Origin of the sequence: Kribbella sp. NPDC050241 (assembly GCF_044459685.1) — a bacterium.
Taxonomy (GTDB): Bacteria; Actinomycetota; Actinomycetes; order Propionibacteriales; family Kribbellaceae; genus Kribbella.
Genome location: NZ_JBITJE010000001.1, coordinates 227830 through 458515, shown reverse-complemented (window position 1 = coordinate 458515; position 230686 = coordinate 227830). Strand labels below are relative to the sequence as shown.

Annotated in this window: 205 protein-coding genes, 1 pseudogene and 1 riboswitch (2 of these 207 running past the window's edge); of the genes and pseudogenes, 89 read left to right on the top strand and 117 right to left on the bottom strand. The window is 68.6% G+C overall.

Annotated features, from left to right (window positions below; translation table 11 throughout):
* Together ACIBG5_RS02050 and ACIBG5_RS02045 are read left to right on the top strand one after the other, a co-directional pair.
* Nucleotides 1-352, top strand: partial view of an MFS transporter gene (locus ACIBG5_RS02050; protein WP_396389572.1) — the end only. 908 nt of this gene lie to the left of the window's left edge; the window shows 352 of its 1260 coding nt (coding positions 909-1260); its start codon lies beyond the left edge, outside the window; its stop codon occupies nucleotides 350-352.
* Nucleotides 353-361: 9 nt separating this feature from the next.
* A complete protein-coding gene (locus tag ACIBG5_RS02045) occupies nucleotides 362-1600 on the top strand; it encodes an ATP-grasp domain-containing protein (RefSeq protein ID WP_396389571.1) in 1239 nt (412 codons plus the stop codon).
* A 47-nt stretch (nucleotides 1601-1647) separates the two neighbouring features.
* Here the strand turns inward: ACIBG5_RS02045 and ACIBG5_RS02040 are convergent, their stop codons facing one another.
* The 7 genes from ACIBG5_RS02040 to ACIBG5_RS02010 all read right to left on the bottom strand — a co-directional run bounded on the left by ACIBG5_RS02040 (nucleotide 1648) and on the right by ACIBG5_RS02010 (nucleotide 10046).
* Nucleotides 1648-3048: an alkaline phosphatase PhoX gene (locus ACIBG5_RS02040; RefSeq protein WP_396389570.1), complete on the bottom strand. Its 1401-nt coding sequence runs from the start codon at nucleotides 3046-3048 to the stop codon at nucleotides 1648-1650.
* Between the two features lie 138 nt (nucleotides 3049-3186).
* On the bottom strand, nucleotides 3187-4488 hold the full coding sequence (locus ACIBG5_RS02035) for an ABC transporter substrate-binding protein (RefSeq protein ID WP_396389569.1): 1302 nt from the start codon (nucleotides 4486-4488) through the stop codon (nucleotides 3187-3189).
* A gap of 45 nt (nucleotides 4489-4533) precedes the next feature.
* On the bottom strand, nucleotides 4534-5649 hold the full coding sequence (locus ACIBG5_RS02030) for a branched-chain amino acid ABC transporter permease (protein WP_396389568.1): 1116 nt from the start codon (nucleotides 5647-5649) through the stop codon (nucleotides 4534-4536).
* Nucleotides 5646-6533, bottom strand: coding sequence for a branched-chain amino acid ABC transporter permease (locus tag ACIBG5_RS02025; RefSeq protein ID WP_360449351.1), 888 nt, complete (start codon nucleotides 6531-6533; stop codon nucleotides 5646-5648). Before ACIBG5_RS02025 ends, ACIBG5_RS02030 begins: the two co-directional genes overlap by 4 nt.
* Nucleotides 6530-8386, bottom strand: coding sequence for an AMP-dependent synthetase/ligase (locus ACIBG5_RS02020; protein WP_396389567.1), 1857 nt, complete (start codon nucleotides 8384-8386; stop codon nucleotides 6530-6532). The genes ACIBG5_RS02025 and ACIBG5_RS02020 overlap by 4 nt, the downstream gene beginning before the upstream one ends.
* Nucleotides 8383-9210 carry an ABC transporter ATP-binding protein gene (locus ACIBG5_RS02015; protein ID WP_396389566.1) on the bottom strand — a complete coding sequence of 276 codons (828 nt, stop codon included), beginning with the start codon at nucleotides 9208-9210 and terminating at the stop codon, nucleotides 8383-8385. The genes ACIBG5_RS02020 and ACIBG5_RS02015 overlap by 4 nt, the downstream gene beginning before the upstream one ends.
* A complete protein-coding gene (locus ACIBG5_RS02010; protein WP_396389564.1) occupies nucleotides 9207-10046 on the bottom strand; it encodes an ABC transporter ATP-binding protein in 840 nt (279 codons plus the stop codon). The genes ACIBG5_RS02015 and ACIBG5_RS02010 overlap by 4 nt, the downstream gene beginning before the upstream one ends.
* 187 nt (nucleotides 10047-10233) lie before the next feature.
* Between ACIBG5_RS02010 and ACIBG5_RS02005 the strand changes: the two genes are divergently transcribed.
* The gene (locus tag ACIBG5_RS02005) at nucleotides 10234-11427 is read left to right on the top strand and encodes a cation:proton antiporter (protein ID WP_396389563.1); all 1194 of its coding nucleotides are present in this window, start codon (nucleotides 10234-10236) and stop codon (nucleotides 11425-11427) included.
* Between the two features lie 41 nt (nucleotides 11428-11468).
* Here the strand turns inward: ACIBG5_RS02005 and ACIBG5_RS02000 are convergent, their stop codons facing one another.
* The 14 genes from ACIBG5_RS02000 to hisD form a co-directional block, all read right to left on the bottom strand.
* A complete protein-coding gene (locus tag ACIBG5_RS02000) occupies nucleotides 11469-13364 on the bottom strand; it encodes a glycoside hydrolase family 15 protein (protein WP_396389562.1) in 1896 nt (631 codons plus the stop codon).
* Nucleotides 13328-14725: an NAD(P)/FAD-dependent oxidoreductase gene (locus ACIBG5_RS01995; RefSeq protein ID WP_396389561.1), complete on the bottom strand. Its 1398-nt coding sequence runs from the start codon at nucleotides 14723-14725 to the stop codon at nucleotides 13328-13330. The genes ACIBG5_RS02000 and ACIBG5_RS01995 overlap by 37 nt, the downstream gene beginning before the upstream one ends.
* Before the next feature lie 17 nt (nucleotides 14726-14742).
* On the bottom strand, nucleotides 14743-16119 hold the full coding sequence (locus ACIBG5_RS01990; protein WP_396389560.1) for a glucose-6-phosphate dehydrogenase (NADP(+)): 1377 nt from the start codon (nucleotides 16117-16119) through the stop codon (nucleotides 14743-14745).
* 30 nt (nucleotides 16120-16149) lie between these two features.
* Nucleotides 16150-17727 (bottom strand): GMC oxidoreductase, encoded by a 1578-nt coding sequence (locus tag ACIBG5_RS01985; protein ID WP_396389559.1) that lies wholly within the window; start codon nucleotides 17725-17727, stop codon nucleotides 16150-16152.
* A gap of 58 nt (nucleotides 17728-17785) precedes the next feature.
* Nucleotides 17786-18769, bottom strand: a complete 984-nt coding sequence (gene cydB / locus ACIBG5_RS01980; protein WP_396389558.1) for a cytochrome d ubiquinol oxidase subunit II — start codon at nucleotides 18767-18769, stop codon at nucleotides 17786-17788.
* Nucleotides 18770-18786: 17 nt separating this feature from the next.
* Entirely contained in the window at nucleotides 18787-20184 is a 1398-nt protein-coding gene (locus ACIBG5_RS01975; RefSeq protein ID WP_396389557.1) for a cytochrome ubiquinol oxidase subunit I, read from the bottom strand.
* A gap of 82 nt (nucleotides 20185-20266) precedes the next feature.
* Nucleotides 20267-21976: a thiol reductant ABC exporter subunit CydC gene (cydC, locus tag ACIBG5_RS01970; protein WP_396389556.1), complete on the bottom strand. Its 1710-nt coding sequence runs from the start codon at nucleotides 21974-21976 to the stop codon at nucleotides 20267-20269.
* Entirely contained in the window at nucleotides 21976-23637 is a 1662-nt protein-coding gene (gene cydD, locus ACIBG5_RS01965; protein WP_396389555.1) for a thiol reductant ABC exporter subunit CydD, read from the bottom strand. The genes cydC and cydD overlap by 1 nt, the downstream gene beginning before the upstream one ends.
* Nucleotides 23624-24928, bottom strand: coding sequence for a DUF2254 family protein (locus tag ACIBG5_RS01960; protein WP_396389554.1), 1305 nt, complete (start codon nucleotides 24926-24928; stop codon nucleotides 23624-23626). Before ACIBG5_RS01960 ends, cydD begins: the two co-directional genes overlap by 14 nt.
* A gap of 5 nt (nucleotides 24929-24933) precedes the next feature.
* Complete coding sequence (locus ACIBG5_RS01955; protein WP_396389553.1) at nucleotides 24934-26325, bottom strand: glutamate decarboxylase; 1392 nt, start codon at nucleotides 26323-26325, stop codon at nucleotides 24934-24936.
* Nucleotides 26326-26444: 119 nt separating this feature from the next.
* The gene (gene hisH, locus ACIBG5_RS01950) at nucleotides 26445-27086 is read right to left on the bottom strand and encodes an imidazole glycerol phosphate synthase subunit HisH (protein WP_396389552.1); all 642 of its coding nucleotides are present in this window, start codon (nucleotides 27084-27086) and stop codon (nucleotides 26445-26447) included.
* The gene (gene hisB, locus ACIBG5_RS01945; RefSeq protein ID WP_393383904.1) at nucleotides 27083-27682 is read right to left on the bottom strand and encodes an imidazoleglycerol-phosphate dehydratase HisB; all 600 of its coding nucleotides are present in this window, start codon (nucleotides 27680-27682) and stop codon (nucleotides 27083-27085) included. The genes hisH and hisB overlap by 4 nt, the downstream gene beginning before the upstream one ends.
* Entirely contained in the window at nucleotides 27679-28797 is a 1119-nt protein-coding gene (locus ACIBG5_RS01940; protein WP_396389551.1) for a histidinol-phosphate transaminase, read from the bottom strand. The genes hisB and ACIBG5_RS01940 overlap by 4 nt, the downstream gene beginning before the upstream one ends.
* Nucleotides 28797-30122, bottom strand: coding sequence for a histidinol dehydrogenase (hisD, locus tag ACIBG5_RS01935; protein WP_396389550.1), 1326 nt, complete (start codon nucleotides 30120-30122; stop codon nucleotides 28797-28799). Before hisD ends, ACIBG5_RS01940 begins: the two co-directional genes overlap by 1 nt.
* A gap of 101 nt (nucleotides 30123-30223) precedes the next feature.
* On the opposite strand from hisD, the gene ACIBG5_RS01930 reads away from it, so the two are divergent.
* The 4 genes from ACIBG5_RS01930 to ACIBG5_RS01915 are packed head-to-tail and all read left to right on the top strand — an operon-like array spanning nucleotide 30224 to nucleotide 32334.
* Nucleotides 30224-30892, top strand: a complete 669-nt coding sequence (locus ACIBG5_RS01930) for an LON peptidase substrate-binding domain-containing protein (RefSeq protein WP_360449399.1) — start codon at nucleotides 30224-30226, stop codon at nucleotides 30890-30892.
* Between the two features lie 51 nt (nucleotides 30893-30943).
* Nucleotides 30944-31771: an SDR family NAD(P)-dependent oxidoreductase gene (locus ACIBG5_RS01925; RefSeq protein WP_396389549.1), complete on the top strand. Its 828-nt coding sequence runs from the start codon at nucleotides 30944-30946 to the stop codon at nucleotides 31769-31771.
* 24 nt (nucleotides 31772-31795) lie between these two features.
* The gene (locus ACIBG5_RS01920; protein WP_329475872.1) at nucleotides 31796-32032 is read left to right on the top strand and encodes a YlcI/YnfO family protein; all 237 of its coding nucleotides are present in this window, start codon (nucleotides 31796-31798) and stop codon (nucleotides 32030-32032) included.
* A complete protein-coding gene (locus tag ACIBG5_RS01915; protein ID WP_396389548.1) occupies nucleotides 32032-32334 on the top strand; it encodes a type II toxin-antitoxin system PemK/MazF family toxin in 303 nt (100 codons plus the stop codon). The genes ACIBG5_RS01920 and ACIBG5_RS01915 overlap by 1 nt, the downstream gene beginning before the upstream one ends.
* Here the strand turns inward: ACIBG5_RS01915 and ilvD are convergent.
* Nucleotides 32331-34181 carry a dihydroxy-acid dehydratase gene (gene ilvD, locus ACIBG5_RS01910; RefSeq protein ID WP_396389547.1) on the bottom strand — a complete coding sequence of 617 codons (1851 nt, stop codon included), beginning with the start codon at nucleotides 34179-34181 and terminating at the stop codon, nucleotides 32331-32333. The two genes, ACIBG5_RS01915 and ilvD, sit on opposite strands and share 4 nt — an antisense overlap.
* 122 nt (nucleotides 34182-34303) lie before the next feature.
* Here ilvD and ACIBG5_RS01905 point away from each other — a divergent pair, with 122 nt between their 5' ends.
* The 4 genes from ACIBG5_RS01905 to ACIBG5_RS01890 all read left to right on the top strand — a co-directional run bounded on the left by ACIBG5_RS01905 (nucleotide 34304) and on the right by ACIBG5_RS01890 (nucleotide 38127).
* Nucleotides 34304-35146 carry a helix-turn-helix domain-containing protein gene (locus ACIBG5_RS01905; protein ID WP_396389546.1) on the top strand — a complete coding sequence of 281 codons (843 nt, stop codon included), beginning with the start codon at nucleotides 34304-34306 and terminating at the stop codon, nucleotides 35144-35146.
* Nucleotides 35143-35574, top strand: a complete 432-nt coding sequence (locus tag ACIBG5_RS01900; protein WP_396389545.1) for a VOC family protein — start codon at nucleotides 35143-35145, stop codon at nucleotides 35572-35574. Before ACIBG5_RS01905 ends, ACIBG5_RS01900 begins: the two co-directional genes overlap by 4 nt.
* A 58-nt stretch (nucleotides 35575-35632) precedes the next feature.
* The gene (recQ, locus tag ACIBG5_RS01895; protein ID WP_396389544.1) at nucleotides 35633-37468 is read left to right on the top strand and encodes a DNA helicase RecQ; all 1836 of its coding nucleotides are present in this window, start codon (nucleotides 35633-35635) and stop codon (nucleotides 37466-37468) included.
* Between the two features lie 80 nt (nucleotides 37469-37548).
* Nucleotides 37549-38127, top strand: a complete 579-nt coding sequence (locus ACIBG5_RS01890; protein ID WP_396389543.1) for a dihydrofolate reductase family protein — start codon at nucleotides 37549-37551, stop codon at nucleotides 38125-38127.
* Between the two features lie 37 nt (nucleotides 38128-38164).
* Here ACIBG5_RS01890 and ACIBG5_RS01885 read toward each other — a convergent pair whose 3' ends face one another.
* From ACIBG5_RS01885 to ACIBG5_RS01875, 3 genes are all read right to left on the bottom strand, one after another.
* Nucleotides 38165-39313 carry a serine hydrolase domain-containing protein gene (locus ACIBG5_RS01885; RefSeq protein WP_396389542.1) on the bottom strand — a complete coding sequence of 383 codons (1149 nt, stop codon included), beginning with the start codon at nucleotides 39311-39313 and terminating at the stop codon, nucleotides 38165-38167.
* Between the two features lie 97 nt (nucleotides 39314-39410).
* A complete protein-coding gene (locus tag ACIBG5_RS01880; protein ID WP_396389541.1) occupies nucleotides 39411-40553 on the bottom strand; it encodes a serine hydrolase domain-containing protein in 1143 nt (380 codons plus the stop codon).
* Nucleotides 40554-40578: 25 nt separating this feature from the next.
* A complete protein-coding gene (locus ACIBG5_RS01875) occupies nucleotides 40579-41454 on the bottom strand; it encodes a LysR family transcriptional regulator (RefSeq protein ID WP_396389540.1) in 876 nt (291 codons plus the stop codon).
* A 103-nt stretch (nucleotides 41455-41557) separates the two neighbouring features.
* Between ACIBG5_RS01875 and ACIBG5_RS01870 the strand changes: the two genes are divergently transcribed.
* Both ACIBG5_RS01870 and ACIBG5_RS01865 read left to right on the top strand, forming a co-directional pair.
* Entirely contained in the window at nucleotides 41558-42277 is a 720-nt protein-coding gene (locus tag ACIBG5_RS01870; protein WP_396389539.1) for an SDR family oxidoreductase, read from the top strand.
* An 18-nt stretch (nucleotides 42278-42295) separates the two neighbouring features.
* The gene (locus ACIBG5_RS01865) at nucleotides 42296-43063 is read left to right on the top strand and encodes an SDR family NAD(P)-dependent oxidoreductase (protein WP_396389538.1); all 768 of its coding nucleotides are present in this window, start codon (nucleotides 42296-42298) and stop codon (nucleotides 43061-43063) included.
* Here the strand turns inward: ACIBG5_RS01865 and ACIBG5_RS01860 are convergent.
* From ACIBG5_RS01860 to ACIBG5_RS01825, 8 genes are all read right to left on the bottom strand, one after another.
* Nucleotides 43054-43425, bottom strand: coding sequence for a VOC family protein (locus ACIBG5_RS01860; protein WP_396389537.1), 372 nt, complete (start codon nucleotides 43423-43425; stop codon nucleotides 43054-43056). The genes ACIBG5_RS01865 and ACIBG5_RS01860 overlap by 10 nt on opposite strands.
* Before the next feature lie 129 nt (nucleotides 43426-43554).
* Nucleotides 43555-45372: a DUF3352 domain-containing protein gene (locus ACIBG5_RS01855; RefSeq protein ID WP_396389536.1), complete on the bottom strand. Its 1818-nt coding sequence runs from the start codon at nucleotides 45370-45372 to the stop codon at nucleotides 43555-43557.
* Nucleotides 45373-45450: 78 nt separating this feature from the next.
* Entirely contained in the window at nucleotides 45451-46071 is a 621-nt protein-coding gene (locus tag ACIBG5_RS01850) for a hypothetical protein (protein WP_396389535.1), read from the bottom strand.
* 79 nt (nucleotides 46072-46150) lie between these two features.
* Complete coding sequence (dnaE, locus tag ACIBG5_RS01845) at nucleotides 46151-49699, bottom strand: DNA polymerase III subunit alpha (RefSeq protein ID WP_396389534.1); 3549 nt, start codon at nucleotides 49697-49699, stop codon at nucleotides 46151-46153.
* A 141-nt stretch (nucleotides 49700-49840) separates the two neighbouring features.
* Complete coding sequence (locus ACIBG5_RS01840) at nucleotides 49841-50446, bottom strand: Type 1 glutamine amidotransferase-like domain-containing protein (RefSeq protein ID WP_396389533.1); 606 nt, start codon at nucleotides 50444-50446, stop codon at nucleotides 49841-49843.
* Entirely contained in the window at nucleotides 50443-51351 is a 909-nt protein-coding gene (locus ACIBG5_RS01835) for an RluA family pseudouridine synthase (protein WP_360449597.1), read from the bottom strand. The genes ACIBG5_RS01840 and ACIBG5_RS01835 overlap by 4 nt, the downstream gene beginning before the upstream one ends.
* 17 nt (nucleotides 51352-51368) lie before the next feature.
* Nucleotides 51369-52001 carry a signal peptidase II gene (gene lspA, locus ACIBG5_RS01830; protein ID WP_396389532.1) on the bottom strand — a complete coding sequence of 211 codons (633 nt, stop codon included), beginning with the start codon at nucleotides 51999-52001 and terminating at the stop codon, nucleotides 51369-51371.
* Complete coding sequence (locus ACIBG5_RS01825; protein WP_396389531.1) at nucleotides 51974-52660, bottom strand: TraR/DksA family transcriptional regulator; 687 nt, start codon at nucleotides 52658-52660, stop codon at nucleotides 51974-51976. The genes lspA and ACIBG5_RS01825 overlap by 28 nt, the downstream gene beginning before the upstream one ends.
* A gap of 648 nt (nucleotides 52661-53308) precedes the next feature.
* Here ACIBG5_RS01825 and ileS point away from each other — a divergent pair.
* Nucleotides 53309-56452 carry an isoleucine--tRNA ligase gene (ileS, locus tag ACIBG5_RS01820; protein ID WP_396389530.1) on the top strand — a complete coding sequence of 1048 codons (3144 nt, stop codon included), beginning with the start codon at nucleotides 53309-53311 and terminating at the stop codon, nucleotides 56450-56452.
* Nucleotides 56453-57074: 622 nt separating this feature from the next.
* Here ileS and ACIBG5_RS01815 read toward each other — a convergent pair.
* Nucleotides 57075-57551 carry a MarR family winged helix-turn-helix transcriptional regulator gene (locus ACIBG5_RS01815; protein WP_396389528.1) on the bottom strand — a complete coding sequence of 159 codons (477 nt, stop codon included), beginning with the start codon at nucleotides 57549-57551 and terminating at the stop codon, nucleotides 57075-57077.
* A gap of 46 nt (nucleotides 57552-57597) precedes the next feature.
* Between ACIBG5_RS01815 and ACIBG5_RS01810 the strand changes: the two genes are divergently transcribed.
* Complete coding sequence (locus ACIBG5_RS01810; RefSeq protein ID WP_396389527.1) at nucleotides 57598-58053, top strand: pyridoxamine 5'-phosphate oxidase family protein; 456 nt, start codon at nucleotides 57598-57600, stop codon at nucleotides 58051-58053.
* A 93-nt stretch (nucleotides 58054-58146) separates the two neighbouring features.
* On the opposite strand, the gene ACIBG5_RS01805 is transcribed toward ACIBG5_RS01810, so the two are convergent.
* From ACIBG5_RS01805 to mraZ, 18 genes and pseudogenes are all read right to left on the bottom strand, one after another.
* Nucleotides 58147-58908 carry a DivIVA domain-containing protein gene (locus ACIBG5_RS01805; RefSeq protein WP_131351431.1) on the bottom strand — a complete coding sequence of 254 codons (762 nt, stop codon included), beginning with the start codon at nucleotides 58906-58908 and terminating at the stop codon, nucleotides 58147-58149.
* Between the two features lie 246 nt (nucleotides 58909-59154).
* A complete protein-coding gene (locus ACIBG5_RS01800) occupies nucleotides 59155-59460 on the bottom strand; it encodes a YggT family protein (protein ID WP_360449460.1) in 306 nt (101 codons plus the stop codon).
* 38 nt (nucleotides 59461-59498) lie between these two features.
* The gene (locus ACIBG5_RS01795; RefSeq protein WP_396389525.1) at nucleotides 59499-60065 is read right to left on the bottom strand and encodes a cell division protein SepF; all 567 of its coding nucleotides are present in this window, start codon (nucleotides 60063-60065) and stop codon (nucleotides 59499-59501) included.
* A 70-nt stretch (nucleotides 60066-60135) separates the two neighbouring features.
* Entirely contained in the window at nucleotides 60136-60849 is a 714-nt protein-coding gene (locus ACIBG5_RS01790) for a YggS family pyridoxal phosphate-dependent enzyme (RefSeq protein WP_396389524.1), read from the bottom strand.
* Nucleotides 60846-61577, bottom strand: coding sequence for a peptidoglycan editing factor PgeF (pgeF, locus tag ACIBG5_RS01785; protein WP_396389523.1), 732 nt, complete (start codon nucleotides 61575-61577; stop codon nucleotides 60846-60848). Before pgeF ends, ACIBG5_RS01790 begins: the two co-directional genes overlap by 4 nt.
* A 555-nt stretch (nucleotides 61578-62132) precedes the next feature.
* Nucleotides 62133-63141, bottom strand: a pseudogene (gene ftsZ / locus ACIBG5_RS01780) (cell division protein FtsZ); the annotation flags it as partial.
* A gap of 160 nt (nucleotides 63142-63301) precedes the next feature.
* On the bottom strand, nucleotides 63302-64042 hold the full coding sequence (locus ACIBG5_RS01775; protein ID WP_396389522.1) for a cell division protein FtsQ/DivIB: 741 nt from the start codon (nucleotides 64040-64042) through the stop codon (nucleotides 63302-63304).
* An 18-nt stretch (nucleotides 64043-64060) separates the two neighbouring features.
* Nucleotides 64061-65521, bottom strand: a complete 1461-nt coding sequence (murC, locus tag ACIBG5_RS01770; RefSeq protein WP_396389521.1) for a UDP-N-acetylmuramate--L-alanine ligase — start codon at nucleotides 65519-65521, stop codon at nucleotides 64061-64063.
* Nucleotides 65518-66606 carry an undecaprenyldiphospho-muramoylpentapeptide beta-N-acetylglucosaminyltransferase gene (gene murG, locus ACIBG5_RS01765; protein WP_396389520.1) on the bottom strand — a complete coding sequence of 363 codons (1089 nt, stop codon included), beginning with the start codon at nucleotides 66604-66606 and terminating at the stop codon, nucleotides 65518-65520. Before murG ends, murC begins: the two co-directional genes overlap by 4 nt.
* A 27-nt stretch (nucleotides 66607-66633) precedes the next feature.
* Nucleotides 66634-67872 carry a putative lipid II flippase FtsW gene (gene ftsW / locus ACIBG5_RS01760; protein ID WP_360449478.1) on the bottom strand — a complete coding sequence of 413 codons (1239 nt, stop codon included), beginning with the start codon at nucleotides 67870-67872 and terminating at the stop codon, nucleotides 66634-66636.
* Between the two features lie 15 nt (nucleotides 67873-67887).
* Complete coding sequence (murD, locus tag ACIBG5_RS01755) at nucleotides 67888-69327, bottom strand: UDP-N-acetylmuramoyl-L-alanine--D-glutamate ligase (protein ID WP_396389518.1); 1440 nt, start codon at nucleotides 69325-69327, stop codon at nucleotides 67888-67890.
* Nucleotides 69324-70400, bottom strand: a complete 1077-nt coding sequence (gene mraY, locus ACIBG5_RS01750) for a phospho-N-acetylmuramoyl-pentapeptide-transferase (protein ID WP_360449483.1) — start codon at nucleotides 70398-70400, stop codon at nucleotides 69324-69326. Before mraY ends, murD begins: the two co-directional genes overlap by 4 nt.
* On the bottom strand, nucleotides 70397-71818 hold the full coding sequence (murF, locus tag ACIBG5_RS01745) for a UDP-N-acetylmuramoyl-tripeptide--D-alanyl-D-alanine ligase (RefSeq protein ID WP_396389516.1): 1422 nt from the start codon (nucleotides 71816-71818) through the stop codon (nucleotides 70397-70399). Before murF ends, mraY begins: the two co-directional genes overlap by 4 nt.
* The gene (locus ACIBG5_RS01740; RefSeq protein ID WP_396389515.1) at nucleotides 71815-73338 is read right to left on the bottom strand and encodes a UDP-N-acetylmuramoyl-L-alanyl-D-glutamate--2,6-diaminopimelate ligase; all 1524 of its coding nucleotides are present in this window, start codon (nucleotides 73336-73338) and stop codon (nucleotides 71815-71817) included. Before ACIBG5_RS01740 ends, murF begins: the two co-directional genes overlap by 4 nt.
* A 50-nt stretch (nucleotides 73339-73388) precedes the next feature.
* Entirely contained in the window at nucleotides 73389-75632 is a 2244-nt protein-coding gene (locus ACIBG5_RS01735; RefSeq protein ID WP_396389514.1) for a penicillin-binding transpeptidase domain-containing protein, read from the bottom strand.
* A 4-nt stretch (nucleotides 75633-75636) separates the two neighbouring features.
* Entirely contained in the window at nucleotides 75637-76332 is a 696-nt protein-coding gene (locus ACIBG5_RS01730) for a hypothetical protein (protein WP_396389513.1), read from the bottom strand.
* Nucleotides 76332-77297 carry a 16S rRNA (cytosine(1402)-N(4))-methyltransferase RsmH gene (gene rsmH / locus ACIBG5_RS01725; protein ID WP_396389512.1) on the bottom strand — a complete coding sequence of 322 codons (966 nt, stop codon included), beginning with the start codon at nucleotides 77295-77297 and terminating at the stop codon, nucleotides 76332-76334. Before rsmH ends, ACIBG5_RS01730 begins: the two co-directional genes overlap by 1 nt.
* A 359-nt stretch (nucleotides 77298-77656) precedes the next feature.
* Entirely contained in the window at nucleotides 77657-78088 is a 432-nt protein-coding gene (gene mraZ / locus ACIBG5_RS01720) for a division/cell wall cluster transcriptional repressor MraZ (RefSeq protein ID WP_131514606.1), read from the bottom strand.
* Between the two features lie 542 nt (nucleotides 78089-78630).
* Here mraZ and ACIBG5_RS01715 point away from each other — a divergent pair.
* The 3 genes from ACIBG5_RS01715 to ACIBG5_RS01705 are packed head-to-tail and all read left to right on the top strand — an operon-like array spanning nucleotide 78631 to nucleotide 83213.
* Nucleotides 78631-79569, top strand: coding sequence for an AAA family ATPase (locus ACIBG5_RS01715; protein ID WP_396390752.1), 939 nt, complete (start codon nucleotides 78631-78633; stop codon nucleotides 79567-79569).
* Nucleotides 79570-79572: 3 nt separating this feature from the next.
* Nucleotides 79573-80859, top strand: a complete 1287-nt coding sequence (locus tag ACIBG5_RS01710) for a DUF58 domain-containing protein (protein WP_396389511.1) — start codon at nucleotides 79573-79575, stop codon at nucleotides 80857-80859.
* A gap of 41 nt (nucleotides 80860-80900) precedes the next feature.
* Nucleotides 80901-83213, top strand: a complete 2313-nt coding sequence (locus ACIBG5_RS01705; protein ID WP_396389510.1) for a transglutaminaseTgpA domain-containing protein — start codon at nucleotides 80901-80903, stop codon at nucleotides 83211-83213.
* 235 nt (nucleotides 83214-83448) lie between these two features.
* Here the strand turns inward: ACIBG5_RS01705 and ACIBG5_RS01700 are convergent, their stop codons facing one another.
* From ACIBG5_RS01700 to ACIBG5_RS01680, 5 genes are all read right to left on the bottom strand, one after another.
* The gene (locus ACIBG5_RS01700) at nucleotides 83449-83868 is read right to left on the bottom strand and encodes a DUF3040 domain-containing protein (RefSeq protein WP_360449500.1); all 420 of its coding nucleotides are present in this window, start codon (nucleotides 83866-83868) and stop codon (nucleotides 83449-83451) included.
* A gap of 282 nt (nucleotides 83869-84150) precedes the next feature.
* Nucleotides 84151-84903, bottom strand: coding sequence for a methyltransferase domain-containing protein (locus ACIBG5_RS01695; protein WP_360449503.1), 753 nt, complete (start codon nucleotides 84901-84903; stop codon nucleotides 84151-84153).
* 205 nt (nucleotides 84904-85108) lie between these two features.
* A complete protein-coding gene (locus ACIBG5_RS01690) occupies nucleotides 85109-85363 on the bottom strand; it encodes a hypothetical protein (protein ID WP_396389509.1) in 255 nt (84 codons plus the stop codon).
* Between the two features lie 39 nt (nucleotides 85364-85402).
* Nucleotides 85403-85876: an SAV_6107 family HEPN domain-containing protein gene (locus ACIBG5_RS01685; RefSeq protein ID WP_131351369.1), complete on the bottom strand. Its 474-nt coding sequence runs from the start codon at nucleotides 85874-85876 to the stop codon at nucleotides 85403-85405.
* On the bottom strand, nucleotides 85873-86295 hold the full coding sequence (locus ACIBG5_RS01680; RefSeq protein WP_396389508.1) for a DUF6504 family protein: 423 nt from the start codon (nucleotides 86293-86295) through the stop codon (nucleotides 85873-85875). The genes ACIBG5_RS01685 and ACIBG5_RS01680 overlap by 4 nt, the downstream gene beginning before the upstream one ends.
* Before the next feature lie 352 nt (nucleotides 86296-86647).
* Between ACIBG5_RS01680 and ACIBG5_RS01675 the strand changes: the two genes are divergently transcribed.
* Nucleotides 86648-87205, top strand: a complete 558-nt coding sequence (locus tag ACIBG5_RS01675) for a DM13 domain-containing protein (RefSeq protein WP_396389507.1) — start codon at nucleotides 86648-86650, stop codon at nucleotides 87203-87205.
* Between the two features lie 33 nt (nucleotides 87206-87238).
* A complete protein-coding gene (locus ACIBG5_RS01670; protein ID WP_360449514.1) occupies nucleotides 87239-87709 on the top strand; it encodes a YbaK/EbsC family protein in 471 nt (156 codons plus the stop codon).
* On the opposite strand, the gene ACIBG5_RS01665 is transcribed toward ACIBG5_RS01670, so the two are convergent.
* On the bottom strand, nucleotides 87702-88433 hold the full coding sequence (locus ACIBG5_RS01665) for a hypothetical protein (RefSeq protein WP_396389506.1): 732 nt from the start codon (nucleotides 88431-88433) through the stop codon (nucleotides 87702-87704). The two genes, ACIBG5_RS01670 and ACIBG5_RS01665, sit on opposite strands and share 8 nt — an antisense overlap.
* A gap of 10 nt (nucleotides 88434-88443) precedes the next feature.
* Nucleotides 88444-90381, bottom strand: a complete 1938-nt coding sequence (locus ACIBG5_RS01660; protein ID WP_396389505.1) for an N-acetylmuramoyl-L-alanine amidase — start codon at nucleotides 90379-90381, stop codon at nucleotides 88444-88446.
* A 175-nt stretch (nucleotides 90382-90556) separates the two neighbouring features.
* On the opposite strand from ACIBG5_RS01660, the gene ACIBG5_RS01655 reads away from it, so the two are divergent.
* From ACIBG5_RS01655 to ACIBG5_RS01645, 3 genes are all read left to right on the top strand, one after another.
* Complete coding sequence (locus tag ACIBG5_RS01655; protein WP_396389504.1) at nucleotides 90557-91168, top strand: DUF4126 domain-containing protein; 612 nt, start codon at nucleotides 90557-90559, stop codon at nucleotides 91166-91168.
* On the top strand, nucleotides 91168-92475 hold the full coding sequence (locus tag ACIBG5_RS01650) for a phytoene desaturase family protein (protein ID WP_396389503.1): 1308 nt from the start codon (nucleotides 91168-91170) through the stop codon (nucleotides 92473-92475). Before ACIBG5_RS01655 ends, ACIBG5_RS01650 begins: the two co-directional genes overlap by 1 nt.
* 92 nt (nucleotides 92476-92567) lie before the next feature.
* A complete protein-coding gene (locus ACIBG5_RS01645) occupies nucleotides 92568-94781 on the top strand; it encodes a HelD family protein (RefSeq protein WP_396389502.1) in 2214 nt (737 codons plus the stop codon).
* A gap of 21 nt (nucleotides 94782-94802) precedes the next feature.
* Here ACIBG5_RS01645 and ACIBG5_RS01640 read toward each other — a convergent pair whose 3' ends face one another.
* Both ACIBG5_RS01640 and metF read right to left on the bottom strand, forming a co-directional pair.
* Nucleotides 94803-95333, bottom strand: coding sequence for a SixA phosphatase family protein (locus ACIBG5_RS01640; protein WP_396389501.1), 531 nt, complete (start codon nucleotides 95331-95333; stop codon nucleotides 94803-94805).
* A 28-nt stretch (nucleotides 95334-95361) separates the two neighbouring features.
* On the bottom strand, nucleotides 95362-96279 hold the full coding sequence (gene metF, locus ACIBG5_RS01635; protein ID WP_131351343.1) for a methylenetetrahydrofolate reductase [NAD(P)H]: 918 nt from the start codon (nucleotides 96277-96279) through the stop codon (nucleotides 95362-95364).
* A gap of 56 nt (nucleotides 96280-96335) precedes the next feature.
* On the opposite strand from metF, the gene ACIBG5_RS01630 reads away from it, so the two are divergent.
* Entirely contained in the window at nucleotides 96336-97406 is a 1071-nt protein-coding gene (locus tag ACIBG5_RS01630) for a polyprenyl synthetase family protein (RefSeq protein WP_396389500.1), read from the top strand.
* Between the two features lie 159 nt (nucleotides 97407-97565).
* On the opposite strand, the gene ACIBG5_RS01625 is transcribed toward ACIBG5_RS01630, so the two are convergent.
* Entirely contained in the window at nucleotides 97566-97979 is a 414-nt protein-coding gene (locus ACIBG5_RS01625) for a helix-turn-helix domain-containing protein (RefSeq protein ID WP_393383798.1), read from the bottom strand.
* 96 nt (nucleotides 97980-98075) lie between these two features.
* Between ACIBG5_RS01625 and ACIBG5_RS01620 the strand changes: the two genes are divergently transcribed.
* On the top strand, nucleotides 98076-98888 hold the full coding sequence (locus ACIBG5_RS01620; RefSeq protein WP_396389499.1) for an alpha/beta fold hydrolase: 813 nt from the start codon (nucleotides 98076-98078) through the stop codon (nucleotides 98886-98888).
* Nucleotides 98873-99226, top strand: a complete 354-nt coding sequence (locus ACIBG5_RS01615) for a DUF4180 domain-containing protein (protein WP_396389498.1) — start codon at nucleotides 98873-98875, stop codon at nucleotides 99224-99226. Before ACIBG5_RS01620 ends, ACIBG5_RS01615 begins: the two co-directional genes overlap by 16 nt.
* Here the strand turns inward: ACIBG5_RS01615 and ACIBG5_RS01610 are convergent.
* Genes ACIBG5_RS01610 through thiE form a run of 3 tightly spaced genes read right to left on the bottom strand, consistent with a single transcriptional unit; the run spans nucleotide 99212 to nucleotide 100724 of the window.
* Nucleotides 99212-99646 (bottom strand): barstar family protein, encoded by a 435-nt coding sequence (locus ACIBG5_RS01610; protein ID WP_396389497.1) that lies wholly within the window; start codon nucleotides 99644-99646, stop codon nucleotides 99212-99214. The two genes, ACIBG5_RS01615 and ACIBG5_RS01610, sit on opposite strands and share 15 nt — an antisense overlap.
* A complete protein-coding gene (locus tag ACIBG5_RS01605) occupies nucleotides 99643-100080 on the bottom strand; it encodes a ribonuclease domain-containing protein (RefSeq protein WP_396389496.1) in 438 nt (145 codons plus the stop codon). The genes ACIBG5_RS01610 and ACIBG5_RS01605 overlap by 4 nt, the downstream gene beginning before the upstream one ends.
* A complete protein-coding gene (thiE, locus tag ACIBG5_RS01600) occupies nucleotides 100077-100724 on the bottom strand; it encodes a thiamine phosphate synthase (RefSeq protein ID WP_396389495.1) in 648 nt (215 codons plus the stop codon). The genes ACIBG5_RS01605 and thiE overlap by 4 nt, the downstream gene beginning before the upstream one ends.
* 43 nt (nucleotides 100725-100767) lie before the next feature.
* Here thiE and thiO point away from each other — a divergent pair, with 43 nt between their 5' ends.
* From thiO to ACIBG5_RS01570, 6 genes are all read left to right on the top strand, one after another.
* Nucleotides 100768-101925, top strand: coding sequence for a glycine oxidase ThiO (thiO, locus tag ACIBG5_RS01595; RefSeq protein ID WP_396389494.1), 1158 nt, complete (start codon nucleotides 100768-100770; stop codon nucleotides 101923-101925).
* A 4-nt stretch (nucleotides 101926-101929) separates the two neighbouring features.
* Nucleotides 101930-102703, top strand: a complete 774-nt coding sequence (locus ACIBG5_RS01590; protein ID WP_396389493.1) for a thiazole synthase — start codon at nucleotides 101930-101932, stop codon at nucleotides 102701-102703.
* A 177-nt stretch (nucleotides 102704-102880) separates the two neighbouring features.
* Nucleotides 102881-103849, top strand: coding sequence for a LysM peptidoglycan-binding domain-containing protein (locus ACIBG5_RS01585; RefSeq protein ID WP_396389492.1), 969 nt, complete (start codon nucleotides 102881-102883; stop codon nucleotides 103847-103849).
* Between the two features lie 73 nt (nucleotides 103850-103922).
* A complete protein-coding gene (pknB, locus tag ACIBG5_RS01580; protein ID WP_396389491.1) occupies nucleotides 103923-105884 on the top strand; it encodes a Stk1 family PASTA domain-containing Ser/Thr kinase in 1962 nt (653 codons plus the stop codon).
* 43 nt (nucleotides 105885-105927) lie between these two features.
* Nucleotides 105928-106809, top strand: coding sequence for a DMT family transporter (locus tag ACIBG5_RS01575; RefSeq protein WP_396389490.1), 882 nt, complete (start codon nucleotides 105928-105930; stop codon nucleotides 106807-106809).
* A gap of 8 nt (nucleotides 106810-106817) precedes the next feature.
* Nucleotides 106818-108014, top strand: coding sequence for a glucoamylase (locus ACIBG5_RS01570; protein WP_396389489.1), 1197 nt, complete (start codon nucleotides 106818-106820; stop codon nucleotides 108012-108014).
* Here ACIBG5_RS01570 and ACIBG5_RS01565 read toward each other — a convergent pair.
* Both ACIBG5_RS01565 and ACIBG5_RS01560 read right to left on the bottom strand, forming a co-directional pair.
* Nucleotides 108011-109081, bottom strand: coding sequence for a glycoside hydrolase family 172 protein (locus ACIBG5_RS01565; RefSeq protein ID WP_396389488.1), 1071 nt, complete (start codon nucleotides 109079-109081; stop codon nucleotides 108011-108013). The genes ACIBG5_RS01570 and ACIBG5_RS01565 overlap by 4 nt on opposite strands.
* A gap of 69 nt (nucleotides 109082-109150) precedes the next feature.
* Nucleotides 109151-109678, bottom strand: coding sequence for a hypothetical protein (locus ACIBG5_RS01560; RefSeq protein WP_396389487.1), 528 nt, complete (start codon nucleotides 109676-109678; stop codon nucleotides 109151-109153).
* A gap of 140 nt (nucleotides 109679-109818) precedes the next feature.
* Here ACIBG5_RS01560 and ACIBG5_RS01555 point away from each other — a divergent pair, with 140 nt between their 5' ends.
* Nucleotides 109819-112947 carry an amidohydrolase family protein gene (locus ACIBG5_RS01555; RefSeq protein WP_396389486.1) on the top strand — a complete coding sequence of 1043 codons (3129 nt, stop codon included), beginning with the start codon at nucleotides 109819-109821 and terminating at the stop codon, nucleotides 112945-112947.
* Between the two features lie 23 nt (nucleotides 112948-112970).
* Here the strand turns inward: ACIBG5_RS01555 and ACIBG5_RS01550 are convergent, their stop codons facing one another.
* Nucleotides 112971-114092 carry a Gfo/Idh/MocA family protein gene (locus ACIBG5_RS01550; RefSeq protein WP_396389485.1) on the bottom strand — a complete coding sequence of 374 codons (1122 nt, stop codon included), beginning with the start codon at nucleotides 114090-114092 and terminating at the stop codon, nucleotides 112971-112973.
* A 65-nt stretch (nucleotides 114093-114157) separates the two neighbouring features.
* On the opposite strand from ACIBG5_RS01550, the gene ACIBG5_RS01545 reads away from it, so the two are divergent.
* Entirely contained in the window at nucleotides 114158-114964 is an 807-nt protein-coding gene (locus ACIBG5_RS01545) for an alpha/beta hydrolase (protein ID WP_396389483.1), read from the top strand.
* Here the strand turns inward: ACIBG5_RS01545 and ACIBG5_RS01540 are convergent.
* Together ACIBG5_RS01540 and ACIBG5_RS01535 are read right to left on the bottom strand one after the other, a co-directional pair.
* The gene (locus ACIBG5_RS01540; RefSeq protein ID WP_396389482.1) at nucleotides 114949-115464 is read right to left on the bottom strand and encodes a rhomboid family intramembrane serine protease; all 516 of its coding nucleotides are present in this window, start codon (nucleotides 115462-115464) and stop codon (nucleotides 114949-114951) included. The genes ACIBG5_RS01545 and ACIBG5_RS01540 overlap by 16 nt on opposite strands.
* Before the next feature lie 239 nt (nucleotides 115465-115703).
* On the bottom strand, nucleotides 115704-116681 hold the full coding sequence (locus ACIBG5_RS01535; protein WP_360449587.1) for a ribose-phosphate pyrophosphokinase: 978 nt from the start codon (nucleotides 116679-116681) through the stop codon (nucleotides 115704-115706).
* A gap of 351 nt (nucleotides 116682-117032) precedes the next feature.
* On the opposite strand from ACIBG5_RS01535, the gene ACIBG5_RS01530 reads away from it, so the two are divergent.
* Complete coding sequence (locus tag ACIBG5_RS01530; protein WP_396389480.1) at nucleotides 117033-117392, top strand: hypothetical protein; 360 nt, start codon at nucleotides 117033-117035, stop codon at nucleotides 117390-117392.
* Nucleotides 117393-117414: 22 nt separating this feature from the next.
* On the opposite strand, the gene ACIBG5_RS01525 is transcribed toward ACIBG5_RS01530, so the two are convergent.
* Nucleotides 117415-118437 (bottom strand): threonine aldolase family protein, encoded by a 1023-nt coding sequence (locus ACIBG5_RS01525; RefSeq protein ID WP_396389479.1) that lies wholly within the window; start codon nucleotides 118435-118437, stop codon nucleotides 117415-117417.
* Nucleotides 118434-119807: a class II 3-deoxy-7-phosphoheptulonate synthase gene (locus ACIBG5_RS01520; RefSeq protein WP_396389478.1), complete on the bottom strand. Its 1374-nt coding sequence runs from the start codon at nucleotides 119805-119807 to the stop codon at nucleotides 118434-118436. The genes ACIBG5_RS01525 and ACIBG5_RS01520 overlap by 4 nt, the downstream gene beginning before the upstream one ends.
* A 196-nt stretch (nucleotides 119808-120003) precedes the next feature.
* Here ACIBG5_RS01520 and ACIBG5_RS01515 point away from each other — a divergent pair, with 196 nt between their 5' ends.
* Nucleotides 120004-120984: a type IV toxin-antitoxin system AbiEi family antitoxin domain-containing protein gene (locus ACIBG5_RS01515; RefSeq protein ID WP_396389477.1), complete on the top strand. Its 981-nt coding sequence runs from the start codon at nucleotides 120004-120006 to the stop codon at nucleotides 120982-120984.
* Nucleotides 120985-121052: 68 nt separating this feature from the next.
* Here the strand turns inward: ACIBG5_RS01515 and ACIBG5_RS01510 are convergent, their stop codons facing one another.
* Complete coding sequence (locus ACIBG5_RS01510) at nucleotides 121053-121445, bottom strand: DUF2237 domain-containing protein (RefSeq protein ID WP_360454869.1); 393 nt, start codon at nucleotides 121443-121445, stop codon at nucleotides 121053-121055.
* Between the two features lie 36 nt (nucleotides 121446-121481).
* Nucleotides 121482-122246 (bottom strand): lysophospholipid acyltransferase family protein, encoded by a 765-nt coding sequence (locus ACIBG5_RS01505; RefSeq protein ID WP_396389476.1) that lies wholly within the window; start codon nucleotides 122244-122246, stop codon nucleotides 121482-121484.
* 296 nt (nucleotides 122247-122542) lie between these two features.
* Here ACIBG5_RS01505 and ACIBG5_RS01500 point away from each other — a divergent pair, with 296 nt between their 5' ends.
* The 5 genes from ACIBG5_RS01500 to ACIBG5_RS01480 all read left to right on the top strand — a co-directional run bounded on the left by ACIBG5_RS01500 (nucleotide 122543) and on the right by ACIBG5_RS01480 (nucleotide 126544).
* A complete protein-coding gene (locus ACIBG5_RS01500; RefSeq protein ID WP_396389475.1) occupies nucleotides 122543-123307 on the top strand; it encodes an alpha/beta hydrolase in 765 nt (254 codons plus the stop codon).
* Nucleotides 123300-124004, top strand: coding sequence for a hypothetical protein (locus ACIBG5_RS01495; RefSeq protein ID WP_396389474.1), 705 nt, complete (start codon nucleotides 123300-123302; stop codon nucleotides 124002-124004). The genes ACIBG5_RS01500 and ACIBG5_RS01495 overlap by 8 nt, the downstream gene beginning before the upstream one ends.
* Nucleotides 124005-124054: 50 nt before the next feature.
* Nucleotides 124055-125296: a TIGR00300 family protein gene (locus ACIBG5_RS01490; RefSeq protein WP_396389473.1), complete on the top strand. Its 1242-nt coding sequence runs from the start codon at nucleotides 124055-124057 to the stop codon at nucleotides 125294-125296.
* Between the two features lie 26 nt (nucleotides 125297-125322).
* Nucleotides 125323-125733, top strand: coding sequence for a YybH family protein (locus ACIBG5_RS01485; RefSeq protein WP_396389472.1), 411 nt, complete (start codon nucleotides 125323-125325; stop codon nucleotides 125731-125733).
* Between the two features lie 61 nt (nucleotides 125734-125794).
* The gene (locus tag ACIBG5_RS01480) at nucleotides 125795-126544 is read left to right on the top strand and encodes an enoyl-CoA hydratase family protein (RefSeq protein ID WP_396389471.1); all 750 of its coding nucleotides are present in this window, start codon (nucleotides 125795-125797) and stop codon (nucleotides 126542-126544) included.
* A gap of 55 nt (nucleotides 126545-126599) precedes the next feature.
* Here the strand turns inward: ACIBG5_RS01480 and ACIBG5_RS01475 are convergent, their stop codons facing one another.
* The 9 genes from ACIBG5_RS01475 to ACIBG5_RS01435 all read right to left on the bottom strand — a co-directional run bounded on the left by ACIBG5_RS01475 (nucleotide 126600) and on the right by ACIBG5_RS01435 (nucleotide 134720).
* Nucleotides 126600-128918, bottom strand: a complete 2319-nt coding sequence (locus ACIBG5_RS01475; RefSeq protein ID WP_396389470.1) for a glycosyl hydrolase family 95 catalytic domain-containing protein — start codon at nucleotides 128916-128918, stop codon at nucleotides 126600-126602.
* 36 nt (nucleotides 128919-128954) lie between these two features.
* Nucleotides 128955-129116 (bottom strand): hypothetical protein, encoded by a 162-nt coding sequence (locus tag ACIBG5_RS01470; protein ID WP_396389469.1) that lies wholly within the window; start codon nucleotides 129114-129116, stop codon nucleotides 128955-128957.
* Nucleotides 129113-129835, bottom strand: a complete 723-nt coding sequence (locus tag ACIBG5_RS01465) for an endonuclease/exonuclease/phosphatase family protein (protein ID WP_396389468.1) — start codon at nucleotides 129833-129835, stop codon at nucleotides 129113-129115. Before ACIBG5_RS01465 ends, ACIBG5_RS01470 begins: the two co-directional genes overlap by 4 nt.
* Complete coding sequence (locus ACIBG5_RS01460; protein ID WP_396389467.1) at nucleotides 129832-130965, bottom strand: ROK family glucokinase; 1134 nt, start codon at nucleotides 130963-130965, stop codon at nucleotides 129832-129834. Before ACIBG5_RS01460 ends, ACIBG5_RS01465 begins: the two co-directional genes overlap by 4 nt.
* Before the next feature lie 67 nt (nucleotides 130966-131032).
* On the bottom strand, nucleotides 131033-132004 hold the full coding sequence (locus ACIBG5_RS01455) for an ROK family glucokinase (protein ID WP_396389466.1): 972 nt from the start codon (nucleotides 132002-132004) through the stop codon (nucleotides 131033-131035).
* The gene (locus tag ACIBG5_RS01450) at nucleotides 131995-132402 is read right to left on the bottom strand and encodes a hypothetical protein (RefSeq protein ID WP_396389465.1); all 408 of its coding nucleotides are present in this window, start codon (nucleotides 132400-132402) and stop codon (nucleotides 131995-131997) included. The genes ACIBG5_RS01455 and ACIBG5_RS01450 overlap by 10 nt, the downstream gene beginning before the upstream one ends.
* The gene (locus ACIBG5_RS01445) at nucleotides 132395-133726 is read right to left on the bottom strand and encodes an ArsA family ATPase (protein ID WP_396389464.1); all 1332 of its coding nucleotides are present in this window, start codon (nucleotides 133724-133726) and stop codon (nucleotides 132395-132397) included. The genes ACIBG5_RS01450 and ACIBG5_RS01445 overlap by 8 nt, the downstream gene beginning before the upstream one ends.
* 4 nt (nucleotides 133727-133730) lie before the next feature.
* Nucleotides 133731-134171, bottom strand: a complete 441-nt coding sequence (locus ACIBG5_RS01440; protein WP_396389463.1) for an SRPBCC family protein — start codon at nucleotides 134169-134171, stop codon at nucleotides 133731-133733.
* Nucleotides 134172-134249: 78 nt separating this feature from the next.
* Nucleotides 134250-134720 carry a hypothetical protein gene (locus ACIBG5_RS01435; protein WP_396389462.1) on the bottom strand — a complete coding sequence of 157 codons (471 nt, stop codon included), beginning with the start codon at nucleotides 134718-134720 and terminating at the stop codon, nucleotides 134250-134252.
* Nucleotides 134721-134826: 106 nt separating this feature from the next.
* Here ACIBG5_RS01435 and ACIBG5_RS01430 point away from each other — a divergent pair, with 106 nt between their 5' ends.
* The 5 genes from ACIBG5_RS01430 (at nucleotide 134827) to ACIBG5_RS01410 (ending at nucleotide 140303) form a co-directional block, all read left to right on the top strand.
* The gene (locus tag ACIBG5_RS01430; RefSeq protein ID WP_396389461.1) at nucleotides 134827-136626 is read left to right on the top strand and encodes an AMP-dependent synthetase/ligase; all 1800 of its coding nucleotides are present in this window, start codon (nucleotides 134827-134829) and stop codon (nucleotides 136624-136626) included.
* A gap of 92 nt (nucleotides 136627-136718) precedes the next feature.
* Nucleotides 136719-137654 (top strand): ABC transporter ATP-binding protein, encoded by a 936-nt coding sequence (locus ACIBG5_RS01425; protein WP_396389460.1) that lies wholly within the window; start codon nucleotides 136719-136721, stop codon nucleotides 137652-137654.
* Complete coding sequence (locus ACIBG5_RS01420) at nucleotides 137651-138436, top strand: ABC transporter permease (protein WP_396389459.1); 786 nt, start codon at nucleotides 137651-137653, stop codon at nucleotides 138434-138436. Before ACIBG5_RS01425 ends, ACIBG5_RS01420 begins: the two co-directional genes overlap by 4 nt.
* 12 nt (nucleotides 138437-138448) lie before the next feature.
* Nucleotides 138449-139678, top strand: a complete 1230-nt coding sequence (locus ACIBG5_RS01415) for a sensor histidine kinase (protein WP_396389458.1) — start codon at nucleotides 138449-138451, stop codon at nucleotides 139676-139678.
* Entirely contained in the window at nucleotides 139671-140303 is a 633-nt protein-coding gene (locus ACIBG5_RS01410; protein ID WP_396389457.1) for a response regulator, read from the top strand. The genes ACIBG5_RS01415 and ACIBG5_RS01410 overlap by 8 nt, the downstream gene beginning before the upstream one ends.
* 121 nt (nucleotides 140304-140424) lie before the next feature.
* Here ACIBG5_RS01410 and ACIBG5_RS01405 read toward each other — a convergent pair whose 3' ends face one another.
* Genes ACIBG5_RS01405 through ACIBG5_RS01390 form a run of 4 tightly spaced genes read right to left on the bottom strand, consistent with a single transcriptional unit; the run spans nucleotide 140425 to nucleotide 144852 of the window.
* On the bottom strand, nucleotides 140425-141306 hold the full coding sequence (locus tag ACIBG5_RS01405) for a carbohydrate ABC transporter permease (protein ID WP_360454816.1): 882 nt from the start codon (nucleotides 141304-141306) through the stop codon (nucleotides 140425-140427).
* Nucleotides 141303-142349: a carbohydrate ABC transporter permease gene (locus ACIBG5_RS01400; protein ID WP_396389455.1), complete on the bottom strand. Its 1047-nt coding sequence runs from the start codon at nucleotides 142347-142349 to the stop codon at nucleotides 141303-141305. Before ACIBG5_RS01400 ends, ACIBG5_RS01405 begins: the two co-directional genes overlap by 4 nt.
* Before the next feature lie 8 nt (nucleotides 142350-142357).
* Entirely contained in the window at nucleotides 142358-143617 is a 1260-nt protein-coding gene (locus tag ACIBG5_RS01395; protein ID WP_396389454.1) for a hypothetical protein, read from the bottom strand.
* Entirely contained in the window at nucleotides 143614-144852 is a 1239-nt protein-coding gene (locus ACIBG5_RS01390) for a hypothetical protein (protein ID WP_396389453.1), read from the bottom strand. The genes ACIBG5_RS01395 and ACIBG5_RS01390 overlap by 4 nt, the downstream gene beginning before the upstream one ends.
* 102 nt (nucleotides 144853-144954) lie before the next feature.
* Here ACIBG5_RS01390 and ACIBG5_RS01385 point away from each other — a divergent pair, with 102 nt between their 5' ends.
* Entirely contained in the window at nucleotides 144955-146673 is a 1719-nt protein-coding gene (locus ACIBG5_RS01385; RefSeq protein ID WP_396389451.1) for a glycoside hydrolase family 36 protein, read from the top strand.
* A 14-nt stretch (nucleotides 146674-146687) separates the two neighbouring features.
* Nucleotides 146688-147692, top strand: coding sequence for a LacI family DNA-binding transcriptional regulator (locus ACIBG5_RS01380; RefSeq protein ID WP_396389450.1), 1005 nt, complete (start codon nucleotides 146688-146690; stop codon nucleotides 147690-147692).
* Here ACIBG5_RS01380 and ACIBG5_RS01375 read toward each other — a convergent pair.
* Nucleotides 147641-148867 (bottom strand): MFS transporter, encoded by a 1227-nt coding sequence (locus tag ACIBG5_RS01375; RefSeq protein WP_396389449.1) that lies wholly within the window; start codon nucleotides 148865-148867, stop codon nucleotides 147641-147643. The two genes, ACIBG5_RS01380 and ACIBG5_RS01375, sit on opposite strands and share 52 nt — an antisense overlap.
* Nucleotides 148868-148934: 67 nt before the next feature.
* On the opposite strand from ACIBG5_RS01375, the gene ACIBG5_RS01370 reads away from it, so the two are divergent.
* The 3 genes from ACIBG5_RS01370 to ACIBG5_RS01360 all read left to right on the top strand — a co-directional run bounded on the left by ACIBG5_RS01370 (nucleotide 148935) and on the right by ACIBG5_RS01360 (nucleotide 151663).
* Nucleotides 148935-149912, top strand: coding sequence for a DUF5937 family protein (locus ACIBG5_RS01370; protein WP_396389448.1), 978 nt, complete (start codon nucleotides 148935-148937; stop codon nucleotides 149910-149912).
* 26 nt (nucleotides 149913-149938) lie between these two features.
* Nucleotides 149939-150610: a hypothetical protein gene (locus ACIBG5_RS01365; protein WP_396389447.1), complete on the top strand. Its 672-nt coding sequence runs from the start codon at nucleotides 149939-149941 to the stop codon at nucleotides 150608-150610.
* A gap of 72 nt (nucleotides 150611-150682) precedes the next feature.
* A complete protein-coding gene (locus ACIBG5_RS01360; protein WP_396389446.1) occupies nucleotides 150683-151663 on the top strand; it encodes an EamA family transporter in 981 nt (326 codons plus the stop codon).
* A 108-nt stretch (nucleotides 151664-151771) separates the two neighbouring features.
* On the opposite strand, the gene ACIBG5_RS01355 is transcribed toward ACIBG5_RS01360, so the two are convergent.
* The 8 genes from ACIBG5_RS01355 to ACIBG5_RS01320 all read right to left on the bottom strand — a co-directional run bounded on the left by ACIBG5_RS01355 (nucleotide 151772) and on the right by ACIBG5_RS01320 (nucleotide 160096).
* Nucleotides 151772-152923: an alanine--tRNA ligase-related protein gene (locus tag ACIBG5_RS01355; RefSeq protein ID WP_396389445.1), complete on the bottom strand. Its 1152-nt coding sequence runs from the start codon at nucleotides 152921-152923 to the stop codon at nucleotides 151772-151774.
* Between the two features lie 233 nt (nucleotides 152924-153156).
* Nucleotides 153157-154275, bottom strand: a complete 1119-nt coding sequence (locus tag ACIBG5_RS01350; RefSeq protein ID WP_396389444.1) for a glycosyltransferase family 4 protein — start codon at nucleotides 154273-154275, stop codon at nucleotides 153157-153159.
* The gene (locus tag ACIBG5_RS01345; protein ID WP_396389443.1) at nucleotides 154272-155516 is read right to left on the bottom strand and encodes a M48 family metallopeptidase; all 1245 of its coding nucleotides are present in this window, start codon (nucleotides 155514-155516) and stop codon (nucleotides 154272-154274) included. Before ACIBG5_RS01345 ends, ACIBG5_RS01350 begins: the two co-directional genes overlap by 4 nt.
* Nucleotides 155509-156966 (bottom strand): hypothetical protein, encoded by a 1458-nt coding sequence (locus tag ACIBG5_RS01340; RefSeq protein ID WP_396389442.1) that lies wholly within the window; start codon nucleotides 156964-156966, stop codon nucleotides 155509-155511. Before ACIBG5_RS01340 ends, ACIBG5_RS01345 begins: the two co-directional genes overlap by 8 nt.
* 98 nt (nucleotides 156967-157064) lie before the next feature.
* Entirely contained in the window at nucleotides 157065-158117 is a 1053-nt protein-coding gene (locus ACIBG5_RS01335; protein WP_396389441.1) for an NlpC/P60 family protein, read from the bottom strand.
* Nucleotides 158118-158333: 216 nt separating this feature from the next.
* Complete coding sequence (locus ACIBG5_RS01330; RefSeq protein ID WP_396389440.1) at nucleotides 158334-158591, bottom strand: hypothetical protein; 258 nt, start codon at nucleotides 158589-158591, stop codon at nucleotides 158334-158336.
* Nucleotides 158592-158673: 82 nt separating this feature from the next.
* The gene (locus tag ACIBG5_RS01325) at nucleotides 158674-159981 is read right to left on the bottom strand and encodes an NYN domain-containing protein (RefSeq protein ID WP_396389439.1); all 1308 of its coding nucleotides are present in this window, start codon (nucleotides 159979-159981) and stop codon (nucleotides 158674-158676) included.
* Nucleotides 159974-160096: a hypothetical protein gene (locus ACIBG5_RS01320; protein WP_360454767.1), complete on the bottom strand. Its 123-nt coding sequence runs from the start codon at nucleotides 160094-160096 to the stop codon at nucleotides 159974-159976. The genes ACIBG5_RS01325 and ACIBG5_RS01320 overlap by 8 nt, the downstream gene beginning before the upstream one ends.
* Nucleotides 160097-160167: 71 nt before the next feature.
* On the opposite strand from ACIBG5_RS01320, the gene ACIBG5_RS01315 reads away from it, so the two are divergent.
* Nucleotides 160168-161964 carry a DEDD exonuclease domain-containing protein gene (locus tag ACIBG5_RS01315; protein WP_396389438.1) on the top strand — a complete coding sequence of 599 codons (1797 nt, stop codon included), beginning with the start codon at nucleotides 160168-160170 and terminating at the stop codon, nucleotides 161962-161964.
* On the opposite strand, the gene ACIBG5_RS01310 is transcribed toward ACIBG5_RS01315, so the two are convergent.
* On the bottom strand, nucleotides 161951-162376 hold the full coding sequence (locus ACIBG5_RS01310) for a hypothetical protein (protein WP_396389437.1): 426 nt from the start codon (nucleotides 162374-162376) through the stop codon (nucleotides 161951-161953). The genes ACIBG5_RS01315 and ACIBG5_RS01310 overlap by 14 nt on opposite strands.
* A 129-nt stretch (nucleotides 162377-162505) precedes the next feature.
* Between ACIBG5_RS01310 and ACIBG5_RS01305 the strand changes: the two genes are divergently transcribed.
* The 4 genes from ACIBG5_RS01305 (at nucleotide 162506) to ACIBG5_RS01290 (ending at nucleotide 169127) form a co-directional block, all read left to right on the top strand.
* On the top strand, nucleotides 162506-163297 hold the full coding sequence (locus ACIBG5_RS01305) for a helix-turn-helix domain-containing protein (protein ID WP_396389436.1): 792 nt from the start codon (nucleotides 162506-162508) through the stop codon (nucleotides 163295-163297).
* Between the two features lie 91 nt (nucleotides 163298-163388).
* Nucleotides 163389-163676 (top strand): Lrp/AsnC ligand binding domain-containing protein, encoded by a 288-nt coding sequence (locus tag ACIBG5_RS01300; RefSeq protein ID WP_360454758.1) that lies wholly within the window; start codon nucleotides 163389-163391, stop codon nucleotides 163674-163676.
* Between the two features lie 2654 nt (nucleotides 163677-166330).
* Nucleotides 166331-167035 carry a PT domain-containing protein gene (locus ACIBG5_RS01295; RefSeq protein WP_396389435.1) on the top strand — a complete coding sequence of 235 codons (705 nt, stop codon included), beginning with the start codon at nucleotides 166331-166333 and terminating at the stop codon, nucleotides 167033-167035.
* On the top strand, nucleotides 167028-169127 hold the full coding sequence (locus ACIBG5_RS01290) for a hypothetical protein (RefSeq protein ID WP_396389434.1): 2100 nt from the start codon (nucleotides 167028-167030) through the stop codon (nucleotides 169125-169127). The genes ACIBG5_RS01295 and ACIBG5_RS01290 overlap by 8 nt, the downstream gene beginning before the upstream one ends.
* 69 nt (nucleotides 169128-169196) lie before the next feature.
* Here the strand turns inward: ACIBG5_RS01290 and trpD are convergent, their stop codons facing one another.
* Genes trpD through ACIBG5_RS01275 form a run of 3 tightly spaced genes read right to left on the bottom strand, consistent with a single transcriptional unit; the run spans nucleotide 169197 to nucleotide 171627 of the window.
* The gene (trpD, locus tag ACIBG5_RS01285; RefSeq protein WP_396389433.1) at nucleotides 169197-170237 is read right to left on the bottom strand and encodes an anthranilate phosphoribosyltransferase; all 1041 of its coding nucleotides are present in this window, start codon (nucleotides 170235-170237) and stop codon (nucleotides 169197-169199) included.
* Nucleotides 170238-170243: 6 nt separating this feature from the next.
* Entirely contained in the window at nucleotides 170244-170663 is a 420-nt protein-coding gene (locus ACIBG5_RS01280) for a hypothetical protein (RefSeq protein WP_396389432.1), read from the bottom strand.
* 46 nt (nucleotides 170664-170709) lie between these two features.
* Nucleotides 170710-171627, bottom strand: a complete 918-nt coding sequence (locus ACIBG5_RS01275) for a cytochrome c oxidase assembly protein (RefSeq protein ID WP_396389431.1) — start codon at nucleotides 171625-171627, stop codon at nucleotides 170710-170712.
* An 82-nt stretch (nucleotides 171628-171709) separates the two neighbouring features.
* On the opposite strand from ACIBG5_RS01275, the gene ACIBG5_RS01270 reads away from it, so the two are divergent.
* Genes ACIBG5_RS01270 through ACIBG5_RS01255 form a run of 4 tightly spaced genes read left to right on the top strand, consistent with a single transcriptional unit; the run spans nucleotide 171710 to nucleotide 175948 of the window.
* Entirely contained in the window at nucleotides 171710-172372 is a 663-nt protein-coding gene (locus ACIBG5_RS01270) for a heme-copper oxidase subunit III (protein WP_396389430.1), read from the top strand.
* The gene (locus ACIBG5_RS01265; protein ID WP_396389429.1) at nucleotides 172369-173235 is read left to right on the top strand and encodes a c-type cytochrome; all 867 of its coding nucleotides are present in this window, start codon (nucleotides 172369-172371) and stop codon (nucleotides 173233-173235) included. Before ACIBG5_RS01270 ends, ACIBG5_RS01265 begins: the two co-directional genes overlap by 4 nt.
* Nucleotides 173232-174284 (top strand): Rieske 2Fe-2S domain-containing protein, encoded by a 1053-nt coding sequence (locus ACIBG5_RS01260; RefSeq protein WP_396389428.1) that lies wholly within the window; start codon nucleotides 173232-173234, stop codon nucleotides 174282-174284. The genes ACIBG5_RS01265 and ACIBG5_RS01260 overlap by 4 nt, the downstream gene beginning before the upstream one ends.
* Before the next feature lie 5 nt (nucleotides 174285-174289).
* Nucleotides 174290-175948 (top strand): cytochrome bc complex cytochrome b subunit, encoded by a 1659-nt coding sequence (locus ACIBG5_RS01255; protein ID WP_396389427.1) that lies wholly within the window; start codon nucleotides 174290-174292, stop codon nucleotides 175946-175948.
* 48 nt (nucleotides 175949-175996) lie between these two features.
* Here ACIBG5_RS01255 and ACIBG5_RS01250 read toward each other — a convergent pair whose 3' ends face one another.
* Nucleotides 175997-176461, bottom strand: a complete 465-nt coding sequence (locus ACIBG5_RS01250; protein WP_396389426.1) for a MarR family winged helix-turn-helix transcriptional regulator — start codon at nucleotides 176459-176461, stop codon at nucleotides 175997-175999.
* A gap of 40 nt (nucleotides 176462-176501) precedes the next feature.
* On the opposite strand from ACIBG5_RS01250, the gene ACIBG5_RS01245 reads away from it, so the two are divergent.
* Nucleotides 176502-177302 (top strand): alpha/beta fold hydrolase, encoded by an 801-nt coding sequence (locus ACIBG5_RS01245; RefSeq protein WP_396389425.1) that lies wholly within the window; start codon nucleotides 176502-176504, stop codon nucleotides 177300-177302.
* On the opposite strand, the gene ACIBG5_RS01240 is transcribed toward ACIBG5_RS01245, so the two are convergent.
* The 4 genes from ACIBG5_RS01240 to coxB all read right to left on the bottom strand — a co-directional run bounded on the left by ACIBG5_RS01240 (nucleotide 177288) and on the right by coxB (nucleotide 181779).
* Nucleotides 177288-178517 (bottom strand): Ig-like domain-containing protein, encoded by a 1230-nt coding sequence (locus ACIBG5_RS01240; RefSeq protein WP_396389424.1) that lies wholly within the window; start codon nucleotides 178515-178517, stop codon nucleotides 177288-177290. The two genes, ACIBG5_RS01245 and ACIBG5_RS01240, sit on opposite strands and share 15 nt — an antisense overlap.
* 198 nt (nucleotides 178518-178715) lie before the next feature.
* A complete protein-coding gene (locus tag ACIBG5_RS01235; RefSeq protein WP_396389423.1) occupies nucleotides 178716-179111 on the bottom strand; it encodes a cytochrome c oxidase subunit 4 in 396 nt (131 codons plus the stop codon).
* Complete coding sequence (gene ctaD, locus ACIBG5_RS01230; RefSeq protein ID WP_396389422.1) at nucleotides 179108-180889, bottom strand: cytochrome c oxidase subunit I; 1782 nt, start codon at nucleotides 180887-180889, stop codon at nucleotides 179108-179110. The genes ACIBG5_RS01235 and ctaD overlap by 4 nt, the downstream gene beginning before the upstream one ends.
* Nucleotides 180886-181779: a cytochrome c oxidase subunit II gene (gene coxB, locus ACIBG5_RS01225; protein ID WP_396389421.1), complete on the bottom strand. Its 894-nt coding sequence runs from the start codon at nucleotides 181777-181779 to the stop codon at nucleotides 180886-180888. The genes ctaD and coxB overlap by 4 nt, the downstream gene beginning before the upstream one ends.
* 94 nt (nucleotides 181780-181873) lie before the next feature.
* Between coxB and ACIBG5_RS01220 the strand changes: the two genes are divergently transcribed.
* The 6 genes from ACIBG5_RS01220 (at nucleotide 181874) to pulA (ending at nucleotide 190822) form a co-directional block, all read left to right on the top strand.
* Entirely contained in the window at nucleotides 181874-182989 is a 1116-nt protein-coding gene (locus ACIBG5_RS01220) for a cysteine desulfurase family protein (protein ID WP_396389420.1), read from the top strand.
* Nucleotides 182986-183198 carry a sulfurtransferase TusA family protein gene (locus tag ACIBG5_RS01215; RefSeq protein WP_396389419.1) on the top strand — a complete coding sequence of 71 codons (213 nt, stop codon included), beginning with the start codon at nucleotides 182986-182988 and terminating at the stop codon, nucleotides 183196-183198. The genes ACIBG5_RS01220 and ACIBG5_RS01215 overlap by 4 nt, the downstream gene beginning before the upstream one ends.
* 13 nt (nucleotides 183199-183211) lie before the next feature.
* Nucleotides 183212-183781 carry a GNAT family N-acetyltransferase gene (locus ACIBG5_RS01210; RefSeq protein WP_396389418.1) on the top strand — a complete coding sequence of 190 codons (570 nt, stop codon included), beginning with the start codon at nucleotides 183212-183214 and terminating at the stop codon, nucleotides 183779-183781.
* Entirely contained in the window at nucleotides 183778-184338 is a 561-nt protein-coding gene (locus ACIBG5_RS01205; protein ID WP_396389417.1) for a GNAT family N-acetyltransferase, read from the top strand. Before ACIBG5_RS01210 ends, ACIBG5_RS01205 begins: the two co-directional genes overlap by 4 nt.
* Nucleotides 184335-185057: an SIR2 family NAD-dependent protein deacylase gene (locus ACIBG5_RS01200; RefSeq protein WP_396389416.1), complete on the top strand. Its 723-nt coding sequence runs from the start codon at nucleotides 184335-184337 to the stop codon at nucleotides 185055-185057. The genes ACIBG5_RS01205 and ACIBG5_RS01200 overlap by 4 nt, the downstream gene beginning before the upstream one ends.
* Before the next feature lie 74 nt (nucleotides 185058-185131).
* Nucleotides 185132-190822: a pullulanase-type alpha-1,6-glucosidase gene (gene pulA, locus ACIBG5_RS01195; RefSeq protein WP_396389415.1), complete on the top strand. Its 5691-nt coding sequence runs from the start codon at nucleotides 185132-185134 to the stop codon at nucleotides 190820-190822.
* On the opposite strand, the gene ACIBG5_RS01190 is transcribed toward pulA, so the two are convergent.
* Complete coding sequence (locus tag ACIBG5_RS01190) at nucleotides 190823-191800, bottom strand: serine hydrolase domain-containing protein (RefSeq protein WP_396389414.1); 978 nt, start codon at nucleotides 191798-191800, stop codon at nucleotides 190823-190825.
* Nucleotides 191801-191812: 12 nt separating this feature from the next.
* The gene (locus tag ACIBG5_RS01185; RefSeq protein ID WP_396389413.1) at nucleotides 191813-192184 is read right to left on the bottom strand and encodes a DoxX family protein; all 372 of its coding nucleotides are present in this window, start codon (nucleotides 192182-192184) and stop codon (nucleotides 191813-191815) included.
* Between the two features lie 77 nt (nucleotides 192185-192261).
* On the opposite strand from ACIBG5_RS01185, the gene ACIBG5_RS01180 reads away from it, so the two are divergent.
* Nucleotides 192262-193116, top strand: a complete 855-nt coding sequence (locus ACIBG5_RS01180; RefSeq protein ID WP_396389412.1) for an RNA polymerase sigma-70 factor — start codon at nucleotides 192262-192264, stop codon at nucleotides 193114-193116.
* Between the two features lie 94 nt (nucleotides 193117-193210).
* Nucleotides 193211-194611 (top strand): serine hydrolase domain-containing protein, encoded by a 1401-nt coding sequence (locus ACIBG5_RS01175; protein WP_396389411.1) that lies wholly within the window; start codon nucleotides 193211-193213, stop codon nucleotides 194609-194611.
* Between the two features lie 6 nt (nucleotides 194612-194617).
* Here the strand turns inward: ACIBG5_RS01175 and ACIBG5_RS01170 are convergent, their stop codons facing one another.
* Nucleotides 194618-195619 (bottom strand): LacI family DNA-binding transcriptional regulator, encoded by a 1002-nt coding sequence (locus tag ACIBG5_RS01170; protein WP_396389410.1) that lies wholly within the window; start codon nucleotides 195617-195619, stop codon nucleotides 194618-194620.
* A gap of 177 nt (nucleotides 195620-195796) precedes the next feature.
* On the opposite strand from ACIBG5_RS01170, the gene ACIBG5_RS01165 reads away from it, so the two are divergent.
* From ACIBG5_RS01165 to ACIBG5_RS01155, 3 genes are all read left to right on the top strand, one after another.
* Nucleotides 195797-197317, top strand: a complete 1521-nt coding sequence (locus ACIBG5_RS01165) for a hypothetical protein (protein WP_396389409.1) — start codon at nucleotides 195797-195799, stop codon at nucleotides 197315-197317.
* 13 nt (nucleotides 197318-197330) lie between these two features.
* The gene (locus tag ACIBG5_RS01160; RefSeq protein WP_396389408.1) at nucleotides 197331-198905 is read left to right on the top strand and encodes a hypothetical protein; all 1575 of its coding nucleotides are present in this window, start codon (nucleotides 197331-197333) and stop codon (nucleotides 198903-198905) included.
* Between the two features lie 129 nt (nucleotides 198906-199034).
* On the top strand, nucleotides 199035-199973 hold the full coding sequence (locus ACIBG5_RS01155) for an NAD-dependent epimerase/dehydratase family protein (protein ID WP_396389407.1): 939 nt from the start codon (nucleotides 199035-199037) through the stop codon (nucleotides 199971-199973).
* 292 nt (nucleotides 199974-200265) lie between these two features.
* Here ACIBG5_RS01155 and ACIBG5_RS01150 read toward each other — a convergent pair whose 3' ends face one another.
* The 3 genes from ACIBG5_RS01150 to ACIBG5_RS01140 are packed head-to-tail and all read right to left on the bottom strand — an operon-like array spanning nucleotide 200266 to nucleotide 203142.
* Nucleotides 200266-200766: a DUF3830 family protein gene (locus tag ACIBG5_RS01150; protein WP_396389406.1), complete on the bottom strand. Its 501-nt coding sequence runs from the start codon at nucleotides 200764-200766 to the stop codon at nucleotides 200266-200268.
* Nucleotides 200763-202145 carry an amidase gene (locus tag ACIBG5_RS01145; RefSeq protein ID WP_396389405.1) on the bottom strand — a complete coding sequence of 461 codons (1383 nt, stop codon included), beginning with the start codon at nucleotides 202143-202145 and terminating at the stop codon, nucleotides 200763-200765. Before ACIBG5_RS01145 ends, ACIBG5_RS01150 begins: the two co-directional genes overlap by 4 nt.
* A gap of 25 nt (nucleotides 202146-202170) precedes the next feature.
* Nucleotides 202171-203142: a D-2-hydroxyacid dehydrogenase gene (locus ACIBG5_RS01140; RefSeq protein WP_396389404.1), complete on the bottom strand. Its 972-nt coding sequence runs from the start codon at nucleotides 203140-203142 to the stop codon at nucleotides 202171-202173.
* Nucleotides 203143-203207: 65 nt separating this feature from the next.
* Between ACIBG5_RS01140 and ACIBG5_RS01135 the strand changes: the two genes are divergently transcribed.
* The 9 genes from ACIBG5_RS01135 to ACIBG5_RS01095 all read left to right on the top strand — a co-directional run bounded on the left by ACIBG5_RS01135 (nucleotide 203208) and on the right by ACIBG5_RS01095 (nucleotide 214376).
* Complete coding sequence (locus ACIBG5_RS01135) at nucleotides 203208-203960, top strand: Asp/Glu racemase (RefSeq protein WP_396389403.1); 753 nt, start codon at nucleotides 203208-203210, stop codon at nucleotides 203958-203960.
* A gap of 174 nt (nucleotides 203961-204134) precedes the next feature.
* Nucleotides 204135-205325: a M24 family metallopeptidase gene (locus ACIBG5_RS01130; RefSeq protein ID WP_396389402.1), complete on the top strand. Its 1191-nt coding sequence runs from the start codon at nucleotides 204135-204137 to the stop codon at nucleotides 205323-205325.
* A gap of 21 nt (nucleotides 205326-205346) precedes the next feature.
* Complete coding sequence (locus ACIBG5_RS01125; RefSeq protein WP_396389401.1) at nucleotides 205347-206552, top strand: PLP-dependent aminotransferase family protein; 1206 nt, start codon at nucleotides 205347-205349, stop codon at nucleotides 206550-206552.
* A gap of 159 nt (nucleotides 206553-206711) precedes the next feature.
* Nucleotides 206712-206821, top strand: a riboswitch (guanidine-I (ykkC/yxkD leader).
* A gap of 54 nt (nucleotides 206822-206875) precedes the next feature.
* Entirely contained in the window at nucleotides 206876-208423 is a 1548-nt protein-coding gene (locus ACIBG5_RS01120; RefSeq protein WP_396389400.1) for an amino acid permease, read from the top strand.
* Nucleotides 208420-209040 carry a DUF1989 domain-containing protein gene (locus ACIBG5_RS01115; RefSeq protein WP_396389399.1) on the top strand — a complete coding sequence of 207 codons (621 nt, stop codon included), beginning with the start codon at nucleotides 208420-208422 and terminating at the stop codon, nucleotides 209038-209040. The genes ACIBG5_RS01120 and ACIBG5_RS01115 overlap by 4 nt, the downstream gene beginning before the upstream one ends.
* Nucleotides 209037-209633, top strand: a complete 597-nt coding sequence (locus ACIBG5_RS01110) for an urea amidolyase associated protein UAAP2 (RefSeq protein ID WP_396389398.1) — start codon at nucleotides 209037-209039, stop codon at nucleotides 209631-209633. Before ACIBG5_RS01115 ends, ACIBG5_RS01110 begins: the two co-directional genes overlap by 4 nt.
* Before the next feature lie 2 nt (nucleotides 209634-209635).
* Nucleotides 209636-211579: a 5-oxoprolinase/urea amidolyase family protein gene (locus ACIBG5_RS01105; protein WP_396389397.1), complete on the top strand. Its 1944-nt coding sequence runs from the start codon at nucleotides 209636-209638 to the stop codon at nucleotides 211577-211579.
* Nucleotides 211576-213177, top strand: coding sequence for an allophanate hydrolase (gene atzF, locus ACIBG5_RS01100; protein ID WP_396389396.1), 1602 nt, complete (start codon nucleotides 211576-211578; stop codon nucleotides 213175-213177). The genes ACIBG5_RS01105 and atzF overlap by 4 nt, the downstream gene beginning before the upstream one ends.
* 11 nt (nucleotides 213178-213188) lie before the next feature.
* Nucleotides 213189-214376 (top strand): M20 family metallopeptidase, encoded by a 1188-nt coding sequence (locus tag ACIBG5_RS01095; RefSeq protein WP_396389395.1) that lies wholly within the window; start codon nucleotides 213189-213191, stop codon nucleotides 214374-214376.
* Nucleotides 214377-214428: 52 nt separating this feature from the next.
* Here the strand turns inward: ACIBG5_RS01095 and ACIBG5_RS01090 are convergent, their stop codons facing one another.
* Nucleotides 214429-215679, bottom strand: coding sequence for an FAD-dependent monooxygenase (locus ACIBG5_RS01090; RefSeq protein WP_396389394.1), 1251 nt, complete (start codon nucleotides 215677-215679; stop codon nucleotides 214429-214431).
* Nucleotides 215680-215757: 78 nt separating this feature from the next.
* Between ACIBG5_RS01090 and ACIBG5_RS01085 the strand changes: the two genes are divergently transcribed.
* Nucleotides 215758-216321 carry a TetR/AcrR family transcriptional regulator gene (locus tag ACIBG5_RS01085; protein WP_396389393.1) on the top strand — a complete coding sequence of 188 codons (564 nt, stop codon included), beginning with the start codon at nucleotides 215758-215760 and terminating at the stop codon, nucleotides 216319-216321.
* 65 nt (nucleotides 216322-216386) lie between these two features.
* Here ACIBG5_RS01085 and ACIBG5_RS01080 read toward each other — a convergent pair whose 3' ends face one another.
* Nucleotides 216387-216959: a CGNR zinc finger domain-containing protein gene (locus ACIBG5_RS01080; RefSeq protein ID WP_396389392.1), complete on the bottom strand. Its 573-nt coding sequence runs from the start codon at nucleotides 216957-216959 to the stop codon at nucleotides 216387-216389.
* 103 nt (nucleotides 216960-217062) lie between these two features.
* Here ACIBG5_RS01080 and ACIBG5_RS01075 point away from each other — a divergent pair, with 103 nt between their 5' ends.
* A complete protein-coding gene (locus ACIBG5_RS01075) occupies nucleotides 217063-218235 on the top strand; it encodes an epoxide hydrolase family protein (protein ID WP_396389391.1) in 1173 nt (390 codons plus the stop codon).
* A 166-nt stretch (nucleotides 218236-218401) separates the two neighbouring features.
* Here the strand turns inward: ACIBG5_RS01075 and ACIBG5_RS01070 are convergent, their stop codons facing one another.
* Complete coding sequence (locus ACIBG5_RS01070; RefSeq protein WP_396389390.1) at nucleotides 218402-221329, bottom strand: FAD-binding and (Fe-S)-binding domain-containing protein; 2928 nt, start codon at nucleotides 221327-221329, stop codon at nucleotides 218402-218404.
* Nucleotides 221330-221375: 46 nt separating this feature from the next.
* On the opposite strand from ACIBG5_RS01070, the gene ACIBG5_RS01065 reads away from it, so the two are divergent.
* Together ACIBG5_RS01065 and ACIBG5_RS01060 are read left to right on the top strand one after the other, a co-directional pair.
* Nucleotides 221376-222104 carry a maleate cis-trans isomerase gene (locus ACIBG5_RS01065; RefSeq protein ID WP_396389389.1) on the top strand — a complete coding sequence of 243 codons (729 nt, stop codon included), beginning with the start codon at nucleotides 221376-221378 and terminating at the stop codon, nucleotides 222102-222104.
* Entirely contained in the window at nucleotides 222101-222748 is a 648-nt protein-coding gene (locus tag ACIBG5_RS01060; RefSeq protein ID WP_396389388.1) for a GntR family transcriptional regulator, read from the top strand. Before ACIBG5_RS01065 ends, ACIBG5_RS01060 begins: the two co-directional genes overlap by 4 nt.
* Nucleotides 222749-222767: 19 nt before the next feature.
* Here the strand turns inward: ACIBG5_RS01060 and ACIBG5_RS01055 are convergent, their stop codons facing one another.
* Both ACIBG5_RS01055 and ACIBG5_RS01050 read right to left on the bottom strand, forming a co-directional pair.
* Nucleotides 222768-224249: an NAD-dependent succinate-semialdehyde dehydrogenase gene (locus ACIBG5_RS01055; protein WP_396389387.1), complete on the bottom strand. Its 1482-nt coding sequence runs from the start codon at nucleotides 224247-224249 to the stop codon at nucleotides 222768-222770.
* Nucleotides 224249-224530, bottom strand: coding sequence for a hypothetical protein (locus tag ACIBG5_RS01050; protein WP_396389386.1), 282 nt, complete (start codon nucleotides 224528-224530; stop codon nucleotides 224249-224251). The genes ACIBG5_RS01055 and ACIBG5_RS01050 overlap by 1 nt, the downstream gene beginning before the upstream one ends.
* Before the next feature lie 80 nt (nucleotides 224531-224610).
* On the opposite strand from ACIBG5_RS01050, the gene ACIBG5_RS01045 reads away from it, so the two are divergent.
* Nucleotides 224611-225864: an aspartate aminotransferase family protein gene (locus ACIBG5_RS01045; RefSeq protein ID WP_396389385.1), complete on the top strand. Its 1254-nt coding sequence runs from the start codon at nucleotides 224611-224613 to the stop codon at nucleotides 225862-225864.
* Between the two features lie 10 nt (nucleotides 225865-225874).
* Here ACIBG5_RS01045 and ACIBG5_RS01040 read toward each other — a convergent pair whose 3' ends face one another.
* Entirely contained in the window at nucleotides 225875-227164 is a 1290-nt protein-coding gene (locus ACIBG5_RS01040) for an MFS transporter (protein ID WP_396389384.1), read from the bottom strand.
* Between the two features lie 188 nt (nucleotides 227165-227352).
* Between ACIBG5_RS01040 and ACIBG5_RS01035 the strand changes: the two genes are divergently transcribed.
* The 3 genes in view from ACIBG5_RS01035 to ACIBG5_RS01025 are tightly spaced (at most 33 nt apart) and all read left to right on the top strand, a layout consistent with a single transcriptional unit that may run on beyond the window.
* The gene (locus ACIBG5_RS01035) at nucleotides 227353-228525 is read left to right on the top strand and encodes an amidohydrolase family protein (protein ID WP_396389383.1); all 1173 of its coding nucleotides are present in this window, start codon (nucleotides 227353-227355) and stop codon (nucleotides 228523-228525) included.
* 33 nt (nucleotides 228526-228558) lie between these two features.
* Nucleotides 228559-229884, top strand: a complete 1326-nt coding sequence (locus ACIBG5_RS01030) for an amidase family protein (RefSeq protein ID WP_396389382.1) — start codon at nucleotides 228559-228561, stop codon at nucleotides 229882-229884.
* Between the two features lie 24 nt (nucleotides 229885-229908).
* A protein-coding gene (locus tag ACIBG5_RS01025) for a MerR family transcriptional regulator (RefSeq protein WP_396389381.1) crosses the window boundary here: on the top strand, nucleotides 229909-230686 show its 5' portion. The gene runs 35 nt beyond the window's last position; 778 of the gene's 813 nt are visible here — the first part of the coding sequence; its start codon is at nucleotides 229909-229911; the stop codon falls past the right edge of the window.

Sequence of the window (230686 nt, the reverse complement as noted above, 5' to 3'; positions counted from 1 at the left end):
CGCACTGCCCGGCGGGCTGGCGATCTTCGTGATCGGGACCCTGCTCTGGACGCTGGCCGAGATCATCGGCGGCCCGACCATGTTCGCGTATCCAGGCATGGCCGCACCGAAGCCGCTGCTCGGCCGGTACGTCGGATCGGCGCACGCGATGTTCGGCCTCGGGTCCGCCCTTGGTCCGTTCCTCGGGGTGTGGGTATGGAACACGTCCGGCACCCGGGTCTGGGTGTGGTGCGGGCTGGCCGGCGCGATCGGCGTCGTCCTCGCGTACTTCGGCATGACGTCCACGACCGCCGAGGAGACCACCACCGACATCACCCCGGCCGCGGAGCCGTTGCCGAGCGAGAGCTCGTAGGAGGACAGGATGAGCAACTACACGATCATCGTGGACCCGTTGTCCACGGGACAGGAATATCCGGCCGCGTTCCGCGAGGCGGGTCGGCTGCCGGTCGCCGTACTCAGTGGTTCCGAGCCACCACCGGCGTACACGACGAGCTGGCATCCGGAGGACTTCGAGCACGTGCACTACTTCACCGGCGACGTACAGGCGCTGGCCGAGGAGCTGAGGCAGTACGAGCCGGAGTACCTGGTGCCTGGTGCGGAGAGCGGGGTCGAGCTGTGCGACCGGCTGACCGGGCTCCTGGCGCCCGGCACTGGCAACCTCCCGGAGCTGGCGCCGGCGCGGCGGGACAAGTGGGAGATGGCACAGGCGCTCGCGGCCGCGGGCGTGCCGCGGTTGCGCCAGTTCCTGACCGCGGATCCGGTCGAGGCGGAGCGGTGGCTGAAGGAGAACGACCTGCTCGGCAAGCGGCTGGTGATCAAGCCGCCGAAGAGCGCCGCCGGCGACGAGGTGTACGTCGTCTTCGAGGACGGCGACTGGCGGGAGCGGTTCGACCGGGTCCTTGGCCGGACCAACAAGCTGGGCCTCATCAACGACGCCGTCCTGCTCCAGGAGTACGCCGAAGGAACGGAGTACCTGGTCGACACCTACAGCGTGGACGGGAAGCACGCGCTGGTCGACGTCTGCCGCTACACGAAGGTCGGCCGGGGCGACAAGATCGGCATCTACCGGCGGATCGACTTCCTGGCCGAGGACGACGCGGAGGTGCAGGCGCTCTGGCCGTACACCCGTGACGTGCTCGACGCGGTCGGCATCCGGGTCGGCTGCGGTCACGTCGAGGTGATGATGACGCCGGACGGACCACGGCTGATCGAGGTCGCGGCGCGGCCGGCCGGCGGCGGTCACCAGATGGTCAGTGACCTGGCCACCGGCGACAACCACATCAAGCGGACGGTGGCCCACCGGGTGCGCGGCGAGGTGCGGGACGGGTTCGACCTGGTCCAGCACCTGCGCGGGATCTTCGTCATCGCGCCGCGCGAGGGGTACTTCCGCAACCGCGAGGTCTTCGGCGACATCGAGTCGCTGAAGTCGTTCCACTGGATGAAGATCCTGTACGACGAGGACGCCGTCGTACCCGAGACCGTGGATCTGTTCACCTGTCTGGCCTGGGTCATCCTGATCCACAGCGACCCGGCCACCCTCGACGCCGACTACCACCGAGTCCTGGACATGGAGGCCGGCATCGTCATCACCACCCCCTGAAGCGTGCGGGGATATCCCTTGAAAACAAGGGATATCCCCGCAGGTGTTCAGCGGCGGCGGCGCCAGGGGCCGGTGATGGCGTAGGTGATGCCGGGGTTGTAGACGTTGAAGAACATCGTCCGGCCGTCGGCGGAGAAGCCGGCGCCGGCCAGTTCGCCGTACTCCGGGTCCTCCGGCGTGCCGAGGTTCACCCGGTTGCGGGCGAACTTGAACACCTGGCCGTCCTCGGTCGTACCGAGGATGTGCTGCTCACCGAGCCCGTCCTCACACATCATCAGACCGCCGTACGGCGACATCGTGATGTTGTCGGGGGCATCGAACTCCGGGTCGTCCGAGCCGGGCTTCGGCCGGGTGAAGATCACCTCGAGGCGCAGCGTCTCCTTCCGCGGGTCGTACCGCCACACCTGTCCGTCGTGGTCCACCTTCGGCCCCAGCTCGGTCCGGGCGAACGACGAGACGAAGTACACGCAGCGGTCCCGGTCGCCCCACCAGCAGCCCTCGAGCTTGTAGCCGCCCGTGATCGGCTTCGCGTAGTCCTGCGCCCGGACCGACTCGGTCGTCGCCAGCGGGTCGGGCACCTTCACCCACTGCACGCCGTGGAACAGCGCGCCGGCCTCCTGGACGACGGACAGGTCCGGCAGATCCGGAATGTGCATGGCCTGCAGTTCGCCGCCGGCCCGCAGCGTTCCCCAGCCGCCGCGCGGACGGTTCGGCAGGAACCGGTAGAAGCCGCCGAGCGGCGCGACGAACGCGTCCTCGGTCTCGTACACGATCCCGGTGGACGGATCGATGGCCACCGCCTCGTGCTGGAACCGGCCCATCTCCTTCAGCGGGGTCGGGTCGACATTGCGGCGGTCGTCGTACGGGTCGACCTCGAAGATGAAGCCGTGGTCCTTGGTGTAACCGCTCTCGCCGGCCTTGAGTTCGGTCTCCTCGCAGGTCAGCCAGGTGCGCCACGGCGTAGGACCGCCGGAGCAGTTGATCGCCGTACCGCCGAGGCTGACGAACTCCTTGCCGGCGGCGTTGTGCCGGTCCACCACCAGCGTGCTGGTGCCGCCGGCGCCGGCCGGGTCGTACGTCCGCTCGGCCGGGGCGACCACCTTGATCACGGACGTGGGGCTGCACTCGTGGTTGCGGACCAGCCGGTTCCCGCCATCACGATCCGGGAACACGCCCATGCCGTCGAACCGGCTCGGGATCTTCAGCCCGTCCGGCCGGACCGTGCCCTCGCGGGACAGGATCTTGTAGCCGAAACCGCGCGGCAGGTCGAGCATGCCGTCCGGGTCCTCGATCAGCGGGCCGTAGCCGATCTTCGGGCCGGAGGTGCCGAGCGCGGGTTGCGCGGTGTACAGCGCCTCGACCGAGCCGGCCAGGCTGACCGCCACGCCCGCCGCTGCGGCACGGCTGACGAACTGGCGTCGGGACAGGGGATGCGGATCAACGGACACGGTACGGCCTCCTCGTGGGCGGAAAAGATCTGCCGGTCATCGATGAACGTATGGTGAACGGCAGTCAACGACAAGGCGAACCGCGCGCCGAAGTACCCGCGGGCTGTCAGACCCGCGGGTACGACGACATTCAACGACCTACTGGTAGCAGGGCTTGGTGAACTGGTACTTCTCGGCCGTCTTGCCGGTGAAGAAGTCCTTCTCCACCTTCACACCGGTCGGCGCCGTCGGGTCCACCTTGGAGATGATGCTGCTCCGGAACACCCGCTCGTCCGGCGTACCGCCGAACTTGCCGGCCGCCGCAGGCAGCATCCCCTCGTAGTCCACCGTCTCCAGCGACTTCACCGCGGCCAGCAACCCGGCGCGGGTGAGGTCCTTGGAGTCGACGGCCTTCTGCAGGGCCGCCTTCATCGGGTACGACCAGACCCAGCCGGCCGTGTAACCGTCGTTCGGCGCGGCCTTGAACATCGTCTGGTCCAGCGCGCCGGCCAGCGCCTTGTGCCCCGCTGTGTCGGTGCCGTACGGCGCCCAGGGGCCGGACTGCCGATAGAGCGCGGTCAGCGCGGGAGCGGCCGGGCTCTTCAGCAGCGCCGCGTTCCAGGTCGGGCTGGTGCCGATGAACTGGCCCTTGAACCCGTTCTGGGCAGCTCCGCCGACGATCGTCGCCGCCTCGGTCGGACCGGTGGACACGATGACCAGATCGGGCTTGGCCGCGAGCAGCTTCTGGACGGCCGCCCCCTGGTTCTCCTGCCCCGGCGCGGTCGGGATGTCGGTGAACGTCATCCCGTTGGCGTCGGCCGCGAGCTTGGTCCCGGCCGCGGCGTCGTCACCGTAGTCGCCCGGGAAGTGCACCGCGGCGACGCTCTTGGCCTTCAGCGTCTCCGCCCCGAAGTCGACCGAGTTCATCGACTCGAAGCAGTAGTTCGTGCCCGACTCGAGGATGACGTCCTCGAACGCCCAGGCCGAGGTCCAGGACGCCGGTACGCCGATCACGTTGCTGGACTTCAGGTCGCCGAGGATGGCGGCCGTGGTCGGTGAGCCGAGCGTCTGGGCCAGTCCCAGTACGTCGGGCTTGATCTCGGCGTACACCTCGTTGTGGGTCTGCGGGTTGTACTTGTTGTCCTTGACGAACTTGGTCACGTCGACCTCGAAGTCGCCGATCCCGCCGGCTGTGTTGACCCGCTTCCAGAACGCCTTCTGGGCCTCGGTGATCGGTACGCCGAGTGCCTTGAACGGGCCCTCGGTCAGGTCCGAGATCGACCCGAGGTAGATGCAGCCCTTTTCCGCGTCGACCGCGCCCGGGCACGGCTCACTGGTGACCCCGACGTCGAACTTGACGCCCGAACCAGCCTCCTGCGTCTCCGGGGCGTCGTTCCGGCACCCCACCAGCACAGCCATCGCCGCTACCAGCGCGATGGCGATTCCCCTGCGAACGCTCATCGATACTCCTTCTCCGGCCGGTCGGTGGCCCCCAGACCTGCGGGGTCAGTGCGAGAACGGCCATGACTTCCAGTAAATGCGGAGCCGGTTCCAGATCCCGAAGAGCCCTCGAGGTTCGAAGATCAGGAAGCCGATGATCAACAGGCCGTAGAGAATCGTCTCGACCTGGAAGACCGTGATGCCCCCGGAACCTGAACTGCCGCTGATGAACGGCAGTACGGCCGGAAGCTCGCGGGTGACCCGCGGTAGCAGCGTGATGAACAGGGCGCCGAGCACCGATCCGGAGATGGTGGCGACGCCACCGATCAGGATCATCGCGATGTACTGCACCGACAGCGCGAGGTTGAACGACCCGGGCTCGACGAACCCGATCATCACGTACAGCAGCGCGCCCGCGACGCCGGCGTAGAACGACGACACCGCGAACGCGATCATCTTGTACCGGGTCACGTCGACGCCGATCACCTCGGCGGCCAGATCCCGGTCCCGGACGGCGGCCAGCGCCCGGCCGACCCTGGACCGGACGAGATTGCGGGCCAGTACGCCGAAGATCACCAGCAGCACCAGCATGAGCAGATAGAGCTTCTGTGCCTTCGTGAACACCTCCCCGTCGACCGCGAACTGGATCCCGAACAACTCCGGTACGGCGGCCGGCCGACCGACCCCGACTCCCCCGGTGAGATGCTTCCAGTGCTTGAAGATGTGCTCCCCGATGAACACCAGTCCGAGCGTCACCACCGCCAGGTACAACCCGCGCAACCGGGCCGCCAACGGCGAGACGATCAGCCCGGCCAGACCGGCGACCAGACCCGCCCCGAGCAGCCAGATCGGCACCGAGGTGATCCCGAAGCCGATCAGCCGGGTGCTGTCCGGATCACCCGAGATCGCCGCCGCGGTGTACGCCCCGATCCCCAGGAAGAACGCGTGCCCGAGCGACACCTGCCCGCCGTACCCGGTGACGATGTTCAGGCCGATCGCACCGATCGACGCGACACATGCGGTGGCCAGTACGAGGAGCAGGTCGTCGGTGAGCAGGAAAGGCAAGGACACGGCACCGATCGCCAGCACCAAGGTCCAGCCGCGCTTCGCCGAGGTGTTGAGCAACGCCATGTCCTGCCCGTAGGTCAGGTACAACATGGGTCGTCCGGAGCGGGTGCTCATATGCGCTCGACCTCCCTGGTGCCGAAGAGGCCGTACGGTCTGATCAGAAGGACGAGCAGCATCAGCAGGTACGGCACGACCAGGAAGAAGTCGCCGCCGAAGACCGGGTGCAGGTCTGCGCCGTAGCTGCCGACCAGCGCCTCGACCACGCCGATCGAGAGTCCGGCGACCACCGCTCCACCGAGGGAGTCGAGGCCACCGAGAATGATCACCGGCAGAGCCTTGAGAGCAGTCAGCCAGAGATTCTGCTCGAGTCCGATGCCGGTCGACAGGAACACACCGGCCAATCCGGCGAGGGCCGCCGCGAGTGCCCATGACAGCGAGAAGACCCGGCCGACCGAGACGCCCTGCGCGAGCGCGACCTCCTGGTCCGACGACGCCGCGCGCATCGCCAGTCCGGTCCGCGACCAGCGGTAGAAGGCGAACAGCGCGGCGACCACGATCAGCGTCGTGACCAGCGTGGCCAGGTGCCGCTGATCGACCTTCACCCCCAGTACGTCGACCTGCCGCAGACCCCACGGGTCGCCCATCTGACGGATGTCCAGGCCGATGAACGCGTTCACCACCGTGCGGATCACGATGTCGACGCCGAGGGTGATGATCGCGATCACGAACACCGGTTTGCCGATCATCGGCCGCAGCGCCAGCCGCTCCACGCCGGCCCCGAGCAGCGCGGTCAGCACCAGCGCGACCACGACGGCGAGGAAGAAGTTCATCGACAGCACGAAGTAGCTGACCAGCAGGGCGCCGGCCATCATGAAGGCCGGCTGGGCGAAGCTGATCACCCGCATCGACTTGTAGACGATCACGAATCCCAGCGCCAGCAAGGCATAGATCGACCCGTTGCCGAGCCCGCGGACCACCGTGGCGATGAACTCGTTCACCGGGCACCCTCCGCGTACATGGACTCGACCAGTTCGGCGAACGAGGTCGTCACGGCGCTGCGCTTCAGCTTCTGGGTCGCGGTCAGCTCGCCGTCCTCGTGATCCAGCAACTTCGGCAGCAGCCGGAACGACCGGACCTGCTCGACGGTGGCGAACCGTACGTTCACCTCGTCCACGACGGTCTGCACCAGCGCGATCACCTCAGGCTTCGCGGACAGATCGCCGTACGTCGAGTAGGGCAGCCGGTGCACCTGGGCCCAATGGCCGACCGTGTCCGGTTCGATGCCGATCAGGGCGGCGAGGAACTTGCGGCGGTCGCCGACCACGAGCGCCTCCTTGATGTACGGCGACGCCTTGAGCGCGTTCTCGATCTCCGACGGCGCGACGTTCTTGCCGCCCGCGGTGATGATGATGTCCTTCATCCGGTCGGTGATGCGCAGATGCGTGCCGTCGACCCACTCCCCCACGTCGCCGGTGTGCAGCCAGCCGTCCGGCTCGATCACCGCCGCGGTCGCGTCCGGGTCGTGCCAGTAGCCGGCGAACGTGCCCGGGTGCCGGGTCAGGATCTCGCTGGTGCTCTCGTCGATCCGTACCTCGACGCCGGCGTGCGGCTCGCCGACCGTGCCGACCTTGACCCGGCCCGGGCGGTTCGCGGTCGCCACCGCGGTGTTCTCGGTCATGCCGTACACCTCGTGCATCGGCAGGCCCAGGCCCATGAAGAACCGCAGTACCTCGGGCGCGATCGGCGCGGCACCGGAGGCGGCGTACCGGACCTTGCGCAGGCCGAGCCGGTCCTTCAGTGCCCGGTAGCAGAACAGCCATCCGACGGCGTAGACCGCTCGGGATGCAGCAGTATGACGACCTTCGTTGGCCGCCAGTACGTCGCCGATCCAGTCGGCCCGGCGTAACCAGAAGCCACCGACCGCGCGTTTCACCGGGTCGGCGGACTCGACCCGGATCTGCACCCCGGCCGCGATCTTCTCCCAGATCCGGGGTACGCCGAACAGGACGGTCGGCTGAACCTCATGCAGGTTGGTGGCAACGGTCTCGATCGATTCGGCGAAGTGCACGCAGACTCCGGCCCCGGCACCGAACCAGCCGCTGAAGATCCGCTCCGCGACGTGGCACAACGGCAGGTAGGACAGCACGCTGTCGCGGGGCGACGGTGGTGGCGCGGTGAAGCCGCCGCGCTCGATCAGTTCCTGGATGGCGAAGTCGACGTTCGCCGCCGTGAGCATCACGCCCTTCGGCGGGCCTGTGGTGCCGGAGGTGTAGATCAGCGTGACCACGTCGTCCGGGCGCGACTCGTCCATCCGCTGGTTCACGGCCTGCGGATGCGCCTGTCGATGCTCCTCGCCGAGCGCGAGGAAATCGGGCCAGGCGAGCAGCCGCGAGTCGTCGTACCGGTTCCGGATGCCGCGGGGTTCGACGTACACGATGTGCATCAGTTCGGGCAGCTCGTCGATGGCCAGGGCCTTGTCGACCTGCTCCTGGTCCTCGGCGATCAGCACCCTCGCACCGGAGTGGCGGAGCAGATAGCCGACCTCGGCGACCGGGTTGGTCGGGTACAGGCCGACAGTGGCGGCGCGGACGGCGACCGTGCCGACGTCGGTGTAGAGCCACTCGCGCCGGTTCTCCGAGTGGATCGCGACGCGGTCGCCCGGTTCGATGCCGAGGGCAAGCAAGGCGTGCGCGACCAGCTCCGCGGTGTCCCAGTACCCCTGCCAGCTGACCTGCTGCCAGATGCCCAGATCCTTCTCCCGCAAGGCGATCAGGTCCGGCGACGCGGCGGCGCGATCCCGCACCCGGGTGGCGATCGTCGCCATCCTGACCGGAGCCGCGACCGTCGTCATGACCGCTCCACCACCCGGTGTTCCTCGCCCAGGTAGGCCCGGACCACGTCGGGGTCGGTGGCCACCTCCTTCGGCGTACCGGTGCGGATCGGCCGGCCGAAGTCGATCACCATGATCCGGTCGGCCAGATCCATCACCAGACCCATGTCGTGTTCGACCATCACCATCGGCAGCCCGAGTTCGTCACGGATGTCGAGGATGAACCGGGCCATGTCCTCGGTCTCCTCGAGGTTCATCCCGGCGACCGGCTCGTCCAGCAGCAACAGCTTCGGTTCCGAGGCCAGGGCCCGGCCGAGCTCGACCCGCTTCTGTACGCCGTACGGCAGCAGGCCGACCGGGAGTCGCCGCCACTGCGCCAGCTCGAGGAAGTCGACGATCTCCTCGACCGCACGGCGGTTGGCCAGTTCGTTGCGGCGGGCTTTGCCGATCCAGCCGAATGCGGCGAGGACGCCGTACGGGTGATGGAGGTGCCGGCCGAGCATCAGGTTGTCCAGCACGGTCAGGTTCGAGAACAGTTCGATGTTCTGGAAGGTCCGGGCGATGCCGAGCCGCGCGATCGCGTGCGGCCGCCGCCCGATCAGGTCGTCGTCACCGAACCGCACGGTGCCACGCTGCGGCCGGTAGACGCCGGACAGCACGTTGAAGATCGAGGTCTTGCCGGCGCCGTTGGGTCCGATCACCGCGAACAGTTCGCCTGGATCCACCTGGAAGGTCACACCGTTGAGAGCAGTCACCCCGTCGAACCCGAGCACGACGTCCTCGAACGTCAGCACCGAGGTGGATTCCGGCGTGCTCTCGCTCTGACGAGCCTGCGTCGCGGTCATGAGAGCCACCGCTTCCGGCGGCGGTAGTGCTTCACGTCGCGGAAGGACTTCGTCGAGCCTTCGGCGCCGAGGCCCAGGTAGAACTCCCGGACGTCGCCGTCCGCGAGCAGATCGGCCGCGGGCTTGTCCATCACCATCGCGCCGTTCTCCAGCACGTAGCCGTGCTCGGCGATCGACAGCGCCATCGCCGCGTTCTGCTCGACCAGGAGCACGGTGGTGCCCTCCTGGTTGATCTGCACGATCACGTCCCGGATCTGGTGCACGATCATCGGCGCCAGGCCCAGGCTCGGCTCGTCCAGCAGCAGGTACTTCGGATCGGACATCAGCGCCCGGCCGATCGCCAGCATCTGCTGCTCGCCACCGGACAGGTAGCCGGCCAGCGAACGCCGCCGATCGGCCAGCACCGGGAACATCTGGTAGGTGCGGTCCAGGTTGCTCCGGATCGAGCGCGGGCGGACGTGTCCGCCGATCCGCAGGTTGTCCTCGACGGTCAGGTCGGCGAGGATCCGCCGTCCCTCCATCACCTGTTTGATGCCCAGGGCAGCGATCCGGCTGGCGCCGTACGAGTGGATCGGCTCGCCGTCCAGGGTGATCGACCCGCGCCGGACCTCGCCGTCGTGGACGTCGAGCAGGCCGGACAGCGCGCGCAGCAGCGTGGACTTGCCGGCGCCGTTGGCCCCCAGCAGGGCGACGATCCGTCCCTGCGGGACCTCGAGGCCGACGCCCCGCAGCACCAGCATCACGTCGTCGTAGACGACCTCGAGGTTCTTCGCCGCCAGCACCCGGCCTCCCGGATCCCCGATGGTTGCCACCGCTCTGGCGAGTGAGTGTGACATCACCACTGACATCCGTGAAGGCCTGGCAGCCCGGAAATCGGACACTGTCACCCAAACCGTGATCCCGGGACAGGAGCATAACCAGTTACGCCACTGGTATTACAGCGCGGGGCCCCCGGATCACCGCCGGCCCGGATCGTCCGGGGCAGGGGACGACCCGGGGCGCACGAGCAGCCACGCTGAACGGATGGGCAGTGATCTCGGTCAGGGACTGACCAGTCTTTTCGTGGTCGTGCTGGTGGCAGCCGTGACGCCGGTCATCGTGGGATTGTGGAGCAAGGCGCGGATCCCGCAGGTCGTGGTGCTCATTCTCGGCGGTGTGGTCGTCGGGCCACAGGTGCTCGGCTGGGCCGACCCGGACAGCATCGAACTGCTCGCGAACGTAGGTCTGGGGTTCTTGTTCCTGCTGGCGGGATACGAGCTGGAACTGGCGGTCTTCAAGCAGCGGGCCGGCAAACTCGCCATCGTCGGATGGCTGGTCACGGTGGCGCTGGCCGGTGCGGTCGTCGGGGGCTTCGCCGCACTTGGCGTCGTGAAGGCGTTCGTACCGGTCGCGCTCGGTCTGACCACGACGGCGCTGGGAACGCTGTTGCCGATCCTGCGGGACAACAACATGCTGCGCGGTTCGTTCGGCCCCTACGTCCTCGCGGCCGGGGCGGTCGGGGAGTTCCTGCCGGTCGTGGCGATCGCGATCTTCCTCGGGTCGAACGGCCGGTTCATCGGGCTGATCTCCCTCGTCGGGATGGGCGTCCTCGCGCTGCTGCTGAGTCTGATCCCCCGGCTGGGTCGCGGTGGACGGATCGCCCGGATCCTGTCGGAAGGAGAGCACGCGACCTCGCAGACCACGCTGCGGTGGACCGTCGCGATGCTGCTGCTCCTGCTCGTCGTCGCCAACGACTTCGGCCTCGACGTCGTCCTCGGAGCCTTCGTGGCCGGCGTCGTACTGCGCCGGTGGGCGCCCGGGAACGTCGAGGCGCTCGATCACAAGCTCGACGCCGTCGGCTACGGCTTCTTCATCCCCATCTTCTTCGTCTCGTCAGGGATGGGCCTGGACGTGCGGTCCATCGTCGAAGCTCCGGCGCGGCTGTTCCTGTTCTTCCTGCTGCTCCTGGTCGTCCGCGGCCTTCCAACGCTGCTGATCTACCGGACCGCACTCCCCCGGACGAGACGGTTCGAACTCGTCTTCGTCGTGTCGACGGCCCTGCCGCTGCTCGTCGCCCTCAGCGAGATCGGGCTCGAGACCGGTCACATGCTCCCGGAGAACGCCGCCGCCCTGGTGGGCGCCGGCGTCTTGTCGGTGCTGGTGTACCCCGCGATCGCGGTCGCCATCGATCGCCGGCTGATCCGCACCCCCGACGTCCTCGACGAACCCCGGCCCTAGCCGGAAAGGCCAGGGTCAGGATCGCCGGGGTCCGTGACCGGTCAGGTCACCGCCGCATCCGCCTTACGGCGCGCGGCCGGGACGTCCGTCACGGTGGTCCGCCCCTCGGCCCTCGCCTCGTCCAGCGCTGCGTTGAGAGTGATGGCCGCGTCGATCAGCGCGAGGTGCGTGAACGCCTGCGGGAAGTTGCCGAGCTGTTCGCCGGTCGAACCGATCTCTTCGGAGTACAGGCCGACGTGGTTGGCGTAGGTGAGCATCTTCTCGAAGATGAGCCGGGCTTCCTCGAGCCGGCCGGCCCGGGCCAGCGCGTCGACGTAGTTGAAGGTACAGAGCGAGAACGTCCCCTCGTCGCCTGCCAGCCCGTCCGGCGAGGCGGCCGGGTCGTAGCGATAGACGAGACTGTCGACCACGAGCCCGGCGTCCATCGCGTCCAGCGTCGACAGCCACATCGGGTCGGTGGGTGCGATGAAGCCGACCGTTGCCATCCGCAACAATGACGAGTCGAGTACGGTGTCGTCGTAGTGCTGGACGAAGGCTCCGATCTTCTCGTTCCAGCCGCGTGCCATCACCTGGTTGTAGATCAGGTCCCGGCTCTCGGTCCAGCGCTCCACCGCCGCCGGCCGGCCGTGCTTCGCGGCCATCCTGATCGCCCGGTCGAGGGCAACCCAGCTCATCACCCGGCCATAGGTGAAGTCCTTCGGCCCGCCGCGCGTCTCCCAGATCCCCGCACCCGGCAGGTCCCAGTGGTCGGTCAGCCAGTCGGCGATGCCGCGCAACGCCATCCAGCCGTGGTGGTCGAGCTCGATGCCGTGCTGGTCGGCGAAGTAGATGCTGTCCAGCGCCTCGCCGAAGATGTCCATCTGCCGCTGGTCCGAGGCGCCGTTGCCGATCCGTACCGGCCGGGAGCCTCGGTAGCCCTCCAGATGCTCGAGGGACTCCTCGATCAGGTCGGACGAACCGTCCACGCGGTACATGATGTTGAGTGGACCGCCGTCCCCCGTGGTCTCCTCCCGCACGCGGTCCCGCAACCAGGCGCAGAATTCGGCCGCCTCCTCGGTGAACCCCAGGCCGAGCAGTGCGTACACGGAGAACGACGCGTCCCGAACCCACGTGTAGCGGTAGTCCCAGTTGCGTTCACCGCCGACCTGTTCGGGCAACCCGGCCGTGGGTGCGGCCACGACGGCTCCGGTGGGCGCATAGGTCATCAGTTTGAGAGTGATCGCCGAGCGCTGCAGCATCTCCCGCCACCGGCCGGTGTACGTCGACTTGGACAGCCACTTGCGCCAGTACGTCGTGACGTCGTCGAACATCGCCGTGAACTCCGCGACCCCGATCTCTCGCGGTGGCCCGTCGGCCGCGGACTCCAGCACCAGTCCCCGGGCCTGACCCGCGGTCATCGTGTAGTCGATGTGAAGGTCGCCGCCGTCCACCCGGACCTGCGCGAGCCGCTCGTCACCCGGCTCACGGACCGCGTGCAGGGTCAGACTCAGGTCGTCGGTCGAGAAAACGGCCCCCTGCCCGACCAGGTTTGTCTCGTGCTCCGTGCGGCCGTAGTCGAACCGGGGCACGATGTCCACCTCGAAGTCGATCCGCCCCCGTACGCATCGCATCACCCGCAGGATCCGGTGGTTCGCGGTGGGCTGCTTGCCGGCCGGCGGCATGAAGTCGACGACCTCGCCGACGCCGTCCGGGGTCATGAACCGGGTGATCAGGATGGCGGTGTCCGGGAAGTACAGCTGCCGGCTGGTGACGTCACGACCGGTCGCCCGCGCCCGGAAGTAGCCGCCGCGTTCATGGTCGAGCAGAGCGGCGAAGACACTCGGCGAGTCGAACCGTGGGCAGCAGAACCAGTCGATGGAGCCGTCGGTGGTCACCAGCGCGGCGGTCTGCAGATCGCCGATCAGTCCGTGTTCGGCGATGGGTGGGTAGTCGGCCATGAGGAGTCGTCTCCTGTTCGGTTGCGATAGAGATCGGCGCCGCCGGGCGCGACCTGCTGCATCGTGAAGGCTCGTTCGCGCCGGGTCTCCCGGCTGAAGGCGACCGCCCAGCTGAGCACCGCGCCGACGCGGTTGCGGTACCCGGTCAGGAAGGCGATGTGGATGCCGAGCCACGACAGCCAGCCGAGCTTGCCGCTGAGACGCACCCGGCCGACCTCGACGACCGCCTGACCGCGCGCGATGTACGCCGCCGAGCCGAAGTCGCGGTACTTGAACGGCTTCGGTGGGTCCGTCTTGCCGTCCACCTCGTTCCGGATCCGTTTCGCCGCGTAGTAGCCGGTCTGCATGGCCACCTCGCCGACGCCGGGAAGGCGGTCGAGGCTCATCACGTCACCGACCACGGAGATCTCCGGATGGCCGGGCAGGGTCAGATCCGGCTGGACCTTGATCCGCCCGGCCCGGTCCTGATCGACGCCGGTAGCCTTCGCAAGCACGTCGGCGACCGGCGGAGCCGCCACCCCGGCGGCCCACAGCACGGTTCCGGCCTGGTACGACGTACTCGCGCCGTCGGGTCCACGGACCACCAGCCCGTTCGCGTTCACGTCGGTGACGATCGATCCCAGGTGCAGCTCGACACCGAGGCGTGTCAGCGCGGCGGCGGCCTTGCCGGACAGCTTCGGCCCGAACGGCGCGAGCGGCGCGTCGCCGCCGTCGAAGAGCAGCACCTTGGCCTCGGTGGGATCGACGTCGTGGAACTGCTTGCTCAGCGTCGAGGTGGCCACCTCGCGGATCTGCCCGGCCAGTTCGACACCGGTGGGACCGGCGCCGACCAGCGCGAACGTGAGCCATCGCCGGCGTTCCTCGGGATCGGTGGCCGACTGTGCCATCTCGAAGGCACCGAAGACGCGGCGGCGGATCAGTAGTGCGTCCGCGAGCGTCTTCATCCCGGGTGCGAACGTGGCGAACTCGTCATGCCCGAAGTACGACTGCCGTACGCCGGCGGCCAGGATCAGGTCGTCGTACGGGAACTCGATGTCGCCTCCGGTCGGCCGCATCGCGTGCACGATGCGGGCCTCGATGTCGAAGCCGGTCACCTCGGCGAGCACGCAGTCGACGTTGCGGTGCTTGCGCAGGATCGCCCGCAGCGGCATGGCGATCTGGCCCTCGGACAGCACCCCGGTGGCGCATTGGTACAGCAGCGGCTGGAACAGGTGGTGGGTGGCGCGGTCCACGAGGGTGACCTGCACCGGTCGGCGTCGGAATGCACGGGCCGCGAACAGACCGGCGAAGCCGCCGCCCACGATCACCACCCGGCGAGGCTCCGCTGGATCCCGAGCGCCGCTGCTGGTCCGCTCTGTCATCGGCCCGGCCCCTTCGATCATCCTGCCGGGTCGTGCCAGATCACGCCGTGCGGCAGCAAGGCGTCGGCCTCCTTCGGGCCCCAACTTCCCCTGGCGTACGGGACGACGGGCAGGTCACCACCGATCACCGGCTCGACCACCCGCCACGCAGCCTCGACCGTCTCCTGCGCGGCGAACAGCGCCTGCCGGCCCAGCAGTGCCGCCCCGATCAGCCGGTCGTACGGTCGCTGATCGGTTCCCGGTGCTTCGGCGAAGGTGAGGTCCTCGGCCTGCGGGGTCCAGCCGGCGCCGGGCTTCTTCCCGGTCAGCGTGATCCCGACCTGGCTCTCCGGCCAGATCCGGAACCGCAACTGGTTCGCGCCCCCGGACGGCCCGAGGTCGAAGATGTCCTGCGGTGGCCGGCGGAACCGGATCGCCACCTCGGTCGCCGTCACCGGCATGCATTTCCCGGCGCGGATCGCGATCGGCACGCCGGCCCAGCGCCAGGTGTCGAGGGTCAGCCGGACCGCGACGTAGCTTTCGGTCCGGGAGTGTGGATCGACGCCGGCGACGTCGAGGTAGCCGTCGTACTGCCCGAGCACCGTGTCTTCGGCGGTCAGCGGGCGTAGCGAGCCGATGACCGCGCCCTTCTGAGCCCGCCAGGCGGCGTCGGCGAGATGGCCCGGCGGATCGGCCAGCACGCTCGCGAGCACCTGCAACATGTGGTTCTGCAAGACGTCGCGGATCGCGCCGGTGCGGTCGTAGAAGCTGCCGCGGTCGGAGACGTCGAAACTCTCCGCCATGGTGATCTGGATGCTCTCCACATGGTCGCGGTTGAGCAGCGGTTCGATCACCGAGTTGGCGAAGCGTGCGAACAGCACGTTCTCCAGCGGGTCCAGGCCGAGCCAGTGGTCCACCCGGTAGATGGCGCTCTGGGGGAAGACCTCGCTCATCGTCGCGTTGAGCTGCTGTGCGCTCTTCAGGTCGGTGCCGAAGGGCTTCTCGACCATCACCCGGGCCCCGTCGGCCTTGCCCGCCTTCGCGATGCCCTGGGCGATCCGGCCGAACAGCGGCGGCGGTACCTCGAGATAGAACAGCGCGTGACCGCCGGTGCCGACCTCGTCGGCCATCGCCGTGTACGTCGCGTCGTCGTCGAGGTCGCCGTCGACGTACCGCAGCAGGCCGAGCATGCCGGCCGCCGCGGGGGCGGCTGGGTCGATCCCGTTGGCTCGTAACGAGGCCGCGGCGTACTCGCGGAACTGATCGAGTCCCCAGCCGCTCTTGGCCACCCCGACGATCGGGACGTCGAGCACCCCCCGGTCGACCAGCCCGACCAGGGCAGGGAAGGTCTCCAGCTTGGCAAGATCACCGGTCGCACCGAAGATCACCAGTGCGTCCATGTCGGCGGTTGGCATACGTACTCCAATCAGTCCGGAGCGCGGGGCTCAGCGCAGCCGGTCGAGGATGTGGTCGCCGACCCGGAGCGCGTTCGCGATCGCGGTCAGCGAGGGATTCACCGCACCGATGCTCGGGAAGAAGCTGGTGTCGACGACGTACAGGTTGTCGAGGTCGTGGGCCTTGCAGTTCACGTCGAGCGCGGAACTCGCCGGGTCGTCGCCGAACCGCACGGTGCCGGCCTGGTGCGCGGTGGCGCCGATCGGCATCCCCTTGTGCAGGTAGATGCTGTGGTCGAGCAGCCGGTGCTCGTGCATCCCCAGGTCGCCGAGCATGTCCTGCAGCTTGTGCCTCAGCCGATTGACGCCCTCGACGTTGTTGTTCTCGTCCAGGGCGAGCTGGATCGAGCCGTCCTTGCGCACGGTGACCCGGTTGTCCGGCAGCGGAAGGTCCTCACCGCACAGCCAGAAGTCGACCGCGTGGTGGGCGATCACCTCGAACGGCATGCCCGGCGAGACCTTGCCGGCCCAGCGCGGCGCACCGCTGCGCACCTGCTCGGTGTCGGACTTGCCCAGCATCTGCATCCCGCCGAGCGGGTAGTCCCAGTCGTCGGCACCCAGATACCAGTCGTTCATCGCCAGGGTCTTCTGGAACCGGGTCGGGTTCGGCTCCTTCGACACCGCCATCAGCGCGAGGTTGTTGTGCCGTAGGTAGTGGCGGCCGACGACGTCCGAGCTGTTCGCGAGACCGTTCGGATGACGGTCGTTGGCCGAGTTCAGCAGCAGTACGGCGGAATTGACCGCGCCGCAGGCGACGACCACGACGTCGGCACTGAACCGCTCGGTCGACCCGTCGACCTCCGTCACGACCTGCGAGACCGTTCGTCCCGTCGGGTCGGTCTCGAGGCGCACCACCTTGGCGTTCGTCAGCATCGAGACGTTCTCGTGCTGCAACGCCGGGTCGACGCAGATCACCTGCGCGTCCGACTTCGCCTGGGCCAGGCAGGGAAAACCGTCCACCCGGTCGCACCGGATGCAAACGCTGTCCCGGGTCGCCCGGCCGTGCTCGTCCTGGATGAGGTCGACGCCGATCGGCAGGTGGAACGGATGCAGCCCCTGCTTCTCCAGGTCGTCGTTCAACTGCTGGATCCGGGGCTCGTGCTCGACCGGCGCGAAGCGGTACTCCGCACTGGCCGGTCCCTCGCCGGGATCCTCGCCATGGCGGCCGTGGACACGGTACAGATGCTCGGCCTCGGTGTAGTACGGCTCGAAGTCGTCGTACGTCACCGGCCAGGCAGGTGAGACGCCATCGTGGTGCTGCAACTCAGTGAAGTCCTGCGGTCGCAGCCGGAACAGGGCGGCGCCGTAGAACTTGGTGTTTCCACCCACGTAGTAGTTGGTCTCCGGCGGGAACTCGTGGCCGTGCTGGTCGTACCAGGACTCCGGCGCGCGGTACCGGCCCTGGACGAACACCGCCGCGGAGGACCAGTTCTCGCGTTCTCGCGGCAGATAGTCCCCCCGTTCGAGCAGGAGGACCCGCTTTCCGGACGGCGCCAGCCGATGGGCCAGCGTGCCGCCTCCCGCGCCGGTGCCGATGATGATCACGTCGAAGTGCTGATCGCCCGCCATACCGCTTGATCCTTCGACGGATGCGGACGAGATACCTCACCCCGGTGGGGTGAAGCCGCTATGCACTCAGCCGGTGACGGAACACGAAGTACGACCAGGCCTGGTAGAGCAGCACCAAGGGCAGGAACACCAGCGCGATCACGCTCATCACCGTGAGCGCGTAGTGGGCCGACGCGGAGTTGTCGACCGTGAGGCTGTACGCGGGGTCTGTGCTCGACACCAGGACCTGCGGGTAGAGGGCGGCGAACAGCCCCGCCACGGCAAGTGCCATCGCTGTCGCGGACAGCATGAACGCGGTGCCGTCACGTTCGCCGTGCACCGCCCAGACGGAGCCGACCAGTGCTGCCGGGGCGATCGCCAGGGGCAGGATCGGCCCCCAGCCGTGGCCGGCGATGACGAGGGTCCAGACCGCGAAGACCGTGACCACCACGAAGCCCGCCCAGCCGACCCGGCCGGCGGTGCGGTGCGCTCGCAGGCGCAGCTCACCGGTGGTCCTGATGCCGACGAACGTCGCCCCGTTCACAAGGCACAACGTCACCAGCGTCAGCCCGGTCCACAGGCCGAACGGCGTGAAGAGATCCCAGAACGAGCCGGTGAACTCGCCGTCGACGTTGATCGGGAGGCCCGCGATCAGGTCACCGAGTGCGATCCCGAGGACGAGCGGCGCCAGCAGGCTGCCGGTCGTCAGCGTGCCGCTCCACAACCGGCGCCAGCCGTGCGTGTCGACCTTGCCACGGAACTCGAAGGACACGCCGCGCATGATCAGCGCCACCAGCAGCAGCAGGACCGCGAGGTAGCTCGCCGAGAACCAGCTGGCGTACCAGTCGGGGAAGGCGGCGAAGATCCCCGCACCGCCGACGACCAGCCAGACCTCGTTGCCGTCCCAGAACGGGCCGATCGTGTTGATCACCACCCGGCGCTCCCGATCGGTCCGGCCGAGCACCCGGTGCAGTACGCCGACGCCGAAGTCGAAACCCTCCAGCACGAAGAAACCGGTCCACAGGACCGCGATGATCACGAACCACAGCTCGGGTAGTCCCATGGCTGCCTCCCGGCTCGCTAGTAGGTGATCGCCGGCGTGCGGGGATCGCGGCCGGGCTCTTCCTCGGCATGGTCGAGTTCGAGGCCGCGCCGCGCGTAGCGCAGCATCAGGAACACGTAGGCGATGCCGAGCAGCAGGTAGACGACGACCAGCGCCGCCAGACTGATCGCCAGCTCGGTCGTGCTGACCGAGGTGGACACGCCGTCCGCGGTCTTCATCAGTCCCTGGACGAGCCACGGCTGCCGACCGTTCTCTGTCAGCATCCAGCCGGCCGTGTTCATCAGGACCGGTGCAAGCACCGCCCAGGTCGCCACCGCGAGGAACAATCGCGACTGCGTGAGTTTGCGGCGGTACAGCAGCCAGGCTCCCCACACGCCGATCAACACCAGCAGGCTGCCGAGGTAGGCCATCACCCGCATCGACCAGTACTGAACGAACACGTTGGGTACGTAGTTGCCTTCGCCGTACTGCTGGACGTCGGCCGCCTGCAGCTCGTTGAGGCCCTCCACCTGGCCGTTCCACGTGCCGGTGGCGAGCACGGACAGCAGATGGGGTACTTCGAGCAGTTGCGTCGGGGTCTCGTCGTTCCTGCCGCCGCGGATCTGGAACAGCGAGAACGAGCACGGCTGACAGGTCTCCCACTGCGCCTCGGCGGCCGAGATCTTCATAGGCTGGTACTCCGCCTCCACCACACCGAGGTGGCTGCCCACCCCCAGCGCCAGGACCGAGACGGGGAGCAGCACGATGATCGCGAGTTTGGCCGAACCGCGGAAGAGCCCGCTGTTCTCGCGGCGGCGCAGTTGCCACGCGGACACTGCCAGCATCAGCACGGCTCCGGTCAGCAGCGAAGCCAGAAGCACGTGGATGTAGCCCCAGACGAACACGGGGTTCGTGAACAGGTCTCCGATCGAACTGAGCTCCGGCCGCCCGGTCTGGGCGTTGGTGGTGTAACCCACCGGGTGCTGCATCCACGAGTTCGCGGCCATGATGAACGCGGCCGAGAGCGAGGCCCCGACGGCGACCAGCCAGATCGTGGCGAGGTGGACCCGCCGGGGCAGCACGTTCCAGCCGAAGACCCACAAGCCCACGAACGTCGATTCCAGGAAGAACGCCGCCAGTCCCTCCATCGCGAGTGGTGCACCGAACACGTCGCCGACGAATCGCGAGTACGCCGACCAGTTCGTGCCGAACTGGAACTCCTGCACCAGCCCGGTGACCACCCCGACGGCGATGTTGATCAGCAGCAGGTGACCGAAGAACCGGGTCAAGCGCTTGTGATCCTCCTTGCCCGATCGGTACCACTTGGTGTGCAGTACGGCGACCAGAAACGCCAGCCCGATCGTGATCGGAACGAAGACGAAGTGGTAGATGCTGGTCGTGGCGAACTGGATACGGGCCAGGTCGGTCGGGTCCATCGCAGACCTTTCCTCGGGCTGATCACCCTCGTCGGGAACGTCGTCGTTCCCCCAGGCTCATGCCTGAGTCGCCGGCGGCGCATCATTCCGACCGGGTGAGATCTGCCTGTTCCCTGGCCCAGATCCGCGCGTACGTCCGGCCCGCCGCGACCAACTCAGAGTGGGTGCCCGACTCCACTACGCGACCTGCGTCCAGCAGCAGGACTCGATCGACGCTCTGCAGGCCACCCAACCGATGAGTGATGAGCAGCGTGGTGCGCCCGGGGGGCGCGGCCAGCAGGGTCGCGGTCAGCGCGTCCGCGGCCCGGGGGTCGAGATGCTCGGTCGGCTCGTCGAGGATCAGCACCGGAAAGTCCGCCAGCAAGGCACGCGCGACGACGAGCCGCTGCCGCTGGCCGCCCGAGAGGCGGGCGCCGTGCTCGCCGACTTCGGTGTCCAGGCCGTGCGGCAGGCCGTCGACCCAGGTCAGCAGGCCGACCTGTGCGAGCGCGGCCCGGAACTCGGCATCGGTGGCGTCGGGCCGTGCCAGCCGGAGGTTGTCGCCGATCGTGCGGTCGAAGACATGTGCGTCCTGCTCGGCCGAACCGACCACCCGGCGGAGAGCGTCGGGGTCCAGGTCACCGAGACCGACCCCGTTCAGGGACGCCGTGCCGGACTCGAGGTCGAGGAAGCGCAGCAGGACGGCGGCCAGCGTGGACTTGCCTGCTCCGCTGGGTCCGACCACCGCGATCGTCTCGCCGGGAGCAAGGTCCAGGTCGATCCCGTCCAGCGCAACCTGTCCGGAGGGGTAGCGGGCGCGCACACCACGGAGCCGGATCGTGTACGGCGCGGCCGGCAGCGGCACCGGATGTATGGGCTCGCGGACAGGGACCTCGACATCCAGCAGGGCATCGACCCGTTCCTGGCTACGCCGTACCCGTTCGAAGATCGCGAAGGCCTGCGGGAGTCCGGAGGCCACCTCGAAGGCGGCCAGACAGACGAGGACGACGACAGTCAGCAGGACACCGGGGAGTCGACCGTTGTCGACGGCAACTATCCCGACCGCGAGCACACCCCACACGCACAGGCCCGCGAGCAGGGCGGTGAGCCCCGAGCCGGTCCCAGCGGTACGGGCAGCCGCCCGAGCGACCCTGGTCAGCCCGGCGTCGGCTCGATCGGCCTTGCGCAACTGGGCCTTCGCCGCACCGTAGGCGATCAGGTCGGGCGCACCCTGGACCAGGTCGACGACAGCGGTCGACAGCTCGCCGCGCGTCTCTGACTGCCGCGCCTCGGAGCGTCTCACCAACTGCCGGGCGAGGACTGGGACGGCGGTCGCGCAGAGCAGCGCGGCAACCACGACAACCAGACCGGCGGCCGGTACCAGCGTCCCGACCAGGCCGACCGTCAGCCCGATGGATGCGACGAAGACCACATACGGCGAGACGACGCGCAGCAGCAGATCCTGCAATGAGTCCACGTCGTCGACGAACCGGGCCAGCAGATCACCGCTGCGGAAACCCGGCAGGCCGGCCGGGGCGAGACGCTCGAGCCTGGCGTAGACCTTCATCCGTACGTCGGCCAGCACGCGGAACGCCGCATCGTGGCCGACCAGGCGCTCGGCGTACCTGAGCAACCCGCGACTGATCCCGAAGAATCTCACCCCGACGACAGCGAGTCCGAGCGCCGCCATGTTCGGCTGCTCGGAGGCGCGGGCGATCAGCCAGCCGGCGGTCGCCGCGAGACCGAGGCCGGCGGCGGCGCCACCCGCCCCGAGCAGACTGGCCGCGGCCAGCCGGGCCGTCACGCCGGACATCATCGGTAGTCCAACGCGGTCGCGCGTTCCAGCTGGATCTCCGTGTCCGCCACCGCGACCAGGCCCGGTCGATGCGCGGCGATCAACGCCGTCCGGCCGACAGTCAGCCGGGCGACCGCGGCGAGGACCGACGCCTCGGTCTTCCCGTCCAGGTTTGCCGTCGGCTCGTCGAGCAGGAGCAGCGGTGCATCCATCAGGAACGCCCGCGCGAGCGCGACGCGCTGCTTCTCCCCCGCGGACAGACCGGCACCGCGCTCGCCCAGCGGCGTCGCGAGGCCGAGCGGCAGCCTGTCGATCGTTTGCGTGAGCCCGGCGTCGTCGACCGCTCGCAGTACGTCCTCGTCGGCAGCGTCCGGTCTGCCGAGCCTGATGTTGTCGGCCAGACTCGCGGCCAACAGGTACGGCCGCTGCGGGACCCATGCCACGTTCTGCCGCCAGCGGTCGGGATCGAGCTGCGCCAGGTTCACCCCGCAGACGGTCACCTGCCCGGCGTCCACCACGACGAAGCCCAGCAGTACGGCGATCAGCGTCGACTTGCCGCAACCGCTCGGGCCGGTCAAGGCCACCACTTCCCCGGACCGGACGGACAGGCTGATCCGGTCGAGTGCGGGGCCGTCCCGGTCCGGATAGCTCACGCACAGGTCGTGCACCCGCAGATCCACGGCCGGGTGGAACGGGAGAACGGCTCCGATATCCCCTGCCGGACGCGGGCTGGCCAGCACCGTGAACACCTGGTCCGCCGCCGCGGCACCATCCGTGCCCGCGTGGAAGCTCGCGCCGAGCGTGCGGAGCGGGAGGTAGGCCTCAGGAGCAAGGATGAGCACGAACAGGCCGGTCGAAAGATCGAGACTGCCACTGACGAGCCTGATCCCCACAGCCACCGCGACGACCGCCACCGACAACGAAGCGAGCAACTCCAGCACGAGGGACGACAAGAACGCCACTCGCAGCGAACCCATCGTCTCCTGCCGGAAGTCGTCGGTCGCACGACGGACAAGGGCTGCCTGGGACCGCGACCGGCCGAACACCTTCAGCGTCGTCAGGCCGGCGATGCTGTCGAGGAAGTGGCCGCCCAGACGCTGCAGGACGACCAGACGCTTGACCGCCTGGACCCTGGCGCCGGCACCGACGACGGCCATCAGCAGCGGGATCAGGGGAACGGTGACGGCGACGATCGCCGCAGCCACGATGTCCTGTGTCACGGCCGCCGTGATGACCGCGGTGGGGACGATCACGGCCAGGACCAGCTGCGGCAGGTAGCGGGTGAAGTAGCCGTCGAGAGCATCGAGGCCCCGGGTGCCGAGCGTCTCGAGATCCGCGGTGCGGTGCCGGGTGAGCCAGGCAGGCCCCAGGTCGACAACGTGCCGCAGCAAGGTCATCCGCAGCTCCGCCTTGGCCTGCGTGGCGGCTTGGTGTGCCATCAGCTCGGCCCACCAGGCGAGCCCAGCACGGGCGATCACCACGCCGAGCAAGGCCAGCAGCGGACCGCGCAACTCGGCAAGCCCCGCGCCGTCCTGGAAGGACCTGGACAGAAGGCCCGCCAGTAGGAAGGCCTGTGCGACGACCAAGGCCGCGGTCGCGACCCCGAGAAAGGCGGACCGCAGCAGCAACGTCCTGACTGCCCGCGTCCGACTGATCAGTCTCCGGTCAACGGCGGGCATCGGAGTCCTCGCCGAGTCGCGCGGCGCCAAGGCCCTGCCGGTCGCTCATCCGTGCCAGCGCCCGCTGGAACGGGTCGGCGAACGCCGCGTCGGTCGCGCGATCCAGGGCCTCGAGCTGCGATTGCACGGCTTCGCGACGTGCCGGGAGGACTCCGGCCCGCAGTTCCTCGAGCATGGCACGCAACCGGCGGCAGATCTGCGGCGAGAACGCGCCGTACTGGCGGATCTCGGTCACTCCGAGCTCCAGGTACTCCGCCCAGTCGCGGGTCCGCAGGACCAGGCGGACCCGGCCGTCGGTGTCGAGCGCGGTCCCCCGGAACGCGCGGTCGGAGGCGCCGATCCCGAGCAGCAGGGCGCCGATGTAGTTCAGCACCTGCGTCGCCGTGGTGGGGTCGTTGACCGCCGGAGACAACGCCCGGATGGCGATGTCGACCAGGATGCGCAACGCGAACGCCGGGTCCTGGTCGATCGTGCGCTCGCGCCCCAGCGAGACCATCCTGGCCAGCCTCTGCAGGTCGGCCTCGCCGGCCGCCGCGCCGTGAACCTCCATCATGACGCTGCCCGCGATGACGAAGTCACCGATCGTGTGCGGTATGACGACGATCTGGTCCCGGGCCGCCGCGAACCGAACGATGCCGTCGATGTCGATGTCCTGGATGGCGCCCGACCGGGGAGCCGGCACCCTGGAGCTCACCGCCCCACGCCGGTCCGCGTGATCGCCGGCACCGGCGTCCGCGACGAGGCCGTCTTCCTCGGCCTCGATCGCAAGCCCGGCCTGTGCCATCGCCGCCGCGACGGCGACCGGCCGCAGCGCGTGCACGAACCGGTCGAAGTAGAGCAGCAGGAGGATCAGATCGATCCCGACGGCCAGCCCGACCAGGCTGATGCCCAGATCGGGCACGGAGTCGGACTCCACCTGGCGCAGCAGTGCGAAGGCGAAGGTGAAGGTGGCCGTGAACGCCGCGAGCACGAACTTCTGCAGCCGGTCCCGGTACCAGAGCCGCATGAACCGTGGCGACAGCGTGCCGGTCGCCATCTGGACGACCAGCACGCCGATCGTGACCACGAAGCCGATCAGCCCGACCATCGCGGCCGCAGCGGACGACAACACGCTGCTCGCGGTGCTCTCGGAGTACGACCACTCCGGCGGCAAGGAGATCCGGCCTTCGAGCCAGAGGTCGACCCCGGCCAGCACCACGCCCAACAGGCCGCCGAGGAGTGGCACGACCCACAGGCTCTGCCGGACGTACTGGTGTGCCCGGAAGCCGGCTGCCCAGAACCTCACGGTCATGCCGGTCAGTGATGGAACCCGGCCGGCTCCTTCTCCTGCGGCATCGGCGCCGCCAGCCCGTCGAGCCACTCGACCGCGACCCGCACATCGCGCAGGAACAGGTCGGCCATGTCGTGGCTGAATCCGTTCCGCACGACGACCCGCAGGACGACCAGATCCTCCCGATTCGGCGGCATCGTGTACGCCGGCACCAGCCAGCCCCGCTCGCGCAGCTTCCGCGAAACGTCGTACGCCGTGTACTTCGTGATGCCGTCGGCCATCCGGAACGCGAACACCGGCAGGTCCCGTCCATCCGAGACCAGCTCGAACTCGGGCATCTCCTTGAGCGCCTCGCTGAGGTGTACGGCGACGTCCTGGCAGGTCTGCTGGATCCGCTGGTAGCCGTCGCGGCCGAGTCGCAGGAACTGGAAGTACTGCAGCAGAACCTGCGCGCCGGGCCGGGAGAAGTTCAGCGCGAAGGTCGGCATATCCCCGCCGAGGTAGTTCACCTTGAAGACGAGTTCCTCGGGCAGGTTCTCGGTGTGCCGCCACAGCACCCAGCCGACGCCCGGATAGACGAGCCCGTACTTGTGACCGGATGCCTGGATCGACGCCACTCGCGGCAGCCGGAAGTCCCACACCAGGTCAGGCTGCAGGAAGGGAGCGACGAACCCACCTGACGCCGCGTCGACGTGTACCGGCACCGACAGTCCGGTTCGCTCCTCGAGGTCGTCCAGCGCGGCGCAGATCTCGGCGACCGGCTCGTAGCTGCCTTCCATCGTCGATCCGAGGATGGCGACCACACCGATGGTGTTCTCGTCCACGAACTTCAGGGCCCGGTCGGCGGTCAGGTAAAGGTTGTCGCCCTCCAGCGGGACGTACCTCGGCTCGACATCCCAGTATTCGGCGAACTTCTCCCACACGACCTGCACGTTCTGGCCCATCACGAGGTTGGGCCGGTCAAACGGCTTACCCGCGGCGCGACGGGCGTGCTGCCAGCGCCGCTTGAGTGCGAGGCCGCCGAGCATGCAGCCCTCGGAACTGCCGGTCGTCGATGTCCCGATCGCGTCGGCTGTGTCCGGCGCGTTCCACAGGTCGGCGAGCATCCGCACGCACCGGCTCTCGATCTCCGCCGTCTGCGGGTACTCGTCCTTGTCGACCATGTTCTTGTCGACGGTCTCGGCGTACAGCCGGTTCGCCTCGTCGTCCATCCACGTGGTCACGAACGTGGCGAGGTTGAACCGGGCGTTGCCGTCCAGCATGACCTCGTCCCGGACGATCCCGTACGCCGACTGAGGCAGCATCTCCTGATCCGGCATCCGGTCCTTCGGGACCGACACCACGGTGTCCCTGGTGAATCGTGGTAGGACGGTCAGATCGCTGGCCGCCCGTTTCGTGGTGCTGCTGATGCCGGTCATCGCCGATCACCCCTCGGTCGCGGCGACACGACTTGCCGCCACCATCCATCCCACACCCGGGTGTCCGGGACGTCCTCACCCGCTCCGCATGAGGCACACGCCGTACGCCGGGGCTGCGCTCAGAGCGAGCGGACCCAGTTGGCCAGCAATGCGGCGCCGGCATCGCCGGACTTCTCGGGGTGGAACTGGGTGGCGGTGAGCGGGCCGTTCTCGACCGCGGCGACGAACCGGTCGCCGCCGTACGACGTCCAGGTCACCAACGGGGCCACCGACTCGCGGGCGTCGGTCAACTGCCACTCGCGGACGCCGTACGAGTGGACGAAGTAGAAGCGTTCCTTCTCGATGCCGTCGAAGAGCGTAGTGCCGGCAGGTACGTCGACTGTGTTCCACCCCATGTGCGGGACCGGCTCGTCGTGCTGGGGCTTCAACCGCTCGACCGTGCCTGGCCACTGCTCGCAGCCCTCGGTCTCGACGCCGTGTTCGATGCCGCGGGCGAAGAGGATCTGCATGCCGACACAGATCCCGAGCACCGGGCGCCCGCCTGTCAGGCGCCGGTCGACCACGACGTCACCGCGAACGGACTTGAGTCCGGTCATGCAGGCCTCGAACGCCCCGACGCCCGGGACGAGCAGGCCGTCCGCGTTCAGCGCCTCGTCGAAGTCGGAGGTGACAGTCACGTCCGCGCCGACGCGCTGCAGGGCCCGCTCCCCCGACCGGATGTTGCCCGATCCGTAGTCGAGAAGCACGACCTTCTTGCTCACAGAGCGCCCTTGGTCGACGGAATGCCCGGCTGCCGCGGGTCGAGCTCGGCGGCCGCGCGCAGCGCCCGGGCGAAGGCCTTGAACTGGGCCTCGACGATGTGGTGCGGGTCGCGGCCGGACAGCACCCGGATGTGGATGCAGATCGCGGCGTTGAAGGCGAGCGTCTCGAACACGTGCTGGGTCAGCGAACCGGCGTAGTCGCCGCCGATGATCGCGTACACCTGACCGTCGGGCTCACCGGTGTGGACGCAGTACGGCCGGCCGGAGAGGTCGACCGTGCAGTGCACCAGCGCCTCGTCCAGGGGCACGGTCGCGTCGCCGAAGCGGCGGATGCCGCGCTTGTCCCCGAGAGCTTCACGAAGCGCCTGGCCGATGCCGATCGCGGTGTCCTCGACCGTGTGGTGCGCATCGATCTCGAGGTCGCCGACCGTGTTCACGTGCAGGTCGAGCAGCGCGTGCTTGGCCAGCGCGTTGAGCATGTGGTCGTAGAACCCAACACCTGTTGAGATCTCGGCCCGTCCCTCGCCGTCGATGTTCAGCTCGACCAGGACTTTCGACTCGCTGGTCTCCCGGTCGATCCGGGCGGTGCGACTCATGTCAGCCTTCCCACGTCGGTCTTCAGAACGCGCTCGAGTGAAGCGCGGAATGCGGCCATCTCGGCGCCGGTGCCGATCGACACCCGCAGCCAGCCGTCCGGTCCGGTCTCGCGGATCAGTACGCCGTCGTCCAGCAGCGACTGCCAGACCGCGTGCCGGTCGGCGAACGTGCCGAACAGGACGAAGTTCGCGTCCGAGTCGACCGCGCGCAGGCCCTGCGCCCGCAGCCAGTCGACCGTCTCGTCGCGCTCCACCCGCAACTGCTCGACCCGGCCGAGCAGCTCGTCGGAGTGCCGCAGTGCTGCCCGCGCGACCGCCTGCGTCACCGCGGACAGGTGGTACGGCAGCCGCACGATCCGCAGCGCGTCCACCAACTGCTTGCTCGCGGCAAGGTATCCGACCCGGCCACCGGCCAGCGCGAACGCCTTCGACATTGTCCGCGCCACCGCGAGATTCGGGTACGACGGCAGCAGCGTCACCGCACTCGGCGTCCCGGTACGGCGGAACTCGGCGTACGCCTCGTCGACCACCAGGACCGAGCCGACCGCGGCGGTCCGGGCGGCGATCGCCTCCACGACGTCGATCGGCAGCGCCGTCCCGGTCGGGTTGTTCGGCGAGGCGAGCAGTACCACGGACGGGTGATGCCGGGAGATCGCGGCCAGCGCCTTGCTCTGGTCGAGGGTGAAGTCCTCGGCCCGGCGGCCGGTCACCCAGGCCGTGTTCGTGTCCCGCGCGTACTCCGGATACATCGAGTACGTCGGCGCGAACGAGAGCGCCGTACGTCCTGGTCCACCGAAGGCCTGCAGGATGTGCAGCATGACCTCGTTGGAGCCGTTGGCCGCCCAGACCTGCTCGGCGGTCAGCTGCGCGCCGGACTCCCGACCCAGGTACGCCGCGAGCTCCGCGCGCAACTCCAGGAACTCACGGTCCGGGTAGCGGTTCAGCCCACGCGCCGCCACGGTGACCGAAGCGGCGATGTCGGCGACGGTCTCCTCGCTCGGCGGGTACGGGTTCTCGTTGACGTTGAGCAGCACCGGGACGTCGAGTTGCGGGGCGCCGTACGGCTCGAAGCTCTTCAGCTCGTCGCGGAGCGGCAGCCCGTCGAAGCGGCCCATCAGTCCTCCCCGGGGAATCGCACCGACACCGCGGCGCCGTGGGCCGGCAGGTCCTCGGCGTGCGCCAGCGCGACCACGTGGCCGGCCACCTCCTGCAGGGCGTCGCGCGAGTAGTTCACGACGTGCATCGCCTTCAGGAAGCTGCGCACGGACAGTCCCGACGAGTGGCAGGCACAGCCGGCGGTCGGGAGGACGTGGTTGGACCCAGCGCAGTAGTCGCCCAGCGAGACCGGCGACCAGCCGCCGACGAAGATCGCGCCGGCGTTGGTGATCAGCCCGGCCCGCTCCTCCGCGTCCGCGGTCTGGATCTCCAGGTGCTCGGCGGCATACGCATCCACCACCGCGGTCCCCTGGTCCAGATCGTCCACGAGTACGACGGCCGACTGCTGACCGTTGAGCGCTTCGGTGACCCGGTCCTGGTGCTTCGTCTTCGCGACCTGCACCGACAGCTCAGCCTCCACCTTGGTTGCCAGCGTTTCCGACGGCGTCACCAGCACGCTGGCGGCCATCGGGTCGTGCTCGGCCTGGCTGATCAGATCGGCGGCGACGTGCTGCGGGTCCGCGGTGTCGTCGGCGAGGATCGCGATCTCGGTCGGGCCGGCCTCGGAGTCGATGCCGACCTCACCCAGCAGGAACCGCTTGGCCGCGACCACATAGATGTTGCCTGGTCCCGTGATGAGGTTGACCTTCCGGCATCCGTCAAAGCCGTAGGCGAAGCCGGCGATCGCCTGCGCGCCGCCCATCGCGTAGACCTCGTCGACGCCGAGCAGCGCACACACCGCGAGCACAGTCGGGTGCGGCAAGCCGCCGAACTCCTTCTGCGGCGGCGATGCAATCGCCAGCGACGGGACACCGGCGACCTGCGCCGGTACGACGTTCATCACGACGGACGACGCCAGCGGCGCACGACCACCCGGCACGTACAGCCCGACGCGCTGAACTGGGACGAACCGCTGTGTCACCCGCCCACCGGGGGCGGGCTCGGAGGCGATGTCGGCAGTGAGCTCGTCCTGGCTGACCTCGCGGACCCGCCGGATCGACTCCTCGAACGCCGCACGGACCTCGGGGTCGAGCTCCTCCAGCGCGGTCTTCAGCGCCTCGGCCGGGACGCGGACCTCGTCGACACGCACATGGTCGAACCTCTCGCCGTACTCCCTGATCGCCTCGAGTCCACGATGGCGGACGTCCAGACAGATCGGTCGGACGACGTCGAGAGCCTTCTCGACGTCGAACACGGCTCGGGGGACGAGGGCATTCACTTCGGCTTGGAGGTCGGACACCTCTCCGGCCGCCACTCGGCCCCGCAGGTCGACGCGGCGAATCATGGGCTCAGTCTAGTGGTGACGACCCGCGGTCCCTGCGCCCTATCCACCACGCGGCCGATCACGGGCCGTGATCGGTGTGATCGTCCACTACGCTCGACAGCATGGACTCCCGCCTGCCGCTGCTCACTGTCGAGACGGTGATCTTCCCCGGGCTGGTGCTCCCCATTCCGGTCACCGATGTCCAGGGCCGCGCGGTCGTCCGCGACCTGGTCGAGAACGGCGGTGAACTCGTCTGCGGCGCGCTGGCCGTCCGGGACGGGTACGAGCTGGGTGAGCGGGTGTTCCGGTCGCTCTACGGGACCGGTTGTGCGGCGACGATCTCGGAGATCACCCTCGACGCCGACGACGACGGGCCGGTCGAGCTCACGCTGACCGGCAACCGCCGGTTCAAGGTGGCCGAGCTGGACGGCGGCGGCGACTACCTGGTCGCGGACGTCGAGTGGCTGGACGAGGAACTGGGCGACGACCCACTCGGTACGGCGACCATCGCGATCGAACGGTTCCGCCGGTACGCCGCGGCCGTCACCGAGATCAGCCGCCCGGGCCTGCACATCGGCGAACTGCCGGACGACCCGAGCACGCTGTCGTACCTGATGTCGGCCGCGATGACGCTGCTCACCCCGGACCGGCAGAAGTTGCTCGAAGCCACCGACACCACGGCCCGGCTGGCCCAGCTCGTCGGCCTGCTGGACACCGAGCTGGCCGCGATCGCCGCGCTCCCGTCGCTGCCCGATACCGACCTCAGCTGGTCGACGATGTCGCCGAACTGACCCCTGCCGGGGTTGTAGTAGACCCAGGGGACCTTCTCGAAGGGGCTGGGGATGGACGGGACATACGTACTGATCACCGGGGGAACCAACGGCATCGGGCTGGCGGCCGCACGCGAGCTGAGTCAGCAGGGCGCACGCATCGGGCTCGTGGCGCGGAATCGGGCGAAGGCCGAGAAGGTCGCCGCCGACCTCGCCGGGGCGGACGTCTTCGAGGCCGACCTGACCTCGCAGGCCTCGATCCGGACGATGGTCGCCGACGTCGCGGACCGGGCGCCGGCCATCGACGTCCTGGTGAACAACGCCGGCGCGATCTACGGCACCCATCAGCTCTCGCCGGACGGGATCGAGCTGACCTGGGCGTTGAACGTGCTCGCGCCGTACCTGATCACCAATCTGCTGACCGACCACCTCTCCCCCGGCGGCCGGGTGATCATGACCGTCTCGGACGAGCACGCGAAGGCGAAGCGCATCGACTTCGACGACCTGACCGGGACGCGGTTCTACTCCACCACCGCCCGGATGACCGGCGGCCCACTGCGCCGGTACGGCGAGACGAAGCTCGCGACGATCCTGCTCACCGCGGAGCTGGCCCGGCGAGGAGTCCGGGCGTACTCGTTCGAGCCCGGGCTGGTCTCCACCGGGTTCAACACCAACAACGGCCGGCTGATGAAGGCCATGATGGCGATGACCAAGCCGTTCGCCAAGACACCGGAGCAGGGCGCCGAGACGCTGGTGTGGCTCGCGACGGGAGCTGAGGCCGAGGCCGGAGGCTACTACTCGGACAAGAAACTCACCCAGCCGTCCGCGGCGGCGCAGGACCAGGCGACCGCCGAGCGGCTGTGGCAGACCTGCGCGGAGCAGACCGCCCTACCGAAGTGAATCCCAGCGCGGTATGGTTCTGGTATGAGCAAGCAGATCACCGTGCGGTTGCCGGACGAACTGGTCGACTTCATGGACCAGTTGGTGGCGACCGACAAGGCAACGAGCCGGGCGTCCGTGGTCGCCCGGGCGATGGAGCGTGAGCGCCGCCGCGAGCTGGCCGCCCGCGACCTCGCCATCCTGACCGAGCACGGCGACTACCCCGACCTGGAGGGCCTGGCCCCCGCGGCCGCCGGCACCGTGCTCACCGACCTCGACTGATGCGGCCGCTCCACATCGCCCGGCTCGACAAACCGCGGCCGGTCGTGGTGCTGACGCGTGAACTCATCCGCCCACGCCTGACCAACGTGACGGTGGCGCCGATCACCAGCACGATCCGCGGCCTGTCCACCGAGGTACTGGTCGGCCCGGAGAACGGGCTCGACCATCAGAGCGCGATCTCCTGCGACAACATTCAGACCATCCCGAAGGCCCAGCTCGGCCGCCTGATCGGCTACCTCCACCCCGACCAGGAACCCGCCCTGGCCGAGGCGATTATTCTCGCCTTCGACCTCGAGCTCTAGCCGAGCTTGCTCACGTCGCGCACCGCGCCCTTGTCCGCGCTGGTGGCCATGGCGGCGTACGCACGGAGTGCCTGCGAGACCTTGCGCTCACGTGCGCGTGGGGCGTAGACGCCGCCGAGGGCATCCCGGCGTACGGTCAGCTCGGCCTCGTCGACCAGCAGCTCGATCGAGCGATTCGGGATGTCGATGCGGATCTGGTCGCCGTCCTGGACCAGCGCGATGGTCCCGCCGGACGCGGCCTCCGGGGAGGCGTGTCCGATGGACAGCCCTGACGTGCCGCCCGAGAAGCGGCCGTCGGTGACGAGCGCGCAGACCTTGCCCAGGCCGCGGCCCTTCAGGAACGACGTCGGATACAGCATCTCCTGCATCCCGGGGCCGCCCTTCGGGCCTTCGTACCGGATCACGACGACGTCACCCGGCTGGACCTGCTTGGCGAGGATCTTCTCGACCGCTTCCTCCTGCGACTCGCACACCACCGCAGGACCCTTGAACGTCCAGATCGACTCGTCCACCCCGGCCGTCTTCACGACGCAGCCGTCGACGGCCAGGTTGCCCTTCAGTACGGCGAGGCCGCCGTCCGTGGAGTAGGCGTGCTCGAGGTCGCGGATGCATCCGCCGGCCGCGTCGGTGTCGAGGGTCTCCCACCGCTCCGACTGCGAGAACGCGGTCGCCGACCGCTTGCACCCGGGCGCCGCGTGCCACAGCTCGACGGCCTCCGGCGACGGCGAACCGCCACGCAGGTCCCACGTCTTCAGCCACTCGTCGATCGAGTCGCTGTGCACGGTGTGGATGTTCTCGTTCAGCAGTCCGGCCCGGTGCAGCTCACCCAGGATCGCCGGGATGCCGCCGGCCCGGTGCACGTCCTCCATGTAGTACGTCCCGCCCGGCGCGACGTTCGGCGCGACCTTGGCCAGGCACGGCACCCGGCGCGACACCGCGTTGATGTCGTCCAGGTCGAAGCCGACCTCGGCCTCCTGCGCGGCCGCGAGCAGGTGCAGGATCGTGTTGGTCGACCCGCCCATCGCAATGTCCAGCGCCATCGCGTTCCCGAACGCCTCGCGGGAGGCGATGTTGCGCGGCAGCACGGTCGCGTCGTCGTTGTCGTAGTACCGCTTGGTGATCTGTACGACGGTCTCGCCGGCCTTCGCGTACAGGGCCTTCCGCGCGGTGTGGGTGGCGAGCACCGAACCGTTGCCGGGCAGCGACAGGCCGATCGCCTCGGTCAGGCAGTTCATCGAGTTCGCGGTGAACATGCCGGAGCAAGAGCCGCAGGTCGGGCAGGCGTTCTCCTCGATCCGCAGGATGTCGGCGTCGGAGACGTTCTCGTTCACCGCCTCGGACATCGCGTCGATCAGGTCCAGCTTGCGCACGGTGCCGTCGACCAGGGTGGCCCGTCCGGCCTCCATCGGGCCGCCGGAGACGAACACGGTCGGGATGTTCAGCCGGAGCGCGGCGTTCAGCATGCCCGGGGTGATCTTGTCGCAGTTCGAGATGCAGACCAGCGCGTCGGCGCAGTGTGCCTCGACCATGTACTCCACCGAGTCGGCGATCAGGTCCCGCGACGGCAGGCTGTAGAGCATGCCGCCGTGGCCCATCGCGATGCCGTCGTCGACGGCGATCGTGTTGAACTCGCGCGCGATGCCACCGGCCGCGTGGATCGCCTCGGACACGATCCGGCCGACCGGCGCCAGGTGGGTGTGGCCGGGGACGAACTCGGTGAAGCTGTTCGCCACCGCGACGATCGGTTTGCCGAAGTCCTCCCGGGCGACCCCGGAGGCCTGCATGAGGGCGCGGGCGCCGGCCATGTTGCGGCCGTGGGTGACGGTACGGGACCTCAGGGCAGGCACGACGGCATCTCCTCGCAGTAGAACGACCCCTCTGATGTTGCCACGTGCGTCCGGATGGCGGTACGCGGGTCCCGGATCGTGGAGCGGATGATTCTGTCGGACGCCGGATCTAGCCTGAGCACATGGCTGGGATGGAACACCACACGCGAGCGGTGCATCCTGCCTTGCGCCCGTACGTCGGTGACGTGAGCGGGTACGCGTACCACGGCGATCCCCCGGAGCTGCACCGCGGCCTGCCCTCGCGGTACCTGACGCTCGTCATCACCCTCGACGATCCGCTGGGCGTCGCCTGGCCCGACTGTCCGGTGGAGAAGTACGACGCACTGGTCGGCGGACTGCACTCGACCGCGGTCCATATCGGCGCGACACCCAGCCGGGCGGGCGTCCAGCTGTCACTGACGCCGGCCGCGGCGCGCGTCCTGCTCGGCCTGCCACCCGGTGAGCTCGCGTCCACCGTCGTTGGCCTCGATGAGGTGCTCGGCCGGCCCGCCCGCGTGCTGACGGAGCAACTGCGGGAGGCCCCGAGCTGGGACGAGCGCATGGACCTATTCGAGACGCTCTTCCTCCGGCGGATGGCGGACACGCCTGCACATGAGGTGCGTCCGGAGGTCAGCTGGGCCTGGCGACGACTGCGTGACGCCGGCGGGGCGATCGGCGTACAAGAGCTGGCCGCGGAGGTCGGTTGGAGCCGGCGGCATCTGACCGATCGGTTCACCGCCGAATTCGGGCTGCCGCCGAAGGTGGCGGCGCGCGTGCTGCGGTTCGAGCGTGCGGTCGGGCGGTTGCGACGGCAGCCGGCGACCCGGCTCGCCGACCTGTCCGCCGAGTTCGGGTATGCCGATCAGGCGCATCTGACCAGGGAGTGGCAGGCGATCGCGGGCTGCTCGCCGCGGCAGTGGCTGGTCGAGGAGCTCCCAAATCTTCAAGACTTCGTCCCGGCCTGGGCCGAAGAGTTGGAGGCATGAACACGACGACTGAACAGAAGAAGAACGTGATCGGCGTCTGGCCGGGTCTGCACTACAAGGACGGACAGGCCGCACTGAAGTTCCTCACCGAGGGACTCGGGTTCGTCCTGGTCGCGTCGTACCCCGGAGTGGCTGAGGGTTCGGTTGCTCATGCCGAGCTGTCCTGGCCGACCCGTGGCGGCATCATGGTCGGCTCGAGCGACGCCAAGGCCGAAGCGGACGAGTTCAGTGCGCTGGCCGAGGTGCCCCAGTCGGTCTATCTCGTCCACGACGACCCGGACAGCCTGATCGGCCGCGCGATCGCCGCCGGTGCCGTCGTGGTCCGCGGTCTGTCCGACTCGGACTATGGATCCCGCGGCTTCACCGTCCGCGATCCCGAGGGCAACATCTGGAGCGTCGGCACCTATGCCGGCGAGATCCCCGAGTAATCCACAGGATCGTGCCGCACGCCCAGCATCGACGTGGCGATCTCATTAGACTCGCGGGGTGACCGAGACACCCGGGCTGCCCGTTTCCGAAGCCGTCGAAGTGCTGAGCCGAGTCTTCGGGTACGACGCCTTCCGCGGTCAGCAGGCCGAGATCATCGACACGGTCATTGCCGGTGGGGACGCCTTGGTGCTGATGCCGACCGGTGGTGGCAAGTCGCTGTGCTACCAGATCCCGGCGCTGGTCAGATCCGGCGTGGGCGTGGTGATCTCGCCACTGATCGCGCTGATGCAGGACCAGGTCGACGCGCTGACCGCGCTCGGGGTCCGGGCCGGCTTCCTCAACTCGACCCAGGACTTCGAGCAGCGGCGCGAGGTCGAGCAGGCGTTCCTGGCCGGCGAGCTGGACCTGCTCTACCTGGCCCCCGAGCGGCTCCGGGTGGAGTCGACCGTGCGGCTGCTCGACCAGGGCAAGATCGCACTGTTCGCGATCGACGAAGCGCACTGTGTGTCCCAGTGGGGCCACGACTTCCGGCCCGACTACCTGATGCTGTCGGAGTTGCACGAGCGCTGGCCCGACGTACCGCGGGTCGCGTTGACCGCGACCGCGACGGAGGCGACGCACCAGGAGATCGCGACCCGGTTGAAGCTGACCGACGCGAAGCACTTCGTCGCAAGCTTCGACCGGCCGAACATCCAGTACCGGATCGTGCCGAAGGACAGCCCGCAGCGGCAATTGCTCGACCTGCTCCGGACCGAGCACGCCGGCGACGCGGGCATCGTCTACTGCCTGTCCCGCAACAGCGTCGAGAAGACGGCGGCCTTCCTGACCCAGAACGGAATCGAGGCCGTGCCGTACCACGCCGGCCTGGACAGCCGGACCCGAGCCACCAACCAAGCCAGGTTCCTGCGCGAGGACGGGCTGGTCGTGGTCGCGACGATCGCGTTCGGGATGGGGATCGACAAGCCGGACGTCCGCTTCGTCGCCCATCTCGATCTGCCGAAGTCGGTCGAGGGCTACTACCAGGAGACCGGCCGCGCGGGGCGCGACGGGCTGCCGTCCACCGCGTGGCTCGCGTACGGGCTGCAGGACGTCGTTCAGCAGCGGAAGATGATCGACACCTCCGAGGGCGATCTCGCGCATCGGCGCCGGCTCAGTTCGCATCTCGACGCGATGCTCGCGTTGTGCGAGACCGTGCAGTGCCGCCGGTCGCAACTGCTCGCGTACTTCGGTCAGCACGGCGACACGTGCGGGAACTGCGACACCTGCCTGAGTCCGCCGGAGTCGTGGGACGGGACGATCGCGGCGCAGAAGCTGCTGTCGACCGTGTACCGGCTGCAGCACGAGCGAGGCCAGAAGTTCGGTGCGGGCCAGCTGATCGACATCCTGCTCGGCAAGGAGACCGAGAAGGTCAAGCAGTTCCGGCACGACCAGCTGAGCGTGTTCGGGATCGGCACCGAACTGAAGGACACCGAGTGGCGCGGCGTGATCCGGCAGTTGCTGGCGCTGCGGCTGCTCGCGGTCGAGGGCGACTACGGGACGCTCGTGCTCACCGACGAGAGCGGCGAGGTGCTCGGTCGACGGCGCGAGGTGATGATGCGCCGGGAGCCGGAGCGGATGCGGTCGAAGTCCTCGTCGGGGTCGAAGAAGAAGGCGGCGGCGGACCTCTCCCCCGAGGCGGCTCCGGTCTTCGAGCGGCTACGGACCTGGCGTGCCGCCGTCGCGAAGGAGCAGGGCGTCCCGGCGTACGTCATCTTCCACGACGCGACGCTCCGCCAGATCGCCACCGACCTCCCCGGCAGCCTGGCCGCGCTGGGCACCATCAGCGGTATCGGCGAGAACAAACTGGCCAAGTACGGCGAGGGCGTCCTGGAGGCGCTGTCCGCGCCGGACTGATGTCGAGTCCGGCCGGGTTCCTTCGACGCGAGGGTATGAGCGCGGGTCGGCCGCGCTCTGCGGAGTGAAGGAGCAGGATCATGTCTTCATCGGTGTTGTTGATGGCGATGTCCCTCGACGGGTACATCGCGGGCCCGAACGACCGTCCGGGCAACCCGGGCGGCGACGGCTTCATGCGGTTGCACAAGTGGTACGAGCGCGCGGACGGCGAGTTCGGCCGGCCGGAGGGGCCGGCCGGCGACGTCTGGGACGAACTGAACGCGACCGGCGCGGTGCTGGTCGGCCGGCGTACGGCGGAACAGGTCGACTTCTACGGCGGCGACCACCACGGCGTGCCGATCTTCGTGCTCAGCCGCCAACCGGTGCCGGAGGCAGCCGCGAAGTACGAGACGGTGAAGTTCGTCTCCGACATCGAGACCGCGATGGCGCAGGCGAAGGCTGCGGCCGGGGACAAGGACGTCCTGGTCCACGGTGCGGTCACCGCCCAGAAGGCGCTCGAGGCGGGCGTACTCGACGAGCTGCAGATCGACCAGGTCCCGGTGCTGTTCGGCGGCGGGATGCGCCTGTTCGACGTCCTGCCGGAACGGATCGAACTGGAGGTCGCACGGGTGATCGACACCCCAGCAGCCACCCACATCCGCTACCGCGTCCGCCGCTGAGCCGAGCACGGCCTGGCGATGGGCCTCCGGTCCCGGCTCAGCCGAGCAAGGGCCGGAGGGCCGTGGTCAGCTCGACGATCGCGCCGTCCAGGTGCCTCTCGCCGTCGGCAACGAGCAGCGCGACCGAGACCTTCTTCGCCGGGATCACGACCATCATGCTCGAGTGATCAGGCATGTCCCCGCCATGGCCGTACGCCGTGTCGAGGCCGAACTGCAGCGTGAACAGCATCGTCCCCAGCCCGTACTCGCCGTCGCCCTTGATCATCTCGCCGGCCAGGCCGGCCGGCAGCACGCGTCCGCCGTACAGCTGGTATCCCCAGCGCGCGACAGTGGGCGCGTCGGCGGCCAGCCCACCGGCGGCTGCGATCGAGCTCGCGAAGGCGCGGCACGGGAGGTAACCGTCAGGCTCGCCGCAGGACTCGTTGTCGTCCTGCACGGCCGGCGCCTGCGGCTTCTCCCCGTCCTGGAAGGCTGCGTGCTTCAGCCCGGCCGGTGTGGCCAGGTCGCGACGCAGGACGGTGGCGAGCGGCTGGGCAGTCACTTTCTCGATCAGCATGCCGAGCAGCTCGTAGCTGGGATTGCTGTAACTGAAGGGGCTGTTCGGCGGACCAACCTTCGAGCTGTGGAACGACAGCACCTCCCCGAGCCTCCAATGCCGACCAGGAGCAGCCGCGATCGCCGTGTCCAGGTGGGCGAAGTCGATCCCCTCAAAGTCGAGAACACCGGACGTCATCGACAGGTGCTGCCGGACGGTCGCGCCGTTCGCCGTCAGCTTGTGCTGCACGTACGTCGAGATCGGTTTGTCCAGGTCGACCTTCCCGGCCTTGGCGAGCAGCATCACCTCCGCGGCGATGAACGTCTTCGTGATGCTGGCGACCGGCATACTCGTGTCCGGGAGCAACGCTGTTCCCCGGATGTCCTTGCCGGCCGCTCCGGACCAGGTCCAACGATCGGTGACGACCGCCGCGGTCGCCCCCCGTGAACCTGCCGGGCTGTCCGGGAACGCGACGATCTTCGCGAGCACGTTCTGCAGAGCCTGGGCTTTCCCCGATTCGAGCGCTGTTGTTCCCGGATCCGCGAACGCCGGCATCGTGACAGGGATGATCGGCGCCGCTGCCGGTTCCTCTCCCCCACCAGAGCACCCCACCAGCGCGATCACCAAGAGGGCGGCCGCGCTCCACCTCATCCTTCGATCATGCCACCGAAACCGTCCGGGTGGCAGGTGCTCTACCGCTGCGGGATCCGGCAGCCATCCACATCCGCTACCGGGTCCGTCGCTGAGGTCAGTTCAGCATGGGCTGGAGGGCGCTGAGGAGTTCGGCCATCGCGGTGTCGACCTGTTTGTTGCCATCGGCAAGGAGCAGGGCGACGGAGAGTCTCTTCTCCGGGATCACGAGCAGCAGGCTGGTGTGGTCGGCCATCTCGCCGCGGTGGCCGAACGCCGTACCGATGCCGAACCGGCCCGTGAACCGCATCGTCCCCAGCCCGTACTCGCCCTCGCCCTTGGTCATCTCGCTCACGAGGTCGGCCGGAAGCACGCGCCCGCCGTACAGCTCATATCCCCAGCGTGCGATCGTCGGCGCGTCGGCGGCGAGCCCTCCGTTGGCCGCGGACAAGCTGGCGATCGACCGGCACGGGAGGTAGCCGTCGTTCGCCCGGCCGCACCCGGGATTGGCGTCCACCACGACAGGCGGCTGCGGCTTCTCGCCGTCCTGGAAGGCAGCGTGCTGCAGCCGCGCCGGCGTCGCCAGGTCCCGGCGGAGCACGGTCGCGAGCGGCTGCCCGGTCACCTTCTCGATCAGCAGACCGAGCAGTACGTAGCTGGGATTGCTGTAGTTGTAGGTGCTGCCCGGTGCTCCGACCGGCGCAGTGTCGTAGGACAAGGCCTGCTCATGCGTCCAGTGCTCACTCGGCGCGGTCGCGATCGCCTTGTCCATCCGCGCGTAGTCGTCGGGCAGGTAGTTCGGTATGCCGGATGTCATCGAGAGATGCTGCCGGACAGTCGCCTTGTTCGCGGTCAGCCTGTGCTTCACGTACGTCGAGATCGGCGCGTCCAGGTCGACCTTCTTCGCTTTCACCAGCAGCATCACCTCCGCCGCGACGAACGTCTTCGTGATGCTCGCGACCGCCATGCTCGTGTCCGCGGTCAACGCCGTACCCCGGGCGTCCTTCCCCGCCGCCCCGGACCAGGTCCACCGATCGGTGACGACCGTGGCCGTGACGCCCCGCGAGCCCGACTCGAGGTTCGGTGTCGCGACGATCTTCGCGAGCACGTCCTGCAAGGCCTTCGCCTTCGCCTGATCGAGCGGCGTCGTCGCCGGATCAAGGAAGATTGCGGCCGTGGCCGGCGTACTCGTGGCCGGGCTCCCACCCGAACAACCCACCAACGTCAGCACCAGGAGCGCCGCCATCCCCGATTTCACCATCCTTCGATAGTGGCACCGAAGGAGTTCAGCGCTGCGGAGTCCAGTCGACGGTGGCCGCCAGATCGGCGAAGTCGTAGATCAACCGGGAGCGGCGAGAGGCGATCCAGGCCAGGCATACCTTGTTGGTCGCGAGGTCGTTCACCGGTACGGCGGCGACGTCGGAGCGGTGGTAGAAGGTCGCGACCGACAGCGGGAGGATCGAGATGCCGGTGCCGGTCGCGACGTGTTCGAGCTTCTCCTCGACGCTGCGGAGTGCGGGGAGCGGCTTCGGTGCGCCGGTGCGCAGTTCCAGCGCGATGTCACGCCATTCGGGAACGGCGTCGGGCTCCTGGAGCAGGTGTTCGTCGGCGAGGTCGGTGATCTCGATGACCGGTTTGCCGGCCAGGCGGTGGTCGGACGGGAGCATCGCGACCCGTGGCTCCTCGAAGAGCGGGCGGATGCTCAACCCCTGCTGGTCGATCGGCAGGCGCACGATGCTGACGTCGACGCGGCCGTCGTGCAGGACGTCCACCTGGTCGTCCCAGGTCGTGCGGATCACTTCGACCTCGACCTCGGGATGTGCGGCGGCGAAGGCGCGGACAGCTGGGGTGACGGTGATGCCGGGCATGAAGCCGACGGTGAAGGTCTTCGGTCCCCGCGCAGCTTGAGTGACGCGGCGGCGCACGGCCTCGGCTGAGGCGAGGAGTGGCCGGGCGTCGTCGAGCAACTGGCGACCCGCCGGCGTGAGTTCGGTGGCTCGCTTGGTCCGGACGAAGAGCTGGACCCGGAGCTCGTCCTCGAACGCGCGGATCTGCCGGGAGAGCACCGGCTGGGCGATGTGCAGCCGCTCCGCCGCCCGGCCGAAGTGCAGCTCCTCGGCGACGGCGACGAAGTACCTGAGCTTGCGGAGGTCGACGTCCATAATACCTTCAGGGTATTACAGACGCCGGAACAGGTCTTGGACACCGGCGGCCGGACACCCGCATCGTGGAAGGGAATCCCCCACCACGAAAGGAAGTCTTCTGATGAGTTTGCAGGATCAGCGCGTCGTCGTCCTCGGCGGTACGTCGGGGATCGGGCTCGCGACCGCCCACCTCGCCGCCGCCCAGGGCGCCACCGTAATCGTTGCCTCCAGCAACCCCGAGTCCGTCAAGCGCGCGCTGGAGGCGCTTCCCGGCACCGCGTCCGGCGAGGCGGTCGATCTGACCGACGCCGCTGCGGTCAGGGCGTTCTTCGATCGTCTCGACCCGTTCGACCACCTGATCTTCACGGCCGGTGAACCGCTCACCCTGCTCGAGGTCGAGTCGATGGACCTCGCGCGGGCCCGGCAGGCGTTCCAGCTCCGGTACTTCGGCGCTCTCGGTGCGGTCAGCGCCGCCGCATCGAAGATCCGCCGGGGCGGCTCCGTCGTACTGACGACCGGCGCCGCAGGTGATCGCCCCAGTCCAGGCTGGTCGGTGGCGGCCAGCATCTGCGGTGCCATGGACTCCTTGGTCCGGGCACTCGCCGTCGAACTCGCACCACTCCGCGTCAACGCGGTCAAGCCCGGCGTCGTCCGCTCGCCACTGTGGTCGGACCTGTCCGTCGAGGACCAGCAGACCTTGTACGACGAGACGGCGCGGCTGCTCCCGGTCGGACGGGTCGGTGAGGTCACCGACATCGCCGAGGCGTACGTCTACCTGATGAACCAGGGCTACGCGACCGGCACCATCGTCACCATCGACGGCGGCCATGTCCTCGTCTGAGCTGGCAGAGTAGACACCGTGGCACGCATCCTGATCACCGGTTCCGCCGACGGCCTCGGCCGGCTGGCCGCCTCCGAGCTCATCGACCAAGGGCACAACGTCGTACTCCATGCCCGCAACGAAGCCCGTGCGGCTGATGCCATGGCCGCCTTGCCCGGAGCCGAAGCCGCGCTGACCGGCGATCTCGCGAGTATCGCGGAGACGCGCGACCTGGCCCGGCAGGCGAACGAGTCGGGCCGGTTCGACGTGGTGATCCACAACGCGGCGGTCGGTTATCAGGAACCACGGATCGAGACCGTCGACGGCCTGGAACACGTGTTCGCCGTCAACGCGTTGGCGCCGTACCTGCTGACCGCTCTGATCGATCGGCCGGACCGGCTGATCTATCTGAGCTCGGGCATGCACGAGAGCGGGGACGTCGTACTCGACGATCTGCAGTGGGTACGGCGGCGGTGGCGGGGAGCGCAGGCGTACTCGGACTCGAAGCTGCACGACGTGATCCTCGCCTTCGCGGTCGCCCGGTTGTGGCCCGACGTACTGTCGAACGCCGTGGATCCGGGCTGGGTTCCGACCAAGATGGGCGGCCGCGGGGCACCCGGCGACCTGGGCCAGGCGCACCTGACCCAGGTCTGGCTCGCGACCGCGGCGAGCACGCCGACCGGTGAGTACTACTACCACCTCCGGCCGCACCGGACGCATCCGGCCGCGTCCGATCCGGAGGTGCAGGCGACCTTCCTGGACGCCTGCGCCTCGTGCACCGGCGTGACGTTGCCGGGTCATTCCTGAGAGACGTACAGCCGGTTCCCGTCCTGGTCGCGGAGGCTGAACATCGGCGGGACGTCCGGCCACTTCAGAAGTTCGTCGGTCTCGACGCCTGCGGCGAGGAAGTGCTCGTGCGCCGCCTCGGCGTCCGGGCTGGACAGGCGGATGCCGGTGTCGATGCCGGCCGGGCTGTCGTCCCTGGCCGGGGTGAGCGCGATGCTGGCCGCGGCGCCGGGTGGCGCGACCACGATCCAGCGACCGCCGAACTGCGGCAGCGGAGCATCCATCAACAGCTCGAATCCCAGCGTCTCGGTGTAGAACGCGACCGCACGATCCTGGTCGCTGACCGGTACGCCGACGGTCCGAATGCCGGTGAGGTGGTTCATCTCGATCTCCTTCTCGGTGAAAGGTGCCTTCACTCAGGAGGTAGAAGCCGCACCGGCGTTTTCGACATCACTTCACAAGAAACCCCGGACGGATACCGCTGCCGTCCGGGGTTTCTCGATCTGGAACGACTACTTCGCGACCACCCGGAGGGTGAACTCGGCCTGGCCGTCGCCTGTGGAGCGGGCGACGAAGCCGCCGGACTTGAGCGCGGCCAGGTCCTTGTCGGAGCTGAACCGTTCGCTCAGCGAACCCGCGGCCTCGAAGTCGATGTAGCCGATCGAGACCGCGCCCTTCGTGTCAGGCAGGGCTTGCTTGAAGTTGTCGGTCTGGCCCAGCGTGCCGCCCTTCAGCACCTGGTCGGCGTAGTCCTTGTCGGTCGCCAGCACGAGCGTGTCGTCGTCCTTGGCCGACTCGACCGGGATGTTCGCCCGGGACTTGTCCCGCAGCAGCGTGGTCAGCTTCTCCACCACCGGCTCGGCCTTGGCCGGATCGGTCTCGAGCCGGGCCGCGATCTTCGGGCCGTTCGAGGTGTCCTTGTCGATCGCTAGTGCCAGGTTCTTGCCCAGCACAACCTTCAGGTCGTCCGGCAGCTTCAGGCCGGTCTCCTCGGCGAAGCCCTGGGTGAGCTGCTCGAGGTTGCCGTTGGCCGCCTTCTCCATCTGCTTCCACATCGTGTCGATCAGGCTCTCGCCACCCGACACCGCGAGCGCACCGGCGGTGCTGTCCGGCAACTGGCTGATCACGTCACCGGCGTCGGCCGAGTTGACCTTGATGCTCTGGTCACCCAAGGCGATGCCCTTCAGCTCGACGTACTGCGAGTCGAACCGCAGCGCCGCCGCCATGCTCGCGTCGCCCAGGCCGGCCAACTGCTCGGACTCGACCCGGCCGGACAGCGAGGCAATGGCCTTGATGTCCGCCCACGCCGACATGAAGCCGCGCTCGCCGAGCCTGTCCATGTCCGCGCTGAACTTGGCGTTCTTCTCCAGCGGGTTGTCCTTGGCGGTGGCGACCGCCGTGTCGACGATCGCCTGGCTGTCGGCGAGCAGGACGTAGCCGTTGCTGAACGCACGGCCCGGCTTCTCGTCCTCGTTGGCCAGCAGCTTGTCCAGGCCCTTGTTCGCGTCGCTCTCGCTCTTCACCTGGACGGCGAGCACCACGTTCGGGTCCTTCTTGCCGTCGGTGGCGGGCAGCGCGGCCAGCCCGGCGCGCTCGCCGAGCCACGGCTTGATGTCCTTGTCGTAGTTCACATCGGCGAGGTCGTCACCGGCGTACTTCTTGATCTGCTCGAACAGCTTCTGCCGCAGGTCGTCCTTCTCACCGGTCAGGCCGAGCTTCTCCTTGACCGACGGGAACTTCATCAGGAACCGGATCGCGGCGACCTTCTGGCCGGCCGACGGGTTCAGGTCGACGCGGGCATAGGCGACCGCGGTGCCGGGCAGCACGGCCTCCGGCTGCTCGCCGCCGTTCAGCTTGCCGTAGGCAAAGATTCCGCCGCCGGCGACGACCAGCACCATGGCCAGCGCGGCGATCAGCGGGATCACCTTGCCGCGACGCTTCTTCGGCTCCTGCTGCCACTGCCCCGGACCGAACCCCGGCCCCTGCGGCGGCTGTCCGCCGATGTTCATCTGCTCGTACGCGCCTGGTCCGCCAGGCTGCTGCCCGTACGGCGCCTGACCTGGGTGCCCCTGCGACGGCGCCTGGCCGTACTGCGGTGCACCCTGCGGAACGCCCTGCGTCCAGGGACCCTGCTGGTTGCCGGGAGCACCCATCGGGCGCTGTCCCTGCGGAGCTCCGTGCTGGGTGGGGCCGCCGTACTGGCCTTGCCCCTGCGGCGGACCGGCGTACGGACGCTGTCCCTGCGGGGGGCCGCCGTACGGGTTCTGGGGGTGCTGCGGACCGCCGGCGCCTGGGTACGGCGGGTTGGGCGGGATGTTCTGGTCGGACATATGCTCCCTCGCGTGGTCCGGTGGCCTCACCCACCGGCTAGGTCGTCCGGCGCTCTCGCGCGGCACGACCTGGACACACTAGTGCACCGGTGGCGGGGTGTTTGACGCGCCAGGTTGCGAAGTGGTTGCAACCGGCTCGCTGCGCCAGGTGGTGGCGGCGATGACGGCTGCGGCCAGCGCGGCACCGACCAACCAGGCCGCGGCTGGAGTCCAGGTATGCAGCTCCAGCGGGGCTGACACCAGGTCTCCCGGCTTGGCAGCCTCCAGTCGCTGCTGCAGCGGATCATGGCCGAGCAGCATGCCGACACCCCACGCGATTCCCGAACCCATGCAGGCGCCGAGTACGACGATCGCGACCGACCACGGCCCGTAGTTGCGCAGCCACCAGAAGAGTGCGGCACCCAGCACCAGCGCGGTCACGAACCCGATCGAGGTGAACGTGCCGTCCGGCCCGAAGATCCGGGTCATCTGCTCCTCGCCCAGAGCACCGCCCCGCTCGTCGACCGTGTACTGCGCCAGCGGCGAGAACTGCTGCCAGGCCCACCCGGCCACCACACCGGCGACCAGGAACACGACGACGGTCACCAGGATCGCCTTCGCCCACGGCATTTCCGGCTCCGGGGCCGGCGGCGTACCGAGCGGCAGTCCCGAGGGCGGTGCGACGTACGGCGAGGGCTGTGCGGACTCCTGTTGACTCACCTCGACAGTGTGGCTCATTCTCTGCTGCCCCACCCCACCGCCCCGGTCGGCAACCGAAGACGACTCGTTCACAGGTCCCCTAGCTGGCCAGGCAGGACGGTCCGAGGAGCGCCTTGAGATCCGCCATCAGCGACGACGTCGGCGTCACCCGGAACCGGTCGCCGATCCGCATCACCGTGGTCTTCTGCCGAGCCTGCAGGCGCAACTGCACCTCGGTCATCCCGGGATGCGACTGCAGCACGTCCCGCAGTTGCTCGACCAGCGGCGGCGTACACCGGTTCACCGGCATCGTGATCACCACCGGCCCGCTCGGGCCCTCGGTCAGGTCCGGAACGATCACCTCGGAGCCGCTCAGCTCGAGCCGGTCCTCACGGCGCCGGACCCGGCCCTTCATCAAGATGATCGCGTCGTTGGTGAGCAGGTGTGCGTGCAACTGGTACGCCGAGGAGAACATCATCACCTCGATCGAACCTTCCAGGTCCTCGATGGTGACGATCGCGTAGATGTCGCCGCGCTTGTTCACCTTCCGCTGCACCGCGGTGACCAGGCCGCCGATGGTGACCTGGGAGCCGTCCGGCCGGTCCTCGTCGGCGAGCAGTTGACCGATGGTGCAGTCGCTGCCGTTGGTCAGCACGTGCTCCACGCCGAACAGCGGATGGTCGGAGACATAGAGCCCCAGCATCTCGCGCTCGTGCGCGAGCTTGGTCGCCTTGTCCCACTCCTCGATCTCCGGAACGGTGACGGTGAGCCGGCTGTTCCCCTCGCCCTCGTCCGCCTCGTCGTCGCCCATCGAGAACAGGTCGAACTGACCGTGCGCCTCGTTCCGCTTCAGGTCGATCGCCTCGTCGACGGCCTGCTCGTGCACCGCGACGACCGCGCGCCGGGCGTGGTTCATCGAGTCGAACGAACCGGCCTTGGCCAGCGACTCGATCACCCGCTTGTTGCAGACCGGCAGCGGCACCTTGTCGATGAAGTCGACGAAGTCGGTGAACCGGCCCTTCTCCTCGCGAGCCGCGACGACCTCGGCCACCACGTTCACGCCGACGTTGCGGATCGCGGACAGGCCGAAGCGGATGTCGGTGCCGACCGGGGTGAAGTTCGAGTCCGACTCGTTCACGTCCGGCGGTAGCACCTTGATGCCCATCCGGCGGCACTCGTTCAGGTAGATGGCCATCTTGTCCTTGTCGTCCTTGACGGACGTGAGGACCGCGGCCATGTACTCCGCCGGGTAGTTCGCCTTCAGGTACGCCGTCCAGTACGAGACCAGCCCGTACGCCGCGGAGTGCGCCTTGTTGAACGCGTAGTCGGAGAACGGGACCAGGACGTCCCAGAGCGCCTTGATCGACTGGGCGGAGAAGCCGTTCGACTTCATGCCCTCCTCGAAGCCGACGTACTCGGCGTCGAGGACCTCTTTCTTCTTCTTGCCCATCGCCTTGCGGAGCAGGTCCGCTTTACCCAAGCTGTAGCCGGCCAGCTCCTGGGCGATCTTCAGCACCTGCTCCTGGTAGACGATCAGCCCGTACGTCGGTCCGAGGATCGGCTCCAGCGCCTTCTCCAGCTCGGGGTGCAGGTAGGAGACCTCCTGCTGCCCGTTCTTCCGGAGGGCGTAGTTGGTGTGCGAGTTCGCGCCCATCGGGCCGGGCCGGTACAGCGCGCCGACGGCCGAGATGTCCTCGAAGCCGTCCGGCTTCATCAGCCGCAGCAGCGCCCGCATCGGGCCGCCGTCGAACTGGAACACGCCGAGCGTGTCACCGCGGCCGAGCAGCTCGAAGGTCGGGCCGTCGTTCAGGCTCTTGGCCAGCTCGTCCAGGTCCAGCGTGATGCCGCGGCTGGCCTCGACGTTCTTCACCGCGTCGTCCATGATCGTCAGGTTGCGCAGGCCGAGGAAGTCCATCTTGACCAGGCCGAGCGTCTCGCAGCTCGGGTAGTCGAACTGGGTGATGACCTGGCCGTCCTGCTCGCGGCGCATGATCGGGATCAGGTCGATCAGCGGCTCGCTGGACATGATCACGCCGGCCGCGTGCACACCCCACTGGCGCTTCAGGTTCTCCAGCCCGCGCGCGGTGTCGACGATCTTGCGCACGTCCTGGTCGGACTCGTACAGCTGCCGGAACTCGCCGGCCTCGGAGTACCGCTTGTGCTGCGGGTCGAAGATGCCGGACAGCGGGATGTCCTTGCCCATCACGGTCGGCGGCATCGCCTTGGTGATCCGGTCGCCCATCGCGAACGGGTAGTCCAGCACCCGGCCCGCGTCCTTGATCGCCTGCTTGGCCTTGATCGTGCCGTAGGTGACGATCATCGCGACCCGGTCGTCGCCGTACTTCTCGGTGACGTAGCGGATCACCTCGGGGCGGCGGCGGTCGTCGAAGTCGATGTCGAAGTCGGGCATCGACATGCGTTCCGGGTTGAGGAAGCGCTCGAAGATCAGACCGTGCTGCAGCGGGTCCAGGTCGGTGATCCGCATCGCGTACGCGCACATCGAGCCGGCGCCGGAACCACGGCCCGGACCGACCCGGATGCCGTGCTCCTTGGCCCAGTTGATGAAGTCGGCGACGACCAGGAAGTAGCCCGCGTATCCCTTCGAGGTGATCACCTCGATCTCGTACTCGGCCTGCTTGCGGACCTGGTCCGGGATGCCGCCGGGGTACCGCTTGTGCAGGCCGGTCTCGACCTCGGCGACGAACCAGGACTCCTCGTTGTGGCCGTCGGGGCAGGGGAAGCGCGGCATGAACCGGCCCTCGCCCTCGGTGAAGCTGACGTCGCACTGCTCGGCGACCAGCAGCGTGTTGTCACACGCCTCCGGCAGTTCCTTCCACACCTCGCGCATCTCGGCCGCGGTCTTGACGTAGAACTCGTTCGTGTCGAACTTGAACCGGTTCGGGTCGGACAGGGTCGAGGCGGACTGCACACACAGCAGCGCAGCGTGGGCGACCGCGTCCTCGGGCTTGGTGTAGTGCAGGTCGTTGGTCGCGAGCAGCGGCAGCTTCAGCTCACGGGCCAGCTTGAGCAGGTCGCGCTGGGTGTTCCGCTCGATGTCGAGATTGTGGTCCATCAGCTCGCAGTAGAAGTTCTCCGGGCCGAAGATGTCACGGAACTCGGCCGCCGCCTCGACGGCCTCCTTGTACTGGCCCAGCCGGAGCCTGGTCTGCACCTCACCGCCCACGCACCCCGTGGTCCCGATCAGCCCCTGACCGTAGGTCTGCAGCAGCTCGCGGTCCATCCGGGGCTTGAAGTAGTAGCCCTCGAGGCTGGCCAGCGAGCTCATCTTGAACAGGTTGTGCATGCCGGAGGTGTTCTTCGCCAGCAACGTCATGTGGGTGTACGCACCGCTGCCGGAGACGTCGTCGCGGCCCGAGTTGGCGTCGCCCCACTTGACCCGCTTCCGCTCGCTGCGGTGGGTGTGCGGCGTCAGGTACGCCTCGACGCCGATGATCGGCTTGACGTCGTACTTCTTCGCGGTCTTCCAGAACTCGTAGGCCCCGAACACGTAGCCGTGGTCGGTGGTGGCGATGGCCGGCATGCCCATCTCCTGGGCGGTTTTGAGTAACTCGTCGATCCGCGCGGCGCCGTCCAGCATGGAGTACTCGGTGTGCACGTGTAGATGCACGAAACTGTCGCTGGACGCCATGTCTACGCAGACCTCCCAGGGCGTGAGTGAGCGGGACTGACACAGCCTATGCGGGCCCCACCGACAGTTTTCGCAGACCCTCCGACCGTCCCGGCCGGCGCTCCGAAGTCGCCCGATATCCGGTCGTGGACCAGACCAGGTTCACACCAGTTCGCTGTGGTCGCCGGTCACGACCAGGGCTTGGCCGTCGTGCATGGGGAGGTAGGGGACTTTGGTGCGGTCGTAGAGGGCGGCGACTTGCTCCAGGAACTCCATTTCCGGGTGGCCGGGGGAGTTCAGGTGCGGGACGATTGCGTGGTCGAGGACGCCGAGACCGTCGCAGATCACCTCGCCCTCGACCGCGTCGACGTCGTCGCACAGTTCGAGCCCGCGCAGGCTGGGTGCGAGGACGCACGGCCCCGCGCTGTACCCGGCGTACACCAGGTGGTCGGAGCGGATCAGATCGGGGAGGATCCGGTCGGCGCCGGAGCGCGCCATCGCCTCGCGGAGTACGAAGACGTTCCCCCCGCGGACCCAGACTCCGTCGTACGTCGAGAAGTCGGCGGTCTCCCGGAGATCGAGCTCCTCGGGACGCAGACCCAGTTCGGTCAGCCAGGTGATCTCGGCCGCCACCTTCTCCTTGCGTTCGCCAGGCTCCTCGAAGTCGATCGAGTTGCAGATGACGGCGACCCGGCCGCTCGGTGGCAGGAGTGCCACCAGGCGCTCGGGATGGTCGCCCAGGCGGAAGGAGGACAGGTACAGCCTCACTGCGAGTCCACGAGCAGATCCAGCGCGTGGTCGAGGTCGTCCGGGTACTCCGAGGTGAACTCGACGTACTCGCCGGTGCCGGGGTGGTTGAAGCCGAGGCGCATGGCATGCAGCCACTGCCGGGTCAGCTGGAGCCGCTCGGCGAGCACCGGGTCGGCGCCGTACGTCAGGTCGCCGCAGCACGGATGGCCGATGGCGGACATGTGGACGCGGATCTGGTGGGTGCGGCCTGTCTCGAGGGTGATCTCGAGCAGGGTCGCGTACCGGAACGCCTCGAGCGTCTCGTAGTGGGTGACGCTCGGCTTGCCGCCCGCGACGACGCCGAACTTGTAGTCGTGGTGCGGGTGCCGGTCGATCGGCGCGTCCACTGTCCCGGTGAACGGGTCCGGGTGGCCCTGGACCAGCGCGTGGTAGATCTTCTTGACCGTGCGCTCCTTGAAGGCGCGCTTGAGCACGGTGTACGCGTACTCGGTCTTGGCGACGACCATCAACCCGGAAGTACCGACATCGAGCCGGTGCACGATGCCCTTGCGCTCGGCGGCGCCGCTGGTGGAGATCGTGAAGCCGGCTCCGGCCAGGTGGCCGATCACGGTCGGGCCGGTCCAGCCGGGCGACGGGTGCGCGGCGACTCCGACCGGTTTGTCGACCACGATGATCTCGTCGTCGTCGTACACGATCCGGAGGTTGTCCACGGTCTCGGGTACGACGGTCACCGCGGCGGGCGGAGCCGGTAGCTCGACGTCCAGCAGTACGCCGGCCGCCACCCGGGACGACTTGGGAGCCGGGGCACCGTCGACCTGGACCAGGCCGGACTCGATCAGCTCGGCGGCCTTGGTCCGGGACACGCCGAACAGGCGGGACAGAGCCGCGTCCAGGCGCTCGCCGGCCAGCCCGTCCGGCACCATCACGGTCCGGGAGTCACTCACTTCCGGTGGTCTTTCGTACCGTCCAGGCGGACGCCGCGCAGGGTCTGGAGGACCAGCAGGCAGGCGGCCGTGGTGACCGCCATGTCGGCGACGTTGAAGATCGCCCAGTGCGGGGTCTGCAGGAAGTCGATGACGTGGCCGTGGAACGGCGACGGCTCACGGAAGACCCGATCCATGATGTTGCCGACCGCACCGCCGAACAGCAGCCCGAACGCGATCGCCCAGCCCACCGACCCCAGTCGCCGGGACAGATAAATGACCCCGGCCGCGACGGTGATCTGGACGACGCTGATGTACGGCGTATACCCGGCGCCGAGACTGAATGCGGCCCCCGAGTTCCGGATCAGGTTGAACTTCAGCAGGCTCCCGATCACGTTCACCGGCTCACCCGGCGTCAGATGCTGGAGCGCCAGAGCCTTCGTCAACTGATCCAGCCCGAGGATGACCAGCCCGACGACGGCGAAGATGACGGTCCACTTCCAGGACTTCTTCGGCGGCGGCGTGGCCGGGTCCGGAGACGACGGAGAACCGGCCGACTCGTGGTCGGCCGGTTCCGGCGTCGGTTCAGCGTCGTCCCCCGCCTGACGGGACGAGGTGTGGTTCAGCGGCGTTCTTCGCGTTCTTTGCATGACACGCACAGTGTCGCACGCGGAAACGCCTGCAACCGACCCTTGCCGATCGGGTTGCCACAGCTCTCACAGACGCCGTAGGTGCCGTTCTCGATCCGGGCCAGCGCCCGCTCGATCTGGTCCAGCATGTCCCGGGCGTTGTTGGCCAGCGACATCTCGTGGTCGCGCTCCAGCGTGGTGGAGCCGACGTCGGCCTGGTCGTTACCGGCTCCGTCACCGCCGTCGCGGAGCAGGCCCACGATCTCCTGCTCGGCGTCGCGGATCTCCTCCCGCAGGTGCACCACGTCGGCCTCCAGCTCGCCGCGCAGTTCGGCCAGCTCGGCCGACGTCCACGGGGTCTCCCCGGATTTCACCGCGAGGGTCTCAGCCTTGCGTGCTGCGGACTTCGCCGGCGCCGTTGCCGGGGCCCTGTTCTCGTTCGTCTTCATGGCCACCCTCTTCGTCGGAGCTTTCTTGGCAGGGGTCTTCGCAGCTGTCTTCTTCGCCGCGGCCGAACTTGTGGATTTCTTCGCCGCGGAAGTCTTCTTGGCCGGTGAGGTCTTCGCCGGCGCCTTCTTGCGGGCCGTGGTCTTGGCCTGCTCGGTCGTCTTCTTCGCGGCGCTCTTCTTGGCCGCGGCGGTGCGTTGGGGGGCGGTCTTCTTGGGAGCCGATGTAGCCATGGTCAGCTACCCCCTGCCTTCGTCGGAGACTGAAGCGGACTGGTCGCAAGACATTAGGCCACGTGTTCACCACGTGCCAGTCCGACGCGCAGACCGTGGACATACGGTAGTCGGTTCTTCAAGGCCACTCGATGTTCCGCGCGTCACAGTCGCATCTGCGACTGTCTCACCACCCGAGTCTGTTTCGTTCCGAACGAGCATCAGTTCGGACCCAACTGGAATTCAGCCGAGCATCTGTTCGATGCCCCGGCCGGATGTCGCTCTCCTCCCCCTTTGACGTCCTACCGCAGACCGAGGTCCGGAAGCACCCGAGCCCGCGGGAGAATTCTCATCCCTGAATCCTCCCCTGACCACTACTTTTTACTGCCCCACCCCGCCGGCCCCGGTCACTTAACGATTCGTAGTTGCCTGGTACTACGCCGTACACTGACAACCGCGATCCGCAAAGGCAGTGATGGGGCCATCACCCCGGAGCCGCCGGAAGAACGGTCCGCAAGGACCTATTAGAACCGGCCGCGGCGCGGGAAGGAAGTGGGTAGCTCCACCGGGAGTTACCAAGGAGGGTGGTACCGCGCGGTATCCGGCGACCAAAAGCCTGGTACTTCGTCCCTCGTCAGCAGGTCACTGGCGACGAAGGACGACGAAACGATGGCGGCAGACACCCCGTGGCGGCAGGTCCCGGCACAAGTTGACTTTCCCGCGCTCGAGCGCGAGGTGCTCACCCGGTGGGACGAGCACGATCCCTTCGCCAAGAGCCTCGAGCAGTCCGCGGGCGGACAGCCGTGGACGTTCTTCGAAGGCCCGCCGACGGCGAACGGCATGCCCGGCACCCACCACATCGAGGCCCGCGTCTTCAAGGACGTGTTCCCGCGCTACCGGACCATGAAGGGCTTCTGGGTCGAGCGCAAGGCCGGCTGGGACTGCCACGGCCTGCCGGTCGAGGTCGCGGTGGAGAAGGAACTCGGTTTCACCGGCAAGAACGACATCGAGGCGTACGGCATCGCCGAGTTCAACGCCAAGTGCCGTGAGTCGGTCCTGCGGCACGTGGACGCCTTCGAGGTGATGACCCGGCGGATGGGTTACTGGGTCGACCTCGAGAACCCGTACCGGACCATGGACGCGCCGTACGTGCAGTCGGTCTGGTGGTCGCTGAAGCAGATCCACGACAAGGGCCTGCTGGTCGAGGACTACCGCATCACGCCGTACTGCCCGCGCTGCGGCACCGGTCTGTCCGACCACGAGCTCGCCCAGGGCTACGAGACTGTCGTCGACCCGTCGGTCTACGTCCGCTTCCCGCTCACCTCCGGACCCCTGGCCGGCCAAGCGTCGCTGCTGGTCTGGACGACGACACCTTGGACGCTCGTTTCAAACACTGCTGTCGCAGTTCATCCCGATGTCGAGTACGTCGTCGCGACCGACGGCACCGAGTCGCTCGTCGTGGCGGAGCCGCTGCTGGACCGGCTTGGTGAGGGCTGGACGGTGACCGGCGGGTACGGCGGTCGTGAGATGGAGCGTTGGACCTACCAGCGACCGTTCGAGCTGGTCGAGTTCCCCGAGCCGGCGCACTACGTCGTACTCGCCCAGTACGTCACCACTGAGGACGGCACCGGTCTGGTGCACCAGTCCCCCGCGTTCGGCGCGGACGACCTCGCGGTCAGCCGCGCGTACGACCTGCCGGTCGTGAACCCCGTCGACAGCAACGGCCACTTCGCCGCCGACGTGCCGCTGGTCGGCGGGCAGTTCTTCAAGAAGGCCGACGAGACCCTGGTCAAGGACCTCCAGGACCGCGGCCTGCTCTACAAGCACGTGCCGTACGAGCACCCGTACCCGCACTGCTGGCGCTGCCACACCCCGGTCATGTACTACGCCCTCCCCTCCTGGTACATCCGCACCACCCAGGTGAAGGACGCGCTGCTCCGGGAGAACGAGAAGACCAACTGGTACCCGGACTCGGTCAAGTGGGGCCGGTACGGCGACTGGCTGCGCAACAACATCGACTGGGCCGTGTCCCGGACCCGCTACTGGGGTACGCCGCTGCCGATCTGGCGGTGCGCGGACGACCACCAGGTCTGCGTCGGGTCGCTGGCCGAGCTCAGTGAGCTGGCCGGCCGCGACGTGAGCGAGACCGACCCGCACCGGCCGTACGTCGACGACATCACCTTCGCCTGCCCGACCTGCGGCGCGGAGTCCCGCCGGGTGCCCGAGGTGATCGACGCCTGGTACGACTCGGGCTCGATGCCGTTCGCGCAGTGGGGCTACCCCTGGGTCGAGGGCTCGAAGGAGAAGTTCGAGCAGACCTACCCGGCCAACTTCATCTCCGAGGGGATCGACCAGACTCGCGGCTGGTTCTACACGCTGATGGCGATCGGCACGCTGGTCTTCGACGAGTCGCCGTACCGCGATGTCGTCTGCCTCGGCCTGATCATGGCCGAGGACGGCCGGAAGATGTCCAAGCACCTGGGCAACATCCTGGAGCCGATGAGGCTGATGGACGACCACGGCGCCGACGCCGTGCGGTGGTTCATGACCGCGTCCGGCTCACCGTGGAAGGCCCGCGGCCTCGGGCCGAACGTGCTGAACGAGATCGTCCGGAAGGTGCTGCTCACCTACTGGAACACGGTCGCCTTCCACGCTCTGTACGCGCGGCTGGCCGACTGGTCGCCCACGGACGCGCCACCGGTCGCCGAGCGATCGGTGCTGGACCGCTGGCTGGTCGGCGAGACGCACCGGCTGGTCCGCGACGCCGACGAGGCGTACGCCGTCTACGACACGCAGAAGCTGGGCACGGCGATCGGCGGCTTCGTCGACGTGCTTTCGAACTGGTACGTCAGGCGTTCGCGCCGCCGGTTCTGGGCCGGTGACCGGGGCGCGCTGGCGACGCTGCACGAGACGCTCGAGACGCTGACCCGGGTGATGGCGCCGCTGACGCCGTTCGTCACCGAGTGGGTCTGGCAGGACGTGTTCCGCCCGGTCACGCCCGGTCTCCCGGAGTCGGTGCACCTGACGACGTTCCCGGCGTACGACGAGAACCTCATCGACGATGCACTCGCACAGCATGTGTCGATGGCACGTCGCGTGGTCGAGCTCGGCCGCTCGGCGCGGGCCGAAGCGAAGGTGCGCACGCGCCAGCCGTTGTCCCGGGCATTGGTCGGATCGGCGGCGATCGCTGACCTGTCGCCGCAGTTGCTGCGCGAGATCGCCGACGAGCTCAATGTCGGTTCGGTCGAACCGCTCTCCTCAGCCGGCGCGGACCTGGTCGAGTTCTCCGCGAAGGGCAACTTCCGCGAGCTCGGCAAGCGGTTCGCCAAGCAGACCCCGGTGGTCGCCGCCGCGATCGCCGCGGCCGACGCCGCCGCCCTCGCCGCCGCACTGAAGGAGTCGGGTACGGCGACTGTCGTCGTGGACGGCGAGAACGTCGAGGTCGGCGAGTCCGAGGTGCTGCTGTCGGAGCGGCCGCGCGAAGGCTGGTCCGTGGTGAACGAGCAGGGCGAAACCGTTGCCCTCGACCTCGAGGTCACGCCGGAGCTCAAGCAGGCCGGCCTGGCCCGCGAGGTCATCCGGACCCTGCAGGAAGCCCGGAAGAACGCCGGCCTCGAGGTCTCGGACCGGATCAAGGTCTGGCTCACCTCGACCGACACCGACCTGACCGATGCCCTCGGCAAGCACAGCGACGAGATCGCCCGCGAGGTCCTGGCAGTCGAGCTCGCGCACTCGGCCCCGACCGAGACGCCGGACGTTGCCACCGGCACCGAAGACGACCTGCACCTCACCTACTGGCTAGCCAAAGCCTGACCCCCTCCCACCTCACTCCACCCATCCCACCTCACCCCACCTCACTCCACGCATCCCACCCCGCCCGCGTGCCCGCCCGCCCGCCCGTCCGTCCATGCCCTTTGGTGGGCTGACCCACCGGATGGGGGGTTGGCCATCGGCAGGCGGCTGGCCAACCCTCCATCTCGTGGGTCAGCCCATCAGACGGGGGCGGGCGCGCGGGTCCGCGGGTCTGCATGCGGGCGGGAGGGCGGGTGCACGGGTGGGCACGCCGGCGAGTGGGTCGACCCACCGGATTGAGGGTTGGCCATCGGCAGGCGGCTGGTAAACCCACCGCCTCGTGGGTCAACCCACCAGACGGGGGCGGACGGGCGGGCGCGCTGTCTGCATGCGGGCGGGCGGGAGGGCGGGTGCACGGGCGGGCACGCCGGCGAGTGGGTCGACCCACCGGATTGAGGGTTGGCCATCGGCAGGCGGCTGGCAAACCCACCGTCTCGTGGGTCAGCCCACCAGACGGGGCGGACGCGCGGGTCTGCATGCGGCCGGGCGGGTGGGTCTGCATGCGGCCGGGCGGGTGGGTCTGCACGCGGGCGGGCGGGCGAGTGGGTCTGCACGCGGGTGGGAGGGCACGCGGGCCGGTGGGTTAGCGGGGTGGGCGGACGGTGCGGGCTCGGAGGGATGGGGTGGCGCCGAGGTGGTTGATGGTGTCGACGAGCACCAACCGGGCTGCTTCGATGCGCTCGGTGCCGAGGGCTCGGCGGAGTTCTGCATCCAGGGCCGCCCGATGACGCCGGGCCGCGGCGATCACGGACTGTCCCCGCTGGGTGAGTACGACGTTCCGCGCGCGAGCGTCGGCGGGATCCGGCTCGCGGGTCAGGTAGCCCCGCCGCTCCAGGTCCACCACTGACTTGGACGCGGCCTGCTGGGTGACGCCGAGACGCTCGGCCAGTGTGCTGATCGTCACCGGGCCGCCGATCAGATGCTGGAAGATCACCCCGTCGGCGAATCGGGTGTCCTCGAAACCGTCCGCCACCAGCCGGCGCTGGAGCTCGTCGGCCAGCGCCCAGCCGGCGAACAGCGAGGCGAGTGAGAGGTCCGCACCGGCCGGATCGAAGTCCATGCCGCGAACTATACAACCGTGGTTGTGCATCGGCTAACCTACAACCATGGTTGTGCAAAAGGAGTTTCTGGATCGGGCGCACCGGATCGTGTGGTGCACCGTCGCGACCGTCGGTCCGGATCACCGGCCGCGGACCCGCATCCTCCATCCGCTGTGGGAACTGGCGGATGAGCTGACCGGGTGGATCGTCACGCGGGCGACGCCGGTGAAGGTGCGACACCTTGCCTACAGCCCGTACTTGAGTTGCAGCTACTGGGAGCCCGGTCATCAAGTGGCTGTCGCGGACTGCCGCGCGGAGTGGATCGCCGATGTCGCGACCCGGCAACGAGTCTGGGAGCTGTACCGGGGCGAGCCGGCACCGCTCGGCTACGACTTCTGGAGTGTGTTCCCCGACGGCCCGGCCGGGGAATCGCCCTCCCTGCTACGGCTGACGCCGTACCGGCTGCGGCTCACCGACGTCGAGACGCTCAGTGGCCGGAAGGATCCGCTCGCCTGGCCCTGACACCCTGTCACCGCAACGGGACGGTGTGTCAGAAGTGGCCAGACATGCCGAAGAGGCGGTGCCGCCGGAAAGCACCGCCTCTTCTCGAGGTTTTTAGACGCCGTGACCGTGAGCCTGGGCGCGAGCCTCCGGGCGGAAGCCGTTGCGCGGGCTGAGCGTGTCGTCGCCGTTCCCGAGCGCCTTGAGCTGCTCGGTGAAGTACGTCTTCAGCCGGCTGCGGTACTCGCGCTCGTAGGCGTGCAGGTCGTCGATCGTGCGCTCGAGCTGACCCTTCTGCTTCTCCAGCGTGCCGAGCATCTGGGCCCGGCGCTCGGCGATCTCGCCGTCCAGCTTCTCGGCGCGGGCACGGGCCTCGCCGGTCATCCGGTCGGCCTTGCCACGCGCCTCGTTCTCCAGCCGCTCGGCCTTGGCGCGGGCCTCGCCGATGATCTTGTCGGCGGTGTCCTTCGCCTCCTGGACCAGGTCGTCGGAGTGCTTGGTCGCCATTTCCAGCAGCCGCACGGCGGAGCTGGACGCGTCCCCGACAGTGCCTGCTGCCGCAGCAGCCCCCGCGGCCGCTACAGCGGGCACCACGGGTGGCTTCTCCTCCGGCTTCTCGACGACGACCGGGGGCTTGGGCTGCTGCACGACAGGCGGCAGCGCAGCGGTCTGGTCGACGACCGGCCGCTCCTGTCCCGCGCCCGCGCGCTGAGCCGCCGCGAGCTTGGCCCGCAGCTCCTCGTTCTCGGCGAGAAGTCGCTCGAGCTCGGCCTCCACCTCGTCGAGGAAGGAGTCGACCTCTGTGACGTCGTAGCCCTCCCGTAGTCGGACGGGCGTGAACTGCTTCGAGCGGACGTCATCCGGCGTCAGCGGCATCTTTCACCTCGTTTGTCTGTGTCTTGGCGGAGTCCCCGTGGCCTTCACCTCGGCGACTCAGTAGATCACGTTATCGCTTCGTTGTGTTCTGACGGAATCCGGGCGGGCGATAACGCTCCACTGCCCCCGCGGAGAGTCTCGACAACTCAGCCGTTCGTCGAGACTCTACCTACCCAGTCCCCGATGTCCTCACCCTCCGACCCGGCAGAACCTCCGCCGGTTCTCTGTCCGCCCCGATCCGCTGGGTCACAGCGATCCGAGCGCGGTCGAGTTGATCGACATCGCCACGGAGACGATCACGAACAGCATCAGCATGGACAGGTCGATCCGGATCCCGCCGGCCCCGATCGGGGGCAGGATCCGCCGAAGCGGGCGCAGGAACGGATCGGTGACCGAGTAGATCAGTTCGAAGAACAGCAGCAGTGGGCCTTTCGGGTGCCACTGCGGCGCGAACATGACGATCAGACTGAGTACGAACCGCGCCACCAGCACCAGGAAGAAGGCGAGCAGCACCCAGTACAGAACACTGAGGACGAGCGTTAGAGCAACCATGTCGTCAATGAGTGTAGAAGACCGGCGAAGGGTTCGGGTCAGCTCTGGTTGTAGAACCCGTCCGCGGCGATCTTCTCCTTCTCCTCGGCGGCCACCGTCACGTTCGGCGGGCAGACCAGGAACACCTTGGTGGTGATCCGCTCGATCGAACCACGGCAGCAGAAGATCAGCCCGGCGGCGAAATCGACCAGCCGCTTGGCATCCGCGTGGTCCATCTCGGTCAAGTTCATGATGACGGGCGTGCCGTCGCGGAAGTGCTCACCGATGACTCGCGCCTCGTTGTAACTGCGCGGGTGCACGGTGGTGATGCGGGCCAACTCGGTAACCTCCGGGGACGGTGCGACACCACGTCGATCTGGAAACTTGCTCACCGTTGCGCCCTGCTCCTCGCGACCCGAGTGAGATTGCGACTCGGTGCGGGATTCACGGGCCTCGCGGCTCTCCCGGCCGGCGGGCACCGGCTCGGGCTCGTGGGACTCCCCGTCGACGGCTGCGTCGTCGTACTCTTCGTAGTCGTCGTACTCGTCGTCGTAGCGAGCGTTGTAGCGCTCCCCGTCCTCGACCAAGCCGAGGTACACACCCATCTTGCGCAGTGCGCCGCTCATGGCCCTCCAGCCCCTCGATCCCGGTTCGACGACAACGGTGAGCAGGAAACAAACCTGCTCGATGTCGACACTAACCGAGTGGAGGACGCGTACCGAGTAAGGCGCGCCCGAGCCGGACGTGTGTCGCGCCGCGCCTGATCGCGGCCTCCAGATCACCGGTCATCCCGGCCGAGATCCAGTCTGCGCCGGGGTGTTCGGAGCGTAGCCGGGACGCTACTTCTTGCAGCCCGGCGAAGGCAACGTCGGGGTCCGACCCCAATGGAGCTACCGCCATCACGCCACCGAGCTCCAGCCGGTCCGCGGCCGCGACCTCCGCGGCCAGTTCCAGTACGGCGTCCGGCTCGACTCCACCCCGTTCGGCGCCGGTCGCTGCCTCACTCGATCCGTACGACGCCAAGCTCACCTGGAGCAGGCAGCGAAGGGTCTTCTCCTCGGCGACAGCGGCCTTCGACAGCGCGGCCACGAGTGACGAGCGGTCCACGGAGTGCACGATCGACGCGTTCCGGGCCACCGAGCGGGCCTTCTTCGACTGCAGTTGCCCGACGAAGTGCCAGGTCAGATCCGGGCAGTCCGGCGCCTTCGCCTTGAGCTCCTGCTCGCGGTTCTCCCCCACGTCCCGGACCCCGAGGGCCGCCAGCGCCCGTACGTCGCTGATTGGGAAGGTTTTGGTGATCGCGACGAGGGTGACCTCGTCCGGAGATCTCCCGGCCGCCTGACAGGCCTTCTCGATCCGTTCCCGGACCTGCTGCAGATTGCTCCGCAGTTCGTCAGCACGTGTGCTCATTCCGCGGCCAGCTTGACCAGACCGGCCAGGCGTCCGCTGACCTTGCCTTCACGCCGGTACGAGTACAGGTTCTCCGACTCGATCGTGCATGCGGTCGCGTCGATGACCTCGACCCCGAGTTCGGCCAGCTGCGACTTCACTCCAGCGGCCACGTCGATGGCCGGCGTACCCCACGTGGTCTCGGAGTACGACGCCGGCACCCGCTCCGCGATCTCGGCCCGCATCTCCGCGGGCACCTCGTAACACTTCCCACATGCATGCGGCCCGAGTACGGCGGTGATGTTCCGGGCACCGAGATCACGCATCGCCTCGACGGTGGCCGGTACGACGCCGACGTACATCCCCGGGCGTCCGGAGTGGGCGGCGCCGATCACGCGTCGCTCGGAATCGGCCAGCAGGACCGGGAGACAGTCAGCGGCGCGGACAGCCAGCACCACATCGGATCTGGTCGTGACTATCGCATCCGCGGTGGGTGTCGGGTCGGCCGGCAACTCGTCCCCCGGCCGGACAACATGAACGTCACGCCCGTGGACCTGGCTGACCCGGACCACAGCCTCCGGCTCGACGCCGAAGGTCGCCGCGATGCGGCGGAAGTTCTCCGCGATCAGGTCTGGATCCTCCCCCGACCCGCCGAGGTTCAGTTCGCCGTACGGCGCTGTGCTCACACCGCCGAAGCGGTCGGTGACGGCGAAGCGGGCAGCGGAGTGAACCTCGTCGTAGCTGAACACGAACAAAGGCTACCGGCCCGGACGCTCCTTACTTGAGGAAGTCCGGGATGTCGAGGTCCTCTTCCGGCTCCGGCTTGCGGACCGGGCGTGCCGGCGCGGGCTGCGAGGAGGTGGAACCGGACGTCGAACCGCCGGCCGGCGAGTTGCTCGGACCGTTGGTCGGCCACGAGTGCGGCGAGGTCGGAGTGGCCGGCGTGTGCGGCGCGGACTGCGACGGCACGGTACGGACCGGGTCACCGCCCTGCGGGCGCGCCGAGTTGGTCGTGCCTGCTCCCGGACGGCCCTCGGTCGGGGCCGGCACAGGGACGGTGTCGTCGGTCGGAGCCGGCGGAGTCGTGGCCTGGCCCGCCGGGGTGCCCGGGGCCGGCTGAGCCGGACCGCCGTTCTGCCCCGCGGTGCCCTGACCCGAGGCCGGCTGACCGGATGCGGACTGGCCTGCGCCAGGCTGACCTTCCGGCGGCTGACCCGGCTGCCCGGTCGCAGGCTGACCGGACTGCTGACCGCTTTGTGCCGGCGGGTTCGTCGTCCCGGACATCGGGGCCGAGTACGACGCATCGGTCGCCGGGCGCGTGGTCTGTGGGCGGGCCGAGTTCATCGCCTGCTCACGGCGCTTCGGCATCCCGCCGTCGAACCCGGCCGCGATCACGGTGACCCGGACCTCGTCGCCGAGCGCGTCGTCGATGACCGCGCCGAAGATGATGTTCGCGTCCGAATGCGCGGACTCCGAGACCAGTTGGGCCGCCTCGTTGATCTCGAACAGGCCCAGGTCGGAGCCGCCGGCGATCGACAGCAGTACGCCGTGGGCACCCTCGATACTTGCCTCGAGCAACGGCGAGGAGATGGCCGCCTCGGCCGCCGCGACCGCGCGGTCCTCGCCGCGGGACGAGCCGATGCCCATCAGTGCGGACCCGGCGTTCGACATGACCGCCTTGACGTCGGCGAAGTCCACGTTGATCAGGCCGGGTGTGGTGATCAGGTCGGTGATGCCGGAAACACCCTGCAGTAGCACCTGGTCGGCCTGCTTGAACGCGTCCAGCACGGACACGGCGCGGTCGGAGATCGTCAGCAGCCGGTCGTTCGGGATGACGATCAGCGTGTCGACCTCTTCGCGCAAGGCGGCGATACCGTCCTCCGCCTGGGTCGCACGGCGCTTTCCCTCGAACGAGAACGGCCGGGTCACCACACCGATCGTCAGCGCACCGAGCGAGCGCGCGATGCGGGACACCACCGGCGCGCCACCGGTGCCGGTGCCGCCGCCCTCGCCCGCGGTGACGAAGACCATGTCGGCGCCCTTCAGCGCCTCCTCGATCTCCTCCGCGTGGTCCTCGGCGGCCTTCTGCCCGATCGCCGGGTTCGCGCCGGCGCCGAGGCCCCGGGTCTCCTCCCGGCCGATGTCGAGTTTGACGTCCGCGTCGCTCATCAGCAACGCCTGCGCGTCGGTGTTGATGGCGATGAACTCAACGCCCTTCAGACCGTGCTCGATCATCCGGTTGACGGCGTTCACGCCGCCTCCGCCGATGCCGACGACCTTGATGAGTGCCAGGTAGTTCTGCGGTGCCGCCACGTCCGCGCCTCTCGCCTCGTTCGTTTCCCGTTGTCCAGCGAAAAGACTGAACCTCAACTGAATGCTTAGACTTATGTCAACTTTAGATTACGACGCACGGTACGGGACGCTTCCAGCCAAAGTCCACGCGCCTCGCCGCACACTCCCGTGATGTGATCCCTCACCGCTTTTCCCCTTTGGTGACAGGGAGATCGGGTGCCGAGACGTCGTACACCTTCGCCTTGCGCTTCATCAGTACGCTGAGTACTTCCGCCTTGCGCTCGCTGTCATCGGAGCTGCCCCAGACGACCTTCACCCCGGAGCCGAGGTTGAGGGTGATCGAGTCCGGCGACTCCGCCGAGATCGACCCGACCTGGGCCCGCAACGTGTCCGGCAGCGCCGCCGAAACCGTCACCAGCGAACGGATCGTGACGTCGCGCCGGGAGCCGGTCACCTTGGCCTCCGGCAGCCCGGCCGGCCGGTCCGGAACGGTCTTGAACGTCGTACCGGTCGCGTCGACCAACTCGAACCGCGACCCGTCGGTGACGACCACCACCGGGACCCGTTCCGTGACGACGATCACGACCTTGTTCGGCCACGCGCGGGTCACCTGCGCGTCCGCCACCGCCGGAATGGTCCGGACCCGGTCGGCGATCGAGCGCAGATCGACCTTCGCCAGCGGCGTCCCGACCGGTGCCTCGGCGACGTTCTGAATCGTTGCCACCGGCACCGTGTCCGCACCGCTCACCCGGACGCCGTCGACTGCGAAGGCGGACGAGTAGTAGAACAACCAGACGATCACACCGGCCACGACGACCAGTGCGCCGCCGATGGCCCACGGCAGCCAACTCCGCCACCGCACGAGCCGTTGCCGGCGCGCGAACCGCTGCTGTGCCCGAGCCAGATCAGCGCTCTGGCTCATTCAACAAACCCCACGCAATTACTCCACCACAGGGGCAAGGGCTTCCGCGGCAGACTCGCGGGCGGCGGCGCGTTCGGCCAGCAGACCAACGACCTCCGGCCCGATCAGGGTCACGTCACCGGCGCCCAGGGTCACCACCAGGTCGCCGGGCTCGGCCAGGTCGGCGACCAGCTGAGGTACGGCGGACCAGGACGGCTCGAAGCGGACCTGGTCCGGCTTCAACGGAACGTGGTTCGCGATCAGGGCGCCGGTGACACCGGGCTCCGGGTCCTCGCGGGCGGCGAACACGTCCATCACGACGACCTCGTCGGCCAGCGCGAGCGCCTCCGAGAACTCGGTGGCGAAGATCCTGGTCCGGCTGAACAGGTGCGGTTGGAAGCACGCGACCACGCGGCCCTCCCCCGCGACCTGCCGGGCCGCGGTCAGGTCGACGGCCAGCTCGGTCGGGTGGTGAGCGTACGAGTCGAACACCCGTACGCCGTCCTCGAGACCCTTGAACTCGAACCGCCGCCCGGTGCCGGTGAACGACGCCAGCCCCTCGGCGAGGTCGGCCGCGGAGAACCCCAGGCCCAGGCCGACCGTCAGCGCGGCCGACGCGTTCAGCGCGTTGTGCTTGCCCGCCTGCTGCAACTGCACCATCGGAAGCTTGCGGCCGCGGTACACCGGCACGAACGACTGCGTCGCCCCGGTCGCCGTGATCTCGGTGACGCGCAGGTCCGCGTCCTCCGACTCGCCGTACGTGCGGACGTCGATCCCCTGGTCCTGCGCGTACGCCGCCAGCCGGCGCGCACCCGCGTCGTCGTGGCAGATCACCATGAAGCCGCCGGCCAGCACGCGACCGCAGAACTCCTCGAAGGCCTTCCGGTAGCTGGCCTCGTCACCGTAGTTGTCCAGGTGGTCCGGCTCGACCGACGTGACGATCGACACCTCGGGCGTGTACGTCAGGAACGACTTGTCCGACTCGTCCGCCTCGGCGACGAACAGGTCACCGCTGCCGTCGTGGGCGTTCGAGCCCGACTCGTTCAGGTTGCCGCCGATCGCGTACGACGGATCCGCCCCGCAGTGCTGCAACGCGACGGTCAGCATCGAGGTCGTGGTCGTCTTTCCGTGCGTGCCGGCGATCGCCAGCGTCCGGCGGCCGACCATCACCGAGGCGAGCGCGGCGGCCCGCGGCAGGATCGGGATTCCGGCGGCCCGTGCCGCGACCACCTCGGGGTTGGTCTCGCGGATCGCGGTCGACACCACCACGGTGTCCACGGCCGCGACGTGTTCGGCGGCGTGGCCGACCCAGCAGGTGGCGCCGAGCGCGCGCAGCGCGGCCAGCACCTTGCTGTCCTTGGCGTCGGAGCCGGACACCTCGATGCCGCGGGACGCCATGATCCGGGCGATCCCGGACATGCCGGCGCCGCCGATACCGACGAAGTGCACCCTGCCCAGCTTCTCCGCGGGCAGCGTTGTGTGAGGAGCGGTGACGATCACGAAGCAGACCCCACCACATCCAGGATGATCCGCGCCAATCGCTCGTCGGCATCCGTACGGATCACGCCGGTCGCTGCTGTGGACATGGCTGTCAGACGCTCGCGGTCGTGCAGAAGTTGCGGCACGTTGGCCCGGACCCAGTCCGTCGTCATCTCCGCGTTGTCGATCAGCACACCTCCACCCACGTCCACCACCGGCTTCGCGTTCAATCGCTGCTCACCGTTACCGATCGGCAGCGGAACGTAGATCGCGGGCAGGCCGACACCGGACACCTCGGTGACCGTGTTCGCACCCGAGCGGCCGACGACCAGGTCAGCCGCGGCGTACGCGAGGTCCATCCGGTCGACGTAGTTCAGCACGACGTACGGGTAGCGACCGGTCTGCGGGACCTCGAGGGCGTTCTTCGGGCCGATCGCGTGCAGCACCTGGATCCCGGCGGCCTGCAGGTCCGCGGCGGCGCCGGAGACGGCCTGGTTGATCTGCTGCGCGCCCTGCGAGCCACCGGTCACGAACAGCGTCGGCGCGTCCGGGTCCAGTCCGAAGAACTGACGAGCCTCGGCGCGCAGCGCGGCCCGGTCCAGCGTGGAGATCGCTCGCCGGATCGGCAGGCCGACGTACTCCGCGTGCGGAAGATCCGTACCCGGGAAGGATGTCTTCACGTGCTGCGTGCAGTAGCGGGCGGCGAACTTGTTCGCGATCCCGGGCATCGCGTTGCCCTCGTGGACGACGATCGGCGTCTTCCGCCGCCACGCCGCGACGTACGCGGGTGTGGAGACGTAGCCGCCGAAACCGACCAGGACGTCGGCCTTCGCCTCGTCCAGCACCCTGCGGGCCGCGCCGACCGAGGCGAACATCTTCCCGGGGACGGCGAGCAGGGCGGGCGTGGGCTTGCGCGGCAGCGGCACCGGCGGGATCAACTCGAGCCGGTAACCGGCCTCGGGAATCACGCGGGTCTCCAGGCCACGCTCGGTACCGAGGGCGAGGATCTCGACCGTCGGGTCGATGCGGCGCAGTGCGTCGGCGGTGGCGATCAGGGGTGAGGTGTGGCCGGCGGATCCTCCACCGGCCAGGACGATGCTGGGCACAGCTTTCAACGCTCCCGCGTGTTCTCGTTAGGGCGTACGCCGCGAAGGCAGCCATCCGAACCGCGACCGCCTGGTCTCCTTCAAGGCGGCCTGCGCGCCGGGTTCGGCCTTCGCGAAGGACAGCAGCATGCCGATCGCGATCAGCGTCGGCAGCAGTGCGGAACCACCGTACGACAAAAGCGGGAGCGGAATCCCCACGATGGGTAGCAGTCCGATCACGGCACCCAGGTTGACCAGGGTCTGCGCCATGATCCAGACCGTGATCCCGGCCGCCGCATAGCGGACGAACGGCTGGGTGTTCCGGGTCGCGATCCGCACCCCGGCATAGGCCAGGGTGAGGAACAGGGCGAGCACGGTGAGCGACCCGAACAGGCCGAGTTCCTCTCCGATCACGGAGAAGATGAAGTCGGTGTGCGCCTCCGGCAGGTTGCCCCACTTCTGCCGGCTGTTGCCGATCCCGACACCCCACCAGCCGCCGGTCGAGAGCGCGTAGAACGAGTGGTACGCCTGCCAGCCGACGCCGGACGGGTCGGTGAACGGATCCAGGAACGACGAGACGCGGTCCATCCGGTGCTTCGCTGTGATGACGAAGTACGACGCGATCGTGCCGACCACGGTGATGGTGGCGATGAACAACCGCGTCGGCGCGCCGACCACCCAGATCATGCCGATCATCACGGCCATCAGCACCAGCGCCGTACCGAGGTCGTGCTGTCCGACGACCAGGGCGATCACCAGACCGCAGACCGGCACCATCGGGACCAGCAGATGCTTCCACTGGGTGAGCAACTTCTCCTTGCGCGCGTACAGGTCCGCGCACCACATCACCAGCGCCAGCTTGGCGAACTCACTCGGCTGGATCTGCAGGGGTCCACCGAGGTTCAGCCAGTTCGTGTTGCCCTTCACCCCGACACCGAGGCCGGGCACGTAGGTCAGCACCAGGAGGAACACCGAACCGAGCAGAGCGACGTACGCGAGCATGCGGAAGTGCCGAGGTGTCATCCGGGACGCGACGTACGCCATCGGCAGGCCGACGCCGACCCAGATCAACTGGCGGACGAAGATCGTGTAGCTGTTCCCGTTCGCACGCAGCGACAGGACGCTGGACGCCGACAGGACCATCAGCAGCCCGAGCACCAGCAGCAGGCCGGTCGCACCGAGCAGGATGTGGTACGACGTCAGGGGCCGGTCGAGCACCTCGCGGATGGCGGCAATCCACGGCCGCTCGTCCTGCGCTTTCTTGGGCTGATCCGCGATCGACGTCACGCGATCACTCCCGGATCAGTTGTCGCCGAGCCGGTGCACGGCTTCGGCGAAGGCGTCGCCACGGGCTCCGTAGTTGGCGAACATGTCCCATGATGCGCAGCCGGGCGCGAGCAGCACGGTGTCACCCACCTGTGCCAGCTTCGCCGCCTCCCCCACCACGATCTGCATGGCTCCAGTGTCCGTTGCCTCGACAGTGATTACCGGGACATCCGGTGCGTGTCGGGCAAGTGCTTCGGCGATCACCTGCTTGTCCTGTCCGAGCAGCACGACACCCCGCAGCCGTTCCCTTGCCGCGAGCACCAGTTCGTCGAACGTCGCGCCCTTGGCCTGACCGCCGGCGATCCAGACGACGTGCTCGTACGCCAGCAGCGAGGCCTGCGCCGCGTGCGGGTTGGTCGCCTTCGAATCATCGACATAGTTGACCCCGGCAACTTCCGCGACGTGCGCGATCCGATGCTTGTCCGGGGTGAACCCGCGCAGCCCGTCCCGCACCGCCGTCGCGGGTACGCCGAACGCCCGGGCGAGCGCCGCCGCGGCCAGCGCGTTCGCCACGTTGTGCGGTGCCGCCGGCGTGATGTCCTCGAGCTTCGCCAGCTCCAGCGCGGACGTCTCGCGCTGCTCGACGAACGCGCGGTCGACCAGCAGATCCTCGACCAGGCCGACCATCGACAGTCCCGGCGTACCGAGGGTGAAGCCGATCGCGCGGCAGCCCTCGATCACCTCGGCGTCGATCACCAGTTGCTCGGTGACCGGGTCGGCGACGTTGTAGACGCACGCGATCTGGCAGTTCTCGTAGATCCGGCCCTTGTCCTTCGCGTAGGCCTCCATCGACCCGTGCCAGTCGACGTGATCGGGCGCGAGGTTCAGTACGGCGGCCGAGTGCGCGGACATCGAGTGGGTGAAGTGCAACTGGTAGCTGGACAGCTCCACCGCGATCACGTCGTACGGCTCGGGGTCCATCACGACTTCCAGCAGCGGCAGCCCGACGTTGCCCGCGGCAACGGCACGGTGGCCGGCCGCGGTCAGCATGGCGGTGAGCATCTGCACGGTCGTGGTCTTGCCGTTGGTCCCGGTGATGCACAGCCACGGCGCGGCGTTCGCCGGGTCCCGCAGCCGCCAGGCCAGTTCGATCTCGCTCCAGATCGGCACCTCGCGCTCGTCGGCCTGCGCGACCAGCGGCGCGTACGGCGGGACGCCGGGCGACGTCACCACGATGTCGACGTCCTTCGGGAGTTCCGCCGTACTGCCCGGGCCGAGCGTGATGGTGGCGCCGAGGGTCTCGAGGATCTGCGCCTTCTCGCGCAGTGCCTCGTTGTCCCGATCGTCCAGAACCGTGACGTGCTCGGCGCCGGCCTGCAGCAGTGAGTCGGCGCACGCGTAGCCCGCCGTACCGAAGCCGAGCACGACGAACCGGGTCGTCGCCCAGCCGTCGGAGGTGCGTGTTTCGAGACTCATCCGGCGACCCATTCCGCGTAGAACAGCCCGAGACCGATCACGACACACAGGCCCTGGATGATCCAGAACCGGATCACCACATTGACCTGTTCCCACCCGAGCATCTCGAAGTGGTGGTGCAGCGGCGCCATCCGGAACAATCGCTTGCCCCCGGTCAGCTTGAAGTAGCCGACCTGGAGGATCACCGAGGCGGTGACGATGACGAACAGCCCGCCGAGCAGCAGCACCAGCAGTTCGGTCCGGGTCATCACCGCGAACCCGGCCAGCGCACCACCCAGCGACAGCGAGCCCGTGTCGCCCATGAAGATCTTCGCCGGCGACGCGTTCCACCACAGGAAGCCGAAGAGCGCGCCGGTCAGAGCGGCGGCCACCACGGCCAGGTCGTGTGGATCGCGGACCTCGTAGCACTTGGCGGTCGGGAACGACGCGCAGCTCTGGTTGAACTGCCAGATGCAGATCAGGGTGTACGCACCGAACACCATCATCGACGCGCCGGTGGCCAGACCGTCCAGGCCGTCGACCAGGTTGACGCCGTTCGACATGCCGGCGATCAGCAGCAGGATCCAGATCACCACCAGGATCCCGGCCAGGTGCAGCCAGTTGATGTCGCGGATGAACGAGATGAACGGCGAGGCCGGACGCTGGCCGCGCTCGTCGGGGAACTGCAGCGCGAGGACGGCGAAGGAGACCGCGACCACCGTCTGGCCGGCCAGTTTCGCCTTGCTGCGCAGGCCCAGGCTGCGCTGGCGGACGATCTTGATGAAGTCGTCCAGGAAGCCGACCGCGCCCATGCCGGCGAACAGGAACAGCACCAGGAGCGCCGAGGCGGTCGGCGCGCTCCCGTGGCCGCTGATCATCGTGAACAGCTTCGCCGCGAAGTACCCGACGATGGTGGCGACGATGAAGACGGTGCCGCCCATGGTCGGCGTACCGCGCTTGGTGTGGTGCGAGGTCGGGCCGTCGTCGCGGATCTCCTGGCCGTAGCCACGCCGCGACAGCAGCGTGATCGCCCAGCGGGTGCCGAGCAGCGTCAGCACCATCGACACGGCGCCGGCGAACAGGATCGAGATCACTGCACGTCCTCCGCATACTTGGACAGCTCATCGCGTCCGGTCAGCAGGGCGTCGGCCAGGCTGCGCAGCTTCGCCAGTTTCGAGGATTTGACGAGTACGACGTCGCCCGCGCGCAGCTCGGCCCGCAGCAGCGCGAGCGCTTCCGGAATCGAGTCGACGTACGCCGACTCATTGCCCCAGGAGCCTTCCAGCGACGCACCGAGGTGGATCGGCTTGGCACCCTCTCCGACCACGACGAGACGGTTGACGTCGAGCCGGACCACGAGCCGTCCGATCGCGTCGTGCTCGTCGGTGGAGGTGTCGCCGAGTTCGCGCATCTCGCCCAGCACCGCCCAGGTCCGCGCACCGCGCGAGCGGCCGATCGCGACCAGCGCCTTCAGTGCCGCGCGCATCGAGTCCGGGTTCGCGTTGAAGGCGTCGTTGATGATCGTGACACCGTCCGCCCGCTCGACCAGCTCCATCCGCGCCGCCGACACGCGGCTTGCCGAGTTGAGCCCGGCCACGATCTGTTCGGGGGTGAGGCCGACTGCCGATGCGACGGCCGCCGCGGCCAGCGCGTTCGACACATGGTGCTCGCCGATGAGCTGCAACTGCACTTCGCCGGCGAAGTCGCCGAGGTGCACGGTGAACGCGGGGCGTCCCTCGGCGTCGAGCTTGACGCCCTCCGCGCGGATGTCCGCTTCCGGCGCCTCGCCGAAGGTCAGCACTCGTGCCTGCGTCCGGCTCCGCATCGCCGCGACCCGATGGTCGTCGGCGTTGAGGATCGCCGTACCGCCGGGGACGACGGCCTCGATCACTTCGCCCTTGCCGAGCGCGATGTTGTCCTGGGAGCCGAACTCGCCGATGTGCGAAGTCCCGACGTTCAGCACCAGTCCGATCCGCGGCGGCGTGATCCCGCACAGGTAGGTGAGATCGCCGATGTGCCGCGCGCCCATCTCGGCGACCAGGTACTTCGTGCTCTCGGTCGCCTGCAGCGCGGTGAGCGGGTGACCGATCTCGTTGTTGAACGAGTTCTCCGGAGACACCGTCTCGCCGTACGGGCGGATCAGCTGCGCGATCAGGTCCTTGGTGCTGGTCTTGCCCGACGAGCCGGTCAGGGCGATCACGACGAGGTCGGGCAGCCGGCTGACCACGAGCCGGGCCAGATCGCCGAGCGCCTTCTGGGTGTCGGCGACAACGATGCAGGGCGCACCGTCGATCGGCCTCGTCGTGAGTGACGCCGTGACGCCGGCCTCGGACGCCGTACCGACGAAGTCGTGCCCGTCGACCCGCTCACCGGGCAGGGCGACGAACAGCCCGCCGGGAGCGGCTGCTCGCGAATCGATCACCACCGCACCGTCGACGACGGCCGACGGGTCCACACCCACCAGCTCGCCGTGGACCGCCTCGGCGATCTCACCGCACCTGACTCCGATCACCGCTCAGCCTCCAGCAACTCACGCACGGTTTGGCGGTCGTCGAACGGGTGGATCACACCGCCGACGTCCTGGCCTGTCTCATGGCCCTTACCCAGTACGACGACGGTGTCGCCCGGTCCGGCCAGCTCGATCGCGGTCGCGATGGCCCGCCTCCGGTCACCGATCTCGTGCAGGTCGACGCCCGGGACCGCCTGCCGGGCACCCTCGAGCGCGGCGGCCCGGATCGCCGCCGGGTCCTCGCTGCGCGGATTGTCGTCGGTGACTATGACGACGTCCGATCCCCGCGCGGCCGCGGCGCCCATCTGCGGGCGCTTGCCCGCGTCGCGGTCACCGCCGCAGCCCACGATGGCGAACAGCCGGCCCTTCGTCGCGCCGCGCGCCGCCTTCAGCGCGAGCTCCACCGCGTCCGGCGTGTGCGCGTAGTCGACGATCACCGCGAGGCCGTCCTCACGGGTGAACGCCTCCATCCGCCCCGGCACGGTCGCGGTCCTCAGTCCGGCCGCGATCGCCTCCGCCGGTACGTCGAGCTGCCGCAGCATCGCGGTCGCCAGCAGCGCGTTGGCCACGTTGAAGTCACCGGGTAGCGCGATCTCGACGGTCAGCGTCTCCCCCGGCCCCTGGATGTCGAGAACGGTCGTGCCGTGCTCGGACTGGTGCCGGCTCGCGACGGTCCAGTCGGCCTCGCCGGTCGTGGACACAGTCACCAGCGGTACGACGGTCTGTGCGGCCAACCGGCGTCCGTACTCGTCGTCGATGGTCACCACCGCCACATCACACCGCTCCGGGGTGAACAAGGAGGCCTTCGCGGCGAAGTACTCCTCGAACGTGTTGTGGAAGTCCAGGTGGTCCTGGGTGAGATTGGTGAACCCGGCCACCGCGAACCGCGCGCCATCCACGCGGCCCATCGCCAACGCGTGGCTCGACACCTCCATAGAGCACCACGCCACCGCGTGCTCCCGCATCACCGCGAACAACGCCTGCAGATCGGTCGCCTCCGGAGTGGTCCGGACGCTCTTCACCACCTCGTTGCCGATCCGCGTCTCGATCGTCCCGATCAACGCCGCCTGACCGAGCCGACGCAGTACGGCGTCCAGCAGGAAGCAGGTCGTGGTCTTGCCGTTCGTGCCGGTGATACCGATCAGCCGCAGCTCACTGGTCGGCTCACCGTAGATCCGGGCAGCGACCGCGCCGAGCACGTCCCGCGGCTTGTCGACCACCAGGACCGGCAGACCGGTCGCGTTCGCCCGCTCCTCGCCGGTGGGATCGGTCAGTACGGCGACCGCCCCGGACTGTTGCGCCTTCGCCACGAAAGCTGCACCGTGCGTGATCGCACCCGGCAGAGCGGCATACAGGTCACCAGGAAGGACGGAGCGCGAGTCGAGCGAGACACCGGTGATGCCGGCTGACGCTGCCGGGGTCCGCGCGTGGGCGACCCTGGCGACCTCGGCGAGGTCGACCGGCACGATGTGCCGTGGCCTGATCGCTGCGACGGCGCCGCCTGCGGCGGAAGGGTTGGACACGGGCCCAGAGGCTACCGCTCCGAGCACCCTGAGTCCTACCTGACCCTGCGTCACCAGGTGATGGGAACGTCGGGCTGCTTCGCCCCCGTCGGTGGGACGACGTACTTCTGCAGCGCGTAGCTCATCACGTCTCGGAACACCGGTCCTCCCTGGAAGCCACCACCCCGCGCACCCAAGGGATCGTGCAGTACGACGTACGTCACGAACCGTGGGTTGTCGGCTGGGGCGAATCCGGCGAAAGAAGTCGCCCATTTGCGGTAGCACCCGCAGGCCGAGTCGACTTCCTGGGCGGTACCGGTCTTGCCGGCCACCAGGTAGCCGTCGATCGCCGCCTGCGGTGCGGTGCCCTTCTTCGCGGTCACCGCCTCCATCATCGTGGCGACCTCCTTGGCGGCCTTCTCGCTCACCACCCGGCGCGGCGGGGCGGTCTGGTTCGGCGTGGTGGTGCCGTTCGCGTCGACGTAGTTGCGGACCAGCTTCGGCGGCACATAGACGCCGCCGTTCGCGACCGCGTTCACCGCGGCGGTCATCTGCACCGCGTTCGCCGACAGGCCCTGGCCGAACGCGACGTTCGACCGGGTCAGCTCGCTCCACTCGTCACCCGGCGGCATCAGACCCTTGCTCTCGCCCGGGTAGTTCAGCCCGGTCGGCGCGCCGAAGCCGAAGTCGTGCAGGTACTTCACGAACTGCGGGATCCGCATCTGCTGTGAGGCCATGATCGTGCCGACGTTCGACGACTTCGCGACCACCCCGGCGATCGTGAGGTTCAGCGTGCCGTGGTCCCAGTGGTCCTTGATCGTGCGCCGCTGCACCTCGATGCTGCCCGGGACCCGGAGCTTGGTGTTCAGGTCGATCAGGCCGGCGTCGGCGAGAGCGGCCATGGTGACCACCTTCTGCACACTGCCCGGCTCGTAGGTCCGCTCCAGCGCGGGGTTCTTCAACTGGTTCGGCGAAGTGACGCTCTTGTTCGGGTCGAAGCTCGGGTAGTTGGCCATCGCGAGGAGCTCGCCGGACTTCACGTCCATCGTGACCACGGTGCCGGCGCTGGCCTTGTACTGCTTCACCGTCTGCTCGATCCGCTTCTCGGCGAACCACTGCAGGTCCGCGTCCAAGGTGAGCTGCACGCCGACGCCGGGCTTCGGCTCCTCGACCGTGTGGTTCGCGTTCGGGATCTTGTTGCCCTTGGTGTCGACCTCGTACATCGCCTTGCCGTCCTGGCCGGACAGCTTGTCGTTCAGCCCGTACTCGAGTCCGGACAGCCCCTTGCCGTCCGCGCCGACCACGCCGACCACGTTCGCGGCGATGGTGCCGTTCGGGTGGCTGCGGACCGGGTCGTCCTCGGTGTAGAGGCCGGCCAGCAGCGGAGCCCCCTGGTCCTGCGGCTTGGCCTTGTTCTGCTCATTGATGTCGGCGTTGCGCTGCTTCATCGCGGCCTGGATCTCGTTCCAGGTCTGCGGGGCGACCTGGCGGGCGAGACGGACGTACCGGCCCTTCCCGGTCATCGCGGTGACGAGCTTGTCGTATGTCGTACCGGACAGCTTGGGAGCCATGATCGCGGCGAGCTGCGTCGCGACCGGGCCGGTCTGGGTCGGGTCCGCGGTGATCGCGACCGCCTCCTCGGAGACCGAGAACGGAACGCCGTTGCGGTCGACGATCGCGCCGCGAGAGGCGTACAGGGGGAACGGCTTGGTGTTCTCCCGACTGGCCGCCTGGGCATAGCTGTCCGGGTCCACGCCCTGCAGCAGCACCAGCCGCCCGGCGAACAGCGACAGCACGAACGCCATCACCCCGAACGTCACCCGCAGCCGCAACGTCGGCCGCCCCAACTTCAAGGTCCGCGGCGGCCGCTTGACCTTCCGCTTCTTCGGCCGCGGAGCCGGCCGATTCTGCGGAGACCTCTTCTTCCCCGCCGACTTCTTGACAGGAGCCTTCTTGGCCGTCGCCTTCTTGGCTGTCGCCTTCTTGGCCGTCGCCTTCTTGGCCGGCCTCTTCCGCGGGTCGGTGTCGCCAGTCGTCCGGCGGGGTGCCGGGCCCGCGCCGTTCGAGCTCACCCGCTTCTTCGGCTGCGCCTTCTTCACGGGACGGCGCGGAGCGGGACTCGGTTGAGCGGCACGCTCCTGCTCTTCGCGGGCTTGGCGGAGGAGGCGGTCTCGGGTGGATTCCGGACGCTGTGGGGTGGAGCGATTGCTGTCGGTGACGGACGGACGGCGAGGCTGGGCCTTGCGGGGCGTGCCGCCCCGGCCCGGCTCGGTGCCACGCCTGCGTGGCGGCTCGCTGCCCCGTCGGTCCGTCATCCGATCATCCCCCGGTGGTCGTGGTGCCCTGCGCCCCTGTCGTCGTACCGGTGCGCGGGGAGTTCGTGGTGGCGGGCGGCTTGTTACCCGTGGCCGTTCCTGTCTGTGCGGTCGCCGTACCCGGCTTCACCGTCCCCGGCTTGACCGTCCCGGCCGGAGGCTTGACCGTCCCGGCCGGAGGCTTCACCGTGCCGGCCGGCGGCTTCACGGTCCCGGCCGGAGGCTTGGGCGTGACGACCGGCGGCCTCGGCGTGACGGCTGGCTTCGGCGCCGCGCTGGGACCGAACATCGCCGCACCCGTCCCGGCCTTGCCTTCCTGCGGCACCCCGAGCACCCGCCCGTCGGACAGCCGGAGGAAGACCGGATTCGGGTTCGGCACCATGCCCATCTTCAGCGCCCGGTCGGCCAGGTTCTGCGGCGACTCCAGCGTGCGGACCTGCTTCTCCAGCTGCTCCTGCTGGTCCCTCAGCTGATCGGCCTGCTTGTTCAGCTCCGTGACGTGGAAGGTCCCGCTCTGCAGCTCGGTGTTGAGCAGCAGCAGGCCGATCAGGCCGGCCGCCAGCAGCGACACCACGAAGATGACGAACGGCATCCGCGGCGGCCGGAACGGCGCACCATAGACGACCCGCAGCTTCGGCTCCGACCGCTTGGCCGGCGCCGGCGTGACCCGTGCCTTGGACGGGCTGAAGACAGTACTCATCAGGCCACCAGCCCTTTCTCCCGGATTCGTTCGGCAGCTCGCACGCGAGCGGAGGCGGCCCGCGGGTTCGCCGCGACCTCCTCCTCGGTCGGCCGCTCGGCGCCGCGGGTCAGCAACTTCAGGTACGGCTCGTGCCCGGCCGGAATGACCGGCAGGTCGTCAGGTACGTCGCTCTTCGTGGCGGCAGCGAACGTCTGCTTGGTGATCCGGTCCTCCAGGGACTGGTAGCTCATCACCACGATCCGCCCGTGCAGCGCCAGCGCCGCGAGCGCCGCCGGCAGCGCCCGCCGGAGCACCTCGAGCTCGCCGTTCACCTCGATCCGCAGCGCCTGGAACGTCCGCTTCGCCGGGTGCCCGCCGGTACGCCGGGCAGCCTGCGGGATCGCGTTCCGGACCAGCTCGGACAGTCGCGCGCTGGTGGTGAACGGCTCGGTCTCGCGCTCCCGCACGATCCGGTCCGCGATCCGCCGGGCGAACTTCTCCTCGCCGTACTGGAACAGGATCCGGGCCAGGTCGGCCGCGCTGTAGGTGTTCACGATGTCGGCGGCGGTGGTCGGGCCGGTGCTGTCCATCCGCATGTCCAGCGGCGCGTCCTGCGCGTAGGCGAACCCGCGGTCGGCCTCGTCCAGCTGCATCGACGAGACGCCCAGGTCGAACAGGATCCCGTCGATCGCCGGTATGCCGAGGTCCGCGAGCGCCCGCGGGAGTTGGTCGTACACCGCGTGCACGAGGGTGATCCGCTCCTCGTACGGCGCCAGCCGGTCACCGGCGAGGCGCAGCGCCGCGGGGTCGCGGTCGAAGCCGATCAGCCGGGCGTCGGGGAAGCTGCGCAGGAACGCCTCGGAATGACCACCGAGGCCGAGGGTCGCGTCGACGAGGACCGCGCCGGGGTGCGCGAGCGCCGGCGCCAGCAGCGCGACCACGCGCTCCAGCATCACCGGCACATGCCGCTCCGCAGCGTTCATCCTCGACCCTTCCCGTCGCCGCGGGAGCGACCCTGCCCCCGCAGGTTCTGTACTGCTGTGCTGCCCGTCAGACCTGCCGTCCGGGCCGGCCTTCCGGTTGGTCGCCGCTCCGGATGTCGCGGATCCGGTCCGGCGGTTCGCCGTGGTACGTGTCCTGCGGTGGGGCGGGGTGGAGGGTGTCGCTGTGGCGCGGTGCTTCGAGTGACACCGTCCGGTCAGATCGCGGGTACGCCTTCCGGGGAAGTACCTCGTCGGTCTTGGCGCCGGGGAAGTGGCGCCAAGGGCTTGAGGTCGGAAGTCGGACCCGTGATCTCACCGGACGGTCGGTGTGCTCTCGGTCCTGCTCGCCCACTGTTCAGCTAGAAGATCCCTGGCAATACCTCTTCGGAGAGGTCCGCGAAGGCCTGCTCCTGCTCTTGCGAGTACCTGTTCCAGTTCTCGGTGTTCCAGATCTCCACCCTGTTCATCGCCCCGATGACGACGCAGTCGCGATCCAGTCCGGCGTAATCGCGCAGCATCGGCGGGATGGTGACCCGGCCCTGCTTGTCCGGCACCTCGTTCGAGGCTCCGGCAAACAGCATCCGCAGATAGTCCCGCGCACCCTTGTTGGTGATCGGCGCCTGCTTCAGCTGCTCTGTCAGTTGGATGAACTCGCGCTCGGGCCACACGGACAGCGACCGCTCCTGTCCACGCGTGATCACCAGGCCGTCGGCCAGTTCGTCACGGAACTTCGCCGGCAGGAACAACCGTCCCTTGTCGTCGAGCTTGGGGAAGTGCGTTCCGAGGAACACGCTCCACCTCCCCGTTGCGGACTCTCCGTCTCAGGCGAGCTGTTTCCACCACTTCGGTTCCACTGCGCTCCACCTTACTCCACTTTCCACCACCGTCAACCAACTTCCGCCCGTTTCCCCCCACCCGCGCCGCGAATCCCACCCGGCGTTCCCGCGTGTCGCTGCCTGGTCAGGCGCCTGGCTCTCCTCCACTTCGCTCCACCGGGCCCTCCACTCGCCTCCACCGGCCTTCTCCACTTCGCTCCACTCGGTGCTCTTTGCACTCCGCTCCGCATCGGGATGAACCATTCGGCGCCCAGAGCCGTCGTAACCCCCGGCAGTTTGTTTTCGCCGCCCGTACGCTTGGAGGGACGACTTTCCGACCCAGCCGGTGAGGGCCTGTGCCGATGAACACCGAAACGCCAGGTAACGAAACTTCCGATGCTCTAGGCCCGGCCCCTACAGCGGGTGAGAATGTGTCGGCCGTCAACGAATGGGGAGGACTCAGGGTGAGCAGTACCGCGACCAGCTCGGCGCTGGCAGGAGCCGGGGACTTCGACGAACTGGCCGAGGTGGCGGGACGAGTCCGCCGGGCCATCGAGCAGGTGATCGAGGGCAAACCCGACGTGGTCGAGGTCGCCGTCACGGTCCTGCTGGCCGAAGGCCACCTACTGATCGAGGACGTACCGGGCGTCGGCAAGACGATGCTGGCCAAGGCGCTGGCCCGGTCGATCGACTGCACCGTGCGCCGGATCCAGTTCACCCCGGACCTGCTGCCGTCGGACATCACCGGCGTCTCGGTCTTCAACCAGGAGATCCGCGACTTCGAGTTCAAGCCCGGCGCGGTGTTCGCGAACATCGTGGTCGGCGACGAGATCAACCGTGCCTCGCCGAAGACCCAGGCCGCACTGCTGGAGTCGATGGAGGAGCGCCAGGTCACCGTCGACACCACGACGTACCAGCTCGAGGCGCCGTTCATGGTCATCGCGACCCAGAACCCGATCGAGATGGAAGGCACCTACCCGCTCCCCGAGGCGCAGCGCGACCGTTTCATGGCCCGCGTCTCGATGGGGTACCCGGAGCCGGCCGCCGAGCTGCGGATGCTCGACGGTCACGCCGCCGACGACCCGCTGAAGAGCCTGCAACCGGTCACGGACGGCCAGCAGATCCTGCGGCTGGTGAAGACGGTGCAGTCGGTGCACGTGTCCGAGGGCGTCAAGGAGTACGCCGTCGCCCTGGTCGGCGCGACCCGTCGGTCGCAGGAGCTCCGGCTGGGTGCGAGCCCCCGGTCCACCCTGCACCTGATCCGGGCGGCCCGCGCGGCGGCGGCGCTCGACTCCCGGGAGTTCGTGCTCCCGGACGATGTTCAAGAGCTCGCGGTGCCCGTGCTGGCGCACCGTGTTCTTCCTGCGGCTGAGGCGCATCTCGGTGGGCGCGATGCAGCCGACATCATCTCCGGGCTGGTGTCCACAGTGGCACTCCCCCGCACTCGTCGGGACTGAGACATGCGGCAGGCACTGCGCGGGCTGACCACCAGGGGGCGGGCGTTCGTCGCGGCCGGCATCACCGCGTCTCTGTGTGCACTCCTGCTCGGGCAGAAGGACTTGCTGCGCGTCGGCATCCTGCTGGTCGCACTGCCGTTGGTCGCAGCGCTCGTCGTCGGACGGACCAGGCTGCGACTGCGGGTACGGCGCAGCCTCGCGCCGGACCAGGTGCCGGTGGGTACGCAGGCGACGGTGGAGCTTGCCTTGAGCAACCAAGGCCGGATGCCTGCGGGTCTGCTCCTGCTCGAGGACCGGATCCCTTACGTGCTGGGTCACCGGCCGCGCTTCGTGGTCGACCGGGTCAGTCCGAACTGGCGTCGTACGGTCACCTACTCGGTCAAGTCCGACGTCCGTGGCCTGTTCCAGGTCGGGCCGTTGATGCTGACCGTGGCCGACCCGTTCGGTCTGGTCGAGACCAGCCGCACGTTCACCCGCAGCCAGCACCTGCTGGTGACGCCGCGGGTCTACCGGCTGCCGGAGATCCGGCTGGGTGCGGACCGGGCCGGTTCCGGAGAGAACCGGCCGCGGGCGATCGCGTCGGCCGGCGAGGAGGACGCGACTGTTCGCGAGTACCGCGACGGTGACGACCTCCGCCGGGTGCACTGGCGGTCGACCGCGCGCCGCGGCGAGCTGATGGTGCGGCGGGAGGAGCAGCCCTGGCAGAGCCGGTGCGCGATGTTCCTGGACGCACGGGTCATCTCGCACCACGGCCACGGCCCGTCGTCCAGCCTCGAGTGGGCCGTCAGCGCGGCCGCCTCGGTCGGCATCGACCGGATCCGCCGTGGCTACGCGACCACGATGCTCGGCGGCCCGACCACACTGTCGGCGATCACCCACCGCACCTCGGCCTCCGTCCACCAGCCGCTCACCACGCAGCAGTTGCTGACCGAGTGCGCGACCGTCGAGGAACACAAGTACGCCGAGATCGGTCCACTGCTGACCGTCGACCGGCATACCCACGACCCGAGCCTGGTGATCGCGATCCTCGGTGCGTGCAGCTCCGAGGACGTCACCTCGCTGAACCGCTGGCGGACCAGCCAGGCCATCGGCGTCGCGCTGCTGCTCGACGCGGCCAGCTGGGCGGTCGGCGCCGAGGCGACCGAGAAGGCGGCCCGGCTGACCGCCGCCGCGGACGCCACTGAGAACGAACTGCGCCGGAGCGGCTGGCGGGTCGCCAGAGTCCGGCGCGGCGACCACCTACCCACCGTGTGGTCCGGCCTCGGGCTGCGGAGCGGAAGGATCGCATGACCGGTCACGTGAGGATCTCTCTCGCCGCTTGGGGAGCGACCGTGTTGGGGTCGCTCGTGCTGACGCCCGTGTTCTCGGGGCCGTTCTTGTTCATCAGTGCGTTCCTGTGCGGGGCTGTGACCGGCGTCGGAGTGCTGTTGCAGAACCTGCGCGCCCCGCGGATCGTCGTACCGCTGGTTCAACTGGTGGTGCTGATCGAACTGCTGTCGCTGTTCTTCCTGAACAGCACGCTGAAGTTCGGGCTGTTCCCGTGGAAGGCGACAGCGATCGAGTTCAACCAGCAGATGGTCAACGCGATGGACTCGATCAACCGGTTCAGCGCGCCGCTGCCGCCCGACTCGCACCTGACCCTGTTCGCCGTGTCGGTCATCTCCGCGACCGGACTGCTGATCCACGTCGTCGCCGTGCAGCTTCGGCAGGCGGCCTGGGCCGGATTGCTGCTCCTGATCATGTACACCGTGCCGGCCGCGACCGTGCACGGCGGACTGCCCGCGTTGCTGTTCATCCCGCCGGCGATCGGCTACATCGTGCTGCTGTCGGCCGAGGGCCGCAGCAGGCTGAGCCGCTGGGGCCGCCGGATCTCCGGCGTGTCGCACCTGGACGCTGCCGAGCCGGTCGAGGCGTCCGCGCTCGGCCAGGCGGGCCGGCGGATCGGTCTGAGCGTGGTCGCGCTCGCCGCACTCCTGCCGGCGTTGCTGCCGGCCCTGCCGGAAGGTGTCGTCGGCAACGGTCTGGCGGGTAGCGGTCCCGGCAACGGCGTCGGCGCGTCGATCTCGTCCACCGACCCGATGCTGGACATGGGCAAGAACCTCAAGCGCGGCGACAACGTGGTCGCGCTCACCTACAAGGGCGGTCCGGACGGCGGCAGCTACCTGCGGCTGACCGCGCTCGACAGCTTCGACGGCAACACCTGGCGGATCGCGCCCCGGCCGGAGAACCGCAAGATCGACGGCGAACTCTCGCCGCCGCCCGGGTACAACGGCGACCTGAGCAAGGCCCCACAGGCCAAGATGGAGATCAGCGTCAGCCGGAGCTTCCGGTCCCAGTTCGCGCCGGTCCCCTATCCGCTGCGGACGATCTCGCTCAAGCGGGACTGGCGGTACGACGCCGGCGCGCTCGACGTGGTGTCGTCGAACGGGCAGGTCGTCGGCGGCAAGAAGTACAACCTGAGCGTGTACGACCTCAAGCCCAACCCGGACCAGTTGCACAACGCCCTCCAGGGCGGTGCGCCGGACGAGTACACCAGCCGGGTGCCGAGGCGTACCCCGCAGGAGATCAAGGACCTCACCAACGAGGTCACTGCCGATGCCAAGGGCAACCAGTTCGACGAGGCGGTGCTGCTGCAGAGCTGGTTCCGCAGCGGCGGCGGCTTCACCTACAGCACCGACAACGCGCGCGGCAGCGGGATGCCGGCGCTGCGCGACTTCCTGCTGGAGAACAAGACCGGGTACTGCGAGCAGTTCGCCACCGGGATGGCGCTGATGGCGCGCATCCTCGGCATCCCGTCCCGGGTCGGCATCGGGTTCCTGCCCGGGACGTCCGACAAGGACGGCCAGTACACGGTGCGGATGCACGACATGCACGCCTGGCCCGAGCTGTACTTCCAGGGCTACGGCTGGGTCCGGTTCGAGCCGACCCCGCCGGCCCGAGTGGCGAGCGCCCCGAGCTGGACGGTCGGCACCGGCTCTGACTCGATCAACCCGTCGACGGCGCCGAGCACCGCGCCGATCACTCCGGGCGGCACCGAGGACCCGCTGATCGACAAGCCGAACAGCGACCGCAACCTGCCCAACGACAGCGGCGTCGCGGTCCTCGACCAGGGCAACTGGTTCACCAACGGTGGCGGCCAGGCGATCGGCATCAGCGCGGGCGTGATCCTGTTGCTGTGCATCCCGTGGCTGATCCGCAGTCTGACCAGACGCCGCCGGTTCTCCCGGCCGCCAGGCCGCGCCGGAGCCGAAGGGCTCTGGGCGGAGATCCGCGACACGTCCCGGGACCTCGGTCTCGACTGGTCGGAGATCTCCACGCCACGCCAGTCCGGCGAATGGCTGCTGACGAAACTGCCCACGGAGACGCATCCGGAGGCTCTCCGGCTGGCCCGTGGCATCGAGGCTCTGCGGTACTCCGGTGACGTGAACCCAAGCACGGACCTCCGGGCCGAGGCGGCCGGCGTACGCAAGGCGCTGTGGTCCCAGGCGCGGCAGGTCCGCCGCTGGCGGGCGCGGCTGCTGCCACCGTCCTGGCGCTGGTACCTGAACCGGGGCAGCACAGAGGCCTCCGACCTCCTGGACGAGTTCGACCTTCTGCTCGCCCGGCTCAGGTCCCTGGTTCTCCGCGGGCGCCACGCCAACTGACAGCCAGGCCCCGGCCGCAGCTGACGACCAGGCCTCCGCTGCACAGTGGACCTCGGCCGCGCATCCCATCTCGGGGTGCGCGGCCGACCCATCCCGGGATGCGCGGCCGAGGGCGGTGGTTCCCACCTGGGACAGATCTCGAACCAGACCGCGCACACAAAGAACCACACCCGCCCCACCAGGGCACGGGTGTGGTTCTTCGACTGGTCTCGCGCTCAGCCGGCGCGGCGGCCGGTCAGAGGTCTTCGTCGCGGCGGCGCCGCCAGCGGTCCTCCATGCGCTCCATGAAACTTCCGGACGAGTCGTGTTTGGTCCGATGCCGCTTCGACGGCGGAGGCGGCGGCGGGATGTCGTCCGAGTCCCCCGCGTTGCTGATCCGTTTCATGCTGAGCGCCGCGATGTAGAGGCAGGCGACCATCATCACGAAGCCGATGACTCCGATGATGGTGTTGGGGATGATCGCGCCGGCCATCAAGACCGCGATGCCCAGCACGAATCCAACGCCGGCAAGCACTGCCCGGCGCTTGTAATACAAGCGCACATTGGTCCCTCGCATGGCGGAGACGAACTTCGGGTCTTCCGCAGCGAGGGCGCGTTCGAGCTGCTCGAACTGGCGCTGCTCTTCTTCCGAGAGGGGCACCGTCGATCCCTCCATGGTGAGCGCGATCTCGATAGGCCACCTTCAGTCTAGGACGCGCGTGCCTCACACGAAACCCTGGCCGCCTGTCCAGCGCGTCACGGTCCGGAAACTCCCCGCCTCGACGGACGCTTACGAGCCACGGCGCCACCAGCCGAAACCTTGTTCCAGCCTACGGTTGCCAGCCCGTCACGCTCCGTCGCATTCGGGCGCTCCGGGCCGTCTGCGTGAGCCGCGACACGCCCGGGAGTCTGACGCGGTACGTCGTACCTCGTGGACGCCCCCGCGCTGTCCGGGTGGTCAGCGGGTGGCGAGGATGTGCAGCTGAGTGGCGAGCGCCCGGAAGTCGGGGTGCTGGCTGGCGGCGCGTTCCAGCTCGGCCAAGGAGTCGGCGGCGCCCGGTTCGGCGTCGACGAAAGCGGACGGGACCAGGTCGGCGAACGTACGGACGCCGTGCACGGTGTGGACCATGAAGCCGGCGTCGGCCAACTGCGCGATGATGCCGGCCTCGTCGAACCGCCGCGGCATCGGATCGTTCGCACCCCAGCGACCATCCGGGTCCTGCAGCGCGACCCGCGCCTCGGCCAGGTGACCGGCCAGGGCCCGCGCCAAGACGACAGCGTTGCGTTGGGCAACGAGCAAGCTCAGTACGCCGCCTTCGCGCAGTACCGAGGCCATTGCCTGTAGGGCCTGCACCGGATCGTCGACGACCTCGAGTACGCCGTGGCACAAGACGGCATCCGCACTTGACTCACCGGCCAGGCCGGGCAGCTCGGCCGCATCGCCTTGGACGCCGCGGACCAGGTCGCTCACGCCTTCGTCCCGCGCCCGCCGCTCGAGCGACGCCAACGCGTCGGGACTCGGGTCGACCACGGTCACCCGGTGACCTTCGACGGCCAGCGGTACGGCGAATCCGCCGGTGCCGCCACCGAGGTCGACGATGTCCAGGCCGGCGCCCGGATCGGTCCGGGCCCGCCCTGCCAGGGCAACCCGAAGAGCCTCGCCCACCAGCGCCGTCCGCAGCGAACGCCGCCGCCGATCGACCATCGTCATGACCCTCCTAGCAGTCCCCCAACCAACCACCCCGCGTCCGCCACACCCTACTTCCCACCCCGGTAGCTCGCCGCCGTCCGGGTAGGTGGGCGGGGCGGAGGGCGGTCACCACTCCGCCCACCTGCCGCGGCGTGGCGCCGCCGCGGGGCGGAGGAGGCGGTGACCACCCCGCCGACCTGCCGCCGCGCCGCCGAAGGTGCGGGGGTTAGCCGGGTTGGTAGGTTTCGGGGTCTATGAGCTCGACGGGCTCGAAGCCGGCGCCGTTGCAGCGGTCGCAGGTGTAGCCGGCCAGGAGGCCGCCGCCCGCGCATTTGCTGCACAGGCCGTCGTCCCAGGACTCGCCTTCCAGCGACTGATGCGGGCTCGGGTAATGGGTGTCGGCCAGATAGCACTCGACTCCGAGCACCGCATGCACGCGACCGCACAGGTCATGGCCGACACCTCTGCGTACCTGACTCAATGTCGTTTCTCTCCGAGTGGCTGCCGTCGTGGGCTGTTGCTAGCTGGCCTGCATCCAGGACTGGGTGAGGACCGACTGAGGGTCTGTGGTGGCGGTGAAGGTGGCGGTGCTGGACAGCCGCAGCGAGGACTCGACCAGACCGTAGAAGGTCTCCACTGCGCGGATCAGGTCATCGGCCTCGCGGGTCGTGACGGCTCGCTCCAAGCCGGCTTCGGCGGCAGCCCGCTGAGACGCACCGGCCGAGAAGAACGTAGCCCACTCGGCGAACTCTGGGGCGACCTCCGCCAGCAGCACCCAGGCATTCCGCTGGATGCGGCGGCGAGCGCCGGAGCGCACCGGCCGGGCACGCACGGCCAAGACCGCCGCCGCGACCCGGAGAGCCGCGATGTGCGCACTCGAGTAGCGGATCAGATGGTCGCTCGTGTCCAACGCCTCAGCCAGGGCGGCTCGGGCACGGGACAGCTCCCGGCTCGCCGCGCCGGCAGCCGCCGGAGACACCGGTGAAACAGTCATCGGTCTGTCACCCTTTCCAGTTGCCAGCGGCCGGAGTCCGGGTCGTGCGCGAGATCGAACAGCTCACGCCGACCGTGCCGGCCACACCCCGCCTCCACCCGGTACACCGCGCGCCGCGGTCCCCAGTCCGCATCCAGTACGCCGACCGCCGCGCCGTTCGCTGCGCCGCTCGTCGGGGCAGCACCGGCAAGGACAGGCGCTTCGGCGACGGCCGGAGCGGCCTCGGCGTGATGCCAGTCGGTCACGCGATGGATCGGGGTGCCGATGATGCCGCGTTCCCACCAGGCGGCGGTCTCGGTCCAGTGAGCCTGGACGGAGCAGACACGCCACAGACGGCCACGCCAGAGGAACTGCTCCGGGGTCTCGACGCCGTCCACGACACCCGAACGCACCTCGACGGCTTCGTCGAACTCCCACATGGTCCATCGCCTCCTGTGTACGAACTGCTGCTTCCCCTGGTCGACGGCCCGGTCGGAGGCCCGGCGGGTGGGCACGAGGTGGGGGTCGAGGTCCACCTCGGTGCCCGGCCCGCCGGAACCACCGGATCCCGATGCGGCCGCAACTCCGCACCGGAGCCGTCCAGCTGTCCGGGTCACCTCCGGCCGGCCTCCCGACGAAGCCGGGTCGGAGGTAATCGAACATCTGTTCGAACACTGGAAGAGTATCGCCGCCCGCCGACAATCGTCAACGGCCCGTAAGCCCGGCGCGCCGCCGCGCGACCGATCCGGCCGCCAGACTGGGTGCACCGAGGCGTTGACGAAGGGACGGACCGTGAAGAAGCGGGCAGCACTGGTCACCGCGGCGGCCGTTGCCGTCGTGGTCGCGGCAGTCGCGCTGCCGCTCTTCCAGCCGTGGCGGCTCTTCACCGACACGGTCGTCGACGAGGCGCTACCCGGCGCTGTTCCGATCTCCACACAGACATCGTCGACGACGCCACCGACAGTTTCCGTCGCACCGAAGCAGGTCCCGCGCACCACCGAGGTTCTGCTGACCGGGAAGCTGATCACGCACGAACACGAGACGTCCGGCACAGTCGCCGTACTCCGGCTGTCCGACGGCAGCCGGGTGCTGAGGATCGAGAACCTCGACACCTCGGACGGTCCCGACCTGAAAGTGTGGTTGAGCGATGCGAACGTCGTTCCGGGCCGGGCCGGATGGCACTTGTTCGACGACGGGCGCTACCGCAGTCTGGGCAGCCTGAAGGGCAACCACGGCAACCAGAACTACCCGGTCCCGGCCGGCGTGACACTCGGCGACTTCCGCAGCGTGGCCATCTGGTGCGACCGCTTCAACGTGTCCTTCGGAGCAGCCGAACTGAAACCGGCGTGACCCGCGTCAAGCCGGCCGCATAAGGTGCCGAAGGTGAGCAGTCATCCCAATGTGCAGAAGGTGGCCGATGCCTTGAAGGCGGCCGGTGCCACCGGTGAGATCGTGATCCTGGACGAGGCGGTGCCGACGGCGGCGGCCGCTGCCGCCGAGCTCGGATGCGAGGTCGGCGCGATCGCGAACAGCCTGATCTTCGACGGCGACGGCGTACCGGTGCTGATCCTGACCTCGGGCGCGCACCGGGTCGACACCGCCAAGGTCGCCGCCGAGCTCGGCATCGGCAAGCTCCGCCGCGCCACACCGGAGTTCGTCAAGGAGCACACCGGCCAGTCGATCGGCGGTGTCGCCCCTGTCGGCCACCCGCATCAGGTCCCCACCTACGTCGACGCCGCCCTCGAGCAGTACGACGTCATCTGGGCCGCTGCCGGCATCCCCCACTCGGTCTTCCCGACCACGTACGCCGAACTCGTCTCCATCGCCAACGGAACCCCGATCACCGTCAACTGAGGACGGCGGGGATCGCGGTCTGGACGAAGCGGCGCGTCAGGACTGCGCGGCGGTGTCGCCACCACGGCGTCGCGCGGCGGCGGGAGCCGTAGCGGCCGCGGGTGATGTCCGCGACGACGGCCGCGGGCGCGCCCAACGATGGCAGGACGTCGAGGGCGGCCCGCTTGGTGATCAGGTCCCCCGTCGTCAGCGTGGCGTGCGCGCGGGCGATGGTGAGCAGGCTGAGATCGACCCAGACGTCCATGTACCAGTTCGTCCACCGGCCCACGGCGGGCAGCCAGAACTCCCGCAGGTCACGGCGGATGAAGGCGAACAACTCCTCGTCACTGGTGGCCGGTAGCAACGAGGACGGCGGCGGGCCGAAGAGCGAGACGTTGCTCAGGGCAAGCTCCCGCCGCGTCACCGGGGTCACCGGCCGGGTGAAGTAGCGCCCCTGGGCGAACGTCGCATGGCGGATCGAGACGTCGGTCAGTTGGTCGCGGACCATGTACGAGCAATGGAGCTTGGCGGCCAGCGGGGACGTGTCGATCAGCCGGCGATGCACGTTCTCGATCGCAGCAGGCGGTGGCGTGGAGACGACCGCGACGACGTCGAGATCGCTGCGGCCGAGTTGGTAGTCGCCCAGGGCCAGCGAACCGTGCAGCCAGATCGCCTCGACCGCGGCGACCTGACGCACCGACGCGACGAAGCCGTCCAGCAGTTGCTGGACGGCTTCGTCATGCACAACAGGCAAGCTAGACGGCCGGACTGATGTCCACGTCGGCGGCCCGGACGTAAGCCATCCGGTGGCCGAACCAGATCTGGTAGTAGCGGTCCGTGCCGAGCACCTGCACGTGGTCGGTCGGAGGCTGACCGGCGAAGGTGACGGCGCGGTAGTAGTCGGTCTCGATGTTGAGGTCACTGACCGGATAGGCCTGGCCGGCACCGATCGAGTACTGCAGCGGCGTGACGGTCTGGTACGGAATACCCGCCGGGTACGCCGCCTGTTCGGGGTACGCACGCCCGTAGACCGGCACCGAGGCCTTGCCCGCCTTCGGCTTCACCACGAGACCCGGCTTGGCGAACGCGTCCGGAGCCGACGCCGGGCTCTTGAACCAGCCCAGTGCGCCCAGGTACCAGACGGCCACCCAGTCGCCCTGCCGCTGCGCCACGACGTACTGCGAACCGGCGGTGGCACGGGCGCCGATGTCGGACACCTGTGTGGTACTGGCGGTCGCGCCCGGACGCAGTCCCACGTCCTTGACCAGCGGAGCGGAGTCGTCCGGCGACTGACGCAGGTAGACAAAGTTGGTGCCCTGCGGGTCGCAGGTGGTCCCGGCTCCCGTGCAGTCGGTCACGACCTGGACGTTGTTCTCGAAGCCCGGCTTGATGGTGACGATCGAGCCGGCCTTCACCGGGAAGACCTTGTTCCCGTAGATCGGGGCGCCGAGCAGGTCGAAGTAGTGCTCCCAGTCGAAGTACGGTCCCGGATCCCAGTGCATGCCGGCCACCGTGCTCGGAATCGTGCCTGGCACCTGGTCGTGGCCGATGATGTGGGCGCGGTCGACCGGGATGTTGTTCTTGGCGGTGAGGTAGCTGACCAGCTTGGCCGAGTTGCGGTACATCGCCTCGGTGAACCAGGTGGCACCCTGCGGGGCGAAGCCCTCGTGCTCGATGCCGATGCTGTGCATGTTCACGTACCAGTTGCCGGCGTGCCAGGCGACGTCGTTCGCCTTGACGTGCTGCCAGGTGTGGCCATCGGACGAGCGCATCGTGTACTGCCAGCTCACGTACGTCGGGTCCTGCACCAGGTTCAGCGTGGTCTGCCAGCTGCCCTCGGTGTCGTGGATGACGATGTAGTCGATCTTGCCGGTCTTCGGCCGGTTCGCCAGGTCGTGGTTGCCGTAGTCACCGGCCCCGGTGCCGTACTGGGAGTACGGCGCGGGCAGCCATTCACACCCGAGGGTCGGAGGGCACTCGACGCCGCTGTTCGCGGGCTTCGTCCCCGCGGGCAGCGCCAGCTTGGCGGCCTGGGCCTTGTCCGGGGTCACTGCGACCGGAGCCATCGTGATCTGCTGTCCGGTGTTCGTCGTCCGGGCCGCACCGCGGGCCATGATCGAGTAGACGTCGTCGGCGAAGCCGGAGGCGGCCACGCGGTCGCCGGCCTCCGCATACGACGCCACTGCGCCGTACCACTGGGCCGGAGAGGTGCTCGCACCGACCGGGAGGCCCAGAGAGCGCTGGTACGACGCCAGCAGCGCGGCGCCACCGTTGATGTTGGCAGTGGTGTCGTTCCTGAGGGCGGCCGGGTCCAGCCCGGTCAGCTCGGACGCCTTGTCGAGGGTCCGCAGCGACGAAGCGCTGGCGATCTTGCGCTTGCCGGACAGGTCGGCCACTTCGCTGGGGTCGACGGCGGTCAGGTGCATCGGGCCGTAACCGCCCGACGTGCTGGGGGCACCCAGATGGTCGTCCCACCGCGACTCGGCGTACGACACGGCGAGTAGGACCGACTCGGGTACGCCGTACTTCGCGGCGGCAGCGCTGAACGCGGAGGCCGCAGTGGCGGAGGCGGTCGCGGCGGATGGCCCTGGGGGCGCAGCGGCAGCGGGTGGGCCTCCGGTCGACACGCCGAGCGCGGTGATGGGCAGCGCGACCGCTGCCAGTGCGGCGAGAATCTTCGGACGACGAAGCATGTTGATCTCCTGAACCCGATGGCGGGGGATGCCGGTCACGCAGACTGGCAGCCTAGTCACTGTGGGTCGGGGCGGACCGGATGTCAACGGTTAACCAAAACTCACATCCGCAGGTTCGATACTGACGAAGCATGCCGTCTCACGGGGTGGCGACCGAGCGTTACGGAGATCGACGATGGAAGCGTTGCCGTTGGCGTTCACGACGGGATGGGCCAGTGGCATCAACGCCTATGCCTGCGTGCTGATTCTCGGTCTGCTCGGCCGCTTCGCCGGCGCCGAGGGCGTACCGACGGCCCTGACCACCACCCCGGTTCTGATCGCAGCGGGTGTTCTTTTCGCCTTCGAGTTCGTCGCCGACAAGATTCCGTACGTCGACTCGGCCTGGGACGCGATCTCGACCGTGATCCGGCCGACCATCGGCGTGATCATCGCCGCGTTGCTGTCCGGTGAGGCGAGCACCCTCCAGCAGGCCGTGATCGCGACGACCGGTGGACTCGTGGCACTACTCTCACACGCTGTGAAGTCGAGTCTGCGGCTGGCGATCAACACCTCCCCCGAGCCCGTCACCAACATCGCCGCGTCGTCCGGTGAGGACGTCGCCGTCGCCAGTGTGGTGGCGCTGGCCGCGTTCCACCCGGAGGTCGCGCTGATCATCGCCGGCGTGCTGTTGCTGCTCGGCCTGATCGGGGTGTACTTCACGTTCCGGTTCATCCGTCGTGGCTTCGCGCGCTTCAAGGCGTGGCGGGATAAACGGGTCACCCCGGTGACAGGGAGCAGTGCCGCCTGATGGCCCGCGTTGTAGTCGTCGGGGCTGGTCTGGCCGGCCTCGCCAGTGCAGTCCGGTTGGCCAAGCTCGGCCATGAGGTCACCGTGTGCGAACGCGACCAGCACCTGGGCGGCGTACTGGGTCGCGTCGAGGCGGACGGGTTCAGCTGGGACGCAGGAGCAGCCAGTACGACGCTCCCAGCGGCGCTGCGCGACCTCTTCCGCAAGAGCGGCCGCCCGATCGAGAGTCTGGTCCAACTCGAGCCGATCAAGGAGCCGCGGCGGCACATGTTCGGCGACGGATCGGTGCTGGACCTGCCGATCGGTGACCGCGGTGCGCAGGCGGAGGCATGGACCGGTCTGGCCGACCAGAAGACCGCCAAGCAATGGACCGCTCTGGTCGACGGCTACGGCGAGACCTGGCAGATCCTGCGCAAGACCTCACTCGAACCACCACTGCACGACAAGCTGTCGCTGCGTGCAGTCCGGTCGCTCAAGCCCTGGCAGTCGCTGGAGAAGGTGGCGAACCGCGAGCTGGGTGACGACCGGGCCCGCGCGGTACTGCGGCACTTCGCAGCGCAAGGCGGATCGGACGCCAAGCTCACCCCCGGGTACGTCGGGGTGTGGTCCTACCTGGAGCGCACGTTCGGCCGCTGGACGATCGAGGGCGGCTTCGGTGCGCTCGCGGACGCGCTGGCCCAGCGTGCGAGCGAACGGAAGATCAACGTACGCACCGGCGCCGAGGTGGTTGCAGTCTCCACGGCCGACGGCAGTGTGACCGGCGTACGACTGGCCGATGCGACCGAGCTGCCCGCCGACATCGTGGTCAGCGACATCGACCCGCGTCAGCTCTACACCGAGCTCCTGGACGACCCGGCGGCCAAGAAGGTCCGCAAGAAGGTGCTGGCGACGCACCAGGCCCAGGCGGCGTACGTCGTACATCTCGGGCTGCAGGAGCCCGTGCCGAGCCTGCCGTTCGAGACGGTGCTGCACGGTACGCCGACAGTGGTCGTCCGAACAGGCGGACAGGCACCGGCAGGCCACCAGGCGTGGTCAGTCCTGGTGCACGGCTACCCGACGGACGACGTACTCGACCTGCTCGTGGCCCGTGGGCTGCACATCCGGGACAAGGTGGTGTCCCGTCAGACGTCACCGTCCTGGTGGGCCGGGGTGGCCTGGGAGGGGTACAAAACGGCCCGGCGCCGGGCGTCGAACGTCTCCCCCGTGAAGGGCCTGTACTGCGTCGGTGCGGGCGCTCACCCGGGCTCCGGTGTGCCCGCCACCACACTCGGCGCCGCCATCGTGGCCGATGCCATCGGTAAGGCCTGAGACCGGGTGGGGTTCGGTCACCGGACCCACGTAGGATTGATCGTTCATGTGTTCCGTGTCGGGGCAGGAGCCCGGCAGTAGAGAGGACCTCGGTGGATCAATCCCCTACGTCGGCCGATCACGAGAACGTCGAGCGGGCCGAGCTGGCGGCGGAGCAGCACCACGTCGACCGGGTGTACGACCGGGTCGCGGAGGCGGCTCGATCGGCGTCGCGCATCGCGGTCGAAGGGCACCAACGCGGGCAGGCGCAGAACGTCGGCCGGGTCCGCGACGAGGAGCAGACCGGTCTGTACGAGCGCGATGTGCTGGTCTTCGCCGCCGCCCGCCGGATCGCCGAACTGGACGCGGAGCACGAGGGCCTGGTCTTCGGCCGGCTCGACTCCGACCAGGGCGACGACGAGCCGGCCGCAGGCGCCGCGGCGGATCTGGAGAGGCTGTACGTCGGCCGCCTCGGTGTCCGTGACGTCGAGTACGAGCCGCTGGTGATCGACTGGCGCGCGCCGGCCGCGGAGCCGTTCTACCGCGCCACCTCGACCGATCGGCTGAAGGTGGTCCGGCGGCGGGTCCTGCGCAACAAGGGCGCCCGCATCGTCGGTCTCGAGGACGATCTGCTCGCCCCGGAGCGCGCTCCTGAGGACCTGCCGGTGATGGGCGAGGGCGCACTGATGGCGTCGCTGTCGCGCGCTCGCGGTCACACGATGCGCGACATCGTCGCCACCATCCAGGCCGAGCAGGACGAGGCGATCCGGGCGCCGGCTCGTGGCGTCACCGTGATCGGCGGCGGACCGGGGACCGGCAAGACCGTGGTCGCTCTGCATCGGGCGGCGTACCTGCTGTACAGCGACCGCCGGCGCTTCGAGCGGGGCGGCGTACTGGTCGTCGGGCCGTCGGCCGCGTTCATGGCCTACATCGAGCGCGTGCTGCCGAGCCTCGGTGAGAACACGGTCTCCCTGCGGGCGGTCGGCGAGCTGGTCGACGGCGTCAAGGCCACCGCGGTCGACGAGGCGGAGGTTGCCGCGATCAAGGGTTCGCTCCGGATGAGCGCACTGCTGTCACGGGCCGCTCGCGACCGCGTGCCGACGGCGCCCGCGACGTTGCGCGTCTTCCTCGGCGGCGCCACGATCGAGCTGGACGCCAACCAGCTGGACAACGTACGTCGGAACGCCCTGCGCCGTACGCCACGCAACCGGGCGGGCACCGAAGCCCGCAAGGCTCTGGTCGGCGCGCTGTGGCAGCGGTTCCCGGAGGATCTGCGGACCGGCGTGTACGCCGACCGTGAGGCGTTCGGCGACCGGGTGACCGACACACCGGCGTTCCGGTCGTTCTTCAGCCAGTGGTGGCCGGTGCTGACGCCGGAGGCGGTACTGCGGTGGTTCGGTGACCCGCGGCGGTTGCAGCGGTGGGCCCGCAACGACCTGACGCCGGCCGAGGTCGACGCGCTCGCCAGAGCGATCCGCGGCACCGACGAGTTCACCATCGCCGACGTGGCCCTGCTGGACGAGCTGGACACGGTGCTGGGACGCGCTCCGGTCTCGGAGACGAGGGACGAGGAGTTCGACTGGCTGGAAGGCCTGTCGGACGGCGTCAACGAGGTGCTGACGACCTCGGAGCGGCGCGCCCGGGCAGCGGCGGCCAGAGAGGCCGACGAGCCGGAGGAGTACGCCCACGTGCTGGTGGACGAGGCACAGGACCTCTCCCCCATGCAGTGGCGGATGGTGACGCGGCGCGGGCCGCAGGCGAGCTGGACCATCGTCGGCGACCCGGCGCAGAGCTCGTGGCCGGACCCGGACGAGGCCCGTGCGGCGATGGACTCGATGCTGTCGCACCTGCAGCGGCACACGTTCCGGCTGTCGACCAACTACCGGAACTCGGCCGAGATCTACGCGTTCGCCGGTGAGGTGATCCGGCAGAGTCTCCCCGGCGCCGATCTGCCCAACGCGGTCCGCAGTACCGGAGTGGACCCGGAGCATCGGATCTTCGACGACGGCAAGGTCGTCGAGGCCACCGCGGACGCGGCCACCGAGCTGCTCCAACTGGTGGAAGGCACGGTCGGCGTCATCGTCACGCCGAAGCTGCGACCTGCCGTCGACGCGGTGCTGGCCGACATCGGCAATCCGCGGGTCGTTGCCGTCAGCCCCCTCGAGTCCAAGGGCCTGGAGTACGACGCCGTCGTCGTGGTCGAACCGGACCAGATCGTGCACGACACCCTCGGTGGAGTCCGCGCGCTGTACGTCGTGCTGACCCGGGCGACGCAACGGCTGATCACGATCAACAGCACCACGCACTGGCTGCCCGCCCGCGACTGAGCGCGCGTCGTACCTCGCGGGTCAGCCGCGAGGTACGACGTACGACACGAGGTCGGCCTCGTTCGCGGACAGGTCGGACCAGCGGCAGGTCAGGTGGAGGATGGTCAGGCCCGACGTCGGGTATTTCTTGGTGAGTTCGACCCGCTCCGGGCTGGTGCCGTCCAGAGCGAGCTCGTCGGCGAGCCACGGGATACCCGGTGCGTGGCCGATCATGATCGCGGTGCGGACCTCGGCCGGTACTTCGTGGATGACATCGAGGAGCTCGTCGGTGTCGGCGTTGTAGATGCGCCGGTCGTACCAGATGTCGGTGGTGGTCGCCCCGCCCTCGGCGGCGCACTGCCAGGTCTCCCGGGTGCGCTCCGACGGCGAGCACAGGACCAGTCCGGCTTCGATGCCTTGAGCAACTAGATGGCGGCCGGCCGCGCGGGCGTCGGCGCGGCCGCGGTCGGCCAGCGGACGCTGCAGGTCCGGCATGGTCTCGGGCGGGACCGCCTTGGCGTGCCGGAGCAGGACGAGGGTGCGGTCGATCAACAGATCCGACGGGTCAGCCATCGCCACAGGATACGGCCGGGTGCCGCGGTCAGGACACGACCGACGATCGCAGGTTGAGGAAGACCTGACGGGTCGCGGTCGATCGGTTCAAGGTGATGAAGTGGATGCCCGGAGCGCCGCCCGCCAGCAGCTGTTCGCACAGTTCGGTGGCGATCTCGACGCCGACCTGCCGGACCGCGGCCGGGTCGTCCTCGACCGCGAGCAGGCGGTCGGTGACAGCCGTCGGCAGCGCCATCCCGGTGAGCTCCGCCATCCGCTGGATCTGCTTGATGTTGGTGACCGGCATGACGCCCGGCAGCACCGGGATGTCGCAGCCGAGCGCGGCCGCCCGATCCACCAGCCGGAAGTAGTCGTCCGCTCCGAAGAACATCTGGGTGATCGCGTAGTCCGCACCCGCCTGTGCCTTGGCCGCCAGCACCTGCGCGTCCGCCTCCAGCGACGTAGCCTCCGGGTGCTTGTCCGGGAACGCCGCGACGCCGACGCAGAAGTCGCCGAGCGACCGGATCAGCTCGACCAGCTCGATCGCGTGGTTCATGCCCTCCGGGTGCGCGACCCAGGGCTGGTTCGGACCACCCGGTGGGTCGCCGCGCAGCGCCAGCATGTTGCGCACCCCGGACCCGGCGTACGCACCGATCACCGACCGCAGCTCGTCGCGTGAGTGCGCGACACAGGTCAAGTGGCCGAGTGGCGTCAGCGAGGTGTCCTGGGCGACCCGCTCGGTGACCCGGATCGTGCCGTCCCGGGTGGTCCCGCCGGCGCCGTACGTGATCGAGACGAAGGTCGGCCGCAGCTGCTCGATCTCCCGGATCGAGCGCCACAGCACCTCCTCGGCCTCGGGTGTCTTCGGTGGGAAGAACTCGAACGAGAAGGAACGGCCTCCGCTCGCGAGGAGCTCGCGGATCGTCGGCCGGTTGCCAGGACGCGTCGAAGCAAGACCGTTCGCCATGGCGACAGGTTACCCGCGGTGTCCACCGCGTCGTCGCACCGACTACGCTCCGAGACGTGTATGGCGATGTGGACATCCCCGCCGAGGTGCAGCGCGCGCTGACCGGTTTCCTCGACCTGCAGCAGCGGCGCCTGGAGGCGATCGGGCCGGAGCTGACCGAGCAGGTCCAGGCGGCCCGGGACGCGACCAGTGGCGGGAAGCGGTTGCGGCCGTCCTTCTGCTACTGGGGTTTCCGCGCCGCCGGTGGTGACCCGGCCCGGCCGATCCTGACGGCCGCGGCCAGTCTGGAGATGCTGCACGTCAGTGCCCTGGTCCACGACGACGTGATGGACTCCTCCGACGTACGACGAGGTGCACCGGCCGCGCACCGCCGGTTCGAGGCGTTGCAGAGGGCTCGGTCGGAGCAGTCCGGTCGTGGCGGCGACGCGGTGAGCTTTGGCATCGGTGCGGCCATCCTGCTCGGAGATCTGTGCCTGATCTGGGCTGACGAGCTCTTGCACACGTCTGGCTTCGACGCGGCCGCGCTGGCACGGGCGGAGCAGTACTTCGATGCCGTCCGGGTCGAGGTGACAGCTGGTCAGTACCTCGACCTACTCGCGCAGGCGAGCGGCGAGTCCGACATGGACCTGGCCCTGCGAGTACTGCGGTACAAGGCGGCGACGTACACGGTCGAGCGACCGCTGCACGTCGGGGCAGCGCTGGCCGGTGCGGATCAGCAGTTGATCGAGTCGTTGTCGGCGTACGGACTGCCCGTCGGCGAGGCGTTCCAGCTGCGCGACGACCTGCTCGGGGTGTTCGGCGACCCGGCACTGACCGGGAAGCCGGCCGGTGACGACCTGCGCGAGGGCAAGCGGACTGTGCTGGTCGCGTACGCGGTCGACCACGCGTCGGAAGTGCAGCTGACCGAGTTCGACCGGCTCTTCGGGCGACCGGACCTGGACGACGACGAGATCCAGTTGCTGCGCGAGATCCTGCAGGACTCTCGAGCGGTGCAGGCCTGCGAGGACCTCATCACCGAGCGGACCGAGGACGCCCTCGACGCGCTCGACCGCGCTCCCCTGGCCGACGACACCGCCCGCAAGGCTCTGGCCGACCTCGCGATCGCAGCCACCTCCCGGCAGCTCTAGTGCCCTGCGTCGGAGATCCCTTGAGCGATTGCGGTGTCCAGGTGCGTGCATCGCAAGGCGGAGAAGCGTCCTCGATGCGGAGCATCGTGGACGCTTCTCCAACGCCGCGAGGTGCGTGCCTGGGCGCCGCAAGCGCCAAGGGATCTCCGACGCAGGGCACTAGGTCATCATCTCGATCAGCCGGAGCAGCTCCGCGGTCGGAGCGAGGTCTCCAAGGATGATCACCTTCAGTACGGCGCGATCCTCGTCGTACACGGTCTCGACGCGGAGCCGGCCGATCCCGCTCTGATTGAGCGACCCGATCACATGCGTGCTGATCCGGTCCGCGGTGGCCCGGTCGACCGCGTCGATGTGCACGATGCTGGACGCTTCCACGTGCCGGGTCTGCTGGTCCACCTCCAGCGCGGCCGCGCTGGTGCCGGTGAACGCCTCCAGGTCCTCGCGGGCGATCCGGTACTGCTTGCCGATCCGGACCGCCTTCAGCCGGCCGTCGCGGACGTAGTTCCGGATCGTCCGGACGTGCAGCCCGAGTCGCTGCGCGACCTGCTCGACCGAGTACAGCTCCTGAGGCATCCGCATCCTTCGTCGTCGTGGGCACCAAGCCTAGGGCCGATTCCTTAGAATTCCCTATAAATGACTCAATAGGGACGTTTAAGGTAGTTTAGTGCCATGATTTTCACCTCCGAGGCAGGCAGACGTCTGCTGCACGAGCGCTATCGCGAGCTGCTGGCCACCTGGCCGGTGCCGAGCGATCAGCGCTTGCTGCCGACGCGTGAAGGGGAAACGTTCATCGTCAGCAGCGGACCGGTAGCTGCGCCTCCACTCGTCCTGCTGCACGGCTCGGCCAGTACGACGCTCGAGTGGATCGGTGACGTGGCGGCCTGGTCCGAGCATTTCCGGGTACACGCGGTCGATCTGCTCGGTGAGCCGGGTCTGAGCGCGCCGGTACGTCCCGCACTGAATGCGCAGGCGGACTGGCTGGACGACGTACTGGAAGGGCTCGGGATTCATGCCCCGACGCGGATGGTGGCCAGATCGCTCGGCGGGTGGTTCGCGCTCGACTACGCGGTCCGGCGGCCGGGTCGGGTGGAGAGGCTGGCGTTGCTGACACCGGCTGGGATCGGGCGGCAGAAGTCGCTGATCTTCGTCCCTGCACTGTTCCTGCAGCCGTTCGGGCGCTGGGGGACGTTGCAGACGATGCGGCTGGTCGCAGGTCCGTTGCCGTCGGGGGACGCAACGGAGTACGGACGGTTCGCACTGCAGGTGCACGAGCACTTCCGGCCCCGGCGGGTGCGGCTCCCGGTCTTCACCGACGAGCAGCTGGCGAAGCTCGACCTGCTGGTGATCGTCGGAGGGCGCGACCGGATGCTCGACGCGCAGGAGACCAAGCGGCGATTGCCGGAGCAGACGGTGGTGTTGCCGAAGGCCGGGCACATGGTGCCGGCCCAGACCGAGAGGGTGCTGGAGTGGTTGAGGAAGTAGGCGGGGTCCGGGTGTACGTCACCGACACCGAGGTGGTGGACGAGCGGGGCGCGGTGGATCTGATCTCGCAGGCGGTCTACGACCACGACGCGACGTGGGTCGCCCTGGAGGCGGACCTGCTCGGGGACGAGTTCTTCGACCTGAGGACCGGACGGGCAGGAGCGATCACGCAGAAGTTCGTCCAGTACGGCGTGGGGTTCGCAGTGCTCGGCGACCTGACGGACCGGCTCGCGAAGAGCGAGCCGTTACGGGACTGGGTGCGGGAGAGCAACTGCGGTCGGTCGGTGGTCTTCGTGCCCCAGCTGGACGAGCTCGCCGATCGGCTACAGGGCAGGTAACGAGCGGATCAGGTCCGGCGTTGCGGCGGCCGACGGCTCACGGACCAGGACGCGGAGCTGGCCCGAGTTCGTGATGTCCTCGGCGAAGATCTGGAGCGCGACGTCGATGGTGTCGTGGTCGTGCTCGAGCAGGTGGTGCAGGCCTTCCCAGAGGACGATCTCGGGCGCACCCGTGGAGTGGTCGCTCAGCGCGTCGGCCAGCGCGTCCCAGTTCCGGCCGAACCAGCGCGGCAGGTCGAACGCGGTCGCGCACTGGTCCAGGAAGCCGGCCTTGTCGGTGACATCGCTGGTGTCCAGGAGCACGAAGTCCCAGCCGGCGTCCTCGACGTCACGGCGTACCTGATCCGGCGTGTGGTCCGACTGCCAGCGGTAGACGCCGGGGCGCAACCCGTCGGTCAGTAGCGTGCGCAGGTCGGTCATCCGTCGGTGCCCCCGTCCTCCGCGATCCGCCGGAACGACTCGTAGTGGTCATCCGTGTAATAACGCTCGCCGTCGGTGCCGGTCACGACCCGGCGGGCGCCACGGTCCTTCTCCCCCGGCGTCTTCACCGTGTACTCGTGGTAGTAGCCGCGGTCGTGCTTCGGCAGGATCTTCTCGAGGTTGCCGAACACGACGCCGTCGCGGCTGTACGGGTACGGTCCGCCCGCGTCGATCACCTTCAGCGTGTCCTGCGCCTCCTTCGGGAGGTCTGCCACCGCGACGATCCGAAGACCGCTGTCCGGATCCGTGCTCGACGTGCCCGACGGCTGGGTCTTGGCCGCGGCGCAGCCGAACAACGACGCCGCCAACGTGATCACCAGCATGGCGATCAGGATCGCGGCGATGATCCGGGCGGTCTTCGGGTTGTTGATCACCCGGCACCCCGCAGCCGCCGGCTGAACTCCGCGGCCGCCGCCTCCGGGTCGTCCGCGTCGGTGATGGCGCGGACGACGACCACGCGGGTGGCGCCGGCCTCGATGACCTGGTCGAGCCGGCCGAGATCGATGCCGCCGATCGCGAACCAGGGCTTGGACTGCGGCCGGCTGGCGGCGTACGAGACGAGATCCAGACCGGCCGCCTGACGACCGGGCTTCGTCGGGGTCTCCCAGGTCGGACCGACGCAGAAGTAGTCGGATCCCTGCTCGGCCACCACGGCGTTCACCTGACTGAACGTGTGCGTCGACCGCCCGATGATCGGATCCGGTCCGGTGATGGCTCGTGCGGCGTGCACCGGCAGGTCCTGCTGGCCGAGGTGCAGTACGTCGGCCCTGGACGCGAACGCGATGTCCGCCCGGTCGTTGACCGCCAGCAGCTTGCCGTGCCGCTTGCAGGCGTCCGCGAACACTTCCAGCGCGGCCAGTTCGTCGGCCGCCTCCATCTCCTTCTGGCGGAGCTGCACGATGTCCACGCCACCGGCCAGCGCGGCGTCCAGGAACTTTCCGAGGTCGCCCTGCTTCTCGCGGGCGTCCGTGCAGAGGTAGAGGCGGGCGTCGTTCAGGCGGTCGGTGTGCTCAGTCACACCGCAAAGCCTGCCATGTCTTGCTGGACGTAGGCTTTACGGCATGCCTGAGCACACGTCCGATGTGGTGGTGGTCGGCGCCGGGCTGATCGGTCTGGCGACCGCCTGGCGCCTCGCGGCAGACGGTATGCAGGTGACGGTATGCGACCCGACCCCCGGCGCCCAGACCTCCACAGTCGCCGCCGGCATGCTCGCACCGGTCACCGAAGTCGAGTACGGCGAAGACGACCTGCTGGCCCTCAACCTCGCCGGCGTGGCCGCGTGGCCGGCGTTCGCGGCCGAGCTCGAAGAGCTGACCGGTCTGCCCGCAGGCCTCCACCAGACCGGCACGTTGTCCGTGGCATACGACGTTGATGACGCGGCAGCACTGCGCAGACTGGCCGACTACCAGCGCCGACTCGGTCTGGACGTCGAGGAGCTGTCCGGCCGCGACGCCCGCAAACGCGAGCCACTGCTCGCAGCCGGCGTCTCCGGCGGCGTGTGGGTGCCAGGCGACCACTCAGTCGACAATCGGCAGGCAGTCGCCGCCCTCCTGCGTGCAGTCGAGCTCTCCGGCGTCACCGTGATCCGCCAGCGCGTGTCCCACGTCATCACAGCAGGTACGACGGCTGTCGGCGTACAACTCGACAACGGGGACACCGTGCGGGCTGCGCACCTGATAGCTGCCACTGGGCCTTGGTCGTCGCAGCTGGAAGGCGTTCCCGATGAGCTGCGGCCGCCGGTGCGTCCGGTGAAGGGTGAAGTGCTTCGGCTGCGGGTGCCGGAGGCGTACCGCCCGGCGCTCAAGCACACGGTGCGCGCGACGGCTCGCGGCTTCTCGGTCTACCTGGTGCCGCGGCCCAACGGCGAACTTGTCGTTGGTGCGACCACCAGTGAGCTCGGCTATGACACGCGTGTGCTCGCAGGCGGCGTCTTCACGCTGCTGCGGGACGCACGGACCGTCCTCCCGATCACGGACGAACTGGAACTGGTCGAGTCCATCGCCGGGCTCCGGCCGGCCACACCGGACAACGCACCGATCCTCGGACCGTCCGGTCTGGACGGGTTGCTGTGGGCGACCGGCCACTACCGCAACGGCGTACTGCTGACCCCGATCACCGCGCAGATCATCGCCGACACGGTCCGCACCGGCGTCCTTCCAGAGCTCGGAAAGCCGTTCCTGGGCAGTAGGTTCGGCCACTCCGCCGAGCGCCTAAGGTGAGGCCATGAGCGATGACACCTTGCTGATTGCCGGACGCGAGCTCACGTCGCGGTTGGTGATGGGGACGGGCGGTGCGCCCAGTCTCGAGGTACTGGAGGAGGCTCTGGTCGCGTCCGGCACGCAGCTGACGACGGTCGCCCTGCGCCGCCTCGACCCGAATCAACAGGGCTCGGTCCTCGACGTACTGCGCAAGCACGACATCGCTGTCCTGCCGAACACGGCCGGCTGCTTCACCGCCGGCGAGGCCGTACTGACCGCGCGGCTCGCCCGGGAGGCGTTCCACACCGACCTGATCAAGCTGGAGGTGGTCGCCGACGACCACACCCTGCTCCCCGATCCGGTCGAGTTGCTCGACGCGGCCGAGCAGCTGGTGAACGACGGATTCCAGGTGCTCGCCTACACCAACGACGACCCGATCCTGGCCCGCCGGCTGGCCCAGGCCGGGTGTGCGGCGGTGATGCCGCTGGGCTCCCCGATCGGGTCCGGCCTGGGCATCCGCAACCCGCACAACATCAGCATGATCGTCGACGAGCTCGAGGTACCCGTCGTTCTCGATGCCGGGATCGGTACGGCGAGCGACGCCGCACTGGCGATGGAGCTGGGCTGTGACGCGGTACTGCTGGCAACCGCGGTCACCCGGGCCGAACACCCCGCGTTGATGGCGGCCGCGATGCGCGACGCGGTAGTTGCCGGACGCAACGCACGGCGCGCGGGCCGGATCCCGAAGCGCTACCACGCGAATCCCTCGTCACCGCTGGAAGGCCGGGCCGCGCTGTAGCGGTGCTGTAGCCCGGCGGTTGCCGTGAGCAACATCAGTTTGTGAACTACATTGATGTAGTTCAGCTTTGAATTGTAAACATTGAGTTACAGGCGTAACAAGCACCCCATTCGCCCCTGTTGTCACATCCGTACCAGCACTTACGGTCAAGAGACGCTCACACGGGGAGATGGATCGATGCGTAACGTCGTACGGATAGTGACCGGGCTTGCCGTTCCAGTGCTGGCCGCCGCGGTGATCACCGCAGGTTCGCCCGGCTTCGGGGCGTACAAGGTGAAGGACGGCGACACCCTCAGCCACATCGCCGCCCGCTACGGGACCACGGTCAAGGCCCTGGTTGCCCTGAACAATCTCCCTGGCAACGGGAACGCGATCTACGCCGGCGAGACCCTCAAGGTGCCGGGCCAGAAGGCCAGGACCGCCTCCGGCCACCCGGCCAAGCGCACGGTCGCGGGTGGCCGGGTCACCTACGTGGTGAAGCCGGGCGACACGATCACGAAGATCGCCAAGCGATTCCGGTGCTCGCAGGCCAATCTGCTGGCCGCCAACGGATTGAAGGTCAGCGACCGCATCTACGCCGGGAAACCGCTGCAGGTGCCGGTCACGATCAAGCCGAAGCCCAAGGCCAAGGCACCGGCCAAGACGAAGAACAACACCTTCGCCGGCCGCACGTACGCCGACCACATCGTCGCCCAGGCCAACCGCAACCGGGCGGCCCTGAAGAAGCGCAAGCTGCCGACCCGGACGCAGCTGCGCAGCCTGATCGTCAGCACCTCGAAGCGGTACGGCGTCGACCCTGAGCTGGCGCTCGCGGTCAGCTGGCAGGAGTCGGGCTGGAAGCAGCGGGTGGTCTCCCCCGCCAACGCCGTCGGCGCGATGCAGGTCATCCCGTCGACCGGACGGTTCGTGTCCGGCATCGTCGGGCGCAACCTGGACCTGCTCAAGCCGCAGGACAACGTCACCGCCGGTGTGGTGCTGCTGGACCGGTTGACCGGCGCCGCGAAGCTCGATATCGCGGTCGCCGGGTACTACCAGGGCCTCGGCGGGGTCACGAAGAACGGCATGTATCCGGACACGAAGCTGTATGTGAAGAACGTCCTCCGGATCAAGGCACAACTGGAACGCGGCTGGGACCCACTGCGGTGAGCCTGGCGCCGTCACGCTGAGCCCTTATCTACACTCTCTGAGCAGGACGGCTTCGAGAGGCGGCTCACCGCAAGTGACGGACGACGTGGACACGCAGGTCAGCGACCGCCTCGTCGGGCGAGTGCTCGACGGACGGTACCGCGTGGGCGCGCGTGTCGCGAAGGGCGGGATGGCCACCGTCTACCAGGCCCTCGACACGCGGCTGGACCGGACCGTCGCCCTGAAGGTGATGCACGACGGACTCGGCGACGACGCCCAGTTCGCCCGCCGGTTCGTCGCCGAGGCGCGGGCCGCCGCCCGGCTCTCGCACCCGAACGTGGTCGCCGTCTTCGACCAGGGTGACGACGACGGCACCCTGTTCCTGGCGATGGAGTACGTGCCCGGCCGCACGCTGCGGGACGTGATCCGCGAGCAGGCGCCGCTCACCCCCGCCCGGGCGCTGGATCTGCTGGCTCCGATCCTGTCCGCGCTCTCCGCCGCCCACGACGCCGGCATCGTCCACCGCGACATCAAGCCCGAGAACGTGCTGATCGCCGACAACGGCGTGGTGAAGGTCGCCGACTTCGGCCTGGCCCGGGCGGTCAGCGCGACCGGCAACACCGCGACCCAGGGCCTGCTGATGGGCACGGTGTCGTACCTGGCGCCCGAACTCGTCACCGACGGCAGTGCGGACGCCCGCTCGGACGTCTACTCCTCCGGCATCCTGCTGTACGAGATGCTCACCGGGAACAAGCCGCATTCCGGCGACACCCCGATCCAGGTCGCCTACGCGCATGTGCACGCCGATGTTCCCCCACCGTCGCTCGAGGTGCCGAGTATCCCGCCGTACGTCGATGCGCTGGTGCAGCGGGCGACGGCCCGGGACCGGGATCTGCGTCCCGCCGACGCGCGGGTGCTGAGCCGGCAGGTGCACCGGGTCCGCAGTGCGCTCGAGGACGGCCTGCCGGACGACCCGGAGCTCACCGGCGACCTCACGGTGCCGATCCAGCAGATCCGTCAGGACAGTGGGTACGACGACGGCTACACCCGCGATGTGCCGACGCTGGCGGGTGAGAACGGTCACGTCCTGCGCCACGACACGATCGTCGTACCGGTGGAGAAGGGGCGGCCGACCGGTGGCCCGGCGACCCGGGTCCAGGCGCCGCCGCCGCGCCGGGGCCGCGGACTGATCGCGCTGGTCCTGATCCTGGCCGCAGCCATCGGGATCGGTACGGCGGCCTGGTACTACGGGATCCACCGCTACACGAGCACGCCCAACCTGGTGAGCATGGTCCCGGCGGTGGCAGCCGCCGAGGCCGAGAAGGCCGGACTGCGGACCACTCTGGCCAACCAGGACTTCTCCGAGAACGTGCCCAGGGGTCAAGTGGTGTCGACCGACCCGGCCGCGGGTGACCGGATCCCGAAGAACGGCGAGATCAACCTGACCGTCTCCAAGGGCCCGGAGCGGTACCGCGTGCCCCAGCTGGCCGGACTGGAGCTGGAGGCCGCGAAGAACGCGCTGGCGCCGATCAAGCTGAACGCCGGCCAGATCGTCGAGCAGTACAACGAGACCGTGCCGACCGGGCGGGTGATCGCGTTCAGCCCGAAGTTCGACACGGTCGTCAAGCCCGGGGACGCGGTCAACTTCGTGGTCAGCAAGGGCAAGAAGCCGATCACCGTGCCGGACACGACCGGGAAGTCGTACCAGGACGCGAACAGGCAACTGCGCAAGCTCGGCCTCCTGGTCGGCCGCACCGAGCAGTACGACGAGAAGGTGCCGGAAGGCAACGTCATCAGCCAGACCCCGAACACCGGCACCCTGTTCGCCAAGGACAAGGTCCAGCTGGTGGTGTCGAAGGGCCCACCGCTGCAGGACGTTCCGGACGTCAAGCGCAAGAGTCTCGCCGACGCGCAGAAGATTCTCACCGACGCGGGCTTCATCGTGAAGGTGGAGAAGGCGCCGTTCAACCTCGGGCTGAACATCGTCGCGGCGCAGGACCCGGGCGCCGGGAAGAAGGCTCAGCCCGGCAGCACCATCGTGATCACCGTCCTCTGATCCGTTTTGCCTTCTGTGCAAGGCGTCTGATGAGATGTCCGGCGTGAACCACCCACGTCTGGCCGTGCTGGCCCTGCTCGCGGTCGCGGCGGCGTGGGGATCCACGTTCTTCCTGACCAAGGACCTGCTCACCAGGATGGACGTCGCCGACTACCTGGCGTTGCGGTTCCTGATCGCGTCCTTCGCGCTCGTGCTGGTGCACCCGCCGGCGATCTCCCGCCTGAGCCGGCTCGACCGCGGGCGGGCCGTTGCCCTCGGCATCACCTACGGCATCGCCCAGCTGGTTCAGACCGAAGGCCTGCGGCACACGTCGGCGAGCGTGTCCGGGTTCGTCACCGGCATGTACGTCGTCTTCACGCCGCTGCTGGCCGCCGTCATCCTCCGGCACAAGATCGGCCGGTGGGCCTGGGTCGCTGTGTTCCTCGCCACCGTCGGGCTCGGCGTCCTGTCGCTGCAGGGCCTCAGCCTGGGCACCGGCGAGCTGCTCACCCTCGCCTCGGCCGGTCTCTACGCCCTGCACATCATCGGGCTGGGCGCGTGGTCCACCCCGCGGAACGCCTTCGGCTTGTCGGCGCTGCAGATGATCGTCATCACGATGGTCTGTGCGATCGGCGCGCTGCCCGGCGGATTCGCAGTCCCGGCCACCGGAGGCGACTGGGTCAGGGTGATCTATATGGCCCTGGTCGCCGGCGCGCTCGCGCTGATCGTGCAGACCTGGGCACAGGCGCATCTCACCCCGACCCGGGCCGCCATCGCGATGACGATGGAGCCGGTGTTCGCGTCCGGTTTCGCGGTCCTGTTCGGGTCCGAGAGCGTGACGTGGCGCATGCTGGTAGGTGGCGCATTGGTCGTGTCAGCGATGTACTTGGTCGAACTCGCACCGCGGCGCAAGTTCGAGGCGGAAGTGCAACACCTGGCCCAGTAGGGGGAACGATGCGGGACGACAGCGCGCGACGGGACCGGTGGTTCCCGGCCGTGGTGATCGTCGTTCTGCTGACGATCCTGGCCGCCGGTACGGCGAACAACCTCGCGCGCAACCCACAACCCCGGCTGGTCGCGGACGGCGTACCGATCCACGGGGCCGCGCAGTCCGCGGGAGAGCGCGGCGAGCTGATGCAGCACGCGATCGCCGACCTCGACGCACTCACCCTCCCCAGCGGCGCCACGCTGGCGGGCTGGGACGGCCCCTGGCGGTTCGTCTGGCCCCGCGACGCGTCGTTCGTCGCCGCGGCACGGTGCTCGATCGGACAGTACGACCAAGCCGACCGGGTACTGCGTTTCCTCGACGGCATCAAGGCGTCGTCGGGCCGTTGGGAAGCCCGGTACTCCGCGACCGGCGAGGTGATCCGCGACGGACGTGAGCCACAGCTCGACGGATCGGGATGGGTGCTCTGGGCAACCTGGTTCTGCCGGGCCGGCGCGAAGTACTGGGAGCTGGTCCGCGAGTCCGCTGACGAGATTGTTTCCGAGCTGACCCCGGACGGACTGCCCGCGCCGTCCCCCGACTACTGGGAGCGGCCCGAGTCGACGGTGACGCTGGGCATCGTCGCCCCGCTCCTCACCGGCCTCCGCGCCGCGATTCAGATCGCCACGCAACAGAACCACGGCGACGAGGCCGCGCGCTGGCGGGCCGCACTCGACAAGCTGTCCACAGCAACAGATCGCGTCTTCGGTCCGGACTATCCGCGAACGCCGGCTCACGCGGTGAGCTTCCTGGAGCCGGGACTCGAGCCGATCGGGATCGGTGGTGGTGCCGATGCGATCGTCACCGTGCTCGGACCACCGTTCGCTCCGGCCCGGGAGGCCGTGTCCACGGCGATCGACCGGACTCGCGGCGTACTGACGCAGCCGAACGGAGGCGTGACGCCGGGCGAGGACTGGCGCACCGACGGCGTGGCCTGGACGCCGCAGACGGCGTTGTTCGCGCTGAGCGCGGCGGCCCGCGGAGACCGGGCGACCGCTGAATCGTTGCTGTCCTGGCTCGACCATTACCGGACCAGCACCGGCGCGCTGCCGGAGAAGGTCAATCGCGACCTGGAGCCGGCCGGCGAGGCTCCCCTGGGCTGGACCTCGGCCCTGGTCGTCCTCACCGGCGCGGCATTGCACAAGCCGCTACCGATTCCCGGTTAGCAGATCTCCATCACGTCGTACACCGGCGCCTCGGGGCGCGCCGTACTCGTCTTGGCCGAGTAGAAGAACGCGGTCGACGCGATGTCGTCCTGCAGCGGCAGATAGCGGCCTCCCGACCGCCAGCCGAGGGCCTGTACGTCGACCCGCAGCCGCTCCTTGAACCGGATCGGGTCGGGCAGGTGGAAGCGGTACATCCCGAACCGCTGCTGGCTCGCGTACTGCCCGTCCGGCCGGATCACTTGCGGCATGCCGAGGTACGGCGTACTGAACTCGGTGTAGCCGCCGAGGTGGGGCACGTCGAAGTTCCACGCGCCGCCGAAGTAGTCCTCGGTGCCGGTGCCACAGATGGTCGGGAACTCGTCGTCGCCGTCGAGGTAGAACTTCACCTCGCCCTCGCCCCACCAGCCCGTGCTGTTGACGCCCCAGGCGACGTACGTCCCGACGTAGTGGCCCGGCCCTTCCACGCCGTCCAGCAGCGTGTGCACGGTCTTCGACTGCAGCGGGTTGCTCCGCCGCCACTGTGCATGCAGGTACGCCGACTTGTCCGGTACGGCGCCCAGCCAGTAGTCCACCTGGAAGTACACGACCACCTTCTCGTCGTGCGTGTTCTCCAACGTGACTGTGGCCTGCTCGGTGAACGGCATCTCCCAGTAGCAGTTGAAGCCGCCGTTCGGGTTCACCGCCACCGGCAGCGAGTTGACCTGGGCGAACTTGCCCCAGCCGGAGCAGAAGAAGTCTCCGACCGGCGTCTCGATCGCGGGCGCGTCGTCGCCGTCCCAGTGCGCGCGCAGCACCAGCCGCCGCCAGTGGTCGACGTGCGTCGTCAGCCAGATGTGGGTGATGCAGCCCGAACCGGCGATGTCCGCGAGCGTGACGGTCTCGCCCGGGCCGATCTCGATCGACGGCGACACCTTCCAGCCCTGACCGAGATCCCGGGCCGCGCGGGCCCCGGTCCCCTCGGTCCGCCGGCCACCCTGCCCGGGCTCGCCGGTCGGGTTCTCCGCACTGATGGACCGCGACTCGACGTCGGCGAGCGCGCTGATGCCGGACAGATTCCCAAGAGTCATACCGCGACCCTAGGCCGCGGCAGGGTCCGTGAGAAATCGATTGCCCACCAAGTGGACCACGCCGACTGATCAGCAGGGGCGGACCTTGGCGTCCAGGCCGTGCTCGAAGGACACACAGGCCCATGGACGGCCCTGGTCGGCCTTGGCGCGGACGATCAGGGGGAACGCGGTGGCCCCGCGGACTTCCGGGGTCTTGTCGGTCTTCAGCGAGCCGATCGCGCCGCCACGGGACTCGGCGGCCGACTTCACGTCCTCGATCGTGACCGCGCTGCGCGCGGCCTTGGTGGCCGCGTTCTCGGCGTCAGTGGCTACCGCGAGGGCGAACTCGATCTCCGGCGGCGTAGCCCAGGTCGTCTGGGTCACCGGGATGACCAGGCCGAACATCGCCAGGCCGATCGCCGTGACGACCTGGCGGATGCGGCGGGTCTGGTCGGTGAGCAGCAAGGCGGCGCAGCACAACGCCAGGACGAGCGTCAGGCCGCGCAGGATCCAGTGCCGGTCGAGCCGGCTGTCCAGCGCGAGCCCGGCGACGAGTGCGATCACGATGCAGAGCACGGCGGCGCCGAGCGCCCGGAGCCGGGGAGACACGGAAGGCATGGCGCAGACGATAGACGTTCGCCGTTCGTCGCAGCGCACGGGCCGTTGGGCGATCGAACCGCCGGACAGGATCGTGCACCATCGACGGTCCTGGCACATTGTGTGAGCTCCCACCGCCCCCTAGGGATTGGAATCGCATCGTGCCTCATGACGCCCACACCCCCGGATCCTGGAGCATCTCGCGGCGCCGCGCTCTGCAACTCACCGGAGGTCTGGCCGCGGTCACCACCACCGCGTCCGCAACCTCGACCGCCTCTGCTGCACAGGCGGCCGGCAATCAGGCCCTGCTGTCGGAGGGCACCAACTTCATGGTCGCGGTCTCCCCCGACGGCCGCTGGCTGGCCTTCGACCTGGTCACCGCGATCTGGGTGACACCGTCCGCGGGCGGTGAGTCGCGGCGGCTGACCGACGACCTGCAGGACGCGACCCGGCCACGCTGGTCGCCGGACGGCCGGCGGATCGTGTTCCAGTCGTACCGCGACGGCAACTTCCACCTGTGGACGATCGGGGTTGACGGCCTCGGTCTCACTCAGCTGACCAGCGGCCGGTACGACCACCGCGAACCGCATTTCACGCCCGACGGCCGGTCGATCGTCTTCTCCTCCGACCGCGGCGGCAACGGCGGCTACGGCATCCACCGACTCGACCTGTCCGGCGGCAAGATCGTTGCCCTCACGGACGACCCGAGCGATGAGGCCGAGCCCGCCGTCTCCGCCGACGGCATCAAGATCGCCTTCACCGTCGACGCCGCGTCGATCGTCCAGCTCGACCTCACCACCGGTGAGCGTACGACGCTGGTCGCCGCAGAGACCGGGATTACTTTGTACGGACCGGCGTACTCCCCCACCGGTCAGCTGGCGTACGTCCGGCTGGCGGGACCGGTGTGTGACCTGGTCGTCGGCGGTGAGAAGGTGACGAGTGGGAAGGACGTGTTCGCCGTACCGCCCTCGTGGGCATCCGCGAGCGATGTCTTCTACACCGCCGACGGACACGTGTTGCGACATAGCGCCGGCGGCGCGCATACCGTCGTACCGTTCACCGCGACCGTCCCGGTGACGGCGAAGCGGCCGCGGCCGAAGGTGCCGGACCTGGAGTCGACCGCGCGCCGGCCGGTGCTCGGGATCGCCTGCCCGACCGCGTCGCCGGACGGCGAGTGGATCGCGTTCCGGTCCCTGAACGCGTTGTGGCTGGCGGCAACGAGCGGCCATGGGCAACCACGCCAACTGGTTGCCGACGGCTACTTCAACTCGGATCCCGACTTCTCGCCGGACGGCAGCAAGTTGCTGTACGCCGGCGATCGGGACGGGACCGCGGACCTGTGGCTGCACGACCTGAAGACCGGTGCCGACAGCAAGCTCTCGTCGTTGCCCGGGGCACAGACCGCGCCGCGGTTCTCCCCGGACGGGAAGCAGGTCGCGTACCAGGATCAGGACGGGATCGCGTGGGTGCTCGATCTCTCCTCCGGCCAGGTCCGTCAGCTGACACCGACGTTGTTCCAGCCCGGCCGGGTGGGCTGGTCGCGGGACGGGACGACGATCGTGCTGGCGGCGGTCAGGCCGTTCTCCAAGCGGTTCCGCGAAGGCACCAGCCAGCTCCTGTACGTCGATGTCGCCACGACGGCGCTGGAGTACGTCGAGCCGATGCCGTTCCGCTCACTGGCCACCCGCGGCGACGATGGCCCGGTCTTCTCTCCCGACGGCAAGTGGCTCGCCTTCGTCGTCGAGAGCCTGCTGTACGTCGCTCCCGTCGACGAACGCGGGCGGTTCACCGCCGAGCCGAGGGCGATCACCGACGAGGTCACCGACTCGCCGGTCTGGCAGGACAACGAGACCTTGCTTTACCTGAACAACGGCCGGCTGCGGCGCACGACTCTGCGCGGCTCTCGCCCGCAGACCATCAAGCTCGACCTGCAGTGGCGCCGGGCGATTGTCAACCAGCACGTCACGATCCACGCCGGCGCCCTGTGGGATGGCCGCGCGACCACGCTGCGCCGCGACGTCGACGTCGTACTGGACGGGTCGCGGATTGCCGCCGTACGGCCGCATCAGGGGCGCGCGGACATCGACGCGTCGGAGCTGACGGTGATGCCTGGCTTGATTGATGCGCACAACCACTGGCACCTGCGTGGGCGGGCGTGGGGTGCGCGGCAGGGCAACCTGTGGCTGTCGTACGGCATCACGACCACGCGGTCGCCCGGCGATCCGGTCTATCAGATGCAGGAGACGCGGGAGGCGCTCGCCCACGGGTCGCTGGTCGGGCCGCGGTACTTCGCGACCGGTGAGGCGATCGACGGGTCGCGGGTCTACTACAACTTCATGCGGCCGACGCTGTCGGTACGGCAACTCGGTCTGGAGCTCGACCGGGTCGAGGGTCTTGCGTACGACCTGGTGAAAACGTACGTGCGCCTGCCGATCGACTACCAGCGTCGCGCGATCGCCGCCGTCCACCGACTCGGACTGCAGCTGTCGTCGCATTACCTCTATCCGGCCGAGCACCTCGGCATGGACGGGATGGAGCACACCGGCGCGACGAACCGGCTGGGCTACTCGCACACGGTCAGCCGGCTCGGCCGCGCGTACGCCGATGTCGTCACGCTGTTCACCAAGGCCGGGCTGTCGGTCACGCCGACACTGTTCAACTCGACAATGGCGCACGTTGACGACCCGAGCCTGCTCACCGACCGGCGGACGACCACGCTGTTCCCGTCCTGGGAGTACGCCGCTCTGCAGACCGAGGTGAACACGGCGGCAGGACCAGCGGGCGTGACCACGCGGGAGTTGCTGCGCGGCAACGTCGACATGGTGCTGCGGATCCACCGCGGCGGTGGATTCGTGATCTGCGGCACCGACAGCCCGCTCGACAACGTCGCGGTGTCCACGCATGCCAACCTGCGATCGATGGTCGCCGGTGGCTTCACGCCGTACGAGGCTCTGACGACCGCGACGCGCAACCCGGCGCGGTGGCTGAACCTCGAGGACAAGCTCGGCGTGATCAAGCCGGGAGCTCAGGCCGACCTGTCGTTCGTGACCGGCGATCCGCTGGCCGACATCCGGGTCGCCGCCGCGGTGGACCGGGTGATGGTCGCCGGCAAGCTGCACACGGTCGACGACCTGCTGGCGCCGTACTCCGGTGGCGCCCGGACGACGGCCGCCGTACCGGCTCCCGCGAATGCGCCGACTCCGCTCACCCGGGAGCAGGCGCACTCACACGACAACACCTACTGGTGGCACGAACCCGAGTGGCTCCACAGGGTGTGCTGCGAGGGCTGACGCCTTCGGGCCTCCGTGATCTGTCAGAAGGTGGTCGTGAGGTTCTGCGTCTGACCGGTTGCGGAGGCTCGGTACGCGGCCTCGATGATGTCGATCACGTGGCGCGCGTGTTCGGCGGTGACGATCGAAGGCTTGCCCTCGCGGACCCAGTCGACCAGCTGCATGACGTCCTCGTACACGTGCTGCTCCTCGATCTCGCGGTGCACACCGGTCACGTGCGGAAGCAGTGCCTGGTTGCCCGGACCACGCGGCGAGAGTTCGGCGGGGTTGCGGTTGGGGAAGTCGAACGGCTCATCGTTGAGCAGCAGTCCGTCGATCGTCCCCTTCGTCCCGTAGTACGCACCGCCGAAGCCGCCCCGCATCCCTCCTGCGGCGGTCCCGGTCGCGACGCAGAACAGGTTGTCACCGAAGTCGATCAGCACGATGGTGTTGTCGTCGGCATCCGTCCGTACCTCCGTCCCTCCGCTGGTCCGCACGGGAATCCGTACGCCGGACATCGCCGTCACGCGCTTCGCCGGGCCGAGGATCCCGGTGACGGCGTGCAGCCCGTACACCGTCATGTCGTACATCGGCCCGCCACCGGGCTTGCGGAAGTACCACGACGGATCGATGTTCGTCAGTACGTCGCTGCCGCCGCGCACGGCCTCGTCCTCGTGATAGGTGCCGAACGCCGCGCCACAGCTCACCCAGGACAACGTCCCAATGACGCCCTCGGCAATCAACTCACGTGTCCGGACGTGATGCGGACGCAGCATCTCCCCCGGCGAGGCAACAATCCGCAGGTCGTTGGCCGCGGCAAGCTCGATGAGCTCCGTCGCCTCGGCGACGGTGATCGTCATGGTCTTGTTGAAGTGCACATGCTTTCCGGCCTGCAACGCCAGCTTGCCCTGCTCGTAGTGCAACCCGATCGGCGAAGCAATCGTCACGGCATCGACATCCCCACGAGCCAGCAGGTCCTCGTACTCCGTGAACCCCTGCTCCACCCCGAACTTCTCAGCCGCCGCCTCCGCCCGCCCCGGCACCGGATCACACACCGCCGCCAGCGTCACCCGCCCGGCAAGATCCCCCTGCCCCAAATGCGGCAGAAGCCCCCGCACCGAAATACTCCCCGCCCCAACAACACCCATCCGCACCGAATCCGCCATGCACCCGATCCTCCCACGCGACACCACTCCCGGCTGCTCCCTCGGGTCGGATAGGTTTCGGCGCCATGAGCGTTGTCGAGCATGTTGTTCTCATTCACGGGACCTGGGGTCGCGGGAGCAGCTTCCGTGAGGCCCGGGCTGCGTTCGAAGCCCGTGGGTTTGCTGTTCATACGCCGACGTTGCGCCATCACGAACTGCCTCTGCAGGACGGATCGACGCAGGTCGCGACGCTCAGCCTGACGGACTACGCCGACGATCTGGTCGAGGTGTGTGAGTCACTCGATTCGCCGCCGCTGATCGTCGGACACTCCTTGGGTGGGTTGCTGGCCCAGCTCGTCGCGGCCCGGACGGCGCATGCCGGTCTGATCGGGGTGTGCCCAGCCCCGGCGGCCGGGATCTTCGCCATGTACCCGTCCATGAGCCGGCTGTTCCTCAGCCACTACCTCCAGCCGCGGCCCTGGGCCAAGCCGCTCCGTCCGACCTGGGAGAAGTTCCAGGTCGGCGGGCGAATCACGCAGACGCTGGAGGACTCCCGCGCGCGGTTCGCGGACCTCGTCTGCGAGTCGGGCCGCGCGTACTGCGAGATGGCCTTTCCACAACTCGACCGCCGCAAGGCATCCCGCGTCGACTACGCCGCGATCTCCGGCCCGGTCCTGATCTTCGGCGGCGCCCGGGACCTCACCGTGGTCCCGGCAGTCTGCCGCGCCACCGCCTCGAAGTACCCCAACGCCACCTACCAAGAAATTCCCGACGCCGACCACATGCTCCTGTTCGGCAAGATCCTCCAAACCACCATGACCCACGTCGACAACTGGCTAGCCACCAACAACCTCACCTCCCCCGAACCAACGTCCGATCAGCGCTCGGGGTGAGGCAAAAGCAGGAAGCCAACGACCATGCCGAGCAGACAGGGCAGGCCGTGATTGTCGTGCAGGATCGTGTCGACTACGGCCAGCACCGGGACGGCGAGCGCCAGGATCCGCAGCTGCAGTGGTGGCGTGACGCCGTACCGGCGCGGAGCCACAAGGATCACCGTCGTCAGCCCGCCGATCAGACCGGCGACGCACATCGAGTTGCCCGCGCCAACCGGGTTGAGCCACACGTAGCTCATGAGCTGCCCGAACCATCCGCAGACGAAGTAGAGGACCAGCCACCGCCACCGCCCGAACACGCGCTCGGCGACCGAGCCGACCACGGCCAGCAGGATCAGGTTCGAGACCAGCCCCGACGCCCAGCCGTCCTGGAAGAACATGCCCGTCAGCAGGCGATACCACTGCCCGTCGTCGATATAAGACGCGTCCCGAACCACATGCGCATACAGCGGCCGGTACACCAGTTGCGCGATCCCACACGCCAGCGTCACCAGAAACACAACACCAGTCAGCACCGGCAGCCGCGGTCCGAAAGCGAGTGCCGAGAGAGGGCTACGTTCCGCAGTACGAGTAGTCACATCGAGAACCTAACGATCCGACGGGGCCGTACCTCCGTCGTTTGTCACGACGAACCCTGCCGTTTGTCACGATCAGCAGCCGGCCATCCGCCGGCAACGGTCCGTTCGACCGCGGGCGCCGGCCAAGTAGTCGCACGCGGGCGCGGGTCGGCCCAGTACCCCTAGAACGGGAGTTTGGGTTGGGGTGGGGCGTGGGTGGGGTCTACGCCGTCGAACAGGCTGCTGACGGACTCGCCCTCGTGGATGCGCTTGATCGCTTCGGCGAACAACCCGGCGACCGAGCTGACCTGGAGCTCGGGGAAGCCGGCCGGCCGCGGGACGGTGTCGGTGCTGATCACCTCGGTGACCGACGGGTGCGACCGGAGCCGCTCCACTGCCTTCCCGGCGAACAGTCCGTGGGTGGTGGCTACGGCGGCCTGGGTGCAGCCGCGATCCTTCAGGCGGTCGAGGAGTTCGATGATCGAGCCGCCGGTGGCGATCTCGTCGTCGAGGATGATCGCGCGCTTGCCGGCTACGTCGCCGACGATCGCGTCGATGATGACGCGGTCGTCGGCCAGGCGCTGCTTGCTGCCGGCGGCGACCGGGAGGCCGAGCAGCCGGGAGAACTGGGTGGCGGTCTTCGCGTTGCCCAGGTCCGGGCTGACCACGACCGTCTCGGTCAGGTCGCGGCCGCGGAAGTGGTCTGCGAGTACGCCGATCGCGGTCAGGTGGTCGACCGGGACCGAGAAGAACCCGTGCACCTGAGGTGCGTGCAGAGCCATGGTGAGGACGCGGTCGACGCCGGCCGTCACCAGGAGGTCCGCGACGAGGCGACCGCCGATCGAGATGCGGGACGCGTCCTTCTTGTCCGACCGCGCGTACGCGTAGTGCGGCATCACGGCGGTGATCTGCTCCGCAGAGGCGCCACGGGCCGCATCGATCATCAGGAGCAGCTCCATCAGGTGCTCCTGCGTCGGCGGCACCAGTGGTTGCACGATGTACACGTCTCGCTGCCGACAGTTCTCCTGCAGTTGTACCTGCAGGCAGTCGTTGCTGAAACGATGGATTTCCACCGGTGCGAGCGGTACGCCGAGATCGGCACAGATCCGCTCCGCCAAATCAGTGTGGGCACTTCCGCTGAACACGACGATCTCTCGCACGGCTCTCCCCGAACGCTGCGAACCCCGACGCCTGCAGCCTATCCCGGGCCCGCACGGACCACCGGCCCGAGGTCGGCATCCGGTCGCGAGAACTGCTGAGCGCCGTTCGGGCAAGTGAGGATGAGCCCGTCTGCCCGGACGGGCTCTGCCCAATTGACGAGGAAGCACATGGTGCACTCCAGACCGAGACCGCGGTGGATCGCCGCCGCGGCGCTCGCCCTGTCCATCGGCCTCACGGCCCAGAACCCGGGCCTAGCATCACGGCCGGTGGTCTGGCCCCGGAGAAGGCGCAGTACGTCCTGGAGTCGTCGCTCACACGACCGAGCTACGCGGCCTACTCCACCAGGATCGATGCGCGCTGGAGCTTCGCATCGGGCGCGGACACCAAGAACCTTCCGCTCCTGGGCGTTCGTTACCAGCCGACGGTCGACATCAACAACACCGCAGCGCGTACGCCGGTCACCACGCTGCCCGTGGTCGTCCAGGCTCAGCCCGGCGCCACGCTGCCTCGCATCCGCACCGCTGCAGTACTCCGCGGACGGCGGCACCACCTGGCGTACGGCACCGCTCGCTCCTGGCAGCGGCGGCGAGTACACCGCGATCTTCCCGACTCCGAAGGAGGGCAAGACCGTCTCGCTCAAGCTGCACCTGGCCGACGCGGACGGGAACACGACTGACCTGACCACGATCGACGCGTACCACCTGCGCTGACCGAACGCGCCGGAACCCTCGCCTACTGAAGGATGCGGGCGAGGGTTTCGGCCGCGGTACGGCAGTCGGCGGTCGAGGCGTCGAGGTGGGTCACCACGCGGAGCTGGGTGTGGCCGACACCGCCGACGAGTACGCCGGTCGCGCGAGCAGCTTCGACCACCTGGGCGACGGTCTTGCCCGTGGCGGCGAGGTCGGCGACCACGATGTTGGTCTCGACCTGGTCGGGCTTGACGGAGCCGGGGGCGGCCTCGGCGAGGATCGAGGCGACGAGACGCGCGTTGGCGTGGTCTTCGGCGAGGCGCTCGACGTTGTGCTCGAGCGCGTAGAGACCGGCCGCCGCGAGTACGCCGGCTTGGCGCCAGCCCCCGCCGAGGCGCTTGCGCCAGATGCGGGCCTCGCGGATCAGCTCGGTCGAGCCGACCAGCACTGAGCCGACCGGCGCACCCAAGCCCTTCGACAAGCACACGCTGGCAGCAGCCGCACGCGACGCGTACGCCGCGACCGGCACCCCAGACGCCACCGACGCGTTCCACAGCCGCGCACCGTCCAGGTGCAACGGCAGCCCCAATCCATCCAGTTCGTCCGCCAGAGCGTCGTACCCGTGCTGGATCGCGCCTCCGCCGAAGTTGTGCGTGTTCTCGACCGACACCGCCGCGGTGGAGACGAAGTACGACCCGAGGTCCGGCGCGATCAGTGCGCGGATCTGCTCGAGGTCGATCTGACCGGCCGGCGCGCTCCACGTCCGTGTGGTGACGCCGCTGACGGCCGCGTGCGCGCCGAGCTCGGCCCGCGCGATGTGTGCGCTCGCCTCGCACAGGATCTCCGCGCCAGGCGGCACCAGCGCCCGTACGCCGAGCATGTTCGCAAGCGACCCGGTGACGGTGAACAAGCCGGCCTCGTGCCCGAGCAGTCCGGCGACCGTCTCCTCCAACCGGTTGATGGTCGGGTCCTCGCCGTACACATCGTCCCCGAGAGGTGCCGAAGTCATCGCCGCCAGCATCCCCGCCGACGGCCGGGTAACGGTGTCGGACCGCAGGTCAATCACGCTCGCGCGCCCCGCAGCCGCTCGGCGACCAGGAACGCGAGCTCGAGCGACTGGTGCCGGTTCAGCCGCGGGTCGCAGGCGGTCTCGTAGCGGTTGACCAGATCCTCGGCGACCAGCTCCTCACCGCCGCCCAGGCACTCGGTCACGTCGTCGCCGGTGAGCTCGATGTGCATGCCGCCCGGCCAGGTCCCCACCTGCTCGTGTGCGTCGAAGAAGCCCTGGACCTCGTCCATGACGTCCTCGAAGTTGCGGGTCTTGTATCCGTTCGGAGTCTCGAAGGTGTTGCCATGCATCGGGTCGCACACCCACGCGATCGGCGAGCCGTGGTCGCGGACGGCCTCCAACAGCGGCGGCAGCCCGTCGCGGATCTTGCCGGCGCCCATCCGGGTGATGAAGGTCAGCCTGCCTTCGATGCCCTTCGGGTTCAGCTTGTCGATCAGCGTCCGGATGTACTCCGGGGTCGTGGTCGGCCCGATCTTCACACCGAGGGGATTCGACAGCGAGGCCAGGAACTCGACATGCGCGCCGTCCAGCTGCCGCGTCCGCTCCCCCACCCACAGCAGGTGGCCGGACACGTCGTACGGCTGCTGGGTGCGCGAGTCGATCCGGGTCAGCGCGTGCTCGTACTCGAGGATCAGCGCTTCGTGGGAGGCGTAGAAGTCGACAGTCTTGAACTCGTCCGCGGTGGCGCCGCAGGCCCGCATGAAGGAGAGCGCGCGCTCGATCTCGGACGCCAGCCGCTCGTACTTCTGCCCGACCGGCGAGGACTTCACGAAGTCGGTGTTCCAGGCGTGCACCTGGTGCAGGTCGGCGTACCCACCGGTGGTGAACGCGCGGGTCAGGTTGAGCGTGGCCGCGGCCGCGTTGTAGACGCCGCGCAGCCGGTGCGGGTCCGGGTTCCGCGCCTCGGGCGTGAACTCGAGCCCGTTGACCGCGTCACCCCGGTACGACGGCAGCGTGACGCCGTTCCGCGTCTCGTCACCGGAGCTCCGTGGCTTGGCGTACTGGCCGGCGATGCGACCGACCTTCACCACCGGCACACTCGCGGCGTACTGGAGCACGACGGCCATCTGCAGCAGGACCCGCAGCTTGGCCCGGATGTTCTCCGCGGTCACGCCGTCGAAGGTCTCCGCGCAGTCGCCGCCCTGGAGGATGAAGGCCTCGCCGCGGCTGACCGCACCGATCTTGGTGGTCAGGTCGTCGCACTCACCGGCGAACACCAGCGGCGGCAGCTTGCGCAGCTCGCCGATCACCTGGTCCAACGTGGCGGAATCCGGCCACTCCGGCTGCTGCAGCGGCTTCAGCGCCCGCAGATCATCCAGGCCCGGCACCCCAGGCACTTCCCCCGCACTCACCGTCGCGAATTGCATGCCCCCAACTCTAGGCCAGGCGTCCGCATCCCCACCCCGCCCGTCTCACCCTCCCCGAGATGCCTGACTGGGGAGGATCTCATCCCCTAATCGGGCAGCCAACCACCCCAAACCGACCGGTTATCCACAGAGGGGAGGAGGTGGGGAGGGTGGGGAGGGGATCGGTGCATGTTGTGGGTGACGGAGGAGATGAGAGATGGCGGAAGGGGTCGGCAGGGTTGATGCGTTCGTCGAGCTGCGCCGGCGCCAGCAGGGTACCTTCAGCAGGGCCCAGGCTCTCGCTCACGGGATCACGGACAAGGTGCTGGGACGGCGGTGCCGGGCGCTGCAGATCCAGCGGGTCCACCCAGGGGTGTACGTCGACTTCACCGGCCCACTGCCGTGGGGAACCCGGGTGTGGGCCGCGTGGCTGGCGTACGGACCGGAAGCTGCGCTCGCCGGCCAGACGGCACTGCGCCAGTACGGCGTGGAGGGCAGGTGGATCGACGACACCATCCACCTTGCGCTCCCGCATTCGCGCCGTGTCGACGGTCGCCCCGGAGTCGTCGTCAGTCGCCATCGGGACTTGCCGGCGCAGCTCCAAGGGTCCCGCGAACCGCCGATGGTGCGTCTCGAGGTCGCCCTACTGACAACCGCGAGTACGGCCGCGGATGTGTCGCGCAAGGCGGCGATCCTGCTCGACGCGTGCCGGCAGCGCCGGACCACGCCCGCTCGTCTGATCGGCGAACTCGACGCACTCCCGAAGTTGCCGACCCGGCGGGTGTTGCGCCAGCTCCTCCTCGACGGGGTGGAAGGAGTTCAGTCGTTCCTCGAGCAGGTCTACCTGCGGCGGGTCGAGCGTCTCCATCGCCTGCCGCCCGGTACGCGGCAGGTGCGGGTCGAGTCGGCCGACGGGGGCCAAGTCGTCTACCGAGACGTCGAGTACACGCCGTACGACCTCATCGTCGAGCTGGACGGCCGGGCGGGCCACTCCGACTCCCTGTCGCAATGGCGCGACATGGGCCGGGACAACCTAGCCGCACTCAGCGGCAAGGTGACCTTGCGCTTCGGCTACCAATTGGTCGCCCATCCGTGCGAGGCCGCCGCCCAGGTCGCCGCCGCCCTCCGCCTCCGCGGCTGGAGCCGCTCCCCCCACCCCTGCTCCCCCACCTGCCCCACTCTTCCCCTCGCAGGCTAGAGCGGTGGTTCGGGGAGGCTCGGTGCCTGTTCCGGGCACACAACCCTCCCCGAATCGACGTGGTCAGGTCAGGTCAGGGAGCCGGGGTCTGCTGGTACGTCTACTGCGTGTTCGCGGAGGACGGTGAGGGGGATGGTGTCGAGGGAGCGGGCGTGGGTTGAGGCCAGGACGACGGGGGCCGGGGCGCCGTCGCGGTAGGCCTGGAGCCAGCGGACCGCGACCACGCACCAGCGGTCGCCGGGCTGGAGACCGGCGAACTGCAGCTCGGGGCGCGGGGTGACCAGGTCGTTCCCGACCGAGACCTGGTGGGCCAGGAACTCCGCGGTCATCACGGCACACACCGTGTGGCTGCCCAGATCCTCGGGGCCGCTGGTGCAACAGCCGTCCCGGTAGAAGCCGGTGACCGGATCGGTCCCGCACTCCTCCAGTGGTTCGCCGAGCACGTTCAGGTCGCTGTCCATGCGGACATCCTCACCCGCGGACGAGGTCGGAAGCGGTCAACTGGCCTTGGTGTCGCGGAGCCGGACGTGCTCGTCGATCGACTCGCCCTTCTTGAGCAGTTCCTTGGCCTTCTCGGCGTACATGTCGACGTACTCCTGGCCGGACAGCTCCATCATCGCGTACATGATCTCGTCGGTGACCGAGCGGAGCACGAACCGGTCGCGCTCCATGCCCTCGTAGCGGGAGAAGTCCAGCGGCTTGCCGATCGCCACTCCCGGGCGGACCAGCCGGGGCAGCCGGCGGCCAGGCTCGCGGACCAGCCACTGCGGCCAGAGCGTGCCGGGCGGCTGCAGCTTCTCGGTGTCGATCATCGCGACCGGGATGACCGGTACACCGGCCACGATCGCCATCCGGGCGACGCCGGTCTTGCCCTTGTAGAGCCGGCCGTCGGGCGAGCGGGTTCCCTCGGGGTAGATCCCGAACAGCTCGCCCTTCTTCAGGATGTCCAGCCCGGTGTTCAGCGCGGCCAGCGAGGCGCGCCCACCGGACCGGTCGATCGGGATCTGGCCGACGGACCGGAAGAACGTCGCCACCAGCTTCCCCTTCAGACCGGGCGCGGTGAAGTACTCCGACTTGGCCGGGAAGACGATCTGCCGCGGTACGGCGACCGGCAGGAAGATCGAGTCGCAGAACGCGAGGTGGTTGCTGACCAGCAACGCCGCGCCCGTGGTCGGGATGTTCTCCAGCCCACTCACCCGGGGATGGAAGAGCAGTTTCACCAAGGGGGCGACGATGAACCGCCTGAGGAACAGGTACAGCATCCGCCTCGACCTCCGTCGCTCGCCTGACACCTTCACCACCGACCATCGTCGGCCTGTACCTCGTCCGGCACCAGTGCCCGCCGGTGACGGCCGCGACAAGCTCCGGCGCCCACCGTCGGTGCAGGACACTACGTTCCAGCTTCCCCCTCAGGCAATGTCACCGCCAGGAATCTCCGTGTTGCTCACCGTGTTGTCACCTTGTTGCAGACTGGATGCAGTCCAAATGCGACCATAGAGTCGCGAGCAGGCCGGTGCGGCCTGACCGTCTGTGAGGACTCTGACGGCGAGGAGTGACCGTGCCAGTGCAAGGCCATGCGGAGGACTACCGCAGTCCCGGGACCGGGAAGAACGCCGCGATCGGAGTCCTGCTGAGCCACGGATTCACCGGCTCGCCGAAGTCGATGCGCCCGTTCGCCGAGCATCTGGCCGCCGACGGGTACGGCGTCGCCGTACCGCGGCTGCCCGGCCACGGCACCAGCTGCCAGGAGATGAACAAAACCGGCTGGCCGGACTGGTACGCCGTCCTGGACAACGAGCTGGAGCGGCTGCGAAAGGAGCACGACCAGGTTTTCCTGGCCGGACTCTCGATGGGCGGCTGCCTGGTCCTGCGGCTGGCCGAGGAGCACGGCGCCGACATTTCCGGTCTGGTCCTGATCAACCCGTCGGTGCGCACCGACGACAAGCGGCTGGTGCTGCTGCCGGTGCTGTCCCGGCTCGTGCCGTCATTCCCCGGCATCTCGAACGACATCAAGAAGCCGGGTATGGACGAGGGCGCGTACGACCGGATGCCACTCCGTGCGCTGCGGTCCCTGTCCCAGCTGTGGCAGATAACTCGTGACGATCTGGCCAAAGTCACGCAGCCCGTGCTGATGTTCCGCAGTACTGTCGATCATGTGGTGGAACCGAGCTCGGGGCGGACCGTGCTTGCCTCGATCTCGTCCCGCGATGTGACCGAGACCCTGCTCGAGGACAGCTTTCACGTGGCAACTCTGGACAACGACGCACCGCGCATCTTCGCGGACTCGACAGACTTCATCCGCCGGGTCGCCGCCGATGCGTGACAACGGCCTCACCGCCACGGCGTACACGTCGCTCGGCGGTATCGACCCACTGGTCGCCGAACCGGTCCTGACCGCGCTCGCAGAGGCCGGCATCGCGGCGTACTGCGAGGCCCAGAGCGAGGCCAAGACGCCGGAAGAGGCGGAGGAGCCGGTCCACATCCCGGCCGGGTACGACGTGATCTTCGTCGACGCGGAGGCGGTGGAGCGGGCCCGCCCGGTGATCGAGCGGAGCACCGAGGACGCCGAGTGGAAGTCGCTGGTCGAGCAGTTCAACGCGCCGTCGGCGCCCGGGCACGACGCTGACGAGAGCCCGGTGCCGCGGTGGCCGGCCAGTGAGGACGTCGACGACAAGTACGAGCCGCTGATCGACGTACCGACCGGGCTCGTCATCAAGGACACGCCGGACGACGACGAGGAAGAGGAGAAGCCGGTCAAGCGGGAGGACGACCCGCACGACCACTTCGTCCCGCCGGAGCCGCCGCGCGCACCCCGGCTGGACTGGATCAGCCGGATCGCCTGGCTCGGCCTGATCGGCGGCCCGCTGCTGCTGATCCTGGCCGCCGTCCTCGACTTCGGCACCGGCCGGATCACCACGCTCGCGGTGGTCGGATTCATTGGCGGATTCCTCACCCTGGTGATCCGGATGAAGGATCGGTTGCCACCTGATGACACGCCTGATGACGGGGCGGTCGTCTGAGCTAGCATGCGGATCGTCGGACAATCCGACGAACGCGTAGGGAGGTACCCGTGCAGGTCACCGAGACCGTCGAGATCACCGGCCACCTGATGGACTCCGGACTGCTGTCCCGGGTCCTGGACGACATCCGCGGGTACGGCGGTGAGTACACGCTGGACAAGTTCGACCTCGGCTACGACAAGGACGACCCGTCCACGGTCCGGATGACGGTCGGCGCCGACGACGAGGAGTCGCTGCAGCGGCTGCTGATGCGGATCCAGACCAAGGGCGCGAACCTGGTCGACCCCGGTACTCCGGAGATCACCGAGGTGTCCCAGGACGGTGTCTTCCCGGACGGCTTCTACTCCACCACCAACCTGCCGACCAAGGTGCGGCTCGGCGGCCACTGGGTGGCGGTGCAGAACCCGGAGATGGACTGTGGCCTGCTGGTCGAGGGTGACGTCGAGGGCGACACTGTCCGCACGATCCCGATGTCGGACGTGAAGGCCGGGATGCGGATCATCACGAGCGCCCAGGGTGTCAAGGTCACTCCCCCGATCGTGGCGAACACCGAGGAGTCGTTCGGCTTCATGGAGTCGGACGTGTCCAGCGAGAAGCCGCAGCGGGTGCTGGTCATGCAGGTCGCCGACGGCATGCGCGAGGCGAAGGCGAACGGCCAGAAGGTGCTCTGGGTCGGCGGCCCGGGCATCGTGCACACCGGCGCCGCGCCGGCGATGGTGTCGCTCGTCGAGGCCGGTTTCGTCGACGTCCTGTTCGCCGGGAACGCGCTGGCCACCCACGACATCGAGTCGTCGCTCTACGGTACGTCGCTCGGCGTCGACCTGGCCCGCGGTCGCGGGGTGGAGCACGGCCACGAGCACCACATCCGCGCGATCAACACGATCCGCAAGGCCGGCTCGATCGCGGCCGCGGTCGAGCAGGGCGTGCTCACCTCGGGCGTCATGCACGCGCTGGTGAAGAAGGGAAAGAACTTCGTCCTGGTCGGTTCGGTGCGCGACGACGGCCCACTGCCGGACGTGTACACCGACGTCCTCGAGGGTCAGCGCGCGATGCGGGCCGAACTGCCCGGCGTGGGCTACTGCCTGATGGCCGCGACCATGCTGCACTCGGTTGCTACCGGCAACATCCTGCCGTCGTCGATCCCGCTCACCTGCGTCGACATCAACCCGGCCACTGTGACCAAGCTGGCCGACCGCGGCTCGTCCCAGGCCCGCGGCATCGTCACCGACGTCGGCCTGTTCATCGAGCACCTGGCCCGCGAACTGTCCCCGACGTACGCCGACGGCAAGTAGACCCCGGCCCCCGTAAACTGCCCGGAGTGACCGAGAACTTCGAGGCGTTCCTGGACCAGTTCGAGCGGGCCAACACGGCCTTCGTGAACGGGGACTCGTCGTTGTGGATGCCGCTGGTGTCGCACAGCGAGCAGACCTCGATCTTCGGTGGTTTCGGCGGTCTCGAGGTCGGCTGGTCGCAGGTCGGACCGCGCTACCAATGGGCCTCGGCGCAGTTCCGTCCGAGTGGCGCCAAGGTCGAGTTCGAGTACCTCGACAGGCACGTCGGCAGTGACACGGCGTACTCCGTCGCGATCGAGCGCTGCACGGTGATGTACGTCGACCAGCCCGGTGAGTTCCCGCATGCGCTGCGGGCGACGATGGTCTTCCGCAAGGAGGACGACGGCTGGAAGATCGTCCACCGGCACGCGGACCCGCTGAGTCCGCGGGGAGCCTGACCGCACGGGCTTGTGCGGCTGATTACAGCCGCCGAGGACCGGGCGGGTGTTGGATGTCTCCATGACGGAACTCGTGCAGCTGACCGTGGCCGACGGCGTGGCAACCATCACGCTCGACTCGCCGGACAACAAGAACGCACTCTCCCAGCAGTTCACCGGTGAACTGCTGGAGCGGCTGGACGACGCGGGCGCGGACGACGCGGTCCGAGTGATCGTGATCCGGTCGGCGCTGGACGTGTTCTGCTCGGGAGCCGACCTGTCCGAGGCGACCACGATCGGGATGGGGGTCGGCGCGCAGCGGATGGTCGACGTCCAGCGGGCGATCGTCGCCAGCCCGAAGCCGGTGGTCGCACGGGTCGCGGGTCCGGTGCGAGCCGGCGGGATCGGCATCGTGGCCGCCGCCGACATCAGCGTCGCCGGCGCGAGCAGCACCTTCGCGCTCACCGAAGTCAGACTGGGACTGGCGGCGGCGACGATCTCGCTCACCGTGCTCCCCCGGTTGACAGACCGCGCGGCGGCGTACACGTTCCTCACTGGAAACACGTTCGACGGAGCCGAGGCCGCACGGCTCGGTCTGGTCACCGTCGCGGTTCAGGACACTGACGTCGACACCGCGGTCGACTCCGTCGTGGAGTCGCTGCTGAAAGGCGCGCCCCAGGGCCTGCGCGAGACCAAGAAGCTGCTCAACAGAGAGCTCCTCGCCGACATCGATGCCCGCGGCAAGGATCTCGCCGAGCTGTCGGCGAGCCTGTTCGGCTCGTCCGCAGCACAAGAAGCGATGCTCGCCTTCCTCAACCGCAAGAAGAGCTGACGGTTTGCGGAACTTTCTCGCCGCCTGTCGGCGAAAAAGTTCCGGACAGCGCCCGCTAGAGCACCAGTCGGTGGGCATCGCCGGCCGTGAGGGTGACCGTAGTGCGGCTGTCGCCGTGGCGGATGGTGCGTTGCTGATCGCGGTCCGCGGTGAGGACGGCCTCGGAGCCGTCGGGTGACCACGTGATGTCGACGGTCACGCCGCCGCGGGCGCGCAGGCCGGTGACCTGGCCCGTCGGCCACTCGGTCGGTCGTGCTGGGAGGAGTTCGATCTCGTCGGTGTGGCTCTGGAGAAGCATCTCCGCGATGCCCGCGGTCGCGCCGAAGTTGCCGTCGATCTGGAACGGCGGGTGGGCACACAGCAGGTTCGGGTACACGCCCGCGCCGCTGCCGACGTAGTCGGTCTCGGTGTCGTCGGCAGGCGTCAGAAATGCGCGCACGAAGCGGTGTGCCGCGGCCGCGTCGCGCAGCCGGGCTCTGAGGTTGATCTTCCAGGCCAACGACCAACCGGTCGCGAGGTCGCCGCGCAGATCGAGCGTACGAGCCGCGGCGGCCGCCAGCGCCGGAGTGCGGTCCGGCGTGATCAGGTCGCCGGGGTGTACGCCGATCAGATGCGACGTGTGCCGGTGGTGCGGATCATCCTCGGTCAGGTCGGCGGCCCACTCCTGTAGTTGCCCCCGGCTACCGATCGACGGCTCGGGGATCCGCTTGCGCGCCGCGGCGAACCGCTCGACCAACGGGTCGGTCAGCTCGAGGACATCGGCGGTCGTCACGCAGCGGTCGAACAGGTCGGCGATCAGGGCGAGGTCCATCGTCGCCGACACAGTGACCGACGCCGGCTGGCCATCGGGCGCGACGTAGTCGTTCTCGGGTGAGGTGGATGGCGACGTACCGAGACTGCCGTCGGGCAGCTCGATCAGCCAGTCGAAGCAGAACTCCGCCGCACCCCGAAGTACCGGCCAGGCGCGGGCGAGGAACTCGCGGTCACCGGAGAACGCGTAGTGGTCCCACAGATGGCGGACCAGCCAGGTGCCGGCCATCGGCCAGTTGGACCACTTCGGGTTGCCGTCGACCGGGATCGTCCAGCACCACGCGTCGGCGTTGTGGTGTGCGACCCAACCACCGCAGCCGTACCGCTCCTGCGCCGTACGACGACCGGCCTCGGCGAGGTGCTCGACGTAGGTCAGCAGCGGTTCGTGGCACTCGGCGAGGTTGGTCGTCTCGGCGGGCCAGTAGTTCATCTCGGTGTTGATGTTGACCGTGTAGTTCGAGCTCCACGGCGGCTGGAGGATGTCGTTCCAGATGCCTTGCAGGTTGGTCGGAAGGCCACCGGGGCGGGAGCTCGCGATCATCAGGTAGCGGCCGTAGTTGAAGACGAGGGCGGCGAGCGCGGGGTCGTCCCCGTTCCGCAGCCGTACGTCGGTCGGCAGGTCGGCGGTGTCGTTGCCGGGCAGCTCGAGCGACGAGCGGCGGAAGAGTGCCTGGTAGTCCTGCAGGTGCTCCGCGTGGAGGTCGTCGTACCCGCGGGTGAGGGCTGTACGCACGGTCTCGTCGGCCTGGGCGAAGCAGTCCTCGGCCGATCGGGTCGGTGGCGTCGACGGGCCGTCGTACCCGGTGGCGGTCGACAGGACGAGGGTGACGTCGGTGGCGTTCTCGATCGTCAGGCCCGTGTCGTCGGCGCGGATCTCGCCGTCGGTCGTCGCCCGGAGCGAGATGGCCGCCGCCATACCGCGGTCCAGGCCGTCGGAGTAGTGGACGGGCTCAGGTAGGTCGCGGTGTGGCGGGGCGACATTCGCCGGGGCCTGGAGGAGGAGGCCGATGCCGTCGTCGGTCCGATGAGCGCGGGATCGCAGCTGCGAGGTGAGGCGGGCGGTGAGGCCGATCGGTCGCGACGCGGTGAGCCGGAGTACGAGGGCACCGGCCGGCTTGCTCACGAACACCTGCTGCCGGACCGCGAGACCTCCGACCTCATACTCCGCCGTGGCGGTTGCCGTATCGAGGTCGAGCTCTCTGCGGTACTGCGTGACCTCCCCGGCGGTCCTGTACTCGAGCAGCAGGTCGCCGAGGGGCAGGTAGGCCTGCGAGTGACCGGCTTGGAAGCCGTTCGCCAACCCCTCGGCGCGACGGATGTCGCCGGCCGCGAGTGCGTCCCGGACCGCCTGTACTGCTTGGGCCCCGGTGTCGCCGAGCGGTGTCGACAGCATCCGCTGGGTCTCGGGGCTCCCCGACCAGAGCGTCTCGTCGTTGAGGCCGATCCGGTCCGTGCTCACACCGCCGAAGCACATGGCCCCGATCCGCCCGTTGCCGAGCGGGAGTGCCTCCAGCCAGGTGCCTGCCGGGCGGTCGTAGTACAAGGAACTCACCGAGGTGCGCATGAGCAGAGATCCTATGTCTATCGACTGTTGTGTCGGCTACTCCGTCGTCGTTCTGGACAGTTGCTTGCCGACGACGAAGCCGTTCTCGACGGGGGCCGAAGGGCGCCGCGGCCGAAGCACGCGTGGCATCAGTCTCGGCGAGAACAGGGCTTGTGGCTCGTCGATCAGGTTGAGCACACGCAAGAACGCGGCACTCACGGCGGACCGGTTCTTGGCGAACTGAGCTCGATCAGCATCGGGAGATGGTCCGAGGCGGCGGGGAGGTCGGGGCGGGCTGCCGTCGGGATGGGGACGATGCGGGCGGTGAGGGCGGGAGTGGTGTGGGCGCCGTCGATGCGCTTGTGCGGGTTGGAGGAGCTGTACGTCGGGCCGGCATCGGCGCCGAGGTCGGTGAGGCCTTCGGCGGCGAGACGCTTCCAGACCTGGCCGTCGGGTTCTTCGTTGAGGTCGCCGGCGACGAGGTACGGGAGATCGAAGGAGCGGCAACCGCGGAGGACCTGTTCGAGTTCGTGCCGGCGGCCGCGGATGTGCAGGCCGAGGTGGCAGACGATCAGGGCCAGGTCGGTAGAGCCCACGGTGACGCGGCCGCCGACGGCACCACCCGGAAGTTGGGTGGCGATCAGGTTCAGCCGGCGCCGTACGAACGGGCGCCAGATCCGCCAGTGCAGCGGCTCCACCAGATCGGTGCCATCGGCAACCAGGATCGCGTTCCGGGCCGACGCGGCGACGTACCGCATGCCGAAGCTCGCCGCCATTGCGCGCCGCTTCCGCCGGGTCCCCCACCAGGTCGGCGCCTCCTGCACGAGCATCACGTCCGGCGCACACGCCTTCACCACCCGCGCGAGCGCAGCCCGATCGTCACCCCACCGATGCACGTTGTACGACAACACCCGCAGCAGAGGCGGGCCTTCGCTCATGCTTCAGGATCGCCGTTCAGGTCGGCGTGCTGGAGGTCAGGGTCGGCGCGCATGCCGGTACGCCGGGCGGCCGACTTGCGTGCTGCTCGTTCGAGCCGCGTGGAGCGACTCCGGGCGGCTGCGGTCTTCGCGGTCACGGCGGTCGTCTTCACACGGACCCGCCGCAACCAGGTCGCCTCTTCCCGCGCGAGATCGGCGGCACCGACCAGGCCGGCCTCCGGGCCGAGAACGGCACGCACGATCCGCGCCTCCGGCCGGAACCCGCGACCGGTCAGCGTCCGCTTGAACGCCTCGCGAGCCGGCGCCAGCAGCAGTTCCCCGGCGTCCGACACACCGCCACCGATCACGAACGTGCCCGGGTCCAGCGCGGCGGCCAGGTTGGCGAGCCCGATCCCGAGCCAACGGCCGACGTCCTCGAGCAACTCGACCGCGACCGGGTCACCGTCCTTGGCCAGCTCGGTCACCATCGGACCGTTGATCTTGCGCGGATCGCCGCCTGCCGCGCGCAGCAGGTTGTGGGCGACAGGCGAACCCGACAGCGCCAGCTCCCGCGCCTCCCGGGTCAGCGCGTTGCCGGACGCGTACTGCTCCCAGCAGCCGCGGTTGCCGCACTCGCACCGATGCCCGCCCGGCACGACCTGCATGTGCCCGAACTCGCCCGCGATGCCGAACTTCCCGCGCTGCAGCGCACCGTCGTTCAGGATGGCGCCGCCGATGCCGGTGCCGAGCGTGACGCAGACCAGATGGCTCTCACCCTGACCGCCGCCGAAGCGCCATTCCGACCAGGCCGCCGCGTTCGCGTCGTTCTCGACCACGACCGGCAGTCCGAGCCTGCGCTCGACCGCGTCCCGCAGCGGCTCGTGCCGCCAGGCCAGATGCGGTGCGAACAGCACCGAGGACCGTGTCCCGTCGACGAACCCGGCCGCGCCGATACCGACCGCGATCACGTCGTGCCGGGACTCCAGGTCGCGGACGATCTCCTCGATCGCGTCCTCGGTCTCCTTCGGATCCGTTGTCGGCGTGTCCCGCCGCAACCGGTCCAGAATGTTGGCCTCCGGGTCGACCACCCCGGCGGCGACCTTGGTCCCGCCGATGTCGATCCCGATCGTCAAAGCCTGCGTCAGAGCCACTGCACGACCCTCCTCGCCGTACCCCCAGCCCCCGCCGGACTACCTCCAGTATCCCGCGCGGTGCGGATCACCGGGTTTTCTCCGCGGGTGGGGCGGGGCGACGGGCCAGGTCGGCGGCGCCGATCAGGCCGGCGTCGTTGCCCAGTTCGGCGAGCCCGAACGACGGGTGCGGGCGGTTGGCCCTGGCCGGCAGGTTCCGCTCGAAGGCGACCTGGGCGGACTTCATCAAGAGGTCCTTCGCCGCGCTCACGCCGCCGCCGATCACGATCGTGGTCGGGTCGAACATGGTCGCGAGGCTCGCCAGGCCCTCTCCCAGCCACCGGCCGAGATCCTCGAGCAGTTCGACCGCGCACGGGTCGCCGGCCGCGGCCGCCTCGGTGATCATCGGCCCGGTCAGCCCGGCCGGGTCCGAGATCCCGCACACGGTGAGCATCTGCATCGCCGCCAGCGAACCGGCCTCCGCCTGCGCCCGCCCCTCCCGGACCAGGGCACGCCCGGACGCGTACTGCTCCAAGCACCCCCGCGCTCCACACCCACACCGATGCCCACCCGGTACGACGCGCATGTGGCCGAGCTCGGCCGCCACACCATAGGCACCGCGCAGCAACTCGCCTCCGATGACGACCCCGCCACCGATCCCGGTGCCGATGGTGAGACAGAGCATGTGCTCGACGTCCTTCGCGGCGCCGAAGGCGAACTCACCCCAGGCTGCCGCGTTCGCGTCGTTCTCGACCACGACCGGGATCTTCAGCTTCTCCGCGACCCGGGTACCGAGCGGCTCGTCCCGCCAGGCGAGGTTCGGCGCGAACAGCACCGTCGACCGGTCCGAGGACACGAACCCGGCCGCGCCGATCCCGACCGCCTCCACCTCGTGCGCAGCGATCAGCTCGGCGGCAGCGTCGCAGATCGCCGCCGCGGTGTCGTCGACCGAGTCCGCCGGGGTGTCGCGATTCGCGCGGGCACCGATCGTGCCGTCCGCGTCGACGACGCCTGCCGCGATCTTCGTTCCGCCGACATCGATGCCGATGGTCAGTCCCATGGTTCGGGGTCCTCACTCACGTCGATCCGGTCCACTGTCGGCCGGGTCGGCTCGTCGTCCTGCTTGTCCTTCTGCTTGGCGGAGCGCGACGCCGCGTCCTCCTGGCCCTGCCGGGCTGCCGCGGCGGCTGCCTCCAGCAACGATCGCACCGAGCCGAGCGCGTGCGCGGCCGCGGCGGACAGCTGCTCGATCGTCTCCGGGCTGGTGTTCCGCACCTTGTGGATCAGCTGGCACACCGGGCACCACACGCAGTCCGGCCCAAGCTTGTGCTGGTGCTCTTCATCCGCCGCGGGTGTCTGTTCGGAATGCTTCGTCTCATCCACGTCGGCCGCGTGCTGCAGTACGGCGAACAGTTTGGCCGCCTCCTCAGCGAGGCTGCCGATCGGCTCCTTACTCAACGGCCCTCCCGATCGCTGCCTCGCGCGCACGCTGCTGGGTCAACTGCTCGTGGTACTCCGCTGTCAGGCCCTGCGCCAGCTCCTGCGCGGACTCCAGCGGTCCACTCCCACTCGGTACCTCGCCGGACGGCACCGGACGCGCCGACTCGCGCGGCGCGAACCGCACCTGCAGCCGTCCCTCGTCCAGTCGCGCACCCGCGACCACTCCACGCGCGAGCGCGGCCGGAAGCGGCAGCACCCGGCGGTACGACCCGACCGTGATGATCAGCTCGTCGCCGTGCCGGGCCAGCTCCAGCTCGTTCGCGGAGGCCAGCGGCAACGGCATGGTCAGCGTGTAGGTGCGGCCGTCGGTGTCGATGTGCCGGTCCACCCACAGCGACGTCTCGTCCGTGGCCCGGGCGAACGGGTCGTCCCCGCCGTACATCTCGACCGCGAAGGCGGCCAGCTCCTCGACGCCGACCGGCTCACAGACCCGGTACGGCGATTCCCAGATAGGCAACGGCCGGAACGAGTCGGCGACCTCCTCGAGGATCCCGCGCTGCGCCGCAACCCACTGACGCCGCCAGGTGTCCGCGCCCGCGGCCGGGAACACGCGGTTCGCCACCACACCGTCCACGCGGTAGCCGTACAGCGAGAGGCGGGTCAGCGAACGCCGCGCCTCGGCGACGACCACGGCCTCCGGCGTGAGCACGAGCCGCACCGACGCGTCCGGGCCGGCCAGCAACGTGCGAATGTCCGACAGGTCGCTCTGCAACCTCCGCAGTGCGTCGAAGACCGTGTCGTCCGGCACCGGGATGCCCGACGGACGACTCAGGAACGGCCGGAAGGTTCTCATCACCTTGCGCTCGGCGTTGAAGATGCGGCCCATGTACCAGTTGAGGGCCTCGGGCAACGCGAGCAGGCGGAGCGTCTCGGCGGTCGGCGCGCAGTCGACCACGATCACGTCCCAGCGCCCGGACCGGAAGTGGTCGCGCACCTCGAGCAGCGCGAGCACCTCCTCCGCGCCGGGCAGCACGGTCAGCTCCTCGGCCTCCATCGGGTCGACCCCGACCATGTTCAGCACCGAGCGCAGGTACGCCTGGATGTCACCCCAGGACCGCTCGAACCGGCGCTGGGCGTCGATCTGCTGGACGAACAGCAGGTCGTCGACCTCGGTCGGCTCACCACCGACCTCGCAGTCGAACGCATCCGACAGCGAGTGCGCGGCATCGGTCGACAGCACCAGCGTGCGCAGCCCGCGCAGCGCGGCGAGCGTGGCCGTTCCCGCGGCGGAGGTCGTCTTGCCTACGCCGCCCTTACCCGTGTACAGCAGGACCCGAGTCACGGACTTACGACTCGACGCGCTTCTTGAGGCCCTTCAGGGCGGTGTCGATGATGACCTTCTCGGCCTTGCGCTTCAGCATGCCGATCATCGGGATCGCCACGTCGACGGCGAGCCGGTACGTCACCTCGGTTCCCTCCTGGCCGTCCGGACCCAGGTCGCGCAGTACATAGGCGCCGTCCATCCCCTTCACCATCTTGGCCTGCACCAGCGTCCAGGTCACCTCGTTGCGGGACCACGTGTACGCCAGCGTGTACTCGTCCGAGATCGCCCCGGCGTCGACCCGGAAGCGTACCTGCTTCGGCCGGCCCGCCTCGTCGGTGGACAGCACCTCGGTCTCCCGCATCGAGTCGGCCCATTCCGGGTACGCCGCGAAGTCCGCGATCACCGCCATGATCTGCTTCGGGGACGCGTTCACCACGATGGTCGAGGTGGTCTGTTCCGCCATTGATACACCTCTTAACTGCCAGGGCTGGTGGTGCGGGAGCTGATGGTCACTGCGGGAACTGAAAGTGCGGTGGTGATGCTAGTTGCCAGGGCTGGTGGTGCGGGAACCGGTGGGACGAGTGGTACGAGGACGGCCGGGTGCGGTGTCCTCACCGGAGACTATCGCGGGATCGGATCCGGGACGGTGCTCGCCCGCCGCGCGGCCTGCCTCGGCTTCGTCCTTGAACCGCCACATCCGCTCCCGGTACGCCGCGACGTACCGCTCGCGTAGCCTGGCCAGGGCCCGGCCGCGGACCGGCCGGCGCGGATCGACACGCAGGTACCAATGCACCACGACCCCATCGCGGACCGGCTCCAGCCACCACTCCGCCGTACCGACGGCCGCGCCGGTCACTGACCAGCGCACGCCCTCGAGGCCGCGCCGCTCGGAGGGGGTCAGGATCAGCTCCGGCCACCACTCGCGCCAGAGGGTGTCCGAACCGAGCCGCTCGGCCACGTAGGCTGGATCAGCAACGACCAGGTCGTCGCAACTGAGGTCGAGCGTGGACATTGCTGCGGGCCCCTGTTCCTTGGGTCACATGAACCTGGCTACTTATGGGTAGGTGACTGTAGCGTGCGCCGGAGTCGACAATTCGTGACCGACTGAGGAGACGCGGATGCGCGAGTACACCGTTCCTGCTGTGACCGAGCCACCCACCGGGAGCCTGAGCGACCCCGTCTGGGCGAACGCGTCCTCCCATCCTGACACCGCTGTGTTCAGCCGGCGGGTCGGGTCGGACTCAGGGGGCGGCTGGCTCGACGTCTCCGCGGCCGAGTTCGCCCGCCAGGTGACCGGCGTCGCGAAGGGCCTGATCGCGGCCGGCGTGAAGCACGGCGACAGGGTCGCCCTGCTCAGCGCGACCCGGTACGAGTGGACCCTGATCGACTACGCGATCTGGACCATCGGCGCGGTCACGGTGCCGATCTACGAGACGTCTTCGGCCTCGCAGGTGCAGTGGATCCTGACCGACTCCGACGCGGTCGTCGCGATCGCCGAGAACGCCGCTCACGGTGCTGTGGTCGAGTCCGCCCGGCCGGAGGCGCCACACCTGCAGGAGGTCTGGCAGATCGAGGCCGGTGCCGTCGACGAGCTGACCGTGCTCGGCCAGGAGATCACCGACACCGAGTTCGACAAGCGCCGTACGGCGGTCGTGCCGAGCGACCTCGCCACGCTCATCTACACCTCCGGTACGACGGGCCGCCCGAAGGGTTGCAAGATCAGCCACTCGAACTTCCTGGACGAGCTCGGCCCGGCGGTGAAGATCCTCGACGGCCTGTTCGACGTCAACGGCGCGAGCACGCTGCTGTTCTTGCCGTTGGCCCACGTGTTCGCCCGGATCATCCAGGTCGGCTGCGTGATGAAGATGGTCAAGGTCGGCCACACCGCCGACGTGAAGAACCTGGTCCCCGACCTCGGCGAGTTCAAGCCGACGTTCATCCTCAGCGTGCCGCGGGTGTTCGAGAAGGTGTTCAACTCGGCCAGCCAGAAGGCGCACTCGGAGGGCAAGGGCAAGATCTTCGACGCCGCCGCGGACACCGCGATCGCCTACTCGCAGGCGCAGGACAAGGGCGGCGCGTCGTTCGGGCTGAAGGCCAAGCACGCGTTGTTCGACCGGCTCGTCTACAGCAAGCTGCGCAGCGTCCTCGGCGGCCAGGTCCAGTACGCCGTCTCCGGCGGCGCGCCACTGGGTCACCGGCTCGGCCATTTCTTCCGCGGCATCGGCGTACCGGTGCTGGAGGGCTACGGCCTGACCGAGACCACGGCGGCGGTGGCGGTCAACCTGCCCGACGACATCCGCATCGGAACCGTCGGCCGGCCGCTGCCCGGTGTCTCGGTCGGAGTCGCGGACGACGGTGAGCTGCTGTTCAAGGGCGGCCAGGTGATGCAGGGCTACTGGAAGAACGACGAGGCGACCGCCGCCGCGATCGACGCGGACGGCTGGTTCCACACCGGCGACCTGGGTGAGTTCGACGTCGACGGCTTCATCAAGATCACCGGCCGGAAGAAGGAGATCCTGGTCACCGCGGGCGGCAAGAACGTCGCGCCGACCGTGCTGGAGGACCAGATCCGGCTGCACCCGCTGGTCAGTCAGTGCATGGTCGTCGGCGACGGCAAGCCGTTCATCGCGGCGCTGATCACGATCGACCCGGAGACGATCGTGCCGTGGGCGACCGAGCGCGGGAAGCCCACCGACGTCGCGTCGCTGACCGCCGACGAGGACCTGATCGCCGAGATCCAGAAGGCTGTCGACGAGGCCAACGGCTCGGTCTCCAAGGCCGAGGAGATCAAGAAGTTCCACATCCTCGAGACCGACTGGACGCAGGAGAGCGGCGAGCTGTCGCTCAAGCTCTCGCTCCGCCGCCACATCGTGATGAAGAACCACGAGGCCGACGTCGAGGCCCTCTACACCAAGTAGGCGGCGTACGGCCGGCATCAGCCGATCGGTTGATGCCGGGTCGATCTTGATGGGCGATGTGGGGTGGGTGGGCCGTCCGCGAGGCTCGTCGTATGACCACGGCGAGTACGAGAACGGCGGCCCGTGGGGCCGTCGTCGAAGTCAGTAATCTGCGCAAGTCCTACGGCGACCGGACCGTCGTCGACGGTGTGTCGTTCACCGTCGAGGAGGGCGAGATCTTCGGGATCCTCGGCCCGAACGGTGCCGGGAAGACGACCACGGTCGAGTCCATCGAGGGCCTGCGGGTCCCCGACGCGGGCCGGATCCGGGTCGCCGGGCTCGACCCGGTCGCCGATCACGCGGCGGTGACCCAGGTCCTCGGCGCCCAGCTCCAGGAGAGCGAGCTGCAGGCCAAGCTGACGGTGCGCGAGGCCCTCGAGCTGTACGCCGCCTTGTACCCGAACCCGGCCGACTGGCGGCCGCTGGCCGAACGCCTCGGCCTGACCGCTCAGCTGAAGACCCGGTTCGGCGTCCTCAGCGGCGGCCAGAAGCAGCGGCTATTCATCGCGCTCGCGCTGATCGGCAACCCCAGGGTGGTCGTCCTCGACGAGCTGACGACCGGGCTCGACCCGCGCGCCCGCCGCGACACCTGGGAGATCGTCGAGGACGTCCGCGCGCGGGGCGTCACCGTCCTGCTCGTCACGCACTTCATGGAGGAAGCGCAGCGGTTGTGTGACCGGATCGCCCTGATCGACAAGGGCCGCATCACCGCGCTCGACACACCGCGCGGCCTGATCAGCCGGACGGCCGGATCGACCGTCATCTCGTTCACACCGTCAGCACCGCTCGACGAGGAGGAACTCGCCGCACTCCCGGCACTGGCCTCGGTCGAGTACAAGGACGACCGGATCACGCTCGGCGGGACCGACGACACCGTCACCGCGGTGCTCTCGCTCCTGGCTCGGCACCGCATCACCGCGCACCAGCTCAGGGTCACCGACGCCACGCTGGACGACGCCTTCCTCGACCTGACCGGAGCCGCACAATGACCACCGCCGCCACCCTTCCGACCGCGACTCCTCGCGGCACCGCCTCGCCCTTCGCCGCCGTCCTGCGCACCGAGGCTCGGCTGTTCCGGCGCGAGCCGGGCATCCTCTTCTGGACCCTGGGCTTCCCACCCGTGCTGCTGGTGATCCTCGGCAGCATCCCGTCGTTCCGGAAGGTCGACGCCGGCCTCGGCGGTCTTCGGCTGATCGACCTGTATGTGCCGATCCTCGTGCTGGTCGCGCTGATCGTGACCGGCCTGCAGACGATGCCGCCGGTCATCACCGGCTATCGCGAGCGCGGCATCCTGCGCCGGATGTCGGCGACGCCGGTCCGCCCGTCCGCCCTGCTGATCGCGCAGATGGGCCTGAACGGTGCCACGGCGCTGGTCTCGGCGCTGGTCTGCCTCACGATCGGCCGGTTGGCCTTCGACGTGAAGCTTCCACAGCAGGCGTTCGGGTATGCGCTGGCACTGTTGCTCACCGCCGCCGTCGCGCTGGCCATCGGCGCGCTGGTGACCGCCTTGGCCGGTACGGCGAAGGTCGCGAGCGCGATCGGCTCGGCGGTGTTCTTCCCGAGCATGTTCTGCGCCGGTGTCTGGCTGCCTGTGCAGAACATGCCGAATGTCCTGCGGCACATCGTCGAGGCGACCCCCTTCGGAGCGGCGGCCCGTGCGCTCGGCCAGGCCGCGGCCGGAGACTGGCCGGCGTGGTCGCACCTCGGCGTACTCGCCGCCTGGGCGATCGCGCTCTCGGCGGCCGCCATCCGCTGGTTCCGCTGGGAGTAGGAGACTGACAGGGTGACGACAGCGGAAGCGGACATCGATCGGCGGCAGCAGGTGTTCCGGCGGTGGCAGCCACTCGGTCTGCTCGTCCTCGGAGCCCTCCTGTCGGCCGCCACGGTCGAGCTCATCATGCCGACCGCGGCCCGGCAGACCACGGCCGCGGCTCTCGTCGTCGCGGCCGTGGCGCTCCAGCTCTGGTGGGGCGACCGCACCCGCCGCGGTCCGAGCCGGTTGTCGGTCACGTACTACGCGATCCGCTACGCGATCGGCTTCGCGCTCACCCTGATGAACCCCTTCTTCGCCTTCTACGCCGTGGCGGGGTACTTCGATGCCGAGGAACTGATTCCCGGACGACGCTGGAGACGAGTCGCGCTGTTCGCCTGCTCGATCCCGGTGGCGGGGGCGCAGACCAGTGGGATCCCTGTCGACGGCGGGATCAGGTGGATCGTCTTCGCGGTCCTCCTCGCGGGCAACAACGTGATGCTGACGCTCGTCATCCACTTCAGCGAGCAGGAAGAACAACGGTCCCGGGGCCGGGCGGCCACCATCGTCGAGCTCCAGCAGGCCCGCGACGAGAACGCCGCCCTGCAGGCTCAACTCCTCGTCCAGGCAAGGGAAGCGGGTATCGCCGACGAACGCCGGCGGCTGGCGGCGGAGATCCACGACACGATCGCCCAGGGCCTGACCGGCATCATCGCCCAGCTCCAGGCTGTCGCGACCACGTCCGACCACGCGGCCGCGCGGGAGCACGTGGTCCGCGCGACCGAGCTGGCCCGGCACAGCCTGGGCGAAGCCCGCCGCTCGGTCCACAACCTCGCGCCCGCGGGTCTGTCGTACAACGGACTTCCCGAGGCGCTGCACAAGACAGTCGGCCAGTGGGCAGACCGGACCGGCGTACGCACGGAGTTCACGCTCACGGGTACTGCGCCGCACCTGCACGGGGAAGTCTCGGCCACTCTCCTGCGCATCACTCAGGAAGCCTTGGCGAACGTGTCCAAGCACGCGGCCGCGACCCGGGTCGGGGTCACCCTCAGCTTCATGGACGACGAGGTCACGTTGGACATCCGCGACGACGGCAAGGGGTTCGAACCGCTGGCATTGCCCGCCCGCAGCAGCACCGGCGGCTTCGGTCTGGAGGGCATGCGCGCCCGGGCCGCGCGGATTGCCGGCTCGCTCACCGTCGAGGCCGAGCCGGGCTCCGGTACGGCGGTGTCGGCTCGCGTACCGTTGGTGCTCCATGAGTGAGATCTCGCTGCTTCTCGTCGACGACCATCCGGTCGTCCGCAACGGCCTGCGCGGCATGTTCGAGTCGGTGCCCGGCTTCACCGTGCTCGCAGAGGCGTCCAACGGCGTCGAGGCGGTCGCGCTGGCCGCCGACCTCGACCCCGACGTGATCCTGATGGACCTGCGCATGCCAGGAGGCGGCGGGCTCGATGCCATCAGGGAACTGACCCGCAGCGGCGCCCGCGCGAAGGTCCTGGTCCTCACCACCTGGGACACCGATACCGACACGGTGCCCGCGATCGAGGCAGGCGCGACGGGCTACCTGCTCAAGGACGCCCCACGGGACGAGCTGTTCACGGCCGTGCGCGAAGCGGCGGCCGGACGGACGGTCCTCTCCCCTGCCGTCGCCTCCCGTCTGGTCTCGGCCGTCCGCACCCCGGCGCCGAGTCCGCTGGCTCCCCGCGAGCGCCAGGTCCTCGCACTCGTTGCCATGGGCACCTCGAACCGCGAGATAGCCCGCGAGCTGTTCATCAGCGAGGCCACGGTCAAGACGCATCTCAGCCACCTCTTCACCAAGCTCGGCGTCAACGACCGCGCAGCGGCAGTGGCGAAGGGCTACGAACAAGGCATCCTGGGCCGCGACTGATCAGGCCTCACAACACCAACAGCTTGCGCGCCATTGGTTCCTCCTGTTTCGGGGCGGAGCCTCACAGTTCGAGGCAGAAGGGCTTGCCAGGTTGGGGGAAGCGGGCAGGTCTGTCCATCAGTCAGCGGCCGCCCGTGAACGTGATTCCGTTGGTGATGTGCTTCTGCGCGACGAAAAACAGCACCAGACAAGGCATTGTGATCAGCACCGACGTTGCCATCAGCAACGGAGTGTCCGTGCCGTTGACGGACTGGAAGCCGGCCAGCGCGAGCGGGAGCGTCTTCCACTTGTCGGAGTTGATGTAGATGGCCGGGCCGAGGAAGTTGTTCCAGTAGCCCATGAACAGCAGGATCGAGACCGCCACGACAGCCGGGCGGGCCAGCGGCAGATAGACCAGCCAGAACGTCTTGAACCACCCGCAGCCGTCCACCACCGCGGCGTCGGCGAGCTCGGACGGCATTCGGGCGAAGAACTGCCGGAACAGGAAGATGTAGAACGGCGACCCGAAGAACGCCGGCAGGATCAGCGGATAGAGCGTGTCGATCATGCCGAGGTTGTTGAAGAGCATGAACTGCGGCACCATCGTCACCTCCCCCGGCAGCAGCATCGTCGCCAGGACGACGGCGAACACGACGCCCGAGAACCGCACCCGCAACCGCGCGAACGCGAAGCCCGCGAGCGAACACGAGAAGACCGTGCCGATGATCGGGATCAGCGTGGTCAGCACCGAGTTGAGGGCGTACCGCCAGAACGGGAACGACGTGATCGCCCGCGTGTAGTTGTCCCAGAGGAACTCGTGCGGCCACACGCTCGCACCGGAACTTCCCACCCCGGCCAGCGATCGCAGCGACGTCGCGAGCATCCACAGGAACGGGTACACGAACACCAGTGACCCAAGGGCCAGGACGACGTACAGGACGACGGTGAGCGAGATGTTGCGCCGCCAGAACGGGCGGTCGGTGCGGAACGCCACCGCCGGCCGTGACTCCGCCAGGACAGTCATCGCCTTCTCCTCTTCCGGCCGCCGGACTGCTCGGACTCGTAGTACACGGCGAACGCGCTCCCCCGGGCCGTGACCGCGGTCAGCGCCAGGATGATGACGAACAGGATCCAGGCCAGCGCGGACGCGTAACCCATCCGGAAGTTCTGGAACGCGTTGTCGTACAGGTAGTAGACGAAGAACAGCAGCGAGTCCTTCGGGCCGCCGTTCGCGATGAAGCCCTGGGTGAAGATCTGCAGCGCGCCGATGATCCCGGTCAGCGCGTTGAACAGGATGATCGGCGACATCTGCGGCAGCGTCACGTGCCAGAACAGCCGCGCCGGACCGGCGCCGTCCAGCGCCGCCGCCTCGTAGAGGTTCGACGGCACGTCCTTCAGCCCGGCCAGGTAGATCACCATCGCGCCGCCGACCGTCCACAGGCTCATCAGGATCACTGTCGGCAACGCCCAGGACGCATCGTTGAACCATCCGGGCCCGGTGATCCCGAACTTCCCCAGTACGTCGTTCGCCAGGCCGTACTGCGGGTTGAACACCCACAGGAACAGCACCATCTGCGCCACTCCGGACACCAGACTGGGCAGGTACCAGACGGTCCGGAAGAACCGCATCCCGGGCAGCTCCGCGTTCAGCAGCATCGCCACCAGAAACGCCAGCGCCGTCTGCAGTGGCACGCTGATCAATCCGTACAGCAGCGTCACCTTCAGTGCCTGCCCGACCCGCGGATCCTGGAGCGCCTCGCTGTAGTTGGCCAGACCGACGAACTTCGGCGGCGTGATCAGGTCCCACGAGGTCAGGCTGACGTAGATCGAGGACGCCATCGGGCCGACCGTGAAGATGGCGAAGCCGATCAGCCACGGCGAGACGAACAGCCAGAACGCGATCGTCTTGTCGGCCCGCGGCCACTTCCGCTTCGCCCCGTACGCCGCCAGCCCGATGACGGCGTACAGGGCGATCAGCAGGAGCAGGAACGGGACCAGCGGCACGAGTACTGCGGGGACGCCCAGGGACGCCGCGAGTTCGCGGATCCAGCCGATGGTCGGGTTCATGGACTACCTCACTGCTGCTTCAGCGCGTCGGTGCACTTGGCGGCGAGCTGCGGGAGCACCTTGGCGACGTCGTCCTTGCCGCTGCCGAGCGGGGTGTAGCTGGTCATCCCCTTGTCCGCGTCGCCGGAGATCTGCGCCTCGCGAGCGACCGAGACGCCGACCAGGCCGTTCTTCAGCGCGGTGGTGAACGCGGCCAGGTTGCGGTCGGCCGGCAGCACCTTCTCCAGCGTCGGCGTCGAGGCGGCGATGATCGGTACGCCGAGGGCCGTGTTGCCCTGGATCAGTTGGTCCTGGGCGACCTGCTGGGTGCTGGCGAACTCGACGAACTTCTTCGCCGTCTCGAGTTGCTTGCCGGTCGCCTTCTTGCTGATCGCGAGCCCGTCGACCTCCATCGGGAATCCCTTGCCGGGGACCGGGACCAGCGTCCACGCGGGCTTGCTGATCTTGGCGAAGTCCGCGACCGTCCACGGCCCGAAGTCGCTGAAGGTGGCCAGCCGGCCGGCTGCGAACCACTGCGCCTGGTCCTGCCCCTCGATGTCCAGCGAGGTCGGCGCGTACCGCTCCTTCTGCATGTCGACGACGTACTGCGCGGTCTTCACGCCGGTGTCATCACCGAAGGTGCACTGGCTCGCGTCGGCGTTGTAGTAGCCGCCGCCGGCCGCGGTCAGCCAGCCGCGGTACCAGAGATTGCTCGACCCGAAGACGCGAGCCTTGCCGTCACCGTGCGAGAGCTTGGCCGCGATCGCCTTGAACTCGTCCAGCGTCAGCGGAGTCGTTGTGCTGGGCAACGGTACGCCGGCGGCCTTGAACGCGTCGACGTTGATCGCCATCACCTTGGGCTTGGCCGCGAACGGCATCGCGTAGTACTTGCCCTGGAACTGCAGCGCCGAGGAGATGTTCGGCTGCACGTACTTGCCCGGGTCGACCTGCTGCTCGGCGAAGCTGGGCGCGAACCCGGCCAGGCTGGTGTTGCTGATCTCCATCACGGTCGACTGGGTGCCGCCGGCGATCGAGGTCTGGATCTTCTGCTCGTAGTCGGACTGGATCCAGTTCGTGGTCACCTTCGTGCCCTGGTTGGCCTGCTCGAACTTGGCCGCGATCGCCTTCAGCGACGCGGCTTCGGAGTTCGTGCCCCAGAACGAGAACGTGATGTCGGCGGAGCCGCCGTCGTCCTTGGAGTTGTTGGCGGCGGGCTGGCTGCCGGTGGCGCACCCTGCGGCCAGCAGGAGTGCCGTCGCAACGGGCAGCAAACGATAGGGAAGCTTCATGAGGGGTCCTTCGTCGGTGTGCTGACCCGGGCGGTCCGACCGGGCTCGATCGTGCGGGGACCGGTGCGGCCGACCGTCACCGTGAGCGGCCCCGGTCCGCTGTGCACAGTGACTTCGGTCGTACGCCGGCCTTCTTGGTGAATGCGGAGATCCCAGTCGCCGACCCGGACGTGATCGGCGGTCAGCCAGTCGATCTCGGCCGGCAGGTGGGACTCGATCGTCAGGGCCGCGTTCGGCGCGTCCGGGCGCAGCCCGAGCAGTCCGGCGACCAGGTGTTCGATGACGGTGAAGGAGATCTCCGGATAGTCGTCCCGGCTGTCGATCAGGTGCTTCGTCCAGCGCCAGGCCGACTCGTCGCGACCGTTCCGGAACAGCAGCTCGGGCAGGTAGCTGAACGACTCGATGTTCAGCGGAGGGTGGGTCTCCATTTGGGCTTCCACATAGTCCAGGAGCCGCTCGTTGCGTTCGCCGGTCCCACTCAGCCCGAACAGTGGGACCAGATTGTGCGACTCCAGTCCCCAGCCGTAGTCGAACCCGTCCTTGGTCCGCCCACGCGCGAACTGTTCCCCGTTCCACCAGTCGTCGAGGAACGTCGCCTGGATCCGGTCGGCCTCGGCATGGTGCCCGAGTTTGCGAAGTACGGCGTACTGGAGGGCCAGGCCGTCGCCCGCGACGATGAGCGGCGCCTCCCGCTCGTTGTAGGTGGCGGTGCCGAGGAAGATGTCGCCGGTCCCGCCCGCCTCGGGGATGCCGTCGCCGTCGCTGTCGTGTGCCGCGACGAATTCGCCGATGCTGTGCCGGTAGTACGCCGCCAGGTCGGGATCGTCGAGCCATCGGCGGTCGCCGGTCCAGTCGTACTGTTCCAGCGCCCGGTAGGTCAGATCGAACACCGCGGGGATCTCCCGGACGAAGTGCTCGTCGTGGTGGTAGTCGAGTGCGGCGATGCGCCCGTCGAAGTGGAACGCCCAGATCGGGAACCACTTCCGGGCCGGTGTCGCCGAGGCGGCGAACTGCCGGAACATCGCGAAGTTCTCCGCGTCCAGGCCGAGCAGGTGCGCGCCGGCCGCCTGGTGGCAGACGTCGCGCGAGTAGAACATCGGCCGGGACGGATAACCGGCCCAGTACGACGGCAGATTGCCCGGCGCGGCGTCGGTCTGGACCCAGTCCAGGGCCCGCGTCCGGGCCCAGGCGAAGGCGTCCTCGACGTAGCTGTTGCCGGAGGTCAGAGCCAGCACGGCCACTCCTCGGAACATCGGATATTAGCGCTAAAACTAGAGAGGTGGACCAATTCCGTCAATACCTTCTGAGGTCTTGGTTTTACCGCTATAGTCCACGGCGTGACGACTTTCGAGATCCGCTCCCCCGGCGGCCTGTGCCAGACCGGCACAGCGAGCGGCGCGGCGTCGATGACCGAGCTGCCGACGACCGAGCCGGGCGTACTGCGGTACGAGGTGGTGGCCGCCGGTCCGGTCACCCTGCGCTTCGCCTGGCCGGCCGAGTCGGCGGTGTCACTGTGGCGGGCGACGCAATCGTCGCGGCGAGAGCTGCCGACCGACTGGGGCTCTCGTCGTGAGATCCGGTCGGTCCGCTCCGCGCCGGTCGGCACCCTGGTCGACGCGCAGGACCGGAACCTGTTGACCGTGTCGCTGTCGTCGCACGTCCGCGGCTGCGACTTCGCCATCGGGGTTCATGAGGAGACCGCCGAGCAACTGGTCGAGTTGATCGTCGACGACGTCGAAGGCCAGAGCTTCGTCCTGCGGATCGACGTCCGCGACCTGCACTTCGCCGAGGCGCTCGACGGTGTCACCGCCGACTGGACCGCCGAGCTCGGCGACCGGATCGTGCCGGTGCCTGAGCTGGCCCGGCAGCCGATGTACTCGACCTGGTACAGCGACCATCAGCACGTGTCCGCCGAGTCGGTCGAGCGTCACGCCCGCGACGGGGCGGCGTACGGCTGTGCGGCAGTGATTGTCGACGACGGCTGGCAGACGGACGACACCGCGCGCGGCTACGCGTACTGCGGTGACTGGGAGCCGACCAGCCGGACATTCCCCGACATGTCCGAGCATGTACGACGCGTGCACGATCTCGGACTGAGCTACGTGCTCTGGCTCGCGCCGCCGTTGATCGGTGTGCACTCCAAGGCGTGGGACCGCTTGAAGGACCGCACCCTCGGGTTTGCCGACGGACAGGTCACCGCGGTGCTGGACCCGCGCTACACCGAGGTGCGCGAGCACCTGGTCGAGTGCTGCATCCGGCCGGTGCGCGACTGGGGAGTCGACGGCCTCAAGCTCGACTTCATCGACTCGTGGGCCTGGGACAATCCTCCCCCGGCGCCTGACGGCGACTGCACGTCCGTCGACGAGGGCGTCGAGCTGTTCCTGCAGGCGGTCACCACTGAGCTGAAGCGGTTGCGGCCGGACGTGCTGATCGAGTTCCGGCAGGACTACGTGAACCCACGGCTGTGGCAGTTCGGCACGTTCCTGCGGGCCGGCGACTGCGCGATGGACCCGGTGGAGAACCGGGTTCGCACCATCGACAGCCGACTGCTGGCCGGCGGTCGCGCGGTCCACTCGGACATGCTGATGTGGCATCCAGACGCGTCGGCGGAGACCGTGGCCCAGCAGTTCATCGGCGCGATGTTCAGTACGCCGCAGGTGTCGATGGAGCTCGACGCATTGTCCGCCGAGCACGAGCGGGTCGTGCGGTACTGGCTCGGGTTCCTCCGCGATCACGCCGACGTACTGCTGGACGGCGTACTGGTTCCGTCGCGGCCGGACGCGCGGTATCCGCAGGTGCGGGCTGTCGGCTCGACGACTGTGGTGGCCGCTTTCACCAATCCTGTGGTGCGATTGGCCGACTCGGATCTGTCGGTGGTGCTGGTGAACGGCGGCAGCTCGGGCCGGCTCATCGTCGAGGGTGCCGGGCCTGGACCGGTCGACCTCGTAGTGTCGGACTGCTCGGGCACGGAGGTGTATCGCAGTACGACGACACCGCCGGAGCTGTGGGCGATCGACGTACCAGTGGCTGGGGTGGCCAGGATCGTGCGGAACTGACTGAGGGGGCTGGATTGGCGGAGCAGGGGAAACCACGCCGGACGACGGTCGCGGACGTGGCCCGGTTGGCCGGGGTGTCGGCGATGACGGTGTCGAACGTGCTGAACGCACCGCACCGGGTGAGCGAGCCGACGGTCCAGACCGTCCGCGCCGCGATCGAGGAGCTCGGGTACATGCCGAACCACGCGGCCCGGGCGCTGTCGTCCGGCCGCAGTCAGGTGATCGGGCTGCCGCTGTACCTCGAGGACGACACGTTCAGCGAGCAGAACCCGGGCCTGGGTGGCTTCCTGCACGGTCTGCTCGGCGGTCTGGTGAAGGCTGCAGCGATCTCCGGGTACGGCGTTCACGTCACCACGCCGACCGAGGGCGCGACCGAGATCGCCCTCTACGAGAGGCTGATCGCGGCCCGGCAGGTCGATGCGATCGTCGTACTCGAGACGATGCCGAAGGACGAACGGATCGAGTTCCTCAGCCAGCGGCGGTTCCCGTTCGTGGCGTTCGGGCGGACCGGGCCGCAGCATCGGCAGTGCTGGGTCGACGTGGACAACGAGACCTCGATGGTGGGGATCGCGCAGCATCTGCGGTCGACCGGCCGTGAGCGGGCCGTGTACCTCGCGACAGACAGTGCGCTGCCGTGGGTGCATCAGCGGCAGGCCGGGTTCCTGCGGGAGTTCCCGTCCGCCGTCGTACGGTCGTTCGGTTCGCTGGAGGCAGTCGCGGCGTACGTCGCCGAGGCCGATCGGCCGGATGTGTTCGTGGCGGACAACGATGCTTATGCCGTGGTCGCGATGCGCGCGTTGCAGCGGGGCGGGATCACGGTCGGCGAGGATGTCGCGGTCACCGGGTTCAACGACTTTCCGTTCGCGAGCATGCTCGACACTCCGCTGACGACGGCACGGATTCCGTTGCGTGACATCGCGCGTTGCCTGTTCGAGCGTGCGCTGCGGGAGATCAGTGGCGACACCGATCAGCCGGGACGACTCGTCACCGCGCCCTTGGTGGTGCGGTCGAGCGCCTGACGGGCGATCAGCAGGGTGGCCGCCGTACCGAGGACTCCGGCGGCGGCGATGGTGAGGTTCGGTGCGAGGAAGGTGCCGACGACGCCGGCCAGTGCGATGCTGACGCCCTGGATCGCCATCAGGCCGCTGGTCTGGACGGTGAACAGGCGGCCGCGGTACGACGGGTCGACCGCCTGCAGGATCAGCGGGTCGATCCCCTGGTTGAAGGCGTACCCGGCGCCGGCGATCGCCAGCAGGACGGCCGCGATCGGGACGTTCGGCGTGGCCACGAAGGCGACCGCGGGGATCTGACTGGCAAGAAGCAAGGGGACGACGAGCCGTCGCCGCGTGGAAGGGGTAAACCGCGCGACGACGAGCTCGCCGAGTACTGTGCCGGCCGCGTAGCCGGTGAAGAGGGCGCCGGCCTTCGCGGCCACTGAACCCGCCTGGGCGGCGTAGGCGACCGCGAGTCCGTCCGGGACCGAGGAGAAGGCCGGCGCGACCCAGGTCAGCATGATCAGGCGGCGGAGCCGGGCGTTGGCGAACAGGTAACGCAGACCCGTCCAGGAGTCGGCGATCGTGGTGCTCGTACGGCTGCCCGCCGGGGTGTACGGCGTACCGAGGCCGATGAGCAGCGCGGACGCGAGGAAGGTCGCCGAGTCGAGCGCGAGCAGCCAGGTGGAGCCGATCGCGGCGACCGCTATCGCACCCAGCGCGAACCCCGTCAGCACGGTCACCTGGCTGATTGCCCGATGCAACGAGCGTCCGATCGGGAAGAGGTCCTGCGGCAGCAACTGCGCCAGGCTCGCCGCCCGCGCCCCGGCGAAGACCGGCGCGATGATCCCGCTCACCAGCAACAACCCGAGCAACGCCGCGACCGGCATACCCGGAATCACCATCACCCCGATGCACACCGCGCTCAACACGTCGCAAACTACCAACACCCGTCGCGCCGGGAACCGGTCCGCCACCGACGAGAGCAGCATTCCACCCAGCGCATAAGGCAGGAACGAACACACCAGCACCAGCGCCGACAGCAGCGCCGAGCCAGTCCGCTCGAACACCACGATCGACAGGGCGACCTGAGCCGCGACCGTCCCCACCATCGACACTGCGTGCGCGAGGAACACGCTCCGCATGCCAGGAACCTGGAGGACAGATCGATAGCCGTAGGTCGCCGGGGTACTCACACTCACGCCGCGAGCGTGCACGACGGGGAACGGCCGGGCGTAGAGTTTTGGGTGTGGCCGAAAGTTCTGTGCGATGACGGTGTTGCGGTTCACGCAGAAGGACGCGCTGCGGTGCCGGTTCGGGGCCTCGCAACTGTGGGAGACGATGTCCGCGGTGCGGGTGCTGCACGGGTTGAAGCACCGGCAGTTGTACCTGCCGTGGGTCGCGGCGAAACGGCAGGCCGCGGCTCAGCTGGACCTGCGCGGATTGAAGGCACTGCAGCCTCGCGTCGGGTTCACGCCTGACTTCCTGACACCGCCACCGAAGGCGTCCCGAGCGAAGTTCGCGACCGAGATCGCCCGCGTCCGCAGTACGCCGCTCGATCGGGTCCGGGCCGAGTTGACCCGGTCCCGCGACGAACTGAACAACCCCGCCGCACCGGAGATCAACCGGATGCTCGAGGACCCGGCCGGAGCGCGGGAACGGCTCGCGGACGAGATCGAGACCGCGTGGACCACGCTGATCCGGCCCGACTGGCCGCTGATCAGCCGCGTCCTCGAGGACGACATCGCCTATCGCGGCCGGCAACTCACCGACGGCGGACTGGCCGGATTGTTCGACGATCTGCACCCCACGCTCACCTGGGAGGACGACCGTCTCATCGCGGCCCGCTACCGCGATCAGGATCGAGAGCTCGCCGGCCAGGGACTCCTCCTCGTTCCAGGCGTCTTCCAGTGGCCGTACCTCGTGATGGTCGTCGACCCGACGTACCAACCGACAGTCGTCTACCCAGCCCGCGGAGCCGCCCGGCTCTGGTCCGACGCGCCCGCTCCCCCCGACCCACTCGCCCGTCTGCTCGGTCGCACGCGCGCCACCCTCCTCGTCGCCTTGGACCCGCCGTCTACGACCAGTGCGCTCGCCGCGGAGTACGGACTGGCACTGGCCACAGTCGCCGAACATCTGGCCGCGCTCCACGACGCCGGTCTGGCGTCACGGCGTCGTACAGGTCATCAGGTGCACTACCGACGTACCGAAGTAGGACAGGCGGTCGTCGACGCCTCCGTCGGTTGAGGGCGGTCCCGGGTCAGAATGCTGGAGTGAACAAGGATCCGAAGACTGCGGAACCCGGCATGCGTCACATCCGGCGCTGGCCGGCTTCGCTGGCGGTGATCGCGGCACTGGTCCTGCAACTGCTCGTGCCGACCGAGATCAGCACCCTGCCGCGCTGGCTGATGCCCGCCATCGGCGGAGCCCTCCTGATCCCGCTGGTCTGGGCGAACCCGTTCCACCTGACCCGCGACGAGCCGTGGCTGCGCTGGGTCGAGATCGTGCTGCTCGCGGTGCTCGTGCTGGTGAACGCCTTCTATCTGACCGGACTGATCTTCTTCCTCGGCTCCGGTGAGGGGGACAACGGCAGGGTGCTGGTCAAGGCGGCGCTCCTGATCTGGGTGACGAACGTCGTCGCCTTCGCCGTCTGGTACTGGGAGATCGATCGCGGCGGGCCGTTCGCCCGGGCGCCCGAGCACGAGCGTGAGGCGGAGCGGGCGGACCTGCTGTTCCCGCAGATGACGGTCGACCTGCCGGGCTGGGATCGCTGGCTACCCGGATTCACCGACTACCTGTTCGTCGCGTTCACCGCCGCGACCGCGTTCAGCCCGACCGACACGATGCCGCTGACCGCCCGGGTGAAGACCCTGATGACGATCCAGTCGGCGATCGCACTGCTCACCGTCGGGATCGTCGCGGCGCGCGCGATCAACGTGCTCTGACCACCAGGGCGCGTCTCTGTGGCCGAGAATCGCGCTCGACAGCCATGTAATGGGCATGAGACTGTTATGCCCATGTACAGCACGAAGTCGGTGGGGTTGGGGTTCGCGGTCTTCTCCGCGGTCACTTTCGGTGGGTCGGGGCCGTTCGCGAAGGCCCTGATCGGTGCCGGCTTCTCACCGGAACAGGCAGCCTGGTTACGGATCCTCGGCGCCGCCGCCCTCCTCGTACCGCTCGCGCTGGCGTTCCGCGGCTCCGCGGGTCTGCGCGCCGCCCGCGCGTCCTGGAAGCCCCTCGTCCTCTACGGCCTGACCGGGATCGCCGGCTGCCAGACGCTGTTCTTCATCGCGGCCAGCCGGCTGCCGGTGGGAGTCGCGCTGATGCTGGAGTTCTCCGGGCCGGTGCTCGTGGTCGCGTGGCTCAAGTTCGGACAGAAGGTCGCCGTACCGCGGACCGCCGCTGTCGGGGTCGGCATCGCGCTGGTCGGCCTGGCCACGGTGGTGGAGATCTGGTCCGGCGTACAGATCGACGCGGTCGGCCTGATCGCGGGTCTCGCCGCGGCCGCGTGCCAGGCGACGTACTTCATCCTGATCGAGAAGCTGACCGGTGCCGCGGATCCGCTGGTGATGACCGCGGCCGGCAGTGTGGTCGGAGCGGTGGTGCTGACCGCGATCGCGTCACCGTGGGGCATCCCGTGGCACACGCTGGCCGACACGATCGCGATCGGCCACCGGCACGCGCCGGGCTGGGTCCTGGCCGGCTGGCTGATCGTCGTCAGCACCGTCGTCGCCTACCTGGCCGGCGCGGCCGCGGTGCAGCGACTCTCGGCGGCCATCGGCGGCGCGGTCGCGTACGTCGAGGTGCTTGCCGCCAGCATCTTCGCCTGGATCCTGCTCAACGAGACACTGCGCACCAACCAGATCATCGGCGGCGTGATCGTGCTGGCCGGCGCCTTCGTGGCCCAGTCGTCGGTCGGAAAGGTCGTACCTCCGGAGATCCCGGATTCGGATATCACTCCGGATCCCCATCACCCGGAGGTCCTGGATCCGGTCTGACCGTTCCGAAGAACGGGTAGTAGTTCGCCGAGCCGCCGCAGAGCCCGCTCGGCGAGGTGCGGAGGGAGCCGAATCCGGCGACCACTACCCGTTCGTCGGTACACCTCGTCACCGCAACGAGTCGACCAGTTCCCGCGGCAGACCGTGGGTTTCGTGCAGGTACTCGTAGTCGGTGTCGTCGAGCGACTTGTGAAAACGCTCGTGGCTGAGCACCTTCCGGCCGCGGTCGAGCAGGTTGCTGAACCGGATCTCCTCGTCGATCAGGATCCGCCGCACCAGCGTGACGGTCTCGCCCTGGTGGAAGTGGTTCAGCGTGTGCTCGAACAACTCCAGCGGCAGGTCGGACAGCGTCCGCGACTCGTCGTCGCGCCACAGGATCGTGAGCACCCGGCGGATCAGCCGGCGCAGCACGTAGCCGCGGCCGGTGTTCGACGGGTGCACGCCGTCGCCGACGATCACCATGCTGGAGCGCAGGTGGTCGATGACGATCCGCCGGGACTGCTCGTCGAGCCGCCACAGTGTCGGCACGATCCGCATCCACGGCTCGAACAGCGAGGTCTCGTAGACCGAGTCCTTGCCCTCGAGCAGCATCGTGAGCCGCTCGAGGCCGAGCCCGGTGTCGATGTTCTGCTGCTTCAGTCCTTCGAGCGATCCGTCGTCGAGGCGGCGATAGCGCATCATCACGTGATTCCACACCTCGACCCAGCGCTTGTCGGTGCTCGGCGTACCCTCCGGGCTGCCCTCGCCGGTCCAGACGAACATCTCCGAGTCGGGCCCGCACGGACCGGTCGGGCCGTTCGACCACCAGTTGTCCTCGGTGGTCAGCTCGATCGGCACGCCGAGCTCCTGCCAGGTCTGCAGTGATTCCTGGTCGAGCGGGACCTGGTCGTCACCGCCGAACACGGTCACGTACAGCCGGCCCGGGTCGATCTTGAAGCCCTCGGTCAGCAGCTCGTAGCCCCAGCGCAGGGTCTGGCTGCTGCCGTAGTCCCCGAGCGACCACGAGCCGAGCATCTCGAACACGGTGAGGTGGGTCGGGTCCCCCACCTCGTCGAGGTCGGTGGTGCGCAGGCATCGCTGCACACCGGTGAGTCTGCGCCCCAGTGGATGGGGTTCCCCTTCCAGATAAGGCGTCAACGGATGCATCCCGGAGGTCGTGAACAGCACGGGATCACCCAGCCGCGGGATGAGCGTGGACCCCGTGGTCGGAACGTGGTCCCGGTCGAGGAAGAAGTCGATGAAGGTACTGGTGATGGTCATGATGGTGGTTCCTTGTCTGTACTGACCGGAACCAGACCACCGGGCTACGGAAACAACAACACCGGCGAACCGTTTCCGGTCGCCGGTGGAAGTTTCAGGATGTCAGGCCGCGGCAGCCGGAGAGCATTGAGCTCGTACGGCTGCGGCAAGTCGGGACATCTGATGCATATCCGCAGAGTACACGAACCGACCACAGGTTCGTCCACCACGTTCTGGTCACACGTCGTTTCTGATCACATGTCCAGGAGCTCCCGCAGTACGGCGCCACTGCGGTCCCACGACCACTCGCGTCGTATCCAGTCCCGGCCCGCCGCGCCCATGGCCCGGGCGTGTGCGGGATCGGAGAGAAGCTCGGCGATGCGTACGCCGACCGGGACGGGGTTGTACGGGTCGACGAGGTAGCCGGTCTCGCCGTGGCGGACGGTGTCGCCGGCGCCACCGGAGTCCCCGACCACGACCGGCTTCCCGGTGGCGGACGCCTCGAGCGTGACGATCCCGAGCGCCTCCGGCTCGAACCCGAGCCGGCGGGTCCGGCATGGCATCGCGAACACGTCCGCGGCATCGACGTACGGCGGGATGTCTGCCCACGGAACCGGGCCGGTGAACACCACCGACGACCGGACACCGACCGCCGACGCAAGCCCTTCGAGCCGCTCGCGGTCGGGACCGCCGCCGACGAGGAGGAGCACCGCCGACGGTACCGCGGCCAGGACGCGCGGCCAGGCCCGGATCAGAGTGTCCTGACCCTTGCGTGGAATCAGCCGCGACACGCACGCAACGAGCGGGACGCCCTCGAGCCCGAGTCCTTTGCGGACCTGCTCTCCCCCGCAGTCCGGGAAGAATCGCTCGGTGTCGACCCCGGGCGTCAACCGCCGCATCCGTCGTACCGCGGCCGGCGACAGCGCCGGGGCGATCTGATCCGCGCACCACGACGAGACGGTCGTCACCGTGTCCGCGGCGTCGCCGATCCGCCGCAACGCCTGCCGCGTTCCGGGTACGCCGGCCCACCACGTCTCGTGCCCGTGGGTCATCGCCACGATCCGCCGTGCGCCGGCCCGTCGGAGCGCCGGGCCCATCAAGCCGAGTGGAGCGGCCGCGCCGAACAGCACCCGGTCGGCGTCGTACTCGCGCATCAGGCGTACGGCGTACTTCGTGACCCGGGCCGTCGGCAACAACATCGTGGTCCGGTCTCGCACGACCGGGAACGGGAGTCCGGCGTCGTACGCCGCGTCGCCGGGTGAGCGGGAGGTGTAGACGACGACCTCGTCGAGCTGATCGCACAATGACCGGACGAACGTCTCGATCCCGCCTTGCCGTGGCGGGAAGTCGTTGGTGACGACGAGCACGGTCATCGGTCGACCAGCGGCGGTACGGTCTCGCCGTGTGCGGTCGCCCAGGCCCGCCCCATCGCGATCCGCTCCGGCGCGGTCGGGTGGGTGGCGAACATCCAGTACCGCCAGCGGCTCGGGTCCAGACCGGAGATGTTCGTGACCGCCAGGTCGTGCTGCATCGCGACGAAGTCCTGCGGGTCGTGCGTCAACTCGAGCGAGTGATAGTCCGCGCGGGCCTCGATCTTGCGGCTGACCAGGTTCTGCACCGGGGAGGCGAGCGTCGTACCGGCGACGATCAGGGCCAGCAGCATCGCAGTACGGCGCGGGTCTGCCATCCGGGCCCCGAGCAACAACTTGAGCAGCGTCACGGCGAAGGCGGCGCCGAGGACACCGATCAACGTGCCGTGCAGTACGTCGTCCTCCGCGGCGTGCCCGAGTTCGTGCGCGACCACCAGCCGGATCTGCGCCGTCGGAGTGTCCTTCAGGAGCGTGTCGTCGACGACCAGCCGGCGGGTCGATCCGAAGCCGGAAACGTAGGCATTCAAGGCGGTTGTGCGCTTCGAGGCGTCCGCGACCAGCACGTCCTTGACCGGTACGCCGTCATCCGCGGCCAGCTTCATGAGGTCGTCGCGCAGCGCGCCGGCCGGCATCGAGGTGAATGAGTTGAACCGCGGCTCCACCAGCACCGGGTAGGCGAACGAGACCCCGAGCACCAGCACCGCCGCCGCGATTGCCGCAGGCAACCACCAACCCTGTCGCCAGCGCTTTGCCAGTCCGATCAGGCCGAGGGCGACGACCGCCAGCGCGAACGACATCAGCAGCCAGTTGACTGCGCGGTCGCGGGTCCACAGGCCCCAGTCCTGCACCGAGAGACCGTACTTCCGGGAGACCCGCTCGGCCATCACGTCGGTCGGGACGGTGATCAGGCTGGTGAGCAGCCCGAGCCCCGCGACCAGCAGCGGTACGACGATCCACCAGCGGCGAAGGCGGATCGCGTCGTACAGGCGGCGGCCGAGCGGGCTGAAGCCGATCACCAGCGGGACCAGGATCGAGAGCACCCAGGAGGTCGTTGACCACGGCAACAGTTCGTGCCGGAACGCGTTCTGGCGGGCGATCTCGGCCGGGGTGAAGTCCAGTGCCGTCTCGGGCTTGGGCAGGTCGATCAGATGCCAGGGCGTCGTGATGACGATCGCCAGGACCAGGGCGACGGCGAGGATCAGGGCGGACGCACGGGGTACCCACCGTGCGGCCGACTCAGGCACCGGCGAGCCTCTTGAGGTACTTCTGCCACTCGACGACGAACTCGGCCTCGGTCATGTCCAGGACCGACTTGAACGCGTCCGCCAGACCCGTCGAACTCTTCGACGCGTGCACCGCGCGGTAGAACTTCACCAGCTTGCTCTGCCCCTCGCGCTCGGCGATCAGCCGGCACGCGAGCCAGGCCGACTCATACGCCTGAGGAAGGTCCTTCGACGACGCCGCGAACGACTGCGTGGTGGGCAGCGTGGCCGGTACATCGCCCGCCCGGATCGCCTTGAACAACTCCTTGGCAGCCGACTCGTCCTGGACAGGGACGGCGGTGAAGGCGACGTAGTCCGCGAACCCTTCGGCCAGCCAGAGTGGCACCGGTGACGCGGTGGCGGTCGACGCGACGTGCGTGGTCTCGTGGGTCAGCACGATCCGCCGGCCCTGCTTGCCGAGCTCCTCGAACAGCTTCGGGTTCGCCACGATCCGCACCGGCGCACCGACCTGGGGCGTGTCCACCTCTGCCATCGTGACTGCCGCGATCTGGGTATAGGTGTTCGGCGCGGCGCCGAGGACGGCCTCCATCTGGGCCTGCTTGGCGGGCAGGTAGACGATCACCTTCTGCCGCCAGTTGCTCTTGCCCCAGACCTTGCTGACCGACTCGACCGCACGATCCGCGACCGCGACGTAGGCCCTCGCATCCGACTCCGAACCCAGGCTGATGACCAGGCTGTGGTCGCTCTTGGCCACGTCGATCGGACCGAGCGTCCAGATCGGCCGCCGCTGCCCGGCCACGAACCGCTCCGAGAACGAGGCCGCGTACGTCGTCCCGTCGCGGGAGACGAAGGTGACCGGGAGCATCTCGCGGGCCGGCTTGGTGTCGTAGCCGGCGAGCTGCCAGGAAACCTCGACCTGGCCCAGCCAGGACTCGGAACCGCCGAGCTCGGACTGCCGGTCCGGGGTCAGCGCGCCGGTGTCGTCGCTCACGTAGCGCAGCGTGAACGCGCCGATCGGGAGGTTGGTCAGGTTGGCGAAGATCGTCCGGGCGGTGGCCCGGAACTCGGCCGCCCGCGGGTCGATGGTGGCCAGGAACTCGGTGCGGTTGTCGTTCTCGACCGCGTCGGCCATCTTCTGCAGCACCGCTTCGCCGGCGACGGCTCGTCGTACCCCTTCGGCCGCCTCGTCGGGCGTGGTGGAGGTCTGCGGTGGTTGGGCGACGGGCGAGTTCGGATCGGCCGGAGCGTCGGCGATCTGCCGGAGTCCGGCGTACCCGGCGCCTGCGACCAGGCAGATGGCGAGGCCTAGCGCCACCTTCTTCACGATCGGCCCGACGGTCGGTGGCAGCTTGCGCATGAACGGCTGCGGTCCGTCATCGTCCGGGGGAACCACCGGGAGAGGCACCGTGTCGCCCTGCTCGTCGATCACCTCGGCCCCTCGCTGCTCACCTGCCCCAGTCAGGCGGGACACTACGTGCCTCCTCCGACAGTAGAGCACTTGGACGATCGTGAAACGACTCGGCTCCGGGGGAAGTGCCCCGGAGCCGAAGAGTATGTCAAGGGTGCAGGTCAGCCCGGACGGACCGCGGTGTTGTACGGCATCAGGTCGATCGGGTCGGTCTTCACCGGCTTGCCCGGGCGGCTCGCGTGCACGATCCGGCCGTCGCCGATGTACATCGCGACGTGGCTGATCGGCGAGTAGTAGAAGACCAGGTCGCCCGGCATCAGCTGGCTCTTGCTGACCCGGCGGCCCTCGCTCGCCTGCGCCTTCGAGGAGTGCGACAGCGAGACGCCGGCCTTGCCCCAGGCGTACATCATCAGGCCGGAGCAGTCGAAGGAGTCGGGCCCGTCGGCGCCCCACACGTAGGAGTCGCCGAGCTGGGCCATCGCCGCCTGGACCGCCGTCCCGGCGCGGCCGCTGACCGGCACCGGAAGACTGTTGTCCATCCGGTCCTCGTCACGGCTCGGGCGCTCGTCCCGGGCGTCCTCGGCTTCCTTCTCGTTCTCCGCCTGGATCTTCGCCCGCTCCTCGTCGCTGAGCTTGTCGAGGACCTTCTCGGCGGCGTCCAGGTTGGTCTGGATCTGCTTCTTCAGCGTGTCCTGCTGGGTCTGCACGGCCTTCAGCGAGGCCAGCTCGGACTGCTCGCTGGCCTGCAGGTCGCCGAGCTTGCCCTGGGCCAGCTGGAACCGGCGGAGGGCCGAGTTCTGCTGGCCGGCGAAAGCCTGCGCGGTGGAGGCCTGGCTGAGGAACTGGTCGGGGTTCGTCGACAGCAGCAACTGGGCCGTCGTCGTCATCCCGGACGTCTGGTACCCGGCGACCGCCAGGGAGCCGATCTGTCGCTTCACCGCGTCCACCTGGGCCTGCTGCTTCGCGATCCCGGCCTGCAGCGCCTTCACCCGGACGGCCGAGGCGCTGATCTGCCCGCGCAGATCGTTGGCCGACTCACCGGCCTCCTCCGCCTTGTGCTGCAGCGTGGCGACCTGCTTCTTGGCCTGGTCCAGGGTGGGCTTCGGATCCGCGTCCGCTCCCGTCTGGATGAAGATCACGCCCGCAGCGACAGCCGTGCTGGTGATGGCGGCGAGGGCGATTCCCTTGGTGCGGTTGATGCGTCCGATGGACACAGCCCGGTCGGTCCCTTCCTCTGCTCGACGCCGTCCCCGTCGACCACGCCGGCTGCGGGTGTTCACCCACGTCCGCCGACGGGTCACTCCCTCGGCATTGCCGCTGCCCGGCCGGCCTGATCAGCCGGCACCCTGAGGCAACGAGACGTAACAGTAGTGACCGTTTCGTGACCAGTGCAATTCGCCCCTCGGGTTTGATCCAAAATTAACGAAGAATCATCCCGACCCAACGGCCGTTTCACCTTCTCCGTCAGGGGTCTGGGCAGCAGCGTCCGGCTCGATGCTGCTGACGGCGTGCACGAGGCGTAACGGTGGCACGAGCCCGGACTCGGCCAGCGCGTCGAGGGCGGCCCGCTCGTCGTCGTCGATCCGCAGGGTGCCGGACCGTTCGGCCGAGAAGCCGAGCACCACCGTGACCACGCAGTCCTGGCAGCCCGGGCCCTTCATCACACAAGCGTCGCAGTCGATCAGCACAACGTCCTCCAAAGTGGGGAAGCACCCGGACTTGCATCCGGCTGAGAAGGACGCTAGAGAGCCCCGCCGACAGTTTTGTGTGTCAGGCGCGGGCGATGCGCGAAATGAGACTGGTGGCGGAGAGTGAGCGGGCACCGAGCTTGATGATGCTTTCGGCAACTTCGCGATCGGTCGAGACGACAACGATCGGGCGTCCCGGCGGTTCGGCCCGGACCAGTTGCCGGATCACCTCATCCGCGATCACTCCGGCCGGGCTGAACCGCACTCGCACACCTCGCGGTGGGTTCAACTGGACCGGTCCGGACAGCTCGGCCCCGTCGAACACCACCGTCACTTCGATCCGGCGCTGCGCCACCAGCGCACCCAACGCCGTCACCAGCCGCTGACGCTGCGAATGCAGCGGTGAATTCGGCCATGCGGTCTTCGTCACGTTGTAGCCGTCGATGATCAGATGCACCTGCGGCAACGCCAGTAGTTCGTCGAACAAGGCCGGATCGTCGTCCGGAGCCGTCCGCCCCATCGGAGCGGCCTCAGGCTCCGTCCCCGCGACCGTGTCGGCCGGTCTGAGGTCTCCCCCGGGTGGTAGCGCCAGTTCACGCCGCAGCCCACTCGCTGCCTCCAGCACCGTGTCCAGGAGCAGTCTGGTCCGTGTCGACGCCATTTCCCGCTCCTGTCCCGCTGTACGACGGGCCGCGTAGTCGACCGCTTCCAGTTCGGTGATGCGGGCGCGGAGCTTGCGCAGCTCACGCTCCACTTCGGCGCGTGCGGCGTCGACGCGTTCGTCGGCCGTCTCGGCTTCCGTGGTTCGCAGTTCGAGATCGCTCTGCAGGCCGCTGATCCGCTGCCGTGCCTCGTTCAGCTTGCGCCGGAGCGTGACGTTCTCGGCCTTGAGCTCGTTGACCTGTTCGCGGAGCCGTTCGCGGACCTGCCGCGTCTCGGTCCGGGCGTGGTCGAGCTGGTCGGACAGTCTGGTGACGGCTTCCTCGTCGGCGCGCGGCGACTCGACCGGGACCTGCGCGGCAGCGGTGATGTGCTGCTCCCAGTCGTCAGGACGCAGCAGGTACGCCAGCGCCGCGACCTCGACCGGGTCCGCGGCCGGCACCGGCACACCGTCTGCCACCGCATCGCCCAGCTCCGGGTGCTCCCGGCGTACCTGGAAGGCCGCGAGCCGGCGGAAGTGGTCGTCGGTCTCCAGGATCGGGCCGAGCACGGACGCCGACAGCTTCGCCCGTTTGGCCGGCGCGAAACTCGCGAACCGGCGCAGCGGCGCCGGGATGTCGGACGCGGGCAGCTGGCCGAGAGCGTGCGCGGCGAGGGCAAGGACCCGTTGCCGGACCGGTTCGGGCAAGGAGGTAGCGGCGGAGCTCGCGGCGGTCCCTGTCTCAGTCACCGGTCCGCAGTCCGGCCCGGACGATGGCCCGGCGGCACGAAGACCGCGGCCAGTGATGCAGACCACAACGGCCCGGCGCCTCGGCCGGTTTCGCGGTGATCGCCTGTGTACGCATACAGAGAGCGTAGTCGACTCTGTCGCGTGTCACCTGCGGAATTGTCGGTGGGGGCTCTTAGCGTCTTGGACATGACCAGCCCAGTGCGCGCGCCGGAACCGGAACCGCTGATGCCGATCCGTGGCGTCCAGCCGAGTTTCGACGACCTGGGTACGCCGCTGCGCGACATCACGTTCTGCATCGTCGACCTGGAGACCACCGGTGGCGCGCCGGGCGAATCCGGGATCACCGAGATCGGCGCGGTGAAGGTGCGTGGCGGCGAGGTGCTGGGCGAGTTCCAGACGCTGGTGAACCCGGCCGATCCGATCCCGCCGTTCATCGCCGTGCTGACCGGTATCACGAACCTGATGGTTGCCTCGTCACCCCGGATCGATTCGGTGCTGCCGGCGTTCCTGGAGTTCGCCAGGGGCTGCGTGATGGTGGCGCACAACGCGCCGTTCGACATGGGCTTCCTCAAGCACGACAGCCTCGTGCACGGGTACGACTGGCCCGATTTCGCCGTCGTCGACACGGCCCTGCTGGCGCGCCGGGTGATCACCCCCGACGAGGCACCGAACTGCAAGCTCGGCACGTTGGCAAAGCTGTTCCGAGCGACCACGGCACCCAACCACCGCGCGTTGTCGGACGCCCGCGCGACAGTCGACGTACTGCACGGGCTGTTCGAACGCGTCGGCTCGCTGGGCGTGCAGACGCTGGAGGACCTGCAGACGTTCTCGTCCCGCGTCGCGCCGGCCGTGCGAGCCAAGCGCCATCTGTCCGAAACGTTGCCCCACGCACCGGGTGTGTACCTGTTCACCGACGACCGCGGCGAGGTGCTGTACGTCGGCAAGTCGAAGGACCTGCGGAACCGGGTGCGGTCGTACTTCACCGCGTCCGAGACCCGCACCAGGATCGGCGAGATGATCGGCATCGCGACCGGCGTCCGCGGGATCGAGTGCGGGACGTCGCTCGAGGCGGAGATCCGCGAACTGCGGCTGATCGCGGAGCACAAGCCGCGGTACAACCGCAGGTCGAAGTTCCCGGAGCGGCAACACTGGCTGAAGGTCACTGTCGAACCGTTTCCGCGACTGTCGTTGGTGAAACAGGTGCGTGACGACGACGCCGGCTATCTCGGGCCGTTCAGCTCGCGGAAGACGGCCGAGCGGGCGATGGCGGCGCTGCACGAGGCGTTCCCGATCCGGCAGTGCACGGCGCGGATGTCGCGGACGCCACAGCTGTCTCCGTGTGTGCTGGCGGAGATGGGCCGCTGCGTGGCGCCGTGCGACGGCCGGATCTCCGCCGATTCCTACGGCGAATTCGTGACGGCGCTGCGGACGGCGCTGACCGCGGACCCGACGCCGGTGGTCGAGGCGCTGGACCGGCGGATCGACCTGCTGTCGGCGGACGAACGGTTCGAGGACGCCGCCGTACAGCGGGATCGGTTGAGTGCGTTCGTGCGGAGTTCGGCGCGGATGCAGCGGATGGCGTCCGTGACCGGCTGCGCGGAGATCTGCGCGGCCCGGCGTACTGACGACGGTGGCTGGGAGCTCCACGTGATCCGCCGCGGCCGGCTCGCGGCCGCCGGGATCAGCCCGCGGGGCACGGATCCCCGCAGATACCTCGACATGCTCCGGGCGTCTGCCGAGACGGTGCTTCCGGGTATTGGCCCGGTCGCCTCAGCTTCGCCCGAGGAGATCGACCTCGTGCTCCGCTGGCTGGACCAGCCCGGCATTCGCCTGGTCGAGATGGACGGCACCTGGACCTGCCCGATCTCCGGCGCCGCCCGCCACCTGACCCGCCTCGACAACTCCCATTCCGAGCAACACCAACACCCCACTGAGCGCCGCCGCCGAATGCGCCCAGTGGGTCCCGCGCTCACGCCTCGATGAACTGATAATCCTTCTGGATCCGGCCGTCCGCGCCGAGCACCAACAGATCGATGCCCACGGCAAGCACGTCTCCCCCGCCGGCCGGCACCATCTCCCAGCGCAGCTTCACCATGTCGCTCAGCGCCGCGGCCTCACCCCGCCGCCGGAACACGAACTCCCCCGGCGCCACGAACTCGTCGTACGCCCGCGTCACCCGTCGGCTCAGCGCATCATGACCGCGAGCCTCCAACACCGCGACCACCCCGATCTCCGCCGCCCGCGTCACCATCTCCTCCGGCGGCTCGAGCAGGTGCACACCGTCCTCGGTCCACAGTTCTTCGACCGCCTTCCGGCGTACGCCGGGATCGGGCTCGTTCCACACGGCCACATAGCGATCTGCCAGTTCCTCGGCCGGGTTCTTCACATCGGACAAGACATTCCTCCTCGCGACCAGGCGAGCTGCTGTCGCCCTTGCTACGACCTTGCCGAGGAGCCCAGCCACGAACAATTCCCTGCCAGGTATCGCGCCGGAACTGTCGGTGCCATCGGCTAGACAGGACGGGTGCTGATCTCCACCAGTCCTTCCCAGCTGTCCGCCGGCCTCCGCCTCTGGCGGACGCGCCGACGCGTCAGCCAGCTGGAGCTCGCCGTACGCGCCGGCACCACCCAACGCCACGTCAGCTTCATCGAGAGTGGCCGCTCGATCCCCGGCCGCGAGATGGTCATCCGGCTCGCCGAATCGCTCCAACTCCCGTTGCGCGACCGCAACGCGCTGCTGCTGGCCGGCGGGTACGCCCCCGCGTACGACGAGACGCCGTACGACGGAGCGGGCCTCGGCGCGGTCCGAACGGCGCTGACCGAGATCCTCGAGGGCCACCGCCCGTACCCGGCTGTCGCCGTCGACCGGCGCGGCGACCTGGTGCTCGCGAACCGGACCTTCCACGTCCTCACGGCCGGGATCTCGGATGGCCTGCTGAGCCCACCGACCAACATCCCGCGCCTGCTCCTCCACCCTGACGGCCTCGCTCCTCGGATCCTTAACTTCCCCGAGTGGTCGTGGCATGTCATCGACGCTCTGACGCGCGAGGCCGTGCAGAACCCAGCTCCCGAGTCCGATGCCCTCATCGAGGAACTCACCGGGCTGATCCCGCCTCGGCCGGACCTCACCCCGGGCCACCTCGGGTTCGCCGTACCGCTGCACCTTCGATCCGCGCAGGGCGACCTGCGCCTCATCACGACCCTCACCCGCTTCGGCACGGCTGTCGACGTCACCCTGTCCGAGCTGCGCATGGAGGCCTTCCTTCCCGCCGATCCCTCGACCGCCGCTGCCCTCCGGCGTCTGGATCCGGTCTGATCCCGTTTCGTCGTCCGTGCTGGCAGCGGGTCAGGGGGTGGGCCGCACTATGCTTCAGCGGGTTGGGATGTGAGCTCTAGGAGAGGACGGCATGGTCACCGCGATCGTGTTCATCAAGGCCGACGTCGCACGGATCCCGGAGGTCGCCGAGCAGGTGGCGGCGATCGAGGGTGTCAGCGAGGTGTACTCCGTCACCGGCGGGCTCGACCTGATCGCGATGGTCCGGGTCGCCCACCACGACGACCTCGCCACCGTCATCCCCGACCACGTCAACCGGGTGCCCGGCGTCGTCAGCACCGAGACCCACATCGCGTTCCGGGCATACTCCTCGCACGACCTCGAGGCAGCCTTCAGCCTCGGCGAAGAGGACGGCAGCTGACGCAGTAAAACGACCGTTCCACTGACACGCGGCGAAGTTACCGTGACTTCATGAGCAACCCTCCCGCAGGCTGGTACCCGGACCCCACCGGCCAGCCCAACACCATCCGCTGGTGGAACGGGACGCAATGGACCAACCGCACCGAACACGAAGACCTCCCCGACCACCCCGCCGCCGAATCCAACCCGGCACCGGCGGCAGGCGAGACGAGTTCGGCACCGGCCGCGGGCGAGTCCACCGCCAACCCCGCACAGCCTGCGGGCAACAGCAGCACGCCCCAGGCACAGCCTGCGGGCGAGACCACCACGAGTTCGGCACCAACTGCCAACGAGCCGGCTGACCACACGCCGCCCGTCGAGCAGCACACGCCACAAGCCAACCTGGATCCAGGAGACCGCGCCCGCGCGACCTGGAACCCCCAGCTCGTCACGCCCACGTCCTCAGACCAGTGGGCACCCCACAACCCGCGGGACCCCTCACAAGGCCACCCCAACATCCAAACCCTCAAGCCGCAGAACCCGGCGAACCAGCCCGACGAGAACGCGGACCAACCACAGCACCCCAACGCCGAGCACGACGCTTCCGGACAGCCGCCCGACTGGGCCACCCACCAGGCCAGCCAAACCTGGGGAGTCCAGCAAGCAGACGCCAACGAAGCCCAGCGCCTCTGGGGCGTCCAGCAACCACCAGCCTCGGACGGCAAGCAGAACCCCAGCGCCCCCACCCACGAGCCGGCTCCGCCCGACCCGGCCGAGGCGCAGCCGCCGCGCCAGGCGACCGCGAAAGAGACAGCCGCTGAGAGATGGGGCGAAACCCCACAGATCACCGGCCGCACGTCAACCGACAACACGAACAACCCGTCGGTTCAACAACCCCCAGCGACCGACGCGCAGGCCGCGCGGACAACTAACGACAACCGGCCAAACGCGGCACAGCAGCAGCCCGACAGGTCCTCACCAAGCCGCGAACAACAGCCCACCAGCGCTGCCGACCAGGAAACCGCCGACGCCAAGCCGGTTGGCGCCGGATCAACGACGACCGAGCACGCGACCAGCGACGACCCCCAGCAGGAGAACAGCAACCCGTGGGTTCGTCAGGCTGGCCACGACAGCAACCAGCCGAACGCTGGGCCACGCGGGCAGACGACCAGTGACGACCAATCGACCGGCTCAGGCGAGGCGGGCGACCGGACCGGGGCTGGTGCACAGCAGAAGACCGCCGAGAGTCCAGGCGCTCGTGCAGGACAGGCAGCCGACGGGACCTCGAGCAGTCGTCCGGAACAGGCAGCCGACGATCGGCAGCACACGAACGTTGTGCCATTGTCACGGCCTGGGAACGGCGCGACAGAGCCCGACGACCAGACGGGTGCGGACGACCCGCGCACCAGCGCTGACCCATCGGCTGACGACGTACAGCAACGACCGGGCGACGGTGATTCCGCGACTTCCCGGCCGTGGGGTGGTGAGAAGACCGAGAGCGGCGAGCAGTCTCCGCCCCACCCACCACCAACAACGCAACAACCACCTGATCGGCACCATCAGCCACACCTGACCCCAACGAGCCCGCTTCCCGGAAACAAATCGTCCCTCAGCGGCGAATCCTTTCCGGAAAGCGCGACGGATGACGCACCCCGCAGCGGGGAGCAGCCGGCTGGTGGGTCGCCGGGCGGACAGCCGACTGGCGACGCGGCTTGGGAACGCGGGGAGCAGCCGGACGACAGCGGCGCGCAGAGCAGCGCTGGGGCGTGGGGAAAGCAGGCTGGTGACCCGGCGAACGCCGAGCCGTCGAGTGGCGGCGAGGCCACCGGTGGTGACGGCTGGAGTGGTGGAACGCAGGCCGGCGGTCAGGCCGCGGCGTGGGCTGGTGAGCAGCGGGCCGGCGGTAGTCAGGGGGACGCCGGAGCGTGGGGTGATGAGCAGCGGGCCGGCGGTAGTCAGGGGGACGCCGGAGCGTGGAGTGGCGGCGGGCCGGCGGGTGGTGGCGGTTCGGGTCGTCAACCGCAGTCCGGCGACCAAGGAGCCGGTCCTGACGGCTGGGGTAGTGGATCGCAGGCCGGCGACCAGACTGCAGCCGGTGCTGACGGCTGGGGTGGTGGATCGCAGGCCGGCGACCAGGCGGTTGCTGGAACGTGGGGCGGCGGGCAGGTGGGTGGTGGGTCGACCACGAGTGGCGAGCCGACGGCGAGTAGCGGGTCGGCGGCGAGGGGTGGGTCGGTTACTACTGGGCCGTGGGGTCGTACGCCGGCGGGTGACGGGGAGCAGGGGGCTAGTGGCGGGCAGGCTTGGGGTGGGCAGGCTGCTGGGGGCGCGGGTTGGGGTCGGCGGGAGCACGAGGGTGCTGACGCCGGGGCGGCTGGTGGTCGGGCATGGGGTGGCGGCGGGCAGGCTGCGGGTGACGCCTGGGGTGGCGGCGGCCAGGCGGCGGGTGACGCCTGGGGTGGGCAGCACAGCGGGGCTGACGGATGGGGCCGTCAGCAACAGGGTGGTGGAGCTGATGGGTGGGGCCGGCGGCAGCGTGGAGCTGACGGATCGGCTGGTGGGCAGCAGGGTGGGCCGGGTGGGCGGAGTGAGGGGCAGAGTTGGGGGGTTCGGGCTGGGGGTGGGGCTCGTGGGGGGAAGGGGAAGTCTGGTGGGGCTGGGGGCAGGGTCTGGTTGATGGTGGGCGGGGCTGTGGCGTGCGTGATGTTGGTGATCGCCGGGTTCTTCGTGATCACTTCGGGGAACGACGAGAAGGCGGGGCCGGAGAACCAGCCGACCAGTCAGCCGACCGGCGAGCGGAGTGCAACTCAGCCGACGGGGCAGCCGAGCGCCTCGGGGACTACGACGCCGGGGCAGTCGAAGAATCCGAAGCTGCACGAGGGTGAGCGGATCTCGTCGGACGCGATCTCGTTCCCGCGCCGGAGTTCGCCATGGTCGGACCGGAAGCGGCTCGTCGCGCAACTGCAGAACTCGAGCGGCCAGTACATGCTCCTGCAGGAGAACTTCGACGGCCAGAACGACTGGTACGCCGACATCTTCGTCGGCGCGCTGGGTACCGCCTCGGGCTTCAACGGCGACCCGAAGGCGACCGCGGCTTGGCTGTCGCGCGAGGTGCAGACATCGATGTACGGCGACGTACCGGTCACGTTCAAGAGCGCCGGGAGCGGTGCGGTGACGCGGTCCGGCAAGTCGGGGTGGTTCATTCAGCAGACAGTGACCGCGAAGTCGACGCAGTTGACCGCCCGGGTGCTTACGCTAACGGTGGCCGTCTTCGACCTCGGTGACGGAACCGCCGTCGCGTACATCAGCGACATACCGATCAACCGGCCGGATCTGAGGACCGCCGAGAGCCAGGCCTACAAGGGAATCAACGTTGGCTGAGAACGAAGACCAGACCCCGCAACCGCCCCAGCGCCCTTCAGCGCGGCACAGCGCACCACCGCAACCGCCCGCCGGGTACAACCGGCCGGACGGCGACCCTCGCGATCCCTCGTCGGGGGATCCGCTCGGGCCGTACGACGCGGGTGAGTCGCTCGGGTCGTACGACGCGGGTAAGTCGCTCGGGCAGTCCGGGGCGGGTAAGTCGCTCGGGCAGTCCGGGGCGGGTGAGTCGCTCGGGCAGTCCGGGGCGGGTGGGTCGCTCGGGCAGTCTGGGGCGGGTGACTCGTTGTCCGGTACGTCGCCTGCGCCGCCCGCACCGGATGCGTGGTTCACGTCCGCACCGCCGTCGGCCGCGGACCGGCGTCACTCGGTTCCGGACCCGCTGGATCATGAGCCGCTGAGTGGGTCGTCCGGTGGGCTGGGTGGGTCGTCTGATCCGTTGTTCGGTCAGTCCCCCGCTCCGGCGCCGCCACCTCCTCCCCCGCCGCCACGTTCGTCCAGTACGTCGCACGGACAGCCGCCGGCGCAGCAGTACAGCCAGCCCCAACAGCCCAGTCAGCAGTACGGCGGGCAGTCGCAGGCGCAGCAGTACGGCGGACAGCCGCAAAGCCAGCCGAACAGCGGACAGCCGGCAGCCGGGCAGCCGACTCAGCAGGGTGCAAACCAGCAGCCGGGCTATCAGCAGTCCCAGCAGCCGGGCCGGCCGCAGCACGCGGCTCAGCCGCCGGCCTCACCTCAGCAAGGTCAGCAGCCGTACGGCGCACAGCCCCAACGGCAAGCGGCCGCGCCGCCGGGACCGGCGCAGCAGCCGGGTCAACCGCCATACGGGCAGCCGCCACAGGCTCAGCACTCCGGGCAGCCTCCGGTGCAGCCGCCGCAGGCGCAGCGCCCGGGGCAGCAGGCGTACGGGCAGCAGCAACAGGCACAGCACTCGGGGCAGGGCCTGGGGCAGCCAGCGCAGCGCCCAGGGCAGCACGGGTTCGGGCAGCAGCCGGGGCAGCAGGCGCACGGGGCGGCCGCGCAGGGTCCTGGGCGTCCGGGCGAGCACGCTGGCCAGGCAGCGTACGGACAGCAGCACGGACAGCAGCCCGGGCAGGCACCGTATGGACAGCAGCCCGGCCAGTCGTATGGGCAGCAGTCCGGACAGCCGTCGTACGGGCAACCGGGGTCGGGCCAGCACGCAGGACAGCCGTCGCACGGACAGCAGCACGGCCAGGCGTATGGGCAGCAGCCCGGGCAATCGCCGTACGGGCAGCATGCGGGACAGACGCCGTACGGGCAGGCGGGTTATGGCTCGGAGGGTGGGGACGAGGCGTATGGGATCACGACTGCGCGGCGCCGGCGGAGTGGTGGCAAGGCGTCGCTGGATACGGCTGCCAGGGCTCGGTTGATCGGGGCTCTGGTGCTGGTGGTCGCCGCCCTGGCGACGACCGGGCTCAGCGTCGGCTGGATCTGGACCAAGGCGGACGCAGTCACCCCGGTTGCCTTGCCGACAGGGATCTCGAAGCCGTTGCAAACTGTGTCCCCGTCCGTGAAGCCGACGGAGACGCCACCACCGATCGGCAAGGTGCTAGGGACCGAACTGGTTGCCGCCAACAACGACACGATGCCGATCATGAGCGCGGCCTGGCAGAACCAGGACGCGCAGCGGTCCGGTGTGCACGGCGGCGCCGCGATCTTCTTCGTCGTGCACAAGGACTACACCGGCCAGAAGGGGGTCGACTGGGGCAACTATGTCTCGTTCGGCCAGCTCGCCCCGGACATCAAGTTCAGTACGACGCCGGCCGGCCTGAAGGCGGCCGCGGTCCAGGCGGGTACGCGGGCGATCGTCGGCCTGTACTCGAAGGACGCGAAGCTGTCCGGCACCACGCACAAGGCGATCACGATCAACGGCCACAAGGGGCACGAGATCACCACCAAGGTGGCGGTCAGCGTGCCCAAGCTGAAGGAGACGTTCTCCACGATCATGATCGTCGTGATCGACCGCGGCGACGGGACCGCGATGGTGTCGATCGCCGACATCGCCGGCAGCACCCCGACCTGGCAGCAGATCTGGCGCAACAAGGTCAAGCAGATCAAGATCAACGGCTAGCCGGCAGACGGCGCTGGACAAGCAGAAAGGCCGGCCGGGGAGCGCCCCGGCCGGCCTGAGCCAGATCAGTCAGCGCACCTCGGCACAGGCCGCGATCCACCGATCCAGAGTCTCCTTCGCCGCACCCGAGTCGATCGCCTCGGCGGCCCGGTCCATCCCGGCCCGGATCCGCGCGGTGATCGGACCCTCGGTCGGCTCGTACGCCGCCAGTGCGGCACCCGCGTTCAGCAGTACGACGTCCCGCACCGCACCCGGTTCGCCCTCGAGCAGCGCCCGCACAACCTTCGCGTTGAACGCGGCATCCGCGCCCCGCAGCGCATCCGCGGTCACCGGCTCGATCCCCAGCTCCCGCGGGTCGACCGTGAACGGCCCTTCGACCGTTCCGCCACCGACGATCCACACCTGCGACGTGGTCCGGGTGGTCAACTCGTCCAGCCCGTCATCACCGTGGAACACCAACGCGTCGATCCCCCGTCGCGCAAGCACGCCGGCCATCAGCCCGGCGATCCGCGCGTCCCCGACGCCGACGGCCTGCGCGGACGGATCACCCGGGTTCGCCAGCGGGCCGAGGAAGTTGAACGTCGTCGGTACGCCGAGCTCCCGCCGAGGTACGGCGGCATGTCGCAGCGCCGGGTGGAACGCGGGCGCGAAGCAGAACGTGATCCCGGCCCGCTCCCCCACCTCCGCGACCTGCGCCGCGGTGAGGTCGAGCGGAATCCCGAGCTCTTCGAGTACGTCGGCCGCACCGCAAGCCGATGAGGCCGCGCGGTTGCCGTGCTTGACCACCTTCGCGCCGGCGCCCGCGGCAACGATCGCCGACATCGTGCTGATGTTCACGGTGTGGGCTTGGTCACCACCGGTACCGACCACGTCCAAGGTCCGGCCCGGGACCGAGACCCGGGTGGCGAAGTCGCGCATCGTCGCGACCAGGCCCTCCACCTCGGACACCGTCTCGCCCTTGGACCGCAGCGCGATCACGAACCCCGCGAGCTGGGCCGGTGACGCCGCGCCGGACAGGATCTGCTCCATCGCCCACGCGGTGGCGGACGCGTCCAGGTCCTCGCGCCGCAGCAGCGGATTGAGCACCTGGGGCCAGGTGTAGGCAGGCATAGTGCGTCAGGCGGTGGTGGCGGGGAGAGTGGCCAGCCGCTGCCGGAGCAGGTCCGCGGTGACCTCGGCCATGCGCACCGGGTCGATCGGGTGCGAGACCGCACCCTCGGCCCGCGACCACGTCGCCAGCCAGGCGTCCTGCGGACGACCGGTGATGACGAGGATCGGCGGGCACTGGAAGATCTCGTCCTTCAGCTGCCGGGCAATGCCCATGCCGCCGGCCGGAACCGCTTCGCCGTCCAGGATGGCCAGGTCGATCCCGCCCTTGTCCATGGACTTGATCACGGCCGGCTCGGTCGCACACTCGACGTACTCGAGCTCGGGCAGATCAGCGGCGGGCCGCTTGCCCAACGCCAGCCGGACGGACTCCCGCGTCGTGCGGTCATCGCTGTAGACCAGCACCTTCAGCGGACGCTCTGAACTCATCGATCCATCCCAAGCTGTGTTCTGAGAAGACTGGACACGGCGAATGCTACCGGGGTGCCTGTCCGGCCCGGCGAGCCTGTTCCTCCAACCGGTCCAGCCGGCGGTCCTCGCGGCGGGCCTCGCGCTGCGACTCGCGCACCCATTGGACGAACAGCACGCCGAAGAACACCACCCCGACGAGGTCGCCGGACCCCCAGAGCAGGCCGCCGGCGATGTACTGATCGTGCAGCGGTGACGGCGGCCAGGACCGGCCGAAGCTGGTGTACCAGTCCTCGGCGATCAGCTTGTTCGCGGACATGATCGTGATGCCGAGGAAGGCGTGGAACGGCAGCGTGAGGAACACCAGCATCAGCCGGAACGGGTAGATCACCCGGCCGGGTACCGGGTCGAGGCCGAGCAGCGGCCAGAAGAACAGCGAACCGACCAGGATGAAGTGCAGATGGAGCAGGTCGTGCAACACGGCCGAATGCAGCGTGGCGTCGTACCAGCCACTGAAGTAGAGCGCCCATGGGCTCAGCACGAACAGAGTGAAGCCGATCAGCGGGAAGCAGAGCACCTTCGCGAACCGCGAGTGCAACACGGAGAGCAACCATTTCCGCGGACGCCGCGGCAGGGTCCGCAGGGCCAGCGTGATCGGCGCACCGAGCGCGAGCATCAGCGGCGTCAGCATCGACAGGATCATGTGCTGGGCCATGTGCACGCTGAGCAGCACCGTGTCATAGGTGCCGAGAGCCGACTGGGTGGCGATCACAGCACTTCCCAGACCCAGTCCGACGAAGGCGAAAGTGCGCCACCGGGACCACTTGTCACCCCGTTTGTGCAGCCGGTGGACGCCGTACAGGTAGAGCGCGCCGAGGGCAATGGTCACGCCGAGTAACACCGGCTCGAAGGTCCAGCCCGTCAGCAACCGGAGCGCGGTGAACGGCTCGATCTGGTCGCCGGGCCCGGCGTGGAGAGGAAGCACGGTTCCACAGTAAGAACAACGAGTTGACGACATGCATGGGGGTGGTCGTGGCGGTCGATACCTGGAACGACATAATGACCGCGTGGCCACTGCAACCGCGCTCCCAGCGTCTCGTGAACACGGACACCACGACCGTCCCAGCATGGTCAGTGTCGGCACGATCGTCTGGCTCTCGAGCGAGCTGATGTTCTTCGCCGCCTTGTTCGCGGCCTACTTCACCATCCGGTCAGTCACGACCGCTGCCGCCGCTCCGGGTACGGAGACGCTGTGGCAGACGTCCACCGAGCTGCTGAACGTCCCGTTCGCCTCGGTGAACACGTTCGTCCTGGTCGCGTCGTCGTTCACCTGCCAGGCGGGTGTGTTCGCCGCCGAGCACGGCAAGGTGGGCCGGTCCGGCGCACTGACGAACATCCGGTCCTGGGGTATGCGTGAGTGGTTCATCCTCACGTACCTGATGGGCGCGGTCTTCATCGCCGGCCAGGTGACGGAGTACGCCAAGCTGGTCCACGAGGGCCTGACGATCTCGTCGTCGCCGTACGGGTCGGTCTTCTACCTGGCCACCGGGTTCCACGGTCTGCACGTGACCGGTGGCCTCATCGCTTTCGTGTTCGTCCTCGCCAGGACGTACATGGCTCGAAAATTCACCCACGAACAGGCCGTCTCGGCGATCGTCGTGTCGTACTACTGGCACTTCGTCGACGTGGTCTGGATCGCCCTGTTCGCGACCATCTACCTGCTCAAATGAGTGAGAAGAGACCTTCCTTGTCACCGGCGCGCTTTCTCTCTGCGCGACGACGGCACCGGTCCGCCGGCCTCGTCGTGCTTCTTTTCGGCCTCCTGGCAGTGGGCTCGGCGTACGCCGCGTTCGCCCCTGACGACGCGGTGGCGGACAACTCGGCCCAGTCCCAGCAGATCGAAGAGGGCAAGAAGCTCTTCGCGGTCGGCTGCGCCAGCTGCCACGGCCTGAACGCCGAGGGTGGCGGGAACGGCGAGGGCAAGATGGCCGGCCCGTCGCTGATCGGGGTCGGCGCGGCCGCCGTCGACTTCCAGGTCGGCACCGGCCGGATGCCCGCCATGCAGCCCGGCGCCCAGGTGCCGCGCAAGACGCCGTCGTACACGCAGGAGGAGATCGAGGCCCTGGCCGCGTACGTCGCCTCGCTCGCCCCCGGCCCGGCGGTTCCGGCCCAGGAGTCGTACGACATCAGCAAGGCCACCGACGAGCAGATCACCCGCGGTGGCGAGCTGTTCCGGACCAACTGCACGGCGTGCCACAACTTCGCCGGCCGCGGCGGCGCACTGCCGAACGGCAAGTACGCGCCGTCACTGATGAACGTCGACCCGAAGCACATCTACGAGGCGATGCTCACCGGTCCGCAGCAGATGCCGGTCTTCTCCGACCAGGTGATGCAGCCGGAGGACAAGCGGGACATCATCGCGTACCTGAACGCGCTTCAGCAGCAGAAGGACCCGGGTGGGTTCGGCCTCGGCCGGCTCGGCCCGGTCTCGGAGGGTCTGTGGGGCTGGCTGGTCGGTATCGGCCTGCTGGTCTGTGTAGCGGTGTGGATCGGCGCCAAGGGCGTCAAGGCCAAGGGAGCGAAGGCCGAATGAGTCACGACGAGAACCTTCCGGCCGTGAAGGCGGAGGAAGAGCACAGTCAGGTGCAGGTGGCGGAGCCGATCCCGGACCCGGGAATCGAGCCGCACGAGTACCGGATCACCGACATCGACCCGAAGGCGGCCGACCGGGTCGAGCGCCAGGTCTCGGTGATGTTCACCCTGGCCGGTCTGCTCTCCCTCGGGTCCTGCGTGGCGTACTTCGCCATCCCGCGCGACGCCAATCTCGTGTTCGGGCCGCTGTCCGGCAACGCCAACAACATGGTCATCGGCCTGTGCATCGGCCTGGCCCTCTTCCTGCTCGGCGCCGGCGCGATCCAGTGGGCCAAGAAGCTGATGGTCGACGAGGAGATCGCCGAGGACCGGCACCCCGCGCACTCCTCGCCGGAGCAGATCGCCGACATCTCCGACGCGTTCCAGCAGGGTGTGGCGGAATCCGGCTTCACCCGGCGCAAGCTGATCCGCCGTGGGCTGTTGACCGGACTGGGCCTGCTCGGCCTGCCGGCGATCATCTTGCTGCGTGACCTCGGTCCGCTGCCGGGCCGCGCGCTCTACAGCACGATCTGGGCGAAGGGCATCCGCGTCGTCAACGACGTCACCGACCGCCCGATCAAGCCGTCCGACATGATCGTGGGCCAGCTGGTCAATGCCGCGCCGGCGAACCTGGCCGCGATGCAGGAGGAGAGCCCGGTCGAGTACCAGAACTCCAAGGCGAAGTCCGCGGTGATCGTGGTCCGGATCAAGCCCAGCGAGATCCAGACGCCTCCCGGCCGGGAGAACTGGGGTGTCGACGGCATCCTGTGCTACTCGAAGATCTGCACCCACGTCGGTTGCCCGATCTCCCTGTACGAGCAGACCACTCACCACGTGCTCTGCCCATGCCACCAGTCGACCTTCGACCTGGCCGACGGCGCCAAGGTCATCTTCGGTCCTGCGGCCCGCCCGCTGCCTCAGCTACCGTTGGCAGTGGACGCAGAGGGCTACCTGGTCGCGCAGAGCGACTTCACCGAGCCGGTCGGCCCGAGCTTCTTCGAACGAGGGTGACTGCAGTGTCTGACAAAGAGTTCCCGCCACCGGTCAAATATCTCGACGACCGCCTCGGGATCGCGAAGATCGGCCGGAAGAACCTGCGCAAGGTCTTCCCGGACCACTGGTCCTTCATGCTCGGCGAGATCGCGCTGTACAGCTTCATCATCCTGATCCTCACCGGCATCTTCCTGACCTTCTGGTTCAAGCCGTCGATGGGCGAGGTCGAGTACCAGGGTTCGTACAGCCTGCTCAAGGGCCTGCCCATGTCCGAGGCCTACGCCTCGACGCTGGACATCACCTTCGACGTCCGCGGCGGTCTGCTGATGCGGCAGATCCACCACTGGGCGGCGGTCCTGTTCATCGCCGCGATGATGGTGCACCTGCTCCGCATCTTCTTCACCGGCGCGTTCCGCAAGCCGCGTGAGCTGAACTGGGTGATCGGCTTCACCATGCTGTTCCTCGGCATCATCGAGGGCTTCATCGGCTACGGCCTCCCCGACGACCTGCTGTCAGGCACCGGTCTACGCATCACCCAGGGGATGATCGGGGCCTCCCCGATCATCGGGACGTACCTGAACTTCTTCATCTTCGGTGGCGAGTTCCCGGGTGACGAATTCGTCTCCCGCTTCTTCACCATCCACGTGCTGCTGATTCCGGGGTTGATCCTTGCCCTGGTCACGGTCCACCTGTTCCTGGTCGTGTACCACAAGCACACGCAGTACGCCGGGCCCGGCCGGACCGAGAAGAACGTGGTCGGCTACCCGCTGTTCCCGGTGTACACCGCCAAGGCCGGCGGCTTCTTCTTCGTCGTGTTCGGCATCACCGCGCTGATGGGCGCGCTGCTGCAGATCAACCCGGTCTGGCTGTACGGCCCGTACAACCCAGCGGAGGTGACGGCGGGATCCCAGCCGGACTGGTACATGGGCTGGCTGGAAGGCTCGGTCCGCATCATGCCCGGATTCGAGTCACACTTCTGGGGCATCACGCTCAGCTGGAACCTGATCATCCCGGCCCTGCTGATACCTCCTGCCTTCGTCACCCTGGTCGCGCTCTATCCGTTCATCGAAAGCTGGATCACCGGTGACAAGCGCGAACACCACCTGCTCGACCGGCCGCGGAACATGCCGACCCGGACCGGTATCGGTGCGGCGTTCATCACCTTCTACGCGCTGCTGTGGATCGGTGGCGGTAACGACCTGATCGCCACCCACTTCGGATTGTCGCTGAACAACGTGACCTGGTTCCTCCGGTTCGCGGTGTTCATCGGCCCGGTGCTCGCCTTCTGGGTGACCCGGCGGGTCGCGATCTCGCTGCAGCGCTCGGACAACGACCGGCTGATGCACGGTCTGGAGACCGGTGTGATCGTCCGCTCCCCCGAGGGCAAATACACGGAGAAGCACGAGCCGATCTCGAACTACGAGGCGTACAGCCTCACGGCGCACGACCGGGTCCTGCCGCTCGACATCGGTCCGGAGACCGACGACAACGGCGTCCGCGCCCCGCGCCGGGCCCTGAACAAGCTCCGTGCCCGGCTGTCGCGCTTCTACTACGCCGACGCGATCCAGAAGCCGACGACGCACGAGTTGGAGGCGGCTCACGAGCACGCTCACGACGCGGACGAGATCCACGACCTCAGCGAGACCGAGACGTATCGCGAAGTCACCAGCGACCGCTCCTGATCGCAGCACCACCCGAAAGGCCCCGGCGTCTCGCCGGGGCCTTTCGGTTTATTCGAGAGCGTCAGCGACCGTGGTCAGGTAGTCGCTGATGACCGACCTGTCGCGCTGGTCCAGCTGCTCGGTGATGCCGATCAGGCGCTCGAGGAGCGGCCCGAAGAACCGCCAGCCGAGGTCGACAGCCGTCTCGGACACCTGCAGTCGAGCGCTGCGACCGTCTGAGCGGCTTCTGAGGCGTTCGACGTGCCCGGCAGCCTCCAGGCGGTGGATGACCGCCGTCGTCGCCTGAGAGGTCATCCCGAGCTGCTGGGCGAGCCATCCCGGCGTCGCCTCCACACCGGCCCGCTCGGCATCCAGGAGCCGCGTGAGCGCCCGTACGTCGGTCGCATGCAAACCGGTCGCGCGGGCGAACTCCCCCACTGCCAGCTCGAGCCGCAATGCGACCTCCCGCAGCCGGTGCACCACCTCCAGCGCCGCTGCCCGCTCCGGGTCGGCCGGCTTCACTCCCTCACGCATGCCCGACAATTTACCTCACTCAGTGAGCTATTCTCGCGCTATGACCTTCCAGGACGCGTACGACGCTCTCCTCCGCCGCTGGGGTGCCCCGGTGGAACACCTCGACCTCACCGGCACGCACGTGAACGCGTGCGGCCCGTCGGACGCCCCTCCCCTGGTCTTGCTGGCCGGCCACGGCGCCACGTCAGCGGTCTGGTTCACCGTCGCGCCCCGGCTTGCGGAGCAGTACCGCGTTTATGCTCTCGACCTCCCCGGCGACGCAGGCCGCAGTACGGCGACCCCACCGCGCACGGTGGACGACCTGATGGCCTGGCTGACTGGCGTACTGGATGCGTTGGAGATCCGGCAGGCTGTGCTGTGCGGGCACTCCTACGGCACCCGGATCGCACTCACGTACGCCGTCCGGAACCCGGCGCGGGTCAACAGCCTCGCGCTGATCGACCCGACCGACTGCTTCACCGGCCTCAAGCCGAGGTACGTCGCCAGAGCGCTCCCCTCGCTCCTAAGGCCCAGCCCCGCCCGCACCGAGTCGTTCCTGCGTTGGGAGACGCAAGGCCTGCCCGTCGACCCGGACTGGATGCACCTGGCCGGCCTGGCCGCTGTCGAGCCCACCACTCGACCGGTCCTGCCGCGCAGGCCCGACGTCCAGCAACTCGAGACCGAGACCCTGGTCGTCGTCGCGGACCGCAGCAAGGCCCACAACCCCGACCAAGTCGCCCGACGAGCCAGTGCCGCCGGGGCGAGCGTCGTACGGATCGCGACCGCCACCCACCACTCACTGCCGGTCCTGCACGCCGACGAAGTGCTCGTCGCCATGCTGGCGCTCTCAGGACAGGGCTGAGCCGGCCTTGTAGTTGGCCCAGGTGGTGTTCCAGTCGGTCCAGCCGTTGCCTGGCTCCATGCGGCGGGTGGTGCCGGTGACGATGACCGGGTCGCCGCGGAGGGTCTGAGCGAAGTACCACTGGGCGTCCTTGAGGCTCATACCGACGCAGCCGTGGCTGACGTTGGCGCTGCCCTGGCTGCCGGCGGACCACGGCGCGCCGTGCATGAACTCGCCGGAGCTCGTCACTCGCTGGGCCCACTTCACGTTGCTGATGTTGTAGTACTCCGGGTCGCCCGGCTTGATGCCGACCGTCGCGGCGTCCATCCGCTTGGTGGGGAACTTCTCCATGATCACCTTCACCCCACTGCGGGTGGTGAAGCCGTCCTTGCCGGCGGTGATCGGGATGGTCCGGGCCAGCTTGCCGTTGATCGTCACCGTCATCGAGTGCGTCTTCACGCTGACGTTGCTGACGACCGACTTGCCGATGCTGAAGGCAATGGTCCGGCTGGCCGTGCCCCACGTGTTGCGGCCCGCGTTGACGCCCTGGGTGGCGATGCCGACGGTCACCTTGGTGCCGGCCGGCCAGTAGTTCATCGGCCGGTAGTTGACCTGCGTGCTGCTCACCCAGTGCCAGCTGCCGGTGACCGGGACCGAGGTCTTCACCGACAGGCGCTTCTCGACCGCGGCGCGGTCCTTGACCGGGTTGTTCCAGTAGATCTGGATCGGCATCGCGACGCCGACGGTCTCGCCGTTCAGCGGGGCGACCGAGGCCTTCAGGCTCCTCGCCGCCTTCAGCGTCTCGAACGTCGAGCTGATCGGGACCGTGGCGCCGTCCGTGCCTTCGGCCGTGCCGCTCAGCTTGTACGACGCGCCCGGCTTGAGCTGCGGCGTGGAGGTCCACTTGGTCCGGTCGGTGTTGAAGCTGCCGGTCACCTTGTCGCCGTCGTCGTCCTTGAGGGTGATCGCCTTCAGGCTGCCGACGGTGGTGCTCACGGTCACCGGCTGATCCGGTTCGACCGAGGCCGCACCCTTGGCCGGGACGACCGAGATGCTCGCTGCGGCCGGGTTCTCCGACGGGCTGGACGAGGTGCCCGGGCTGCTCGAGGCACCCGGCGTACCACCGCTCTGTGTGGCCCCCGCCGACGGCGATCCGCCCGCCTCGGTGTCGCTGCACGCGGTGCCCACCAGCAGCATCGCGCAGATCCCCACCATGGCAAGGCCGTGTTTCCTCACCGAACCGCTCAACATTCCCCAGCTCTCCCCTGTTTGCACCAACCGCCGCAAGGGTAACCCGTAGTACCGGAATACCCGCGCAAGCACACCGCCACCACAGTGGTACGGACCACAACGGCCCATTCTCCGGTGGCACCCCTTAAGACGCACGAAAGCGCCATCCGGTTGGCTTCCGGATGGCGCCCGTACGAGCTTCAACTAGTGAGCGTGGTCACCGCGGTAGTACTCGAAGATGAACCCCGACAGCGTGATGATGCCGATGCCGCAGCCGGCGATGAACAGCCACCAGCCGAACACGACGCCGAGGACGACGACCGCCAGGGTCAGCCCGCACCACAGCGGCCACCACGAGTACGGCGGGAAGAAGCCGAGCTCACCAGCGCCCTCCACGATCTCGGCTTCCTTGCGGTCCTCCGGCCGGGCGTCCATCCGGCGGGCCGTGATGCTCAGGTAGAACGCGACCAGCAGGGACAGGAAGAACGTCATCGTCAGTGCGGTGGTGCCGGTCGGGTCCTCCGACATCAGCCAGTAGATCGGCGTCACGACCAGCACGAACACGCTCAGGATCCCGAAGACCCAGGCTTCGACCTTCACGCCTTGTCCTTCCCCTCAGCGTCGGTATCGGCCACGACCTGCTCCAGGTGGTCGACCCGGCCCTGGTCCTCACCGGCGTCCAGCAGGTTGTCCGTGCCGGCCCGGTTGTCCGGGTACTCGGCCAGGGCAAGGTCTGCGTGGTGCAGGTCGAACGCGGGGCTCTCGGACCGGATCCGCGGCAACTGCTCGAAGTTGTGCCGCGGCGGCGGGGAACTGGTCGCCCACTCCAGCGAACGGCCCCAGCCCCACGGGTCATCAACGCCCACCTGCGGCGCCTTGCGCGACTTGTAGACGTTGTAGAAGAACGGCAGCATCGACAGGCCGAGGATGAAGGCACCGACGCTGGAGACCTCGTTCAGCGTGGTGAAGCCCTCGTTCGCGCCGTACGACGCGTAGCGCCGCGGCATGCCCTCGACACCCAGCCAGTGCTGCACCAAGAACGTGGTGTGGAAGCCGATGAACAGCAACCAGAAGTGCAACTTCCCCAGCTTCTCATCGAGCATCCGGCCGGTGAACTTCGGCCACCAGAAGTAGAACCCGGCGAACATCGCGAACACCACGGTGCCGAAGACGACGTAGTGGAAGTGCGCGACCACGAAGTACGAGTCGGACAGCTGGTAGTCCAGCGCCGGCGAGGCCAGGATGATGCCGGTCAGACCGCCGAAGAGGAAGGTCGTGAGGAAGCCCACCGACCACAGCATCGGGGTGTCGAACGACACCGACCCGCCCCAGATCGTGCCGATCCAGTTGAAGAACTTGACCCCGGTAGGCACCGCGATCAGGAACGTCATGAACGAGAAGAACGGCAGGTTCACCGCGCCGGTGACGAACATGTGGTGCGCCCAGACCGCCACCGACAGGACCGCGATACCGAGGGTCGCGGAGACCAGACCGATGTAGCCGAAGACCGGCTTGCGGCTGAACACCGGCAGGATCTCGGTGATGATGCCGAAGAACGGCAACGCGATGATGTACACCTCTGGATGCCCGAAGAACCAGAACAGGTGTTGCCAGAGCAATGGCCCACCGTTCGCGGCATCGAAGACGTGAGCCCCGAGGGCTCGATCCGCCTCCAGCATCAGCAGCGCGCCGGCCAGGATCGGGAACGCGATCAGCACGAGGATCGAGGTGACCAGGATGTTCCAGGTGAAGATCGGCATCCGGAACATCGTCATGCCAGGCGCCCGCATGGTGATGATGGTCGTGACGAAGTTGACCGCACCCAGGATGGTGCCCAGCCCGGCCATCCACAGACCCATGATCCACAGGTCACCGCCGATGCCCGGCGAGCGGACCGCGTTGGACAGCGGGGCGTAGGCGAACCAACCGAAGTCGGCCGCGCCGCCCGGCGTGAAGAACCCGCTGATGGTGATCAGGCCGCCGAACAGGAACAGCCAGAAGCTGAACATGTTCAGCCGCGGGAACGCGACGTCCGGGGCGCCGATCTGGATCGGCATGATCTCGTTCGCGAAGCCGACGAAGAGCGGTGTCGCGAACAGCAGCAGCATGATTGTGCCGTGCATGGTGAAGAGCTGGTTGTAGACCTCTTCGTTCACGATCTGCAGGCCCGGCTTGGCCAGCTCGGCGCGGATGAGCAGAGCCATCACACCGCCGATCAGGAAGAACGCGAACGACGTGATCAGATACATGTGGCCGATCAGCTTGTGGTCGGTGGTGGTCAGCCACTTGACCGCGATCTGGCCCTTGCTGCGCCGCCGCGGCAACGCGGTGATGCTGGTGCTACCGATAGCGCCGGTGCGCTCGGCGAGGTCGGTCACTTCTCCCCCTCCTGCTCCCCGTGACCGGGGATGGTGGTGGCGTCTTGTCCACCGGTGGCGGCGCCGGTCTGGCCCCTGGCGGCCAGGTCACGCAGATGCGCGTCGTACTCGTCCTTGGGTACCACCTTGACGGTGAAGACCATCCGGCTGTGGTAGAGCCCGCAGAGCTCGGCGCACTTGCCGGCGAAGGTGCCGGTCTTGGTCGGGGTCAGCTGGAACTTGTTCGTCCGGCCCGGGATGACGTCGAGCTTGAAGTAGAACGACGGCACCCAGAAGGAGTGGATGACGTCCGGCGAGGTCAGGTCGAACTGGACCGACTCGTTCACCGGCAGCCACAGTTCGGCCGGCTTCTGCAGCGTGCCGGTCTCCCAGACGCCTTCCTGCCCGTCGACGGTGTCCTTGTAGTTGAAGGTCCACTGCCACTGCTGGCCGACCACGTTGATCGTGTGCGACGGGTTGTTCGACATCGCCGTGACCTGGTTGCCGTGCTCGACGGTGTAGAAGAACAGCACGCCGATGATCGCGAACGGCGCCAGCGTGTAGAGAACCTCGAGCGGCAGGTTGTACCGGACCTGCCTGGGAGCCTCGTCGTTGCGCTTGTAGTAGCGCACGGAGACGTACAGGATCAGGCCCCAGACCAGCACACCGACGATCAGCGCCGCGATCCAGGCACCGATCCAGAGGCTGAGGACAGCCTCGGTCCGGTCCGATGCGCCCGGGGGGAGACCGAGTCGTTTCCACTGCTCCTTGGTCGCCGTTGAACAACCGGTCAGCAGCAGGGTGCCGAGCACCACTCCCGCACCGACCAGCAGGCGTCGCTTCGCCGGACGTGTGGCGCCGGCAAGACCTGCCGCGCGCTCGTCCACTCCGGGCGTGCCGTTCGAACCCACGGGGCGCCTTTCCCTTCCCAAGTGAGACTGACGACCAAACACTACTGGACACCTTTCGCGTTCTTGCGCACAGGTAGGGCTTAGCGTTTCCGGTGTGAGTGAGCGTGCGTATCTGGACGCGGCGTCGGCGGAGGCGTTACACCCGGCAGCGCGGGAAATGTTGCTCTCGGCAGTCGATTCCGGCTGGGCCGATCCGGTCCGCCTGCACCACGAGGGCCGGACCGCGCGACTGCTGCTGGACAACGCCCGGGCGGTCCTCGCCGACGCGGTCGGAGTGCGGCCCGACGAGCTGTTCCTGACCACCTCCGGTACGGCGGCCATCCACGCGGGACTGACCGCGGTCACGGCTGCCCGCAGGCGCGTGGGCGCTGCCGTTGTCCACAGTGCCGTCGAGCATTCCGCCGTACTGCACACCGCCGGGGACGCGGGAGTGGAGGTCGGCGTGGACATGGTCGGCCGGGTCGACCTGGATGCGTTCACGGATGCGGTGCGTGCGCCGGGTGTCGCGGTGGCGGCGCTGCAGTCCGCCAACCATGAGGTCGGTACGCGTCAGCCGATCGAAGCAGCCGCCGCGGCCTGTGGCGACGTACCGCTGTTCGTCGACGCGGCCGCGTCCATCGGACACGACGCCGTACCGACGGGATGGTCGGTGCTGACGGCAAGCGCCCACAAGTGGGGTGGGCCTGCCGGCGTCGGTCTGCTGGCAGTGCGGAAGGGAACCCGGATCGCGCCGGCCTGGCCGATGGACGAGCGCGAGGACGGCCTCTCCCCCGGTTTCCCGGACATCCCGAACACGCTCGCCGCCGCGGCTGCTCTCCAGGCCCGCCTCGCCGAAGCCGCCGACCTGAACAAGAACCACCGCGCCTGGATCGACGAGCTCAGGCAACGAGTGGCCACCGAGATCCCGGATGTCGAGGTGGTCGGCGACCCCGAAGACCGCCTGCCACACGTGCTCACCTTCTCCTGTCTCTACGTGGACGGTGAGGCACTCGTCACCGCCCTCGACGCGGAGGGCTTCTCGGTCTCCAGCGGTTCGGCCTGTACGTCGAGCACTCTGCGACCGTCCCACGTACTGGCAGCCATGGGCGTCCTCACCCACGGGAACGTCCGCGTCTCGCTGGCCAGAACCACGACGTACGACGAGATCGACCGGTTCTGCACGGTGTTGCCCGGGATCGTGCGCCGGATCCGCGCGGAGGTGGGGATGTGAACGTCGACCTGGACTGCCGCGGCCTGCTCTGCCCACTCCCGGTGATCAAGCTGGCCAAGACGCTACCCACCGTCGCGATCGGGGACACCGTCACCGTCCTCGCCGACGACCCGGCGGCCGCCACCGACATCCCAGCCTGGTGCCGGATGCGCTCCCAGGATCTCGTGTCGGCGGACGAAAACAGCTACGTCGTTCGACGGGTCAGCTGACAGACTGCCGACCGTGAGTGACTTCGCGGTGAAACCGACGCTGACGGGTGAGCTGGTCGTGTTGCGTCCGTTGGACGAGAGCGACTACGACGCGCTGGTGGCGGCGATGGCCGATCCCGAGGTGACCAGGTTCACCGATCCTCATGACGACGGCAGCGGCGTCGAGGAGGAGATGTACCGCGACTGGCTGCGGACCCGGAAGGAGCAGACCGATCGCCTCGACCTGGCGATCGTGTCGAAGGCGACCGGCCGCACCGTCGGTGAGGCGGTGCTGAACAAGTGGAGTCCGGACGACGAGTCGTGCAACTTCCGGATCATGATCGGCGCGGACGGCCGCGGCCAGGGGCTCGGGACCGAGGCGACCCGGATGATCGTCGACTATGCCTTCGAGCGGCTCGGGCTGTACCGGATCTCGCTCACCGTCTTCGCGTTCAACCCGCGCGGGCGGCGGGTGTACGAGAAGGCCGGCTTCGTCGAGGAAGGCCGGCTGCGGCAGGCGGTCGCCCTGGACGGCGAACGCCACGACGACATCATGATGTCGATCCTGGCCCCTGAGTGGCAGACGCTACGGTCGAAAGCGTGACCGACTTCGCGACGAAGCCGACTCTGACCGGAGAGCTCGTCGTACTGCGGCCGTTGGATGAGGGCGACTATGAGCCCATGGCTGCGGCGATGGCTGATCCGGAGGTTGCCCGGCTGACCGGGAGTCACGGCGAGATCGGCGAGGAGCGGGCACGCGAGTGGATGCGGACCCGGAAGGACCAGACCGACCGGCTCGACCTGGCCATCGTGGACAAGGCCACCGGGGCCGTCGTCGGTGAGGCGGTGCTGAACGACTGGGATCCGGACAACCGATGCTGCAACTTCCGGATCCTGATCGGCCCGGCCGGCCAGGGCCGCGGGCTCGGGACCGAGGCGACCAGGCTGATTGTCGGCTACGGCATCGAGGAGATCGGGCTGCACCGGATCAGCCTCGGTGTGTACGCCTTCAACCCGCGGGCGCAGCGGGCGTACGAGAAGGTCGGCTTCATGGTCGAGGGCCGGCTGCGGGACTCGCTGCTGTGGGAGGGCCAGTGGGTCGACGAGATCGTGATGTCGGTCTTGGCTCCGGACTGGAAGGCGCTACGTTCGGAACCGTGATCCATGCCGACCGTATCGCCGTACTGACCGGAGCCGGGATCTCGACCGCGTCCGGGATCCCCGACTTCCGCGGCCCGCAGGGAGTCTGGACGAAGAACCCGGCCGCGCAGGCGATGTTCGACATCGACGAGTACGTCGCCGGCCGCGCGGTCCGCGTGGAGGCGTGGAAGCACCGTCTCGCCGTACCGGTCTGGACGATGGAGCCGAACCCGGGCCACCAGGCGCTGGTGGAGCTCGAACGGCAGGGCCGTCTGACCGGACTGATCACCCAGAACGTCGACGGGCTGCATCAGAAGGCCGGCTCATCACCGGCCCTCGTCCACGAGTTGCACGGGACGGTCCGCTTCGTCGACTGCCTGGAGTGCGGGCGGCGGATCCCGATGGCCGACGTACTCGCCCGGCTGGACGCCGGCGACGAAGACCCTGCCTGCGAGGTGTGCGGCGGCATCCTCAAGTCGGCAACCGTCTCCTTCGGCCAGTCTCTGGACCGCCGCGTCCTCGACGCAGCCGTCGCGGCCACCGAGGCAGCCGATGTGTTCCTGGCCGTCGGCACATCCCTGCAGGTCTACCCGGCCGCCGGTCTGTGCGACATCGCCCTGAACGCCGGCAAACCCCTGATCATCCTCAACGCCGAGCCAACTCCGTACGACGAGGAGGCGACCAGCATCCTGCGCACGCCGATCGAGAGCACTCTGCCACGCCTCGTAACCCGACCGTGACATTCGAGCCCTCCTCACGGTGAAGGTCGCGGGTTAGCGTCCCGGCAGGCTCAGTCGGCTGGGAGGGGACCGGGATGCGCGGGTTCAGGCGATGGACGGCAGGGTTCACCGCGGTAGCGGTAGTCGTGCTCGGACTCGGTACGGCGGCACCGGCGCCCGCGCAGGTCGCGGCGGATCGGGTGATCACGCTGGCCGGGTCGCTGCAGAACGAGCTCGGCTGCGCGGGCGACTGGGATCCGGGCTGCGCGGCGACCAGTTTTGGCGCGGCCGCGCCGTACGGAGGGGTCTTCGACGTACCGGCCGGCTCGTACGAGTACAAGGTCGCGGTCAACGGGAGCTGGGACGAGAACTACGGCGCCGGCGGGGTGCTGAACGGCCCGAACATCCCATTGCGGATCGAGGGACCGGCCAAGCTCGCCTTCAGCTACGACGACACGAGCCACGTCGTGAGCGTGAAGCCGGTCGACCTGGCCGGGTCGGCAGTGACCCCGGCCGACAAGGCGCTGTCGTCACCGAGCCTGCGCCAGGACCTGACCAAGGAACGGTTCTACTTCCTGATGGCGGACCGGTTCGCCAACGGGGACAAGTCCAACGACGCCGGCGGGCTGACCGGCGACCGGCTGCAGACCGGCCTGGACCCCACCGACAAGGGCTTCTACCACGGTGGCGACCTGACCGGCGTGATCCAGAAGCTCGACTACATCAAGTCCCTCGGTACGACGTCCATCTGGCTCACACCGTCGTTCAAGAACCGGCCGGTTCAGGGCGCCGGTGCCGACGTGAGCGCCGGGTACCACGGCTACTGGATCACCGACTTCACCCAGATCGACCCGCACCTGGGCACCAACGCGGACATGAAACGGCTGATCGACCTGGCCCACCGCAAGGGCATGAAGGTCTTCTTCGACATCATCACCAACCACACCGCGGATGTGATCGCGTACCAGTCCGATCAGTACGGCTACATCTCGAAGTCCACGTCGCCGTACAAGGATGCTGCCGGCACCGAGTTCGACGACAAGACCTACGCCGGTGGCGACGTCTTCCCGCCGCTGGACCGGAACACGTCGTTCCCGAACGTTCCGGTGTTCCGCACCCCGGCCGACGAGACCGTGAAGGTGCCGGCCTGGCTGAACGATCCGACGCTGTACCACAACCGCGGCGACTCCACCTTCGCCGGCGAATCGGCGGAGTACGGCGACTTCGTCGGCCTGGACGACCTGTTCACCGAGCAGCCACGGGTCCGCGACGGGATGATCGACGTCTACCAGAGCTGGGCCGAGTTCGGCATCGACGGGTTCCGGATCGACACGGTCAAGCACGTCAACCTGGAGTTCTGGCAGAAGTTCTCGCCGCAGATCCTGGCCGCGGCCAAGGGCGCCGGCGCGAAGGACTTCTTCATGTTCGGCGAGGTGTTCGACGCCGACCCGAAGTTCATGTCGACGTACACCACGGCCGGTGCGCTGCAGGCCACCCTCGACTTCGGCTTCCAGCAGAACGCGGTGGCGTTCGCGAAGGGCGATCCGAGTACGAAGCTGCGCGACCTCTACGCGAACGACGACTACTACACCGACTCCGACTCGAACGCGTACCAACTGCCGACGTTCCTCGGCAACCACGACATGGGCCGGGTCGGCACGTTCCTCAAGCAGGGCGGTGCGAACGGCCAGGAGTTGCTCGCCCGCGACAAGCTGGCGCACTCGCTGATGTTCCTCACCCGCGGTCAGCCCGTCATCTACTACGGCGACGAGCAGGGCTTCACCGGTCCTGGTGGTGACAAGGACGCGCGGCAGGACATGTTCGCCACGAAGACGACCGACTACACCGACGACGAGGTCGTGGACGGCACCGGTACGACGACGATCGGCAGCCAGGACAGGTACGACGCCAGCGCGCCGATGTACAAGCACATCGCTGCACTGCAGAATCTGCGGGCGAAGTACCCGGCGCTGGCCGACGGGCGGCAGGTGCACCGGTACTCGTCGAACTCCGGCGGGCTGTACACGTTCAGCCGGCTCAGCAGCGACAACGTCGAGTACCTGGTGGTCGCGAACAACTCGTCGTCCGCGGCGTCTGCGACGATCCCGACGTACGGGTCGAACACCTCGTTCAAGCCGGTCTACGGTGGCTCCAAGTCGGTGCGGACCGACCGCGAGGGCCGGGTGCTGCTCAGCCAGGCGCCGCTGTCCGTGACCGTCTATCAGGCGCAGAGCAAGGTGCCGTCGCCGTCCGAGGCACCGGCTGTCTACATGAGCTCGCCGGAGCTCGGTGCGACGGTCGGCGGGCGTGCTGAGATCGCAGCCGCGGTCCCCGCGAACACTCCGGTGACGGTGACCTTCGGCTACCGGCCCGTGGGGACGACTGCGTGGCAGCGGCTCGGGGCTGACGACAACGCGCCGTACCGGGTGTTCCAGGACGTGTCCGGGGTGCCGAAGGGGACACTGCTCGAGTACCGCGCGGTGCTGCGGGACGTGTCGGGCCACTACTCGGTGTCCGGGTCGTACGGCGTCGTCGGCGACGCTGCTGCCCCGGGCGGCAGTGGTGGTGGCACCGGTCCGGTTGTGCAGCCCGCCAACGTCAGCGTGCCGGGCGACCACAACAGTGAGATGGGCTGCCAGGCGGACTGGTCGCCGGACTGCAACCAGGCGCAGCTGACGCTCGACCCGAAGGACAAGGTGTGGAAGGGCACCTACACCACCATCCCGGCTGGTGAACACGCCTACAAGGCGGCGATCAACAAGGCGTGGGACGAGAACTACGGTGCCGGTGGCAACCAGAACGGCGCCAACATCTCGTACATCGCGCCGGCCGCCGGGCCGGTGACGTTCTACTACGAGCACGGCAGGCACTTCGCCACGTCCAGTGCGGAGGGGCCGATCATCACGGTGCCGGGTTCGTTCCAGTCGGAGCTGGGTTGTCCGGCCGACTGGGATCCGGCCTGCATGCGACCGTGGCTGACAGACGAGAACGGCGACGGCACCTACACCTGGTCCACCAGCGAGCTGAAAGCGGGCAGTTATGAGGCGAAGGTCGCACACAACCTGTCCTTCGACGAGAGCTACCCGGCCAACAACGTTCCGATCACTGTGCCGGCGGACGGCCTGGTCGTCACGTTCTCGTACGTGCTCGCGACCCACGCGCTCACTGTGACGACGGCGAAGCCCGGTGCGCAGCCCGACCTGAGCCAGGCCAAGGCCTACTGGCTCGGCCGCGACCTGCTCGCCGTACCACCGGTTCCACACCCGGAGCGGTCGCGCTGGCGACTGCACTGGTCGGATGGCGGCTCTCTGAAGGTGGACGCGGACGACATCGGTGGTACGTCGGCAGGACTGCGCTATGACAGCGGCGGGATCCCTGCTGCGGTCCTGGCGAAGTTCCCAGCGCTCAAGGGGTACACAGCGCTCAGACTGGATCACGCTGACGCCCGCAAGATCCTGACCGGGCAACTCGGGCTCGCCCAGTACGACGACGCCGGGCGTCTGCTCGACGCGACCGGCGTACAGATCCCCGGGGTCCTTGACGACCTGTACGGCGGGTCGGCGGCTGGGCGCTCGTTCGGCGTGACCTGGCAGGGTGGCGCGCCGGGGTTCACGCTGTGGGCGCCGACTGCACAAAAGGTCAATCTGCTGGTCGGATCGCAGACAATCGCCATGCAGCGCGGCGACGACGGATCGTGGTCCGCCAGCGGGCCACGGTCCTGGAAGAACGCCGCCTACCGCTACCAGGTGACCGTGTTCGCACCGTCGACGGGCAAGGTGGAGACCAACGTCGTCACCGATCCGTACTCGGTCGCGCTCACGACCGATTCGGCGTACTCGGTCGCTGTCGATCTGAACGATCCGGCCGGGAAGCCCGCGCTCTGGTCGAGTACGCCGTCGCCGAAGCTCGCGCGTGCGGTCGATTCGACAATCTACGAACTGCATGTCCGCGACTTCTCGATCAGCGACAGCACCGTGCCGGCCGCACACCGTGGCACCTACCTCGCCTTCGCGGACGAGGGCAACGGGACGAAGCATCTGCGTGCGCTCGCGGCAGCCGGGCTCAACACCGTGCACCTGTTGCCGACATTCGACATTGCATCGATCCCGGAGACCGGGCAACAATCGCCCGCGTGTGATCTGAAGGCGCTGCCGCCGGACTCCGAGCAGCAGCAGGCCTGCGTGACCGCGGTCGCGGCGAAGGACGGCTTCAACTGGGGCTACGACCCGTACCACTGGCTCGCGCCCGAAGGTTCGTACGCGACCCAGCGCGACGGTCTCGCCCGCGTCGCCGAGTTCCGCACGATGGTCGGCGGACTGCACAAGTCCGGGCTGCGCGTCGTACTCGATCAGGTCTACAACCACACCCCGGCGGCCGGTCAGGCGCCGACGTCGGTGCTGGACAAGGTCGTGCCCGGGTACTACCAACGGCTCAACGCGACCGGGAAGGTCGAGACGTCGACCTGCTGCAGCAACATCGCGACCGAGCACGCGATGGCCGAGAAGATCATGGTCGACAGCACGGTCAGCTGGGCCCGGAACTACCGCGTCGACGGGTTCCGGTTCGACCTGATGGGTCACCACAGCAAGGCCAACATGCTGAAGGTCCGGGCCGCGCTCGACCAACTGACCCTCGCCAAGGACGGTGTCGACGGCAAGAAGATCTACCTGTACGGCGAGGGCTGGAACTTCGGCGAAGTGGCGAACGACGCGCTGTTCGTCCAGGCCCGCCAGGGGAACCTCGGCGGCACCGGGATCGGCACGTTCTCCGACCGGCTCCGGGACGCGGTCCGCGGTGGTGGTCCGTTCGACGAGAACCCGCGGATCCAGGGCTTCGGCTCCGGCGCCGCGAGCGACCCGAACGGCGACTCGGTGAACGGCTCGGAAGCGGACCGCGCGAAACGGCTCGCCCACGACACCGACCTCGTCCAACTCGGTCTGGCCGGCAATCTGCGCGCGTTCAGCTTCACGTCGGCCGAGACCGGTGCGGTCGTCCGCGGCGACGGGGTCGACTACAACGGTTCGCCGGCGGGGTACGCCGACCAGCCGGACGAGGTGATCACGTACGTCGATGCCCACGACAACGAGACGTTGTGGGACTCACTGACCTACAAGTTGCCGCTGGCAATGACGATGCCGGACCGGATCCGGATGAACACGATGTCGCTGGCAACGACCGCGCTGGCGCAGACCCCGTCGTTCTGGCACGCCGGTGCGGACATGCTGCGGAGCAAGTCGCTGGATCGCAACTCGTACGACTCCGGCGACTGGTTCAACACGCTCGACTGGACCGGCGCCGACAACGGCTTCGGCCACGGCCTGCCGCCGAAGCCGGACAACGAGGCCAAGTGGCAGTACATGCGCGTACTCCTCGCCAACCCAGCCCTGAAGCCGACCGCCGCGGACGTCGCGACCGCCTCCGCCGCGGCGGACGACCTCCTCAAGCTCCGCTTCTCCACTCCCTTGTTCCGCCTGGGCTCCGCGGACCTGATCAACCAGAAACTCAGCTTCCCCCTGAGCGGCACAACCCCCGGCGTCGTCACCATGCACATCGACGACACCACCGGCCCCGACGTCGACGCGTCCCTGAAGGGCGTCCTGGTCGTCTTCAACACCACCGCCTCGACCGTCACCCAGACAATCCCCGCCCTGGCCGGCCAGCCCCTCTCCCTCTCATCCATCCAGTCCACCGGCTCGGACCCTGTCGTCAAACAAACAACCTGGACCCCCGGCACCGGCACAGCCACGGTTCCACCCCGCACGGTCGCCGTACTCGTGCAGCGATAGTCACCCGAGGAGACCGGCCAGCACCTGGTCGGTCTCCGGTGGATTGGCGTTGGTGCCTGTGTAGGACAGGGTGAGCTGCTTGGACAGGTCGGCGGAGTGGTAGCTGACGGTCAGGTAGCCGAAGAATCCGCCGGTGTGGCCCCACACGACCTGACCGTCAGGCAGCTCGTGCCGTTCGATGCCGAGGCCGTAGCCGTAGCGTTCGCCCGACGGTACGACGGTCAGCATCGCCTCCTGCTCAGCCTTCGCCAGTAGCTCACCGGCCAGCACGGCCGCGTAGAAGCGGTCGAGATCCGCGGCTGTCGAGACGATCGCTCCGGCCGCCCAGGCCTGGGACGGGTTGATCCGCGCCAGGTCCACCGGTTCGCCGTCGACGGTCAAGTAGGCGCTGGCGTGTGGGTCAGGCAGGTCCAGGTCGTCCCCTGGCACCACGGTCCGCTGGAGCCCGAGTGGTCGCAGGATCCGGCTCGCCACCTCATCGCCGTACCCGCTGCCCGTCGCGGCCTCGATCAGCAGCCCGAGGGCGATGTAGTTGGTGTTCGAGTACGACCAGGAGCTTCCCGGCTCGAACAGCCTCGGCTTCCCGAGTCCCGTCCGCAGCGCGTCCTGCGGATCGCGGTGCCGGAAGCGATTCCGGACGATCGCGGCCGGCTCCGGGAGATCGTCGGTGTAGTTGTAGAGCCCACTCGTGTGATTGAGCAACTGCCGCAGGCTGATCGTGTCCGGCACACCGGGTACCCACTTCGCCACCGATTCGTCGAGTCGCAGCTTGCCCTCGCCCACCAGCTGCAGGACCACGACGGCCGTGAACGTCTTCGTGATGCTCCCGACCCGGAACCACCCGTCCGGGTCGACCGGCCGATCGGTGCCGAGCTCCGCCACGCCGCTGGAGCCGATCCAGGTCTGTTCGGGAGACCGGTAGTGCAGGAGCACCCCTGCCGCGCCGTCGGTCACCAACGAGTCGAGGTACGTCTGCATGCCCCCACTGTGTCAGGTCAGGGCGGCGAAGCGGCTGGCGGCTACGAAGGCGGCGAGGGCCAGGAGGGTGGTGTTGGCGGCTACTGGTTTGGGTTCCCGGAGGGAGGCGTGGGAGGTCGCGGCGCCGATCATGACGAAGGCGAGGCCGACCGCAGCCAGCGGCGTGAGGACGCGGGCTGTGTCGGTCAGCCACGGCGCGAAGAGACCGGCGACGGCGAACAACTCGCAGATCGCGACGGCCCGAACGAGGGGCATCGGGAACGGCGCGATGCCGGTCTGACCGGTCGCGATCAGGCGATCGCGGGACATCGTGGACTTGGCGACACCGGAGACCGTGAAGACCACGGCCAGGACGCCGGTGAAGATCCAGGTGACTGTGTTCATGTGGATTGCAGACGATCGGACAATCGATCGTGTGACAGTGTCACTGAGAGACCGCCTCGATCGTCTGTGAAGGTGTGATGGAGGAACTCAGGCCACTGCTGCTGTCGATCGCGTACCGGATGCTGGGGAGCTTCGGCGACGCGGAGGACGTCGTCCAGGAGGCCTATCTCCGGCTGCACCGCGAAGAGGACGTCGAGTCACCGAAGGCGTTCCTCACCACCGTCACGACCCGGCTCGCGATCGACCAACTGCGGTCCGCGCGCCGCAAGCGCGAGCTGTACGTCGGCCCGTGGCTGCCCGAGCCCGCCGTCGACGAGTACGTCGACCTCGCCGACCGAGCCGCGCTGTCGGACTCGCTGTCGACCGCGTTCCTCGTCGTCCTCGAGCGGCTCTCCCCCGACCAGCGTGCGGTGTTCCTCCTCTGCGACGTCTTCGGCTACCCGTACGACGAGGTCGCGGGCATGATCGGCAAGACCCCGTCAGCCTGCCGCCAACTCGCCGTACGCGCGCGCCGCCGGCTCGCCGACGAGCGCCCGCGCTTCGACGCATCCCGTCAGGAAAGAGACGAGCTCGTACGGCGCTTTGTTGCGGCGGCGCAGCGTGGTGAGCTCGAGGAGCTGGTCGAGTTGCTGACACCGGACGCGACGTTCACCGGCGACGGCGGAGGGAAGGGTGGATTCCCCCGGCCGGTGCATGGTGCGCAGAACGTCGCCCGGATGCTGGTCGGTGCCTTCGTCAAACTTCGCGATCTTGAGCTGACGGTCGAGCCAGTGCACGTCGGCGGTCAGCCCGCAGTCCGCGTCCGCGACGTCGCGAACCGCACGGCCGCCGTCTGGTCCTTCGTCGTTGCTGAGGGCCAGATCACCACCATCCACGGCGTGGTCAACCCCGACAAGCTCGACCACCTCCAACCGTCAGAGCACCAGAGCTGACGACCCATCGTCGGCCACGGCGTCCAAGATCACGGCTGCCCGCCTGGTAGAACGCACCTGATATTTGTCCGATCGGGGAGATAACGTGCCTGGGGTGAGCAGCCTTCCACGGAGTACCCCAGAGGACCAGGGACTGTCCGGTGCCGCGCTCGACACCTTTGTCGCCGCACTGGACGCGTCCGAGCCGGAGATCCAGACCGTGATGCTGCTGCAGCACGGTCACGTCGTACTCGAGGAGGAATGGTCGCCGTACCGGCTGACCGATCCGCATCTGCTGTTCTCGGTGTCGAAGAGCTTCACCTCGACCGCGGTCGGGCTCGCGATCGACTCCGGCCTGCTGGCGCTGGACGACAAGGTGATCTCGTTCTTCGAGGCCGATGAGCTGCCGGAGACGATCAGCGACAACCTGGCCGCGATGACGGTCCGGCATCTGCTCACCATGACGACCGGCCACAGCGAGGACACCGTCGCGGCGCTCTCGCGGGACCGCCGGATGGTCAAGATCTTCCTCGGCCTCGACGTCGACCACGAGCCGGGCACGGTGTTCGTCTACAACAGCGGCGCGACGTACATGCTGTCCGCGATCCTGCAGCGGCTGACCGGTGAGCGGCTGTTCGACTATCTGAAGCCGCGGCTGTTCGAGCCGCTCGGGATCACCGAGGCGACCTGGCAGGTGTCGAGGGAGGGCATCACCGTCGGCGGCTGGGGGCTGAGCATCAACACCGAGTCGCTGGCGAACTTCGGGCAGCTCCTGCTGCAGCACGGCGCCTGGGAGGGCAAGCAACTCGTCCCGGCCGAGTGGTACGAGGCTGCGACCTCCAAGCAGGTGCCCAACGACGATCAGGAGAATCCGGACTGGCAGCAGGGCTACGGCTTCCAGTTCTGGCGCGGGCGGAACAACACCTACCGCGGCGACGGCGCGTTCGGTCAGTTCGTCATGGTCCTCCCCGACCACGACGCGGCCCTGATTGTCACCAGCGCGACGGGCGACATGCAGGCCATCGTCGACACGGTCTGGGACCACCTGCTTCCCGCGCTCGAGGGCAAGGAGGTCACGCCCGTGACCCGGCCCGATCGGCTCGAGCTGCCGCCGCCGACCGGTCCTGCGCCGGCGGGCGGCGACGGGCAGACGTACCGGTTCGCGGAGAACGTCGCCGGGCTGACGGCGGTTCGCCTCGACCCCGACGGGACCGGCACGTTCTCGCTGCTCGGTGTCGAGCGGGATTCGGACGGGCCGACCGACATCGTGTGCGCGGTCGGCGACTGGCGTGAGCAGTCGAGTCACGGCGTACTCCTGGACGCGGTCGCCCCGGAGGTGCAGCGCGTCGTGACCAGTGCCTACGGTGACGGCGACGCGTTCGTCGCGACGATCCGTTGGCTCGAGACGCCGTTCGTCGCGAAGCTCGCTTGCCGCACGGCCGACGGGCGGATGACGATCGACGTCAACCTCAATGTGTCCTTCGGCCCGACCGACTTGACGTTCACATCGGAGTGACGATCGTCAGTCGGCGGGTGCGGCCGTCGACTGCCGAACGATGAGCGACGCGGGCAGGAGCTCCTCCTGGGGCACCTGCCCGGTCTCCAGCTGCTGATGGAGACCGGCCCAGGCGCGGCGGCCGAGCTCCTCCTTCGGCAGACTGACGGTGGTCAGCGGTGGCCCGAGGAACGCGGCGACCGGGATATCGTCGAATCCGACAACGGACAGCCGCGACGGCACGTCCATCTCGAGCTCCCGCAGCCGGGCCAGCGCACCGATCGCCACCAGGTCGTTGAAGGCGATCACCGCCGTCACGCCCTGATCGAGCAGCTCGGGCAGCTTGGCGTGACCGTCGTCGCTCGTCGACCCCGCCTCCGTCGACGACACCTTGACGCCGAGGTCCGCGGCCGCCGTACTCAGGCCCTCTCGCCGCAGGCCGTCCGACCACGACGTGCCAGGACCTCCGAGGTAGCCGATCTGCCGGTGACCGAGCTCGGCGAGGTGCGCGACGGCCTGGCGCATGCCCGCCGCCGAGTCGATCCCCACGGTCCCGAACGGCAGGGCGCCCACCGAGCGGTTCGTGCACACGATCGGTACACCGAGCGCCGGCAACGTGGCGAGACTGCTCTGCGGCATTCGCGGTGAACACAGGATGATGCCGTCGCAACTACCCGCCAACTGAGCCACGAGCTGCAGTTCCTGGTCGGCGTCCTCACCGGAATCCACCACCAGCAAGCGATGATCACCGGCCGACACCTCCTCGGCCAATCCCTTGAGCACGTGCGGGAAGAACGGGTTCGCCAGATCGGGGACGACGACGCCGATCGTGCTGGTCACGCCACGCCGGAAGTCCCGGGCGACCATGTTCGGCCGGTAGCCGAGCTCGGTCGCCGCCTTCCGCACCCGGGTCGCCAGCACCTCGTCGGCGACCGGTCGCCCGTTCAGCACCCGCGACACGGTCGAGATCGACACCTCGGCCTGACGCGCGATATCGACGATCGTCGTGCGCTTCCCGGATCTGGTCACGGTCCTCCCCTACAGGTCTGCGGGCACGAGGCTACCCGCAGCGCGCGGTCAGCGAGTCGCGGGAAGTTCGTCACGCCCGAGGGGTTGACATGGTCAGAATCTCACAGAAGTCTAATCAGACAACGTTTTCTCAGCCACTCCGGTGCCCGCGGCCGGAGCCTCCCCAGAGGTTGAATGATGAGCCGACGCCGCCCCAGGCGCCGGGCGGTCGTTGCCGCCCTCGCGCTGTTCGCCCTCCCCCTGACCTTGCTCGCACCCAGCACTCCGCACGCCGGTGCCGCGCCCGTGGCCGACGTACTCCCCGCTGCGCCGACGGCGGTGGCGCGCGACTTCGTCGGGCTGAGCATCGAGTGGTCGCTGATCGAGCGCTACATGGGTCCGACCGCCCGGCCGGCGTTCGTCCAACTGCTGCGGAACCTCGGCAGTGGCGTACTGCGCATCGGCGGTTCGTCCCAGGATCTGATGCCGTTCGACCCGGCCGCACCGAACACCGACGAGATCATCACACCCGAGGATCTGCGCAACATCCGCGCGACGCTCGACCAGGCGAGCCACGGCCGCGACGCCTGGCGGGTTGTGCTCGGCACGGCGATGTCACCGCCGAAGGAGACGCGGCCGTTCGTCAGCCCTGAGCACGCCAAGGCGTTCGCGACCGCGGTTCGCCAGACCTTCCGGCCCGGCCAGGTGATCGGCATCGAACTCGGCAACGAGCCCGATCTGTCGTACGGCACCTCCGGCCTCGACCGGTACGTCGCGGACCTGCCCGTGTACGCCGCGGCGATCAGCCCGACCAAGGCGATCACGCCGAACACGAGCGAGGACATCCTGCCCTGGCAGCAGATCCACGAACGCACAGTCCCGACTCGATGGTTCTGGAACTGGCAGCAGATCCTCGACACTCACCGTCCGGTCCACAGCAGCGACCATTTCTATCCGCTCGCGCGGACCTGTGTGAACAAGCCGTACCGCTGCCCGTCCATCCCCGCGCTCCTGTCCGCAGAGCACCTCGCGAGCCTCGACTACCAGGTGGCGGTGCACAGCGCCGACGCGGCTCAGCGCGGCCTGACCTACCGCCTCGAGGAGACCAACACGGCCGCAGGTCGTGGCGCGGACGGCGTGAGCAACGTGGCCGCGAGCGCGACGTACGCCGTGGACATGATGTTCCACGTCGCCTGCCCGCAGCCGCCGGACCAACCCCGTAGTAACGCCGACTGCCGGATCGGCGGGGTCGGCGTCAACCTGCACAACGCCGAGGTCCGCGCGTTCTTCGAACCCGAGGAAGGCAACGGCTACTACAACGCCGTCAACTACGACCCGTCCCCAGCGATCGGTGCACCCACCGCACAACCGGAGTACTACGCTCTGCTCCTCTTCTCGCACTTCGTTCAGGGCGCAATGACGCTGCGGCCGGTCGACACCGGCACCGAGGTCCAGGGGTGGCGCGCCGACGGCCGCCTGGTCCTGATCAACAAGACCAACCAGCCGATCACTGTCGCTACACCACGTGGCTTCGTCGACCGGTTGACGCCGTACGACCCGACCGGTGCCGGCCGGATGCTCGACGCGCCACAGGTCCGCATCGACGGGCAGGCGGTCCGGGCCGACGGCAGTTGGTCCGGGTTCCGGCCTCGACTCACCCATCAGACCGCCACCACCCTCGTGCCCGGCGAGGTCGTTGTCATCAGCAATCATCCGTGAGGAGACCGCCCCGATGAGATCCCTGCTCGCCACCACCCTGGCGGTGGCGCTCGCCAGTACCGGAACGCTGGTCGCCGGCGCCGCCCTGCCACCCACCAGCGACACACCGCCGGCCTCCAGCGAGGTTCGGCTGACCGTCACCAGCGACTGGACCAACGCTTCGATCACCGGTGACAACCAAGGCTTCTCGGTCGAGTCCGCCGACTTCGCGCATGGATACCTGACCCGCCAACGCATGGCGCAGCGGCTGAAGACCCTCGGACCGGGCGTACTGCGCCTCGGCGGCTACTCGATGGATCTGGTCTGGCCGGCGTTCGGCGCCGCGAAGGACACTCCGGCGCCCGATTGGGCGATCGGTGGCACCGTCGACCAGGGCGACTTCACCCAGCTCCGTTCCCTGCTGCACGAGTCCGGCTGGAAGGTCACTCTGGGAGCGCCGCTGCTCTCGGTGCTCAACGGACAGGTCACTCTCGACCAAGTCATCGAGGAGGTCGCTGCCGCCCACGCGACCCTCGGCGACGACCTGCTCTCGGTTGAACTGGGCAACGAGTACGACCACGTCACGACGCTGACGCCGGCGCAGTACTGGGACACGATGAAGCAGTACGCCGCGGCGATCCGGCAACGGTTGCCATACGCAACGATCAAGCTGACCGGGCCATCGGCGAACACCGCGAAGACGAACACGAAACTGGACGAGTTCACCGCTGCCGTCGCCGCGGACACCAGCGTCAAGCCGGACCAGGTGATCAGTGAGATCGCCTCGCACTGGTACCCGGGCAGCCATTGCGGCTCGTCCAACCTGACCATCCCGCAGTTGATGTCGGCCACGACACACCTCAACACCGACGCCAAACTGCAGGGCATCATGCAGCTGAGCAGTCGGCTGCCGCGCATCCCGATGACGATCAACGAGTCCAACAGCGCGTCGTGCAGCGGTCAGCCCGGCGTCAGCACCAGCTATGCGACGTCCCTGTGGTCGCTCGACTACCTGCTCCAGACTGCTCAGAGCGGTGTGAGCCGAGTGCAGTTCCACACCAACACGGCCGCCATCTGTGGTGACTTCAAGCCGCGCGACTCGCCGGAGTACCCGATCTCGTACCGGTACTACGGTGCGTTCTGCGCCGCCGATCAGGCCGCGATGGACAAGGGCGAGCTGTCCGCGACACCGCTGTACTACGGCATCTGGGCGTTCCGTCAGGTGCCTCGCGGCCGGTTCGTCGACCTCGGCCTGCCGGACACCGAGCTCGGCAAGCTGCGGGCGTACGGCGTCGAGGATCGGCACGGCGACCTGACCGTCGTACTGATCAACGTCCAGGACCCGGCCGCGGCGGACAGCACCGCCTCGCGCGTCACGCTCGACCTGCCCTCGCGGTTCCGTCACGGCAAGAGCGTCACGCTGCGATCGAGCGACGCCGCGGGCCTCGCCTCGTCGGACGCCTCGAAGGTCACGCTCGGCGACCGGCAGATCCGTCCGAACGGCACGGCCACCGGCTCGCCGGTCGGTCAACGGGTCCCGGTGGACGGCAACACACTGACCGCCACGGTCCAGGCAGGCACCGCACAACTCATCACCTTGACTCGCTGACCCCTCCCCCAGCGTGCGTCGTGCCCCGGCCTGGCGGGGCACGACGCACGCGTGTGACGTGGATCACGTCACAACGCGCCGCCGGCGCGTGTCCTCCGGGTCGTAACAACAGACGACGGAGGAATGACAATGAAGGTATTGGTGGCAGGCGCGACCGGCGGACTGGGCCGGTCGCTGGTCCCGCAACTGGTGGCGGCCGGTCACGAGGTGGTCGGCATGATCCGGTCGGAGTCGAAGGCGGCTTCGATCAAGGCACTCGGCGCGAACGTGGTCCTGGCTGATGGTCTGGACGCGGCCGCGGTGAAGGCCGCGGTGGACACGGTCCGCCCGGAGGTCGTCGTCCATCAGATGACGGCGCTGAAAAGCGGGATCAACTTCAAGAAGTTCGACCAGAGCTTCGCGATGACGAACCGGCTGCGCATCGAGGGCACCGACAACCTGCTCTCCGCATCCCAGGCTGCCGGCGTACGACGGTTCGTCGTCCAGTCGTACGCCGGCTGGAATTTGCAACAGGGTGGATCCGCGACGAAGACGGAGGCGGACCCGCTCAACCCGAACCCGGTGGCCGCACAGCGGCAGACGATGGCCGGGATCAAGCACCTCGAGTCGGTGGTCACCAACGCCGACGGGATCGAGGGCATCGCCTTGCGGTACGGGGCGTTCTACGGTCCGACCGGTGACATCGGCAAGGGTGGATCGATGGTCGAGATGATCCGCAAGCGCCAGCTGCCACTGATCGGCGACGGCGCCGGCGTGTGGTCGTTCATCCACTACGACGACGCGGCCGACGCCACCGTGAAGGCGGTCGAGAGCGATGCGACCGGCATCTACCAGATCGCCGACGACGACCCGGCGCAGGCGGCGGTGTGGCTGCCGGAGTTCGCCCGCATCCTTGGGGTGAAGGGCCCGCGTCACGTCCCCGTCTGGCTGGGCCGCCTGGCCGCGGGCGAGGTCGGCGTGGCCGCCTTCACCACGATGCGCGGTGCCGACAACTCGCTGGCAAAGGCGACGTTCGACTGGCAGCCCGGCTACGCCTCCTGGCGCGAAGGCTTCCGCAAGGGCCTCTGACGCACGACACAAAGGCACCCCGGCACCCGACCGCCGGGGTGCTGTGCTGTCGAGTGCTGCGCTGCGCGCACGCCTTCACCCGGGTGCTATGCCACCGGGGTGCCGTGCTGCGGGCGTGTTGTGCCGCCGGGGTGCTGTGCCGCGTGCGTGTTGCGCTGCGCGGATGCCGTCAGCCGGGTGCTGTGGTGCCCGGGTGCTGGGCTGTCGGGTGCTTCGCTGCGCGCATGCCTTCAGCCAGGTGCTGGTGCCCGGGTGCGGGTACTGGGCGGATGCCTTCGGGCGGGGGGTGCTTTTAGTCGCGGGGGTTGAAGCTCAGGGTCTCGCCGCGGGCGCCGCCCATCCAGAGGTCCTGGCAAGCCGCGGCAAAGCCGTCCAGATTGTCGACAATCGCACCGAACACATTGCCCGGCACCCAGCCCTGATCGCCGTTGATCAGCAGATTGTTCCGCCCGTAGAACACAGCCAGGTCGACAATCGCCCCCGTCGTACCTGTCCCCGTCGTGTTCTCGTACCCATACGCCGGATTGCCCAGATCATCGGAGTCGAACGAGAACCAGCACAAGTCGCCCGGGATCGGCGTGACAGTCGTGTTCTCCTTGCCCGGATCAGCCGGCGCGAACCCAGGCAGCAGCGTGTAGATCTCGTTCCGCGCGTACTTCCCGTGGAACACCGGCGCCGACAGAGGCAGCGCAGCCCACACCGCCTTGCACGTCCGCGGCGCGACGTCCTCGAGCAGCTGCGCAACACAGCTCACGCCGCGCTTGTCCAGGCTGACGGTGACGTACTTGCTCATCGTGCCTCCAAGGTGGGATTGCGCCGGTGCCATTCAGTGGCGGCCTCGTACGCCCGTCCGACCCGCAACGTGAGCGCGTCCGCGTGCCGAGCGCCGACAATCTGCAATCCGACAGGCAAGCAGGCCTTCGTGAACCCACACGGAACGCTGAGCGCAGGCTGCTGCGTGAGGTTGAACGGATAGGTGTACGGCGTCCAACTCGTCCAGTCCGGCGACTCCGAGCCATCCGGCACGTCCTGACCGACCGGGAACGCCGTGATCGGCAGCGTCGGCGTGAGGAGTACGTCGTACTTGCGATGGAACCGCCCCATCAGCAACCCGAGCTCCATCCGCGTGGTGGTCGCGTCGAGGAAGTCCGACGCCGAGTACGCCGAGCCGAGCGCTGCGACTCGACGTAGTCCGGGATCGACGCGATCGTCGACCGTGTATGCCTCGAGCACCTTGGCCGCGCCGGACCACCAGAGCACGTTGAACGCGTCGATCGGGTCAGTGAACCCGGGATCGATCTCGGTCACCTCGGCACCGGCCGCCGCGAGGACGCCGACCGCCGTCCGGACCAACTCCTCGACCTCGGGATCATTGTCGACAAAGCCAAGATCGGACGAGAAGGCAATCCTCAAGCCGGCCACGCCGTCATCGATCCCGTCCAGGAACGAGGTGGCCGGCGTCGGCATCGAGGACCAGTCGCGGGCATCGAATCCAGTGATGATGTCGAGCAGCGCCGCTGCATCCCCGACCGTCCGCGTCATCGGCCCCGCGTGCGACAGGGTCCCGAACGCACTCGGCGGATACAACGGGATCAGCCCGTACGTCGGCTTGAGTGCGACCGTGCCCGTGAACGCGGCCGGGATCCGGACCGACCCACCGCCGTCGGTACCAACCGACCACGCACCCATCCCGAGCGCGACCGCGGTCGCCGAACCGCCGCTCGATCCTCCGGACGTCTTGGACGGATCCCACGGATTGCCAGTCGCGCCGTACTTGTGGGAGTCGGTGACACCCTTCCACGAGTACTCGGGGGTCGTAGTTTTGCCGACAATCACCGCGCCGGTCTCGCGCAGCCGAGCGACGGCCGGGGCGTCCTCGTTCCACGGACCGGCCTCGTCGATCATCGTGCTGCCGCGCAGCGTCGGCCAACCCTTGGTCCACAGGGCGTCCTTGATCGATGTCGGTACCCCATCGCCGGGGCCCAGTGGCTCCCCGGAATGCCACCGGGCCTCCGACTCCTTCGCGGCAGCGAGCGCGCCTTCGGCGTCCACGAGCACGAAAGCGTTCACCTGCTCGTCGTACCGCTCGATCGCATCCAACGCTGCCCGTGTCGCCTCGACCGGCGACACCGCCCCGGACCGGTACCCCGCAACCAGCTCGCCTACCTCCACACCAGCACTCTCCTGTCGGTCTGCGTCATCGGTTGCTCGTGGGGATGTAGCCGAGCTTCTTGTCCACCACGTTGAGCAGCGGTTCTCCGGCCAGCCATCGGCGGACGTTCGTCGCGAACTGCCCGGCCAAGGTGTTGCGCCAGCCGATCACGTCGCCCGACATGTGCGCGGTGATCGTCACGTTGGGTGCATCCCACAACGGATGGTCTGGCGGGAGGGGTTCACGGTCGAACACGTCCAGCGTCGCGGCGATCTCTTCCCGCTCGAGCAAGGCTCGTTCGTCGACAATCGGACCGCGAGCAACGTTGATGAGATGTGCACCCGGTCGCATCGCCGACAACACTGTGCCGTCGACCAGCCCTCGCGTCGCCGCCGTCAGCGGCGCCGCCAGGACGAGGTGGTCCGCCCAGGCCACCTCGTCCGCGAGGTTGCTGCTGGCAACAACCTCGCCGAAGTCCGGGTCGTCGGTGCGAGCGACCCTCCCAACACCGCGCACCTGTAACCCGGCCGCCCGCAGCAGGCGGGCAGTCTCTCGTCCGATCGCCCCGGTGCCGACAATCAGCGCGGTTGCACCGAGGATGCTCCGGGTCTCCCGATGCCGCCACTCATGCCCGCGCTGGAGGTCGAGACTGCGCCGACTGTCCTTGGCATGAGCGATCACCGCGCCGAGCACGTACTCCGCGATCGGCCGGTCGAACACCCCATGCGCGTTGGTGACGACCACATCGGAATCGCGAAGTTCGTCGAACAGCAGAGTGTCGACACCCGCCGCGGTCACATGGATCCATTCCAGCGTGCCGGCGTCGGCCCAGACGTCACGGACCGCGGTCGAGAAGAAGTCCCAAAGCATCAACGCGCGGGCACCGCGGACCGCCTCCGGCAGACCATCCGCGGCGCAGTACCGGAAGTCGACCGCGAGGCCCTCCAGCCCGGGTGGCCGGTCGGTCGCCCGCTCACAGAGCACCGCGACGACGGGACGCTCAGAGGTGGCTGGCACGCATCGAGGCTAGAAACCCGTCCGTAGGATTGTCAACAATCCTCGGTGAGCCGCACACTGACCGCATGACCCTGCGGCCTCCCACGCACCCGCTGCCGGCGCCGGTGCCCAAGCTGCTCCAGACCGGCATCGGCGTCGTCGCGCCGTACGACTTCGCGCTCGACCGCGAACTGTGGCGCTGGGTCCCCGACGACGTCACACTGCACTTCACCCGGACGCCGTACGCCCCGCTCGCGGCGACGGTCGAGATGGCGCTGCACGTCTCCGATCCGGAACTGATCGCTCAGACCGCGGTCAACGTCCTGCCTGTCGCACCGCTGGCCGTCGCGTACGCCTGCACGTTCGGAAGCTTCGTCGGCGGTCTCGCCGGTGAAGCCGCGCTCGTCGACGCGATGGTCGCGGCCGGCGCCCCGGCCGCAGTCACGACGAGCGGGGCGTTGCTGATGGCGCTGCGGCACCTCGGGATCAGCCGGGTCGCGACGGTCACGCCGTACACGAACGACCTGACCGAAGGCCTGACCGCGTTCCTCGCCGAAGCCGATATCGAGGTGGTCGGGACTGCCGGCCTGGGCTTGATCGCCCAGATCTGGGCGGTGCCGTACGAGACCACCGTCGAACTCGTCCGCAGCGTGGACAACCCGGCCGCTGAGGCGGTCTTCATCAGTTGCACGAACCTCCCGACCTACGACATCATCGCCGGCCTCGAAGCCACCCTCGGCAAACCGGTCCTCACCGCCAACCAGGTCACCATGTGGTCCGCCCTCGACCTGGCCCGCCACCAAGCCCAAGGCCCCGGCCAACGCCTCCTCCTCCCCTGACCAAGCTCACCTGACCAAGCACCCCAACCACACACGACCACGCTCACCGACCACCCACCACCGACCACACCCCACCGCAGACCACCACGCTCACTGGCCGCGCGCTGTGGCCGGCCTTCTTTCTGCGACTGATCTGACGCTAGGATTGTCGACAATCTGCAACCGGGTGAGGTGATGAGTGTGCCGGACCTGCGGGAGCAGGCGGTCGAGCCGGACGAGTACGCCGGCCGGCTCCGCCGGGTTCGCGCCGCCTTGGCCGACCGTGGTTTCGGCGCACTGGTGGTGAGCGATCCGGCGAACCTCTTCTACCTGACCGGGTACGACGCCTGGTCGTTCTACACCCCGCAATGCCTGGTCGTCCCGGCCGACGGGGAACCACATCTGTTCGCCCGCGCGATGGACGCGGCCGGGGCGTCGTACACCTGCAATCTGCGCGACGAGCAGATCCACGGCTACCCCGAGGAGCTCGTTCACCGGTCCGACGTGCATCCGTTCGACTGGATCGCCGGGATGGCCCGCGACCTGATCCCGGCCGGCGCGGACGTCGGAGTCGAGGCCGACGCGCACTTCTTCTCGGCCCGCGGCTACCTCGCCCTCGGCAACGGCCTGCCCGGCCACCGACTGGTCGACTCGGCCGAACTCGTGAACTGGATCCGCCTGGTCAAGTCACCGCACGAACTCCGCCAACTCAGAATCGCCGGCTCGATCGCCGAGAACGCGATGCGCATCGCCCTCGACGAACTCCAGCCGGGTAAGCGGCAATGCGATCTGGTCGCCGAGATCCTCGCCGCGCAGGCGACCGGCACCCCCGAGCACGGCGGCGACTACCCCGCCATCGTGCCGATGCTTCCGACCGGCAACGCCGCCGGTACGCCGCATCTGACCTGGACCGACCGCCCGTTCGTGTCCGGCGAGGCGACCACGATCGAACTCGCTGGGGTGTTCGGGCGCTACCACGCTCCCCTGGCCCGCACCGTGATGCTCGGCGATCCACCACAGCGACTGCGCGAGACCGCCAAGATCGTCGCCGACGGTATGCGCGCCACGTTGTCGACAATCCGCGCAGGCGTGACAGGAAGCGTCGTCCACGCGGCGTTCAACGACGTGATCGCCGCGCACGGGCTGGTGAAGGACTCGCGGATCGGGTACTCGATCGGCATCGGGTACCCGCCCGACTGGGGTGAGCGCACCGTCAGCCTGCGTCCCGGCGAGACCACGGTTCTGACTGCCGGCATGGCCTTCCACGTGATCCTCGGGATGTGGATGGACGGCTGGGGCTACGAACTGTCCGAACCCGTCGTGGTCACCGGAGACGGCGTCGAACGCCTGACCGGTCTCCCCCACGAACTCACGATCAGGAGGTAGCCCGTGCAAGGAAGTGATCGCGTGCCAGGAGCCGGAACCACGCAACGTCTCCCGTACGCCGGACGTGTCGCCGGGCTGGTCGGGTCGGTGATCGACTCGAGTACGTCGCTGTTGCACAAGCAGACCCACGACATCGTGAGGTTCGCGATGGGGTCACCGGCCGCGGAAGCCGTACCGTCGACAATCCTCGCCGCGATCGCCGCCGAACAACTGAGCCGCCCCGACGCGTACGACTACGCGGCCACCGAGGGCGACCCGCCGCTGCACAACGCGCTGCTCGACATGCTCCGCGGGACCAGCGACGAAACCACGGCCGACCGGCTCACCATCACGGCCGGCGGGATGCAGGGCCTCGACCTGTTCTGCAAGATCTTCGTCGACCCCGGCGACCTGGTCGTCGTCGAGTCGCCGACGTACACGAACGGCAGCGCCACCGCCCTGTCGTACGGCGCCGAACTGCTGGAGGTCCCGGTCGACGACAACGGCATGATTGTCGACGATCTACCACGCCTACTAGGCGATCGTCGACCCAAGGCGATCTATACGATCCCGACGTTCCAGAACCCGTCCGGCGCGACCCTCTCCCTGGAACGACGCCACCGGCTGCTCGAGTTGGCCAGGAGCTGGGGATCGATGGTGATCGACGACGATCCGTACGGGCTTCTGCGCTTCGCCGGCGACCCACTGCCGACGCTGCGCGAGCTCGGTGCCGGTGATCCGCTCGTGTTCGCCGTACGGACGTTCTCGAAGATCATCGCGCCCGGAGTCCGGGTCGGCTGGGTCGACACCGACCCCGAGCTGCAGCCGCTGCTGATCAACGCGAAGCAGGCAATGGACACCTGCACGAATCTCCCGGCCCAGCGACTTCTCGCCGGCTTCCTGACCGGCGGGCATCTCGAGGAGCACCTGGTCACCCAGCGTCTCGAGTACAAGCGACGCAAGGACGCGATGCATTCGGCCCTGCAGGAATACTTCGGCGACATCGCCCGCTGGACCGATCCCGAGGGCGGCTTCTTCCTCTGGGTCACCCTGGAGAACGGCGTCAACACCGCCGACCTGTTCGAGATCGCGCTCGCCGAAGGTGTCGCCTTCATCCCCGGCCCGGCGTTCTCCCCCACCGGCAGGTTCACCGACGCCCTACGGCTGTGTTTCGCCTCCACCCCACCGGACCGCATCTACGAAGGCGTCGCCCGCCTCCGCCGCGCCGCCGACAAATTGTTGCCCTAGGCAACCCCCGGCGGTCCACCGCGCCGCAGCGCCAGAAGGACGGCCTCTCTGCTCTCTCACCGACTCCGGCCCTGGTGAGAGGATTCCTTTACGCCGCCGTTACACACGAGGACGCCCGCTGAAACCGCAGCGCCCTGAACTGGAACAGACCCGCCTGAGGCGGGGCGCCCCTAGGGTTCCGCTGCCGATGACCGGCAGGCCTGGTCCGAGAGGGGAGGCGGTGCTGTCGCGACGGCACCGCTCCACGGCGGGACAAAAGCCCGGGAGGCCTTGAAGGCCCCGGGCTGCCGTGCGCATTCCGGGCCGATCCGACGGAGACCGGAATGTCAGCCACTTCTGAAACCGATCTGGGCCGCTTCGGCTACACCCAACAGCTCTCACGCCGGGTCGGCAGCTATGCGTCGTTCGCTGCCGGCTTCTCGTTCGTGTCCATCCTCACCACCGTCTTCCAGCTCTTCGGCCTGGGCTTCGGCTTCGGTGGAACGGCCTTCTTCTGGACCTGGCCCGCGGTGCTGGCCGGTCAGCTCATGGTGGCGTTGTGCTTCGCCGAGCTCGCCGCCCGCTACCCGTTGTCCGGAGCGATCTACCAGTGGTCCCGGCGGCTCGGCGGCTCGGTCGTCGGCTGGTTCGCCGGCTGGGCGATGGTGATCGCGCAGATCATCACGCTGGCCACCGCGGCCATCGCGCTTCAGGTCGTCCTGCCCGCGGTCTGGTCCGGCTTCCAGCTGGTCGGGACCGATTCCGCGCTGTCCTCGAAGGACGGCGCGACGAACGCCGTCGTCCTCGGCTGCCTGCTCCTCGCCGCGACCACGCTGCTCAACGCGACCAGCGTCCGGATCACGGCGCTCGTCAACTCGGTCGGGGTGACCTGTGAGCTCGTCGGCGTCGTACTGATCGTTGTTTTGTTGACAAGCCAAGCCGAGCGCGGTCCGTCGGTCGTCCTGCACACGACGAACCTCGACAGCACCACCGGGTACGTCGTGCCGCTGCTGATCTCGACGTTGATGGCGGCATACGTGCTGGTCGGCTTCGACAGCGCGGGCGAACTGTCGGAGGAGACGCACAAGCCGCGCGCGACCACACCGCGGACGATCATCCGCGCCGTCGTCGCCTCCGGGATCGGCGGCGCGTTCCTGATCATCGCCGCGCTGATGGCCGCGCCGTCGCTGACCGACGGCGATCTCGCCACCCAAGGCCTCCCCTACGTCCTGACCAGCAGCCTCGGTACGACGCCGGGCAAGCTGCTGCTCCTTGATGTCGCGCTCGCGGTGTGCGTGTGCACGCTGGCGATCCAGACCGCGGCCGCCCGGATGATCTTCTCGATGGCGCGCGACAACGTCCTGCCTGCGTCGGCTCGGTTGCGTCGGGTGTCGCGTCGTACCGGCACTCCGGTCGCGGCGACGATCGTGCCCGGGGTGCTGGCCGCAGTGTGCCTGCTCGTGAACGTGGGCAACACGGGACTGTTCCTCGGCCTCGCGAGCGTCTGCATCATGCTGCTGTACGTCGCCTATCTGATGGTGACCACGCCACTGCTGGTGCGGCGGTTGACGACCGGTGGACTGTCCGCCGGCGTGGACGAGAACGGCCGCCCGTTGTTCTCGCTCGGGCGGTTCGGTCTGATTGTCAACATTCTTGCTGTCGGCTACGGACTCGCGATGGCGATCAACCTCGGCTGGCCGCGCGCCGAGGTGTACGACCCTGCGGGCGAAGGGTGGTACCTGCACTATCTGCCGCTGCTCACCCTCGGGATCGTGGCCGTCGGTGGACTGATCGCGTACCGGGGTCAACGGCGGGCGTACCACGCGTCGATCGGCACCAGTGTCGAAGACACAAGTGTTGACGGCACTGTCGTGGAAGGCGCTGTCGCATGAAACACGAGATTCCCGCCGCCGCGGCATGGTCCGCACCCGTCCGAGCCGGACGCACCATCACCCTGACTGCACTGGCCGACGGTGCGAACGCCTCGACGCTGATCATCGGCGCCGATCGACTGGACCGTCTGAACATCCCAGACACACTGAAGTCGCAGATGTCCGCGCGGATCAGGGCGGGCATGGTCCTCATGTCGGACCGCGGTCTCGCCCTGGCCACCGTCGTCGCCTCCGGATCCGACTGGCACGACTGCCTGATCGGAGCCCCGCCCGACCGGTTGCTGCAGCTCGAGCTGACCAAGCACGGTTTCGGCGCGGCGGACCTGCACGGCTGCGTCCACTTCTTCTCGAAGGTCCGCGTCACCGACGATGCCCGGGCCTCGCTGACCTTCGATCCCGACCAGGCGCGGGCCGGCGACAGCGTCACGCTGCGGGCCGAACAGGACCTGCTCGTGTTCGTCTCGACCGCCGCACATCCGTTATCCAGCACGGAACCCGCGCCGGTCGCCGTACACATCGAGACTGCTGTACAGACCGAGATCGCCGAGCCGGGTGATCCGGAACTCCGAGCGGAAGCGGTGCGCGCACTCGAGTTGACCCGGGAGCTGATCGCATGAGCCTGGACACCGTGGTGGAACCCGGCGACGGCGCACTGCTGACCGTACCGGCGAACGGCCGCCTGCGGATTGTCGACCTGCACGGCAACCAGGCCGTGGACACGTTGTTCTACGACGCCCACGACATCGACAACCGGTACTCCGCCTTCGACACGATCCGCGCGCAACGAGCCGTCTACCTCACGACCGGATCGCATCTGCTCTCGACCAGGGCCGACGAGCTCGCCGTCATCACCGACGACACCTGCGGCCGGCACGACACCGTCGGCGGCGCGTGCTCCCAGGAGAGCAACGTCATCCGGTACGGCGAGCACACCCGTCACCAGCACGCGTGCCGCCAGACCTTCCTCACCTACGGCGCGCAGGCCGGCATCGGCCAGCGGCAGCTCACCCACAACGTCAACTTCTTCATGAATGTCCCGGTCACCTCCGCAGGCGACCTGAGGTTCGACGACGGCCTGTCGGCGCCCGGCCGGTACGTCGAACTGACCGCGAGCCGCGACCTCCTGGTCCTGATCAGCAACTGTCCGCAGGTCAACAATCCGTGCAACGGCTGGAACCCGACACCGGTCCAGTTGCTGGGCTGGTGGTGACGATGGCGGTCATCACCGTGGTCGCCCCAGGAATCCAGACGACCGTTCAGGACCTGGCCGGGCGGCCGGGGCTATGGGACGTCGGCGTCCCCCCGTCAGGAGCGGCCGACGAACTCAGCTTCGCCCTGGTGAACGCCGCGGTCGGCAACCCCAGCAGCGCGGCCGGACTCGAGTGTGTGCTCACCGGACCTGTCCTGACCTGCGACGAGGATCGGCTCGTCTGTGTCGGCGGTGCTGTCCACAATGCGACGATCGACGGCTGGCGCGTTCGCCCCGGTCTGGTCGTACAGCTGCCGGCCGGATCCGTGCTCGATCTCGGGCCACTCGACGGACCGGGCACGCGCGGGTATCTGGCGATCGAGGGCGGCTTGGACGTTCCGCTCGTACTCGGCAGCCGCGCGACCTTCGTGCTGGGCGGTTTCGGTGGGCACGAGGGCAGGTCTCTCGCGGCCGGTGACCAACTCCCCCTCGGGCGCCGGGAGAACCTGCTCAGCCCGCAGTCAGTCGAGCCGCCGGCGATGTCGGCCAGCTGGCAGGTCCGGGTCATCCCCGGACCGCACGGCGCGCCGGATCATCTGACCGCCGACGGTGTCGATGCGTTCTTTGCCAGCAATTGGACTGTCGACCATCGGTCCGACCGAACCGGGATCAGACTGACCGGCCCGATGCCGGGCTGGGCCCGGACCGACGGGGGCGAGGCCGGTCTGCACCCGTCCAACGTGCACGACTCCGCCTACCCCGTCGGCGGCATCATGCTGTCCGGCGACACGCCGGTCATCGTCGGCAAGGACGGACCGTCGCTCGGCGGTTTCGTCGTACCGGCCGTAGTGATCGAGGCGGATCGGTGGATGCTCGGGCAGCTACGTGCCGGGGACACCGTTCGGTTGATCCCAGTGACTGTGGAGACGGCAGCCGAGGCGATCGAGGAACGACGGGCGTGGCTGTCGGACCTCCGGCAGGAACCGGCGCCACCCGTCGCGGTCGCCGCCGGTCCCGCGCGGCCCGACGTACTCCACCGGTCCGACGGCACACCGCCGTACACGATCCGCTGTGCGGGCGAACGACATCTGCTGGTCGAGGCCGGGCCGACCGAACTCGACCTCACCGTCCGAGTCTGGATCCACCTCCTGGCTCAAGCCTTGCGAGCCCACCGGCCGGACGGCGTGACGGAGCTGGTCGAAGGTGTGCGATCACTCCTGATCGCGGTGGACTCCGCCCGGCTCGGGTTGGTCGAACTGGCCGAGCAGCTCGCGTTCCTGGCGACCGGCCTGGCGGACCCGGAGACGGTGGTGCTGCCGGCCCGCGAGGTGACGCTGCCGATCGCCTTCGACCACCCGGAGGCCCACGAAGCGATGCGCCGGTATGCGACGTCGGTCCGGCCCGACGCGCCCTGGTGCCCGGACAACGTGGAGTTCATCCGTCGTGTCAACGATCTGCAACACCGCGACGAGGTGTTCGAGATCGTCCGGGCCGCGACGTACCTGGTCGTCGGCCTGGGCGACGTCTACCTCGGTGCGCCGGTCGCCGTACCGATCGATCCCCGGCACCGACTCGTCACCACGAAGTACAACCCGGCCCGGACCTGGACGCCGCAGAACGCGGTCGGGATCGGGGGGATCTACCTGTGTGTGTACGGGATGGAGGGCCCGGGTGGGTACCAGTTGGTCGGGCGGACCGTCCCGGTCTGGCGGCTCGCGCCGGGCGACGAGCAGCCATGGTTGCTGAGACAGTTCGACCTGATCAGATTCACGCCGGTGAGCGCTGAGGAACTCGCCCACGAGCGGGCCGAGATCAAAGCCGGACGGGCGGACCTGCGGGTCGGGCCGGCCACGTTCTCGATCGCCGACGTACGCCGGATCGAGCAGGAGGCACCCGTGGACATCGCGACCGTACGAGCCAAACGACGCGCCGCTTTCGAGGCCGAGCGGGCTCGGTGGGGAGCATGAACGAGTGGATCAGCCGGGTCGACCCCATCCAGCCGGCTCCCGGTCCCTTGCACGGGCTGACGATGGCTCTCAAAGACAACATCGATCTGGAGGGTGTGCCGACCACTGCCGGCGACCCGCGCAACTCACGCTCCGCAGCGCGCAACGCCTTCGTGGTCGATCGGTTGCTCGAGGCGGGCGCCGTCCCGCTTGGGAAGACGAATCTGGACCAGTACGCGACCGGACTGGTCGGCAGCCGATCGCCGTACGGCGCCTGTCACTCAGTCTTCTCCCCTGAGCATGTCTCGGGCGGATCGAGCTCGGGCAGCGCGGTCGCGGTCGCGTCCGGACAGGTCGACTTCGCGCTCGGAACCGACACGGCCGGCAGCGGCCGGGTGCCGGCTGCCTTCAATCGGATTGTCGGCATTAAACCGTCGCGCGGTCTCGTCTCAGCCCGAGGCGTCGTACCCGCCTGCCGGTCGCTCGACTGCGTGACGGTGATGGCCCGTTCGGTCGAGACGGCCCGCCAGGCCTTCGACGTGATGGTCGCCTTCGACCCGGACGATGCGTGGTCGCGGCGGTGGTCGGCGCTTCCGCATCGCCGGCCAGGCCGCCGCGTGGGAAGCGCGCCTGTCATCGGCGTACCCGATGCCGCGCTGGAGCTCGATCCGCTGCACGAGCAGGCGTGGCAGCAGACGCTCGATCAGGCGCATCGTCTCGGCGACGTGGTCAAGGTGGACGTGCAGCCGCTGCTCGCCGCGGCCGACCTGCTGTACTCCGGGCCATGGCTGGCAGAGCGCTGGCTGGCATTCGGGGACAAGCTCGACGATTCACCCGCGGTGGACCCGACCGTGCGGACGATTGTCCGTGGTGGCGCAGCTCTGACGGCCGCCGAGGCGTTCGCGGGCCTTGATCAACTGGCCACGCTGGCCCGTGCGAGCGAACATCTGTGGACCGAGCTCGACGCGCTCCTGCTGCCAGTGACACCCGGGCATCCCACGCTGGCTGAAGTGGCCGCGGATCCCATCGGCGTGAACAGCCGGCTCGGGCGGTTCACGAACATGGTCAACCTGCTCGATCTCTGCGCCGTCGCGTTCCCGGGACCGGATCGGGCGGATGGTCTGCCCTTCGGGATTCAGCTCCTGGCCCCGGCCGGTCACGACCACGAGGTGATCGACCTGGCGGCCGTCTGGTGTGATGAGCCGGTGCCGGAGCGCCCGGATCCGGAGGCCGACGTACTGCTCGCGGTCGCAGGCGCTCACCTGTCCGGCCAGCCACTGAACGATCAGCTGGTACGGCGTGGTGCCCGACTCGCGTTCGCCGCACGGACCACGTCGTCGTACCGGATGTATCTGGTCGACGGACCACGCCCGGGACTGACGCCGACCGTCTCGGTAGCGGACGGCCCGGGGATCGAGGTGGAGGTGTGGAGTCTGCCGGCAGCGGAACTCGGTGGGTTCGTGTCGACAATCGACCCGCCGCTCGCGATCGGGCCAGTGGAACTGTCGGACGGGCGGCGGGTACTCGGGTTTGTGTGCACGGCCGATGCTGCGCACCCGGGGCGCGACATCACGTCGTACGGCGGCTGGCGTGCGTACCTGGACGGGAGGTCCGACTAGGGTTGGTCGGCATGAGCGTGACGCCCGCTGAGCAGGCAGTGCTGGATCGGATCGACGAAGACCTGCTGGTGCGGGTCACCGCGGACCTGGTGCGCGCGACCGGCCAGAACCCGCCGGGTGAGGAGGCCGCGACCGTCGCCGTACTCGCCGCGGCCGGACGGGAGCTCGGGCTCGATGTGGTGACCTCGCCCGTCGAGCCAGGGCGGGACAACGTCGGCATCACGTTTGCCGGGGGCAACGGTCCCGGTGTGTTGCTGCTCGGGCACACGGACGTCGTACCGATCGGCGACGGCTGGACGACGGATCCGTTCGGCGGCGGGGTGCGGGATGGCCGGATCTACGGGCGTGGCGCGTCCGACATGAAGGGCGGTCTGGCCGCGGCGCTCGTCGCCCTGGCCGCCTTGCGCGGCACCGACCTGAGGGGTCCGGTCGAGCTCGCGGCCGTGGTCGACGAGGAGGAGACCGGTAAGGGGATACGCGCGTACGTCGCCTCCGCGAGCGGACGGCCCCGATCCTTCGTCGGCTGCATCACTGCAGAACCGACCGATCTGCAGACGATCATCGCGGCCCGCGGCGACTCGTACCTGCGGGTCGCGATCCACGGCCGAGCCTGCCATGCCGGCAACCCGGACGACGGCGCGAACGCGATCTACGGCGCGGCCGCGGTCGTCGCCGAGATCGAACGCCTGCACGCCGAACTCGCCGCCGCACCTCATCCGCTACTCGGCCCCGCAACCTGGAGTGTCGGCCAGATCAACGGCGGCACCGGCGGTTCCATCGTCCCGGCCGAGTGCGTGATCGTCGCCGACCGCCGCCTGCTCCCGGGCGAATCGCCGGCCACTGTCGTCGACGACCTGCGTACCCGGGTCGCGGCATTGGATCTGAAGTCGCGCGGTCTCACCGTCGACCTCGACATGCCGATGGAGATGCCCGCCTTCGAGACCGCTGCCGACGACGCGCTGGTCGTTGCGACCGAGGCCGCCCGACTCGACGCCGGCGGCGCCGCGCTCCCCCTCGCCGGCTGGACGGCGGCTTGCGATGGTGGGTACGTCGCCCGCGACCTCGGCGTACCCGTTGTCGTGCTCGGACCAGGCTCGGTCACCACCGAGGCTCACCGCGCCGACGAGTCGGTCCCCATCGCCGAACTCGTCACCGCGGCCCGCACCTACGCCCTCACCGCTCTCCGCCTCCTCAGCTAGCGATTGTCAACAATCCGACGACTCAGTCGCCGGGCGGGGCGGCGTGCATTCATCACTCCACCCTGCTGCCTCCGGGGTTGCCCCGGCTTCCTGATGCGGTTGAGGCCGGCAGGTAATTGTCGACAGTCATGGAGTTGTACACGCGTGCGCTCTTGGTAGTGAGGCGGAGGAGCGCGCGGCTAGGCCCCGCAGGCAGGGCAGAGATCAATCGGGAACCCTGGGCCAGTCCCGAGACGCCGAGATGCGATGTGGGGATCAGAGTCTTCGCCGCGCTCAGCCCAACCGCGCGGCTGCCGCGCACATGCTCCGCCATGGCGCGTTCATAGGCAGGAAAGGCGCGCTGGTGGTCGCCGCCGGCCCGCGCCAACTCACCGGCGAGGACGTACGCGCCGACGACGGCCAAGGTGGTGCTGCCGCCGACGGCCGGGCCGGGGCAGTACCCCGCGTCGCCGACGAGCGTCACCCTCCCCCGCGACCAGGTGTCCATGCGGAGCTGGGTGATCGAGTCGAAGTAGAACGCCGGCGTACGGTCGAGCTCGTCCAGCCACCGGTCCACCTCGGGGTGCATGCCCTCGAACGCCCCGCGCAGCAGGTCCTTCTGGCGGTGTACGTCGCGGTGGTGGTACTCCAGCTCGCCCTCGCTGCGGAACAAGAACAACGCCCGCGCGTCGCCGAGGTGCGGCGCGCCGTACATGCCGACCGTGCGGCCGACGCCGACGTGGATGAGGAGTTCGCGGTCGAGGCCGGCGGTGTTGGGCAGGTTCAGGACCCCGAGATAGGCCCCGATGTACGAGCTGAACTGGGACTCGTCGCCGAAGACGAGGCGGCGCACGTTGGAGTGCAGGCCGTCAGCGCCGACGACGAGGTCGAAGCGGCGTGGGTCGGCGTTCTCGAACCGCACCTCGCCGTCGGGCGAGATCTCGGTGATCGAGTCGCCGAAGAGATACTCGACGTCGTCGCAGGCAGTGTCGTAGTAGATCTCGCTGAGGTCGTCGCGCATCACCTCGACGTGCCGCTCGGAGGCGGCACTGAAGATCTTCGCGAGGTTGACCCGAACGGGACGCCGTACGCCCTCTCGGTAGAGGGTCATCCGGTTCGTGCCGGTGGCCCGCTCCTCGACGCGCGGGAGCACGCCCATCTTCTCCGAGATGTCCATCGCGGGCCGGAACAGGTCGACCGCGTGGCCGCCGGTCTTGCGCAGAGCCGGCGAGCGTTCGACGACGGTGACGGAGAAGCCGTGCCTGGTGAGCCAGTACGCCAGCACCGGACCGGCGACGCTGGCGCCGGAGATGAGAATCCGCATGAGCATGCCTCCCTTACTTAACGGTCGGTAAGCTTAGCATGGTTACTTACCTATCGTTAAGTCAGATAAGCTGACGGCATGCCACGTCCCTCGGACACCAAGCAGCGGATCCAGGAGGTCGCCCGCGAGCTCTTCGCCCAGAAGGGCGTGCAGCGGACCAGCCTGCAGGAGATCGCCGACCGGCTGGCCATCACGAAGCCGGCGCTGTACTACCACTTCTCCTCCCGTGAGGAACTGGTCCGCAGCATCGTGCAGCCGATCATCGACGAGGAAGAAGCCTTCCTGGTGGCTCAGGAGGCGCTGGGTGAGGTCGAGCCGCGCGCCCTGCTGGAGGGGTACTTCGACTTCCACTACCGCAATCGCCGAGAGATCGTGCTGATGCTCAGCGAGCTGACCACACTTGCCGACCTGGGCCTGATTGATCTCGTGCTGGAGTGGCGCGGACGACTGGGGAAGCTGCTGCACGGCCCCAACCCCACGCTGGAGCAGGCCGCCCGCGCCGTCATCGCCTTCGGCGGCATCCAAGACTGCACGATCCAATTCGCCGACGTCCCACGGGACGAGCTCCGCCGCGTGGCCGTAGACGGCGCCCTCGCAGCCCTCGACATCAAGCCGCGACGCAAAGCCGCCCATCGCATTTGAGGGTGCAGGTGGGGCCCGAATCCACCGGTTTCAAGCAAGCTCCGCGCGATGTACCGAGGTGACGATCACTCCGCTGAGCTGGGGCTGCGCCGCTTGGCGTTGAAGCGCGCCTTCTTCTCACGATTACCGCACGTGCCCATGTCACACCATCTGCGGGTGCGACTTTGGCTGGTGTCGAAGAAGGCGGCTTGGCAGGTCGGCGATGCGCACAAGGCCAGTTTTCCGTCTCGTTCGCCTGCGATGATGCTGATTGCGTCGGCGGCGATCACGCTGAGGGCATCTTCCACGCAGGAAGCCGAGCTGAGCCGCCATCGCCGCTTTCCCTCGGGCGTCAGGACAGCCGCGGCCCGACCCTGAGCGCTGCAGTCATTGATGACCTGAACGGCAGCTGCAGGGAGAGCGTCCTGGATCGCGGCCGCTGTCGCGGCGGCGTGAATCGACTCCCTCAGTTCCCGAGCGAGATCGAGCTGGGCACTGGTGCAGGAGTCCACGGCGAGGCCGCTCACTGCCAGCCAGTCGACGAGTCGCTCCGGCGTGGGAATGCGCTCCACAGCGTCGCCCTGACGCTCCGACAGAGTCCCCGTGAAGCTGGTCGCCAGCACGGTGCCGAGGCGAAACTCAGGGAACTCCACACGCATGGAACCACCTTAGCAGGTTGCACTCTGGCAGAAAGGCATGTTAGAACCGTCTTAGCCGGTTCGCGATAGATTGCAGCCGGTTCCGCGATGGCTAGGAGGTCTCATGCCCCGTCCAACCAGCGACGTGCAAGCATTCGAAGCCCACGCAACCGACGCTGATCTCGACGATCTGCGCGCGCGATTGGCGGCTGCGCGGCTACCGGAGGCCGAGACGGTCTATCGCGCCGCGCCCGACCCTCGCCGATGGGATCAGGGCGTTCCTCTCGCCGACCTCGTCGATCTCGTGAACTACTGGCGCACCGGGTACAACTGGCGCTCGTTCGAAGAGCGCCTCGACCGGATCGGCCAGTTCCGCTCGACTATTGATGATCTGGGAATCCATTTCCTGCACCGCCGATCCGCGCGCGCAGATGCCACTCCTCTGATCTTGACGCACGGATGGCCAGGCAGCATTGCCGAATTCGTCGATGTCGTAGACGAGCTGGCAGATCCGAAAGATGCAGACGCGCCGGCGTTCCACGTCGTGGTTCCATCGCTCCCAGGCTTTGGTTACAGCGACAAGCCGGCCATCACCGGGTGGGGAACCGAAAAGATCGCGGCCGCCTGGGTGGAACTGATGGGAAGGCTCGGCTACAGCAAGTTCGCAGCCCACGGCGGCGACTGGGGAGGAAACATCACCACGGTTCTCGCCGGCAGGTTCCCGGAGCACGTTCTCGGCATCCACACAACGTTCGCGGAGGGACCGCCCGGTTTGACAACGGACGGTCTGACGGCGGTCGAGCGCAAGTGGACCGAGGAAACCCACGACTTCTGGCGCCACCGCGCGGCGTACGCGAAGCAGCAGGCGACCCGGCCGCAGACCATCGGCTACTCGCTCGTCGACTCACCGGTCGGGCTTCTTGCCTGGATCCTTGACAAGTTCGCCGAATGGTCAGACACCGAAGACAGCCCGTTCGAGAGGATTTCCAGAGACAGGATTCTTGACGACGTCACGCTGTATTGGCTGACGCGGACCGGCGCATCGTCGGCTCGCATTTACTACGAAAGCCACAACTCACTGGACCCCGAACTTCGGGTCGACGTCCCGACAGCAATCAGTATGTATCCCCGCGACATCGAGAAATATCCGCGCGCCTGGGCGCAGGAGCGGTACCGACAGATCGTCCGATGGAGGTCGCCCGACATCGGGGGACATTTCCCGTCGCTGGAGGTTCCCGAGTATTTCGTCAAAGATCTGCAAGAGGGCCTCGCGGCAGTGCTGGCCGCCAATCGGTGAACGCGGCTGAGTGCCGGCATCCGATCACCGCCTGATCTGGCTCACGGCGTTGCCCGACCACTTCCAGACCGAGTTCATCGAGACGGCGGAACGTGGTCCGGCCGGCGGGGGTGGCGCCGTGGGTGATCTGAGTACGGCGGCGCAGCCGCACGAACGGCGCGATCGATCAGCCGCCCGTTGCCTGGGGTAGGGCTGCCGCTAGTAGTTCGGCGAGGTGGCGGGGGTGGCGGGTGGTGCCGTGGGTGATCTGGGTGCGGCAGCTGAAGCCGTCGGCGAGTACGGCGGTTGCCTCGGGCAAGGAACGTACGGCGGGGAGCAGGACGCGCTCGCCGATCGCCTTCGAGACCGCGTAGTGGTCGCGCTCGAAGCCGAAGTTGCCGGCCAGTCCGCAGCAACCGGAGTCGGGGATGGTCGCGTCGATCCCGGCCGCGGCCATCAGCCGACGGTCGGCGTCGAAGCCGAGTGCGGCGTGCTGGTGGCAGTGCGTCTGCACCAGCGCTTCTCCCCCGACCTGCGGCGGTTCCCACTCGGCCTCGGCGAGCAGCTCGGCGAATGTGCGGGTCGCCTTCGCAACCTGGTCGGCAAGTGGATTGTCGGCAATCAGATCCGGTGCGTCGTGGCGGAGTGCCGCCGTACAGCTCGGTTCGAGGCCGACGATCGGCGTACCGGCGACCAGATGCGGCTCGAGGGTCTTGAGCGATCGAGTGAGCACGCGTCGGGCCTTCTTCAGTTGGCCCGTCGAGATCCAGGTCAGCCCACAGCAGACCGGCTTGTCCGGCAGCACCACCTCGAACCCAGCCACCTCCAGCACCCCAACCGCAGCCCGCCCGATCTCAGGCGCCAGGTAGTTCGTGAACGTGTCCGGCCACAGCACAACCTGTTGTCCACCGGTCGACAATCCCCTGCCGCGCTTGGCGAACCAGCTCGTGAAGGTCTCCGAAGCGAACGTAGGCACAGCGCGCTCGGCCGCGATTCCACCCAGCTTCTTGACCAGACCGAGGCCGGCAACCTTGTTGGCCAACGCAGGCACCGGCGAGGCGACCCGGGCCCAGAGCGGGAGCCAGCCCATCGACCAGTGCGACATCGGCCGCGCCCATGGACGGCGCGCGTAGTGATGCTGAGTGAACTCAGCCTTGTACGTCGCCATGTCGACGTTCACCGGACAGTCGGACAGACATCCCTTGCAGGACAGGCAAAGGTCGAGGCCATCGCGGACCTCGGTCGATCGCCATCCGTCCGCGATGACGTCACCCTGCAGCATCTCCCACAGCAGATGCGCGCGGCCGCGGGTCGAGTGCAGTTCATCCTTGGTTACCTGATAGCTCGGGCACATCACTCCGCCCGAGCTCTGCCTGCACTTGCCGATCCCGACGCAACGGCGCTGTGCCTGGGCGAAGTCGTTGTCGTCATCCGGGTACGCGAAGACTGTCAACAATCTGCGGTCCTTCGCCGGACCGTCATGCCGGATCGCCAGGTCCAGCGGCGGCGGGTCGACGATCATCCCGGGGTTCATCACCCGCGCCGGATCCCAGATCTCCTTGAGTTCCGCGAACAGTCGCACACCGTCGACGCCGTACATCCGACTGAGCAGCTCACCCCGCGCTCGGCCGTCACCATGTTCTCCGGACACCGACCCGCCGAGTTCGACCACGAGATCGGTGGCCTGCTCAACGAACTCCCGGTACGTCGCGAGGCCGCGCGCACTGAGCAGGTCGAAGTCGATCCGCATGTGCATGCAGCCCTCACCGAAATGCCCGTACGACGCTCCGGACAGACCGTGCCGCCCCATCACCTCGTCAAGCCCGCGAAGGTAGTCCCCCAACCGCTCCGGCGGCACGGCGGCGTCCTCCCAACCACCCCACGCCTCCGCCCCGTCAGCGCGCCGCGTCGCCAGCCCCGCGGCATCTGTCCGGCAACGCCACAACACAGCCTGTGCCCCCGGATCAGTAACCAACGAAGCCGTCGGAAACCGCCCTCCCCCACCCACAGACAAGCCCCCTCCATCGGCCCTCCCCCGGAGGTCGTCGAGCATGGTTCGGGCGGCAGCGATGGCGGAGTGTTCATCCTCGCCGCCCATCTCGATCAGGAGCCAGGCGTTGCCCTCCGGCAGACCGGCACGCACCGCGGCATCGCGGACCTCGCGCGGCAGGCGTTCGACGAGGTCGCTGTTTATGGACTCCATCGTGAGCGGGCCGTGCCGCAGCACGATCGGCACACAGTCGGCCGAACTGATCGAGTCACCGAACCCGAGCACACACAGAACCTTTGCCTTCGGCAACTCGGTCAACGCCACCGTCGCCCGCAGCGTCGCCGCGAGCCCACCTTCGCTCCCGGTCAACAATCCGGCCACGTTGTACCCGTACTCCGGCAGCAACCGATGCAACGCGTATCCCGAGATCTGCCGCGTGAACTGCCCGAACCGTCGCCGGATCAGCAACTCATGCCGATCGACAAACCGCTGCAGCGCGCGATGCAGCTCCCCCTCCCGCCCCGGCCGCGCCGCACACTCCGCGCGGTCCGCAGTGGAATCCACCGTCATCCTGGTGCCGTCAGCAAGCACCACATCCAGCGAGCGCAGATTGTCGGCAGTCGTCCCCCACGCCACCGAATGCGCACCACACGCATTGTTGGCAATCATCCCGCCCAACGTCGCCCGGCTCCCCGACGACGGATCCGCCCCGAACGCCAGCCCGTACGGCTTCGCCGCAGCCAGCAGATCAGTCAGTACGACGCCCGGCTCTACCACCGCGGTCCGCGTCGCCGGATCGATCTCCAGGATGCGATTGACGTGACGGGACGCATCGATCACCACGCCACCGATCGCATTGCCCGCCATCGACGTACCACCGCCACGCATCACCACCGGAGCGCCGGCCGCCGCGGTCAGCGCCACCGCCGTCGCCAGGTCCTCGGCATCCGCGGGTACGACGACCAGGTCCGGGACGGCGCGGTAGTTCGAGCCGTCCACCGCGTACAGCGCCCGGGTCCGCCGGTCGTCCGCGACCACACCCCGCAGGTCCCGGCGCAGCCCGGCCACCAACCCGGGGACGTCGTACGCGACATTTCCGGTGCCGGAGCTCTCACGGGTTAGCATTGTCGACAATCTACCTATTGCGACGCGGGTCAGCCAGGAGGTCGGAATGGTCACGCTGGGGCTGCTCTATCCCGGGCACAGCGCGGAGGACGACTACCCGGCGCTCGAGGCGCGGCTCGACGGTACGGTCCGGCTGCCGGTCGTGATCACGTCGGTGGGCGAGGACGCGCACCGGATCGACGCCCTGCTTGACCTCGGCCGCGCCGAGCGGCTCGCCGAAGGCGCCTCGGAGCTCGCGGCCGAAGAGCCGGACGCGGTGATGTGGGCGTGTACGTCGGGCAGTTTCGTCTTCGGCCCCGAGGGCGCCCGCAACCAGGCGTCCGGTGTCGCCCAGGCGATCGGCGTACCGGCGTCCTCCACCTCGATCGCGTTCGTGGACGCGTGCCGCGCGCTCGGCGTACGGCGGGTCGCGGTGGCGGCGTCGTACCCGGAGGACGTGGCGCAGCACTTCGTGCGATTCCTGACCGGCGGCGGGGTCGAAGTGGTGTCGATGGGCAGCCACGGAATCGTCACCGCGGCCGAGGTCGGGACGCTCGCGCCGGACCGGGTGATCGCAATGGTGAAGGCCGCCGACCACCCGGACGCCGAGGCGATCCTGGTGCCGGACACCGCGATGCACACGCTGGAGATTGTCGACGATCTGGAGACCGCGGTCGGCAAGCCGGTGCTGACCGCGAACCAGGTGACGGTCTGGAAGGGACTCGACTTGCTCGGCCAGGTACCTTCTCTGCCAGGTCTGGGAAGTTTGTTTGCCTCAAGGGGGACGGAAGTGTGACCAGTTACATCGAGCCGCTGGCCCAGGAGTCGACGCCGAGCATCATCGCCGACAAACTGCGCAAGGCCATCGGCCACGGGGAGCTCAAGCCGGGCACGCAGCTCGGCGAGGCGGACCTCGCCCGCAAGCTCGGCGTCAGCCGCGGACCTCTGCGGGAGGGCATGCAGCGGCTGACGCAGGAAGGGCTGCTGGTCGCGATTCGCAACCGCGGCCTGTTCGTGATCGACATGACCGCGGACGACGTCCAGGACATGTACCTGGCCCGCGAGGCGATCGAGCGCGCCGCCGCCCGCAAGATCATGCTGGGCGACCACAAGGCCGCCGGCGAACAACTGCTCGCCATCGTCCACGAGATGGCCGCAGCGGAAGGTGACCCGGCGGCCGTCGGCGAGCTCGACATCGCGTTCCACGAACGCCTGGTCGAGCTGGCCGGCAGCTCCCGGCTGTCCCGGATGCACCGGACGTACATCACCGAGACCCGCATGTGCATCCACGCCCTCGAGGAGACCTACACGACGTCCGAGGTTCGCGTCGGCGAGCACGAGCGCCTGGCCGAAGCCATCCGCAACGGCGATGGTCTGCACGCCGACGATCTGCTCATGGCCCACATGGACGACGCCATCGCTCGCCTCACATCGCGGTAGAGGCCCGATTCCTTCGCGATCAGGGCATCGCGATGCCGATGTACTTGGTCTCGAGGAACTCGTCGATGCCGACAGAGCCGCCCTCTCGGCCGAGACCGGATTGCTTGACGCCACCGAACGGGGCGGCGGGGTTGGAGACGACACCCTGGTTGAGGCCGACCATGCCGGTCTCGAGGGACTCGGCGATGCGGAGCGCGCGGCGGAGGTCGTTGGTGAACACGTAGGCGACCAGGCCGTACTCCGTGTCGTTGGCGGCCGCCAGCCCTTCGTCGTCCGTCGTGAACGGCGTCAGCGGCGCGACCGGGCCGAAGATCTCCTGGTCGGCCATCGCGGCATCCCGGGGTACGCCGGTGAGCACCGTCGGCGGATAGAAGTAGCCGTTGCCCGGGGCAACCTCTCCCCCGGTGAGGACGCTGGCGCCGCGGTCGACGGCATCGGCGACCAGCGACTGGACCTTGGTGAGACCGGCCTCGTCGATCAGCGGTCCGACCTTGACATCGGGTTCGGTGCCGCGGCCAACCGTCAGCGCTGACATCTTTGCTGCGAGACGGTGCCCGAACTCGTCGATGACCGAGGCATGCACGAAGATCCGGTTGGCCGCCGTACACGCCTCGCCCATGTTGCGCATCTTGGCCGCGATCGCCCCGTCGACCGCCTCGTCCAGATCCGCGTCCTCGAACACCAGGAACGGCGCGTTGCCGCCAAGTTCGAGCGACGTCCGCAGGACCTTCTCGGCGCACTGCTCCAGCAGGGCCCGCCCGACCCGCGTGGAGCCGGTGAACGACAGCTTGCGAGCCAGCCCGGACCTGATCAGCGGCTCCATCACGCCGCCCGCGTCCATCGCGGTGACGCAGTTGACCGCACCTGCCGGTACGCCGGCCTCCGCGAGGATCCCCATCAGCGCGAGCATCGACAGCGGTGTCTGGTGCGCGGGTTTGATCACGCTCGTGCAGCCGGCCGCGATCGCCGGGCCGAGCTTGCGGGTGCCCATCGCCATCGGGAAGTTCCACGGGGTGATGAGCAGGCAGGGGCCGACCGGCTGCTTGGTGATCAGGAAGCGGGCGTTGCCGGCGGGCGCGGTCTGGTACCCACCGTCGATCCGGACCGCCTCGCCCGCGAAGTGCCGGAAGAACTCGGCCGCGTACGCGATCTCGCCGCGCGCCTCCGCGAGCGGCTTGCCCATCTCGAGCGTCATCAGCAACGCCAGATCGTCGACACGCTCCATCAGCAGCTGGTACGCCGCCGTCAGCATGTCCGCGCGGTCGCGGGGAGATGTCTTGGCGAACGCCGGCTGCGCCGCGACGGCCGCATCGAGCGCGGCGCGCCCGTCGGACGGTGTCGCATCGGCGACCGCACAGAGCACCTCGCCCGTCGACGGATCGACCACGTCGAACGTCGTACCGCCCTCCGCATCGGTCCACTTGCCGTCGATGAAGAGGCGCTTCTCAACCGCCTCGACGACCCGAGCCTCCTCGCGAGACACATCCCGCCCGCCACCCATCACTCCACCCCCACTCCGCTCAGCAACCACCGCTCCGCCCCCATCCCGCCCGGCACCCACTGCCCCACATCCACTGCCCCGGCCTCGCCACGCCCGGCAACCGCTGGCCCGGTCTCGCGCCGCCCGGCAACCACCACCCCGGCCTCACGCCGCGCGCCATCCACCACCGCGGCCTCACGCCGCGCGCCATCCACCACCGCGGCCTCGCCACGCTCGGCGACCATCGCCCCGGTTGCATACCGGTCGGCATCTATTGCATTGGTTGCGTTTCGCTCGGTCATTCGCACCCCTTCACCGGCCTCGACACCTGAGATACGCTGATTGTCGACAATCTACCAGTCGACATCTGGAGGGGAAGTCCGTGGCCGAGCTGTCGCAGATCCTGAAACAGGCGACCGGAGTCGTCGCCGCCCGCGGTGAGGGCGTGCAGCTGTTCGACGAGGACAACCGCCGGTATCTCGACTTCACGGCCGGCATCGGCGTGACGTCGACCGGGCACTGCCATCCCCGCGTGGTCGCCGCCGCCCAGGAGCAGGTCGGCAAGATCATCCACGCGCAGTACACGACCGTGATGCACCGGCCGCTACTGACACTCGTCGACCGCCTCGGCGAGGTCCTCCCCCAGCACCTCGACCGGATGTTCTTCGCGAACTCCGGCAGCGAGGCGATCGAAGCCGCGCTGCGCCTCAGCCGGCAGGCGACCGGACGGCCGAACGTGATCGTGTTCCACGGCGGCTTCCACGGCCGGACCGTTGCCGCGGCATCGATGACGACCTCCGGGACGAAGTTCCGGTCCGGCTTCAGTCCCCTGATGGCCGGCGTACACGTCTCGCCGTTCCCGGACCCGGGCCACTTCGGCTGGCCGGTCGAGCAGGCGACGGACTTCGCGCTGAGCCAACTCGACTACGTCCTCCAGACCTTGAGTACGCCGGCCGACACTGCCGCCTTCTTCGTCGAACCGGTGCTCGGTGAGGGTGGCTACGTCCCGGCGAACGAGCGGTTCTTCGCCGGCCTGCGGGAACGCGCCGACGAGCACGGGATCCTGCTGGTTGTCGACGAAGTACAGACCGGATTCGGGCGGACCGGGAAGTTCTGGGGTGGTGATCACTTCGGTTCGCGCCCGGACATCCTGGTCACAGCGAAGGGGCTCGCGTCCGGCTTCCCGTTGTCGGGCATCGCAGCCCCGTCGGCGTTGATGGAGAAGGCGTGGCCCGGCTCGCAGGGCGGGACGTACGGCGCGAACGCGGTCGCGTGCGCGGCGGCGGTGGCGACGCTGGACGTGATCCAGGACGAGGGTCTGGTGCAGAACTCGGCCGAGCGCGGTGCTCAGCTGAAGCAGGCTTTGCAACTGGTGGCGGACAAACACGAGCAGATCACCGACGTGCGTGGGCTCGGGTTGATGGTCGGCAACGAGTTCCGTGACGCCAACGGCAAACCCGACCCGGTCACGGCAGCCGCCGTACAGCAAGAGGCCGCCCGCCGAGGACTCCTCTTGCTGACCTGCGGCGCCTGGAGCCAGGTGGTCCGCTTCATCCCCGCCCTCGTCGTCACCCCGGACGAGATCGACGAAGCCGCCACCATCTGGTCCGACGCGGTCTCCGCCATCACCACCTGACCCACACTTGTCAGGCGCGGTAGGCGGGGAAGTCGCGCAAGGTGCGGATTGGCGTGGCCAGCGGGAGCGTGCGGGTGCAGGCGAACAGGACAGCCAGCGCCCACATGGCGGTTCGGATTCCGAAGCCGGCCGCCAACGCTCCGCCGGTCACCGCGCCGAGCGGACCTGTGCCGAAGACGAGGAACCGAGAGCTCGCGGTGACCCGGCCGAGCAACCGAACGGGCACGTAGCTTCCCCGGAACGTGGCGGTAATGATGTTCGAGACTGTGGAGCCTGTCAGCACCACGAGGGATCCGGCCGCGAACAGCGACAGCCGCCAACCGGAACCGGCGGCCGGGAGGAGCAGGATGAACGGCGCGATCGCGAGATTCGCTATCAGGTAGGCGCGCGCATTGCCGAAGCGCCGCACGATCCGCGACGCGAACACGGCGCCCAGGATGCCGCCGACGCTGCTCGCACCGATCACCAATCCCACGGTGCCCGCACTCGCGCCCTCTGTACGCACCAGGTAGACAATCCGCAGTGCGGCCAGCCCCATCATCGCGAAGTTGCCGATCGCCGCCATCGCAGTCATGGCCACCAGGAAACTCTCGCGCCGGATGAACCCGAAACCCTCGGCGATCTGACGGAACACGCCCAGATCACCGGCCCGGTCTCGCTGCGCCTCGGGCCCGACTCGCAGTACCGCCAAGCAGGCCGCCGAGACCAGGAACGTCAGCGCGTCGATGAGGACCCCGCAGACCGCGCCCGCCACCTGTGCCAACAGCCCTCCCAGGCCCGGACCGGCGAGCTCGGCCGCCGACGCGCTGGTCTGCAGTTTGGAGTTGCCCTCGAGCAGATCCTCGGGGGCCAGCAGATGGGGCAGAAACGCGTTGTACGCAAGGTCGAAGAACACCTTGGCGATGCCGGCGAGCAGCGCTGCCGCCAGCAGCATCCCCATGGTGAGTACTCCGGTCCACGCCGCGATCGGGACACCGGCCAGCACCACCGCCGACACGAAATCGGCGGCCAGCAGGACGCGTCGACGCGGCCAACGGTCGACCCACGCCCCGGCCGGAAGCCCGATCACCAGAAACGGCACCCAGTTCGCGGCTGTCAGCAGCGCCACCATGCTGGTGCCTGCATGGAGGGTGGTCACCGCCACGAGGGGCAGGGCCACAGTCGTGACGGCCGAGCCGAATCCGCTGGTTGATTCGCCGACCCAGAACAAGCCGAAGTTCCGCGTCCGCAGCAGACCACCAACCGGCCCACGTCCTGGTCCGGGCGTGCGCTCGTGCGTGGCGACGGTCTCGGCGTTCATGCAACCGTCTCTTCTCCTGCTCCACGGATCTCGGCAACGAATTCGACCGAGCGGCAAGTTACTACGACCGTCATCGAACTTGCGACCGGTTTTCGGAGTCAGGCCTCCAAGGCACCGCTCTCACCTGAGCGCGATGCGGGCAGCTGTGAGCCGTTCCCAGCGGCCCTCGAGGTTGCGACGATTCGGGAGTGACTGGTCGCCTGCTACTGCATTCCGGATCCGTGCTCGATGTCGCGTCTGGTGATGTGCGGGCGGCGGACGTCGTACTCGCCGACGATCGGATTGTCGACGTTGGACCAGGGTTGGATGGGGACGAGGAGGTCGACTGTTCCGGTGGGTTGCTGCTGCCCGGGCTGATCGACTGCCACACGCACGTCTGTCTCACGCAGATGCTGAGCGATGCGGACGGCCTGCCACGGTCGACTCGGCCGCTCTCCGCCGTACCCGTACTCCGGACCTTGCTGAGCCTTGGCGTCACCACGATTCGCGATGCATGGGGAGCCGATGCCGGCGTACGGCTCGCAGTCGAGCGCGGGTGGATCGAGGGGCCTGAGGTGCTGATCAGCCTCCGCCAGGTGTGTACGACGGGCGGCATCGGCGATCTGTGGGCAGCGGACCTCGGGCCGGTCGACTACTTCGGCGATCCGTCGATGCCGGACCCGGTGTTCAACGGCGCGGACGGAGCGCGGGCCGTCGTACGGCGGATGGTGCGGGCCGGAGCGGACTGGATCAAGCTCACTGCGACCGGGTCGTTGGCGCTCGGGACCGGTGTGCATGACGTCCAGTTGACTGTCGACGAGATGACGGCGCTGGTGGACGAAGCACGCCGGCAGGGCGATCGCCGGGTCATGGTGCATGCCCACGGCGCGCGGGCAGCCGAAGTGGCGGCGCGGGCCGGCGCGGCGAGTATCGAGCACGGGACGTACCTCGACGAGGCTGCTGTTGAGGCGATGGCTGCAGCCGGCACGTTCTACGTGCCCACATTGTCGACAACCCAACCAGATCCTGAGCATGCCCCCGACGGCGCTCCGGAGGCGCACCGTAAGTCGGTCCGGCTCGCGCTCGATGCGGGGGTGCCGATCGCGATGGGCACGGACAATCCAGTACGCCCGCACACCGAAGTACTGCGGGAGCTTGAGCACCTGGCGGCGGCCGGCCTGGGCGATGCCGGAGCGTTGCGCGCGGCAACAATCGACGCCGCCCGGCTGCTCGGGCTCTCGGACGACCGCGGCGAGATCTGCGCGGGTAAGCGCGCAGACCTGGTGCTGATCGACGGCACGGACCTGGGCTGTACGTCGCTGGAGTCCCGCATCCGGACGGTGTTCCACAACGGGCGTGCGGTCGGTTGCCCCTCCCGTTGACCCTGACACTGTGTCAGACCGTAGACAATCCGCATGATGACAACAGCAACCGAGATCGGCCGCCGGATTCGGGCCGGTGAGGTGACGTCGCGCGAGGTCACGGAGCAACTGCTGGCGCGGATCGCGCACGACCAGAGCGTGAACGCGGTGGTCGAGACGAGGGCGGAGTTCGCTCTGCGGAGTGCGGACGAAGCTGATGCGGCGGTTGCGGACGAGCGTGAGGTCGGGCCGCTGCACGGCGTACCGATGACGATCAAGGAGTGTTTCAACGTCGCGGGCCTGCATACGACCTGGGGCAATCCGGCGTTCGCGGAGTATGTCGCGGATCGGGATGCGGTGGTGGTGGAGCGGCTCAGCCGGGCCGGCGCGATCATTGTCGGCAAGAGCAATGTCCACACGATGCTCGCGGATTTCGGACAGACCACGAACGAGATCTACGGGCGGACGAACAATCCAGCGGACCTCGCCCGCACACCGGGCGGCTCGAGCGGAGGCGGCGCGGCCGCGCTCGCGGCGGGCCTGAGCTACCTGGAGTACGGGTCGGATCTGGTCGGGTCGATCCGGCTGCCGGCGGCGTACTGCGGCGTCTACGGGCTGAAGCCGACCGCCGGACTGGTTCCGCTGCAGGGCTTCCAGGTGCCGGGGCCGCCGGAAGTGCCGAACGAGTTCCCGAACTTGTCGACAATCGGACCACTCGCGCGATCGGCTGCCGACCTGCGGACAGGGCTGCGGGTGACCGGCGGCCCGGCCGCACCGTTCTCCTGGGAACTGCCCCGGTCGCGCCACGGCCGGCTCGCGGACTTCCGGGTCGGCGTGGTGACCGACCATCCCGCGGCGCCGGTGTCGAGTGAGGTAGGCGACCTGCTCTCGGCGACGGTCGACCAGATCGGCCGGAGCGGTGCGAAGATCGTCGAGGGCTGGCCCGACGGTGTCGATCCCTGGGACCAGGCCGAGGCGTTCGGATCGCAGGTCGAACTGTTCTTCGCGCTGCACGGTGGCGAGCCGTCATCGCTGAGTCTCGGCGAGGTGATTGAGCAGGAGCGGCGAAGAATGGGCGCGCGGATGAAGTGGCAGCAGTACTTCAAGGAGGTCGATGTGTTCATGTGTCCCGCCAGCTTCACCGCGGCGTTTCCCCATGACGACCGGCCGTTCGAGGAGCGCACCATCACGACGTCGTACGGCGAGCAGCGGTATGACGCCCAGGTGTTCTGGATCGCGCACGCCTCACTGACCGGGCATCCCGCACTCAGCATGCCGATCGGGCACACACCGGACGGGCTGCCGGTCGGCGCGCAGGTGATCGGTCCGTGGCACGAGGACGACACCGCGATCACGTTCGCCGAACTTGTGGCTGGTTGACGTCACCGCGGAAGGAGGCTGAGATTGTTCGCAATTGGAGAGTTTGCACGGCATGGGCGGGTGTCGATCCGCATGTTGCGGCACTACGACGCGATCGGACTGCTGCGGCCGGCGTACGTCGATCCGGCGACCGGCTATCGCAGCTACACCGCCGGGCAACTCGCGGACCTCAACCGGATCGTCGCTCTGAAGGATCTCGGGTTCTCGCTCGAGCAGGTACGGACGATGGTCGCCGACGAGATCGGCCCGACCGAACTGCAAGCATTGTTGACAATCCGACGCGCGGAGCTTGAATCCACTGTTGCCGAGAGCTATACCCGGCTCGCCCAGGTCGAGTCACGCCTGCGCAGCATCGAAACTGACCTCCCCACCGCCGATGTGGTGATCAAGGAGCTGGCGGCCGTCCGGCTGGTCGGACTGACGGCAACCGCCGCGAGCTTCACGCCCGCGGACATCAGCCCGGTGGTCCATCCACTCTGCGCCGAACTCGGCCGCCGGCTCCCCCACGCCGCCGTCCGGCCAACCGGCCACTTGACCTGCCTGTACGAACGCTCCCACCAGACCGAGGACGAAGTCGTCGTCCGCGCGACTGTTCCGGCAGCGATCGAGGCCGAGGGCAACCTCAACGGCCTGGAGTTCATCGACCTGCCCGCGGTACGTGCGGCGACGCTGGTGCATCGCGGACCGATCGACCAAGTGCTACCCGCGTGGCAGGCGCTGGCCCGCTGGATCGACGACAACGGCCATCGGTCCAGCGAGCCTGCGCGGGAGCTCTACCTCGACTGCCCGGACGATCCCGCCG

Excerpts from the sequence above, each read along its gene's own strand:
- ACIBG5_RS01495 (WP_396389474.1), top strand. The coding sequence starts at position 123,300 with ATGCGTGACAACGGCCTCACCGCCACGGCGTACACGTCGCTCGGCGGT.
- ACIBG5_RS01730 (WP_396389513.1), bottom strand. The coding sequence starts at position 76,332 with ATGAGTACTGTCTTCAGCCCGTCCAAGGCACGGGTCACGCCGGCGCCG.
- ACIBG5_RS02005 (WP_396389563.1), top strand. The coding sequence starts at position 10,234 with ATGGGCAGTGATCTCGGTCAGGGACTGACCAGTCTTTTCGTGGTCGTG.
- ACIBG5_RS01085 (WP_396389393.1), top strand. The coding sequence starts at position 215,758 with ATGCCACGTCCCTCGGACACCAAGCAGCGGATCCAGGAGGTCGCCCGC.
- ACIBG5_RS01620 (WP_396389499.1), top strand. The coding sequence starts at position 98,076 with ATGATTTTCACCTCCGAGGCAGGCAGACGTCTGCTGCACGAGCGCTAT.
- ACIBG5_RS01920 (WP_329475872.1), top strand. The coding sequence starts at position 31,796 with ATGAGCAAGCAGATCACCGTGCGGTTGCCGGACGAACTGGTCGACTTC.
- ACIBG5_RS01805 (WP_131351431.1), bottom strand. The coding sequence starts at position 58,908 with ATGCCGCTGACGCCGGATGACGTCCGCTCGAAGCAGTTCACGCCCGTC.
- ACIBG5_RS01660 (WP_396389505.1), bottom strand. The coding sequence starts at position 90,381 with ATGCTTCGTCGTCCGAAGATTCTCGCCGCACTGGCAGCGGTCGCGCTG.
- ACIBG5_RS01955 (WP_396389553.1), bottom strand. The coding sequence starts at position 26,325 with ATGACCGGCATCAGCAGCACCACGAAACGGGCGGCCAGCGATCTGACC.
- ACIBG5_RS01360 (WP_396389446.1), top strand. The coding sequence starts at position 150,683 with ATGTACAGCACGAAGTCGGTGGGGTTGGGGTTCGCGGTCTTCTCCGCG.
- ACIBG5_RS01880 (WP_396389541.1), bottom strand. The coding sequence starts at position 40,553 with ATGGTGAAATCGGGGATGGCGGCGCTCCTGGTGCTGACGTTGGTGGGT.
- ACIBG5_RS01080 (WP_396389392.1), bottom strand. The coding sequence starts at position 216,959 with ATGCGTGTGGAGTTCCCTGAGTTTCGCCTCGGCACCGTGCTGGCGACC.
- ACIBG5_RS01150 (WP_396389406.1), bottom strand. The coding sequence starts at position 200,766 with ATGAGCAAGTACGTCACCGTCAGCCTGGACAAGCGCGGCGTGAGCTGT.
- ACIBG5_RS01825 (WP_396389531.1), bottom strand. The coding sequence starts at position 52,660 with ATGGCTACATCGGCTCCCAAGAAGACCGCCCCCCAACGCACCGCCGCG.
- ACIBG5_RS01465 (WP_396389468.1), bottom strand. The coding sequence starts at position 129,835 with ATGAGCGAAGGCCCGCCTCTGCTGCGGGTGTTGTCGTACAACGTGCAT.
- ACIBG5_RS01810 (WP_396389527.1), top strand. The coding sequence starts at position 57,598 with ATGGTTGTGCAAAAGGAGTTTCTGGATCGGGCGCACCGGATCGTGTGG.
- ACIBG5_RS01455 (WP_396389466.1), bottom strand. The coding sequence starts at position 132,004 with ATGGGACTGACCATCGGCATCGATGTCGGCGGAACGAAGATCGCGGCA.
- ACIBG5_RS01430 (WP_396389461.1), top strand. The coding sequence starts at position 134,827 with ATGCGCGAGTACACCGTTCCTGCTGTGACCGAGCCACCCACCGGGAGC.
- ACIBG5_RS01890 (WP_396389543.1), top strand. The coding sequence starts at position 37,549 with ATGTCTTCATCGGTGTTGTTGATGGCGATGTCCCTCGACGGGTACATC.
- ACIBG5_RS01560 (WP_396389487.1), bottom strand. The coding sequence starts at position 109,678 with ATGCCTTCCGTGTCTCCCCGGCTCCGGGCGCTCGGCGCCGCCGTGCTC.
- ACIBG5_RS01505 (WP_396389476.1), bottom strand. The coding sequence starts at position 122,246 with ATGCTGTACCTGTTCCTCAGGCGGTTCATCGTCGCCCCCTTGGTGAAA.
- ACIBG5_RS01855 (WP_396389536.1), bottom strand. The coding sequence starts at position 45,372 with ATGTCCGACCAGAACATCCCGCCCAACCCGCCGTACCCAGGCGCCGGC.
- ACIBG5_RS01295 (WP_396389435.1), top strand. The coding sequence starts at position 166,331 with ATGGTGGGCGGGGCTGTGGCGTGCGTGATGTTGGTGATCGCCGGGTTC.
- ACIBG5_RS01870 (WP_396389539.1), top strand. The coding sequence starts at position 41,558 with ATGAGTTTGCAGGATCAGCGCGTCGTCGTCCTCGGCGGTACGTCGGGG.
- ACIBG5_RS02000 (WP_396389562.1), bottom strand. The coding sequence starts at position 13,364 with ATGGCCGACTACCCACCCATCGCCGAACACGGACTGATCGGCGATCTG.
- ACIBG5_RS02045 (WP_396389571.1), top strand. The coding sequence starts at position 362 with ATGAGCAACTACACGATCATCGTGGACCCGTTGTCCACGGGACAGGAA.
- ACIBG5_RS01435 (WP_396389462.1), bottom strand. The coding sequence starts at position 134,720 with ATGTCCACGCTCGACCTCAGTTGCGACGACCTGGTCGTTGCTGATCCA.
- ACIBG5_RS01115 (WP_396389399.1), top strand. The coding sequence starts at position 208,420 with ATGAAACACGAGATTCCCGCCGCCGCGGCATGGTCCGCACCCGTCCGA.
- ACIBG5_RS01735 (WP_396389514.1), bottom strand. The coding sequence starts at position 75,632 with ATGACGGACCGACGGGGCAGCGAGCCGCCACGCAGGCGTGGCACCGAG.
- lspA (WP_396389532.1), bottom strand. The coding sequence starts at position 52,001 with ATGCAAAGAACGCGAAGAACGCCGCTGAACCACACCTCGTCCCGTCAG.
- metF (WP_131351343.1), bottom strand. The coding sequence starts at position 96,279 with ATGGCGAACGGTCTTGCTTCGACGCGTCCTGGCAACCGGCCGACGATC.
- ACIBG5_RS01280 (WP_396389432.1), bottom strand. The coding sequence starts at position 170,663 with ATGAGTTCAGAGCGTCCGCTGAAGGTGCTGGTCTACAGCGATGACCGC.
- ACIBG5_RS01695 (WP_360449503.1), bottom strand. The coding sequence starts at position 84,903 with ATGACGATGGTCGATCGGCGGCGGCGTTCGCTGCGGACGGCGCTGGTG.
- ACIBG5_RS01190 (WP_396389414.1), bottom strand. The coding sequence starts at position 191,800 with ATGCAGACGTACCTCGACTCGTTGGTGACCGACGGCGCGGCAGGGGTG.
- ACIBG5_RS01655 (WP_396389504.1), top strand. The coding sequence starts at position 90,557 with ATGGAAGCGTTGCCGTTGGCGTTCACGACGGGATGGGCCAGTGGCATC.
- ACIBG5_RS01550 (WP_396389485.1), bottom strand. The coding sequence starts at position 114,092 with ATGGCGGATTCGGTGCGGATGGGTGTTGTTGGGGCGGGGAGTATTTCG.
- ACIBG5_RS01300 (WP_360454758.1), top strand. The coding sequence starts at position 163,389 with ATGGTCACCGCGATCGTGTTCATCAAGGCCGACGTCGCACGGATCCCG.
- ACIBG5_RS01700 (WP_360449500.1), bottom strand. The coding sequence starts at position 83,868 with ATGGAGGGATCGACGGTGCCCCTCTCGGAAGAAGAGCAGCGCCAGTTC.
- ACIBG5_RS01650 (WP_396389503.1), top strand. The coding sequence starts at position 91,168 with ATGGCCCGCGTTGTAGTCGTCGGGGCTGGTCTGGCCGGCCTCGCCAGT.
- ACIBG5_RS01640 (WP_396389501.1), bottom strand. The coding sequence starts at position 95,333 with ATGGCTGACCCGTCGGATCTGTTGATCGACCGCACCCTCGTCCTGCTC.
- ACIBG5_RS01875 (WP_396389540.1), bottom strand. The coding sequence starts at position 41,454 with ATGGACGTCGACCTCCGCAAGCTCAGGTACTTCGTCGCCGTCGCCGAG.
- ACIBG5_RS01545 (WP_396389483.1), top strand. The coding sequence starts at position 114,158 with ATGAGCGTTGTCGAGCATGTTGTTCTCATTCACGGGACCTGGGGTCGC.
- thiO (WP_396389494.1), top strand. The coding sequence starts at position 100,768 with ATGCCTGAGCACACGTCCGATGTGGTGGTGGTCGGCGCCGGGCTGATC.
- ACIBG5_RS01530 (WP_396389480.1), top strand. The coding sequence starts at position 117,033 with ATGCGCGCTGGAGCTTCGCATCGGGCGCGGACACCAAGAACCTTCCGC.
- ACIBG5_RS01030 (WP_396389382.1), top strand. The coding sequence starts at position 228,559 with ATGATGACAACAGCAACCGAGATCGGCCGCCGGATTCGGGCCGGTGAG.
- ACIBG5_RS01055 (WP_396389387.1), bottom strand. The coding sequence starts at position 224,249 with ATGGGTGGCGGGCGGGATGTGTCTCGCGAGGAGGCTCGGGTCGTCGAG.
- ACIBG5_RS01995 (WP_396389561.1), bottom strand. The coding sequence starts at position 14,725 with ATGACAGAGCGGACCAGCAGCGGCGCTCGGGATCCAGCGGAGCCTCGC.
- ACIBG5_RS01905 (WP_396389546.1), top strand. The coding sequence starts at position 34,304 with ATGGCTGGGATGGAACACCACACGCGAGCGGTGCATCCTGCCTTGCGC.
- ACIBG5_RS01565 (WP_396389488.1), bottom strand. The coding sequence starts at position 109,081 with ATGACTCTTGGGAATCTGTCCGGCATCAGCGCGCTCGCCGACGTCGAG.
- ACIBG5_RS01985 (WP_396389559.1), bottom strand. The coding sequence starts at position 17,727 with ATGGCGGGCGATCAGCACTTCGACGTGATCATCATCGGCACCGGCGCG.
- ACIBG5_RS01885 (WP_396389542.1), bottom strand. The coding sequence starts at position 39,313 with ATGAGGTGGAGCGCGGCCGCCCTCTTGGTGATCGCGCTGGTGGGGTGC.
- ACIBG5_RS02015 (WP_396389566.1), bottom strand. The coding sequence starts at position 9,210 with ATGACCGCGACGCAGGCTCGTCAGAGCGAGAGCACGCCGGAATCCACC.
- ACIBG5_RS01900 (WP_396389545.1), top strand. The coding sequence starts at position 35,143 with ATGAACACGACGACTGAACAGAAGAAGAACGTGATCGGCGTCTGGCCG.
- ACIBG5_RS01090 (WP_396389394.1), bottom strand. The coding sequence starts at position 215,679 with ATGCGGATTCTCATCTCCGGCGCCAGCGTCGCCGGTCCGGTGCTGGCG.
- ACIBG5_RS01070 (WP_396389390.1), bottom strand. The coding sequence starts at position 221,329 with ATGCTAACCCGTGAGAGCTCCGGCACCGGAAATGTCGCGTACGACGTC.
- ileS (WP_396389530.1), top strand. The coding sequence starts at position 53,309 with ATGGCGGCAGACACCCCGTGGCGGCAGGTCCCGGCACAAGTTGACTTT.
- ACIBG5_RS01050 (WP_396389386.1), bottom strand. The coding sequence starts at position 224,530 with ATGACCGAGCGAAACGCAACCAATGCAATAGATGCCGACCGGTATGCA.
- ACIBG5_RS01515 (WP_396389477.1), top strand. The coding sequence starts at position 120,004 with ATGGCGGAAGGGGTCGGCAGGGTTGATGCGTTCGTCGAGCTGCGCCGG.
- ACIBG5_RS01355 (WP_396389445.1), bottom strand. The coding sequence starts at position 152,923 with ATGACCATCACCAGTACCTTCATCGACTTCTTCCTCGACCGGGACCAC.
- ACIBG5_RS01265 (WP_396389429.1), top strand. The coding sequence starts at position 172,369 with ATGAGTGAGAAGAGACCTTCCTTGTCACCGGCGCGCTTTCTCTCTGCG.
- ACIBG5_RS01135 (WP_396389403.1), top strand. The coding sequence starts at position 203,208 with ATGACCCTGCGGCCTCCCACGCACCCGCTGCCGGCGCCGGTGCCCAAG.
- hisB (WP_393383904.1), bottom strand. The coding sequence starts at position 27,682 with ATGAGTCGCACCGCCCGGATCGACCGGGAGACCAGCGAGTCGAAAGTC.
- ACIBG5_RS01260 (WP_396389428.1), top strand. The coding sequence starts at position 173,232 with ATGAGTCACGACGAGAACCTTCCGGCCGTGAAGGCGGAGGAAGAGCAC.
- ACIBG5_RS01940 (WP_396389551.1), bottom strand. The coding sequence starts at position 28,797 with ATGGGCCGCTTCGACGGGCTGCCGCTCCGCGACGAGCTGAAGAGCTTC.
- rsmH (WP_396389512.1), bottom strand. The coding sequence starts at position 77,297 with ATGAACGCTGCGGAGCGGCATGTGCCGGTGATGCTGGAGCGCGTGGTC.
- cydD (WP_396389555.1), bottom strand. The coding sequence starts at position 23,637 with ATGCCCGCCGTTGACCGGAGACTGATCAGTCGGACGCGGGCAGTCAGG.
- trpD (WP_396389433.1), bottom strand. The coding sequence starts at position 170,237 with ATGCCTGCCTACACCTGGCCCCAGGTGCTCAATCCGCTGCTGCGGCGC.
- atzF (WP_396389396.1), top strand. The coding sequence starts at position 211,576 with ATGAACGAGTGGATCAGCCGGGTCGACCCCATCCAGCCGGCTCCCGGT.
- ACIBG5_RS02020 (WP_396389567.1), bottom strand. The coding sequence starts at position 8,386 with ATGACGACGGTCGCGGCTCCGGTCAGGATGGCGACGATCGCCACCCGG.
- hisD (WP_396389550.1), bottom strand. The coding sequence starts at position 30,122 with ATGATTCGCCGCGTCGACCTGCGGGGCCGAGTGGCGGCCGGAGAGGTG.
- ACIBG5_RS01975 (WP_396389557.1), bottom strand. The coding sequence starts at position 20,184 with ATGGACCCGACCGACCTGGCCCGTATCCAGTTCGCCACGACCAGCATC.
- ACIBG5_RS01065 (WP_396389389.1), top strand. The coding sequence starts at position 221,376 with ATGGTCACGCTGGGGCTGCTCTATCCCGGGCACAGCGCGGAGGACGAC.
- ACIBG5_RS01425 (WP_396389460.1), top strand. The coding sequence starts at position 136,719 with ATGACCACGGCGAGTACGAGAACGGCGGCCCGTGGGGCCGTCGTCGAA.
- ACIBG5_RS01120 (WP_396389400.1), top strand. The coding sequence starts at position 206,876 with ATGTCAGCCACTTCTGAAACCGATCTGGGCCGCTTCGGCTACACCCAA.
- ACIBG5_RS01510 (WP_360454869.1), bottom strand. The coding sequence starts at position 121,445 with ATGGACAGCGACCTGAACGTGCTCGGCGAACCACTGGAGGAGTGCGGG.
- ACIBG5_RS01410 (WP_396389457.1), top strand. The coding sequence starts at position 139,671 with ATGAGTGAGATCTCGCTGCTTCTCGTCGACGACCATCCGGTCGTCCGC.
- ACIBG5_RS01165 (WP_396389409.1), top strand. The coding sequence starts at position 195,797 with ATGAGCCGACGCCGCCCCAGGCGCCGGGCGGTCGTTGCCGCCCTCGCG.
- ACIBG5_RS01155 (WP_396389407.1), top strand. The coding sequence starts at position 199,035 with ATGAAGGTATTGGTGGCAGGCGCGACCGGCGGACTGGGCCGGTCGCTG.
- ACIBG5_RS01320 (WP_360454767.1), bottom strand. The coding sequence starts at position 160,096 with ATGCGTACACAGGCGATCACCGCGAAACCGGCCGAGGCGCCGGGCCGT.
- ACIBG5_RS01405 (WP_360454816.1), bottom strand. The coding sequence starts at position 141,306 with ATGACTGTCCTGGCGGAGTCACGGCCGGCGGTGGCGTTCCGCACCGAC.
- ACIBG5_RS01395 (WP_396389454.1), bottom strand. The coding sequence starts at position 143,617 with ATGAAGCTTCCCTATCGTTTGCTGCCCGTTGCGACGGCACTCCTGCTG.
- murD (WP_396389518.1), bottom strand. The coding sequence starts at position 69,327 with ATGAGTCTCGAAACACGCACCTCCGACGGCTGGGCGACGACCCGGTTC.
- ACIBG5_RS01590 (WP_396389493.1), top strand. The coding sequence starts at position 101,930 with ATGAGCGATGACACCTTGCTGATTGCCGGACGCGAGCTCACGTCGCGG.
- ACIBG5_RS01800 (WP_360449460.1), bottom strand. The coding sequence starts at position 59,460 with ATGGTTGCTCTAACGCTCGTCCTCAGTGTTCTGTACTGGGTGCTGCTC.
- ACIBG5_RS01420 (WP_396389459.1), top strand. The coding sequence starts at position 137,651 with ATGACCACCGCCGCCACCCTTCCGACCGCGACTCCTCGCGGCACCGCC.
- dnaE (WP_396389534.1), bottom strand. The coding sequence starts at position 49,699 with ATGGCGTCCAGCGACAGTTTCGTGCATCTACACGTGCACACCGAGTAC.
- ACIBG5_RS01105 (WP_396389397.1), top strand. The coding sequence starts at position 209,636 with ATGGCGGTCATCACCGTGGTCGCCCCAGGAATCCAGACGACCGTTCAG.
- ACIBG5_RS01835 (WP_360449597.1), bottom strand. The coding sequence starts at position 51,351 with ATGGTGCCGGACGGGCTGGCCGGCGAGCGCCTGGACGCGGCTCTGTCC.
- ACIBG5_RS01960 (WP_396389554.1), bottom strand. The coding sequence starts at position 24,928 with ATGACCGTGAGGTTCTGGGCAGCCGGCTTCCGGGCACACCAGTACGTC.
- ACIBG5_RS01915 (WP_396389548.1), top strand. The coding sequence starts at position 32,032 with ATGCGGCCGCTCCACATCGCCCGGCTCGACAAACCGCGGCCGGTCGTG.
- ACIBG5_RS01315 (WP_396389438.1), top strand. The coding sequence starts at position 160,168 with ATGACCAGCCCAGTGCGCGCGCCGGAACCGGAACCGCTGATGCCGATC.
- ACIBG5_RS01570 (WP_396389489.1), top strand. The coding sequence starts at position 106,818 with ATGCGGGACGACAGCGCGCGACGGGACCGGTGGTTCCCGGCCGTGGTG.
- ACIBG5_RS01625 (WP_393383798.1), bottom strand. The coding sequence starts at position 97,979 with ATGCCTCAGGAGCTGTACTCGGTCGAGCAGGTCGCGCAGCGACTCGGG.
- ACIBG5_RS01680 (WP_396389508.1), bottom strand. The coding sequence starts at position 86,295 with ATGTGGGAGTTCGACGAAGCCGTCGAGGTGCGTTCGGGTGTCGTGGAC.
- ACIBG5_RS01585 (WP_396389492.1), top strand. The coding sequence starts at position 102,881 with ATGCGTAACGTCGTACGGATAGTGACCGGGCTTGCCGTTCCAGTGCTG.
- ACIBG5_RS01790 (WP_396389524.1), bottom strand. The coding sequence starts at position 60,849 with ATGAGCACACGTGCTGACGAACTGCGGAGCAATCTGCAGCAGGTCCGG.
- ACIBG5_RS01860 (WP_396389537.1), bottom strand. The coding sequence starts at position 43,425 with ATGAACCACCTCACCGGCATTCGGACCGTCGGCGTACCGGTCAGCGAC.
- ACIBG5_RS01400 (WP_396389455.1), bottom strand. The coding sequence starts at position 142,349 with ATGAACCCGACCATCGGCTGGATCCGCGAACTCGCGGCGTCCCTGGGC.
- ACIBG5_RS01245 (WP_396389425.1), top strand. The coding sequence starts at position 176,502 with ATGACCTTCCAGGACGCGTACGACGCTCTCCTCCGCCGCTGGGGTGCC.
- ACIBG5_RS01795 (WP_396389525.1), bottom strand. The coding sequence starts at position 60,065 with ATGAGCGGCGCACTGCGCAAGATGGGTGTGTACCTCGGCTTGGTCGAG.
- cydB (WP_396389558.1), bottom strand. The coding sequence starts at position 18,769 with ATGGGACTACCCGAGCTGTGGTTCGTGATCATCGCGGTCCTGTGGACC.
- ACIBG5_RS01710 (WP_396389511.1), top strand. The coding sequence starts at position 79,573 with ATGCGGCAGGCACTGCGCGGGCTGACCACCAGGGGGCGGGCGTTCGTC.
- ACIBG5_RS01520 (WP_396389478.1), bottom strand. The coding sequence starts at position 119,807 with ATGCAATTCGCGACGGTGAGTGCGGGGGAAGTGCCTGGGGTGCCGGGC.
- cydC (WP_396389556.1), bottom strand. The coding sequence starts at position 21,976 with ATGTCCGGCGTGACGGCCCGGCTGGCCGCGGCCAGTCTGCTCGGGGCG.
- ACIBG5_RS02035 (WP_396389569.1), bottom strand. The coding sequence starts at position 4,488 with ATGAGCGTTCGCAGGGGAATCGCCATCGCGCTGGTAGCGGCGATGGCT.
- ACIBG5_RS01370 (WP_396389448.1), top strand. The coding sequence starts at position 148,935 with ATGACGGTGTTGCGGTTCACGCAGAAGGACGCGCTGCGGTGCCGGTTC.
- ACIBG5_RS01095 (WP_396389395.1), top strand. The coding sequence starts at position 213,189 with ATGAGCGTGACGCCCGCTGAGCAGGCAGTGCTGGATCGGATCGACGAA.
- ACIBG5_RS01350 (WP_396389444.1), bottom strand. The coding sequence starts at position 154,275 with ATGACCGTGCTCGTCGTCACCAACGACTTCCCGCCACGGCAAGGCGGG.
- ACIBG5_RS01040 (WP_396389384.1), bottom strand. The coding sequence starts at position 227,164 with ATGAACGCCGAGACCGTCGCCACGCACGAGCGCACGCCCGGACCAGGA.
- ACIBG5_RS01180 (WP_396389412.1), top strand. The coding sequence starts at position 192,262 with ATGGAGGAACTCAGGCCACTGCTGCTGTCGATCGCGTACCGGATGCTG.
- ACIBG5_RS02010 (WP_396389564.1), bottom strand. The coding sequence starts at position 10,046 with ATGTCACACTCACTCGCCAGAGCGGTGGCAACCATCGGGGATCCGGGA.
- ACIBG5_RS01685 (WP_131351369.1), bottom strand. The coding sequence starts at position 85,876 with ATGACTGTTTCACCGGTGTCTCCGGCGGCTGCCGGCGCGGCGAGCCGG.
- ACIBG5_RS01110 (WP_396389398.1), top strand. The coding sequence starts at position 209,037 with ATGAGCCTGGACACCGTGGTGGAACCCGGCGACGGCGCACTGCTGACC.
- ACIBG5_RS01160 (WP_396389408.1), top strand. The coding sequence starts at position 197,331 with ATGAGATCCCTGCTCGCCACCACCCTGGCGGTGGCGCTCGCCAGTACC.
- ACIBG5_RS01250 (WP_396389426.1), bottom strand. The coding sequence starts at position 176,461 with ATGCGTGAGGGAGTGAAGCCGGCCGACCCGGAGCGGGCAGCGGCGCTG.
- ACIBG5_RS02030 (WP_396389568.1), bottom strand. The coding sequence starts at position 5,649 with ATGAGCACCCGCTCCGGACGACCCATGTTGTACCTGACCTACGGGCAG.
- ACIBG5_RS01990 (WP_396389560.1), bottom strand. The coding sequence starts at position 16,119 with ATGCCAACCGCCGACATGGACGCACTGGTGATCTTCGGTGCGACCGGT.
- ACIBG5_RS01475 (WP_396389470.1), bottom strand. The coding sequence starts at position 128,918 with ATGCGCACCTCGGTGAGTTCCTTGTACTACGACCGCCCGGCAGGCACC.
- ACIBG5_RS01440 (WP_396389463.1), bottom strand. The coding sequence starts at position 134,171 with ATGGCGGAACAGACCACCTCGACCATCGTGGTGAACGCGTCCCCGAAG.
- ACIBG5_RS01775 (WP_396389522.1), bottom strand. The coding sequence starts at position 64,042 with ATGAGCCAGAGCGCTGATCTGGCTCGGGCACAGCAGCGGTTCGCGCGC.
- pulA (WP_396389415.1), top strand. The coding sequence starts at position 185,132 with ATGCGCGGGTTCAGGCGATGGACGGCAGGGTTCACCGCGGTAGCGGTA.
- ACIBG5_RS01480 (WP_396389471.1), top strand. The coding sequence starts at position 125,795 with ATGACGGAACTCGTGCAGCTGACCGTGGCCGACGGCGTGGCAACCATC.
- ACIBG5_RS01075 (WP_396389391.1), top strand. The coding sequence starts at position 217,063 with ATGCCCCGTCCAACCAGCGACGTGCAAGCATTCGAAGCCCACGCAACC.
- ACIBG5_RS01925 (WP_396389549.1), top strand. The coding sequence starts at position 30,944 with ATGGACGGGACATACGTACTGATCACCGGGGGAACCAACGGCATCGGG.
- ACIBG5_RS01610 (WP_396389497.1), bottom strand. The coding sequence starts at position 99,646 with ATGACCGACCTGCGCACGCTACTGACCGACGGGTTGCGCCCCGGCGTC.
- ACIBG5_RS01815 (WP_396389528.1), bottom strand. The coding sequence starts at position 57,551 with ATGGACTTCGATCCGGCCGGTGCGGACCTCTCACTCGCCTCGCTGTTC.
- ACIBG5_RS01930 (WP_360449399.1), top strand. The coding sequence starts at position 30,224 with ATGGACTCCCGCCTGCCGCTGCTCACTGTCGAGACGGTGATCTTCCCC.
- ACIBG5_RS01185 (WP_396389413.1), bottom strand. The coding sequence starts at position 192,184 with ATGAACACAGTCACCTGGATCTTCACCGGCGTCCTGGCCGTGGTCTTC.
- ACIBG5_RS01130 (WP_396389402.1), top strand. The coding sequence starts at position 204,135 with ATGAGTGTGCCGGACCTGCGGGAGCAGGCGGTCGAGCCGGACGAGTAC.